Genomic DNA, 218,359 nt, shown 5'->3' on the forward strand with positions numbered 1-218,359 from the left:
CCGTCCGCCCCTGCGCGACCAGCCACTCCACACCGCTGTCGAGCATGCCGAGTATCGCGGGGATGTCGTCGGGTCCGCCGTCCCTGATGATGATCTCCATCCCCTCATCGTGCCAGGCTGGATGCCATGAGACTCTTCGCCGCCGTACTGCCGCCCGAGGACGTGACCCGCGAACTCGCCGCCGAGGTCGAGGAGTTGCGCGGGCTGCCGGGTGCGGACCGGCTGCGCTGGACCGGCCGCCCGGGGTGGCACTTCACCCTCGCCTTCTACGGCGAGGTCGACGACGACCTCGTACCGGACCTGTCGGCGCGGCTGGAGCGCGCCGCGCACCGGACGCCGTCCTTCCCGCTGGCGCTGAGCGGCGGCGGTCAGTTCGGGCACGGGCGGGCCCTGTGGGCGGGCGCGGAGGGGGACCTGGAGACCCTGCGGCTGCTGGCGGACCGCAGCGAGGCGGCGGCGCGGAAGGCGGGGGTGCCGATGGGGGAGCACCGGCGGTACAAGGCCCACCTGACGGTGGCCAGGAGCCGCTCGGCGGTGGACGTACGGCCGTATGTCGCAACCCTCGACGCTTTTGCGAGCCGGACCTGGACGGTGGCCGAGCTGGTGCTCGTGCGCAGCAATCTGCCGACGTCCGGGGTGGCGGGGGAGCAGCCCCGGTACGAGGTGGTCGCCCGTTGGCCGCTCGGAGGGGCCGGTTAGGCTCGGTCGCGTGGACCCGAAAACCCGGAACCGGATCATGGCCGGTGCGCTTGTGTTGATGTTCGTGGTGGTGGCACTGGCGGCCGCGCTCGGACGGTAGAACCCGAAGCCGGCCCGTTGGTCGTCGGCGCCCCGGTCAGGCGAGCTCGATCAGCCCTCGCCGGACGGCCTCGCTGACGGTCGCGGCGCGGTTTTCGGTGCCGAGCTTGCGGTAGATCCGTACGAGGTGGGTCTTGATGGTGGCCTCGGCCAGGAACAGGGTGCTCGCGATGGCCCGGTTGCTGTGACCCTGGGCGAGCAGCCGTACGACTTCGACCTCCCGGTCGGTGAGTGCCGGTCCCGGCTCGGCCGCGTGCCCCAGGACGCTGGCGGCGGCCTCCGGCGCCAGCGCCATGCCGCCCGCCGCGGCGGCCCGCACGGCCCGGAACAACTCCTCGGGCGGGCCCGCCTTGAGGACGTAGCCGCGGGCGCCGGCCTCGACTGCCCGCAGGACGTCCGCCGTACGGCCGTGGCTGGTGAGCACGACGACCCGTACGCCGGGGGTGGTCGCGAGGATCCGGCGGGTGGCCTCGATTCCGTCGATGCCGTCGACGGAGTCGGCTCCGGCGGGTGAGGGCGTGCCCGGGTCGGTGAGCCGGAGGTCCATGAGGACGACGTCGGGACGCAGCCGCGCCACCAGGCGTACGGCGTCGGTGCCGTCGCCGGTCTCGCCGACGACCTCGAAGCCGGGCTCGCCTTCGAGCAGGGCGCGCAGACCGGCCCGTACGACGGTGTGGTCGTCGACGATCAGGAGCCGCAGCGGCTCGGCCGCGTCGTCGCTCATCGGGCGCCGACCGGGACGCGGTCCGCGACCGGCAGCGCGGCCCGGACCCGGGTGCCGCGGCCGGGCGCGGTGTCGACGGTGAGCGTGCCGCCGAGGACGCCGAGCCGCTCGCGGGCCCCGGCGAGTCCGAATCCGCGTCCGGCGGCGGTCGACCGTACGGCGTCCGGGTCGAAGTCGAAGCCCACTCCGTCGTCGCTGACCTCGACGGCCGCGGTGGCCTTGCCGTGCGCCAGGATGACGTGGACCTGCGTGGCGCGGGCGTGTTCGCAGGTGTTGGCGAGCAGGCCCTGGGTCACCCGCAGCAGGGCCACGGCCTGCTCCATGGGAAGGGCGACCGGCGGGTTCTCGGCGCTGAAGGAGATCCTGGGCGCCCCGGCGGCCGAGGCCGTACGGGCGGTCAGGTCGCGCAGCGTCGCCTCCAGGCCGTCGCGGGCGAGGTCGGGAGGGGTGAGGTCGTCGATGATGCCGCGGGTCTGGGCGAGATGGTCGCCGAGCGCGTCGGTGACCAGGCGCACCTGCCGCCGGGCCGCCTCCGGGCGGCGGTCCCAGTCGCGTTCGGCGGCCTGGAGGAGCATGCGGCTGCCCGCCAGCTCCTGGGCGAGCGTGTCATGCAGGTCGCGGGCGATCCGGGCACGCTCGGAGAGCCGTCCCGCCTCCCGCTGCTGACGCGCCAACTCGCCCCGGGTGTCGGCCAGTTCGCGGGCCGTGCGCTGCTGGCCGCGGTAGAGGAGGACGGTCGCCCACAGGGCTGTGACCGGCGGCGCCAGCACATCCGCGTCGAGACCGCCGGCCCGGACGAGCGCCGCCAGCAGCAGTGCGGTGAGCACGCCGAGCGCCACCGCCCGCTCACCTCGCGTGGGCATCCGCACGGCCAGCACGGCCAACGGCACGGCCAGCCACGCGTATCCGAAGGTGAGCGGCGCCGGGAGGACCCAGGCCACCCACGACCACAGCAGCAGAAGCAGCCCGAACCACACCGGCCGCCCCGCCCCGCCCAGCCGCTCCCAACGGGCCTGCCCGGCGGCGTACAGCAGCGCCAGGACGGCCAGCGGCGGCGCGATGGACCAGCACAGCTCGTTGTTCAGCTCGACGAGCCGTACGAGGGTGCCGGCGACGGCCACCAGGAAGACCAGGTGCGGGAGATGCCGGGCGGGCAGGCGGGGCCGGCGTACGGCGGGAAGGGCGGCAGGCACGACGGCGGCTCCCTGAACGGAACGGGCCGAAGGGGACTCGGCGATGCCGTCAGGAGTGTAAAGCGTTGCCGGTGTGACCGTTATAAGCACGGTCACACCGGCAGGAATCGCTTTCCGCCGGGGAGGGGAGGGGAGGGGAGGTGTGGTGAGGGGGCGGGTGGCTACCGGCCGGGGTGCAGCCCGAGCCAGCCCGGCGACGGGTCGCCCTTCACCTCGCCGAAGTACAGCGCGAAGGTCTGCTTCAGCCGCTCGATCGCGGCGCGGTCCTCCATGAACTTCGGGAAGCCGTCCACATGGGCGTCCGGGTTCTCCCACACCGGCTTCAGACCGGGGGACGGGGTGACGTCCGTACGCACCGACCAGCCGTTGAAGCTGGCCTTCTGCCGCTCCTCGGACAACGCCCAGTTCAGGTACAGCTTGGCGGCGGTCGGGTTGGCGGCCTGCCTCAGGACCGCGGCCCGCTGCCCCCACGCCATGAAGGGGTGCCCCTCCGGCACGACCCACTTCGTCACGGTCGACGTCGACACCGCGCTGCCCGACCCGCCGACGCCGATCGCCTTCTGCTTGCCGTTGACCGCGAGCCCCGGCGTGTGCGAGCCACGGGCGAACTGCGGCTGCTGCGCGGCGAATTTCGCCACCCAGTCCCAGCCGTACGCCCGCTGGTAGAGGGAGAAGAGGTAGAGCACCGCGTCGTCGTCGTGCGGGTAGGAGGAGGCGATCTGCCCCTTCCAGCGCGGGTCGACGAGGTCGAGGGGCGTCTTCGGCGCGTGGGCGCCGGCCGCCTCGGTGCCGTACATGAAGCTGAAGCCGATGACCATCAGCGCGGTCCAGGCGCCGTCGGGGTCCTTGAACCCCTTGTGAATCCTGGAGAACCCGGCGGGCTTGTAGGGCAGCAGCCTGCCCTCGCGCTTCCAGCGGGTGAAGTCCTGGAGGGTCTGGAGCTGTACGACGTCGGGGACCAGGGTGCCGGTCGCGAGCTGGTTGTCGACGCGGACGTCGTGGTACTTGCTGTAGTCCACGACGACCGTCAGATCGATGTCGGGGAACCGCTCACCGAACGCGGCCCGCACACCCGCCGCCTGGCTGTCGACGTCCCCGCCCTGGTAGAGGACGAGCTTGCCGCCCTCGGCGACGGCGGCCGCGTACAACTCGTCGAGCGAGCGGGTCTCCTCGCGGACGCGGGGGCCGGACGAGACGGTGTTCTCGGAGTGGGCGTTCGTGGAGAGGGCGTTCGCGTTGGCCGGCACGCCGGTCGCCGAGACCGCGGCGGCACCGCCGAGCGCGACCCCGGCCCCCGTGGCGAGCAGTCGGCGCCTGCTGAAGTCCCTGGACATGTGGGGGGTCCTCCTGACCTGTCGCGCCGCCACGTCGGTTACGCGGCGGCGCGGCAAGTCTGGCGACGGGAGGGGGTGCTCCGCGTCGTCCGGCCGCTGCCTCCTTGTTCAACCGTTCGATGGAACGGAGCCCAAGAAGGCGGAGGGAGGCGCTAGAAGGCGGAGGGCGGCGCTACCAGGCGAAGGCCTCCGGAGACGGCCCCGGACCCGGGAAGATCTCGTCCAGCCCGGCCAGCAGCTCCTCGCTCAGCTCCAACTCGACGGCACGCTGCGCGGACTCCAGCTGCTCGGCCGTGCGCGGGCCGACGATCGGGCCGGTCACGCCGGGGCGGGTCAGCAGCCAGGCCAGGGCGGCCTCGCCGGGCTCAAGACCGTGCTTGTCGAGCAGGTCCTCGTACGCCTGGATCTTCGTGCGTACGGCGGGGTCGGCGAGGGAGTCGGCGGCCCGCCCGGAGCCGCGCCGCCCGCCCGCGATCTCCTTCTTGATGACGCCGCCGAGCAGTCCGCCGTGCAGCGGGGACCAGGGGATGACGCCGAGCCCGTACTCCTGCGCGGCCGGGATGACCTCCATCTCGGCGCGGCGCTCGAAGAGGTTGTACAGGCACTGCTCGCTGACGAGGCCGATGGTGCCGCCGCGCCGGGCGGCGATCTCGTTGGCCTGGGCGATCTTGTACCCGGGGAAGTTGGAGGAGCCGACGTAAAGGATCTTCCCCTGCTGGACCAGCACATCGATGGCCTGCCAGATCTCCTCGAAGGGAGTGGCGCGGTCGATGTGGTGGAACTGATAGACGTCGATGTAGTCGGTCTGGAGCCGCTTGAGCGAAGCGTCCACGGCACGCCGGATGTTCACGGCCGACAGCTTGTCGTGGTTGGGCCACGCCGGGCCGTCCCCGCCCATGTGGCCGTACACCTTGGTGGCGAGGACGACCTTGTCGCGCCGCTCGCCGCCCTTGGCGAACCAGTTGCCGATGATGCTTTCGGTACGGCCCTTGTTCTCGCCCCAGCCGTACACGTTGGCGGTGTCGAAGAAGTTGATGCCCGCGTCCAGCGCCGCGTCCATGATCGCGTGACTGTCCGCTTCGTCCGTCTGCGGACCGAAGTTCATGGTGCCGAGGACGAGCCGGCTGACCTTGAGTCCCGTGCGTCCGAGCTGCGTGTACTTCATGGCTTGAACGCTAGCTGCGTGGAGTGCGCTCTAGGCAAGAGATCTTGACACTAACCAGAAGTTAGTGCTCTCCTGTGGGCAGTGTAAGCTTGAACTTTCAATATCCTCTGGAAAAGTTGGAAAGAGAGCATCGTGACCCCCACCACGCCTGCCCGTAGGGCACTTGTCGCCGTCCTGGCCTCCGCGGCCCTGCTGGGCGCCGCAGCGGTCCCCGCCGTGGCGATACCGGCTGCTTCTGCTTCTGCTTCTGCTTCTGCCTCGGCCGACTACGCCGGTTACGGCGATCAGGCCCGCCTCGGCTACCAGAAGGCCGTCGCCGTGCGCGTCCTCAAGGGTGTCTTCGAGCAGGGCGACACCGAGGTCGTCGACCGCTACGTCCGCCCGGACTACATCCAGCACAACCCGCTCGCGCCGGACGGTGCCGAGACGTTGAAGAACCTGGGGGTCGCGGTCCATCAGCAGTTCCCGGACTTCGCGTACGGCATCAAGCGGGTCATCTCCGAGGGCGACCTCGTGCTGGTGCACTCCAACCTCGTCGCGACGCCGGGGACGCGAGGGCAGGCCGTCGTCGACATCTTCCGGTTCCAGGGCGGGAAGATCGCCGAGCACTGGGACGTGGGACAGGAGGTGCCGGCGACTTCGGCCAACGGCAACGACATGTTCTCGACGGAGAGTTGGCCGCGGACGGAGCGGCCGGGGCCGGGGTGGTTGACCGCGTACAACAAGAAGCTGGTGGTCGAGGCCTTCGATCAGCTCCTCGTGCGGAAGGATCTGTCCGCCGTCGATCGGTTCTGGGGTACCGAGTACCACCAGCACAACCCGAACATCGCGGATGGTGTGGCGGGTGTGAAGTCAGGGCTGGGTGCGTACTTCAAGGCGTTCCCGCAGCTGAAGGTCACGCCTAAGCGGGTGATCGCCGAGGGTGATCTGGTGGCGGTTCACAGTCACTACGTGAACGCGCCGGGGGAGCGGGGGCAGGCGATCGTGGATCTGTTCCGGGTGCGAGGCGGGAAGATCGTGGAGCACTGGGATGTGATCCAGGACGTGCCGGCTACTTCCGCGAATGACAACGGGATGTTCTAGCCCGGGAGTTGAGGAACTCCGACCAGGTCGTGGGGACACTCGTGGACCAGGAACTGTGCCGGACCTGTGAGACAACCTCTAAGTCTTGATTGGCGCGGCCGACCTGGCGGCCTGCTCGATCTTCGCGCAGTAGGCCGCACGGGCTTCCTCGTCGATCTGCTTCTCGTTTTCGGCGCGCACCCCGGTCCGGCCGTCGAGGCCCTCGCGCAGGATATCGGCGTGCCCGGCATGCCGGATGGACTCGCCCAGGACATGGACGATGATGGCGAACAGGTTCGTGTTGGGATGAGGCTCCGGCCACCACGGCACGTGGCCGGGGGCGTCGAGGGGAAGCTCGTTGATCGTCGCGTCCGAGTGTTCCCACGTGCGCCGGTAGAACCCGATGATCTGATCGCGGGTCTCGTCCTCGGTCGCCCACAGATCGCTTCCGTCGGAGTCCTGCCACCGGGGCAGCGGTTCCGGCGAAGGGCGGTCGAAGACCTCGCCGAAGTACCTGGCCTCGACGGTGGCCACGTGTTTGACCAGGCCGAGGAGGTTGGTCCCGGTCGGTGTCAAAGGTCGGCGGGCGTCGTATTCGGACAAGCCGTCGAGTTTCCAGAGCAGCGCCTCGCGGTCCCGCCGCAGTCTCCCGTGCAGGTTGTCCTTCGCGAATTCATCGATCATGCGGCATGAGCCTGCCATGGGCTGCTCGTGGTCTCAAGATCCCGTATGTGGTCCGCAACGACTGGCAGAGCCGAGGCCTGGGCGTTCCGTCGAGATACCAGCGGCTTTCCGTTTCGACCACCCGCCAAGCCGTGCACGCGCCGGGGCTGTTGATTACGACGAAGGTGGAATCCGCGGACTTCTCAACAGTTCCTCGGGAATTCTTTGCGGCCATTCACCGAGAGGAAACTCGCATGCCCGCCCCAGACGCCCAGCGCCTTCTCCCCCTCCTCCACCACACCCTCGGCGACAGCATCCTCGGCATCTACCTCCACGGCTCAGCCACCCTCGGCGGCCTCCGCCCCCACAGCGACATCGACGTCCTGGTCGTCGTACGCGAACCCACGACCCGGGCCCAACGCCACGCACTGGTGCAGGAGTTGATGAAGGTGTCCGGCGGCGCCTCCCGCCCCGTCGAGCTCATCGTCGTCGTGCAGGGCGACGTACGCCCCTGGCGCTACCCGCCCACCTGCGACTTCCTCTACGGCGAATGGCTGCGCGCCGACTACGAGCGCGGCGTCCCCCCCGCCCCGGAGCCCAGCCCCGACCTCGCCCCGCTCCTCACCATGGTGCTGCTCGCGAACGCCCCGCTCCACGGTCCCCCGCCCGCCGAACTCCTCGACCCCGTCCCACCCGCGGACCTCAGGCGCGCGATCGTCACCGGCGTACCCGAGCTCCTCACCGAGCTGGACTCCGACACCCGTAACGTCCTGCTCACCCTCGCCCGGATCTGGACCACCCTCGAAACCGGCGCCATCCGCTCCAAGGACGCCGCCGCCGACTGGGCCCTTGCCCGGCTCCCCGCCGAGCACCGCCCCGTGCTCGCGCACGCCCGCGCCATCTACCTCGGCGAGCGGGACGAGCACTGGGGCGAAGACCTGTTCACGCGCGTCCGCCCCTGCGCCGACCGCCTCATCCGCCTCATCCGGGCCATCGAGAGTCAGACCCCGTAGGGCTCGCCCACATCCCACGCCTGGTGCATCGCCTCCGCGAACGCCTCCGCGATCTTGTGCTCCCCGCTCGCGTTCGGGTGCGTGCCGTCGTAGGTGTCGAGGTTGATGTCGTACGAGAGGGGAGGCGAGGCCAGCAGCAGGGGTGAGCGTGGCTCGTCCAGGTCGGCCACCGTCTTCGCCAGCAGTTCGTTGAAGCGGGTCACCTGCTCGGCGAAGGGCTCGTCCGTCTCCGCCCGCACATTCGGGATCACCGGCAGGACCACGATCCGCACCCGCGGGTTCGCCGCCCGCGCCTCGGCCACGAAGGCGCGGGCGTTCTCCGCGGTCTGCTCCGCGTTCGTATAGAACCCCAGGTCGATCAGGCCCAGCGACACCAGCAGCACGTTCGCCCGGCACGACCGCACCGCCTCACCGATCAGCGGCGCCATGTGCAGCCAGCCCTCGCCCCAGCCGGCGAGGTGGGCGCGAGGGAAGGCCGGGTCGGGGTCGGCGTACTCGTACGACGTGGGCGCGTCCATCGCCTTGTCGTACAGCGTCTCGCGCGGGCCGACGAGGGCGAAGGGGCCGCCGTACGTCTCACGCAGGTGCTGCCACATGCGGTAGCGCCACGTGTGTTCGCCGGCGCTGCCGATGGTCATGGAGTCGCCGACGGGCATGAACCTGAGCATCCGCTCATGATGGACGATCGTTACCGGACGGTAGGGGCAGGCGGCGTGTGAAGCCCGACACGCCGCCTGCGCGGTCTACGAGGTCCAGCCGCCGTACGGCACGGTGATGAGTTCCATGAAGTGGCCCGCCGGGTCCATGAAGTAGACCCCGCGGCCGCCGTCGTTGTGGTTGATCGTGCCGGGGTGTTGCCGCCGCGGATCGGCGTAGTGCTCGATACCGCGCTCCCTGATCTGCGCGTACGCCACTTCGAACTCCTCGTCGGAGATCAGGAAGGCGTAGTGCTGGGGCGCGATCTCGTCCGCTGGGATGGTGGCGAAGTCCAGCGTGACGCCGTTGCTCAGGCCGACGGCGATGAAGGGGCCCCACTCCGCGGTGATCTCAAGACCCAGCAGGCCCGCGAAGAACTCCGCGGACTCCCGGTTGTCCCGGGCATGGATGATCGTGTGGTTCAACTCGACTGACAAGGAATGCCTCCGAGGGCATCTCCCGACACCTCCATGCCTCACCCAGTCGATGACCGGCACGCGATGTCCCTCAGATCCTACAGATCCCAGTGAGGCGGCTCAGCCCTCGTGAACCCGGCTGGGGATGGCAGGCTTGGGGGCATGCGCCGACTGCTCGCGTTTCCCGCCGGGGTCCTTCTCGTGGGGGCGCTCACCCTGCCCGCCACCGCCGCCGCCGGGAACGAGGACTTCACGATCAAGGACTCCCGCATCACGGAGTCCAGCGGCCTCGCCGCCTCCCGTCAGCACCCGGGCATCTACTGGACGCACAACGACCAGGACGAGGGCGCCTACCTCTACGCCGTCGACAGCAGCACCGGCGAGACCGTCGCCACGATCACCATGACCGGCGTCGGCACCCCGCGCGACGTGGAGGCGATCGCCATGGGGCCGGGGAACGAGCTCTACGTCGGCGACATCGGCGACAACGACGGTGTGGAGTGGCCCTATGTGTGGATCTACCGGCTGCCCGAGCCCAAGACGCTCAAGGACCAGACCATCCGTGCCACGCAGTACGTGGTGAAGTACGAGGACGGGCCGCGCGACGCCGAGTCGCTCGTCGTGCACCCCAAGACCGGGCGCGTCTACATCATCGACAAGCAGGAGGACGGCGGGCACCTCTACGAGTCACCGGCCAAGCTCTCCGCCTCCGGCACGAACGTCTTCAAGCCCATCACCCCGGTCGGCCTGTGGGCCACCGACGCCACCTTCTCCCCGGACGGCCGCACCCTCGCCGTACGCGGCTACTTCGGCGGTATCGCCTACGACTGGAACGGCGGCAAGCTCAAGCGGCTGGAGCGCATCAGCGTGCCTCTGGGGCAGGGGGAGTCCGTCAGCTACTCGCCCGACGGCACCAAGCTCATGCTCGGGAGTGAGGGGGTGGGGAGCGCTGTGGTGGCGCAGGACCCGCCCGAGGGCGCCGGGTCCTCGGACTCCTCCTCCGGGGGCGGTGGTTCGGCGTCCGGCGAGGACGGCGACGGCAACGGCGGCACGAGCGGTGACATCAAGGTCGGCGCCGTCGCGGTGGTCGTCGCGTGTGTGCTGCTGTTCGGGGTGCGGAGGCTGTTCCGCAGGGGGTGAGTGGCTGCCGCGTCGGGGAGTGACTACTGGGCTGTCACCGCGCCGGAGGGCGTGGGCTACTGCTGCGCCGTAGCCGACGGACTCCCCTCCGCCCGCCCCGCGACGAAGACCTCAAGACCGTCCAGGATCCGCTGCAGCCCGAACTCGAAGTGGTCGAAGTCGGTGCCCCAGGTGTTCTCGTCGAGGGAGGCCATGAGGGGGAAGCGGCCGGACGTCAGGACCTTCTCCAGCATCGGGGTCTGCGCCTGCCAGAACTCCGCGTCCGTCAGGCCGGTCCGGCGCTCCGCCTCCTGCGCGTACAGCTGGGTGCGCGCGGCCCCGACGACGTACCCGTCGACCATGATGATCGCCGAGATCAGCTCGGGGTCGGACAGGCCCATCGGCTTGATGCGGGCGAGCACCTTCTCCATGCCGTCCAGGGCGCTCGGGCCGAGGATCGGGCGGGACTGGTTGACCTGGAGCAGCCAGGGGTGGCGGCGGTAGAGGTCGAGGGTCGCGCGGCCCAGGGCCTGAAGGGCTGAGCGCCAGGTGCCGTCGCCCAGGTCGGCCGGGTTCTCGGAGGGCCGCTGGACGCGGTCCAGCATCAGGTCGAGCAGTTCCGCCTTGCCGGGGACGTAGCGGTACAGCGACATCGTGCCGGTGCCCAGCTCGGCGGCGACCCGGCGCATCGACACCGACTCCAGGCCCTCGGTGTCCGCGACCCGGACGGCCGCTTCCACGATCTGGTCCAGGGTGAGGGCCGGCTTGGGCCCGCGGCTCGGCCGTCGCCCTGTCTCCCACAGCAACTCCAGGGTGCGGACGATGTCGCCGCTCCCGCTGGTCTCCGTACCGCCGGTGCCGCCCTTGCCGCCCTTGCCGCTCGTGCCGCTCGTGCCGCTCGTCATGGGGCCGAGTCTAGATCCTGCGGGAAAAACTGGGTACGGTGTACGCGCAATCGGGTACGGTGTACTCAATTAAGGACTGGATGACCGAGAAGGGGGACCTGGACCCATGGGTGACGGATACGCGGTACAGGCAGAGGGCCTGGAGAAGCGCTACGGCGAGAAGCGCGCCCTCGACGGCTTCGACCTGACCGTCCGTGAGGGGACGGTGCACGGGCTGCTCGGGCCGAACGGCGCCGGCAAGACCACCGCCGTACGCATCCTGTCCACGCTGCTCAGGCTGGACGGCGGCCGGGCGACCGTGGCCGGTCTCGACGTGGCCAGGCAGCCGCGCGAGGTCCGTGCGCGCATCGGCCTCACCGGGCAGTACGCGGCCGTGGACGAGGTGCTCACCGGCCGGCAGAACCTGGAGATGTTCGGCCGGCTCTTCCACCTGGGCGGAAAGCGGGCCAAGCTGCGTGCCACCGAGCTGCTGGAGCAGTTCGACCTGACCGACGCCGCCGACAAGGGCGTCGCCAAGTACAGCGGCGGCATGCGGCGCCGTCTCGACCTCGCCGCGTCGATGATCCTCGCCCCGGCCGTCCTCTTCCTCGACGAGCCGACGACCGGGCTCGACCCCCGCAGCCGGGGCGAAGTCTGGGAGTCGGTACGGGCGTTGGTGGCCGGCGGGACGACGGTGCTGCTGACGACCCAGTACCTGGAGGAGGCCGACAAGCTCGCCTCGCGCATCACCGTCATCGACCAGGGGCGGGGCATCGCCGACGACACCCCGGACGGGCTGAAGAACCTCGTCGGCGGCGACCGTATCGAGGTCGTCGTCGCCGAGCGGTCCGACATCCCGCGCGTGGTGAAGGTCGTGGCCCGCGTCGCGGACGGTGAACCCGAGGCGGAGGAGAGCGAGTTGCGGGTGCACGCGCCCGTGGTCGACCGGGTCTCCGCGCTGACGGAGGTCGCGCGCACGCTCCAGGACGAGGGCGTACCGGTCGAGGACATCGGGCTGCGCAGGCCGAGCCTCGACGACGTGTTCCTGCGCCTGACCGGACACCGCACGGAGACGACCGACAAGGAGGCCGCCGCATGAGTGCCGTCGACCTGACCACACCGAGTGCCCGCGGCCGCATGTACTGGACGCTCGCCGACGTCTGGAACATCGTCCGCCGCGGCCTCACCCACTACCAGCGCCAACCGGTCAACATCGCCTGGCAGTTGGGCTTCCCGATCCTCTCCGTCCTCCTCTACGGCTATGTCTTCGGCAGCGCCATGAAGGTCCCCGGCGGCGGGGACTACAAGGACTTCCTGATGCCGGGCATGTTCGTGATGACGATGGCGTTCGGCTTCATCAACACCGCGACGCTCGTCGTCTACGACTCGACGAAGGGGGTCATCGACCGTTTCCGCTCCATGCCGATGGCCTCGTCCGCGGTGGTCGCCGGGCGCGGGATCACCGATCTGCTCGCCGCCTGCGCCGAGTTGGGGATCATGATGCTGACGGCCGTCGCGATGGGCTGGCGCCCGGACGGCGGCTTCGGCTTCCTCGGCGCCTTCGGGCTGCTGCTGTGGCTGCGGTTCGCGCTGATCTGGATCGGGGTGTGGCTGGGCCTGATGGTCCCCAACCCGGAGGCGGCGGGCGGACTGTTCGCCGTGGCCTTCCCCCTCACGATGATCTCCAGCATCTTCGTCGCGCCGCAGCTGATGCCGGACTGGCTGGGCTGGGTGGCGGCCTGGAACCCGATCTCCTCCACCGCCGCGGCCAGCCGCGAGCTGTTCGGTACGCCGGACGGGGGCGGGGACTCCTGGGTCGAGCAGCACGCGTTGCTGATGGCGGGGGTGTGGCCGGTGATCCTGACCGCGATCTTCTTGCCGCTCGCGGTGCGGAGGTTCCAGAAGCTGAGCCGGTAGCCGGTGTCCCTTGCCGGGCCCTGAATGCCGCGCATCTCCTTGACGTGCCCATGGTGCGTCAGTTTCCTGGGAGGTGCGCGGTACATGGGAGCGCTCCCATAGATTCCGGGGCCGCGCCTTCCGAGAGGAACAAGGGACATGTTCCGCAGCTTGCGCAAAGCGCTGTGTGCGGTGGCCGCCGCGCTCCTGTTACCGCTGGCCGGAGTCGGCGCGCAGCCGGCCGGGGCGGCCGAGGCGGCTTCGGCGGCTTCGGCGGCTTCGGCGGCTTCGGCGGAGGCGGCCGAGGCCGGTGCCGGGTACTGGCACACCAGCGGCCGGCAGATCCTGGACGCGGCCGGGCAACCGGTCCGGATCGCCGGGATCAACTGGTTCGGCTTCGAGACCGGCAACCACGTCGTCCACGGCCTGTGGGCCCGCGACTACAAGAGCATGCTCGACCAGATGGGATCGCTGGGCTACAACACACTCCGCCTGCCCTTCAGCGACGACATCCTCAAGGCCGGCACCATGCCGGACAGCATCAACTTCGCGGACGGCAAGAACGCCGATCTGCAGGGGCTGACGTCCTTGCAGGTCATGGACAAGATCGTGGCGTACGGCGGTCAGACCGGCCTCAAGATCGTCCTCGACCGGCACCGCCCGGACGCGGCCGGCCAGTCGGCGCTCTGGTACACCTCGTCGGTCCCCGAATCGACGTGGATCGCCAACCTCAAGGCACTGGCGCAGCGTTACAAGGGCGACAGCACGGTCATCGGCATCGACCTGCACAACGAGCCCCACGACCCCGCCTGCTGGGGCTGCGGCGACACGACACGCGACTGGCGGCTCGCCGCGCAACGCGCCGGGAACGCCGTCCTGTCCGTCAACCCGGACCTGCTGATCATGGTCGAGGGCGTCCAGTCGCACAACGGCGTCAACGGCTGGTGGGGCGGCAACCTCATGGGCGTCGCGCAGTACCCGGTCCAACTCGACGTCCCCAACCGGCTCGTGTACTCGGCCCACGACTACGCGACGAGCGTGGCCCAGCAGCCCTGGTTCAGCGACCCGTCCTTCCCGGACAACATGCCGGGCGTGTGGGACAAGTACTGGGGCTACATCTTCAAGCAGAACATCGCCCCCGTCTGGCTAGGCGAGTTCGGTACGACGCTCCAGTCGACGGTGGACCAGAAGTGGCTGACCGCGCTGGCGACGTACCTGCGATCGACGTCGACGTACGGCGCGGACTCCTTCCACTGGACGTTCTGGTCGTGGAACCCCAACTCCGGTGACACGGGCGGGATTCTGAAGGATGACTGGTCGACTGTGGATGCCGTGAAGGACGGGTATCTGGCGGGTATCAAGGCGCCGGGATTTCCGGCCGGCGGGGGCGGTGACCCCGAAGAGCCGGGCGGCGGCACGACCGCATGCTCCGCCGCCTACACCGTCACCGCCGACTGGAGCGGCGGCTTCAACGCCGAGGTGAAGGTGACCAACGCGGGCACCACACCGCTCAACTCCTGGAAAACCACCTGGACATGGAGCGGCTCCCAACAGATCACGTCCATGTGGAACGCGACGTACACCCAGAGCGCCGCGACCGTGACGGCATCCAACGCCGCACACAACGGAGCGGTTCAGGCGGGCAGTTCCGTGACCTTCGGATTAGGGGGCACGCCCGGGGGTGGTGGGGTGCCGACGGTGACCTGCTCGGCGACATGAGGGAAGGCGCCCGGTGCCCTCACCGGGCGCTCTCAAATGGCATAGGTCACTGGCATGTTCACTCGTACGGCTGAGCTCTCCCCGAACGTCCGCGCATGTCGCATTCGCACGATTACGTTGCGTCGCATGGTCAGTTCACCGCATGAGGCGATGCACCGGATCTTCCGGGCGGATCCGGGGCTGTTCGCCCGGCTTGTGCTGCGGGCGGGTATTCGCTTTCCACAACAGCTGGACGTACTACTTGGCCCACATGTACGCCAAGTACCGGCTGCCGCCGTTCCTAGTGGTCGTATGCAAGGACAAGGCGACCGCGGAGTGGGCGGCGGAACCGATCCGTGTCGGCCGCGGCTTCCACACCAGCATCGTCGTTTACCCGCTGGTCCTGGGGCCCGGAATCCTGCCCGTGATCACCGAGGCGGACGATGCGGCCCACGACCTCGGTGTCGCCGCCTTCTCCGCGCTCGCATACGCCAAGGATCCGGGTCTGACTGCGATACTGGACGCGCTGGCGTCAGGGATGGCAGACAAAGCCAAGGAGTCCATGGGCAATGCCGAGACTGACGAGGGCGAAGACGTGGACCGGGTGGACTGGGCGGAAATCGTCGAGATCGGGCTGGGCGAGGGTCCGGGCCGTGACTATTGGAGGCATCTGATGGCCACTTACACGCCGAACTTTCCCGGCAGCAACACGATCGTCGAAGAGTCGTGGCTCGAAGGCCGCGCCAAGGGCCAAGTAGAGGGCAAAGCCGAGGCTAAAGCCGAGGACATCCTGCACATTCTCGTCGTGCGGGGCATCGAGGTCTCCGACTCCGTCCGGGAGCGGGTCACCGCCTGCACCGACCTCGACGTGCTCAGGGTCTGGCTCGATCGCTCCCTGAGCGTGGCGGACGCCGAGGGGTTGTTCGCCGAGGACTAGGACGTACGGATGCGCGAAGGGCGCCCCGCGGTGGTCCGCCGGGCGCCCTTCGTGTGTCGTAGCAGAAGCGGCTACAGCTTCTCGATCACATAGTCGATGCACTTCGTCAGCGCCTCGATGTCCGCCGGGTCGATCGCCGGGAACATCGCGACGCGGAGCTGGTTGCGGCCGAGCTTGCGGTAGGGCTCGGTGTCGACGATGCCGTTGGCGCGCAGGACCTTGGCGACGGCGGCGGCGTCGACCTCGTCCGTGAAGTCGATCGTGCCGATGACCGCCGAGCGCTTGGCCGGGTCCGTGACGAACGGGTTGGCGTACTTGATGTCCTCGGCCCAGCCGTACAGCGTGCGGGCGGACGTGGCCGTGCGGCGGACCGCCCAGTCCAGGCCGCCCTGGCCGTTGATCCACTCCAGCTGCTGGTTCAGGAGGAAGAGGGTGGAGAGGGCGGGGGTGTTGTACGTCTGGTTCTTGCGGGAGTTGTCGATCGCCGTGGGCAGCGAGAAGAACTCCGGGATGTGGCGGCCGGACGCGTGGACGCGCTCGGCGCGCTCGATCGCGGCCGGCGAGAAGACGCCGATCCACAGGCCGCCGTCGGAGGCGAAGGACTTCTGCGGGGCGAAGTAGTAGACGTCCGTCTCGGACACGTCCACCGGGAGGCCGCCGGCGCCCGAGGTGGCGTCGACCAGGACCAGCGCGCCCTCGTCGGCACCGGCCACGCGCTTGATCGGCATGGCGACACCGGTCGAGGTCTCGTTGTGCGTGTAGGCGTAGGCGTCGACCCCCGTCACCGCGACCGGCTCCGGGTGCGTGCCCGGGTCGGAGGTGATGACGTCCGGCTCGGCGAGCCACGGGGCGAGCTTCGCGGCCTTGGCGAACTTCGAGCTGAACTCACCGAAGGTCAGGTGCTGCGACTTGTTCTCGATCAGGCCGTGCGTCGCGATGTCCCAGAAGGCGGTGGAGCCGCCGTTGCCGAGGATCACCTCGTAGCCGTCGGGGAGCTGGAACAGCTCGCTGATGCCCTCGCGCACCTGGCCGACCAGGTTCTTGACCGGGGCCTGGCGGTGGGAGGTACCGAGCAGGGAGGTTCCGGTGGCGGCCAGCGCGTCCAGCGCTTCCGTCCGCACCTTGGAGGGGCCCGCGCCGAAACGTCCGTCGGCGGGCTTGATGTCAGCGGGAATCTGGATCTCAGCCACGGAGGGAGCGTAGCTGTTTCGGGAAACCTCGGTGAAACCTCGTCCGTCGGGTGAGACGGGGTTGTCGTGGCCGTGAGCTGGGGGCTGCCGCCCCCAGACCCCCGCTTCGGCCCTGAACGGGCCTTGTCCTCAAACGCCGGACGGGCTGATGTAGTGGACGTATGTCGGAACTTGAGGTGGAGCTGCGCAGGGTCGTCCGGGGCGAGGTCGGGTTCGATGTCACCTCCCGGGCGTTGACCACGATGGACGCGTCCAACTACCGGCGCGTCCCGTTGGGTGTGGTCGCACCACATGACGCCGACGACGTCGCAGCCGTGCTGGAGGTGTGCCGGGACCACATGGTGCCGGTCGTGGCACGCGGCGGAGGCACCTCCATCGCAGGGCAGGCCACCGGCACCGGCATCGTGCTGGACTTCACCCGCCACATGAACCGGATCGTGTCCCTTGACCCGGAGACCCGCACCGCCGTGGTCCAACCCGGCCTCGTCCTCGACCGCCTCCAGGACGCCGCCGCCCCGCACGGGCTCCGCTTCGGCCCCGACCCCTCCACCCACAGCCGCTGCACCCTCGGCGGGATGATCGGCAACAACTCGTGCGGCTCGCACTCGGTGGCGTGGGGGACGACCGCGGACAGCGTGCGGGAGCTGGACGTGATCACCGCGCGCGGGCAGCGGCTGCGGCTGGGGAAGGAGTGGGCCGGGGCGCCGCGAGGGCTGCGGGACCTGGTGGAAGGGGAAGCGGCTCGCCTCCGTACCGGCTATCCCGAACTGCCCCGCTGTATCTCCGGGTACGCCCTCGACGCGCTGCTCCCCGAGAAGGGCGCCGACGTCGCCCGCTCGTTCTGCGGAAGCGAGGGCACCCTCGGCATCCTCACCGAGGCGGCCGTACGGCTCGTGGAGGCGCCACGCGCGCGTGCGCTCGCCGTGCTGGCCTACGCCGACGAGGGCGCGGCCGCGGAGGCGGCGGCCGGGCTGCTGCCGTACGGGCCGCTGACCGTGGAGGGCATGGCGGCCGACCTCGTGCCCGCGACCGCCGCGCTTCCCCGGGGCGGTGCCTGGCTGTTCGTCGAGACGGGTGGGGAGTCCGAGAGGGAGGCACGCGCGCGTGCGGAGACGATCGTGCGGGCCGCCGATGTCGTCGACGCGCTGGTCGTGACGGACGCGGCCGGGCAGCGGGCCCTGTGGCGCATCCGGGAGGACGCGAGCGGTACGGCGACCCGGATGCCGGACGGCAGCGAGGCGTGGCCCGGCTGGGAGGACTGCGCGGTGCCGCCCAAGCGCCTCGGCGCGTATCTGCGGGACTTCCGCGCGCTGCTGACCGCGCACGGGCTGCGCGGGACGCCGTACGGGCACTTCGGGGACGGCTGCATCCACGTCCGTATCGACTTCGACCTGCTGACGGAGGCGGGGATCAGCCGCTTCCGGCGTTTCTCGGAGGAGCTCGCCGAGGTCGTCGTGGCGCACGGGGGCTCGCTGTCCGGGGAGCACGGGGACGGGCAGGCGCGGGCCGAGCTGCTGCCGAAGATGTACGGCGAGGAGATGGTCCGGCTCTTCGAGCGGGCCAAGGGGGTGTGGGACCCGGACGACCTGCTCAACCCGGGAATGCTGGTGCGCCCCGCACCCCTCGACGCCAACCTCCGCTTCTCCGTCCTGCCCCGCGAGCCGGTGGACGTGGCCTTCGGATACCCGGCCGACGGCGGGGACTTCTCGGCGGCCGTACGGCGCTGCGTCGGGGTCGCCAAGTGCCGTACGACATCGGCGACCGGCTCCGCCGTCATGTGCCCGTCCTTCCGGGCCACCGGCGAGGAGGAGCACTCCACGCGCGGGCGTGCCCGCCTGCTGCACGAGATGCTCGCCGGGGAACTGGTGACCGACGGGTGGCGCTCGACCGAGGTGCGGGACGCGCTGGACCTGTGCCTGTCCTGCAAGGGGTGCCGGTCCGACTGCCCCGTCGAGGTCGACATGGCCACGTACAAGGCGGAGTTCCTGCACCACCACTACGAGGGTCGCCGCCGCCCGGCCGCGCACTACAGCATGGGCCGGCTGCCGCAATGGCTGCGCGTGGTGGCACGCACGCGTACCGCTTCGATCGTCAACGCCCTGGCCGCCGTACGGCCGTTGGCGTGGGCGGCGAAACGGGTGGGCGGCATCGCGCCGGAGCGGGAGATTCCGCGGCTGGCGACGCGGACGTTCAGCCGGTGGTGGGAGGGGCGGGAGAAGCCTCCCGTCGGCTCGGACGGTGACCTGGTCATCCTGTGGCCGGACACCTTCACCGAGCACCTCTCGCCGTCCGTGGGGAAGTCGGCCGTACGGGTGCTGGAGGCGGCGGGACTGCGGGTGGCGCTGCCGCCGACGGTGCGGCTGAGGACGGCGTCGGCGGGTAACGGTGAGCCCGTGGGCGGTGCCGAGCGGGTGGGCGGCCGTACGACGGTCGCCATGGACCCGGTGTCCCTCCTACGGGGCCGCAGTCGCGTCTGCTGCGGGTTGACGTACGTCTCGACCGGGCAGCTCGACCACGCCCGCGCGGTGCTGCGGCGCACCCTCGACCTGATGGAGCCGGTGCTGGAGACGGCCGCCCCGGTCGTCGTCCTGGAGCCGAGCTGTGCGGCGGCCCTCCGCTCGGACCTGCCGGAACTGCTGCACGACGATCCGCGGGCCAGGCGCCTCGCCGACCGCGTCCTCACCTTCGCCGAGGCCCTGGAGCGGCTCGCCCCCGACTGGACGCCGCCCCGCGTGGACCGGGCGGCGGTCGGGCAGACCCACTGCCACCAGCACGCGGTACTGGGGGACGCGGCCGACCGCCGGCTGCGCGAGGCCGCGGGGCTCACCGGGGAACTCAGCGGCGGCTGCTGCGGCCTGGCGGGCAACTTCGGCTTCGAGAAGGGGCACTTCGAGGTGTCGGCGGCGTGCGCGGAGGAGCAGTTGCTGCCGAGGGTGCGGGAGGCGATGGCTGCGGAGGGGAAGGGCGCGGAGGGAGAGGCCGGGGAGACGCAGGGCGCCGTGGTCTTGGCGGACGGGTATTCCTGCCGGACGCAGTTGGACCAGCTGGCGGGGGTGCGCGGGCGGCATCTCGCGGAGGTGCTGGCGGAGCGGTTGCCCGAGGTGGACGAGTGAGGAGCGGGTTGCCCGGCGTGGACGAGTGAGCGGCGGTTGTGGGCCGATCGTGCGCGGGTGGGCCGGGGAACCGTGGAGCGGTCGGGGGTCGTGCATAGGCTCGAAGATCACCGCGGCCACCGACCGTCAGGAGCCCCGCATGCCCCTCCGCGTCCAGCCCATCACCCGCGACGAACACCTCGCCTTCGTGGCCTCCCGTCCCGCCGCCAGCCATATGCAGGTCCCGTCCTGGGGTGAGGTGAAGCCCGACTGGCGGGCGGAGAGTCTCGGGTGGTCCGACGAGGCGGGGCGGCTGGTGGGCGCCGGGCTGGTGCTGTACCGGCCGCTTCCGAAGGTGAAGAAGTACCTCGCCTACCTTCCCGAGGGCCCGCTCGTCGACTGGTACGCCCCCGACCTCGGCGAACGCTGGCTCGAACCGATGCTCGCCCACCTCAAACGGCAGGGCGCCTTCTCGGTCAAGATGGGCCCGCCCGTCGTCGTACGCCGCTGGAGCGCCGAGGCGGTGAAGGCGGCCATCGCCGACCCGGCCGCCCGGCGGCTGCGGGACGCGGAGCCGACGTCGTGCGAACCGGGTGCCCTGGACATCGCCGAGCGGCTGCGGCGGGCCGGCTGGCGGCAGACCGAGCCGGGGGGCGAGGACGGCTTCGCCGCGGGGCAGCCACGGTACGTCTTCCAAGTGCCGTTCGCCGGACGGCCGTTGGACGACCTCCACCGCGGCCTCAACCAGCAGTGGCGGCGCAACATCAAGAAGGCCGAGAAGGCGGGCGTGCAGGTCGTGCGGGGCGGCTACGAGGACCTGCCCGCCTTCTACGACCTCTACGCCGAGACCGCCGAGCGCGACCGCTTCATCCCGCGCCCCCTGCCCTACTTCCAGCGCATGTGGACGGCGCTCACCACCGAGCACCCCGACCGCATGCGCCTCTACCTCGCCCGGCACGACGGCGACACCCTCGCCGCCGCCACCATGATCACCGTCGGCGACCACGTCTGGTACTCCTACGGCGCCTCCACCAGCCGCAAGCGCGAGGTCCAGCCCAACAACGCCATGCAGTGGCGCATGATGACCGACGCCCACGAACTCGGCGCCTCCGTCTACGACTTCCGCGGCATCACCGACACCCTGGAGGACTCCAACCACCTGCTGGGCCTGCTGCGGTTCAAGGTGGGCGCAGGCGGCGAGGCCGTCGAGTACCTGGGGGAGTGGGACTTCCCGCTCAACCGGCTGCTGCACAAGGCGCTGGATCTGTACATGGCACGGCGGTAACGGGCGACAGCGGGCGGTAGCGCGCCGCAAAGCGGGGGCCGGGCCGGGTCGGCCGTGGCGGGCGCCGGGCTGGGCCTCGGCGGGCCCTTCTCGTCCACAATTCGGGACAGTGGCATAACCGGTTCACACACCTGACGGGGTCCACTACCCTGGACTCGGCAGTACAGCACGATGCACACCCGCCGAGCCGAGCCCCTGGACCGCCCGTGAGTACCCCCGACGCCGCCGCCACGCCCGCACCGACCCGCACCCGTGCGGCGGCCATGCCCGAGCCGACGTCCGGTGCCCCGCGCCGGTGGGGCTCGCTCGGCCCCGTGGGCCTGGTGCTCGCCGGCGGGGTCTCGGTGCAGTTCGGCGGTGCCCTGGCGGTGAGCCTGATGCCGCGGGCCGGAGCGCTCGGTGTGGTGGCGCTGCGGCTGCTGGTGGCGGCGGTCGTCCTGCTGCTGATCTGCCGGCCGCGGCTGCGCGGTCACTCCCGTACCGACTGGGGCACGGTGATCGTCTTCGGTATCACGATGGCCGCGATGAACGGCCTCTTCTACCAGTCGGTCGCCCGCATCCCGCTGGGCCCCGCCGTCACCCTGGAAGTGCTCGGCCCACTCGCGCTCTCCGTCCTGACCTCGCGTCGTCTGGTCAACGTCGTCTGGGCCGGTCTCGCCCTCGCCGGTGTCTTCCTCCTCGGCGGCGGAGGCTTCGGGAGTCTCGACCCCATAGGTGTCGCATTTGCCCTGGCGGCCGGCGCCATGTGGGCGGCCTACATAGTTTTCAGCGCCCGCACCGGCCGACGCTTCCCGCAGGCCGACGGGCTGGCGCTCGCGATGGCCGTGGGCGCCGTACTGTTCCTGCCTCTGGGGATCGCCGAATCGGGCACGAAGCTCCTCGACCCGGTGACCCTCGGACTCGGCGCCGCCGTGGCCATCCTCTCCTCGGTCCTCCCCTACACCCTCGAACTCCTCGCCCTGCGCCGCATGCCCGCGCCGACCTTCGCGATCCTGATGAGCCTGGAGCCGGCTGTCGCCGGGGTCGCCGGCTTCCTCGTCCTCGACCAGGCCCTGTCCACCGCCCAGGCCGTCGCCATCGCCCTCGTCATCGCGGCGAGCATGGGTGCGGTGCGGACGCAGGTGGGGCGCAAGGGTCGGGCCGCCCGCTCCGACTGACCTTCGGTAGTGGGTGCAGCTGAATTAATGCAAGCATGCTTGCTTGTTTCTGGCCTCGCTGCCATGCTCCCCCCATGGCCGACCCGACGCCCGTCTTCGACGACCTGCGTGCCGAAAGCGACGAACTCGATCTGCTCGTCGCCGAGTTGAGCCCCGAGCGGTGGGCACTCCCGACGCCCGCCCCCGGCTGGAGCGTCGCCCACCAGATCGCCCACCTCGCCTGGACGGACCGCTCGGCGCTGCTGGCGGTGACCGACGTGGACGCGTTCCACACGCTGGTGGAGAAGGCGTTGGTGTCGCCGGGGTCGTTCGTCGACGAGGGGGCGGAGGAGGGGGCCGGGCTGCCGCCCGCCGAGCTGCTGGCGCGGTGGCGGGAAGGGCGGGCCGCCCTCGACACGGCGCTGCGTGAGGCGCCCCATGGTGTGCGGTTCCCCTGGTACGGCCCACCCATGTCCGCCGCCTCCATGGCCACGGCCCGACTCATGGAGACCTGGGCCCACGGTCTGGACATCGCCGACGCGCTGGATGTGGTGCGCACACCCAGCGACCGGCTGAAGCATGTGGTGTGGATCGGGGTGCGCACCCGGGACTTCGCCTTCGGCGTCCACGGACTCCCCGCACCTCTCGACGACTTCCGCATCGAACTCGTCGCGCCGTCCGGCGAGTTGTGGGCCTACGGTCCCGAGGGCGCCCCACAGCGGGTGACCGGCCCGGCGCTCGACTTCTGCAAGCTCGTCACCCAGCGCGCCCACCGCTCCGACCTCGCCCTGCGCGCCGAGGGCCCGGACGCCGACCGCTGGTTCGAGATCGCCCAGGTCTTCGCAGGCCCGCCCGGCGAGGGCCGTGCGCCGACAGGCGAGGGCCGTGCGCCGAAGGGAGCCTCGCGGTGACGCCCGCGCAGGCGGTGACGCCCACAGAGGGCTCCCGCCCGCTGCGGATCGGCAACGCCTCCGGCTTCTACGGCGACCGCTTCGACGCCATGCGCGAGATGCTCACCGGCGGCGAACTGGACGTCCTCACCGGCGACTACCTCGCCGAGCTGACCATGCTGATCCTCGGCCGCGACCGGCTGAAGGACCCTGGCGCCGGATACGCCCGCACCTTCCTGCGCCAGCTGGAGGAGTGCCTCGGGCTCGCGCACGAGCGGGGTGTCCGGATCATCGCCAACGCGGGCGGCCTCAACCCGGCCGGACTGGCGGACGCCGTACGGCAGTTGGCCGACCGTCTCGGCGTCCCTGTCCGTGTCGCCCACGTCGAGGGCGACGACCTCACCGCCGCGCACCCCGGCAGCCTCGCCGCGCACGCCTACCTCGGCGGCTTCGGTATCGCGGCCTGTCTGCGCGAGGGCGCCGACATCGTGGTCACCGGGCGGGTGACGGACGCGGCCCTGGTCACCGGGCCCGCCGCGGCCCACTTCGGATGGGGGCCCGGCGACCACGACCGGCTCGCGGGCGCCGTCGTCGCCGGACATGTGCTGGAATGCGGGGCCCAGGCGACCGGCGGCAACTACGCCTTCTTCCATGAGTTCCGGGAGTTCCAGGAGTTCCAGAGGCGCGGGGCGGGCGCGCGGGGTGGCGGCGACCTCCGCCGCCCCGGCTTCCCGCTCGCCGAGCTGCACGAGGACGGCACCTGCGTCATCACCAAGCACCCCGGCACCGGCGGCTTCGTCGACGTCGGCACGGTGACGGCCCAGCTGCTGTACGAGACGGCGGGCGCCCGGTACGCGGGACCGGACGTCACCGCCCGCCTGGACACCGTACGGCTCACCCAGGACGGCCCCGATCGCGTCCGCGTCGAGGGCGTACGGGGAGAGGCGCCGCCTCCGACCCTCAAGGTCGGCGTCAACCGCCTCGGCGGCTTCCGAAACGAGGTCGCCTTCGTGCTCACCGGCCTCGACATCGAGGCCAAGGGCGACCTGGTGCGCGAGCAGATGACGGACGCGCTCGCCAAGTCACCGCCCGCCGACGTGCGGTGGGAACTCGTGCGCACCGACCGGCCCGACGCCCCGACCGAGGAGACGGCGAGCGCGCTGCTGCGGCTCGTCGTGCGCGACCGGGATCAGGAGACCGTCGGGCGGGCCCTGAGCGGGGCCGCGGTGGAGCTGGCGCTCGCCAGTTACCCCGGCTTCCATGTGCTGGCGCCACCTGGGAAGGGCTCGCCCTATGGGGTCTTCGAGGATGTGTACGTCCCCCATGGTGCCGTCGACCATGTGGCCGTCCTCCATGACGGACGCCGGGTCTCTGTGCCGTCGGCCCATGGCACCGGCGCACACAACATCGGCGCCCACGACACCGCCGCCCACAACACCGGCGTATGCGACACAGCCGTACTCGATGAAGTGCCCGAGCCGCCCCTGCCCCAGCCGCTGCCGCCCGGCCCCACCAAACGCGCCCCCCTCGGCCACATCGCGGGCGCCCGCAGCGGCGACAAGGGCGGCAACGCCAACGTCGGTGTCTGGGTGCGGACCGACGAGGCCTGGCGTTGGCTCGCGCACGAGCTCACGGTCGACCGGTTCCGGCAGCTGATCCCCGAAAGCCGTCAGCTGAGGGTCACCCGGCACCCGCTCCCCAACCTCCGCGCCCTCAACTTCGTCGTCGAGGGAATCCTCGGCGAGGGCGTCGCCGCCCAGCACCGTTTCGACCCGCAGGCCAAGGCCCTCGGCGAATGGCTGCGCAGCCGCCACCTCGACATCCCGGAGACTCTCCTGTGACCGTCCTCGCCTCTTCCCTGGACCCGAAGAGCCCTGAACACGCGGCCAACCGCGAGGCCATGCTCGCCAAACTCGCCGAACTGGACACCGAGCACGCCAAGGCCCTCGCGGGCGGCGGGGAGAAGTACGTCCAGCGGCACCGAAAGCGCGGCAAGCTGCTCGCCCGCGAGCGCATCGAGCTGCTCCTCGACCCCGACACCCCGTTCCTGGAGCTGTCCCCGCTGGCGGCCTGGGGCAGCGACTACACGGTCGGCGCGTCCCTCGTCACCGGCATCGGGGTCGTCGAGGGCGTGGAGTGCCTGATCACCGCCAACGACCCGACCGTGCGCGGCGGAGCGAGCAATCCCTGGTCGCTGAAGAAGGCCCTGCGGGCGAACGACATCGCACTCGCCAACCGGCTGCCCGTCATCAACCTCGTCGAGTCGGGCGGCGCCGACCTGCCCTCCCAGAAGGAGATCTTCATCCCCGGAGGCGCCATCTTCCGGGATCTGACGCGGTTGTCGGCGGCCGGGATCCCGACCGTCGCGGTCGTCTTCGGGAACTCGACGGCCGGCGGCGCGTACGTCCCCGGCATGTCCGACCACGTGATCATGGTCAAGGAGCGCGCCAAGGTGTTCCTCGGCGGCCCGCCCCTGGTGAAGATGGCGACCGGCGAGGAGAGCGACGACGAGTCGCTGGGCGGTGCGGAGATGCACGCGCGCGTGTCGGGCCTCGCGGACTACTTCGCCGTCGACGAACCGGACGCGCTGCGGCAGGCACGGCGCGTGGTCGCCCGCCTCAACCACCGCAAGGCGTACGGCGATCCGGGCCCGGCCGACCCCCCCAAGTACGACGCCGACGAACTCCTCGGAGTCGTCCCGGGCGACCTCAAGACCCCCTTCGACCCGCGCGAGGTCATCGTCCGGATCGTCGACGGCTCCGACTTCGACGAGTTCAAGCCGATGTACGGGACGAGCCTGACCACCGGCTGGGCGGCCCTGCACGGCTATCCCCTGGGCGTCCTGGCCAACGCCCAGGGTGTGTTGTTCAGCGAGGAGTCGCAGAAGGCGGCCCAGTTCATCCAGTTGGCCAACCAGCGGGACATCCCCCTCCTCTTCCTCCACAACACCACCGGCTACATGGTCGGCAAGGAGTACGAGCAGGGCGGCATCATCAAGCACGGAGCGATGATGATCAACGCGGTGAGCAACAGCCGCGTGCCCCATCTCTCCGTCCTGATGGGCGCGTCGTACGGCGCCGGCCACTACGGCATGTGCGGCCGCGCCTACGACCCCCGCTTCCTGTTCGCCTGGCCCAGCGCCAAGTCGGCCGTCATGGGCCCCCAGCAGCTCGCCGGGGTGCTCTCGATCGTCGCCCGGCAGTCCGCGGCCGCGAAGGGACAGCCGTACGACGAGGAGGCGGACGCCGCGCTGCGCGCCATGGTGGAGCAGCAGATCGAGTCGGAGTCGCTGCCCATGTTCCTGTCCGGGCGGCTGTACGACGACGGCGTCATAGATCCGCGCGACACCCGCACCGTCCTCGGTATGTGCCTGTCCGCCATCCACACGGCGCCCTACGAGGGCGCGCGCGGTGGCTTCGGCGTCTTCCGGATGTGAGGGGCCTTCCAGTGATCACTTCTGTCCTCGTCGCCAACCGGGGCGAGATCGCGTGCCGTGTCTTCCGCACCTGCGGTGAGTTGGGAATCCGGACGGTCGCCGTCTACTCGGACGCCGACGCGAACGCCCTCCACACGCGCGTGGCCGACGCGGCGGTACGGCTGCCGGGAGCGGCGCCCTCCGCCACGTATCTGGACGGCGACCTGATCGTGAAGGCGGCCGTGGCGGCGGGCGCGGACGCCGTGCACCCCGGCTACGGCTTCCTCTCCGAGAACGCCGACTTCGCGCGCGCCGTCCTCGACGCCGGGCTCGTCTGGATCGGCCCGCCCCCGGAGGCGATCGAGGCGATGGCGTCCAAGACGCGGGCGAAGGAGCTGATGGGGCTGGCGCCCCTGGGCGAGGTCACCGAGGCCGACCTCCCGGTGCTGGTGAAGGCGGCGGCAGGCGGCGGGGGGCGCGGGATGCGGATCGTGCGCCACCTGGAGGAGTTGTCAGCCGCCCTGGAGAGCGCACGCGCCGAGGCCGCCAGTGCCTTCGGTGACGGTGAGGTGTTCGTCGAGCCGTACGTCGAGAACGGCCGCCACGTCGAGGTGCAGATCCTCGCCGACACCCACGGCACGGTCTGGGCCCTCGGCACCCGGGACTGCTCCCTGCAGCGCCGCCACCAGAAGGTGATCGAGGAGTCCCCGGCGCCCGGCCTCACCGAGCGCCTCACGGACGAGCTGCACACGCTGGCCGTACGCGCCGCCCGCGCCGTCGACTACGTCGGCGCCGGCACCGTCGAATTCCTGGTGGCCGACGACAAAGCGCACTTCCTGGAGATGAACACCCGCCTCCAGGTCGAACACCCCGTGACGGAAGCCGTCTTCGACATCGACCTGGTAGCGGAACAGATCCGCATAGCCGAAGGCCACGCCCTCGCCGACGAACCGCCACACGCGCGTGGCCACGCCGTCGAGGCCCGCCTGTACGCCGAGGACCCGGCCGCCGACTGGGCCCCGCAGACCGGCACACTGCACCGTTTCGCCGTACCCGAGGGCGTCCGGCTGGACACCGGCTTCACCGACGGCGACGAGATCGGCGTCCACTACGACCCCATGCTCGCCAAACTCGTCGCCCACGCCCCCACGCGCGCGGGCGCGATCCGCAAGCTCGCGGGCGCCCTGGAACGCGCGGCACTCCACGGCCCCACCACCAACCGCGACCTCCTCGTCCGCTCCCTGCGCCACGAGGAGTTCACGTCCGCCCGCATGGACACAGGCTTCTACGACCGCCACCTCACCGACCTCACCGACCCGGCGCCCGACCCGTACGCCCCCTTGGCCGCCGCCCTCGCCGACGCCCACGGCCGCTCCCGCTTCGCCGGCTGGCGCAACGTGCCCTCCCAGCCGCAGACCAAGCGCTACGCGAGGGCAGGAGAGGAGATCGAGGTCCGCTACCACCACACGCGCGCTGGCCTGGAGGCCGACGGGGTGCGGATCGTCCACGCCGATGCCGCCCTGGTCGTACTCGAAGTGGACGGCGTACGAAGGAACTTCGAGGTCGCGAGATACGGCGACGAGATCCACGTGAACACCACCCACCTCACCGCCCTGCCCCGCTTCCCGGACCCCACGGCCCAGCACGCCCCGGGCTCCCTGCTCGCACCGATGCCGGGCACGGTCGTACGCGTCGCGGAAGGACTGGCCGCAGGAGCACCTGTGCGGGCCGGAGAGCCCCTGCTGTGGCTGGAGGCGATGAAGATGCAGCACAAGATCGCGGCACCGGTCACAGGAACACTGACGGCTTTGCATGCAGTACCTGGCCTACAGGTGACGGTCGGCGCATTGCTGGCGGTAGTGCAGGAGACCTAAGGGGCGCGGGGAACTGCGCGAGCAACCACACACAACCCGCAGCCGGAAGGAGCCCCCATGCCCCCCACTCTCGAATCCGAAGAACACAAGGCCCTACGAGCCGCAGTATCCGCCCTCGGCAAGCGCCACGGCCGCACCTTCGACCGAGAAGCCCTGTGGTCCGAAGCAGCCAAGCTCGGCTACCTCGGCGTCAACCTGCCGGAGGCATACGGCGGCGGAGGCGGCGGCATCGCCGAACTCTCCATCGTCCTCGAAGAGCTGGGCGCAGCCGGATGCCCGCTCCTGATGATGGTCGTGTCCCCCGCCATCTGCGGCACAGTGATCGCCCGCTTCGGCACGGAAGAACAGAAACAGCACTGGCTCCCCGCACTCGCCGACGGCACCCGCACGATGGCCTTCGGCATCACAGAGCCGGACGCCGGCTCCAACAGCCACCGCATCACCACCACGGCCAGACGCGACCCGGACACCGGAGACTGGCTGCTCACCGGCCGCAAGGTCTTCATCTCCGGCGTCGACATAGCCGACGCCACCCTCATAGTCGGCCGCACCGAAGACGCCCGCACGGGCAGCCTCAAGCCCTGCCTGTTCATCGTCCCGCGAGACGCCGAAGGCTTCACCCGCCGCCAGATCGACATGGAACTGAACGCCGCGGAGAAGCAGTTCGAGCTGACCCTCGACGACGTACGGCTCCCCGCCGACACACTCGTCGGTGACGAGGACGCCGGCCTCCTCCAGCTCTTCGCCGGCCTCAACCCCGAACGCATCATGACGGCCGCCTTCGCGATCGGCATGGGACGCTACGCCCTCGCCCGCGCCGTCGAGTACGCGCGCGACCGCACCGTCTGGAAGGCCCCCATCGGCTCCCACCAGGCCATCGCACACCCCCTCGCCCAGGCGCACATCGACCTCGAACTGGCCCGCCTGATGATGCAGAAGGCGGCGTACCTGTACGACGCCGGGGACGACGTCGGCGCTGGTGAGGCCGCCAACATGGCCAAGTACGCGGCCGGGGAGGCCTGTGTGAAGGCCGTCGACCAGGCCGTGCACACCCTCGGCGGCAACGGCCTCACGCGCGAGTTCGGTCTCGCCTCGTTGATAACCGCAGCGCGCGTGTCTCGTATTGCTCCGGTGAGCCGGGAGATGATTCTCAACTACGTCTCCCACCAGACCCTGGGCCTGCCCAAGTCGTACTGACCGGCAGCTGTCCAGCACCTGCCCGGCACCTGTCCGGCACCGTGTCGCGAGGAGGAACCGTGTTCCGCAGCGAGTACGCAGACGTCCCGGCCGTAGAACTCCCCATCCACGAGGCCGTGCTGGGCCGGGCCGCCGAGTTCGGGGACGCGCCCGCGCTCATCGACGGCACGGACGGCATGACCCTCACCTACGAGCAGCTCGACCGCTTCCACCGGCGCATATCCGCCGCCCTCGCCGAGGCGGGCGTCCGCAAGGGCGACGTCCTCGCCCTGCACAGCCCCAACACGGTGGCCTTCCCGACCGCGTTCTACGCCGCCACGCGCGCGGGTGCCTCCGTCACGACCGTGCACCCGCTCGCCACGCCCGAGGAGTTCGCCAAGCAGCTGACGGACTCGGCGGCCCGCTGGATCGTCACCGTCTCACCGCTGTTGGAGGCGGCACGCCGGGCCGCCGAACTCGCGGGCGGCGTGCGGGAGATCTTCGTGTGCGACAGCGCGCCCGGACACCGGTCGCTCATCGACATGCTGGCGTCCGCCGCCCCCGAACCGCAGGTCGACATCGACCCCGTGGCGGACATCGCGGCCCTGCCGTACTCGTCGGGCACCACGGGCATCCCCAAGGGCGTGATGCTCACCCACCGGCAGATCGCCACCAACCTCGCCCAGCTCGAACCCACCATCCCGGCGGGCCCCGGCGACCGCATCCTCGCCGTGCTGCCCTTCTTCCACATCTACGGCCTGACCGCTCTGATGAACGCCCCCCTGAGGCTGGGCGCCACGGTCGTCGTCCTGCCCCGCTTCGACCTGCCGACCTTCCTCGCGGCCATCCAGAACCACCGCATCACCGGCCTGTACGTGGCCCCGCCGATCGTCCTGGCCCTCGCCAAGCACCCGCTGGTCGCGCAGTACGACCTGTCGTCCCTGAAGTACATCGTCAGCGCCGCCGCACCCCTGGACGCGGCGCTCGCGGCCGCCTGCTCGCAGCGCCTCGGACTGCCGCCGATCGGCCAGGCGTACGGCATGACGGAACTGTCCCCCGGCACCCATGTCGTCCCGCTGGCCGCGATGCACGACGCGCCCGCCGGAACCGTCGGCAGGCTCATCCCCGGCACCGAGATGCGCATCGTCTCCCTCGACGACCCCGACAAGGACCTCGGCGTCGGCGAGCCCGGCGAGATCCTCATCCGCGGCCCCCAGGTCATGAAGGGCTACCTCGGCCGCCCCGACGCCACCGCCGCGATGATCGACGCCGACGGCTGGCTGCACACCGGCGACGTGGGCCATGTGGACGCCGACGGCTGGCTGTTCGTCGTGGACCGCGTCAAGGAACTCATCAAGTACAAGGGCTTCCAGGTGGCCCCGGCCGAGCTGGAGGCCCTCCTGCTCACCCACCCCGGTATCGCGGACGCGGCGGTGATCGGCGTCTACAACGACGACGGCAACGAGGTCCCGCACGCGTACGTGGTCCGTCAGCCGTCCGCCACCGACCTCTCCGAAGGAGAGGTCATGATGCACGTCGCCGAACGCGTCGCCCCCTACAAGCGCGTCCGCCAGGTCACCTTCATAGACGGCGTCCCCCGGGCCGCCTCCGGGAAGATCCTGCGCCGCGAACTACGAGCACTCAGGAAGGCAACGTGACACTGATCGGCCGCACACACGCGCGTGGCGTCGAAACCCTCACCCTCGACGCCCCGCACAACCGCAACGCGCTCTCGGCGGCACTCGTGGGCGAGCTGGCCGACGCGCTGACGGAGTGCGCCAAGGACACCGACGCACGCGCGATCGTCCTCACCCACACCGGCAACACCTTCTGCGCGGGCGCGGACCTGCGCGACCCGCCGCCCCCGGACGGACTGGTCACGCTGCTCCGCCAGATCGTGGAGCTGCCCAAACCCGTCGTCGCCCGGGTCACCGGCCACGTACGCGCGGGCGGCCTCGGCCTGCTCGCCGCCTGCGACATCTCGGCCGCGTCACCGCAGGCCACCTTCGCCTTCACGGAGGTCCACATAGGCGTGGCCCCCGCGGTGATCTCGCTGCCCCTCCTCCCGCGCACCGACCCCCGCGCCCTGGCCCGCTACTACCTCACCGGCGAACGCTTCACCGCACCGGAGGCGGCCCGCATCGGCCTGCTGACGACGCACGGCGAGGACGTCGACGAGACGCTGGCCCCCGTCCTGGACGGCCTGCGCAGAGCCGCTCCCCAGGCCCTGGCCGAGACGAAGGCACTGCTCACGGCTAAGGTGCTGGAAACCTTCGACCGGGACGCGGCCGACCTGACCGCGCTCTCGGCCCGGCTGTTCTCCTCCGCGCAGGCCCGCGAGGGGATGACGGCCTTCCTCGAAAGACGGGATCCGGAATGGGCGGTGTGAGCACCATCGGCGACCGCATGGGCCGTACGGACCGTGCGGACCGCGTGCCCAAGCAGGACCGCAGCCGCGCCACCCGGCAACGGCTCCTGGAGGCCGCCGTGGCCTGTCTCGCCGAACACGGCTGGGCGGGCTCCACGGTCTCCGTGGTCGCCGAACGCGCCGGCGTCTCCCGCGGCGCCGCCCAGCACCACTTCCCGACCCGCGAGGACCTCTTCACGGCGGCGGTCGAGTACGTCGCCGAGGAACGCTCGACGGCACTGCGGGCCCTGTTCCCCGAGGGCGCTGCGGGGGACCGCCGGGCGGTGGTGTCGGCGTTGGTCGACCTCTACACCGGCCCGCTCTTCCGCGCGGCCCTGCACCTGTGGGTGGCCGCGTCGAACGAGGAGCAGCTGCGCCCTCGTGTGACCGAGCTGGAGGCCCGAGTGGGCCGCGAGACCCACTGGATAGCGGTGGACCTGCTCGGCGCCGACGAGTCCCGCCCGGGCGTACGCGAGACGGTCCAGGGCCTCCTCGACATGGCCCGCGGCCTGGGCCTCGCCAACCTCCTCACCGACGACGCCGCCCGCCGGGACAGGGTGGTGGCGCAGTGGGCGGGGTTGCTGGAGGAGGTGCTGGGCTGAGGGCCTCCGATCTTCCCTCTGCCCTGCACCTAAGGGCGGCCGTCAGTCGTCATAGCGGCCGTCAGTCGTCCCCGTCGCCGTCATCGCCGTCGTCGTCCTGGGGCATCTCTTGCCGCCTCTGCTGCTCCTGCTGCCGCTCCTGCTCCAGCTCTTGAGCGCGCTTCTCCTCGTCCCGCCCCTGCCGAGCCGCGCTCGTCTCCGCCGCCGGGCTCGGGGTCGGAGACGGAGTCGGGGAAGCCGACGGGGACGGGGCCGACTCAAGAGAGGCCGGGGACGCGGACGTGCTCGGGCTCGGCGGGGCCTCGGACTTCGTGCCCTCGGACCCGGTGTTGTCGGGGGAGAACCACAGCATGCCGAGGAGCATCGCGATCATGAAGAGCACCGCTCCGGCTGCCGTGGCGGCCACGCGGCTGCTCCCGGACCGCGACCTCGATCTCGATCCGGATCTCGGTCCCGGTCTGTCCACGGACGCCGTCCCCTGGGCCGACGGCAGCATGTACGTCGTCGGGTTGCTGGTCCCACCCACCTGCTGCGACCCGGCCACCGAGGCCGACACCGCCGTCTGCCGCAGGGGCGGCGCAGTCACGTCGGGCAGTGGCTCCGGGCGCCCCTGCCAGGCGCCGCCGGTGAACCAGTCGGCGGCCTGCTGGGCGCTGGGCCGGTGCTCGGGTTCCTTGGCGAGCAGGCCGAGGAGGTAGCTCTCGAAGGCGGGCGGCAGACCGGGGACGCCCAGCTCGCGGGGCGGTACGGGGGCGGCGTCGAGGTGCTGGTGCAGGATGGCGACGGCCGTGTCGGCGTGGAAGGGCGGGCGGCCGGTCAGCAGCTGGTAGAGGACGCAGCCCAGCGCGTACACGTCCGAGGGCGGGCCGGCCGGCTGGCCCAGGGCCCGCTCGGGGGCGAGGTACAGGCTCGTGCCGACGATCTGGCCGGTCGCGGTGAGCGCCGCTCCGGGGTCGTCCAGGAAGCGGGCGATCCCGAAGTCGCCGATCTTGAGGGTGCCGTCGGCGTCCAGGAGCAGGTTGCCGGGTTTGATGTCCCGGTGGACGATGCCCTGCCGGTGCGCCGCGGCCAGCCCCGCGGCGGCCTGGGCGGCGATACGGGCCACGCGCTCGGCGGGCAGCGCCCCGGAGCGGGCCAGCGTCCGGGCGAGGTTTTCGCCCTCGACCAGCTCCATCACCAGGTAGAGCCGGTTGTCGTGCTCGCCGAAGTCCCGTACGCCGACCACGTTCGGGTGGTCGATCCGTGCCGCGGTCTGGGCCTCAAGCCGGAACCGGGAGGTGGCCGTGGGGTCGGAGTCCTGGGGCAGGAGGAGCTTGACGGCCACCTGCCGGGCGAGCGTCTCGTCGTAGGCCCGCCAGACCTCCCCCATCCCGCCGCGCCCGATCGACTCGCCCAGCCGGAAGCGGCCCGCTATCAGCACCTGTTTCCCCATCCCCATGCCGTGAGACGTCCTGATCGCCGCAGGCCGTAACTCACCACGTAGGGACGGGTGATGGTGGGTTGCCGCAGCCGCCCCAGCATACTGGCGGAGCGGATCAGTCACGTTCCGTGTGCGAGGGGCCCGCGGCCGGGCGGCGGGCGCCGGCGAGCGGCATCACGCGGAGCAGCGTGCCCCGCGTGATGACCAGCCCGTCGCAGGAGTACGAGCACGTAGGGGCACGCGCACGTAGAGGTACGCGCGCGTGGGGCTCAGTGCGCGATGTCCTCGTAGCCCACTACCTCGCGCGGGTCACGCGGGCCGGGGCCGATGTAGCGCGCGGACGGGCGGACGAGGCGGCCGGTGCGCTTCTGCTCCAGGATGTGCGCCGACCAGCCCGCCGTACGGGCACAGGTGAACATGGACGTGAACATGTGCGCCGGGACCTCCGCGAAGTCCAGCATGATGGCGGCCCAGAACTCCACGTTCGTGGCGAGGACACGGTCCGGACGGCGGGCGTGGAGCTCCGCCAGGGCGGCCTTCTCCAGGGCCTCGGCGACCTCGAAGCGCGGGGCGCCGAGTTCACGGGCCGTACGGCGCAGCACGCGCGCGCGTGGGTCCTCGGCGCGGTAGACACGGTGACCGAAGCCCATGAGGCGCTCGCCCTTGTCGAGGGTCTGCTTCACATACGCCTCGGCGTCGCCGGTGCGCTCGATCTCCTCGATCATGTGCAGGACACGGGAGGGGGCACCGCCGTGCAGCGGGCCGGACATGGCTCCTACGGCGCCGGAGAGGGCGGCGGCCACATCGGCGCCGGTGGAGGCGATGACGCGGGCCGTGAACGTGGACGCGTTCATGCCGTGCTCGGCGGCGGACGTCCAGTACGCGTCGACGGCGGCCACGTGCTTGGGGTCGGGCTCGCCGCGCCAGCGGATCATGAAGCGCTCGACGACGGACTGGGCCTTGTCGATCTCGCGCTGCGGAACCATGGGCAGTCCCTGGCCGCGCGCGGACTGGGCGACGTAGGAGAGGGCCATGACGGCGGCCCGGGCCAGGTCCGCACGGGCCTGCTCCTCGTCGATGTCCAGGAGCGGTTTCAGTCCCCACACGGGCGCGAGCATCGCGAGGGCGGACTGGACGTCCACGCGGATGTCGCCGGAGTGCACGGGGATCGGGAAGGGCTCGGCGGGCGGCAGGCCGGGCCGGAACGCACCGTCGACCAGCAGCCCCCACACATTGCCGAACGAGACGTGGCCGACCAGGTCCTCGATGTCGACGCCCCGGTACCGGAGGGCGCCGCCCTCCTTGTCCGGTTCGGCGATCTCCGTCTCGAACGCGACGACTCCTTCGAGCCCGGGTACGAAGTCGGACATCAGGCGGCTCCTCATGATGTGTGCGACAGGTGGGGTTGTATGTGGGACGACCACATGTCGGTCGGCAGAAATGACGTACGCCGATGGATCCACGGTCACGGACTCGGTTCGGTTCCGGATGCCGGGCTTACGGGCGTCCGGAGTTCCGAACCTCGGCGACTCGCGGTCCGGGGGCGTACCCCTGTGATGCCCCGTGCGGCTGGCGGTCATCCAACCGCGACGGCAACAGCACGATAACCCCGAGTGCCACCCTTGGGGAGGCCTTGCGGCACTCAGTGCCATGCAGTGACGAAGGCCACCGTCCCGGACGGCGCCCGCCCCATACGGCAAGATGACCGCGTGACCGACCGAGACGCCGTCCCCCTCGACCCCGCCGCGATGCGCAAGCAGTACCGGGCCGAGGGCCTCGCCGAGAACGACCTGGCCGCCACTCCCGTCGAGCAGTTCGCGCGCTGGTTCAAGCAGGCCGCGGCGGAGGCCCACCTCTTCGAGCCGAACGCGATGATCGTCTCCACCGCGGACGCCGAGGGCCGGCCCAGCTCGCGCACGGTGCTGCTCAAGCAGTTCGACGAGCAGGGCTTCGTCTTCTACACCAACTACGACTCCCGCAAGGCCCGCGACCTCGCCGACAACCCGTACGTCTCCCTGCTCTTCCCCTGGCACGCGATGGCCCGCCAGGTCATCGTCTCGGGCGTGGCCCGGCGCACAGGCCGCGACGAGACGGCCGCCTACTTCCGCACCCGCCCGCACGGCTCCCAGCTCGGTGCCTGGGCCAGCACCCAGTCCAGTGTCATCCCGTCCCGCGCCGAACTCGACGCCTCCTACACCGAGTTGGCCGCGCGTTACCCCGAGGGCGAGCAGGTGCCGGTGCCGCCGCACTGGGGCGGTTTCCGGGTGGCGCCGCAGGCGGTGGAGTTCTGGCAGGGCCGGGAGAATCGGCTGCACGACCGGCTGCGGTACGTGGCGGAGCAGGACGGGAGCTGGCGGGTGGAGCGGCTCAGCCCCTGAGGGCGGCACGGGCTCCGCACACGCAGACGACCCGCGAACTCGGGTCCTCCGCCGTGGCGGGGAGCCGGCCGGACGTGCCGGCGAGTTCGCGGGTCGGGTGACTGCTGGGATTGGGCCGGCTGCACGCGTCTGTCACGTGCTGGTCCGGCACCGCACTGGGTGGGGTGACGGGCCGCTAGCCCGCAGCCACCTCACGCGTCCGGTTCTCATACATCTGCCGAACCACCTCCCTTCTCGTGTGCTCCACACCCTAGGAAGCGGCTCGGCCCCGATCAACCGTTTTTTCGCGATGGACGTATCAGCACCGCTCACCTAGCGTTCCGATCATGACGCGCATGCCTGAACTTCGGATAACGCCGGTCGACGGCGAGGTCACGCTGGAGGAGTGGCGGCATGTCCACAACGTGATCGTTCCGCCCGCGGCCATGGATCTCGAAGACGCACGGGAGCGCAGCGGGCGGTACCGGCTGCGCAACGCGTACGTCGGTGACGTCCTGGTCGGCTGCTCGACCGTGCGGCCGCCCGAGGGCGAGGAGGCCGTGGCGACGGTCATCGCGCGCGTGCTGCCCGAGTACCGGCGGCGTGGGTACGGCATGGAGCTGTACGAGGACGGGATCGCGCACGCGCGCGTGCTGGGCGCCGGGGTGATCGAGACCTGTGTGCTGGCCGCCAACGAGGACGGGTTGCGGTTCGCCGAGGCGCGTGGGTTCGTGGAGGTCGACCGGTATGTGCTGGACGGCGAGAGCGATCTGTGGCTGGACCTGCGGTTGGAGCAGGTCACGCGCAGGGACACGTAGGCACGGGGCGGCGCGTACAACGATTCCCTCAATCTTGGGGAACACGGTGTGTGCTGCGTCACGTTCCAGTTAGATGATTGCAAGTGAGCGAACCGACGCGTCGTACGTGCGGACGCAGCTTGGCAGGGGGTCCATGTGAGTGCTTCCCGGCGTAGTGGGACCACCGACGAGCTGGGCCCGGACGAACCCGAGCGGGACGGTCCGGACGGTTCGGCGGCGGGGCCGGCGGGTTCGGAGGGTTCGGCAGGCGGTTCTGATCTGCTGGCCGCGCTGCTGGACGGGATGGACGCTGCCCTGTGCGCCTTCGACGCCGACGGGGTCGTCACCCATTGGAACCGTGAGGCGGAGCGGATCCTCGGGTGGAGTGCGGACGAGGCCGTCGGGCGGCACGGGTTCGCCGGGTGGGCGGTGCGCGAGGCCGACGCCGAGGAGGTCGAGGGGCGGCTGCTGTCCGCCATGCAGGCTCCCGGGCGGCAGGTGCACGAGTTCGCGCTGCTGACCAAGGACGGCGGGCGGGTGCTCGTACGGACCCAGTCGGCTGCCGTACGCGGCCCGGACGGGAAGCCCGCCGGTGTGTACTGCGCCTTCAGCGAGGTGCACGCGCAGATCGATCTGGAGCGGTCGATCGCGTTGAGCGAGGCGTTGTTCGAGGACGCGTCGTGGGGCGTCGTGCTCGTCGACGCCGACCTGCGGCCCGCCGTCGTGAACGCTCATGCGGCCCGGGCTCTGGGCATCGGGCGTACGTCCGTGCTGGGGCGGCCGCTCGGGGAACTGCTCGCCCAGGGTGTCGAGGAACTGGAGAGCGCGCTCACGCATGTGCTGGCGGAGGGCGCGCCGCCCGCGCCGGCCGAGGTCTGGGTGAGCGTACGGACGCCGGAGGGTGAGCGGCGCCGGTGCTGGCGCTGTGGCTTCGTACGGCTGGCCTCGCCGCTCGCGGAGGAGCCCGTGCCGTTGGGGGTGGGCTGGCTCTTCCAGGACGTGACCGCCGCCAAGCAGGGCGAGCAGGAGGCGGCGATGTTGCGGTTCCGGACGAACCAGCTGCATCGGGCCGCGCGGGCCGCCGCGGAGTGCGAGGACCCGGCGGAGGCGGCGACCGTGTATCTGGACTTCGCGCTGGCCGGGTTCGCCGATCACGCGCTGTTCGACCGGGTCGCGGGTGGGGCGGTTGTGGACGCGGACGCGGACACGGCGGAGCCGGTACGGCTGGTGCGGGTCGCCGTGACGCCCTCCGGGGCGCCGGGGCCGAGTCTGCTCGGCGGCGAGGCCGGGCTGCCGGTGCGGTACGGCGAGGGGCATCCGGCGTTGCAGTGCGTGGCCCGGGCCGGGTCGGTGCGGGCCGACGCGGGGAATCTGTCGGCGGAGAAGGCGCGCGAGTGGGCCGTGGGGCGGCAGTGGCCGGCCGACGTGGTGCACGCGCTGTGTGCCGTGTTGCGGAGCCGGGGGCGGACGTTGGGGGTCGTGACGTTTCTGCGGGGCGCCGGGCGGAGCGCGTTCGAGCGGAGCGACGCGGTGTACGCGGAGGACGTGGCGGTGCGGATCGCTTCCGCGTTGGATCTGGCGGGGGCGCTGGGCTCGGAGTAGCCGGGCTCGGAGCAGCGGTGCTCCGCCGTGCCCGGCGGTGCCACGCGGCGCCGGGTCAGTGCCGGTAGAAGATCCGGTCGCCGTACTTCTCGAACACTCGGTCGTTCCAGTCGAGGCCGCCGTCGACGTTCCCGGAGCGCAGGAGCGGGGGCTCGATGCCGCGCTCGGCCAGCGTGCTCGCCGCCGTGGCCATGACCGCCTGGAGCAGAGCCGACGTGACGACCGTGGACGCGGGCGCGAACGGGGCCGGGATGGTGTCGAGGGTGATCTCGGCGTCGCCGATCGCGATCTTCGAGTCGAGGACGATGTCGCAGTGGTCCTTGAGGTAGGTGCCGGAGACATGGCGGGACCGCGTCTGGGAGGCGTACGCCACCGAGGTCACGCCGATGACCCTGACGCCGCGGGTGCGGGCGCTCATGGCCATCTCCACGGGGAGGGCGTTGCGGCCCGAGAGGGAGATGATGATCAGCGCGTCGCCGTCGCGGAGGGGGGAGCTGTCCAGGACCGCGCTCGCGAGGCCGTCGACGCGTTCCAGGGCGGAGCCGAGGGTGGCGGGCATGACGTCGACGCCCACGACGCCGGGGACGGTGAGCAGGTTCATCAGGGCGAGGCCGCCGGCCCGGTAGACGAGGTCCTGGGCGGCGAGGGAGGAGTGGCCCGCGCCGAAGGCGAAGAGCCGGCCGCCGGCGGCGACGGTGTCGGCGAGCAGGGTGCCGGCCGCCCCGATGTTCTCGGCCTCTTCGTCACGCACCCGCTGGAGCAGGCCGATCGCGGCGTCGAAGAACTGGTCGGCCGGCTTGCTGTCGCTCATGCGGGGCCCTCCGGGTGGGGTGGTCGTCGGGTGACGGTGTGTTGCGGATCACCGTGCGGTCTGGACCAGTGCGGTGTCAATACGGCCGGATGCCCCCGCTCGGCCGCATGGCTGGCCCCCGTGTAACCCGTTGGTTTCAACGGCGCGGCACGGTTGTCAGTGGTATCCGGCAGAATTGAGTGCAGGGCCAGCGCACGCGCCGCGGAGCTGTCTCGCTTCCGGCTGAGCTAATCGCAGAGCTAATCGAGGGGCACGTATGTCCGGACTGATCGACACCACGGAGATGTATCTCCGCACCATCCTCGAGCTGGAGGAGGAAGGTGTGGTCCCCATGCGCGCCCGGATCGCCGAGCGGCTGGACCAGAGCGGGCCGACCGTCAGCCAGACGGTGGCGCGGATGGAGCGTGACGGGCTGGTGTCCGTGGCGTCCGACCGGCACCTGGAGCTCACGGACGAGGGGCGCCGCCTGGCCACCCGCGTCATGCGCAAGCACCGCCTCGCCGAGTGTCTGCTCGTCGACGTGATCGGGCTGGAGTGGGAGCAGGTGCACGCCGAGGCGTGTCGCTGGGAGCACGTGATGAGCGAGGCCGTGGAGCGGCGCGTGCTGGAGCTGCTGCGGCACCCGACCGAGTCGCCGTACGGCAACCCCATCCCGGGCCTTGAGGAGCTCGGCGAGAAGGACGGCGCCGATCCCTTCCTGGACGAGGGCATGGTCTCGCTGGCCGACCTCGACCCGGGCGTCGAGGGCAAGACGGTCGTCGTGCGCCGTATCGGCGAGCCGATCCAGACCGACGCGCAGCTGATGTACACGCTGCGTCGGGCGGGGGTGCAGCCCGGCTCGGTGGTGAGTGTGACCGAGTCCGCGGGTGGTGTGCTGGTGGGCAGCGGTGGCGAGGCGGCCGAGCTGGAGGCGGACGTCGCCTCCCACGTGTTCGTCGCCAAGCGCTGAGTCATCGGCGCTTGTCCATCCCGGGTACCTCCCGGGTCCTTCCCGGGTCCATCCCGGGTTCTTTCCTGCGCTCCCTCCGGCGTAATTCCCGGTAGCGGAGCGGGAGTTGTGGCGATCCGTCGAACGCGTCGAATCCAAGATTCACTCCGCCAAATCGCAGCGCTCGGACCCATCGCGTGCGAGGCTGTCGCGTGAGGCATATGACCTGAGAGCTCTGGGCCGTGTCGGCAGCGATGCGACGGCCGGTGAGGGGGCGGGCGGATGTGCCGTGGTTGTGGAGAGGGCCCCGGCGCCTTGCGGCGCCGGGGCCTGTCCTCCCCTGTGCTGACCCGGAGCCCCGAGCTCCCAGGGTCATCCCCCTCGGACCGGTTTCCCCGATCGGTCCGCCTCCCGGTGAAGATCTCCCCTCAGCAGGGGCGATCAATCCTTGCGGGGGGTCACTCGAATGAGGGGTGTTGGCCGCGGAGACCGCATTTTCGAATAGGGGTTCGATAGTCTGCGGGTGACGGTTCACGCGGAACGTGCGCTTCAGGTATGTGCGCATAAGATCACGTGAGGCACACAGGACATGCACATCGCGTGCAAGAGCATCGACGGCGCCTGTGACGCAGGTGGCGCCGGTGCTCGCGCGAGCGATGGCGGATACGGCAGGCACAGCACGCACGGCAGGCAGGACGTGGTTCACAGGATCGGCGGGCTCGACCGGGAGCGAGCAGTCCGAGGGGAGCTTGGGGGGTGCCAGGATCTATGGCGCGGCGCATCGACGTGACAGGGACAGGCGGCGTACGGCTCGCGGCCTGGGAGTTCGGCGACCCTCCCAAGACCGACCCTCCGATGGAGCACGACGGGGCAACCGGCGTCCTCTTACTGCACGGCCTGATGGGGCGCGCCTCCCACTGGGCCTCCACCGCCCGCTGGCTCTCCGAACGGCACCGTGCGGTCGCACTCGACCAGCGCGGCCACGGCCGGAGCGACAAGCCGGTGCGGGCCGCCTTCACGCGCGAGGCGTACGTCGACGACGCCGAGGCGGCCCTCGAACAGCTCGGCCTAGCCCCGGTCGTCCTCATCGGCCACGCCATGGGCGCGCTGACCGCCTGGCAGCTGGCCGCCAAGCGGCCCGACCTGGTGCGCGGCGTGATCATCTGCGACATGCGGGCCTCCGCGCTCGGGGCGGCCTCGCAGCGGGAGTGGGCGGACTGGTTCAAGTCCTGGCCCGTTCCCTTCGCGACGCTGGCCGACGTACGCAAGTGGTTCGGCGAGGACGATCCATGGGTCGAGCGGCCCAATCCCGCGCGGGGGGAGTTCTACGCCGAGGTGATGCACGAGTGCGAGGACGGGTGGCGGCCGGTCTTCGAGCTGGACCAGATGCTCACCTCGCGGGAGACGTGGGTGTACGACGCGCACTGGGAGGAGTTGGCTCAGGTGCGGTGCCCTGCGCTGGTGGTGCGTGGGCTCGATGGGGAGTTGGGGCGGGCGGAGGCGCAGGAGATGGTGCGGGTGCTGCCGCGGGGGGAGTATGCGGAGGTGGCTGACGCGGGTCACTTGGTGCATTACGACCAGCCGGACGGGTGGCGCGCGGCGATCGAGCCGTTCCTTGATGCGGTGCGGGGTGACGCCGGGCGCCTATGAGCTCGGTGCTTTCTGAATGTATGGCGGCTGCGGGCCGGTTGTGGTTGATCGCGCCCACGCGGCGGAGCCGCATATCGAGCACAGCCCCGCGCCCCTGAAGGGGCGTTGCAGCCCTGTGCCCCGTAAAGAACCGTCAGCCCTTGCTCACCGCCGTGAGGATCTCCGGTAGGCGGGCCGCTGTGCGTGGGGCCGCGAGGCGTAGGCCCAGCCAGGTGAGCGCCGCTCCGTATGCCGTGCCCGCCGGCAGCAGCAGCCACGTCCAGGCGTCCCCGTCCTCACTCACGTTCAGCCAGATCGTCACCGCGATGACGGGCGCGCAGAGCAGGGCTGCCGCGATCATGCCGCCGAAGATGGAGATCCAGGCCAGGCCCGACTGTCCGGGAGCGACGTTCTTGTAGCCCTCCTGGGGGATGGAGTACGGGAAGCGGGCCGATGTCCAGGCGCCTGTCGCCAGCATCGCGCCGAGGAGGGCGAAGGACAGGCCGAGGACCTCGGGCAGCTTGGGCCAGTCGCCGAGGAGCGCCGTCGTGAGGATGGTGACGAGGGCGGCGTAGGGGAGAGTGATCAGCAGCAGGGCCAGCGCCCGGCCGCGCAGCTCGACGTAGGCGTCCCGGGGGGACGAGATCGTCATCGCGACCATCCAGAAGGCGGACGTGTCCTGCCCGAACTGGTTGTACATCTGGATGCCGAGCATCCCGGCGGCGAAGCAGGCGAAGTAGATCGAGCCGGTGCCCTGCAGGGCGTTGAAGAGCGGCACGATCAGGCCGATGGCGAGCGAGGTCACCCAGGCCGCCTTGGTCTTGGGGTCGCGCCAGACGTACCGCAGGCTGCGCTCCATGACGGTGCCGGTGCGGCCGGCCGGCAGGAAGCGGGCCAGTCCGTTCGAGGTCCGTTCCCGTACGGCGGACTCGGTGGCCGCCTGGAGCGTGGAGCCGTCGGGCGCCGTCATCAGCCGGGTCAGATGCCGTGACCATACGGCGATCAGCGCCACCAACGCGCCCGCACTCAGGGCGAGTTGGAGGAGCCCGACGCCGTACGAACCCTCGCTCACCGACCTCACCGCCCCGATCGCGGACGCCGGCGGCACCCACCGCAGCACCTCCGCCGCCGGATCGAGCTCGCCGAGCCCGGACGAACCCAGCCGCTGCGCCCCGAAGTTCACGACCTGCGCGCCGATCGCGATGACGAGCCCGCTCAGCACCGCAAGATCGCGTCCCTTCCGGCTGGTCAGCAGCCGGATGTTGGCCGCGGCGACGGCCCGCGCGAGCGCCACGCACACCAGCAGGGCCAGGACGACCCCGATGACCCCGACGACGTACGCCACCGCGCCCCGCGCGAGAGCGATCACGGACCCGGCGAACAGGCACAGCGTGAACAGCGGCCCTATCCCCACCAGCGAGGCCGCGAGCAGGGCCCGTACCAGTGGCTTGGGGCGCAGCGGCAGCATCACCAGCCGCGTGGGGTCGAGGGTCTCGTCGCCGCCGGGGAAGAACAGCGGCATCACGGCCCAGCCGAGCGCGAGCACCGCGACCAGCAGGACGACCACGGAGTCCGCGTGCGCGTTGCCGCGCAGCAGGACCAGCCCGAGGAACTGCAGGGCGGCGAAGAGGAGGACCAGGACGGCCGAGGCGATGTAGGCGGCCCGCCGCCCGGCGGACTGCCGCAGCCCGTTCCGCAGCAGGGACAGCTTCAGCCGTACGACGACCGCGGTGACGTCCGTGCTCATCGCGCCGCCCCGCCGCCGAGCCAGTCGAGATCGGTCCCGGCGTCGCGGCCGTTGGCGCCGACGAGTTCGAGGAACGCCTGCTGCAGCGAGGCCGCGTCACCGCGCACCTCGGCGAGGGTGCCGTGGGCCCGGATGCGCCCGGCGGCCATCACGGCGACCCAGTCGCACAGCGACTCGACGAGCTCCATGACATGGGAGGAGAAGACGACGGTCGCGCCGGAGGCGGTGTAGCGCTCCAGGACGCCGCGGATGGTCTGCGCGGAGACGGGATCGACGCCCTCGAACGGCTCGTCCAGGAACAGCACTTCGGGATTGTGGAGCAGAGCGGCCGCGAGCCCGACCTTCTTGCGCATACCGGTCGAGTAGTCGACGACCAGTTTGTGCTGGGCCCCCGCCAGATCGAGTACGTCGAGCAGTTGCGTGGCCCGCTTGTCGACCTCGGCCCCGGGCAGCCCGCGCAACCGCCCCGAGTACGCGAGCAGTTCCCGCCCGGAGAGCCGCTCGAAGAGCCGCAGCCCTTCGGGCAGCACCCCGATGCGTGCCTTCACTTCGACGGGATCCCGCCACACGTCGTGGCCGACGACGGAGACGGACCCCTGATCGGGCCGCAGCAACCCGGTCACCATGGAGAGGGTCGTGGTCTTCCCGGCCCCGTTGGGCCCGACAAGCCCGATGAACTTCCCCGCAGGCAACTCCAGATCAATCCCGGCAACAGCAACTTGCTGCCCGAACCGCTTCCAAAGCCCACGCACACATACGGCCGACGTCATGAACGCCAACCTAAAGGGGCGCGGGGAACTGCGCGACAAGCCACAACGAACCCGCAGCCGCCGACGGCGAATGCGAGGCAGATAAGTAGGCGCTACCGATCCCGCCCGCAGGCATACGCAAGCGGCGAGATCAACTCCTCCGCATCCGGCAGCCACCGATTCGCCGGAGTAGGCCGGCAGGCCCACTGCACAGCCCCCCGGGACCCGAACCGCGTAGGAGGCCCGGCGACATACGCCCCCTCCCCGAGCGCGATCAGATCGAGCGACCCGACCGACCACCCCAACTTCCGCACCAGCTCGGGCACCTTCACCGACGCACCCGGCAACACGAAGAAGTGCATCCGGCGATCCGGCGTCAACGTCACCGGCCCCAGCGACAACTCCATCCGCTCCATCCGGGCCAGCGCGAGAAACCCGGCCGTCTCCGGAACGGAGATCGCGTCGAAGGTGCGCCCCGTCGGCAGCAGGATCGACGCGTTCGGCTGCTTCTGCCACATCCGTCGCGCGACCGTCGCGCTCCCCGTCGCCTGCGTCGCCCAGTCGGGGCGCGTGGCGTGCGCGCCGGGCGCGGGGCAGGCGGCGTCGCCACAGGAGCACAGCTGCACCCCGTCGACGGCTTCCAGCCAGGTACCTGGGAACACGTCCCAGTGGCGTTCCTCGGCGTAGCGAACGGCGGTCTCCAGCAGCGTTTCGCCGCGCTGCTTGGGAATCTGTGCGGCTTCGGTGGCCGGGATCGTCTCTTCCACGCTGAACACAACTCCCGCACCCACCTCGGGTTACGGCCGGAGCGCGCGCGGGGGAGGAGCATTGATTCCTCATCTGGGGCGCATGGGTGCATGTGTGGGGGCGCGCAGGAGGATCCACGGTCCGAGCTGGGTAGCCAACTGTGGGGTCGGGTTCCGCCTTTACCCCGGCAATCCTCGCAAGCCTCGCATTTTCGGTATGCCGACGGGGCATTGATCTTCACGGCCGGTTCCTTTCGGTGCACCGCGGGTGCTCCGGGCCGGAGTCGGCCGGCGGAAGAACGTCAACTCGGTGCGTGGGCAGGCACCGCAGCCACAGGGGGTACGCCATGGCCGCTAGGCCTCTCGTCGCGCGACAGCCGAACGAACGGCTGCAGGCGCTCATCCAGGAAGCGGGCTGCTCGAACGCCGGGCTGGCCCGCCGGGTCAATATGTGCGGCGCCGAGCACGGCCTCGATCTGCGCTACGACAAGACATCCGTGGCCCGTTGGCTACGAGGACAGCAGCCGCGGGGACGGGCGCCGGCGATCATCGCGGAGGCGCTCGGCCGCAAACTGGGCCGTACGGTCACGATCGACGAGATCGGCATGGCCAACGGCAAGAATCTCGCGTCCGGCGTCGGTCTCCAGTTCTCGCCGACGGTACTGGGGGCCATCGAGCAGGTCTGCGAGCTGTGGCGCAGCGACGTCGGGCGGCGGGACTTCCTGTCCGGCTCGTCCGTCGCCGCGTCCGCGCTGGTCGAGCCCAGCCGGGACTGGCTGATCTCGTCGCCGGACTCGCAGGTGGCGCGCTCGGCGGGGCCGCGGGTGGGGCAGTCCGACGTGGCGGCCGTGCGCGCGATGACGCAGGCGCTCGTAGACCTTGATCACCAGTACGGCAGCGGGCATGTGCGGCCGGTCGTCGTGCACTACCTGAACAGTGTCGTGTCCGGGCTGCTCGCCGGGTCGTACCGGGAGGCGATCGGGCGGGAACTCTTCGCCGCCGTCGCGCGATTGACCGAGCTCGCCGGGTACATGGCCGTCGACACCGGGCAGCCGGGGCTCGCGCAGCGGTACTACATCCAGGCGTTGCGGCTGGCGCAGGCGGCGGGCGACCGGGGGTACGGCGGGTATGTGCTGGCCGCCTCCATGAGCCACCTCGCCGCGCAGCTCGGGAACCCGCGCGAGATCGCGCAGTTGGCACGGGCGGCGCAGGAAGGGGCGCGGGGGCGCGTGACCCCGCGCGCGGAGGCGATGTTCTACGCGGCCGAGGCGCGAGGGCATGCGTTGATGGGGGACGCGCGGGCCGCCCAGGTGGCGTCCGGGCGGGCCGTGACCGCGCTGGAGACGGCTGAGCCGGAGTCCGGGGACGACCCGGCGTGGATCGCGCACTTCGACGAGGCCTATCTCGCCGACGAGTTGGCGCACTGTCACCGTGACCTCGGCCAGGCCGAGGCGGCGGCGCGGCGCGCGGAGGAGTCGCTGGCCGGGCTCCCGGAGACCAAGGCGCGGCGCCGGGCGATCGGCTATGTGCTGCTCGCCACAGCACAGGTCCAGCAGCGCGAGGTCGAGCAGGCCTGCCACACCGGGCTGAAGGCCGTCGAACTCCTGGAGACGCTCCGCTCCAACCGGGGCGCCGAGTATCTGGAGGATTTCCAGCAGCGGCTGGAGCCGTTCCGGGACGAGCCGGTGGTAAGGGAGTTCGGGGCCCGGCTGGACCTTCAGGCCGCGGCATGAAACCAGGGGGTACGACGGCGTGAACGGCAGGGAAATGAAGGCGCCGGCGTGAAGGGAGGGGCTTAACAGCGGATTGGGGGACGTTGCTGTTACCGCGGTCACAGGGACGCAGGTCACGTCCTTGGCCGCGTAGCAGCCGGAACGTGGGACCCGGTAGCGTGAGCCGACGATTCCGAAGGTCCCCCATTCGTAGGAGTCCCGGTGGCGCAGAGTGGACAGGGCGAGGAGCCCGCGGCGCGGCAAGCGCGCGAAGGCATCGTGCTGCCCTCAGACGGCGGTGAACCGCTGCTGCCGGGCATGACGGGCCAGCCGACGCCGATACCGGCGACGCCGCCGACCGCACCCCCGCCCTCGGCGCCGCCCGGCGGCCAGGCCTGGGGCACCCCGTGGGGACCCGACCAACCCCCGACCCCGCCGCCCGCCGCGCCGGGCCAGGCCTGGGGAGCACAGCCCGGTCAGCCCTGGAGCGGGCAGGACCAGTCGTACCAGCCGCAGGCACCGGCCCCGTCTCCGTGGGGCGCCGCGCCGGAGGGCGCCGCGGGCATACCGACCCAGCCGCTGCCGCCGGAAGGCGGGGCGTACGGCGGGGGTGTGCCGGGTGCCCAGAGTGCGCCGCCGAGCATGCCGTCGTACGGACATGGCGCCCCGGCCGGTTCGCCGCTGCCCGCGCCGCAGCCGCCGTACGGGCAGAGCGGTCCGTCTTCGACGTCGCTGCCGCCTGCCGGCGGGGAGACGTACGGTGCTCCCGGCCCCGGTGGTGCGCTGCCGCCTGCCCAGCAGGGTGGCCCGGGCGCGCTGCCGCAGTCCCCGCACGCCGGCTCCAACCCGCCGCTGCCGCCCGGGGGTGGGCAGGCTTACGGCGCTCCGGGTGGGGGTGCGCCGCTGCCGCCCGCCGCGCACGGCGTCTCCGACGCGCTCCTCCCGCACGGCGGTGCCGGTGCGGGTGGCTTCGGGGCTCCGTTGCCGCCTGCCGACGAAGGCGCCACTCAGTACATACCGCCGGTCAGTGCCGCCCCTTCGGGTGCGGACGACCAGGCCACCCGCTTCATACCGCCCGTCGGTGCGGCCGGCGCACCGCCTGCGCCCTCCGCGTCCGAGGGCGCTACGCAGTACATCCCGCCGGTGGGGCCGGGCGCGTTGCCGCCCGAGGTGTCCCATGAGAGCACCCAGATTCTGGGGCGGGTCCGGCCGGGCGGCGGTGCCGGGCCGATGCCGCCCTCGTCCGGGCCCGACGCCGAGGCCACGCGGTACATCCCGCCGGTGCCCGGTCAGGCGGGCGGGATGCCGCAGGGCGGTGCGCAGCGGCAGCCGCTCTCCGACTTCGACAACCTCTTCCGCAGTGAGCCGGGCGGCGAGCCCCCGGCCGCGGCCACCCAGCAACTGCCCCGCTTCCAGCAGCCGCAACCGCAGCAGCAGGGCCGGCCCGGGGCGGCGTACTTCCCGCCCGGCCCGAACGACCCGCACAGCCCCTACGGTCCGGGTGGTGACGACGGTGGCCGGGGCCGCCGCGGCGGTCGTACGGGCTCGCGGGTGCCGCTCATCGCCGCCGTCGGCGTCGGGATCGCCGTGCTCGGCATCGGCGCGGGCGCGCTGCTCGCCGGTGGGGGCGACGACGACAAGAAAAGCGACGAGAACAGGCCCGCCGCGGCCACGGCCCCGGCGACGGAGGGTTCCTCCTCGCCGTCCGCCGACCCGGCCGAGCAGCAGGCGATCGCCCTGGACAAGCTCCTCGCCGACAGCGGGGACAGCCGTACCGCCGTGATCAACGCGGTGGCCGACGTGAAGTCCTGCAGCAACCTCGCGCAGGCCGCCAAGGACCTGCGGGCTGCGGCCGGGCAGCGCAACCAGCTGGTCACCGACCTGTCCAAGATCGAAGTGGACCAGCTCCCGAACCACACCGAGCTGACCACCGCGCTCACCAAGGCGTGGCAGGCATCGGCGTCCGCCGACAACCACTACGCGGCGTGGGCCGACCAGGTCGCCGGCAACAAGAAGCTGTGCAGGAAGGGCCAGGCCCGCTCCACCGGCCAGACCCAGGCCGGCAACCGCGCCAGCGGCACCGCCAGCGAGCAGAAGAAGTCGGCCGCGCAGCTGTGGAACACGATCGCCAAGAAGTACGGCCTGACCGAGCGCCAGCCGACCCAGCTGTAGGGCAGGTCCGGGCAGGACCGGGGGGCGGGGCCCGGGCGGTCAGTTCAGGTCGGCGTTCTGCAGCGTCTTCGTCACGTCGATGAAGCCCTTGCGGGCCGCCACCAGCCGGCCGTCCCGTACGACCTGAAGGGTCACCTTGCGGTTGACCAGACGGGGGAAGCCGACGGAGGCAAGGACGTCCTGGAACTTCCACTGCAGGGTGGGGGTCAGTCCGCCCGTGGAGACCTTCAGGCCGTCGTTCAGGGCCTCGCGCACGGAGTCGGCGTTCACCTCGCCGCCGTCCAGCGACTCGACGACCTTCTTGAACACCGTGTACGCGATCCATGTGGTCTGCACACCGGCGTCCGCGGGATCGATGCGGTTGTCGCCGAAGGCCTGCTCGCTGATCACCTTCTTCATGGCGTCCCAGCGCGGATCGCTCGCCACGGGGTACCAGCCGGTGATGTACGACCCCTCGTACGGGCTCGACGCCCCGCCGGTCGCGTTGATCACCGTCTGGTCGACGCTGCCCAGGACGGTGGCGGTGCGCACGTCGGGGTAGTCCCCGCGGGACCGCCGGAAGGAGTCCATGAAGGTGCTGTTGCGGTCGCCGAGGGCGGGCACCACGCAGCCCGTGTCCGACAGGTCGTCGGTGGCGTAGGCCAGGGCCCGCACCGACTGGCTGCCGTACTCGGTGGCGTCCTCCTCGGCCAGCTGGTCGCCCGAGACGCTGTGCCCGCCCGCCTTGAGGCCGGAGTCGAGCAGGGGCGGCAGCTCGTCGCCCGCGATGCTGTCGGGGCGTACCAGGGCGACGGGGCCGCATCGGCCGGCCAGTTCCTTGCCGAGGCCCGCCAGGAGGGTGGGCTGGCCGCCGTTGACGGGGTAGGAGAGGGGGCTGGTGAACTCGGAGTTGGTGACGCCGTAGCCGCCTATGTACGGGATGCCGGCGCCCTCCAGCGAGGGCAGGAAGGTGTCGCCGTACTGGCTGTAGGAGCCGAGGACCGCGACGACGTTCTCCTCGACCGCGCGGTCGGCGCACTTCGCCGCGGCCACGCTGTCGTTGTGGTCGTTGCAGGTGAGGACCTTCAGCTTGCGGCCGCCCAGGCCGCCGTGGGCGTTGATCCAGCGGGCGTACGCCTGCGCGAAGGCGGGCACACCGGGCTTGTTGGTGGCCTTGGTGTTCTGCGGTGCCCAGGTCATGACGGTGATCGGGTCATCCCCGGAACCCCCCGAGGCACCGGGGATGACGCCGCATCCGACGGCGAGCGACGCACACACCACCAGGGCGGCCGCAGAGCGAGCCGCTGCTCTCGCGGGCCGGTTGGTGATCGCGGGGAGGTAGGTGCTGCGTGTGCGAGGCCTGCCGGTCATGGACACGCACGATTCCGCCACACAACAAACCCGGGCGTGACCCATGGTGATCAACAGGTGACCAGAAGGTGAATTACGGGGGCCGGTGAGGCGCTTGTGAAGGAGAACGTACGATCGATGACCGTGCAAGGTTCGGATAGCTCTTCCCGTCGCGGCCGTCGCTCATCCACCATGGGCGGCATGCCACTCAACGACATGCCGTGGTGGCGCTGGCGCAGCAATGTGCGCTCCGCGCTGCACATGCTCTCCGACCAGGTGTTCCAGCGGGACGTCTGGCTGGCCGGCGTCGACGGGTACGGCGACGTCACGGACGCCGTCTACCGCCTGGTCGAGGACACCTGGCTGGACAACTGGTCCGCGGAGAAGTACGTCGGAACGATATTCCGGGACTCGCAGGAGGCGGCGCTCGTCGACACCGCCGTGCTGCGGGTGCTGCGGATCATGCACCAGGTCGGCCCGGACGCGCCCGTCTCCGCGTACATGGAGCACCAGGGGTGGCCGGAGGCGGTGCGGGCGGCGCGGGACGCGCATGTCCGGATGGCCATGGCCGACGGCGAGGAACCCGACACCCCGCCGAGCACACTGGAGGTGCTGCGGATCATGACGCGGTCCGCGTAACGGGACGGCTGTCCGCCGCGGGGGTCGGATATGGGACCCTGTGCTGCATGAACGAGCAGTCCACCCGAGCCGCGGTCCGCGCCGAGCAGTACGTCCTCATCCTGTCGTGCCCCGACAAGCAGGGCATCGTGCACGCCGTGTCGAGCTACCTCTTCATGACCGGCTGCAACATCGAGGACAGCCAGCAGTTCGGCGACCACGACACGGGACTGTTCTTCATGCGCGTCCACTTCTCGGCGGAGTCGCCGGTGACGGTGGACAAGCTGCGGGCGAGCTTCGCGGCGATCGGTGACTCCTTCCATATGGACTGGCAGATCCACCGGGCCGAGGAGAAGATGCGGGTCCTGCTGATGGTCAGCAAGTTCGGGCACTGCCTGAACGACCTGTTGTTCCGCGCCAGTATCGGCGCGCTGCCGGTGGAGATCGCCGCCGTGGTGTCCAACCACACCGACTTCGCCGAGCTCGTGGGGTCGTACGACATCCCCTTCCACCACATCCCGGTGACCAAGGACAACAAGTCCGAGGCCGAGGCGCAGCTGCTGGAGCTCGTGCGCGAGGAGGGCGTGGAGCTGGTCGTGCTGGCCCGCTACATGCAGGTCCTCTCGGACGACCTGTGCAAGCAGCTGAGCGGGCGGATCATCAACATCCACCACTCCTTCCTGCCGAGCTTCAAGGGCGCGAAGCCGTATCACCAGGCTCACGCCAGGGGCGTCAAGCTGATCGGCGCCACGGCTCACTACGTCACCGCCGATCTCGATGAGGGGCCGATCATCGAGCAGGAGGTCGAGCGGGTGGGGCATGGCGTCACGCCGGATCAGCTGGTGGCGATCGGGCGGGATGTGGAGTGCCAGGCGCTGGCGCGGGCCGTGAAGTGGCATGCCGAGCGGAGGATTTTGCCGAACGGGCGGCGGACGGTCGTGTTCGCCTAGTAGCTCGGGTGGTTGTTGTTTCGAGGGCGGCTGCGGGTGTGGGTGCTGGTCGCGCAGTTCCCCGCGCCCCTGAAAAGGTAGGCCCAGTGGGCCGACCTCCAGGGGCGCGGGGAACTGCGCGAGCAACCACGAACTACCCGCAGCCGCCCGTGAATCCGCAACCAGCCCCTACATCCGGCTCAAACTCGCCGCCGCGAACAGCACATCCCTGATCGCCTCCCGATCACCCACCTGCCCCGCCGCCGCCTCCGTCGGAGACACATGGCCCGCGGCAAGGCGGCAGAACTCCCCGCCGTCCAGGGCGACATGCGCCACCTCATGCTCCGCGGAGCCCACCGCCGCCGGGGAGTCCAGGGGGATCAGCCACTGACCGCCACCGGAGCCCTCGATCTCCAGCCGGAGGCTACGGCCCGGCTCTCCCGCGGGGACGAGGTGACGGTGCGGGCCACCGGGAGGCGGCGCCGCCAGCCCCGCTCGGCGGCGCGCGGCGAGGACCGTGGGGAGCATGCGGGCGGCCAGGTCGACCATGCTGTGCAGGTCGCGGCCGGACGGCGGCTCGTACGGGTAGTCCACCGCCTCGGCGATGTCCTCCGCGTGCACCCAGCACTCGAAGGCGCGGTCCAGCATCGCGTCGTGCAGCGGCAGTTCGAAGTCGCCGTACGGCACCGAGAGGCGGCCCGTGCCGCCGCCCGTGAAGGACGCCGTGCGGACCAGGTCGTGGGTCTGCTCGCGCCACGGGGCCCGTACGGCGCGCGTCGGCGGATAGTGCGAGGCCCGCCAGTAGGCCTCGGTGCGCGCGGACGGGGTCGGGTGGTCCGCGGCCACGTCGCCCATCGGGTCCTGGAGGCCCAGCGCGATCGCCACGAGACCGTCGACCGTCAGCAGATGCGCGATGACCCCGGCGACGGTCGTACGGCGGCTCGTCGGCTCGTCCTTCTCGAACCACCGCAGCCGCACGGGCGCGTGCCACTCGGCGTCGCCGAAGTCCTGCAGCAGGGCGTCGAGACGGGCCGTCTGGGCGTCGTACGCCGTCGCCCACTCCGGCACCGGGATGCGCGGTGGGCGGTGCTCCAGGCAGCCCTCCAGGACGCGGGTGCGCAGGGACGGGTCCAGGTCGAGGGTCTCCGGCGGGTGGAGCAGACCGACCGCCTCGCGCAGCCGGCGTGCCTCGTCCGCGCAGGCACCGCAGTCGCCGAGGTGCTCCTCCACGGCCGCCGTCTCGTCCGCTGAGCAGGCGGCCAGCGCCCACGCGCCGAGCAGCGACTTCAGGACCCGGTGTTCGAGCAGGAGCGGGGCCGGGCGCGGGGCCGGGTCCCCGAGGTCCTGCGGGCGCAGGTCGGGCAGGGGCTGCCCGGTGTCCTCGACGGAGGCGCGGGGGAGCGGTATGCGGGGCGGCTGGTCCGGGCTCGGCTCGGGGGCGGGGCGCCGGTCGTCGCCGTTGCCGCCGTTGCCGCCGCTCATGCGGTCGGCTCCGCGCGGGGTGTCTCCGGGGCCGTTCTCGTATGGCTCCTCACCCCTGTGTCCCTCCTGGCCTCCGTGTCCCCCCGGACCCTCGTGCTCGTCGTACGCCTCGAACCGTCCCGCCTCGTTCACACCGCGCCCCCGTATCCCGGCGGCGCCCCCGGCGCGGCTCCGGCGTCATGGGCCGTGGAGAGCAGTTGCAGGCCCAGTCGGAGGCGGCGGCGGGCCTCGTCCTCGGTGACGCCGAGGTCGGCGGCGGTCTGGCGGTAGTCGCGGCGCTGGAAATAGGCCAGCTCAAGGGCGGCGCGCAGCGGGACGGGCATCGACTGGGCGATGTAGTCGGCGCGGGCGGCGACCGAGGCGTGCCGCACCTTGCGCTCCAGTTCCTCGGTGGAGCCCTGGCCGCCGGCCTGGACGAGGGCGGCGGTCTCGGTGGCGCGCAGCCGCTGCACGGCGAGGCGGTGGGTCAGTGCGGCGACCCAGGAGCGCAGCGGGCCCTGCTTGGGGTCGTAGGTCTCCGGGTGCTGCCAGACATGGGCGAAGACGTCGCGGGTGAGGTGGTCGGCGGCGCGCTCGTCGCCCAGCACGGTGTGGGCGAGGCCGTGCACCAGCGAGGCGAACCGGTCGTAGAACTCGCCGAGGGCGGCCGCCTCACCGCGGACGAGACGCTGCTGCATCTTGCGGTCCCAGCGGGGCGGTGCGTCCTTCTTCGCCATACGGCCCCCCTCACCGGTCCGTTCTGTCCAGCGTGCGTCCGTCGTCTCCCCGAATGTAGTCGGCACGTCGGACAGCGCACGCCCCTTTGTCGCAATGTGCGCCCCTTGAAGAGCCATGGCTGGTGACGCACCTCGCACTCGTGATAGGGGGCTCCGGTGAGGGATCCAGGGCCTCGCACCCGCTCGGTTACCCGGACGTAGTGCGATCAGACCTGATCGAACAGGATCGAATGCGATGGAAACAAGCCTCTTCTGATCGGTGACCGTTTCTTGGAGGGTGTTTCAGGGAACAGCCGCTGGGCAGCCGCGCTGCAAGGAAGCGTAGGAGTCGCTTCCGTTTCGGCGAGTCCGGCGAGCGAGGGGCGTGGTGGTGACGGTGAAAGTGACCGGCGGCGAGCGGGGCGACTGGGCCGTGCTCCAGGTGTCGGGCGAGCTGGACCTGGTGACCTCGCCGGTGATGCGTCAGCACATCCATGACGTCGTGGCCGAGGGGCGCCACAGCCTCGTCCTGGACCTCTCCGAGGTCCTGTTCTGCGACTCCAGCGGGGTCGGCGTCCTCATCGCCGCCCGCCGGCTGATCCGCTCCTGCCAGGGCAGCCTGCGGCTGATACTCCCCGCACAGGGCGCGGCGGACGGATCGCACGTCAACCGGGTCCTGGGCGCGCTGGGAGTGCGCAGGCTGTTCGAGGTCTACCCGGACGTCGCTGCGGCGGTCGCGGACGATGCCGGGCCGCTGTCGGCCTGAGGTGCCCCTGCCCCGAGCCGCGCACATTTCCCTCGAAGTGCCACACCGTTGTCCCAAAATTCCCTCGGTCTTGGCACAACCACCGCTTTCGCGCGCCCGGACGGCCCCGGGCGTCGTACGCTCCGTGCCAGAAGTACCCCACGTGACGTAAGGCGGCCCGATAAGACATGGTCAGCAGCGAGTACGAGCGCAAGATCGCCGCCCGGTTCGCCACCTTCGATCAGGACGGCAACGGCTACATCGACCGGGAGGACTTCAGCTCGGCGGCCAAGGCGCTGCTGGCGGAGTTCGGCACCACCGCCCGGTCCGACAAGGGCCAGGCCCTGTACATCGGGGCCGAGGCGTTCTGGCAGGGCATGGCCGGGATCGCCGACCGGGACGGCGACCAGCGCATCACGCGCGAGGAGTTCGTGAACGGCGCGGTCAAGCGGCTGCGCGACAACCCGGACCGGTTCGCGGAGATCGCCCGCCCCTTCCTGCACGGCGCCCTCGCCGTGGCGGACCCCGACGGTGACGGATACGCCACCGTCACCGACACCGCGCGCGTGCTCGGCTGTCTCGGGGTCGCGGAGGACATCGCCCAGGCGGCCGCCGCCGGCCTCGACACGGACGGCGACGGCAAGGTGGCGGAGAGCGAGATCGTGACCGCGTTCGCCCGCTACTTCACGGTTCCCGAGTAGCGCTCCCTGAGCTTGTACTTGAGCACCTTGCGCAGGGTCTCGTTGCGCGGAAGGGCGTCGATCACCTCCAGCTGCTCCGGCAGCTTGTGCGTCGACAGCCCTTCCCCGCGCAGGTAGGCGGTCAGCTCCTCAAGGGTCGGTTTCCCGGCGGCGCCGGCCGGCTGTTCCACGACCGCGCAGACCCGTTCCCCGCGCTCCGGGTCCGGCAGCCCGATCACCGCGACGTCCCCGACCGCCGGATGCCGGTGCAGCAGGTCCTCGATCTCCTTGGCCGAGATGTTCTCGCCCTTGCGGATGATCACGTCCTTGAGCCGGCCGGTCAGCACGAGATGCCCGCTGTCGGTCAGATACCCGAGGTCACCGGTGCGCAGGAACCCCTCGTCGTCGAAGGCCACCGCCGTCTGCGCCGGGTCCAGATAGCCCCGGCACACCGCCTCCCCGCGCAGCCGCACCTCCCCCTCCACGATCCGTATCTCCATCTCCCGCGGCGGCCGTCCCTCCGTCGTCGCCAGGTTGTCCGCGGTGTCGTCCGGCGCCCCCATCGTGATCATCGGCACCTCGGTCATGCCGTACCCATGGGTGAGCTGCACCCCCATCTCGCGCACCACCGCGTGATACAGCTCCGGCGGCTTCGGCGCCCCGCCGCCCGCCAGCAGCCGCAGCGAGGGGACGACCTTCCCGCCGCCCGGCTGCCCCCGCTGCTCCGCCAGGAACATCGAGTAGAACGCCGTCGACCCGCCCGCGATCGTCACGCCGTGCCCGCGGAACGCCGCCAGTGCGTCCGGCAGCGCGAACTGCTCGAACATCACCGCCGGGAAGCCGTACAGCAGCAGCATCACCATGTAGTCCGGGCCGCCTATGTGCGCGTACGGGAAGGCGATCGACCCGATGTCCTCGGCCGTCGGCCGCAGCGCGTGCGCCAGGCACGAGCCGCCCGCGATCAGGGAACGGTCGGTGTGCAGTACGCCCTTGGGGTCGGACGTCGTCCCCGAGGTCCAGTAGATCCAGCGGACGGAGGTGCCTTCGGCGGGCGGCGCGGGCAGTACGGACGGATCGCCGTCGGGCAGGGTGTCGTACGCCTCGAAGATCCCCTTCGCGCCCAGTCGTCGCGCCATCTCGGTGTGGTCGAAGCCCCGCCACCGGCCCGGCACCGCGAAGAACTCCGCCTTCGACTCCCGCAGCGCGAAGCCGACTTCGCGGTCCCGGTAGAACGGGATGACCGGCGACTGTACGGCGCCCAGGCGGGCCAGCGCGAAGGACAGCAGGGCCGTCTCGATGCGGGTGGGCAGCTGCCAGGCGACGACCGTGCCGGGGCGTACGCCCATGTCGTACAGGCCGGCCGCCACGCGCTCGGCACGCGCGCGTAGGTCGCCGAAGGACAGCGAGCGGGCGTCCTGGAGGAGGACGGGGCGGTCGGGGGCCAGTTCGGCACGGCGTGCGACCAGTTCCCAGAGCGTGCGCGAGGAACCCAGGGCGTGTGCGGTGTCGTTCACGACAACCCCCAATAGCTGACGATGTGTCAGATCGTGCGGAGAGCGTAGAGCTCGGTGCCTTGTCGGTCCAGGGGTGCGGGGCTAGCCTGCGGATGAATCTGACGGATCGTCAGGCAGGTGGTGGATGAACCTCACGTACACGCCCGAAGAGGAGGAGTTCCGGGCGCGGTTGCGGGAGTGGCTGGGCCAGGCCCTCCCGGCGCTCCCGCCGAAGCCGTCCCCCGACGACTGGCCGGGGCGCCGCGCCTACGACCTCGGCTGGCAGCGCAGGCTGTACGACGCCGGGTACGCCGACGTCCACTGGGACGCCTCCCCGACCATGCGGCTGATCTTCCTGGAGGAGACCGAGAAGGCGGGCGCGCCCTATGTGGGCGCCGGCTTCGTCGGGCTGCTGCACGCGGGGCCGACCATCGCCGCCGAGGGCACCGATGAGCAGCGGGCGCGCTGGCTGCCGCCGATCCTGCGCGGGGACGAGGTCTGGTGCCAGGGCTTCAGCGAACCGGACGCCGGATCCGACCTCGCGGCGCTGCGCACGCGCGCGCGTAGGGACGGCGACGACTATGTGGTGAGCGGGTCCAAGATCTGGACCTCCCATGCCGAAGTGGCCGACTGGTGCGAGCTGTTGGTGCGCACCGACCCAGCCGCGCCCAAGCACCGCGGCATCAGCTGGCTGGCCATGCCCATGGACGCGCCGGGCATCACCGTACGGCCGCTGAGGACCCTCGCCGGGTCGGCCGAGTTCGCCGAGGTGTTCCTCGACGAGGTGCGGGTGCCCGTCGCCAACCGGGTCGGGGACGAGAACGACGGCTGGCGCGTGACGATGGTGACCCTCTCCTTCGAGCGCGGCACGGCCTTCGTGGGCGAGGTCGTCGCCTGCCGCCGTGTACTGCGCGAACTCGCCGGTGAGGCCCGCAAGAACGGGCGCTGGGACGACCCGGTGCTGCGACGGAGCCTGGGGCGGCTGAACGCCGAGTTCCGGGCGCTGTGGCGGCTGACGCAGTGGAACGTGAGCGAGGCGGAACGGACGGGAGGGGTACCGGGCGTAGGGGGTTCGGCTTTCAAACTGAGGTATTCGCACGCCCGCCAGGAGCTCTACGACGCGGCGGCCGACGTACTGGGACCGGACTCCCTCGACCTCGACCGGCCGTGGATCCTCGACCGGCTCTCCTCGCTGTCGTACACCATCGCGGCCGGCACCTCGCAGATCCAGCGGAACATCGTGGCCGAGCGGATTCTCGGGTTGCCGAAGGGGCGATGACGGATGCGCTTCCAACTGACCGACGATCAGCGGGCGTTGCGGGACGGCGTACGGGAGCTGCTGGCGCGCCGCTTCGGACCGGAGGCGCTGCGGGCCGCCGTCGACGCGCCCGGAAGCCTGGACCGGGCGCTGTGGCGCGAGCTCGGCGCCGCCGGGTTCTTCGCGCTGCGGCTGCCGGAGGCGGCGGGCGGGGTCGGACTCGGGCTGCCCGAGACGGTGTTGGCGTTCGAGGAGGCGGGCCGCGCGCTGCTGCCGGGCCCGCTGGTGGCCACCCACCTCGCAGCGGGGGACGTGCCGGGCGCGGCCACCGGGGAGGTGGTCGTGGCGGAGGCCGGCAACGGCCTCGTGGAGTGGCTCACGGAGGCGGACGTCGTACGGGGCGACGCGGAGGGGGCCGTACCCCTGCGTTCGGTCGACCCGCTGACGCCCCTGCACCGGGTTCCCGTGGCCGCCGACGTGGACCCCGTCGTCGTACTCCTCACCGCGGCCGAGCAGCTCGGCACCGCCGCGCGCGCGTGCGAGCTGGCCGTGGAACACGCCCGGGCACGTGAGCAGTTCGGGCAGCCGATCGGGGCGTTCCAGGCGGTGAAGCATCTGTGCGCGGAGATGCTGGTGCGGACGGAGACGGCTCGCACGGCCGTCTACGCGGCGGCCGTCACCGGTGACCCGCTCGACATCGACGCGGCCCGGCTGCTCGCCGACGAGGCGGCCGTGCGCGGCGCCCGCGACTGTCTCCAGGTGCACGGCGGCATGGGATTCACCTGGGAGTTCGAGGTCCACCTGCATCTGAAGCGCGCATGGGTGCGGACGTACCGTGCCGGTGATGCTACGGAGAGTGAGGAGCGTTTGGCCGGTGAACTTCTCGCACACTCGACCTAAAGCGACTTGGGCTGCGACATCGCCGACGGCGCCCGCATGGATGTCGCGGATTGTGGCATACCGGAATTACGGAGCGTTGATATCGGGTTGTGTCCTACGCGTGACTCGTCACGTCCTGGAGTCGGCGGTCCGCTCCGGTACCTTGTGTGAGATGCGAGTGGTTCCGAGCATGAGCCATGGCGGAGTTGCCCTTGAGGCGGCCCCGGATCCGGCGGTGCGCGCCGGTGCTCGCAGGGCGGGATGGCCTTCTGTCCCCGCCTGTTCGACTCCTCGCAACAAGCGTCGCACAGTATGCCGCACGGGTACTCCTTCGCGCTGGAATATGCCCGAAGCGCTTGTTGGGGTGACTGTACGTCAACCATGCTGTCAGCTAAGGGATTCACGTTCCGTGACCCTGGCTTTGGCCATTGTTCTGGCCATGAAAAAAATGGCTAGGATCGTGGCCCTCGTGAGGCGCGGGGCTATGTGTCCGCCGGTTCGGATGGTGTGAGCGGTGCAGGTGCTTCAAGTGCAGCTGGAGATCCGGCCCGACCCCGCTGAGGTGGGGCGAGCCCGGCGGTGGGCCCGCTCGCGGCTCGCCGGGTCCGGGATAGGGGCCGACGAACCGCTCGCCGAGACGCTGATCCTGCTCGTGTCCGAACTCGTCACCAACGCCGTGGTGCACACCGGTTGTCCGGCCGTGCTGCGGCTGTCCCTGCCGGGCGCGGCCCAGGAGTCCGCCACCGTACGCCTTGAGGTGGCCGACCGCAGTGGCCGTGCGCCGGTGCCCCGGTGTGTCGACGGTGACGCGACAGGCGGCCGGGGTCTCGCGCTGGTCGACGGTCTCGCGGATCGGTGGGGCTGGAGTTCCGAGGGTGCCGGCAAGCGGATCTGGTGCGAACTGGACCGCGCCGCGGAGTCGGAGGGGTCCGCCTCCGCCTATGGGAGCGGGGCGTCGGCGTACGAGGGGCTCGCGTACGAAGCGGTGTGACGGCCGTGTGGCGGGCGCACTTGGCGACAATTCCGTCGGATTCGATGCACGGTTGCAGAAAGCGCTGTCCCTCCTGCTCGGGCCGATATCGGTGCGCCCGGGCATGCTTCTGTGCGCGCCTGCCACAAATAGGGCTTAAGTAACAAATCCCCGAGTGGGTGTTGACGCCGCGTGTCCGGTTGATCACGCTTGTGTTCAGCGATTCGCCGTGAGGGGACGACGAGGGTTTCGGTGACGGAGGCCCTTGCCGAGTGTGGGTCGTGATTCGGCGTCGGTTCTCTCGGGGCTGGGGGAGTCGGAGAACCGGTGGGGGAGGGTGCGCCGAGTCGGATGGCGGCGCGGTGCCGTGCTCGGGGCGGTCGGGCCGCGCCGCCGGCCGACCTCGTCAGAGCATGGCCACGGGTGCGACGGGAGTCCCTGTGCCGCCGACGAAGGGTTCGGGCATCGCCGACAGCAGGAACGCATAGCGGCCCTCTTGTCCACAGGCTGTGGACAACTCTTCGAGATTCCAGTTCTGTCCCTGGAGCATCCCCATCTCCACCAGGTCGAGCGCGTGCACGGGCAGCCACAGATCCTCCGTCTCGGGCGGAAAGATCTCAAACGTGAGCGTGTCGTTCGCCACCGCCGCCACATCGCGCGCGTGGAACCACTCCGGCGTACGGATCGACAGGCCCGGCGAGGGATAGCCGTACGCGTGCTTGTCGCCGGCGAGATAGACCTGGATCTGCCCCGTCCGCACCAGCACGATGTCGCCGGCACGCACGCGCGTGCCCGCGAGTTCCTCGGCCGCCTCCAGGTCCTCCGGGGTGACCGCGTGCCCGCCGTCGAGCCGTGTGACGCCACGCGCGCGTGCCACGTCCAGCAGAACGCCCCGCGAGACGATGTGCCGCGCCTTGTCGATGCCGCTGAACTCGGCCCCGCCGTGCGGGGTGATGGTGGCGGCGGGGCGGCCGTTGTAGATCCGGCCCGAGTGCGAGACGTGGGTGAGCGCGTCCCAGTGAGTGGCCGCCTGCAGGCCCATGGTCACGGTGTCGTCGCTGCAGGCGACGGTCCCCGGGCCGAAGATCTCCTGGTTGATCTGCACCATGGCGTGCAGGGGATTGACGCGCCCGGGGATCATCCCGGTCTGGACGCCGTCCTGTTGCAGGGGCAGGGCGAGCGGGATGCGGCGGCCGGTGCGGACGCAGGTGGCGGCCTCACGGACGACGTCGTCGGTGATCAGGTTCAGGGTGCCGATCTCGTCGTCGGACCCCCAACGGCCCCAGTTGTTCACGCGCTTGGCGATCTCATGGAACGAGTCCGGCAGTGACATGAGTCCTCCCCGGGGCTTGTCTCCGTGTATCTGACGGGTCGTAGAATCAACTTGAATCTAACGGACCGTCAGAAACTGCGGGAAGGGGCCGGGGCATGGGGAACTTCTTGGCAGGCAAGGTCATCGCCGTGACGGGTGCGGGGCGGGGCATCGGGCGGGCGGTGGCCTTGGCGGCCGCAGCGCAGGGTGCCCGGGTCGTCGTCAACGACTACGGCGTGTCCATGGATGGCGCGTCGCCCACCAGCGAGGTGGCCCAGGCCGTCGTCAAGGAGATCGAGGCGGCGGGCGGAGAGGCGGTCGCGGTCGCGGACGACATCTCCACGATGGCGGGCGGGCAGCGGGTCGTGGACACGGCCTTGTCGGCGTACGGGCGGATCGACGGGGTCGTGTGCGTCGCCGGGATCCTGCGGGAGCGGATGCTGTTCAACATGACCGAGGAGGAGTGGGACCCCGTTGTCGCCACTCATCTGAAAGGGACCTTCACGGTTTTCCGGGCCGCCTCCGCGGTGATGCGGAAACAGCGGTCGGGGACCTTGATCGGGTTCACCAGTGGGAATCATCAAGGGTCGGTTTCGCAGGCGAATTACAGCGCGGCGAAGGGTGGGGTCATTTCCCTGGTGCGGAGCGCTGCGCTGGGCTTGAACAAGTATGGGGTTACCGCCAACGCGGTGGCGCCGGTGGCTCGTACGCGGATGTCCGCCAATGTTCCTGTGGAGTTGGCGGAGATCGGTGAGCCGGAGGATGTGGCTTCCCTGGTCGTGTATTTGCTGTCGGAGGCGGCTCGGGAGCAGGGGGTTACGGGGCAGGTGTACACCGTCGCCGGGGCGAAGATCGCGGTTTGGGCGCAGCCTCGGGAGTTGCGGGCCGCGTATGCCTCCGGCGGGTGGACGGCGGAGTTGATCGCGGAGGTATTGCCAGGCTCGGTGGGGGTGGATCCGATGCCGATGCTTGCTCGGGTGGAGGCGATGGAGAAGGCGGCTCGGGATGGTTCTCGGCCGAACGCCTAGTGACTCGGGGGGATGTGTTGTGGGGCGGCTGCGGGTTTGTTGTGGCTGGTCGCGCAGTTCCCCGCGCCCCTGAGGTTGGAGACCTGACCGTCGCTTAGGAGGTTCCGTGGACTTCGGATTCACCGCCGACGATGAGGCGTTTCGGGGCGAGGCTCGTGCTTGGCTCGGCGCCAATGTCTCGGACACAGCAGACCGCCGCGCTTGGGAACGCACCCTTGGGAAAGCCGGGTGGATTGGGATCGGGTGGGGTGAGGGGGGGTATGGGAATCGGGTTGCCACGCTCACCCAGCAGGTTGTCTGGGCCGAGGAGTATGCGCGGTCCGGAGCGCCGCCGCGGTCCGGGCATATTGGGGAGAAGTTGTTGGCCCCTACCCTCCTTGCGCACGGGACCGAAGAGCAGAAGGCGCGGTTCCTGCCTCCGGTCGCCGTGGGGGAGGAGCTCTGGTGTCAGGGGTACAGCGAGCCCGGGGCGGGGTCCGATCTCGCGGGGGTGCGTACGAAGGCCGAGCGGGCCTCGGACGGGGCGTATCGCGTCAGTGGGCAGAAGATCTGGACCTCGCTGGCCCATGAGGCCGACTGGTGCTTCGTGCTGGCCCGGACGGATCCGGAGTCGGTTCGCCACCATGGACTGACCTTCCTTCTCGTGCCCATGGACCAGCCGGGGCGGATCGAGGTCCGGCCCATCCGGCAGATGACCGGGACCAGCGACTTCAACGAGGTCTTCTTCGACGGTGCGCACGCGCGCGTGGAGCACGTCGTCGGGGGAGAGGGGGCGGGGTGGAAGGTCGCGATGAGTCTGCTCGGGTTCGAGCGGGGGGTGTCCACGCTCGCCCAACTGATCGGGTTCGCACAGGAGTTGGGGATGGTCGTGGAGGCGGCCGTCACGTCCGGTGCCGTGGGTGATCCCGTCGTACGGGAGCGGCTGGTGCGGCAGTGGGCCGAGTTGCGGGTGATGCGCTGGAATGCCCTGCGCACACTGGGGCGGGCCGGGGACGCCGGGGCGCCCAGCGTGGCCAAGCTGCTGTGGGGTGGCTGGCATCAGCGGCTCGGCGAGTTGGCGATGCAGGTGCGGGGGGCCGCGGCGGGGGTCGGGCCGGTGGAGTGGTCGGCCTCGGCGCCGTACGAACTCGACGAGGCGCAGCACCTTTTCCTGTTCTCCCGGGCCGACACCATCTACGGCGGATCCGACCAGGTTCAGCGCACGATCATCGCCGAGCGGGTGCTCGGGCTGCCCAGGGAAACCAAGGGAGTTGTGTGATGCGCGGCGTGGTGTTCGACGGGAAGCGGGTCCAGGTCGCGTACGACCTTGAGGTGCGGGATCCGGGGCCCGGTGAGGTGCTGGTCGCGATCTCGGCGGCCGGGTTGTGCCACAGCGATCTGTCTGTGGTGGACGGGACCATACCCTTTCCCGTTCCTGTGGTGCTCGGGCATGAGGGGGCGGGGGTGGTCGAGGCTGTGGGTGTGGGGGTCACCCATGTTGTCCCGGGGGATCATGTGGCTCTGTCCACGCTGGCCAACTGCGGTACGTGTGCCGAGTGCGACCGGGGGCGGCCGACCATGTGCCGGCAGGCGATCGGGCGGCCCGGGCAGCCGTTCCTCCAAGAGGGGCGGCCCGTCTTCCAGTTCGCGTCCAACTCCGCGTTCGCCGAGCGGACCGTGGTGAAGGCCGTGCAGGTGGTCCGGATCCCGAAGGACATTCCCATGCCCTCGGCCGCGCTCATCGGGTGCGGGGTGCTGACCGGGGTGGGCGCCGTGCTCAACCGGGCGAAGGTGGACCGCGGGGACACTGTGCTCGTCATCGGTACGGGGGGCATCGGGCTCAACGTGCTGCAAGGGGCGCGGATCGCGGGTGCGTTGCGGATCGTCGCCGTCGATGCCAATCCGGCGAAGGAGGCCGTGGCGCGGCGGTTCGGGGCCACCGACTTCCTGACGTCGGTGGACGGGGTGCGCGAGCTGCTGCCGACGGGGGCGGACCATGCCTTCGAGTGCGTGGGGCGCGTCGAGTTGATCCGGGCGGCCGTCGATCTGCTCGACCGGCACGGGCAGGCGATCCTGCTGGGCGTTCCGCCCGCCGGTGCCGAGGCCTCCTTCGTCGTGTCCTCCATGTATCTGGACAAGTCGATCCTGGGGTGCCGGTACGGGTCGTCGAGTCCGCAGCGGGACATCGCGCTGTACGCCGAGATGTACCGGCAAGGGCGGCTGCTGCTGGACGAGTTGGTGACCGAGACGTATCCGGTCGAGGAGTTCGAGAGAGCGGTGGCGGACGCGGAGGCGGGGAAGGTGGCTCGGGGAGTGCTGACCTTCTGAGGCGGGTGGCGGTGCCGGGGTTCTGAGGTGGCCCGCGGTGCTGGGGTTCTGAGGTGGCCCGCGGTGCTGGGGTTCTGAGGTGGCCCGCGGTGCTGGGGTTCTGAAGTGGCCCGCGGTCTGGGGATTCTGAGGTGGCCCGGCGGGGTTTTCCACAGGCCCGGAAATGGGCTGCCGGGTTGTCGGTGGCGGCGCTTACCGTCGTCTTCATGAGCTATCGAGACGTCGCCTCCAAGCAGGTCCTGATCTGGGCCTGCACCGCCGTCGCCTCTCGTTTCCCGGTCGCCATGACGCCGTTGGCCCTGGTGTTCCTGGTGCGGGAGCGGCCCGGCGGCTACACGCTGGGTGCGACGCTCGCGGCTGCCTATGTGCTCGGTGAGATCGTCGCCGCCCCGGTCCTCGGGATGCGGCTGGACCCGGCGCGCGGCCGGCGTCATCTGGTCGTCGGGCTCGCGGGCGGGGTGGTGGGGTTCGCGGGGCTCGGGGTGCTGGCCGGGGCGCACCCCGTGGTGCTGGGGGCGTTCGCGTTCCTGGCCGGTGCGGCGCCGGCCGCGACCGCCGGTGGGCAGCGGGCGCTGCTGACCTCGCTGGTCCCGGAGCGTGCCGTGCCGCAGGCGCTGTCGGCCGAGTCGATGCTGATGTCCGGGGTGTGGGCCGTGTCCCCGGTCGCGGTCGCCGGACTCGCCCTCGGGGTGGCGCCACGGGTGCCGCTGCTGCTCGCGGGCGCCCTGATGGCGTCGTCGATCGTGGGGCAGATGGCGCTGCCGGCCGGCTGGTCGAACGGGGAGCAGGAAGGGGAGGAAGGCCGGGCGAGGACTCGCGTGTTGATACGCGCGTGGCCGGTGTACGTCACGGGAGCGGCCAGCATCACGTTGCTGGGCCTGTCCGAACTCACCCTGCCCGCCCTGCTCGAACAGCGCGGCATCGGCGTGGGCTGGTCCGGGCCGATGCTGGCGGGCATGGCCCTGGGGGCGGGGCTCGGGGCGTTCCTGTACGGGCTGAGGTCGTGGCCGGGGCGGCTTCGCGCGCGCAGTGTGGTGCTGATGTGCGGGATGTCGGTCTTCGTGTCCCTCGCCGCGCTGATACCGGGTGCGGTCGGGATCGCGATCGCCCTCGTCCTGGCGGGCCTGCTCCAGTCGGGCGCGCTGATCACCCGCAACCTGTCCCTGCGCGAGGCGCTGCCGCCAAGCGCCCTGGCCGCCGGGTACTCCGTGCTGTACGCGGCCGCGGGCGCGGGCTACGCGGCGACGGGTTCCCTCGCGGGCGGTCTGCTCCAGGTGGTGGCGCCGTCCACGGCCATCCTGGCCGGAGTGCAGCTGACGCTGGTGCTGACGGCGCTCGGGTGGTGGGGAGAGGCGCGCCGGGATGCTTCAAGTGCGGATGCTTCAAGTGCCGTTGCTTCAGGTGCGGACGTCTCAAGCACCGACGCTTCAAGGGCGGACGTCTCAAGCGCTGACGTCTCAAGTGCCGCCGTGGACCCGGGCGTCGTCGGGGCTTCCGGCGCGGAAGGTGCGCCGATAGCTGGTGGGTGTGACCCCGAGCGCCGCCTGTAGGTGCTGTCGCATCGACTGGGCCGTGCCGAATCCGGCGTCCCGGGCGACCTGGTCGACGGACAGGTCGGTGGACTCCAGCAGGTGCCGGGCGCGTTCCACCCGCTGCTGGGTGAGCCACTGGCCGGGGCTGACGCCGACCTCCTCACGGAAGCGGCGCGTGAAGGTCCGTACGGACATGGACTCCTGGTCCGCCATGTCGCGCAGCTGGATGGGCTCGTGGAGCCGGCCCAGGGCCCAGGCGCGGGCCGTGGTCGTGGACGACTGCTGCGGGTCGGGGACCGGGCGGTGGATGTACTGGGCCTGGCCGCCGTCCCGGTGGGGCGGTACGACGGTGCGGCGGGCCACCTCGTTGGCGATCGCCGTGCCGTGGTCGCGGCGGACGATGTGCAGGCACAGGTCGATGCCGGCCGCGACGCCGGCCGAGGTGAGGACGTCGCCGTCGTCGATGAACAGGACGTCCGGGTCGACCTCGATCTTGGGGAAAAGCTTCTGGAGGCGCTCGGCGTCGGTCCAGTGCGTGGTGGCGGGGCGGCCGTCCAGATAGCCGGCGGCGGCGAGGACGTACACGCCCGTGCAGATGGACGTGAGCCGGGTGCCGGGGCGGAGGTGGGCGAGGGCGGCGGCCAGTTCGTCGGTGAGGACGCCCTGCTCGTAGACCGGGCCGAGTTCGTACGACGCCGGTACGACGAGGGTGTCCGCGGTGGCCAGCGCTTCCGGGCCGTGCTCGACCTGGATGGCGAAGTCGGCGTCGGTCTGCACCGGGCCCGGGGGCCGGATCGAGCAGGTGACGATCTCGTACAGATGGCGACCCAGGGCGTCCTTGGGGCGGCCGAAGATGCGGTGCGGGATGCCCAGCTCGAAGGGGAGCAGGCCGTCGAGGGCGAGCACCACGACGCGGTGCGGGCGGAAGGGTTCCTGCTGGGCGCGGGCCGCGCTGGTGGCCGTATCCATGGCCCGATCCTAACGAATGCTGTCCCTTCGGCCACTCGTTCCGAACCGATCGCAGGACCGAAGCTCTATGGCGTGACCCAGTCAACCGAGGCAGCAGCCACCGCAGAGGACGTCCGGCCGATCAAGAAGTCCCGCCCGCGGCGGAGCCGCAGAGTGTCACTGCATCGTGCGTGGTTCGTCGCCGCGGTCGCCTTCGTCACGATCATCGGCGCCGCCGCCTTCCGTTCCCTGCCGGGGCTGCTCATCGACCCGCTGCACCAGGAGTTCGGCTGGTCACGCGGCACGATCAGCGCGGCGGTCTCGATCAACCTCGCGTTGTACGGGCTCACCGCCCCGTTCGCCGCCGCCCTGATGGACCGCTTCGGCATCCGGCGGGTGGTCGCGGTCGCGCTCACCGTGATCGCGCTCGGCTCGGGCCTGACGTACTGGATGACGGCGGCCTGGCAGCTGCTGCTGTGCTGGGGCCTGCTGGTGGGGCTCGGCAGCGGCTCGATGGCGCTGGCCTTCGCCGCGACGGTCACCAACCGCTGGTTCACCGAGCGGCGTGGCCTGGTCACCGGCATCCTCACCGCCGCCTCGGCCTCCGGCCAGCTGATCTTCCTGCCGGTGCTGTCCTGGCTGGTCGACGAGCACGACTGGCGCCCGGCCGCGGTGACGGTGGCCCTGGCCGCCCTCGCGGTCGTCCCCTTCGTCTGGCTGCTGCTGCGCGACCACCCGGCCGACGTGGGCCTGAAGCCGTACGGCGCGAAGGAGTTCGTGCCCAAGCCGCCCCCCGTGCCGGGCGCCGCGCGCCGGGCGATCAAGGTGCTCGTCTCGGCGGCCCGCACCGGCCCCTTCTGGCTGCTGGCCGGCTCCTTCGCGATCTGCGGCGCCTCCACCAACGGCCTCATCCAGACCCACTTCGTGCCCGCCGCCCACGACGAGCACATGCCCATCCAGGCCGCCGCCTCGCTGCTCGCGGTCATCGGCGTGTTCGACGTCGTCGGCACGATCGCCTCCGGCTGGCTCACCGACCGCATCGAACCGCGCCGACTGCTCGCGGTGTACTACGCGTTGCGTGGGATCTCGTTGTTGTTCCTGCCGATGCTGCTGGCCCCGAGCGTCCACCCGCCGATGCTCCTCTTCATCGTCTTCTACGGCCTCGACTGGGTCGCCACCGTCCCGCCCACCGTCGCCCTGTGCCGGGAGCTGTACGGCGAGGACAGCGCGATCGTCTTCGGCTGGGTCCTCGCCTCCCACCAGGTCGGCGCCGCGCTGGTGGCCTTCCTCGGCGGGGTCGCGCGGGACGTCTTCGGGACGTACGACATGGTGTGGTACTCGTCGGGGGCACTGTGCGCGGCGGCGACGCTGATGGTGCTGGTGATCCGGCGGCGGACGGTGGACGGCGTGACTGTGGCCTGAACTCCGGGGGCGGGGGCCGGGGCCTGAGCTGCCTGGTGGCTGGACCTGGGGTCTGAGCCTGGGTCTGGGGTCTGGAGCGGTCAGGCCCAGGCGACGAGCTGGAGGATCACGCCGTTCGGGTCGGTGACCTGGAAGAGGCGCTCACCCCAGGGCTCTTCGCGCAGCGGCATGGTGATGGAGACGCCCTCGCTCTGCAGCCGCTCGTATTCGGCGTCCAGGTCGGCCACGGTGAACGCGGTGATCACACCTGCGGCGTGCTGGTCCCTGATGCCTTCGGGCAGGACCTCGATGCCGCGCTGCAAGAAGATCACGTTGACGGTGTCGTCGCGGACCAGGGAGGCGAAGCCTTCGGCGGCCATAGCCTCCTGGAAGCCGAAGTGCCTGGTCAGGAATGCGGCGGAGGCGGGGACGTCGTCGACGGTCAGGGAGACGGCGGTGGAAGTGATCTTCAAGGCTCCTCCTGAGGTGCGAAATTCTATCTCTATACGTTGTACACTATACGCAGTACGGAGTGGAAGGTGGGGGGGTCCGCAAGGTTCGCAAGGAAAAGATGGAGCGCATGGCCAAGGAACGAAGCGGTGTGGACGACCCTGCTCGCACACTGGAACTGCTGTGGCGCGAGCCCGGAAAAGGTGGCCCTAGGCGGGGCCCCAAGCAGGGCCTGACGGTCGACGCCGTCGTCCAAGCCGCCATCGAGCTGGCCGACTCCGGTGGGCTGGACGCCCTGACCATGCGCAGCGTCGCCCAGCGGCTCGGCGTCACGCCGATGACGATCTACACGTACGTCCCGGGCAAGGCGGAGCTGCTCGCCCTCATGCTGGACGCCTCCTATCTGCAGATGCCGCGTACCGATCACACGGCCGCCCCGTGGGGTACGAGGGTGGAGGCCGTCGCACGCGAGAACCGCGACCTGTACCGGCGCCACCCCTGGGTGGCGACCCTGCCCACCGCACGCCCGCCGCTCGGCCCCGGGCTCATGGCCAAGTACGAACACGAACTGGCCGCGTTCGACGGCCTCGGGCTGGACGATGTCGAGATGGACGCGGCCCTCACTTTCCTGCTCGGCTTCGTCCAGTCCGTCGCTCGCGCCGACCTCGACAACCAGGCCGCCGCCCGCGACAGCGCCATGTCCGACGAGCAGTGGTGGGCCGCCAACGCGCCTCTGCTGGCCAGGGTCTTCGATCCTGCCCGGTATCCCCTCGCAGCGCGGGTCGGAAGTGCCGCGGGTGCGGCTCACCAGGGCGTGTACAGCCCCGAGTACGCCTTCGACTTCGGGCTGAAGCGGATCCTGGACGGCCTCACCCACCTCATCGCGAGCCGGTCCCGGTAGCGACGTCAGCGACGTCAGCGACCTCTGCGGCGTCAGCGACCTCACGGGCCGGTTGACCCGTAGGGCCCGGCGGGCCTACGCCCGGTTCAGGCCCGCGCGTTCCAGTGCCCTGGTCATGGCGGGCCGGTCCAGTTCCCGCCAGTCGGGCTCGGTGACGAGGGGCATCAGGACCTCCGGGGTGAGCCGGTAGCCCTCGGCGTGGCCCAGCAGTGTCTCGGCGTCGTGGGCCGGCATGGCGCCGTGGTCCTCGTCGCCGATCGTCCACAGCACCTTCTTCCTGTCGACGAAGCGGCTCATACCGCAGTCGAGCCCGTCGTCGTCCAGGGTCGCCGGGTACGGAGCCCGGGCCCAGGTGCCGTTCTCGTACCAGTAGACACAGCCCAGTTGACATCCCTTCAGCAGGTCCTGCAGCTCCTCATGGGGGAGCCAGGCGGGGGCGTCGGCGAGCATGTCGACCGCCGGCTCGTGCCACTTGACGCCGCTGGACTCGTCCTCGCCGAAGAGCACGTAGCGCCCCTCGCCCCGCTGTGCGAATCCCCACCACGTGCAGCCGCAATCGTCCAGGTGGAGCCCTTCGTCGTCCACCCAGTTTCCCGTGCGGTGATGGCCGGCCTGCTCGTCGGCCGTGGTGGCCTCCAGCGCGGCGACGAGCGCCCAGCGCGCCCACAGAACCTCAGCCGAGGGGAGGTCCCCGGGCAGCCCCGGCCTGCTGATGGTCATGCGTGCTCTCCGGACTCGACAGCGATCACGATCAGCGCAAGGCTCTCATGGGATGAACGGCCATGGAGCGAGGCCTGGTTGCCGGACCGAGCGGGGCGACGCGATCGATCAACGGCGGTGTGACGGGGTGGTGCGGCTCAGTGCGCGATACCGGGTGAACGCCTCTCGGGCATCCGGAACGAACGCTTGCCGACGCACGAACTTCACCAGTTCCGGCTCCGTCAGCCAGTCGTACCAAGCGATCTCCGCACGGTCGGGCCTGATCGGTTCCGTGACGACGACCTCGTGCAGGCCGAGCCAGTACGGACTGATCGCTCCCGCGCACATGAACTTGAACACGAACCGAGGGCGTCCCTGGACGCCGAGTTCCTCTGCCAACTCCCGTGAAGCGGCGTCTCCATACGACTCGGCGACGCCCACAGCGCGCGATGCAACCATCTCCGGCGAATCGCGTCGCCTCTGTCCACAACAGCCAGTACTTCGTCATGCTCGTCGACACGCTCGATCAACTCACCCATGGATGACACGGTGGCAGAGGGCACCGACATCCAGCCGGGCAGACGGTCGCGGTGGCATGGGCGTCGAGGAATCGGTGGCCAGGGCCTCCGTCAGACCTCGGGTGCCACGAAGCAGAGGGCTTCGATGAGTTGCCCATTGCCGTAGCGGTGTGTGGTCCGGCCGGTCCTGAGCCAGCCGAGACGCTCGTAAAGACGTATGGCGGCGGTGTCCTTGGCCATGACGTCCAGGACCAGACGGCGATTGCGACTCAGTCCGTAGCCCATGGCTGTCCGTACGAGCTGTTCGCCGATGGCGTGTTTACGTACGTCCCTGACGACGAAGAGGCGGGCCAACACCTCGATGCGGTGTTTGTCGTCCCCGCTCTGTTCGGTCCACAGGGATACCGCTCCCTCGCCGCGTGGCTGCATCACCGCCACGTGGCCGACGATCCGCTGTCCTGTCTCCGCGACCCAGGAGGCCAACACGTCGTCCGACCGAAGCCATGCCTCCGGGTGGGCGACACCCTCGACCGGGTATCCGTCGGTGGCGTGCACGGCGGTCAGCGCCGCTGCCGCGCCGAGGAGATCCCTGTCCTCGAAAGGGCGGATGACGATGCTCTCCATGCTGGGCTCCTTACGCGGTCGGCGTTCAATCGACGGGCAGTTCGTAGAGCAGGCCGGTCCGGTCCGCGCGGTGTACGTACCGGGACACTTCAAACGGCTCGCCGTCCTGGTCCAGGCTGGTGTGCAGGACTTCGAGGACGGGGACTCCGGAGGGCAGGTCGAGAACCGCGGCTTCGGTCGGTGTCGGCATACGCGCGGTGATCTCGTCCTTTACGCGGGTCATGACGTGGCCGAGTTCCTCGAGCCGGCCGTAGATGCCGTCCTTGCCAGTCTTGGGCTGCGTCAGCGGTGTTCCCTGGGCTTCGTGCCACCGGAGGTAGGTCGACACGATCTGCACGGGCTCGTCGTCGGCGAAGTAATGGTTCTCTCGGCGCAGCACGCTGTCCTCGTCGGCCGGAACGGAGAGGCGCTCGGCGATGTCCTGAGGCGGGCGCTCCCGGGTGATGCTGAGGACGTCGATGCGGGCCACCTTGCCCTGGCGTCTGGCTTCGAGCCGGAAAGGAGTCAGGCCGGTCTCACGGTTGCCGCGTGAGTAGCGGTCACTGCCGAAGCGGAACAGTCTCTGCGGCTCCCGTACGAAAACGCCGCTCCCGTGACGGGGCGTCACCAGACCTTCTTCCGCGAGGAGCCGGATCGCCTCACGGGCGGTGTTGCGTGCCGCACCGTATTGCTGGGCGAGGGTGCGCTCGGACGGCAGCTTGTCGCCCGGGGTGAGATGCCCGGCTTTGATGGCGGCTCGCAGTTCCTCCGCGATGCGCCTGCTCGGCGGTTGGTTCGCAGAGGGTTCGGACGGTGTCATGTCTTCAGCATAACAACTGGCTTAAGCCACTTGCTTGACGCGGGTGACTGTCCGTGGCCAAACTGGCTTGAGCCAGTAACCGGCCGCTTCGGCTGGACCATGCCGGGGCGGTGCCCTACCGCCAAGCAGACGCACCGCCCCGGTTCCCCTCGGAAGGGAGCCTTCATGATGCACGTGACACCAGTGGCTGCGGGAGAGGTGGGTGTGTGAGCTACAACCGGAATGCTCTCAGCGCGCCACCTTCGGGCCTGCGGCTGCTGCCCTGGGAGACCGACACCGGCAAGCCGTGCTATTTGTCCGCGGACGGCGCAGGCGGCCCGCTGTCCCGGCTCGCGGACGAGATCGAGGCGGACCAACTCCGCGACGGCGCCGACGTCCTGGTGGGTGCGAGAGCCGTCCTGGACGACCGCAAGGCCGGCGAGTACGCGTTACGGCGTGCCTTGCTTGCGGCCACGCAAGTGCTCGGCGATGTGCTGCGCGTTGCCTACAGCCGGGGTGAGCGGTTGCCCCAGCGGGGTGTTTGCCCATGACGGCGACCGATGTGCCTGCGTTGTCCACCGAGTGCACACTGGCACGCAAGCCTGGTTACGAGGACGTGCACGCCCAGTGTCGCCAGCTCAGGGACGTACCGCTGCCGCACGCCACGGGAGTCCTGCTCGTGGACCGCTGTCGCTGCTTGTGTCATCGGCAGTTGACGTGCAGGGACACCGCGTGAGGGCGATTGCCTGCCTGCCTGCCTGCTTGTGTATGTGGCGATCGTGACTGCTCCGGCCCTTGCCTTGGTGCTGGCGGGGTCGCCTCACTGATACGCACCCCCCCACGGCGGCTGCTCCGGGCAGGGCTGCGCTCAAGCCTGTCCTCCCGTCGCGGTCCGTAGGCCGCGGCGGGAGGAGGCGGGAGGCTCGTTGCGGTCCCGAAGCGTCGCGTCGGGGCTCCGAACGAAACCAGGCCACTTGCCGCTCTCGCCGCCGGCCCAGCGCCAGTCCCGATCCGCGTCGATCCAGTGCCGCTGACATGGGTCGGTAGGCTCTCGCGACGGACCTTGAGCAGATTGCGAGCAGCCAGTGATGCGAGACCTCTACAACGTCCGGTTGCGGCCTGCGGACGGCGACACCACGCCGCTCACCGACGAGGAAGAGCAGCGTGTCCGGGCCGTGTTGTTTAGGGAACTCGGCAACGAGATCGCCGACCGGGGCTGGGCATGTTTCCCGGCGTACACGCCGGAGGAGCGTCGCCGGCTGGTTGCTGTCGCGCACCGCCTCACTGCCCACTGGGGGCAACGGGTGTTCGTCGAAGCCGAGGACCACACCCGCGTCAGACTCAGCCTCGCAGGACACGAAGCGCTGAGCCACCCTTAGAAGCGCTGAGCCACCCTTAAAGGAACCGCCCTTTGTGGAACAGCAAGGGCGCCTCGTCGCCCTCGCTCGCGCCCAGGGCGTTCACCCGGCCCACCACGATCAGATGGTCGCCCCCCGTGTGTACCGCGTGGATCGTGCAGTCGATCCAGGCGAGCGTGCCCGCGAGGCGCGGGGAGCCGGACACGGGGGCCGCGTCGTACGGCACCCCGGCGAACTTGTCCGCGCCGCTGACCGCGAAGGCACGGCACAGCTCGCCCTGGCCGGCGCTCAGGACGTTCACGCAGAAGACGCCCGCGCGCGCGATGCGCGGCCACGTCGTCGACGTACGGCCGACCATGAAGGCGACCAAGGGCGGGTCGAGGGAGAGGGCGGAGAAGGACTGGCAGGCGAAGCCGGCGGGGGCGGGGGGCGGCGCTTGCGGGTCGTCGGGGGTGCCCGGTGCGAGTGCGGGTGCCGTGACAACGGCCACGCCCGTCGCGAAGTTCCCCAGCACGCGCCGGAACTCGGCCGGTCCGACGGGTGCCCGCTCGTCCTCGCCGACGCACCGCAGATCGGGGCGCGGCAGCGCCTCTACGGGGCGGGCGGGCCCGGACCTGAGGTAGCGGACGGCGGCGGCCGCCATCCCTGCGTGTCCCATCACGCCACCCATTGAAGCTGACGGTATGTCAGATTGGAAGGGGTGTGCGGGGTGTCCGGCACGCGCGCGTACGCTGCGCGCATGGGGTGGGACAACACGGGGCAGGAAAGCGCGGGCGACGACCCGCCGGGCGACAGACCCGGCGGTGACTTTGAGCCGTTCGTCGATCTGAACGCCGCCGCCGCGGTGTGCGCGGCCCAGTTGCCGGCGATCGGTCTGATCTGGTGGATCGGGACCGAGCTGGGTGACGACTACGGCGGCAGCCCCTACGGCCTCTTCCTCCTTCTCGCCCTGGCCTGCCTGCTCGTCGTGGCGCCGCTGGTGCTGCCGTTCGTCGGCCTGGCGCACGCGTTCGCACAGATCGTTCCGGCGGACCACCTCGCGCGCCTCGCCTCCCGTCATGTGCGTGGGCCCGTGTGGGCCTGGCACCTGGTGTCCATCCCGGTGCTTGGTGCGGCCTGGGCGGCACTCGCCGCCGTGCTGTGGGACTGGCCGTTCGTCATCACGGCACTGCTCCTCACGGCCCTCGGTGTGCTGCCCGCGCTGGGCCTCGCGTACCTCCGCAGGCGCACGAGGATCACCGGGCGGCCGCGGGGGTTCTGGGGAGTATGGCTGCCCTCGCTCTTCGCCTCCGTCACCCTGTTCCTGCTGGTTTTCGTCGGTGGCGTGCTGGGCACGGTCACCGGGCTCGTCAAGGACTACGAGCCCCCGCGCCTCACCGCCGACGAGCTCACCGGTGTCTGGCGAGGCGAGGACGGGGCGGCCCTGCGACTGCGCCCGGGTGGACGGGCCGAACTCGCCGAGCTGCCCACCGAGTCCGAGTCCGGCGACTGGCTGGCCGAGCCGCCCTTCGCCGTGTGCGAGGGCGCCGGCACCTGGTTCCTCAGCCGGGAGGGACGACGTGATGGTGTCGTCGTACGACTCGACGGCGGTTGCGGGCGACAGACGCGCTGGACGATCGGCGGCACGGAGCTCGACCCCGAGCTGTTCGTCCTGTTCGGTGATCCGGACGCCGGTGACCTGCGGATTCTGAAGCGGGGCTGAGCCCTGCGCTCACCGTCCGCGTACTCACCGTCCCGGCGCTCACCGCCCCTTGTACTCCGCGCTCCTGCGCTCCACGAAACTCGCCACCCCCTCCCGCGCGTCCTCCGTCGCCATGTTGATCTCCTGCGCGGCCGCCTCCGCCGCGAAGGCCGTGGCTCGGTCGGTGTCGAGGGAGGCGTTGACGAGCTGCTTGGTGAGGGCGAGGGCGCGGGTCGGGCCGGTGGCGAGGCGTTCGGCCCACTCGCGGGCCGTCTTGTCCAGGTCCCCGTCCGGGAGGACGCGGTTGACCAGGCCGAGCCGCTCGGCGTCCGCGGCGGTGAGCGCGTCGCCGAAGAACATCAGTTCCTTCGCCCGCTGGGGGCCGATGAGGCGGGGGAGGAGGTAGGCGCCGCCGGCGTCGGGGACGAGGCCACGGCGGACGAACACCTCGATGAACTTCGCCGATTCGGCGGCCAGTACGAGGTCGCAGGCGAACGCCAGATGCGCGCCGAGGCCGGCCGCCGTGCCGTTCACCGCGGCGATCACCGGCTTCTCGCAGTCGAGGACGGCGGCGATGAGGCGCTGGGCGCCGAGGCGGATGGTGCGGGCGACGTCGCCGGGGATGCGTTCCGGGCCGGTTGCCGAGCCGTGCGGACCCGTACCCGCCGCCCCTCGCAGATCCGCGCCCGCGCAGAAACCACGGCCCGTGCCCGTGAGCACGACGGCCCGCACGCCGGGATCGGCGGAGGCGTCGGCGAGCAGTTGGATGATGCGTTCCCGCTGGTCAGGGGTGATGGCGTTGAGGGAATCGGGGCGGTTGAGGGTGATGCGGCAGACCTGATTGTCAGTGGCGTGCAGTACCAATGAATCCACGGAATCGACTGAATCCACGGAATCCACGGAATCGGCAGAGTTTCCGCGTACACGAGGGGAATCGGGCATGTTCATCTCATTGTCGGTCGGCATCTCAGCGGCACACCACCAACGCGTCCAGCGCCACCGCGCCCTGCCCCCTGGGCAGCACCATCAGCGGGTTGATGTCGAGCTCGGCGAGGTCGTCCTCCAGTTCCAGGGCCATGCGCTGCACGCGCAGGATGACCTCGACGAGCGCGTCGAGGTCCGCGGGGGGGCGCCCCCGGACCCCGTCGAGGAGGGCCCGCCCGCGCAGTTCGGCGAGCATGTTCCGCGCCTGGTCCTCGCCGAAGGGCGGCACGCGTACGGCGGCGTCGCCCAGCACCTCCACCAGCACCCCGCCGAGCCCGACCGTCACGGTCGGTCCGAACAGCTCGTCGTGCGTGGCGCCGACGACCATCTCCACGCCCCGCTCGACCATCTGGCAGACCAGGATGCCGTCAAGCGAGACGTCCTCGTAGCGGGCGATGTCGGTCAACTCGCGGTAGGCGTCCCGGACTTGACTGGCGGACGTCAGACCGATCTTGACCAGGCCCATTTCGGTCTTGTGGGCGATCCGCGCACCGGACGCCTTCATGACCACGGGGTACCCGACCTGTCCCGCCGCCCGGACGGCCGCCGCGGCGCTGGTCACCAACTGCTCGCGCGGGACGCGGATTCCGTACGCCCGCAGCAGCTGCTTCGCCGCGTGCTCGCTCAGTTGCTGGCCCGGGCGCATCAGTGGCTGGGCCTTGCGGAAGGACGGGGACGGGGTGCGGGGGGCCCGGTCGAAGGGGGAGCGGTAGCCGGTGACGAAGCGGTGGTGGTCGAGGTAGGCGCGGACGGCGGTGATGCAGTTCGCCACCGTGCGGAAGGTGGCCACGCGCGAGGAGCCGAGCAGGACTTCCCGGTACGCCGGCTCGGTGCCGACCGGCGACCCCCAGACGACGCAGACCAGCTTGTCGGTCTGCTCGGCGGCGTCCACCAGGTCCTGGACGAGCCTGTCGCTGAGGGGTGGGAAGGGGCCGGTGATCGGGCAGATCAGCACGCCCACCGCGGGGTCGTCGAGAATGGCGTCGATGATCTTCCGGCCGCGGTGGTCGCCGACCGGATGCCCGCCGTTGTCGACGGGGTTGGCCACGCTCAGGTACTCGGGTATCCACTGATGCAGCTCGGCCTGCTTGGCCTCGGACAGCACCGGCAGGGCGAGCCCCGCCTCGGTGGCGAGGTCGGCGAAGTGCGCGCCCGTGCCGCCCGAGATCGAATAGACGACGACGCCGTCGGCGCGGGGCGGTCGCGCGCGGGCCAACAGGGACGCGGTGTCCTGGAGTTCGTCCAGGCCGTCGACCCGGATCACCCCGTACTGCCGCATCGCCGCGTCCACCACCGTGTCCGCGCCGGTCAGCTTGCCGGTGTGTGAGGCGGCCGTGCGGGCGCCGGTCTCGGTGCGGCCGACCTTCACGGCGACGACCGGCACCCCGTGGCGGGCGGCCCGGTCGGCGGCGAGCAGGAAGGAACGGCCGTCCTTGAGGCCCTCCACGTAGCAGGCGATGGCGCCGACCTCGGGCCGCTCGGCGAAGTAGGAGATGAAGTCGGCGCTCTCCAGGTCGGCCTCGTTGCCGGTGGGCGCCCAGTGGGAGAGCCGGATGCCGAGGTCCTGGAGGGCGAAGACGGGGCGGCCCTGGTGGCCGGACTGGGTGATCAGGGCGATCGCGGGACCGTCCAGGTCGTCGCGGAACCGCTCGAAGGCGTTGAGGTTGGTGTTGGGGCCCAGCAGCCGCAGCCCGGACCGCTCGACGGCGGCGGTGAGCAGGTCCTGGGCGGCGGCGCCCTCCTCGCCGGTCTCGGCGAACCCGGAGGCGAAGACGACCGCGAACTTCACCTTGGTCTCGGCCAGTTCCTCGATCACCGGAAGGGGGTCGGCGACCAGCAGTACGGCGAGATCGACCTGCTCGGGCAGGTCGGCGACGGAGGGAGTGCAGGGGATGCCGAAGACGGACGGGCGGCTCGGATGCACCGGGTGGAGCCGGGCACCGACCCGCTCGGACCAGGCGATCAGCTGGCGGGTGACCCCGGTGTTCGGCCGGCCCTCGGCGTCCGAGGCGCCGATCACGGCGACCGACTCCGGCCGGAAGAAGCGGTCCAGATCGGGTACGCCGGAGTGCAACGGACGGCCGCTGACGTCGAGATCGTCGACCTCGGCCGGCCGGCCGTGGACGGCGGGCCCGGGCTGCTCGCCGCATGCGATGACCCGGGCCCGGCGGGAGTCGGTGGTGAGGGTGCCGTGGGTTGATCCAAGCATCGGTCCGCCCGCTCCTGTGTGACAGCGATTAACTGACGCAGTGTCAGATTAAAGGAACTGACGCTCAGTCAGGAACGGCTGTGCACGCAAAGTTGGGCGCGGGCCACCGAGAGGCCGACCGCTGAGTGCCCGAGGCGGCCGCTCACAGCACCGCCAGCACCTCCTTGGCCACCCGCTCGCCCGACCGAACCGCCCCGTCCATAAAGCCCATCCAGTAGGTGGAGGTCTCCGTCCCGGCCCAGTGGATGCCGCCGACGGGCTCGCGCAGGGCGGGGCCGTACTGGGTCAGGACGCCGGGTGCGGCGATGGAGACGGGGCCGCCGCGGGTGTAGGCCTCGTTGTTCCAGCGTTGCAGGACGAAGGAGGTGGGGGAGGCCGCTTTCTCGCCGAAGTACGTCGCGTAGTCCTTCAGCACGGCAGCGCGGACCTCCGCCTCGCTCGCCGCGTCCAGCTTGCGGGCCTCGTCGGCCTCGATGAAGCCCATCAGGGCGCCGTAGGAGGCGTCGGGCGGGGAGTTGTCGAAGGTGGAGCTGATCACGCCGGTGTCGCTGACGACCTGGCCGTTGAGTCCGTCGGCCCGCCAGAAGGGGGTGTCGTAGATCGCGATCGCCTTGCCGACCGAGGCCATCGGCAGGCGCTGGGTGAGCTGGTCGCGGGCGGCGGGGAGGAGGGGGTCGTACGAGATGCGGGCGGCGATCGGAGGGGGTGCGGCGACGACGACCTTCCTGGCGGTGACGGTGATGCCGTCGGCCGTCACGGCGTACTTGACGCCGGACTTGGTGATCGTGCGCACCGGGGCGCTGAGCACCACCCGGTCGCCGAGCGTGGCGGCGAGTTTGATCGGCACCAGTTGGGAGCCGCCGACGAAGCGCAGTTCCTGGGCGCCGTTCGCGGTCTCGGTGAGGCGTTCCAAGGTGCCGGGGTTCGCGGAGTTGCCGGCGGCGGCGATGTAGAAGAGGACGAACAGGAAGGAGAGTTCACGGGGTTCGGCCGAGAAGATCGAGGTGCAGGCCACGTCGAAGAGGAACTTGGCCGACGGGATGACGGCGTTGGCGCGCAGCCAGGTCTCGAAGGTCTGCCGGTCCCATTCGTCGGCCTTGGCGGCGGTCCAGGGGGCGTCGACCGGGATCTGCTTGGCCAGGTCGTCGAGCGTGGCCTGGACGATCGCGGCGTTGGCGAGACCGGCCGCGTCGATGGGCGGGACGGAGCCGAGGATGCCGTCGGTGGCGTAGGGGGTCTTCTTGCCGTCCTTGTAGAGGAGGTTGTCGCCGGTGTTGTAGGTGGCGAAGGTCTGCACGCCGAGGGAGTCGGCGAGGGCCTTGATGCGGTCCTGGGTGGGGCCGATGAACTCGCCGCCGCCCTCGGTGACACCGCCGCCTGCGAGGTTCAGGCCCATGACCCGGCCGCCGACCCGGTCGCGGGCCTCCAGGACGACGACCGACTTGCCGGCGGCGACCAGGTCTCGGGCCGCGGTCAGGCCGGCGAGGCCGGCGCCGACGATCGCGACGTCGGCGTCCCGCGTGGTCGCGGCCGAGGCCGTGCCGGCGCTGGTGGCCGTGAGGGTCGCGGCGCCGGCAGCGGCGGCCGCGCCGCCGAGGAGGGAGCGGCGGGAGATCCGGGGAGTTCGGGGGAGCTGTCTTTCGCTTGCCACGTGCGTCCTCCGTCGGGGCGAGAGGGGGCGGAGCAGAAAAGTTGAACAGTGCTCACATTCTGGCCCCGTGCGGCGGCGCGGTACAGCTCCCCCGTCACAACTGACCCGTAAGTAACAAGGGATATACGTAAGAGAGTTGAGGGTGTCTACGTCACCGGAAGCCGGGAAACCAGGCGGCTGCGGTCTCCGGCGATCGCCTTCGCGATCTTCCGCGCGTCGATCGCCATCTCGCGGAGGTTGCCGCTGATGGGGTTGGTGAAGCCGGTGAAGTAGAGGCCGGGTGCGTCGGCCGGGGTGCGGGCGCCCTGGACGAGCGGTCTGCCGCGGGCGTCGAGGGCGCCGAGGTGGCCGACGAGGTCTTCGAGGGCGCGGACGTATCCGGTGGCGGCGATGACGGCGTCCGGCGAGACGCGGGTGCCGTCGGTGAGGGCGACCTTGCCGCCCTCGAACCCGTCGACGGCGGCCACGATCTCGATCTGCCCCTTGCGCACGGCGTCGATGAGGCCGACGTCGAGGACGGGGATGGACCCTGCCTTGACGCGGCTGTAGAGGCCGGTGTCGGGGCGGGGCAGCCCGTGGTCCGACAGGTCCGGCACGCTGAGTTTCGCGACGGGGCGGGCGAGGCGGTCGACGAGGCCGACCGGCAGCCGCCGTACCAGGATGCTCGTGAACTGCGCGGCCCACCCGGCGGTGGAGCGCCGCACGATGTGCGGAACCGTCCGCACCGCCAGCCGCACCCGGGAGGCCCCGCCCTCCGCCAGGTCCACGGCGATCTCGGCACCGGTGTTGCCGACGCCGACGACCAGGACGTCGCGGCCGGCGTAGGGCGCGGGGGTGCGGTACTCGCCGGCGTGCAGGAACTCGCCGGTGTAGGTGTCGCGGCCGGGCCAGTCGGGGACGTGCGGGGTGTGGTTGTGGCCGGTGGCCACGACGACCGCGGCGCCGGTCAGTTCACGCCCGCCGGTGGCGTGCAGCAGCCAGCCGGAGCCGTCGGGCGTGGGCTCGATCCGGGAGACCTCGACGCCGGTGACGATCTCCAGGTCGTGGTACTCGGCGTACTTCTCCAGGTAGCGGACGACATCGTCGCGGGACACCCAGCGGCCGAAGCGGCGCGGCATCGACAGTCCCGGCAGGCCGGACAGCCGTCGGGTGGTGTGCAGATGGAGGCGGTCGTAGTGGCGCCGCCAGGAGGCGCCGACCCGGTCCGACTTCTCCAGCACGACGGCCCGTATGCCCTGGGCGCGCAGGGCGTACGCGACGGAGAGTCCGCCGGGGCCGCCGCCTATGACGTAGACGGGGCGGTCCGTGGCGGGGTGTTCCGTGACGGGGTGGTCCGGGTGCTTGGGGGTGTCGGCCATGGTCGGGAGCGTAATCACGCAGCCGGTTGATGGGTCTCGGTCAAGACCGGAATTGGTTGCGGATCGATCACGGCTGTAGGAGGAGTGGGTGGGGACTGTGGCGTAGGTCTCCTGCTTGTGGGGCTGGAGTGAAGGGATCAGTGGCCCAGTCCGGCCCCTCCGTCGACCGGGATCACGGCGCCGCGCACGTATCCCGCACCGGCCAGGAACGCCACCGCGTCGGCGACCTCGTCGGGGTGGGCCAGGCGGCCGGCCGGGGTGCGGGCGAGCAGGTGCCGGCGCTGTTCCTCGGTGAGCGCGCGGCTCATGTCCGACTCGGTCAGGCCGGGGGCCACCACGTTGCAGGTGATGTCGCGGGGGCCGAGTTCGTGGGTCAGCGAGCGGGCGAATCCGACCAGCCCCGCCTTCGCCGCCGCGTAGTTGGTCTGCCCGGCGGCGCCGTGCAGGGCCGCTGTGGAGGAGATCAGCACGATACGGCCGTGACCCTGCGCGAGCATCCCGCGGATCGCGCGCCGGGCCACCCGGAAGGCGCCCGTGAGGTTGGTGTCGATGACGGAGGTGAAGTCCTCGTCGCTCATCCGCAGGAGCAGTCGGTCGTGGGTGACACCCGCGTTCGCGACCAGGACGGTGACCGGGCCGTGAGCCGCCTCGGCCTCCTTGAAGGCCTGGTCCACCTGCCCGGCGTCCGTCACGTCGCACCGTACGGCGAGGAGGTTCGCGTCGGCGGGTGGCCTCTCCCCGCGGTAGGTCACCGCGACCCGGTCTCCCGCCACCGCGAAGCGGCGGGCCATGGCCAGCCCGATGCCGCGGTTCCCGCCGGTCACGAAGACCGAGCGGGCTGTCGTCTGTTCCCTCGTGCCTGCCACTTCAGCCCCTGTGCCTGCCACTTCAGTCCCTTTCCCGATCGCTGTTGACTTCCCGCGCGCCGTCGACGCCCCGTGCGCGCAGCCCCACGACCGCTACGACGAACCCGGCGAAGGCCAGTACGGCGGTCCAGAAGGTGGCCGTGTACATGGCGTTCAGGAAGGCGCGGTCGGCCGACGCCGCCAGCTCCGGCAGCCGCAGCGAACCGGCCAGCGAGCGGGCTGTCTCGGCGGAGGTGCGGGCCTGCGCCGCGGTCTCCGCCGACAGGCCCTGCAGGCCGACGGGCAGGGCGGTGTCCGCCATGCGGTCCCGGTAGACGGCGGAGAGGATCGAGCCCGCCAACGCCACCCCGAGCGTTCCGCCGACCTGCCGGGTGACGCTGTTGACGGCCGATCCGGCGCCCGCGAGCTGGGGCGGCACCCCGCGCATCATCACGGCCGTGACCGGCGTGCCGACCAGGCCCATGCCGAAGCCCTGCACCCACAGCAGCGCGGCGATGACCGGGATCGGGGTCCGTCCGTCGAACCACAGATAGCCGACATACGTGGCCGCCGTGGCCAGGACTCCGGCCGCGATCGTCCACCGGGCCGACAGCAGCCGGCTCATCGCCGGGGACGCCTGGCTGCCCAGGACGATGCCGATCGCGGCGGCGATCATCACGGTTCCGGCGTCGGCGGGGGAGAGGCCACGGGGGCCCTGGAGGTAGAAGGCCGCGTAGAACAGGTGCCCGGCCAGCGCCATGAACGCGATCAGCAGCACCACGCTCCCGGCCGTGAACCCCGGCTGCCGGAAGAGCCGTAGGTCCAGGCTGGGCGCCGGAGACCGACGCTGACCGGCCACGAAGACGGCGAGCAGGGCGCCGCCCAGGACGAGGGGCAGGAGGACGTGGGCGCCGTACCAGGTCCGGCCGTTGCCCAGCTCGATGATGCCGTAGACGACACCGCCGAGCCCGAGCACCGACCACGCGAGGCCGGGCAGGTCGAGCACCCTGCGCCCGGGGCCCTTCAGCGCGGGCACCACGGCCACCACCCCGGCCAGACACAGGGCCACGATCGGCACGTTGGCCAGGAACACCGAACCCCACCAGAAGTGGTCGAGCAGCAGCCCGCCCACGACCGGGCCGACCGCCACGCCCAGACCGCTGGAGGAGCTCCAGATCGCGATGGCCCGGGTGCGCTTCTCCTCCGGGGTGCTCTGCACGATGACCGACAAGGTCGCGGGCATCAGCAGCGCGCTGCCCGCGCCCATGAAGGCGCGCGCCACGATCAGCCGTCCCGCGTCCGGTGCGAACGCGCCGGCCGCTGAGGCGGCGCCGAACAGGGCGAGGCCGGCGAGGAGGGTGGTCCGGGGACCGAAGCGGTCGGCGAGCGCGCCGCCCGCGAAGAGGGCGCCCGCGAAGACCAGGGTGTAGGCGCTCGCCACCCACTCCAGTTCGGCGGGGGTCGCGCCCAGGCCCGCGGCCGGGTCGGCCAGCGTGGTGACCGCGACGTTGAGGATCGAGGTGTCCAGCCAGATCAGCATCTGGGCGCAGACGACGACCAGGAGGACGGGCCATGAGCGGGTCGGAGGCGCCTGTTCTTCGGTCCTGCTCACGGTGGTCATCGCATGCCTTCCTGGTCAGGGGTGTCGCCGATACCTCCGAGGTCAGGGACGGCGCCGAGGCCCCCGTATGCGCGCAGCGCCCGGTCGACGAGGGCGTCGGCCGCGCCCGTGTAGCCGGCCGGGTCGAGGAGGTGCGCCAACCGGGCGGGGGTGAACCGGGCCGACAGTTCGGGGTGTTCGGAGAGCACCTCGGCGAGTGGGCGTCCGGTGTCGGACGCCTCGGCCGTGGCGGCGGTCAGCAGCGTCTTCGCCCGTGCCTTGCCGAGCGCCGGGGCGAGCGCCACCGTCAGCCGTTCGGCGACGACGGCGCCGCCGGTCAGTTCGAGGTTGGCGAGCATCCGCTCCGGGTGGACGACCAGTCCCTCCGCGAGTTCTACGGCGGTGTGCGCCGCCCCGCCGGCCAGCCGCAGCGCCTCCCTCAGCGGCTGCCACTCGGCGTGCCACGCCCCGGCGGGCCGCTCGTCCTCGGCGAGCATGCACTGCGCCAGGACGAGGGAGTGCGCGGGGACCTGACGGGCGGCCGACACGATCAGGGTGGCGAGTACGGGGTTCCGCTTCTGCGGCATCGCCGAAGAGGCCCCGCGTCCGGTCGCCGCGGGCTCGGACACCTCGCCGATCTCGGTGCGGGACAGCGTCTGCACATCGAGCGCGAACTTCCCGAGCGCCCCGGTGACCAGCTGCAGCACTGCGGCCAGGTCGGCCACGGGCGTGCGCGCGGTGTGCCACGGGATCACCGGCTCGGCCAGCCCGAGCGCCTGCGCGAACGGCCGGAGCAACTCCGTTCCGCCCTCGCCGTCGGCATTCCTGCCGGCGCCGCTGTCCTCGCCCTGCCCGCCGTCCAGTACCGCGTACTCCCCGTACGCCGCGAGCGTGCCCGCCGCGCCGCCGAGCTGGGCCGGGAGCGTGGACGCGACGGCCCGTACCCGGACGAGGGCCTCGGCGACCAGCTGGAGCCAGCCCGCCGCCTTGAGGCCGAAGGTGGTCGGCACCGCGTGCTGGGCCAGGGTGCGCCCGGCCAGCACGGTGTGGCGATGGGTGTCGGCCAGGGCGGCGAGGGCGACGCGGACCCGGTCCAGGTCGGCGGCGATCAGGCCGAGCACCCGGCGGGCGACCAGCATGGCCGCCGAGTCGAGGATGTCCTGGCTGGTCGACCCGCGGTGGACGTACTCGGCCGCGGCCGGGTCCTTGGCGGCGACCAGCTCGGTGAACGCGGTGACCAGGGCCACCACCGGGTTGGCCGTGGCCCTGGCCGCGTGGGCCAGCGCGACGAGGTCCAGCCGGTCCGCGCGGGCCGCCGAGGCGATCGCCGCCACCGCGGCGGCGGGCGTGCGTCCGACGGCGTACTGGGCCCGGGCCAGGGCGACTTCGGCGTCCAGCATGGCCTGCAGCCAGGCCTCGTCGGTCACCTCGGCAGCCGCCGGTGTGTCCGCCCAGGTGGGGGCGAGCAGGCCCGCGTCGGTGCCCACGGACAGCGCGTTCACGCTCGTCGACTCCCTCTCTCGGCCATCTCTTCCTCTGTCTCTTCCTCTGCCTCTTCGTCAAGCAGCAGTGCCGCCCGCGCGATCGAGTCCGAGTCCTCCAGCGTCACCGAGCCGACGCCGGGCCTGACCCCGACCGCCGTCACCCAGCGCACCCCTTCCGTCGGCACCCCGAACGCGAACCGGCGCGGGTGCGCCCGGCCCGCCGCGTCCACCAGCCGGGGCGCGCTGCCGGTCACGGCCAGCCCGCCCGTCTCGTAACCGCCTCTCTCATGACCGCCCAGCCGGTACGGGACGCAGGCACTGGCCGAGAACAGCGACCTCAGCAGGGGGTTGGCGGTGCGCCGCAGATCGACGGCGGGCAGCCGTGCCTCGATCAGCGCGCCGACCGGCACCGGCGCCTCGGACACCGACTCCGCGTCCACCAGGAAGCGGCCTTCGCGTGCCGAGGGCCGTACCCGCATCCCCGGCCCGACGAGGTGCAGCACCCCGGCCTCGATCAACGCGATCAGCTGCTCGATCCGGAAGGCAGGCGGGCCGATCGACGTGAAGGCGTTAAACGGCGTGTACCAGCTGTCGAGTTCGCCGCGGTAGGACTCGCCCAGGACGCCGCCGTGGTCCACCACCAGCCGGATCTCGTTGCGCAGGTCCCGCAGGGCGTCCAGCGCGGCCTTCAGCGGCCCGTCCGCATTGCCGAGGCGGGCTTCCGCGACGTCCCGCCGCAGGTACGCCAGCAGCCAGTGCCGGAAGTCGTCGCGGCCGGTGAAGGTGCGCTCGCCGTACGGGCGCTCGACGCGCCGCCAGTCCCAGCGCTGGTCGGGCGGTACGGCGTACCGGTCGAGCAGGTCCGCCTCGTAACGCCGGCCGGCGAGAGCGGACCGTACGAACTCCTCGGCGGCCGGGGCCCCTTGGGCCGCGCGGATCCACGCCTCGTAGTAGACCGTGCGGACCTCCCGGTCGATCAGTGGCCAGAGGTCGCGGCGGAAGCCGACCGGTCGCCGCCGCAGTCCGGCGATCACCTCCGGGGTCAGGAAGCGGGGGTGGTGGCGGCCGAGCGCGCCCTTCTGGTTCTCGCCCCGGGCGTGGTACGGCACCCCGCGCCGCGAACCGGCGTACAGCACCGGCTCGTTGCCGCTCGGGAGGTACACCAGCCCGTTCTCGCTCTCCTTGAACGTGCCGCCGCGGCCCTCGGTGAGCAGCGCCAGATGGTCGAAGAAGTTCAGCCCCAGGCCGCGCAGGGCGACGGGAGTGCCGGGCGCGATCCCGGCCGTTTCGGCGTCGGCCGGGTTGGCGGGGCCCACGTACGTCAGACCGTGCCGGCCGGCGAATCCTGCCAGCGCGCCTTCCTCCTGGCCGGGGAGCTGCTCCGCGTGGCCGAGCGCCAGCACCACGGCCTCCAGCCCGGCCAGCCGGACGCCGTCCGCCAGCGTCACCGTCTGCCGCCCGTCGGGGGTGTCGTCCAGCGCGACCGCGGTCGACCGGTGCGTGTGGACCGTCACCTCCTCGGGCGCGGTGCGTAAGAGGTGCCGGAACACCCACTCCAGGTAGTGGCCGTGGAACGCCCGGGTCGGATAGGAGTCAGGGCCGAGCCGGCGTGCCTCGTCCAGGACCTGGAGCGGGTGGCCCCCGGTGTCCTGCTCGATCATGCGCGCCCATGCGTACAGGCTGGGCCCCGGCACCGAAGGGCCCGCGCAGTCCACGCTGTCGTCGGTGAACAGGGTCACCTGGGAGGCGACCGTGTTCATCAGCAGCTCCCCCGGCTGGCCGGTGCGCCACACCGCGCCCGGACCGGGCGGATACGGGTCGACGAGGTGGACCGTGACCGGCCGGGCGGTGCCCGCGGCGTTGGCGCAGACCCGCTCAAGGACGGACAGCCCGCGCGGACCTACGCCGATCAGGCAGAGGGCGAGGGGGGCACCGGATCCTGTCGGCGCCGTCTTTCCTGGGCTGGTGACTTCCGGGCTGGTCATTCCCGGGCCGGTCACTCCCGGCGCGGTGGCTCCCAGGCTGGTGGCTCCCGGCCGGGTCGCTCCCCGTGCGGTGGCCCCTGGGCTGGTGGCTTCCGGCCCAGCTTTTCCCGGCGTGGTGGCTCCCGCCCCAGACGCTCCCCGCCCGCTCATTCCCGGCCCAACTCGTCGCGCCAGCTCGGCCGTAGCGGCTTCCAGCCCAGTGCCGTGCGGGCCCGGGCGTTCGTCGCGCCGCGTGCCGTGGTCAGTTGATGGGTCAGGAACCAGCCCAGCAGCCGGGGCGCGAGCGCTGCCGGGAGGGCGCGTGGGGGTGGGGCGCCGAGTGTGCGGGCGTAGTGCGGGAGCCACTGGGCGGCCGGGGCCGGGTCGTCGTCCGTTACGTGGAAGCAGCCGGTCGCCTCGGACTCGACGGCCGCTACGGCCGCTACGGCCGCCTGCACCGCGTCGTCCACGTGCAGGAACGACGTGATTCCGGCGCCGCCCTCCGGCAGCGGGAGCTTCCCGGCCAGCACCCGAAGGGCCGTCCCGCCGTCCCGGGCGTACCCGGTACCGGGGCCGTACAGCGTGCCGTACCGCAGGACCGTCCCCGCGAGGTCGCTGCCCGACACCAGCCGCTCCAGCTCCGCGACGGCCCGCACGGTGGCGGCCCAGCCGGGGTCCGGGGCGTCCACGTACAGCGGGGCGTCCTCGTCGAGGACCGGTGGGCCCTGCGGTGCGGCGGCGAAGGCGATGGACTGCGCGACCAGCCGACGGGCGCCGGCCGCGCGGGCCGCCTCGACCAGGTGGGCGGTGCCCTCGGTGCGCAGGCGTGCGGTCTGCGCGAAGGCTTCCGGAGGGTCGTCGCGCAGCAGCCGTAGCGCCGTCAGTTGGTGGACGACCACCTCGGGCCGGGCGGCCGACACCGCCGACAGCACCGCCTCGCGGTCGAGGGCGTCGGCGACCACGACCCGGTCCGCCTCCGGGGCCCGCGACGCGTCCCGGACCAGTGCGCTCACCTCGTGGCCCCGCGCCCGCAGCGCGCCGACCAGCGGATGTCCGACCACGCCGGTGGCACCGGCGACCAGCACACGCATACGTCAGCCCTCCCCGCCGGCGGTCAGCGGCGTGGCGACCCGCATCAGCAGACGGCACGCCTTGTCGCCGTCCTTCAGGCAGCTCTCGGCACGGTTCTCCGTGAGGGTCACGCCGAGCCCCTCCGACCAGCCCGCGTGGATGTCCGTGCACGGGCAGCGGTAGCCGTCCAGCGAACCGGCCATCCGCACCATCGTGACGGCGAAGCTCCGCTTCAGGGTGAGCACGATCAGGTCGTCGTCCTCGACCTCGGTGGAGGCGTTGCGCAGCTCCGGCGGGAACATCCGGTCACCGCAGTCGTCGTAGCGGCGGCGCAGTTCCTCCAGGTCCTTGCGGGTGTCACCGGTGTCGGGGAGCGGGCCGGAGAGGCGGCCGACGCGCTGCGCGACGTGCAGGGCGACCTTGCGCAGCGCCTCGGCGTTGAGCTCGTTGGCGGCCTCCTGCCCGAACCGCGCGGCCACGCCCTGGTACCAGTTGGCGTCGTGCTGCCACCACAGTCGGTACGCCTCACTCGCCCGGGCGCGGTGGTTGACGCCGTCGCCGTCGGCTGTACTCGTGCTGCTCATGCGTGCTGCTCCTCGGCGGCGAACCTGTCGCGCATCACTCGTTTGAGAACCTTGCCGGTGGCGCCCTTGGCCACGTCGTCCGGCTTCATGCGCAGGGCCCGGTGCACCGGGGGGTATCCGGCGGCCGACAGGACGGAGTTGACGCGCTCGGTCCATGCCGCGTCGCCGCCGGCACCGTCCGCCGCCGCGTCCTCGTCGGCCAGCTGGAGCAGCGCGTATGCCTCGCCCTCTCCGTCGCCGTCCCAGTCCGCCCGTACGCCGTCCGGGGCGACCCCGACGACCGTGCAGTCGGCCAGCTCGGGCAGCTCGGCCAGCAGGAGTTCCTCGGTGCGGGTGCTGAAGACGATGCCGGCCCGGGTGCGGACGGCGTCCGGCGCGCGGTCGAGGTGGTAGAAGTTGCCGTCCTCGTCCTGGTGGGCGAGGTCCCCGGTGAGCCAGTAGCCGCCGAGCCGCATCCGGTTCCAGGTCAGCGAGTCGTTCCAGTAACCGGGCGTGAGCGTCGGGGACTTGAGGCCGAGGCGGCCGATCTGCCCGGGCGGCAGCGGGGTGCCGTCCTCCGACAGTACGGCGGCCTCGGCGAAGCTGATCGGTTTGCCGATACGGCGCGAGTAGGCGTCGGTGTCCTTGGTGTGCCGGTTGTGGAAGACGGAGTAGCCGGCCTCCGAGGAGCCGAGCCCGTCCACGAAGACCGAGCCGTCGACCCGTACGCGGCGCAGGTCCCGGCCGATCTTCTGGTGACTGCCGTGCGCCACCAGGGCGCGGATGTGCGCCTCGTGCGCCGCGTCCCCGGTGTTGAACCACACCTGCACGCTGGACAGATCGCGCTTCGTCAGGTCCTCGGCGGCCATCTCGCCGAAGGTCGAGGCGAACCCCAGCACGGTGGTCGGCCGGAACTCCTCGACGGCGTCCAGGACGTCCGCGCCGCGCTGGCTGGACAGCAGCTTGATGTCGGTGCGCAGCAGCAGGCAGTACAGCAGCGTCGCCACCATGGCGTTGTGCGCGCCCGGCAGCCCGACCAGGGTGCGCTCCATGTCGGTGCCGGTGGAGTAGCGCAGCCGGTGCAACTGGGCGTACATCAGGGTGCGGTGGGTGTGCGGTACGCCCTTGGGCATGCCGGTGGTGCCGGAGGAGTGCGAGATGAGCACCGGGTCGGTCGGGTCGTGCCGGTACGGGTACGACGGCGGCAGCGACGCCCGATGTTCCGGGCGGATGTCGGCGGCGGTGACGTGGAAGCCGAGGCCGGAGTCCGCGAGCACCTCCCGGTGGGCGTCGTCGGTGAACGCACCGGTCGCGCCCTGCCGGCGTACGTACTCCCGGGCGATCTCCGGGGCCAGATTGCCGTTGACGAACGACGGGATCGCGCCGAGGGACGTCAGCGCCAGGAAGTTCACCGCGAACTCGGCGCTGGAGTAGGAGTGGAGGGCGACCGGGTCGCGGGGCCGTACACCGTGGGCGGCGTACCAACCGGCGTACGTCTCGACCACCTCGTACAACTCGCCGAGCGTCAGCACCTCGGGGCGGCTGCCGTCGGGCGCCCGCCAGGTGCCGTCCGTGCGCAGGACGGGTTCGTCGAGCGGGCGGCCGTACGCCTTCAGGCGGTCCAGGAGGTTGCCGGCGCCCAGTTCGGTGTCGGAGCAGATCCGCGCCCGCTCCTGCCTACTGATGAGCATGGGTCTCCGTCTCGTCGGCGGTATCAGCGGTATCAGCGCTATCAGCGGTGAGGACGAACGCGCTGGGGCCGGACAGGAGTTGGCTCCCGCCGTCCCGCAGCAGCCGTCGGTGGGCGGCGGCCAGGTCGAACAGGCCCTGTATGCCGCCGGGACGGTCGACGGCCCCGGGTGCGGGTGTCTCGGCCGCCTGGATCGTCACTGGTACGTCGGCGCCTGGGCGGCCGAGCAGCGCCGCCGCCGCCAGGCCCGCGGACGCGGGGAGGTCAGGGGTGCCGTCGGCGGTCAGTTCCCGCCGCAGGACGGCCACCCGCTCTCCGCCGCCCAGCTCCACGCCCAGCACCAGGACGCGGTCCAGCTCCGGGTCCTCCAGGAGCAGATCCGCCATGGCCAGCAGTTCGGTGACCGGGTCGTCGACGGTGGAGATGCTGAACATCTGCCCGGTGATCCCGAACTCCCGGCTGGTGTGGCCCAGTACGGAGTTGGGCGTGGCCTGCATGAACAGCAGCGGGTTGTGCACCTTGCCGGAGACCATGCGCGTGCTGGCCAGGTCGGCGGTGGTGGTGTCGCCCAGCAGACTGGCCAGCACGACGGCAGTGCGCGAGCCGTCACCCGGCCGCTCGGTCAGGCACTGCCGGCTCACCTCGTACGCCAGCGGGCTGAACGCGGACTCCACGAAGCCGGGCAGCCTCGGCAGCGGGATGTCGCCGTCACTGCCGGCGCCGTGGGTGGCGGTCGCCGAGGTGAGGATGCCGAGAGGGGCCCGCAGCGGGGACTTCTCGCCGGTCGTCATGGCCGCTCCAGCACGAGTGCGGTGTTGGCGCCGCCGAACGCGGCGTTGACGGTGAGCGCCCGGCGCAGATCGGCCCGGCGCGGCCGGTTCGGCACGTAGTCGAGGTCGCACTCCGGGTCCGGCGCGGTGAATCCGGCGGTCGGCGGCAGTACGCCGTCCGTCAGGGCCAGCAGCGTGATCACGAACTCCACGACGCCCGCCGCCTCCAGGAGGTGGCCGGTGGTGCTCTTGGTGGAGCTGACCGGTATCGACTCCGCCCGGTCCGGGAAGGCGGCGCGCAGGCCGCGGGTCTCGGCGCCGTCGTTGTACTTGGTGCCGGTGCCATGGGCGTTGACGTAGTCGAGGGCAGCCCCGTCCGGATCGCCGGCCAGCCGCAGCGCCTGCCGCGCCGCCCGCGCCAACCCCGCTCCCTGAGGGTGCGGTTGGGCGATGTGGTGGGCGTCCGTGGCCGCGCCCCAGCCCACCACCGAGGCCAGCGCCCTGCCACCCCGGCGCCGGGTGTGCTCGGCGGACTCCAGTACGACGACCGCGACCCCGTCGCCCAGCAGCAGCCCGCTGCGGTCCGCGCTGAACGGGCGCACCATGCCGTCCTTGGACAGCGCACGGCCGGAGTCGAACTTCCCGAAGGTCTCCTCCTCCACCAGGTAACCGCCGCCACAGACCGCCACGTCGGCCCGCCCGGAGGAGATCAGCCGGCAGCCGTGGATGATCGCGGCGGCGGAGGCGACACAGGCGTTGGTGAAGGTCAGCCGCGGTCCGGTCAACCCGAGGCGTACGGCGAGCAGTTCGGTGAGCCGGGCGGGTGCGGCGTCGGCGGCCCGGTCGGCCGCGGCGCCCGCGCCGGTGTCGGTGTCGCCCTCGCCCACACCGGCACCGCGCCAGTACCGAGTGACGCTCGTGTGGTCGCCCGCGACGCCGAGCAGGACCGCCGCCCGGGTGCCCGTGCCCAGCCCCGCCATGTCGAGGGCCCGCGTACCGCACTCGGCGAGCGCGTGGCGCAGTGCCCACTGCTCGACCGCTTCGGGGCCGTCGGGGGCGGCGGCCGCCATCGGCGTACGGTACGGGCCGGTGTCGAACCGGGTGGTGGGCGCGAACGCGGGGACTCCCGCGAAGACCCCGCGCCGCACGGCGTCGGCGCCGTTGCCGAACGCCGTGCGCACCCCGAATCCGGTCACCGTGACCTCGCCGCCACCGCGCATCTCGCCGCTACCGCTCATCGTGGCCGCCCTCCTCGACGGCACGCAGGTACGAGGTGAGCCGCCGCAGTGAGGTGAGCCCGGAGATCTCCTCGTCGCTGGGCTCCACGACCAGGCCGTGGCGCTCCTCGATCACATGCAGGAGCCACACCAACCCGAGGGAGTCCAGGACCAGTTCGGCGTCCTCGCCGAGGTCGTCGGGCAGTCCAGGGAAGACGTTGCGGTCCGACAGCAGTTCGCGGACGGAGTCGGTGGTGAAGGTGGCCGTACTCATGCCTTCACTCATGCCTTCGCACCGCGCCGGATCACCTCGGCGACGAGTCCGCCGAGGGTCAGGGAGGCCAGCGGCTCGATGTCGGTGTCCGGTATCTCCACGCCGAACCGCGACTCCAGCCGCATCGTCAGCTCGATCAGGCTCAGCGAGTCCACTTCCAGCCCGCCGACGGTCATCGGGCTGTCGTCCGTGATGCCGTCGCGGCTCAGCAGGACGTTCATCTCGTCGATGACCGCGGTCAGGACGAACTCGCGGATCTCGTCTTCCAGGGTCGACGTACTCATGATCGGTGTCTCCACGTGAGGGGTCGAAAGGAGGGAAGGATGAGGTGAAGGCGCGGGCGGCGCCCGGGCTAGGAACCGCCGTCCGCCACGGCCGCCTGCGGCACAGCCGCCTGAAGCACCGCCGCCTGCCGCAGCAGCTTCCCGTTGGACGTGCGGGGCAGGGCCTCCAGCACCCGGATCAGCCGCGGCAGCTTGTAGTCGGCCAGCCGTTCCCGGCACCAGCGCAGCAGTTCCTCCGGCGACGGCCGCTCGGCCCCGTCCGCCACCGCGACGTACGCCTCGGTCACGCCCTCGTGGACCAGGACCGCCTGCTGGACGGCAGGATGCTCGCGGAGGACGTTCTCGACCTCGGACAGGTCCACCTTGAGGCCGCCGATCACGACGAGGGAGTCGGCGCGGCCGTGCACCAGCACCGTCCCGGAGGCGTCGACCGTGGCCCGGTCCCGGGTGTGCAGCCAGCCGTCCGCGTACTGGGTGCCGCCGGAGTCGAAGAGATACGGCGACTCCTCGAGGGCGACGTCCAGTTCGCCCCGGTGCTCCCGTACCACCACACCCGGCGCGGCCGGGCCGACCGCCGGCCGGGCCAGGGTGCCGCGGGCGTCCATGGCGACCACACCGGTCTCCGTGGTGCCGTAGGACTCGCCGACCGCGATCCCGTACCGCTGCGCGAACCGCGCCGCGACCTGCGGGGGCATCAGCTCGCCGCCCGACACCGCGACGCGCAGCTCGGGCAGCGCGGGGGGATCGGAGGCGGCGGCGAGCAGCTCGTAGTGCATGGGCACCCCGAACAGGGTGGTGATCCGGTGCTCCACCGCGGTCCGCAGGATGTCGCGGGCGGAGATCCGCGGGGCGAAGACGACGCGGACCCCGGCCACGAGCGAGTGCAGCAGCCCGGCGATCAGACCGAAGCTGTGCGCCGTCGAGCTGAGCAGCAGCAGCCTGTCGCCGGCGCCCGGCATGCCCGGAACGCGGGTGAACCGGTCCACCTCGGCGGCGAGGGAACGGGCGGTCCTGCCGATCACCTTCGGCCGCCCGGTGGAGCCCGAGCTGAACTGGACCAGCCGGTGGCCGGTGCCGGCCGGGCGACCGCCGCCGAGGCGCTCGGTGACGACCTCGTACTCGGACCGGAAACCGAACGTCGCCCGGACGTTGACCCCCGCGCTGACCATGAACTGCGGTCGGCACGTGGCGCACAGCGCGGCCACCTCCGCCGGTTTGAGCCGGAAGTCGAAGAGCAGCACCTGGGCGCCGAGCCGCCACAGCGCGAGCAGCACCTCGACCTGGGTGAAGCTGGGCGGTGTCCGCAGGCCCACGGTGCTGCCCGCGCCGATGCCGTATCCGGCGAAGACCGCGGCCTGCTTGGCCACCCGGTCCCGTAACTCGCCCCGGGTGACCAGCTCCTGGCGGTGGGCCAGGTAGGGGAGTGCGTCGTCGTGCGCGTCGAAGAGTCCTCGGACGAGGGAGGTCATGCCGTCGTCGGGCCCGTCAGCCGTGTGGTGCGTGAGGTGCGCCGCGAGTTCGCCCATGGGGCTCAGACCTCCTTGCAGAACTCGCCGATGGGCAGGCCTACATGGCGCTTGTCCGTGGCCAGGTAGCCGAGCAGCTCGTCACCCGGCTGGAGTTCGGTGACGTTGAGGACCTTGCCGCCCGGGCCGAGCACCCGGACGTGCCAGTCGTCCTGCACGGTCAGGCTGACCAGCCCGCCGTCCTCGGCGTGGGTGCGGATCTCCAGCAGCGGCCGCGACTCCAGCTTGGCGCGTCCGACCACCACCCGTCGGGTGCGCCCGTCGGCGCCGACCGCGAGCAGGGCGGTGCCGGAGCCGACCTCGCTGAGGTAGTTGGTGCGGTTGTCGGGGCCGAGGGTGTACGAGTGCAGGGCACCGGCGTTGACCCGGAACGGCCTGGTCGGCATGTACGGCAGCGGGTGGGTCTCGGAGCAGCACAGCACGAACCCGGAGGAGTAGGAGCCGACGAGGATGCCCTCGTCCTCCTCGAAGTGCGAGCAGGTGTCCACGCAGACCCGGTCGCCGAGCCCGACGTGCCGGATGCTCTCCACGGTCAGCGTGGACAGCTCCAGCTGGGGTGTGGTGGCCTGCAGCAGCCGCGCCAGGGCGAACACGTCGTCGGCGCCGCGGGGCGTGAACAGGATGCCGTCCGAGCCGCGCTCCAGCACGTCGAAGACGATCGCCGCCTCCTCCAGGCCGTCCACGACGGTCACCAGCTTGCCCTCGGCCGACTCGGCCGCGGCGAGCACGATCTCCAGCGGGATCTTGGTCGGATCGGCGAAGTGGATGACGGTGTACGGCAGCGCCATGGCGCCCGTGCACGACAGCTGCAGGGTGCGGTCGTCCCGTACGTCGACGAAGCCGGCGACGGGGGTGCCGGGAGCGCCGGTGGTGCCGGTGCGGTGGTCGGCGGCGAGGGCGTCGAGCTCGTGCTGGGTGGTGAACTTCCGCAGCAGGACGTCGGCGCCGGGAGCGGACGGGGAGTTACCGGGGTCGGCCTCGGCGGCGGACTTCGCCTCCTTGCCGCCCGGCTTCTTCGGGGCGGCGGCCGGTGCCGGGCCGTCGTCGGCCAGGATCCGGGTGACGGTCGGGGGCAGCGTGCCGAGCAGCTTCGCGTCGGCGGAGAGTACCCCGGCCATCCGGGCGTGGACGGCAGCGTCCACTACCGCCTGGATCTGCCGTGCCGGGACCTCACGCAGATCGATCCATGCGAACCTCATGCGACACCTGCCACGATCGTCGAGTAGTTGGTGGGGGGACTGGTGGGAGAACTCGTGCTCAGGCCGCCCGCCCCGGCGGTGCCCGGGACGCCGCCGTGCACCACGGCCGCCAGCCGGGACACCAGCTCGCGGGGGGACGGGGCGGAGAAGACCCGGCGGCCGATGGCCAGCCCCCGGCAGCCGGCGGCCATCACCGCGGTGCCGTACTCGACGAGGTCGGAGCCGTCCGGCGGTCCCCCGGCCGCGAGGATCGGGAGGGGGCTGTCCGCCACCACCTCGGCCATCCGCTCCAGCGGCAGGGCGACGGAGGTCTTCACCATGTCCGCGCCCAGGTCAGCGGCCACATTGGCCAGATGCGCGAGCAGGGCCGGGTCGCGCGGGTCCGTGATCCGGGGGCCGCGCGGGTAGATCATCGCGATCAGCGGCATGCCCCACGCGTCGCAGGAACGCGCCACCGCGCCGAGATCGGCGAGCTGCTGGGCCTCGGTGTCCGAGCCGATGTTGACGTGGACGCTCACCGCGTCCGCACCGAGCCGCAGCGCCTCCTCGACGTCGGCGACCAGGACCTTGGCGTGCACGTCGGCGGAGTGGGCGGTGCTGGCGCTCAGGTGCACCACCAGCGCGCAGTTTCTGAGGATGTCCGGCGCGAAGGCGCGGGCACGTCCCTTGTGGACGATGACCCCGTCGGCCCCGCCGTCCACCAGCGCGCGCAACAGGTCGTCCCACTTGTCGGCGGGGACGATCGGGCCGTCCGAAACGCTGTGGTCGAGCGGCACGAGAAGATGCCGGCCGTCCCCGGCCAGCGAAAGTCTTCTCAAGCGAAATAACTTGCCGGTTTTCAGCATGGGTAATGTGCCTTCCCCGTCCGTGGTCCTTCCAATGTCCGAAAATCGATGGTCGTAGAACTTTCAAGTTCCCTTGGAGGTCAGCATTCCGCGAGTGATCAGTCGTTGGCAAGGTGTAACGGCTGGCAAATATTCATGCCGGAGCGTGCATGAATATTGACAGTGAGTTGACAGGTGGTGGGGGTTGACGCCCTGGCGGGGTGCATATTCTGGTGTAGTTCTATGCATTGGGGTGATCTGTCCGAACTCATAACGGCATCGGGCGTTTCATCGACGGTCACGCGTGTAAATAACTCCGTCGTCGAATTCCTTGTCGAAATAGAATTCCCGGGTTTAGGGTGCCTTCCACTCCCCGTCGGAATGGATTCCCCATGCCCGAATTACCGTCCCAAGCCGCGCCCGTGATCGTCCCGTCCCCACCGCCGGCGCCGCCCGGTACCACCCGGGCCAACGCGCCGCGGGTCGCCGCCGCGAGCCTGGTCGGCACGACGATCGAGTACTACGACTTCGCGGTGTACGGCACCGCCAGCGCACTCGTCCTCGGCCCCGCCTTCTTCCCCTCCGGCAACGCCACCGTCTCCTCGCTGGCCGCGTTCCTCACCTTCGCGGCGGCCTTCGTCGCCCGCCCCCTCGGCGTCGCGCTCTTCGGGACGATCGGCGACCGCCTCGGCCGCCGCCGGGCCCTGGTCGCCTCCCTCCTGCTGATGGGCGTGGCGACGGTCGGCGTAGGACTGCTCCCCACCTACGAGAGCGTCGGAGTCCTCGCCCCCGTCCTGCTGGTGACGCTCCGTCTGCTGCAGGGCGTGAGCATGGGCGGCGAGTGGGGCGGTGCGGTGCTGCTCGCCGCGGAGCACGCACCGCCCGGACGCCGTGCGCTGTACGCGTCCATCCCGAACATCGGCCCCTCGCTCGGCTTCCTGCTGTCCAGCGCGGTCATCCTGCCCACCCTGAACCTCGCGGGCAGGGACGGCTTCACCGACTGGGCCTGGCGGATCCCGTTCCTGCTCAGCACCGTGCTCGTCGTGGTCGGCCTGTGGGTGCGGTCGACGGTCTCCGAGTCACCGCTGTTCACGCCGCCGACGGAGGCGTCGGCCAAGGCGCAGGCACCGGCACCGGCACACGAGAAGGCGCAGGCGCCCGCGCCCACGTCCCGCTTCCCGCTCGGCACGCTTCTCACCAGGCACCCCGGCCGGCTGCTGCTCGGCATCGGGGCCGCGCTGGGCGGCTCGGCCGTCTACTACCTGACGATCGTCTACAGCCTGTCGTACGGTCCGAAGGAACTCGGCATCCCGCAGAACACGATGCTGACCGCCGCGAGCGTCGGCGCGGCGGCCGGAATCGCCGTCACCCTCCCGGCCGCCAGGCTGGCCGACCGGATCGGCCGGCGCCCGGTGATGCTGACCGGGGCCGTGGGCAGCGTGCTGTGGGCGGTGCCCATGTACGCCTCGCTGAGCTCCCGTGACGCCTGGGTGATCACCGGCGCCTACACGGTCGGACTCGCCCTGCTCGCGCTGATGTTCTCCCCGGTGGCGGCCTTCCTCCCGGAGCTGTTCCCGGCGCGGCTGCGCTACACCGGCGCCTCCGCGGCCTTCATCCTCGCCAACACCCTCGGCGGCGGCTTCGCCCCACTGGTCGCCACCTGGCTGAACAGCACCTGGAACTCACCCCTCGTCCTCGGCTTCTACACCGGCGGCCTCTGCCTGCTGAGCCTCCTGTGTCTGCTGGCCCTGCCGGAGACCCGCGACCACGAGTTCGACGCCTGACGCCACAGCTCAAACGACGACTCGGCACAACGCCGACACAGCACGACGCCGAGCCCTGACTCCTGACGTTGCGCCGGGCTCGGCGTCGTGGGCGGTGGCCGGGGTATGACGGGAAACCGGCACCGCGTCCGTGGGGCCCGCAAGGGCCGTAGGCGGACTACTTCCTCTTGGCCTTGTGGCCGCTGCCGCTGATCCGGGCGATCCACTTGACGAAGTCGCCCGGGTCCGAGTTCGCGCCGTGGCCCTCGTCCCAGTAGTAGAGGTGGCTGACCTCGTCGCCGAGGCCGTTCGCGGCGGCGGCGAGGTTGGCGGAGACGGTGTGGGAGGTGTCGGAGTCCTTGGTGCCGAGGCGGATCCACCAGTGCTTGGTGCGCTTGGGGTTGGCCTTCTCGACCAGGAAGGGCATCGGGTTCATCAGGCGCAGCGTCTCGGGCAGGTCGCTGTCCAGGCGAGCACTGCTGCCGCTCTCGTGGCGCAGGCTGTAGAGGGTGAAGTGGCGGGCCTGCGTGGTGCCCTTGCCGAAGAGGTTGTTCTCGCCCGCGGACAGGTCGAAGGCGTCGAAGGCCGGCGTCGACTTCTTGCGGGCGCCGACGTGGGTGAGGAAGTCGGCCCAGGAGAAGGCCGCCTTGCCGCCGGACCAGGTGATGAAGGTGTTCGCGGCCAGGTACGACGCGCGGTCCGCGTCCGACAGCGCCGCGAGGTACTTCGTCGCCGACGGCTCCAGGTACTGCTTGACCAGGTACGCGTCGTAGTTGCGGGCGGTGAGCGCGCCGAAGCCGCCCAGGCCCCGCAGCCTGAGGGACGCCTGGTACTCGGCGAACTGCGACCGCAGCTCCTTCGACACCGTCTGGTCGACCTGCGAGCCCGAACTCGTCGCGTTGGAGCCCCAGTTCCACTCGTACGCGCCGTCGGCGTGCTCCAGGTCCGTGATCGGGCACCAGGCGCCGGTCGCGAAGATGGCGTCGCTCGCGTCGGCCGCGCCGATCTCGGCGAGGTACTTGTCGTAGAGCGGGCTGTCGCCGGACGCCCCGAGCAGGGAGGACAGGGCGCCACCCGCGCTGGTGCCGGAGGAGACGATGCGGTCGACGTTGCCGGGGATACGGCCCTTGTTGAACCGCACGTAGCGGACGGCGGCCTTGAGGTCGACGATTGCGGCGGGCGCGACGCCGTAGTACTCGCCGGAGGAGTTCTTGAGCGTACGACCGCGGGCGCCGGGCTCGACGACGACGTACCCGGCCGCGAGCGCCAGCTTCGGGAGGCTGACCATCTCGCCCTGGCCGTTCACCATGCCGTTGCCGCCGGAGGCCACCTCGCCGGAGCCGCTCGACGCCGACGTGCTGGGGGAGGCCGAGGCGCTCGGCGCGCCGCCCCCCGCCCCGCCGCCCGGCATGCCCGTCGTCCCGCCCCCGCCCACGCCCGTCGCGTCCGCCACGGACGACGGCATGTAACCGCCCACCGCGTTGGCGAACAGGATCGGGGCGGCGGACGCGTCCACGGCCGCCCCGTCGATCTTGACGGGGACGCTGACGTTCAGGCTCTGGTACGCCTCGTCGACCGGCTTGGTGACGTAGGTGATCGCCTTGTAGAAGCGGTACTCCACCTCGTGCTCGGCGCCGTCGGCGTCGGTGATGGTCGTCGTCAGGGTCGTGTAGGCGTCCTTGTCGAAGACCAGGGCGTCCGACGACGCGGCCCCCGACCCACCGCCCGTGCCGCTCGACGCCTGCGCGCTCAGGGCTATGCCCCCGACCGCGGCGACCCCGGCGGTCGCCCCGATCCCCATGACAACGCTCCTGCGCTTGACTGCCCTGTGCTTCACGTCCGGCTCCTCGTGGTCTCGGCCTGCGTCTGCGAACCTAGCCGGAGTGCGGACAAGATTGCCAACAATTCTGTGGACTCATCGGGGACGCACAGGCGATTGTCAGGCTCCCTTTATCTGACGTACCGTCAGATCCATGGATGCGATCTGGCTCACAGGTGCGGAATGGCTGGCCGTGCTCCGCATAGGCCTCGGGCTGTGGTGGCTGGAGAGCTGGCGGCACAAGGACAAGAAGAGCTGGTTCGAGGGGTCGGGAATCGCCTGGGCGGCGGACGTGGCGGGCAAGCACCGCTGGAACGCCGTACGGTCCGGCTTCGAGGTGGTCGTGGCGCCCCGGCCGCGGACCATGGCGTACGTCGTCCTGTACGCGGAGCTGGCCCTGGGCCTCGGGCTGATCCTCGGGTTCCTCACCCCGATCGCCCTCGTCGGCGGGCTGCTGCTCAACGGCCTCTACTTCGCCCTGATGATCCACGACTGGGCCGAGCAGGGGCAGAACTCGATGATGGCGCTGATCTCGCTGGTCGCGCTGTTCGGGATGTCCTGGCAGTCGTGGTCGGTGGACAGCGCGCTGGGGCTGTTCTGATGCGGTACGACCTGCCGGAGGCCGACGCCTTCACGCAGACCTACTGGGACGCCGCCGCGCAGGGACGGCTCCTCGTCCGGCGCTGCCGGGCGTGCGGCCGGGCCCACCACTACCCCCGGGAGTTCTGCCCCCACTGCTGGAGCGAGGACGTCGACTGGGAGCCGGCGAGCGGCCGGGCCACCCTCTACACCTGGTCCGTCGTGCACCGCAACGACCTGCCGCCCTTCGGGGAGCGGACGCCGTACGTCGCCGCGGTCGTCGAACTCGCCGAGGGGCCGCGGATGATGACCGAGGTCGTGGAGTGCGCGGACGCGGGGCGGCTGCGGGGCGGGATGGAGCTGGGGGTCGTCTTCCGGGGCGGGGTGCCGGTGTTCCGCCCTGTCGGGTGACCGACGCGCGCTTCAATGACCGCATGACTCACGCCGGCATACGACCCTCCCTCCACGCCTTACCCGACCTGCATGGCCACGGTCTGCGCCTGCGCCCCTGGGACCCGGAGCCCGAGGCCGACGTCGACGTCTGGTTCCGAGGGCGCACCGATCCCGAGTTCCGGCGCTGGAACACCCCGCTGCGGATCACCACGGACCTCGACAGCGCCCGGGACTCCCTGTGTGACGTGGCACGGAACGCGGCGGAGGGCACCTCGGCGCCGTACTGCGTCACCGACGCGACGACCGGCGCACCCCTCGGACACATCGGCGTCAACGTCATCAACCGGGTCGTCGGCTCCGCTCGCGTCGGCTACTGGGTTCTTCCCGAGGCCGCGGCCGTCGCGTCGCCACGCACGCGCTCTCCCTCGTCGCCCGCTGGGCCCTCACGAGCCGGGCCTGGGCCTGCACCGCCTCGAACTCGACCACGTGGGAGGCGGGACGGCACGACGCCTACCGGGACATGCATCTGCACGCGCGACTGGCGGAGGATCCGGACGTCGAGGTGTAGGCCGAAGGCCGCGGACGTCAACCTGTGGGCCCGCCGGACCCTGAACCCGCGCCCCTCAACCCCCGTCCGGGGGTGGGCTCTTGTGTCGGCTTGGTGTCCACGGCGGAAAAGGGCGCACAACCTCCGCCCGGGCGCGGGATCATGAGGTATGCGCCCGGACGACTGGTACTGCACCCAGGATCTCACCGGCTTTCTCGCCCACGCCGGAGGTTTCCTGCGCTCACGCCCCGATCTGCACACCGTCGCCCTGACGGTGACCGAGTCGCTGCGCACGAGCGGGCTGCGCGCCTACGGCGACGAGCCGCCCGTCTTCGGCGTGCTGGAGGTCGGCGGACAGGTACGGGCCGCCTACTTCCGCACCCCGCCCTACCGGCTGAACGTCACCCCGCTCACCTCCGACGAGGCGGACTCCCTCGCCGCCCACCTGATAGCCCTCGGCCAGCAGGTCCCCGGTGTCCTCGCGGCCAGCGAGACCGCCGAGGCCTTCAGCGCCGCCTGGCGCCGGCACACGGGCGTCCGGGGCACCGTCACCCAGCGGCAACGCCTGTACCGGCTGGGGAACCTGACCGTTCCGCAGCCCGTTCCGGCGGGCCGGGCGCGGATCGCGGGCAAGGAGGACCGGGAGCTACTGGCGCGCTGGTACGGCGAGTTCATCGACGCCGTCGGTGATCACGCCGCCCGTGACGCCGGCGGCTGGGCCGACTCACGGATCGCCTACGGCGGCGTCACCCTCTGGGAGGGCGAGGACGGCACCCCCCTCGCCATGGCCGGCGTGACCCCGGTGGTCGCAGGACAGGTCCGGGTCGCCCCCGTCTACACCCCGGCCCACCTGCGCGGACGCGGCTACGCGGGCGCGGTCACCGCCCAGGTCAGCCGGGCCGTGCTCGCTTCCGGGGTGCGGGAGTTGCTGCTCTTCACGGACCTCGCGAACCAGACCAGCAACAGCCTCTACCAGCGCATCGGGTACCGCGCGGTGTCCGACTTCACGGCGTACGACTTCCGGGGCAGCCGAGGCTTCTGACCGCCCGGGGGGCGACGGCACGTACGGCTCACGGCCAGAGCAGCCCCTTGTCCCACCCCTCCTCCGTACGCCGGTAGACGAGCCGCACATGCCGTCGCGCCGCGTCGCCCTGGAAGAACTCGACCTCGTCGGCGCGGAGCCGGTACAGCGTCCAGGACGGGACCGGGGCGTCCGGCTCCCGCTGGGCCCGCTCCCAGGCGGCCTGCGACTCCCGCGCCAACTCCTCCACCGACGACAGGACTTCGCTCTGCCGCCCGGTCAGCGCCGCCGCCAGCGCGCCGGTCGAGCGGGCGTGCAGGTCGGCCTGGGACGCGACGGACGGGGCGCTCGTGACCGACCCGCGGACCCGCACCTGACGGCCCTGCGCGGGCCAGTAGAAACCGAGGGCCGCGTACGGCCGTGCGGCGAGCTGACGTCCCTTGCGGCTGCCGGCATGCGTCGCGAAGGACCAGCCGGACGCGTCGGCACCGTGCAGCATCACGGTCCGCACGTCCGGCAGCCCCTCCTCGTCGGCCGTGGCGAGGGACATGGTGTGCGGCTCCACCTGCCCGGCCGCGACCGCCTCCGCGAACCAGGCCGTGAAGAGGGCGAGCGGTTCGTCGGGTGCGGCGGCCGGCTCGAAGGCCGACAGCTCGGTGACCGCCGGGTCCCACACCCGCAGCGACCTCAGCAGCTCATGAAGATCTGTTCCCATGCCCCGATTGTCAGGTGCGGGGTCGAGATCGGCTCACACCTGGCCCAGGTCGGACGACACCCACCGCTCGGGCCGCATATGGATGACGACCTGCTCGCCGTGGTTCTTCGAGGCGAAGTCGACATAGCCGTCGACCTTCTCGGCCGGCAGGTAGCGGGCGGAGATCTCGCGGAGGTGTTCGAGGGTGGCGGGGGCCGTTTTGATGACAGGCCCCTCGACGGACGCGTATCGGATGGTGGGTTCGAGCCGGTCGATCATCAAGGAGAACCGGCCTGCCGCCTGGATCAGCCGGTTCTTGCGGGTGTCCGGCCCGGTCATGATCCAGATGTCACCACCGGGCGCGTACTGGTACCAGATCGGCACGGTCAGCGGAGCACGCCCCGCACCCGCGTCGACCGCCAGCGCGGCGACATGCGGCTCGGCCAGGAACTGTTCACGTTCTTCCCGGGTCAGGGCCATTGCGGACACCTCCAGGGGTTCGGTCGCCGATGGCCTTCGCTGCAGCACAACACGGACTCGGGGGTACGTGTTCCCGAACCCGGCACGAGGTCCGGCCGCCCCGATCACACGTCGCCCCCCTCACCCCCGCCCCAGCACCACCGTCCCCGAGGAGCAGAACCACCCCCCGGTCGCCGAAGCCACCCCCAGGCGCGGCAACTCCCCGTCCCGCCCCCGCACCTGCCGCTCCCCGCCCTCGCCCCGCAGCTGTCGTACCGCCTCCACGAGCAGGAACAGGCCCCGCATGCCGGGGTGTTGGGCCGAGAGGCCGCCCCCGTCGGTGTTGACCGGCAGCTCGCCGCCCCGCACCAGCAGGCGTCCCTTCTCCACGAAGGCGCCGCCCTCGCCCTTGCCGCAGAAGCCCAGGTCCTCCAGGGTCACCAGGGTCATGTAGGTGAACGCGTCGTAGAGCTCGGCGAAGTCGATCTCCTCCGGGCGCACCCCGGCCCGCTCGAAGGCGAGGCGGCCGCTCACCGCTGCCGGGCCCGTCGTGAAGTCGGGCCACTCGGACATGGTGGCGTGCGAGACGTGCTCGCCGGTGCCGAGGATCCACACCGGGGCCGTACGGCAGTCCCGTACGTACTCCTCGGCGGCCAGCAGTACCGCCGCCCCGCCGTCGGAGCGGATGCAGCAGTGCAGCTTGGTAAAAGGGTCCGCGATCATCTGGCCCGACAGGACGTCGTCCACGGTGATCGGGGCGCGGAACATGGCCTCGGGGTTCAGCGCGGCGTTCGCCCTGGCCTGGACCGCCACCTCCGCCAACTGCTCGATGGTCGTGCCGTGTTCGAGCATGTGGCGGCGGGCGGCCATGGCGTACTTGGCGATGAGCGTGTGGCCGTAGGGGACCTCGAACTGCAGCGGGCCCCGGGAGCCGAAGGACAGATTGCCGGTCCTCCGCCCTGCCTTGATGTCCGCGCGGGCCGTCGAGCCGTAGACGAGGAGCACGGCGTTCGCGTGCCCTCTCGCTATCGCGTCCGCCGCGTGCGCCGCCATGACCTCCCAGGTCGAGCCGCCTACGGAGGTGGAGTCGACCCAGGTGGGGCGCAGGCCCAGGTACTCCGCCACCTCGACGGGCGCCAGGGTGCCGAGGCCGGCGGACGCGAAGCCGTCCACCACCGCCCGGTCCAGGCCCGCGTCGGCCAGGGCGCGGCGGGCCGCCTGGGCGTGCAGGGCGTACGGGGTCGCGTCGTCCACCCGACCGCAGTCGGCGAGGGCGACCCCGACCGCGGCGACTTTCCGGCTCGCGGGAGTCATGAGAGGAGGGCCTCCAACCTCTGGGCATCTCGTTGCGACCCTCCTAATATGACGGCCCGTCAGATCTGGAGGGAAGAGCCGGAGGGAAGAACCCATGGACGCCAGCTTCACCCCAGAGCAGGACGAGATCCGCCGCACCCTCCGCGAGCTGCTCCACAGCCGCTGCGGCCCCCGCGAGCTGCGCGCGGCCGTCGACACCCCGGCCGGGCACGACCCCGCCCTGTGGACCGCCCTCGCCGAACAGCTCGGCCTGCCCGGACTCGCCCTCCCCGAGGCATACGGCGGTGTCGGCTGCTCGGCGACCGAACTCGCCCTCGCCTGCGAGGAGACCGGCCGGGCGCTGGCCCCCTCTCCACTGCTCGCCACGGCCGTCCTCACCGCACCGCTGATCGCCGCCCTCGGCACCGAGGCCCAGCGCACCGCACTGCTGCCCCGCCTCGCCTCCGGCACCCTGACCGCCACCCTCGCCGTCCCCGGCCCCGCGCTCGCCGCCGCCCTCGCCCTGACCGGCGACAACGGCGGCGACTGGGCCGGCGGCGGGCGCGCCGGGGGTGTGCAGGCGCGGCGGGTGGAAGGCGGCTGGCGGCTGTACGGGCAGGCCGACCAGGTGCTGGACGGGCACAGCGCGGGGCTGCTGCTGGTCGCCGCGCACGCCGGGGGGTTCGCCCGATCGCGGACGCTGCTGTTCCTGGTGGCGGGGGAGGCGGCGGGTGTCGTACGGGTACGACAGACCGCACTGGACACCACCCGACCGCAGGGACGCGTCCAACTCCGCGATGTGGAAGCCGAGTTGCTGGGGGAGGAGGCCGCTGACGTGCTGGGTGCGCTGGCGGCTGCGGGGCAGGTGACCGCCGCCGTACTGTCCTGCGAGGCCGTGGGCGCCGCCGACCGGGTACTGGAACGGACGGTGGAGTACGTCAAACAGCGGGAGCAGTTCGGCCGCCCGATCGGCTCCTTCCAGGCGGTGAAGCACAAGCTGGCGGACGTATACGTGGCGGTGCAAGCAGCAAGATCGGCGGCATATTACGCAGCCTGGGCGACAACGCCCTTTAGGGGCGCGGGGAACTGCGCGACCAGCCACAACGAACCCGCACACAACCACCGGCATATCCCGGCACCCCCCGCGGAGCGCCTCGCGCTGGCGCAGGCCCTCGAAGCACTCCGAACCGCGTCCGCCGAGGGCATCCAGTTCCACGGCGGCATCGGTTTCACCTGGGAGCACGAGGCCCACCTGTACTTCAAGCGGGCCGCCGGCGACGAGCTGCTCTTCGGCCCGGTGCACCGGCTTCGGGCGCACGCCGCCGACGCGGCACGACTCTTCGAGACGTCAGAGGCACGGGAGGTGGCGGTGTGATCGGCGTACGGGTCGTACAGAAGGTGTCCTCGACGCGGGGCTTCGCCAAGGTCGCCCCGCATGTCATCCCCGCCCTTGACCGTGCCGTGCACCGGCTCACGCGTGGAAAGGTGCTGCTCAGCGCCCAGATGCTGCCCGGCGTGATCCTCACCTCCACCGGCGCCCGCAGCGGACTGTCCCGCCGTACGCCGCTCGCCTGCATGCCCGAGGAGGACGGGCGCTCCTGGATCCTCGTCGGCTCGAACTTCGGCCGCACCGGTAACCCCGCCTGGACCCACAACCTCCTCGCCCACCCCGACGCCGAGGTCAGCTGGAAGGGCCGGGACATCCCGGTCACCGCCCGGCTGCTGGAGGGCGGGGAGCGGGCGGCCGTATGGAAGACCGCGCTCGCGTTCTGGCCGCCGTACGCGACGTATCAGGCCCGGGTGGAGCGGGAGATCCGGCTCTTCAGGATCGTCCGCCGGTCATAGCGCCGTAGGGTCACAGCGTCGCCAGGCGCTGTACGAGGAGAAACGCGCCGATCCCCAGCATCGCCGCCCCCGACGTGCGCGCGACCGCCCGCGCCGCCGCCGGGCGGGCGCCGAGGACCGCGCGGGCCGCCAGGCCCACCGTCAGGTAGACGGCGGCGCAGCACGCCATGTGGAGCAGGCCGAGTACGGCGGTCTGGGCGGGGATCGGCAGATGGTCGCCCTTGGTCACCAGGAACTGCGGCAGCACGGAGAGGTAGAGCAGCAGGCCCTTGGGGTTGAGGCCGCTGATCGTGGCACCGCGCAGAAAGGCGCGGGCCGGGCTCGCGGCGACGGGCTCCTCGGCCGCCCCCGGCGTTCCCGGCCTGCGCAGCACGCCCCAGCCGAGCCACACCAGATATGCGGCGCCGGCCGCCGTCAGCGCGGTCAGCAGCGCCGGCTCGCCCGCCACCAGCACCGCCAGTCCGGCCACCGCGAGGACCGTGTGCAGCGCGTACCCGGCGACCAGGCCCGCCACCGCCGTCACCGGTGAGCGGTCGCGCAGCCCGGCGGAGATCGCGTACGCCCAGTCGGCGCCCGGTATGCAGACCAGCAGCAGGTCGATGGCGAGGAAGGAGAGGAGCAGTCCGGAGTCCATGATGGGGACATTAGGCGGGAATGGCTCGAAAGTGTTGTCGAAGTTTGCCCATGATCGCCGTTTCTGAGGGAAGATCTGCCTCATGGACGACGTGGACAGAAAGATTCTTGCCGAACTTCAGCAGGACGGGCGGCTGACCGTGACCGAGCTGGCCGCGCGGGTGCGGCTGAGCGTCTCGCCGTGTCACCGGCGGCTGCGGGAGCTGGAGCGGGCCGGCGCCATCAGCGGGTACCGCGCGGTCGTGGACCCGGCCGCCGTCGGGCTGACCTTCGAGGCGCTGGTCTTCGTCTCCATGCGGCAGGAGGACCGGGACACCGTCGCCGAGTTCGAGCGGGCGCTCGGCGAGGTCGCGGAGGTGCTGGAGGCGCAGCGGCTGTTCGGGGAGCCGGACTATCTGCTGCGGGTCGTCGCCGCCGACCTCGGTGCCTACCAGCGGCTCTACGACGAGCGGCTGGCCACGCTGCCGGGGGTGCAGCGGCTCACGTCGACGCTGGTGATGAAGCACGTGGTGAAGGACCGGCCGCTACCCGGCTGAGGCCAGGGCGGCAAGAGAGGCAAGAGGGGCAAGAGAGGCAAGGGGCCGCAATGAGCGGCAGGCGGTGGGCACACGTGTGAACCGCCGCCGACAAGACAGGACTTGGGAACCCGGCGACCGAACCGTCGGCCGCCCGGCGCTACTTCGTCGGCTTCTTCCCGGTCACGCCCAGATGCACCAACAGCGCGAGGTTCGGCTTGAGTTCAGCCTGCTTCACGCCCCATGTCTGGAAGCCCTTCTGGTGCGAGGCCACCGCCGCGAGCATCGCGACGATCGAACCCGCGACCGCGGCCGGGTTGACGTCCTTGTCGACCTTGCCCTTGGCCTGCAGCTGAGTGACGGCTTCCGCAAGGGAGTTGTTGACGGTGTTCAGGATCTTCATTCGGAGTTTGTAGAAGCGTTTGTCGCCCTCGGACGCCCCGAGGTCGACGACCCTGAGGATCGCGTCGTTGCGGCGCCAGAACTCCAGGAACCCGTCGACGAGTTCCTGGGCGGTCTGCCAGCCCGCCTTGCCGACCCAGCTGCGGCCCTCGACGAGCTCGGTCAACCCGGCGCCCTCGGTGGCCATTTGCTCGGCGATCTCCAGGACGGCGCCCTCGACGTCCGGGAAGTACTGGTAGAAGGTCGCGGGTGAAGTCCCCGCCTTCCGGGCGACATCGATGACTTTGACGTCCCGGTAGGGGGAGGAGCTGAGCATCTCGCTGAGGCAGTCGAGCAGCTTCTGCCGGGTCGCCTGCCCACGCCGGCCGGCCACGCGGCCGTCGACGGTACGCACTTGTCCTGTCATGCCGTCAGCTTACCGAGGCGTGATCGGGGCGCGATTCGGCCGACTGCAAATGGGGTGCACGAGGATACGGAGGCGGGTGTGCCTGGTCTGCGGGTTGCGTGAGAGGCCGTTACTTTGACGACATGGCCGAAAACAGGGCATCCGCAGACGGAACGGGAAACGGGGAGGGGTACGCGGAGGGCGTCCCGTGCTGGGTGGACGCCCAGCTGCCCGACGTGGAGGCGGGCAAGCGCTTCTACGGGGAGCTCTTCGGGTGGGACTTCGAGGAGGCGTACGACTCCACCGTGCTGGCCCGGCTGGACGGCGAGCCCGTCGCCTCGCTCGCCCGCAAGGCGGACGGGCGGTTTCCCACCGTGTGGACGGTGTACTTCGCCACCCCGGACGCGGAAGCCCTGGTCAGGAGGATCCGGGAGGCCGAGGGGCAGGTGGTCACCTCGCCCGTGGAGATCGGGGCGGGACTGGGGAGGGCCGCGCTGGTCACCGACCCGGAGGGCGCCGTCTTCGGGCTCTGGCAGGCGGGCGAGCACCAGGGCTTCGGCCGCCGGCACGAGGCCGGCACCTTCGGCTGGGTCGAGCTGTACGCCCGGGACACCGAGGTCGCCAACGCCTTCTACGGCAAGCTCTTCGCCGACGCCCTGTTCGGGCCGGACGCGAAGCCGGACTTCGGGCGGGCTGCGGTCGCGGAGCGCTTCTCGGAGATGATGCCGCCCCACTTCGTCGTCCACTTCCAGGTGACGGACTGTACGGAGACCCTCGGCACGGTGACCCGGCTCGGCGGGCGGGTCCAGGTGCCGCCCTTCGAAACGTCGTACGGGACGGTCGCCGTGCTCACCGACAATCAGGGGGCGTCCTTCGCGGTGCTGGAGCGCCGAGCGGCCCCGGAAGTCTGACCTCACTCTTACCTCGGGCGTCCCAACATGCGAACCTGCGCTTTCCGTCGGGTGCCCGAGTGTGGTTTTGTCCCAAGACACCCCGTTCCGCCCTTGGGTTCGCAACCACGCCCTCGGACAGGAAGAATCGGGGTGCGTGCCGCCAAGGCGGTGCGGTGGTGAGACGCTGCACGGGGTCGCGTACATATCTGGGTGACGGGGCCCGTACGGGGAGGTGGCAGGCAAGTGGTGGATCAGCTGACGCAGCACGATCCGCGCAGGATCGGGCCGTTCGAGGTGCTCGGACGGCTGGGCGCCGGCGGTATGGGGCTGGTCTATCTCGCGCGCTCGGCTTCGGGCCGGCGGGTGGCGATCAAGACGGTCCGTACGGAGCTCGCCGAGGACCAGCTGTTCCGCGTCCGCTTCACGCGTGAGGTGGAGGCGGCCCGGGCGGTCTCCGGCTTCTATACGGCCGCGGTCGTCGACGCCGACCCGCGTGCCGCCGTGCCGTGGCTGGCCACCGCGTACGTCCCCGCGCCCTCCCTCGAAGAGATAGTGAACGAGTGCGGGCCGCTCCCGGCCCAGGCGGTGCGCTGGCTGGCGGCGGGTGTGGCGGAGGCCCTCCAGTCCATCCACGGCGCGGGGCTCGTCCACCGCGACCTCAAGCCGTCCAACGTGCTCGTCGTCGAGGACGGCCCCCGCGTCATCGACTTCGGTATCGCGTCCGGCGTCTCGAACACGCGTTTGACGATGACGAACGTCGCCGTCGGTACCCCCGCCTACATGTCGCCGGAGCAGGCGAAGGACTCCCGCAGCGTCACCGGCGCCAGCGATGTCTTCTCGCTCGGCTCGATGCTGGTGTTCGCCGCCACCGGACACCCGCCCTTCCACGGCGCCAACCCGGTCGAGACGGTCTTCATGCTGCTCCGCGAGGGCCCGGACCTCGAAGGCCTCCCGGACGAGCTGCGCCCGCTGATCGAGTCCTGTATGCAGATGGACCCGACCGCCCGCCCCAACCCCGCCGACCTCCAGGCCCAGCTCGCCCCGCACCTCTTCGGCTCCGGCTCCGACGACAGCGGTACGGCGTCCGCGTGGCTGCCCGAGCGGGCGGTGGGCCTGATCGAGTCGCGGCGCGGCGGCAGACCGGCGGCGAAGCCCCCGTCGTCCTCGGGCCGCAGCGGCGGCCGTATCGCCCCGGCCCCCGCGCCCGTCCCGCCCCCGCCCGCGCACGACCCGGTCGTCCCCGGCCCGCAGCCCGTCCCGGTCGGCGCCCCCGACACCGGCCCCGTACGGCTGGCCGGCGCCGCGGTCCCCATCGGCCCCGGCCCCCGCGTCTCCGACGCCCGCGCCGCCGCCATGCAGGCGCCCCCGCCGGAGGCCGGCCTCGTCGCCTCCTGGTCCAAACCCCGCCCCGGCGTCAACGGCACCGGCCCCGCCGTGGGCCCTGCCGTACCGGCCGTCCCGCCCCTGCCCCCGGAGCCGGCGGCCGGCTGGCGCCCCTGGCGTTTCCGCATGTCGAACGACGTCTGGGGCACCCCCTCCGTCGCCGACGACCTCGTCTACGTCACCTCCTTCGAGGTGCACGCCCTCGACGTGGCAACCGGCCGCCGCAGCTTCAAGACGCGGGACGTGGCCTGGTCGATGGCGGTCGCGGACGGCCGTATCCACGCCTCCGACGGCCCGACCCTGTTCGCCCTGGACAGCAGGGAGGGCGCCGACCTGTGGCGTCTGCAGACGGACGCGTGGGTCTACTCGCTCAAGGCCGAGCGCGGCACCGTCGTCACCGGCACCCGCGGCGGCGGCGTCCAGGCCTGGGACGCCTCGAACGGCCAGAAGCTGTGGGAGATCACCGGGGCGCAGACCGACTTCGAGTCGCCCGAGGCCGGCCCGGCGCTGTACGACGGCACGGTGTACGTCTGGCAGGACGCCCGCCTGCGCGCCCTGGACGCCCGCAGCGGCGACGAGCGCTGGTCGTACCCCATCGGCGACGCGGCCTCCTGCGGCGGCGTCCCGGTGCGGGTGGCGCAGGCGCCGGACGGCCATGTGTACGTCTCGGCCGGCACGCGGGTCCTGTCGCTGGACGTGGCGAGCGGTCACGTCCGCTGGCACTTCGAGGCCCCGGCGGTCTTCCTGTGCCCGCCGGCCTTCGTGCCGGGCCCCGCGGTGACCGGCGGAGGTGTGTACCTCGCCGACTACCTCGGCACGGTCTACGCCCTGGACGCCGTCGACGGCCGCGACCGCTGGCGCATCGCCACCGAGGCCCGGTCCTCGAACGACCCGGTGCTGGTGGCCGCGGGCCATGTGCACGTCGGCAGCGGCAAGGGCCTGTACACGCTGGACGCGGTCACCGGGACGCCGAAGTGGCGCTTCCAGGCGGGCGGCGACATCGTGGGCGCGCCCGCGGTGGCCGAGGGTCGGATCCACTTCGGCTCCACCGACCACCTGCTCTACACCCTGAAGGCCGACGACGGCCGCCTGCGCTGGAAGCTGGCCACCGGCGGCGAGATCACCGGGTCGCCCGTGGTGAAGGACGGCGTCGTGTACGCGTGCAGCAAAGACCGATGCGTCTACGCGCTGGACGCGGAGAAGGGCACGGGCACGGCGCGCTCCGCCGGGTAGTGCGGTGATCGGCCGTCGTTTGTCCGCTGCGCCGTTGTGGCTGGTCGCGCCCGCGCGGCGGAGCCGCATGGTCGGTGCAGCCCCGCGCCCCTTGGGGCGTTGCCGCACAGCGGCGTTGATCAGGCGCTGCTGCTTTCCTCCGGCATGCTCGGCCACGGGCTTGTGACGGCCGCCGTACCGGCGCACGGAAGGGTCCGGACGGCGGCCGTCGCTACCGGGAGCGGCAGTGCGCGCCGCTCGCACCGCAGACGCTACGCCGGGTACACGGAGGTCGCCACGCGGTGACATGACCGTGACAGCCGTTCGCTAAAGTGATCGCCATGCATCGACGGGGGCACGTTCTCAAACTCACCGCGGTTTCGGTACTGGTCGGCCTGGCGCTGACGGGCTTCTCCTCCAAGAGTCGGGGCCATGGCGGCTCCGACGGCAGCAGCAGTAGTGGCGGTGGCGGGTGCAGCAGCTCCAGCCAGGACCACGACACCTCGTCGTCCAGCGGGGGGACGTCGGGTTCGACGTACCACGACTACGACGATGACGACGACTACAGCAGCAGCGGCAGCGGTGGCAGCAGCAGCGGTGGCGGCAGCGCCTACTCGCCGACGCCGAAGGCGTCACCGGTCCGGGACGCCACCGTGGAACTGGTCACCTGCACCAGCGTGCGGCAGCCCTACGCGACGGTCACCGTCACCAACCCCAACTCCACGTCCAAGTTCTTCGCCGTGACGGTGGACTTCCTCGACGCCCAGAACCGCCGGGTGGAACGGCGCACCGAGAAGGCGTTCGTCGGCGGCAACGAGATGGAGCGCGTCGAGGTGGACCTCTCCAGCCCGGACCTCGTGGCGAAGGTCGACCACTGCCGGGCCGAGCCCGAGGCCCCGACCACGTAGTGACGGGTGCTCACCTCACCCGGTACTCGCCGGACCGCCGAGCCGCGAACAGATCGGCCTGCCGCTCACCCGGCAGATTCCCCAGCGCGATCAGGTGCGGTGCCTGCGCGAACGCCTGCGCGAGGGCGGCCTCCTTGGCCGCCCACAGCGCCCGTACGGTCCCCTGCACCGCCTCGGCCGGATACCCGGCGACGACGGTCGCACAGCCGACGGCGGCGTCCAACGCCCCATCGGGCTCGGTGACTTCGGAGATCAGCCCGATCTCATGGGCCCGCCGCGCCGACATCCTCTCCGCGCTCCCCATGAGCGCCATCCGCGCCGCCTCTCCGTACGGCATGCGCAGCGCCATGAGCATGGACTCGTAGGCGCTGACCATGCCGTAGGTGGTGTGCGGGTCGAAGAAGGCGGCGGTCGGGTCGGCGACGACGAAGTCCGCCTCGCCGAGGAGATAGAAGGCGCCCCCGCAGGCCATGCCCCGCACGGCGGCGACGACCGGCTTCCACAGATCGTTGGCCTTGGGCCCGACCCGGAGCAACGGATCGTCCATCATGTACGGCGAGCTGGGCTGCGGAACCACGGCGTCCCGGTCGAGCCCCGTGCAGAAGGCCCGCTCCCCGGCACCGGTGAGCACGACGGCCCGTACGGTGTCATCGAACCTCAACTCCCGCCAGACCGCGACGAGTTCGTCCCGCATCGTGAGGTCGATGGCGTTGAGGCGCTCGGGCCGGTCGAGGGTGACGACGGCGACGCCGGTGTCCTTGTCGGCCGCGACGGTGAGGCTCATGGCCGCTCCAGGACCCACTGGGGGAGCCCGGCGCCGCTGAAGACGGCCTGGACCTTGGCTCCGATGCGGATCCGTGCCGGGGGGAGGGAGTCGAGGCGGGCGTCGGGGCCGGAGACGAGGTTGCCGACGAGGCGGATGCGGGGTGCGTCGGCGAGTTCGACGACGATGACGTTGTACGGCGCCTGCTCCGCGTAGTCGGGGAGCAGGGGCGGATGCGGGACGACGTACGACCAGACGCGGCCCTGCCCCGAGGTCCTGCGCCACTCGCACGCGAAGGACTGGCAGTGCGGACAGCAGGGGCGGGGCGGGAAGCGGGGTTCGCCGCAGTCGGCGCAGGCCTGGACGCGCAGTTCGCCCTGGGCGGCGTACTGCCAGAAGGGGGCGCCGTCGGGGTCGGTGACGGGGGAGAGCATCCTTCGATCAACTCCTCAGGAGCAGCGCGGAGGTGGGGACGCCTTCGCCGGCGGTGACGAGACAGGTGGCGGCGCCGGGGACCTGGGCGGTGCTGGTGCCGCGGAGCTGTTTGACGCCCTCGTTGATGAGGTTGAAGCCGTGCACATAGGCCTCGCTGAGCCCGCCGCCGCCGGTGTTCAGGGGCAGCCGTCCGCCGATCTCCAGGGCCCCCTGCTCGGTGAACGCCCCGCCCTCGCCCCTGCCGCAGAAGCCGTAGCCCTCCAGCGAGAGCGGGATGAGGGCGGTGAACGCGTCGTAGATCTGGGCGACGTCCACATCCTGTGGAGTGACGTCGGCGTGCTTCCACAGATGCCGGGCGGCGGTCCAGGCGGGGCCGGTGAGCGGGTCGTCGTTCCAGTAGTTGACCATGCCGTGGTGCTGGGCGGGCAGACCCTGGGCGGCGGAGTGGACGTAGACGGGCTTCTTGGCGCAGTCCCGGGCGCGCTCCCTGCTGACGATGACGCAGGCCAACGCGCCGTCCGTCTCCAGGCAGTTGTCGAAGAGGCACAAGGGCTCGCTGATCCAGCGGGACGTCATGTACATCTCGCGGGTGAGGGGCCGTTCGTACATCACCGCGGCGGGGTTCTGGTTGGCCCGGTTGCGGCAGGCGAGGGCGACGTTGAAGAGGTGGTCGCGGGTGGCGCCGTACTCGTGCATGTAGCGGCGGGTGAGCATGGCGATCTCGTCGACGGGGCGCAGGAGTCCGTACGGCCGGGTCCACTGGGCCGGTGTGGGCAGTTGGGCGGTGGTGTTGCGCCAGGGCCGGGGGCCGGACCCCCGCTTCCGCGACCGCCAGGCGACGCCGACGGACGCCTGCCCGGTGGCGATGGCCGCCGCGAGATGCGCCACCGTCGCACACGAACCGCCGCCCCCGTACCCGACCTTGCTGAAGAAGGTGAGGTCACCGAGGCCGACCGCCTTCGCCAGCTCCACCTCGTCGGTTTCCTCCATGGTGAAGGAGGCGAGCGCGTCGACCTCTCCCGGGGCGATGCCGGCGTCGTCGAGCGCGGCGAGCACGGCACGGCAGGCGAGGGTTCTCTCGTCCTCGGGGAGGTTCTTGGCGAAGGGCGTCTGGCCTATGCCGACGATGGCGGTGGCGTCCTTGAGTCCTGTCACGGGGCACCTCCGCGAGCATGTTCCCTCTGCTGACAGCGCGTCAGGCTACAGCTAATCTGACGGGTAGTCAGCTACTGGGAAATCGCTACTGGTTAATCAGCTACTGGGTTCCGTCGGGAGGCTGTTGTGCGCGGTGACTTGGAATGGGGCAGCATTCCGGAACTCGTCCGAACCGCGGCCGAGCGGTACGCGGACGCCGAGGCGGTGGTGGAGGGCCGCACGAGGCTCTCGTACGCCGAACTGGGCGCCCGCATCGAGCGCGCGGCGGCGGCCTGCATGGCGAACGGGATCGCGCCGGGCGACCGGGTCGGCATCTGGGCGCCGAACACGCTGGACTGGATCGTGGCGGCGCTGGGCGCGGTGTCGGCGGGTGCGGTGCTGGTTCCTCTCAACACCCGCTTCAAGGGCGGGGAGGCGGCGGATGTGCTGCGGCGCTCCGGGGCACGGCTGCTGTTCGTGACGGGCACGTTCCTGGGGACGTCGTATGTGGCGTCGCTGCGGCGGGCGGTCGCGGAGGGGCCGGGGCTGCCGGAGCTGGAGCAGGTGGTGGTGCTGTCCGACGACGCTCCGGCGGACTTCCGGACCTGGAAGGACTTCCTGGCGAGCGGCGACGGGGTGGACGAGGCGGAGGTGCGGGCACGCGCCGAGGCCGTGGACGGATCGTGGCCGTCGGACATCGTCTTCACGTCCGGGACGACGGGCCGCCCCAAGGGCGCGGTGATCACCCACGCGCAGACGCTCCGCGCCTACGAGGTGTGGAGCGACCTGGCAGGCCTGCGGCAGGGCGACCGCTACCTCATCGTGAACCCCTTCTTCCACACCTTCGGCTACAAGGCCGGGGTCATCGCCTGTCTGATGCGGGGCGCGACGATGATCCCCCAGCCGGTGTTCAACGTGAACACGGCCCTCGCGAACATCGCGGCGGAACGGGTGTCGGTACTGCCGGGCCCGCCGACGCTGCACCAGTCGCTGCTGGACCATCCGGCACGGGACGCGTACGACCTCTCCGCGCTGCGCCTCGTCGTGACCGGCGCGGCGGTGGTGCCGCTGCGGCTGGTGGAGCGGCTGCGCGGGGAACTGGGCGTCGGCACGGTCCTCACGGCGTACGGCCTCTCGGAGGCCAGCGGCATCGTCACGATGTGCCGCCGCGGCGACGAACCGTCGGTGATCGCCTCGACCTCGGGCCGCGCGATCCCGGGCACGGAGCTACGCGTCGAGGCCCCGCTCGGCGAGCCCGGCGAGGTCCTGGTCCGCGGCTTCAACGTGATGCGCGGGTACTACGAGGACGCGGCGGCCACGGCGGAGGTCGTGACACCGGACGGCTGGCTGCGGACGGGCGACGTGGGCGTGCTGGACGCGGCGGGGAATCTGCGGATCACCGATCGCATCAAGGACATGTTCATCGTCGGCGGCTTCAACGCGTACCCGGCGGAGATAGAACAGATCCTGGGACTGCACCCCGACGTGGCCGACGTCGCGGTGATCGGCGTACCGGATGCGCGGCTGGGCGAGGTGGGGAAGGCGTATGTCGTCCGCCGCCCGGCTTCCTTGATGACCTCGGACGACCTGATCTCCTGGTCGCGACGGGAAATGGCGAACTACAAGGTGCCGCGGGCGGTGGAATTCGTGGCGGAGCTGCCGCGGAACGCGAGCGGGAAGGTGGTCAAGGGGGAGTTGCGGGGGAGACGATGACGAGTCAGGCGGGCCAGGCGGTGACCTGAGCATCGTTGTGGAGGATGCGGACCTCGTCCATCGCCGCCCGCCCCCCGAACATGCCTCGGCCGCGGCGGCTTCCCCTCCGCGCCGCCGCGGCCGATCCCCGTGTGAAGAGGCCTACTTGTCGTCCAGGTCCAGGACGGCGGGCCCGGCAGGCATGGAGTTGTTGAGCGTCGTGATCGTCGTCTCCGCCTTGGCCGGCTCGCTCGGCATGGAGTTGTTGAGCGTGGTGATCGTCTCGTCCGAGACGGGCTCGCTCGGCATGGAGTTGTTGTCCGGCGAGACGGTTGCGTCCTTCTTCTTGTCGCTCATGGGCTCGTGTTCCCCTTTTTCGGTGATGAGACAGGAACGCCCGTCCGGAAACTCCCCCGAGGATTGCCGGACGGGCGCTCGGAGCCGCAGACTAATCGGCCGGGCTCCTGGTCGGACTGCCTGCCCCCCGTGGCGACGGTCCGACTGAGTACGAGTCTGTCGGATGGAGATAAACGAACGCTGAACGCTCGTACTCCCCAGGTCAGAAGCCCGCCCGCTACGCCGCAGCGGTCGACGTGAGGAGCGCGCGCACCTCCTCGGCCTCCACCGCGCTGTTCTGCTCGTAGAGGTTGAGCGCCTCACGCCAGCACGCGCGCGCCCGGCCCGCCTGCCCGAGTGCCGCGAGCGAACGCCCCAGGAGCGTCAGGACGTTGCCCTGCATCCGGTCACCGCCGATGCAGCCCAGCGCGAGGGCCTGTTCGGCGTACTGGGCGGCCTGCGCGGGGCGGTGCTCGGCCGCGTGCACCTCGGCGATGCGGAAGTGGGTGACGCCCTCCCAGAGGCGCTGCCGGTGCTCGTTGAAGAGGCCGAGCGCGTCGGAGAACTGGCTCAGCGCCTCGGTGTGACGGCCCGCCCGGGTCAGCGCGACGCCCAGCTGGAAGTGGCCGTTGGCCAGGCGCACGGTCCGGCCGACCTCCGTGTGCACGGCGAGCCCGCTCTGGGCGATCTCCACGGCCTTCGCGATGTTGCCCATGCCGAGATGGGCCCGGGACAGGTTGCCGAGGACGGTCGCCTCGAAGAGCCGGTTCCCCGCCGCCCGCAGACCTTCGAGGGCCTGGTCGAAGAAGACCTTGCCGTCGGCGAACCGGGTCTCGTGCAGGCAGATGAGCCCCCGGTTGTTGGCGACCCAGCTGACGGCGATGGAGTCGTGCGCGCTCACCGCCAGCTCCATGGCCACGCGCGCCTCCTGCTCCGCCTGCCGAACACGTCCGGAGACCAGCAGCACATCGCTGAGCACCGTACGCGCCCTGCCCTCCGCCCGTTCGTGGCCCGCGACGCGGGTGGCCTCGCAGGTGGCCTTCGCCGTCATCTCGTACTGATGCGAGTTGGCCCCCGACTCGGTCAGGTCCTTCGCCGCCCAGAGCAGATCGACGGCCCGCCGCAGCCGCTCCGTCCCCGCCGCCTGCCGTACGCAGGCCAGCAGTTGCCCGGCCTCCGTGTACAGCCAGTCCAGGGCCGCCGCCGCCTCGGTGAAGCGCAGCCCCGGATAGCGCGTGGGCTCCAGATGGTCGGTCAGCCGGTCCTCGCCGTGCTCGATCGCGTACACCTGCGCGGTCGTCGCCAGATAGAAGTCCAGCAACCGCGACAACGCCGCGTCCCGCTCACCGGGCGGCTGCTCGTCGCGCTCCGCGCACGCACGCGCGTAGAGCCGGACCAGATCGTGGTACCGATAGCGCCCGGGCGCCGCCGACTCCAGTAAAGAGGTGTCGACGAGGGACTCCAGCAGTTCCTCCGTGTCCTCCGGCGGCAGATCCAGTACGGCCGCCGCCGCCGCGAGCGAGATGTCCGCTCCGTCGGCCAGCCCCAGCAGCCGGAACGCCCGCGCCTGCGCGGCGTCCAGGGCGCCGTACCCCAGCTCGAAGGTCGCCTTCACCGCGAGGTCCCCGGCCTGGAGTTCGTCCAGGCGTCGCCGTTCGTCGGCGAGCTTGGCGGCGAGCACGGACACCGTCCAGGTGCGGCGGGCCGCCAGCCGGGACGCGGCGATACGGATGGCCAGCGGCAGGAAACCGCACGCGGCGACGACGTCCAGCGCGGCCTCCCGCTCGGACGCCACCCGCTCCTCGCCGACGATCTTCGTGAAGAGGGACAGCGCCTCGTCCGGGGACATCACGTCCAGGTCGACCAGATGCGCCCCCGCGAGGTCCACCATCCGCACCCGGGACGTCACCAGCGCCGCGCAGCCCTCCATGCCCGGCAGCAGCGGGCGCACCTGGGCGGCGTCGCGGGCGTTGTCCAGCAGGACCAGGATCCGGCGGCCGTCCAGGAGTGAGCGGTACAGCGCGGCCCGCTCCTCCAGCGAGTCCGGGATCGCCGAGTCCGCGGTGCCCATGGCCCGCAGGAAGGAGCCCAGCACCGTCTCCGGTTCGGCCGGGCGCGGGCCCGCGCCCTGGAGGTCGACGTAGAGCTGCCCGTCGGGGAAGGACGACCGCGCCTGGTGCGCCACGTGCACGGCGAGCGTCGTCTTGCCCACGCCGCCGATGCCGGCCAGCGCCGACACCGCCATCACCCGGCCCTCGGTCCCCGAGGCCGACGCCAGCACCTCGCTCAGCTCACGCACGAAGGCCGACCGCCCCGTGAAGTCGGGGACGCTCGCGGGCAGTTGCGCCGGGCGCACCTGAACCACCCCGGGCTCCGCCGTCGGCGCCGACGGTTCCGCGAGAGCGGGGTCCGCCTGCAGGATCCGCTGCTGGAGCTCCTTCAGGCCGGGGCGCGGGTCCACGCCCAGCTCGTCCGCCAGCAGGCGCCGCGTGTCCGCGTACACCGCCAGCGCCTCCGCCTGCCGGCCGCTGCGGTACAGCGCGAGCATCAGCAGCTCCCGCAGCCGCTCGCGCAGCGGGTGCTCCGCCGTCAGCGCCGTCAGCTCGGAGACGGCCTCGGCGTGACAGCCCTGCTCCAGGTCCATGTCGAGGCGCGTTTCGAGGAGTTGGAGCCGCCATTCCTCCAGCCGGACCCGCTGGGCCTCCGCGTACGGCCCCGGGACCCCCGCCAGCACCTCGCCGTCCCACAGCGCCAGCGCCCGCCCGAGCACCTCCCGGGCAAGGCACAGATCCCCGGCGCCGCGCGCCTTCTCCGCCTCCGTCGCCAGCTCCTGCGCCACCGCCAGGTCCAGCGCGCCCTCGGCCAGGCCCCGCACCGCGTAGCCGCCCGACTCGCTCACCAGGACCCCGGAATCCAGGCTCTTGCGCAACCGGGAGGCGTACGTCCGTACCGCCGCCAGCGCCTGCGAGGGCGGCTCCTCGCCCCACAGGGCGTCGATCAGCTCCGCCGCGGTCGCCGTACGGCCCTCGCGCAGCAGCAGGGCCGCGAGCAGGGCGCGTTGCTGGGGAGACCCGGTGGGGAGTTGATCGTCGCCCCGCCATGCGCGCACCGGACCGAGCACGCTGAAGCGCAGCGCCGCCGCGTGCTCCGCCGCATCTGTCGAGGAGCCGGGACGCCTCTGCTCCGGCACTCGCGGTACCCCGTCCATCGCAGTCCCCCTAGGACCCGTTTACATCCCCGCCAGTTTGCCTTGTTCCGGCAGATGCGTCAGCTGTGGAGTGGCTGATCACAGGTAGACGCGCGGGATATCACAAGGCCCTCACGTGGTCTCCGCACAGTGGCGCCCGGCGATGGCCCTTCTTGTACGGCCGACCGCATAGCTGACGGACCGTCAGATCGGCGCTACCGTGAGCGTCATGGACACCGAGACGACGTTTCCCCTGATCATCTCCGTCGACGACCACACGGTGGAGCCGCCCACCGTCTGGCAGGACCGGCTGCCGAAGAAGCACCAGGACGTCGGGCCGCGCATAGTCCGCGCGCCACTGAAGGAAATGACCTTCCTGGGCGGCCGGTTCAAGCCCGTCATGGGCCGGCCGGGCGACGACGGCCCCGTCGGCGACTGGTGGGTCTACGAGGACCTGCACCGCCCCCTCACCCGCCTCGACACGGCCGTCGGCTACGACAGGGACGAGATCAAGCTGGAGGTCATCACCTACGAGCAGATGCGCCCGGGTTCGTACGACGTCCCCGCCCGCCTCGCCGACATGGACGTCAACCACGTCCAGTCCGCCCTCTGCTTCCCGACCTTCCCCCGCTTCTGCGGCCAGACCTTCACCGAGGCCCAGGATCACGAGCTGGGCCTGCTGTGCGTCCAGGCCTACAACGACTGGATGGTGGAGCAGTGGTGCGGGCCCGACGCCCGGGGCCGGCTCATCCCGCTCACCCTGATCCCCCTCTGGGACGCCGAGCTGGCCGCCGCCGAGGTCCGCCGCAACGCCGCCCGCGGCGTGCGCGCCGTCGCCTTCTCCGAGATACCCCCGCACCTCGGGCTCCCCTCCGTCCACACCGACGCCTGGGACCCCTTCCTCGCCGCCTGCGACGAGACCGGCACGGTGGTCGCCATGCACATCGGCTCCAGCAGCCGTATGCCGTCGACCTCCGCGGACGCCCCGCCCGCCGTCGGCTCCACCATCACCTTCGCCAACTGCTGCTTCTCGATGGTCGACTGGCTGATGAGCGGCAAGTTCGAGCGCTTCCCGAACCTCAAGGTCATGTACGCGGAGGGCCAGATCGGCTGGATCCCGTACATCCTGGAGCGCGCCGACGTCGTCTGGGAGGAGAACCGCGGCTGGGGCGGCGTCGCCGACAAGGTGCACCGCCCGCCGTCCGAGCTGTTCGCCGACCACGTCTACGGCTGCTTCTTCGACGACGCGTTCGGGCTCCGCAACCTGGACGCGATAGGCGTCGGCAATGTCCTCTACGAGACCGACTACCCCCACTCCGACTCGACCTGGCCGAAGTCCCGCGAGGTCGGCGAGGCGCAGATGGGGCACCTGGACGCGGACGTGGTCGACCGGATCGTACGGCGCAACGCGATCGAGCTGCTGGGGCTGACGGACGACGGGCTGTGGCCGGGGCCGGGGTCGGGCGGCGCATGAGAGGGCCGCGGCCCCTGGAAGGGACCGCGGCCGGTGGGCACACTTCCGCAGTGGGCGTCAGCAGTGGGCGTCAGTCAGGGTGCCGGACGCCTGGAGGGAGGAGGCGGAGTCGTCACGGCCGACGTTCTGGCACCCGGAGCCGGCCAGGCCCTCGGGAGGGGTCACCGAAGTCGGGCTCGTCGGAGAGGGTGACGCTGGAGGCGGGGGCGGTCCCGTGTCTCGGCTCCCGGACCTCCCGAGCCGCCGCCACCCAGTACGAGCCCCCCTCGGGCCGCCCTCACCCGGTGACACCCCTGGGACACGAACGCGACGACCTGCGGCCAATCGCACGAAGATCGCGATATTCCGGGCACGTTCGGCACGGAGGGCGCCGCCGTCTCCTGGATCGGCCTGTGCCCCTTGTCTGTTGCGCCGCCAAACCGGACGATGGCGCCCGACCACGCATATGACGGAGCGTCAGATCGAAGAGGAGGGCGTGTGTCCATCCAAGTCCCGCCGGACGGGCGGACGCTGTACGGCATCCAGCTCCCCGTCCAGTCGCAGAGCACGATCTACGCCGAACCCTGGGAGGCCGCCGCCGGCCCGGAGGACCTGGTGGCCGTCGCCCGCGCCGCCGACCGCGCGGGCTTCGCCTACGTCGCGAGCTGCGACCACGTGGCCATCCCGCGCCGCCTGGCCTCCGCGATGAGCACGGTCTGGTACGACCCCGTCGCCACGCTGGCCTTCCTGGCGGGCGTGACCGAGCGCGTACGGCTGCTCAGTCACGTAGCGGTCGTAGGCCTACGGCACCCCCTCCTCACCGCCAAGCAGTACGCCACCCTCGATCACCTCAGCGGCGGCCGGCTGATCCTCGGGGTCGGGGCCGGGCACGTGCGGGAGGAGTTCGAGGCGCTGGGGGCCGACTTCGAGCGGCGCGGGCCCGTACTGGACGAGTCGATCGACGCCCTGCGCGCCGCCCTCGGCCCCGACGAGTTCCCCGAACACCACGGCAAGCTCTACGACTTCGAGGACCTGGGCCAACTGCCACGGCCCGCCCAGGACCACGTCCCGGTGTGGGTGGGCGGATCGTCCCCGGCCGCCGTGCGCAGGGCCGCGCTGAAGGGGGACGGCTGGCTGCCGCAGGGCGACCCGCGTGACCGGCTTCCCGTGCAGATCGCCCGGATACGGCGGCTGAGGGAGGAGGCGGGCATCGAGGCCCGGTTCGCGTTCGGCGCCATCGCCGAGCCTCTGTACGTCGGCACACCCACCTGGGACGTGGGCCGCCGCACGCTCTCGGGGTCGCCGGACGCCCTCGCCGAGTCCCTGCGGGCGTACCGGGCGATGGGGGTTGACCAGATCCAGGTGCGGTTCCGGAGTCGCAGCCGGGGTGAACTCACGGACCAGATGGCGGCGTTCGGGGCGGAGGTGGGGCCTTTGCTGTAGTGGGCCCACCACACAGTGCTCCTTGAAAGCTTGAACATGTCCACGCCCACCGACGTATGTATGGACGTACTGACGTAGACGTACGCCCGTACGGCATCGGCGGAAGGACACATTGACGTGCGCACTTTCCGAAAGCTCACAGTCGCCCTCGCCGCCCCCGCGGGCACCTGGCCCCACCCCGGCTGGCCGGCCCCGGACGACCCGTACGTCGGACGGGTGGTGCCCCTGAACGCGTCGGTGGGGACGGGCGAGGTGATGGACGTCGTGATCCTCCATCGTGAGGACCCCTCCGTGGCCGTACGGGAACTGCCCGCCACCGATGTCCCCGCGATCGTGATCAGCCCGTGCCGGGACACCGAGGCCATCGTCGAGGTGTTCCGGCACGGGGCGGGCTATCTGGTCGAGGGCGACTACTGCACCTGCATGCTCTCCTCGGCCGTCGTGGGTGCGACCGTCGGGCACACCTATCTCTCCCCGGCGGCCTGCGCGGCCCTGCGGGAGGGGGCCCGGCGGCTGCCCACCGGCGGGGAGGCGTTGCTGCGGCTGCGAGAGCTGCTCACGCCGCGCGAGCGGCAGATCATGGAGCTGCTGTCGACCGGCCTGGGCGCGCAGGAGATCGGGCTGCGATTACGGCTGAGCGAGAAGACCGTCCGCAACAACCTCAGCAACATCTATGCCAAGCTCGACGCACGCGGAAGCACGGACGCGGTCCTGCGGTGGCTGGGAGCCGCACCCGTGCTTCGCGCCTGAGAACCGCAAACTCCGCATTAAGGCGCCGGAACCTCCGCCAGCGGGATTTCGACGTCGGTCACGTTCTCGCCGCCCTCACCGAATCCCGGTTCTGCCCTCAGAGCACGCGTCGAATTCTGAATGCCGGACGCTTCTGGAGTTCCGCACTTCACATTGCGCAGCCAGAGGCGGCCGTCGGGAGTTCCGTTCTTCAGGATCTGCGGATAAAAGACGTGGATGCCCGTGGAGCCCTCGCTCGGCGAGAAGAACACCTTCTGTCCGTCCTGTGCTTCCTTGTACGTGGCTCGCAGGAATCCGCTCACGTCGGTGCGTTTGGCGGACCACATGAAGAACGCGAGGCTGTCCCCCTGGACGGTGTCCGTCCTGGTGAACGCCAGCGTGGTCGTCTTGTCGTCACGCGTGATGTTGATCTCCGAGGTGCTGAACTTCGCGCCGATCTCGAAGAAGGAGTTGCCGAGCTTTGTGTCGGCGCCCGCGGTGAATCCGTCCTCCAGCTGGATGGTCCGCGTGACGGAGGCGCTCACGTTGAACGCCTTGGAGGCGGTGGCGGACGATCCGCAGTTGTCGGTCACCGTAGAGACCCGTTGGTTGGGTCCCAGGCCGTTCCGCTTGAACTGGACGTCGACGAACTCGCAGTTCTCCAGCTTGTCGGAGTCCGACGAGCAGTCGGCGGTCACTTCGGAGGCGGTGGCGGCGCCCGCCGAGTTCATCAGCGCGGTGGCCACCGCGACGGCCGCCACGGGGGCCACGGCGAGGGTGATGCGCTTCTTCTTGCTCCGGTGGTTTCCGCGGCCGGGGCGTGTCATGGGGTTCTCCTGTGAGGGGTGGAGGTGGAGGTGGGGGCGGTGGGATCGGGGTTCAGCAGTCGCTCAGGACGGCCTTGGAGGTGCCGTCCACGACACCGGGAGCACCCGCCGCACCCGGCAGGATGACGGGGCCCTCGACGACCTCCGGTGCCACGAAGTTCTGCTCGGGGGAGGGGTTCGTGGCGAAGCCGCCCGGGTCGGCGTCGATCCGCACCCGCCATTCGCCGGTCATGCGCTGCATCTTCGGCGTGAACTCCATGTGCAGCACCTTGCCGACCGGCACGTCCCGCTGTTCCGTGTCCCCGGCGGTCGCCGACTTGAGGGTCATGTCGAGGGTGCCCTTGTGCTTGACCCACGACCCGCTCAGGGCGCCGAACAGCCCTCCGCCACCGCCCTGTTGGGTCACGGTGTACTTGCCCTGGCCCTGGGCCGCGGTGGCCGACCAGGTGATGGACACCTTCGCCGGCTCGGTCGCGTTCGGTTCGCAGTTCGGGAAGTCGATCGACGCCTTCTCGGTCGGCCCGTCGAAGGTCTCGAACTCGGTCTCCACGAAATCGCAGTTGTCGGACCCGAAACTGGGCCCGGCGATCGGGTGCCCGCCGAAATCGGAAATGGACTGCTGTTTGCCGTTGAGCACCTTGGCCCGCATGCACAGATCCATGACCTGGTCGGGCGTCTTCTCTTCGGCGGCGTTCGCCGACGGCAGGAGTACGGCGACCAGGGCTCCGCCGGTCACGACGGCCGATCCGACCGCCACGATCCTGATCTTCCTGTTCTTGAGTCTCCGCTTGGACATGGCGAAGATTTTGGATTCCCTTGACGCACGCCGACAGGGTCAAACGTCCCTACTGGTGAGTCAGGTGAGATTCGCCACAGCAATCCTCGGGACTTGCATCGACAGACGGGTCGGCGTCTCCGCCCTCGCCCGATGTGCGCTACGTCTCATCCGCGAGCTGTCACACCAGGCCGGCGGCCGGTGTCTCCATGCCGAGTCCACAGCACTAGGGAGACATCATGAACGGGAACGTCGAGGTAGTCGTCGTCGGCGGAGGGTACGGGGGCGTGACGGCGGCCAACAGTCTGGCTCGGCGCGAGGGCGTGTCGGTGACCGTGGTCAATCCGCGTCCCGAGTTCGTCTCGCGGATCCGCCTGCACCAGCTCGTGACCGGCTCCGACGACGCCGTCGAGGGCTTCGGCGAGGTGCTGGGCGGGAACGTCCGGCTGGTGGTCGACACCGCGACCCGGATCGACGCTGCCGGGCGCCAGGTGTCGCTGGCGGGCGGCGGCACGCTCTCCTACGACTACCTCGTCTACGCGGTGGGCAGCGGCGCCGCCGATCCCGGGGTGCCCGGAGCGGCGGAGTTCGCTCACTGGGTGTCGGACTTCGAGGGGGCGGAGCGACTGCGGTCGGCGCTGGACACGGCGCCCGCGTCGGCTTCGGTGACCGTGGTCGGGGCCGGCCCGACCGGCCTGGAGACCGCCGCCGAGCTGGCGGAAGCCGGCCGCAAGGTCACCCTGGTCTGCGGCAGCGTGCTCGGCCCCTCCCTGCATGCCCGGGTCCGCCGCCCGGTCGCCCGCCGGCTCGCCCAGCTGGGTGTGACCGTCCTCGAAGGCCCCGGCGCGCGGGTGACGGAAGTGACACAGGACGCCGTACGGCTCGACGACGGCCGCGAGCTGCCCAGCGCGGTGACGATCTGGACCGCGGGCTTCCGTGTCCCGGACCTGGCCGCCCACAGCGGGCTGCGCACCGACGCCGACGGCCGTCTGGTCACCGACACGACGTTGACCAGTGTGGACGACGAGCGCATCGTCGCCGCCGGGGACGCGGGTGTGATGCCGGACCACCCGTTCCGGATGAGCTGCCAGGCCGCCGTACAGCTGGGCCCGGCGGCCGCCGCCACGATCCTGCGCCGTATCGCGGGGAAGAAGGCCGCTCCCGTCCGGATGTTCTTCGCCGGGCAGTGCCTCAGCCTCGGCCGGGACGCGGGCGTCACCCAGTTCTCCTACCCGAACGACAAGGTGAACGCCCTCAGCATCAGCGGGCGGACCGGTGCCGGCGTCAAGGAGATCGCCTGCCGGTTCACCCTCAACAAGCTGCTGTCCGGCGCACGCAAGGCCAGTTCCCGCGCCTCCCAGGGCGACAGCACCGACCGCCTGGAGCGCACGACATGAACGACGACGACGTCACCGACCCCGCCACGGAGGCCTTCGTCGCCCACCGCGACCTGCTGTTCACCGTCGCCTACGAGATGCTCGGCTCGGCGGCGGACGCCGAGGACGTCCTCCAGGAGGCCTGGCTGCGGTGGGTCGAGGTCGACCTGGCGCAGGTGCGGGACCAGCGCGCCTACCTGGTACGGATCACGACCTGGCAGGCGCTCAACCGGCTGCGCACCCTCAAACGGCGCAAGGAGGCCTACGTCGGCCCCTGGCTGCCCGAGCCCCTGCTCACCACGCCGGACGTGGCCGAGGACGTCGAGCTGTCGGAGAACCTGTCGCTGGCGCTCATGTTCATCCTCGAAACCCTCTCACCGACCGAACGCGCCGTCTTCGTGCTGCGCGAGGTCTTCGATTTCGGCTACGACGACATCGCGGCCGCGATCGACAAGAGCCCCTCCGCCGCACGCCAGATCGCCCACCGCGCCCGTCAACACGTCGACGCCCGCCGGCCGCGCACACCGGTCTCCCCGGCAGAAGCCCGGGCGGCGCTGGATTCGTTCCAGGCCGCGCTCGCGACCGGGGATCTGCAGGGACTGCTCGACGTACTCGCCCCGGACGTCGTCTTCGTCAGCGACGGCGGCGGCCTCAAGCTGGCGGCCCCGCATCCGGTCGTCGGCGCCGACAAGGTGCTCCGCTACATGGCCGGCAGTCTCACCAAGGCCGGCGGCGCCTTCACCAGCGAGCCCACGACGGTCAACGGCAACCCCGGACTCATCCTCCGCCTGGACGGCGTGATCGACGGCGTGCTGGCCTTCCGGGTGGAGAACGCCCGGGTCAGCGGCCTCTACTACGTCCGCAACCCCGAAAAACTCACCCGCGTCGAGTCCGAGACCCCCCTCACCTCCCGCTGAATCTCCCCACACCCAGGGAACTGACGGATCGTCAGATCTGGCGATACGATGCCGAACCTCTACTCATTGAGACGGGCTCGCCCGGCGAGCCCGTGCGAAGGGGGTTCCCATGGGCAGGCTCGACGGGCGCGTTGTTCTCGTGACCGGCGCCGCGCGCGGCCAAGGGGAGCAGGAGGCGCGGCTGTTCGCGGCGGAGGGTGCCGAGGTCGTCGTCGCGGACGTGCTCGACGATCAAGGGCGGGCCCTGGCCGAGGAGTTGGGTGCGCTCTATGTGCACCTCGACGTGGGCGAGGAGACGGACTGGCGGTCCGCCGTGGCGGCGGCCAAGCAGGCGTACGGCCGTATCGACGGCCTCGTCAACAACGCCGGCATCCTGCGCTTCAACTCCCTCGTCGACACGCCTCTCGACGAGTTCATGCAGGTCGTGCGGGTCAATCAGGTCGGCTGCTTCCTCGGCATCAAGACCGTGGCGCCCGAGATGGAGGACGGCGGCACCATCGTCAACACCGCCTCCTACACGGCCGTGACGGGCATGGCGGCCGTGGGCGCGTACGCCGCCACCAAGCACGCCATCCTCGGCCTCACCCGCGTCGCCGCGCTGGAGCTCGCGCCCCGGAACATACGGGTCAACGCGATGTGCCCCGGCGCCATCGACACCGCGATGTCCAACCCGGCGCAGCTGGACCCGAACGCGGACGTGGAGGGGATGAGCCGGGCCCTGGACGAGTTGTACCGCAAGCTCGTGCCGCTGGGGCGGATCGGGCGGCCCGAGGAGGTGGCGCGGCTCGCGCTGTTCCTGACCTCGGACGACTCCTCGTACATCACCGGGCAGCCGTTCGTGGTCGACGGCGGCTGGCTGGCCGGGGTGAGCGTAATCTGACGTGCAGTCAGCTATTGACGGTGCACGTGAGCGGTGCCACAGTCGGCGGCAAGTGAATCTGACGGTACGTCAGAAACGGGCGTCAGCAACGAACTGGGGACGGTGAACCTCCTTGGAATTCGGGCTCTTTGTACAGGGATACGTGGGCAAACGTGCCGAGACCGACCCGCTCGCCGAGCACAAGGCGCTGATGGAGGAGACCGAGTACGTCATCCAGGCGGACAAGTCCGGCTTCAAGTACGCGTGGGCCTCCGAGCACCACTTCCTGGAGGAGTACTCGCACCTCTCGGCGAACGACGTCTACCTGGGCTATCTGGCCCACGCGACCGAGCGGATCCATCTGGGGTCCGGGATCTTCAACCCCCTCGCCCAGGTCAACCACCCCGTGAAGGTCGCCGAGAAGGTGGCCATGCTCGACCATCTCACCGGTAACCGCTTCGAGTTCGGCAGCGGGCGGGGAGCCGGATCGCACGAGATCCTCGGGTTCCTGCCCGGGATCACCGACATGAACTACACCAAGGAGATCTGGGAAGAGACCATCGCCGAGTTCCCCAAGATGTGGCTCCAGGACGAGTACGTCGGCTTCCAGGGCAAGCACTGGCAGCTGCCGCCGCGGAAGGTCCTGCCGAAGCCGTACGGGAAGTCGCATCCGGCGATGTGGTACGCGGCCGGGTCGCCGCCGTCGTACGCCATGGCGGCGAAGAAGGGGCTCGGGGTGCTCGGGTTCAGCGTGCAGAAGGTCGCCGACATGGAGTGGGTGCTTGAGCAGTACAAGACGGCGATCGTGGACGCGGAGCCGGTGGGGGACTTCGTCAACGACAACGTGATGGTGACGACGACCGCGATATGTGCGCCCACGCACGAGGAGGCCGTGCGGATCGCCGCGAGCGGGGGGTTGCACTATCTGCCGTCGCTCGTGTTCCGGTATCACGACACCTTCCCGCGGCCCGAGGGCTTTCCGGTGTGGCCGGAGACGTTGCCCGAGTACACCGAGGAGTTCGTCGAGCTGCTCATCGAGGAAGAGCTCGTGATCTGTGGGGATCCGGACGAGGTGCTTCGGCAGTGCAAGCGGTGGGAGCAGGCCGGGGCCGATCAGTTGAGTTTCGGGTTGCCGGTGGGGGTGCCGAAGGAGGAGACGTTGCAGACGATTCGGATGATCGGGGAGCACGTGATTCCGAAGATCGATACGGATCCTGTTCATCGGACCTCGCGGTTCCGGGGTGCCGCTTGATCGCCGTTGCGGGGTGCGGGTGTGTGGGGGCTGGTCGCGCAGTTCCCCGCGCCCCTAGGTAGGCAGGCCGACCGGAGTTGAAGGAGGCAACCCCAATGCTTGATCACGTCATCAAAGGGGCGACTGTTGTCGACGGCACGGGAGCGCCCGCGCATACCGCCGACGTCGGCATACGAGACGGTCGTATCGCCGTCATCGGCACGGTCACCGAGGGATCCCGGACCACCGAGGACGCGACCGGCCTCGTCCTCGCCCCCGGCTTCGTCGACCCCCACACCCACTACGACGCCCAGCTCTTCTGGGATCCGTACGCGACCCCGTCGCTCAACCACGGGGTGACGACCGTCGCCGGCGGGAACTGCGGGTTCACGCTGGCGCCGCTCAATCCCGCCCGGCCCGAGGACGCCGACTACACGCGCCGCATGATGTCCAAGGTCGAGGGGATGTCCTTGGTCTCGCTCGAAGAGGGGGCTCCGTGGAGCTGGAACTCCTTCGGTGAGTATCTGGATGCCCTTGAGGGGCGGATCGCCGTCAACGCCGGGTTCATGGTGGGGCACTGTGCGCTGCGGCGGTACGTGATGGGGGCGGACGCGATCGGGGGGCAGCCCAGTGATGAGCAACTGGGCGAGATCGTACGGCTGTTGCACGACGCCATGGACGCCGGCGCCTGGGGCTTCTCCACCACCCAGTCGTCCACCCACTCCGACGGGGACGGGCAGCCCGTTGCTTCCCGGCATGCCAAGGCCGCGGAGCTGCTCGCGCTGTCCAAGGCGGTCGGGGAGCACGAGGGGGCGCAGATCGAGGCGATCGTCGCGGGGTGTCTGGATCAGTTCAGTGATGCCGAGATCGAGCTGTTCGTCGAGATGAGCGCCGCTGCCGGGCGGCCGCTCAACTGGAACGTGCTGACCATCGACTCGGCGGTGCCCGAGCGGGTGCCCCGGCAGTTGCTGGCGAGTGAGCGGGCGCGCAAGGCCGGGGGCCGGGTCGTGGCGTTGACCATGCCGATCCTGACGCCGATGAACATGTCGCTGGGCACCTTCTGCGCGCTGAACCTGATTCCCGGGTGGGGGCCGGTCCTGGGGCTGCCCGTGCCCGAGCGGATCGCCCGGCTGCGGGATCCGGAGGTGCGGGCGGAGCTGCTGCGGCACGCGGGGTCCAAGGAGGCCGGCGTCTTCCGGCGGCTGACCAACTTCGGGCGGTACGTCATCGGCGACACCTACAGCGAGGCGAACCGCGGGCTGAGCGGGCGCGTCGTGGAGGACATCGCCGAGGAGCGCGGGCAGGAACCCTTCCAGTGCATCGTGGAGATCTGCGCCGCCGACGATCTGCGTACGGTCCTGTGGCCCATGCCCACCGACAACGACCCCGCGTCCTGGGCCCTGCGCGCCGAGGCCTGGCAGCACGAGGACGTCATGCTGGGCGGCTCGGACGCGGGGGCGCATCTGGACCGGATGTGCGGGGCGCCGTACACCACCCGGTTCCTCGGCGACTGCCTGCGCGGGCGCCGGCTCACGAGCCTGGAGCAGGCCGTCAAGATGCTGACGGACGACCCCGCGCGGCTCTTCGGGCTACGGGAGCGGGGGCGGGTGGCGGAGGGCTTCCACGCCGACCTCGTGCTCTTCGACCCGGAGCGGATCGACGCCGGTACGGCCACCCTGGTGCACGACCTGCCGGGTGACAGTCCGCGGCTGGACTCCAAGGCGATCGGGGTGCGGGCCGTGTGGGTCAACGGGGTCGAGGCGATCCGCGACGACGTGGTGACCGGGGCCGTGCCGGGGCGTGTGCTGCGCTCGGGGCGGGACACCAGGACGGTGGCCACCAGGTGACCGTCAACGACCCTGGTCGGCAGCGGTTGTTCGTCGACGGTTCATGGGAGGAGCCGGACGGGGGCTACTACGCCGTCGTCGATCCGGCCTCCGAGGAGACCGTCGGGTGGGCCCCGGAGGCCTCGCGGGATCAGGTGCACGCGGCCTGCGCCGCGGCCCGCGAGGCCTTCGGGCCGTGGTCGCGTACGGCGCCGGAGGAGCGGGCGGCCGTGCTGGCGCGGGCGGCCGACATCATCCACGGCCACCTCGCGCCGTACGCCGAACTGGCCCAGGCCGAGACCGGCGCGACCATGGGGACGGCCCGGGGCATGCAGGTGGGCATCGGGGCGGCCCGGTTCCGGCGGTACGCGCGCGTGGAGCCCGCCGAGTGGGCGATCCCGCCGCAGATCAATGACGCTGGGCCGATGGGGCGGGCGGGGATCATGGGCGCGCTGGCCGTGCGGCAGCCCGTCGGGGTCGTCACCTGCGTCACCTCGTACAACAACCCCTGGGCCAATCCGGCGGGCAAGATCGCCCCCGCGCTGGCCATGGGCAACACCGTGGTCGTGAAGCCCGCCCCGCAGGATCCGCTGTCCGTCTACCGGATGGCCGAGGCGCTGGAGGCGGCCGGGGTGCCGGCGGGTGTGGTGAACGTGGTCTCCGGGCGGGCGGTGGAGGTCGGTGAGGCGGCCGTCGGCTCCCCGGACGTCGACATGGTGAGCTTCACCGGGTCCACGGCCGTCGGGCAGCGCATCGCCGAGGTGTGCGGGCGGGACATGAAACGCCAGCTGATGGAGCTCGGGGGGAAGGGCGCGGCGCTCGTCTTCGACGACGCCGACCTGGGGTCGGCCGTCGCCGGGATCGGGACGACGTTCTCCTTCTACAGCGGGCAGATCTGTACGGCGCCGACGCGGGTGCTGGCCCAGCGGGGCGTGTACGACCGGCTGCTCGAGCAACTTGCCGCGTATGCGGGCCGGTTGAGGGTCGGCGACCCGCGTGAGGCGTCCACCGTCGTCGGGCCGGTGATCTCGGCGGAGCACCGGGACCGGGTGGAGTCGTACGTGGAGACGGGGCGGAAAGAGGGCGCGGTGGTGGTGTGCGGGGGCGAACGGCCGCCGTACGAGCAGGGTTTCTACGTCGCGCCGACGCTTCTCGCGGACTGCTCCAACGACATGCGGGTCGCCCGGGAGGAGATCTTCGGGCCGGTCGTGTCCGTCCTCCCCTTCGAGGAGGAGGAAGAGGGAATCGCCCTCGCCAACGACACCGACTACGGGCTGATCGACTACGTCTGGTCCGGCGACGTCGCCCGCGCCTTCCGGGTCGCGCGGCGGCTGCGGGCCGGCGGGGTCGGGATCAACACCGTCGGACGGAACATGGAGGCGCCGTTCGGGGGGTTCAAGAAGAGCGGCGTCGGGCGGGACGTCGGGTCGTACGCGCTGCACGCGTACAGCGAGGTGCAGGCGATCGTGTGGCCGGGGTGACGGTGGTCGGGGTGGCGTTCGCTCGCGCCCGCGCACAGGCAGGATGCCGGCTCGCGCGGTAGCGCTCGTCGGCACCCTGCGCTCTGTGGTCGTCTACGGGTGGATCCGGACTGTCCGGGCGGTGTTGCCGCGGACGTCCTTGACCGTGAAGTCGACGCCGTTGATGGTGCAGTGCAGCGGCGGGGTGCCTCCGCAGCCCATTTCCGTGCCGTCGCCGTAGGCCTTGATCTGGATGTTGTTCTTGCTGATCTGCGGGAAGGTGACGCGTTCGATCCAGAAGCGGTGAGCCCTGAACCCTTCGCCCTTCTTGACCTGGACCTTGCAGTCGAGGTCGGCGCACTTCTTCAGGCGCGAGGGATAGGAGATGGCCCGGGTGTCCGCTGCCGCCGCCGAATGGGCTGCGACACCCGTCACGGTCACAGCGAGAGCGACCGCGCCCATGGCTGCTTTGCGGGAGCGAGCGGCTGCGCGCCTGGTCGCTCCCCCCTTCATCTTCGTGGTGTGTTCCATGTGGCGGTTCTACCGGGCCGGCCGTGGGAGGGGTCCCGACGTGCGGCCCTGATCAGGCCCGTCGGACCGTCAGTCCTCCAGGTCCACGCGCACCGTCAGCAGGTTCGTCCCGAAGGCCCTGACGCCGACGCTGTTGAGGCGGGGCAGGCCGCGCAGGCGGGCGACCGGGTCGTCGTCCGGCAGCAGCTGGGCCGTGCCATTGTGCCAGCGCCCCCGCACGCGCACCCGCACCCGCGGATCGGCCTTGATGTTGCGGACGTACTGCGACTTCTCGCCGAACTCCGAGACCAGCCAGAACGCGTCACCGACCCGGCGGCCGCCCACGGGGGTGTCTGCCGGGGCAGGCCGGAGGTGCGGCCCGTGGTCTCCAGGACGGTCTGGAGGGGGAGGCGGCGCAGGATCGGATTGCCGACACGGCGCTGGAAGGTGGTGGCGGCGCGGAATCTGAGGTCGGCGAGGCGGGACATGGTGGGTGAGTCTCCTGTCTCGGCGTGCGAGCGTCGCGAGAACTCGGCGAAGCAGGAAGTGCCGTTGCCTCCAGGGCAGGCACCCAACTGGCCAGCATCATCGGCAGGGAGACCGCGAGACCCACCAGGAACACCACAATGGCGATGTTGAAACTGTCGGTGACGCGGTCGGCCTCCGCTCCATTGCAGTTGTCGCAGACCATCGGGGCGAGCGCGGCACCACCGAACAGGAAGACAGCCACCGGAAGCGTGATCACGGTGGAGACCAGCGCAGGAAACCACTCCCCCGGCACCCGGGCATTCGGCGATTGGTCAAGCGTGGGTTCCACTCAACGCGGATGCGAGATCAGGCACATGAGCACTTGTACTCAGATGAGTGCGGGCGGCCTGCCGGGCTCGGCCCACATGGCCGACAGAAGACCATGGGTGGCGCAGAGCCGACCTTGACCGGTTCCGTGACGACTGATTCGCCCATTACGTAGACGTCCAGGGCCCTGTCGGCCAGCCCGTGATCATCCGGCCGGGGCTGACGCATGGGCAAGTTCGAACGTGGGCTCGACTCCGAGCTCCTTCCGCAGTCGGCGCCGGAATTCCTGGTACAACTCCGCGGACCTTCCGGCGGCGCCCAGCTTCATGTGGGCACGTATGAGAAGAAGATGGCTGGGTTCGTCCAGCGGTTCCCACATGACCAAGAGTTCCGCGATCTCGACAGCCTCCCGCGGTCGCTCGCTCGACAGCAGAATCTCGCCCGCTTCACGCAGGGCATAGAACCTGCGCTGATCCCACGTCCTTTGGTGTTCCTCGACCCAAGGCGAATGCAGGTCGACCAACAAAGGGAGCTGAAGCAGCTCAAGATCAATCGTGAGGGATGGCGTGTGCGGCCACTCCGGGCGCGCGAGAGCACCGTGTGCCTGCTGCCAGTCACTGGTGAGCGCATCCGAGATGCGTACGGTCTCACCCTCCGCGATCACCAGCTCCCGGGGTGCTGCCTGGTTCACCCGCCACAGCAGTCGGCTCAGATTGCGCCGCCCGAGGCGCTCCGCCTTGTCCGGCCACAGGGACCTGATGATCGCGGGGCGGCGAGCGGTTCGCCCTTCGCGCAGTTCGAGGTAGGCCAGGAGCTCCGCGGTCTGCGGCGGCAGGCGGTAGGACTCGTCATCGGCGAGGTGGACGCCGTCATGGCCCAGCAACCGGAGTTGAACGGAACCAGGATCTCTCGTGGCACCGGTCATCGATCTGGACATAAGTCCCCCTGTCCCCGTTTGTCTGAAAGGACGGGCTGGTCGTTCGATATCTCGGAAAGACCCGCCCGTCGGATGCGACGAAGTGGTCAGCTACGCGCATCACGTGCCTTAGCAATAACAAGAGCTGATCACGAATCGCAAGCGCCTTGCGACTCGGCGCGACAGGCTCACGCGAGCCGCGAAAAAGATTCCATGAGTGTGGTGCATTGGCGCGATCCGGTTGGCTGACCAGTAGAAGGGGCGGATCGGAGACACTTCGGAGACACGTGAGGGGCATGATCTCCACATGCCTGAGGCAACGGGGAGTCGCGACGAAGCGATCGCGAAGAGAGGGCCTCGTGAACCTGTGCGAGCCGCCGGCCAACCGGCCACGGCGGCTTGGCAGTTGATTCACGGAGGATTCCTTGAACAAGAACCGCATCATCGCGAGCACGGTGCTCGTCGGCGCGCTCATAGGCGTGGGTGCTCCGGCCGCCTCTGCGATGCCGCAGGCACGACCCGCCGGCGTTGCCCAGGTTCAGACGGTCGACACCCACCGTGCGGTGTCCTCGGCCGCCGAGGTGAAGCTGACGCCGTCGGCTTCGACCGCCGGCAAGGCCGCCACGGCCTCGACGGACGTCCAGACCGACCGGGCCGGGGAGCGGGGCCGGTGGACCTGGCTCATCAACAAGCTCAAGGGCCTCGGCTCCACCGCCTGGAAGGCGCTCAAGGACGCGGCCAAGGCGGGCTACGACGCGTTCAAGAAGGCTTACGAGAAGTACGTGCCGTGGCTCGTCCGCAAGGCGATCGAGGTCGGCGCCACGGTCTACGAGGTCTACTCGGCCGTGCGGGACTTCATCGGTCTCTGACATCCGGGCCGTCTGAACGAGCCGCCACAGAGCGGCCCGGGCAGTGGCGAAGCGGTGTGCGGGCCTCGGAACCTTGTCGTTCCGAGGCCCGCACACCGCACCCCCTTCTCCTCTCGCCTCCCGCCGCATTTCACTTCGACGACTCAAGGAAGACATGAGTAAAGAAAGGCCCTCCGTGACGCCGAACGAGGCTCCGGCCTCAGTGAGTGGCGATGCCTGGCCGGTGATACCGCTCGGCCTGGCCGCTCTGCTGCTGCGCACTCTGGGCGACCACACCTGGGCGTATGTCGTGGGCGCGGTGATCGGCGGCATAGGGTTGCTGGCGGCGCTGATCGGTGTGGTCGAGTGCGTGCGCGCGGTGAGACGCGGACTCGCCCCCGGCAGGGCGGCCTGGGTGGTCGTCCTGCTGCTGGTCGGCGGATTCGCCGTGGTTCACCAGCTTGTCACGGCCTGATGGGGCGGGGGTGTCAAGAATGTCTACGATCGAGATCGCTGACCTGACCAAGGCGTACGGGAAGAAGCGCGTGGTCGACGGCCTGTCGTTCACTGTGCGCCCGGGATCCGTCACCGGATTTCTGGGACCGAACGGTGCCGGCAAGAGCACGACCCTGCGCATGACGCTCGGCCTGACCAGACCGGACAGCGGTACGGCCCGTATCCAGGGGCGCAGATATCACGAGCACGCCGAACCGTTGCGCGTCGTGGGCGCGTTGCTGGACGCGCGATGGGCGCACCCCAAGCGCAGTGCACGGGGGCACCTGACGTGGCTCGCCCACAGCAATCGGATCCCCGTCGGCCGTGTGGACGAGGTTCTGTCCCGCGTCGGGCTCATCGAAGTTGCGGACCAGCGGGTCGGAGGTTTCTCTCTCGGCATGGCCCAACGGCTGGGCCTGGCAGGTGCGTTGCTGGGGGACCCGGGAATACTGATTCTGGACGAGCCCGCGAACGGCCTTGATCCTGAGGGCATCGCGTGGATGCGCGGGCTTCTCAGACAACTCGCGGCCGAAGGACGCAGCGTCCTCGTATCCAGCCACCTGCTCGCCGAGATGGCACAACTGGCCGACGAGGTCGTGGTGATCGGCCGCGGGCGACTCATCAAGCAGTGCTCCATCACGGAACTCACCACGGTCGACGCCTCCGCGCAGGGCGAAGTACTCGTACGCGGTCCGGAACCCGGCCGTCTGCGCGAACTGCTCACCCACGCGGGCGCCACCGTGGCCGACGGCGTGCCGGGACCGGATCCGTCCGCCCCGCCCCTGCTGGTCACCGGCCTGAGCTGCGAGGACATCGGCAGGGCCGTGGCCGGGGCCGGCCTCGTGGTGTTCGAACTGACTCCGCGCCGCGGCACCGTCGAGGATGCCTACCTCCAGCTCACGGGCAGCTCGGTGGAGTACCGGGGCTCGGTGCGACCGGCGGAAGAGAGGGCCGTATGACCAGCACCGCCGTGCTGAAATCCGAGGCGTACAAGCTTCGTTCGCTCAACTCCACACCGTGGCTGCTGGGCATCACCGCGCTCGTGTCGCTCACCCTCAGCGGCCTCGCTGTGCGCTCACCCCTGGAAGGGGAGGAGCCCGGTCTGTCCGAGGTCCTGGTCGGTCCCGCCTTCGCGCAGTTCCTGATCATGGTGTTCGCGTCCCGCAGCGCCACGATGGAGTTCCGTACGGGCACGATCTGGCAATCCCGTCTCGCCGTGCCGTCCTGGACACGGCTGTTGCTGGGCAAGGCCGGGGTGATCGCGGTGCTCGCGGCGCTGATGGGAGTCCTGCTGGGGGCGGGGGGTGTCGCCGTCGCGTCCGTCGTGGCGCCCGACGCCGATGTCGTGCCCTCCAGCGGGCTCGAATGGCGTCAACTCCTCACCCTTCCCGTCGCGCTCGCCATCGTGGCCGTGCTGAGCCTGGCCATCGGTCTCCTCCTGAAGAGCGGTGGCGCGACCATCACCGCCCTGCTGGTCTGGGCGCTGGTCGTCGAACCGGCTCTGTCGGCCACGGGTGACTGGCTGGCGGGGATCGATATCGGCCCGTGGCTGCCGTTCCTGGCGCTGAGCGACTTTCAGGGGCAGTCCGGCGGTGTCTCCTTCCCCGGCGGGCCCTATCTGGCCTGTGTCTATGTGGCGGCTGTGACGGCGGCGCTGCTGGCGACTGCGATCAAGGTGCAGGAGCGTCGGGAGCCGTAGCGTCTCGACCCAGCACACCTGAACTCCGGGAAGGAGCCGATGCTCCCCCCAGCAAGAGGCTTGCCCTTCCCGGTGAGGAGATGAGGCGCTGACTGGTCATCGGCAGCCGGCGGCTCTGCAATTCCCCCGTGCACGCGGAGCCGCCCTTCTCCCAGCCCCGCCCCGCCCTCTCGGGCAGGGCGGGGCGTTTCGCCGGGCCCCGGCGAGATCGTGGCTGCGGGGAGGGACTGACGCAGTCCGGTGCAGACCCCGTAGTCCCTGGGCTTCCGCTACAACGACGCCCAGTGTCTGGAACAACTCGGCGAACCGGTGGCCGCGCTCGTCGAGCACCGCACCCTGCTGCCCTCACTGACGGGAAGATCGTCTACCGGGTCAACATCGGCACGGCCAACGGGAGGGGTCCCGGGAGGGAGGGCCTACCGTGCTCGTCGAGGTCGACGACGGAGGTGGGCGCCGGTGAGCTTCTCGGAGGCGGTCAAGCGCGGCCTGACGCAGACCTTCTCCAGGGAGGGCCGGGCTTTCCGGGCCGAGTACTGGTGGTTCAGCCTCTTCAGCATCGTCTGCTACCTCGCCGGCTTGGCCCCGACCATCGCCGGGGAGGTCCTGGTCGGCGCCCTCGTGTGGGTGCTCGTGATCGTGCCGACGCTGGACGTCTTCGTATGCGGGATGCACGACACCGGCCGGAGCGGACTGGTCGTGGTTCTGGTCCTGGACCCCGTTGATCGGGCTCATCGGGCTCATCGGGCTGTTCGGGTTCCTCTGTGAACGCAGCGGCCCGAAGACCAACGAGTACGGCTGCCCGCCGGGCACAAAGGTGGAGTGGTGAGAGGTGAGGGGATGGACATGCCTGCACGAGTGAAGCGCGTCGCGGCGGTGGTGGTCGTGGGCGTACTGGCCGTCGGCGGTTGTTCGTCGGACAAGGGCACGGACACATCCGAGGCCAAGCCGTCACCCAGCGTCTCCAAACCCTCCAAGCCGTCACCCAGCGCCTCCAAGCCTGCTGAGCCCGCGTCCCCGAGCTCATCCCCGACCGGCCCGCTACCCAAGGCCGAGAACGGCAAGGACACCGGAGCCTGCCAGGACGGGAACTGCGAAATCCTTGTCACCGAGCCGGTGGACGTCGTGATCGGCGACGGATATCTGCACGTGATCGTGGAGTACTCCACGATCACCCTCATGCGCTTCGAGTCCTCGGAATTCCTGGGCTATCTGAGCTTCGGCGACGGCGGGGAAGCCACGTTCTCCACATCGGGCGGCAAGGAGACCACCGTCGACGCCACCGCGGTCAACAAGGATGGCGCCGTACTGAAGTTCAGTACGAAGTAGCTCCGCAGGGGGTGAAGGAGGCTGAAGCTTCCCTTGGACTGGACACCAAGAGTCTCGGGTTCACTTTCCGCGCGGGCAGGGTCAGCGCCAGGGCACCTCACATCAGCTCCTCCCTCATGACTGGACGGGCGGAGGGGAAGGCTGAGGTGCATCCCGATCTGCCACAGGTCCGTGTCCAGGTACTGAGCGATTCAGTCGACGCTGCGATCACGGCTGCGGAACGTCTTCGCAATCGTGCTCATCTCTTCGGCGGCCGACATCTACGCGCTCGGCGCCTCCCTGCTCATCTCCGCAACCGGCTGGCGGGCGATGGCGTACCCGGACGACGCTCCCCGCTCGGTGCAGAGAGAGGCCGTGGCGAACGGTCGGCGTCGGCCGGTGAATGCACCTTGTGAGCTGGGCGAGTTGAGCGACGCGATGCTCAGCCATGCTCCCGAGGATCGGCCCACCATCTACGAGGTGGGTAAGGCCCTGAGCTGAATCCGAACAACGAGGTCCCTAAGGGCGCCCCAGGAAGATCGGGTTCGTGAATGCCGCCAGCGCCCCCGGCAACGGCCCCACCGCCGCCTCGTGCCGCAACTCCGCCCGTACGTACGCCGCGTACGAGGGCGTCGTACGCCACTCCACGACGCCCGAGCCCGACACCGGCAGCGGCGCGCTGGTGAACAGGACGCCCTGGTCGGTGACGAAGCGGACGGTGCAGCGGGGCGCACCGGTGGCTTCCAGGCGGACCGTCACCGGGGTGTCCCGGTCGACCTCCAACCGGCCGCCGATGCCCGCCTGTCGGCCCCGGCCGCCCGAGGCCGTGAAGGTGAGGGAGACGTTCTTGGACTCGGCGATGTACGAGCGGCCCGCCCGGATGCCCTCCTGGATCGCCTCGCGCGTGAGGTCGTCGGCGAGGACGACGGTCTGCGGTGAGCCGACCGGGTCGGGGCTGCGGTGGGCGTCGCTGTTGCCCATCGCCGGGATCCAGTCGCGGCCGTTCTCGCGCACCGACGCCACCAGCATGCTGTCCCAGTCGGCCAGCGACACCTCGTCGTCCGGCAGCAGATGGGCCGTGCCGGGGTGCCACCGCCCCCGCACGCGCACCCGCGGATCGGCCTTGATGTTGCGGACGTACTGCGACTTCTCACCGAACTCCGAGACCAGCCAGAACGGGTCACCGACCCGGCGGCCGCCCACGGGTGTCTGCCGGGGCAGGCCGGAGATGCGGCCCGTGGTCTCCAGGACGGTCTGGAGGGGGAGGCGGCGGAGGATCGGATTGCCGACGCGGCGCTGGAAGGTGGTGGCGGCGCGGAATCTGAGGTCGGCGAGGCGGGAGATCGTCTGTTGGGGGTCAGTTCGTGAGCTTGTAGTCGTAGTAGTCGGCCGGACCGGTGAGGACTGCCTGGAAGTGCAGTGGCTCGCCGTCGCTGTCCAGGGGAACCTCGTGTCCGGCGACGCGGGTGAAGCCGAGGGACAGCCGTGGCACGGTCCAGTAGCCGGGCTCATCATGCAGAACGTTCACGCCCGTCTGCTCGAGTTGCGCGATGAGTTGGAGAGCAGGCGTACGGAAGACGTCTGTGCCGCGGTAACGGACCGTGATCTCCTCGGGGCCGGGACGGGGAATCCACACCTCGGCTGCGGTGAGGGTCTTGCCGTCCTCAAGGTGGAAGACGATCTCGAACTGCGGATGGACGGCGAGCACTTTCATGTGGTGGAACTCGTCGGCGGATCCCTCGTCGCTCACCTTGATCCTGCCCAGTTCCGCTGCCGCCGTCTTGAGGGCTTCCGCAGACATGCCGAGAGGGAAGCCGGTGATGCCGTTCGGCGGGTCCAGTTCGATCTCCATGGCCGCTCATTGTAGGAGGCAGCTTCGGATCTTCCAGCCGTTGTCGGCCAGGTACTTCTGGAACTTTCTGTTGTTCGGTAGGGAGTCGGCCATTTCTTTGATAGCCGCGTCGTACTTCGTACCGTGCTTTCTGCGGATCTCGTCGATGTCCATCTTCATGGCTTCGTCGAACTTGCCCTGGAGGATAAGGGCCCGCTGCTTGGCTCTCCACAGCTCGCTGGCCTTCCCGGACCCGGTACTGATGAAGTCGCGGTGGTCGTCGTACTCCATCCGGATCGCGGGACCGGTGGATTCCTTCAGGTCGGTGGGCAGCCCGAGGCTCAGGTAGGTGGCCTTGGCCGGTACGTGGTTGACCTCGTAGCGGGTGTTGTTGCTGCCGTCGGTCCAGTTCGCCGGCAGCAGCTTGTTGTACCAACCGCCCATGCCGGAGGGCTGTTTGGACAGTCCGAGGGGGTCGATCCAGTACAGCGGGTTGGGTACGTAGGCATGCGGATTGGGGCCCGCTTTCAGGCCGAGGGGGTCGGTGCTCAGGTAGCGGCCGGTGGCGGGGTCGTAGTAGCGGAAGTAGTTGTACTCGAGCCCGGTCTCGTCGTCGTGGTACTGGCCCGGGCGTCCGAGCGGGCAGGCGCGCTCGTCGCCGGAGCGCGGTGAGAGGCGGCTGCCCCACAAGTCGGTGTCGGCGGACCAGACGATCCGGCCGTCGGGAGTGACCAGTTCGCTGGGCGTGTCGGTCAGGTCGGTGACGATGGCGAAGAAGCGCTGGTCGACGGTGACCTGGTCAGGTCTGTCGCCGGGATGTCGGGCGCGCTCGGTCTGGGACAGGGGGGTCCAGGTCCCCGGTTGCCAGTCCCAGGCGAGGGTGCGGTGGGTGCCGTCGGTGACGGTGCTGGTTTGCTCGACCAGTTGCACGCCGTCCCAGGAGAAGCGGACTTCCTCGACGGTGACGTCCTGGCCGTCCCGCTGTGCGAGTCGGCGTTTGGCCGTGCGGCGGCCGACCGGGTCGTAGTCATAGGCCCAGGTGCCGTGGTCAGGGGTGTCGATCCGGACCAGTTGGTCCTCGGCGTTCCAGGAGTAGCGCCACTCGCGGCGCTGTCCGGAGAGCGTGCGCACCAGTCTGCGGGTGAGGCGTCCCCGGTCGTCGTGCTCGTAGCTGGTGCGGCCCGCGGTGCGCAGCAGGGAGCCGGTGTAGGTGCGCTCCCGCGGTGTCGCTGTCGGGTTGGCGGGTGTTCTGGGCGTGGGTGATGTTGCCGAGGGGGTCGTAGGCGTAGGTCTCGCTCCATGACGGGGCGGCCACACGGGTGATGCGGCCCGACGGGGTCAGGTCGAAGGTGCGGCGGCCGCGGAGCCGGTCCGTGATGACGGTGGGCATGCCGTCGGGGCGGTAGCCGTAGGTGCGCTCCTGAACGCCGGTGAAGTCGGCTCCCGGCGTACCGTCGTGGGCCCAGATGGACTGGCCGGTGAGGCGGTTGCAGGCGTCCCAGGTCTGGGCCAGCGCGGCGCCGCCGCCGAGGTTGCGCGTGATCTCCCGGCCGGCGGCGTCGTAGGCGAAGCCGAGCGCGCCGATGGTGTTGTGCACGCCGGTCAGTTGGTTGTTGGCGTCGTAGCTCCAGTTGGAGACGATTCCGGTGGGGGTGGTGCGGCTGGTGCGGCGGCCGAGGAGGTCATGGGTGTAGGTGGTGGTGCGCCCGTCGACGGTTTCGCTCAGTACGCGGCCCATGGCGTCGTGTGTGTACTCCACGGCGCTGCCGTGGCTCGCGATGCGGGTCAGGCAGCCACGGTCGTCGTAGGTGAGCGTGGTGGTGGAGCCGTCGTGGTTGCGGCGCTCCACGAGCTGGCCGAGGGCGTCGTAGGTGAAGCTGGTGGTGCGGCCGGCCGCGTCGGTGGACTGTAGCAGCTGGTCGGCGCCGTCCACCCGGTAGGACAGGTCCCGGCCGGCCAAGTCGGTCTCGCCGACCAGGTGGCCCGCCGCGTCGTATTGGTACCGCCAGGTCGCGCCGTTGGTGGTGACCGCGAGGAGCCGCAGTTCGGTGTCGTACTCGAAGCTCTGCTCCTCTCCGTCGGGGAGGGTGCGTGCGGCCAGTTGTCCGAACGGGCCGGTCTTGAACCGGGTGAGCGCTCCTGCCTGGTCGCTCTGGGTGATGACGTTGCCTTCGGGATCGTAGGTCCAGGTCTCGCGGGTGCCGTCGGGATGGATGCGTTCGGTGATCTCGCCCTCGGTCCGGCGGGTGAGGCGGGTGGTGGCGCCCAGGGGGTCTGTGAAGGCGATGACGCGGCCGAAGGCGTCGTAAGTGACACGGGCGGTGTGGCCGAGTGAGTCGGTGACGGCGGTGATCAGCCCGGCAGGGTTGGTTTCGATCTGCCGGGAGTTCCCGAGGGCGTCGGTGACCGATACGAGGCGGCCTTGTGCGTCGTACCGGCGGACGGTCTGGGCGCCGACCGCGTCGGTGGTGGTGAGCAGGTTGCCGCTCGGGTCGTAGGTGAACGCGGCGATGCGGGTGTCGCCGCGGTGGGCGGAGGCCAGTTGGCGCAGCTCGGTGTATTCGAGTTGGACGGTGCCGCCGTCGGGCTCGGTGATCCGGACGGGGTCGCCGTGCTCATTGAGGTCGAACCGTGTGGTGCGGCCGATCTCGTCGGTGCGGGCGATCAGCCGGCCGAGGGCGTCGTGCTCGGTGAGCGCGGTGTGTCCGAGCGGGTCGACGGTCTTGGACACACGGTCCTGGTCGTCGTAGTGGTATTCGGTGGCGTGTCCGAGGCTGTCGGTGACCGTGGTGACCCGTCGGCCGGTGTCGTAGTGGAAGGCGGAGGACAGGTGCCCGTCCTCGCCGACGCCGCGGGTCACTCGGCCCGTCTCGTCGTAGACGTAGGTGTAGGTCTGGCCGTTTCGGTCGATCCAAGTGGTGATGCGGCCTGCGTCGTCGTACTCGTAGACGTACGGCAGCCCCGACGAGTTGACGATCTCGGCCAGCCGGCCGTCGGGGTAGTAGCCGTAGCCGACGATCTGGGTGCCCTGTCCGAACGCCGATCCGTCCAGCAGACGCATGCCCTCGATGCGCGGCCCGGCCGCGGTGACGATCGTGTCGACCGCGATGCGGTAACCGCCACTGTGCCGTACCTCGGTGGGTGTGCCGGCGTCGTCGCGGACGAAGGTGATGCGGTGGCCGTTGCGGTCCGACAGCTCGGTCAGCGGGCGTATGCCGTGGGTCAGGCCCGCGGCGGTGCCCGCGCTCACGAAGTGACGTGTCCAGCCGCGGTCGGGATCGTCGATGCGTACGGTGTCGCCCTCCTGGTCCCAGGTGAGCGGCCAGCGTGCCCCGTGCAGTGGGAGGACCTGCTGCCCGGGTTGTGCGGGCAGGGGGTAGTGCAGGACCTGCGCGTCGTCCCCGGCGTAGTGGATACCGGTGGCGTCGATCTCCAGGCGCTGGTCGAGGCTGGAGGACCATCCGGGACCGTGCAGGCGGCCACCGGGGTAGCCGGAGGCGTAGGCGCGACGCAGCACCAGAGGGAGGAGGCCGGGCAACTGGAGGTCGACGGCCGACGTGATCATCTGGCCGGAGACGACGTCGACCGGGTCGCCGGCGGTCTGACAGCCGATGTTGCCGCCTGACGACTGACCGCCCCTACTGGGGCCTGACAGGGACGGGTCGTTCCGGCCGGGTCGGCCCGGATTGCCCGTGGAGTTGAGGGACGTGCCGGGGCCGCCCCTGGGGGAGCCCCGGCCGTCGCTGTCGCCCTTGCGGAGGCTGTTCAGGCTGTCGAGCACGGACTGCTCGTTGCTGCGGTGGTTGCGCGAGGTCTTGCGGATGTTGCCCGGCACACTGTCGGCCAAATGCTTGCCGACCTTCTTCAGGGCCTTCTCCGTGCCGTTCAGCGCACCGTCCAGGACGGAGTCGAAGGCCTGGGTGAACGGATCGCGGCCGCGTGTACGGCCGAAAGCGCCCTTCGCGCGGTTGAGGGAGCCCAGCGAGTTCGACTGCATGTCCTGGCCGTGCCTGGACAGCAGCTCTGCGCCCGCCTCGTACTCGTCGTGGTCGATACGGACACCGCGGCCGCCGCCACCGGCGGAGTTCAGGCGCATTCCCGTCCCGCCATCGCTGCTGCCACCTTGCGGCACGCTCAGCGCGCCCTCGGCCAGGTCGAAGACGGCGTCCTCGACCAGCCGTTCGAGCTTGCCCGTGATCGGCTCGGTCACCCGCGCCAGCAATTCTTCGACGATCTGGTCCGCGGCCTCCTTGATGAGCCGTCGTATCAGCTCGCGCATCGCCGTGACCTGCGCGGCACCTATCAGCGCGGACAGGCCACCGGTGACGACGGCGAGGCTGAGGGAGACACCGATCGAGGCGGCCATGACGCCCAGCTCGATCTCGGCCTTGCGCTTGAGACCCTCAATGATGTCGGCGATCACGTCACAGGCCTCGGCGAACAGCCGGACGACCTCGGGCACCTGGTCCAGGTGGGAGGACTTGACCGTGTTCCAGTGCGCCTGCAGTGCCTCGACCGCTTCGCCCTCACTGGAGGAGAGGACCCGGCTCACCGCGCCCTGGGCGCCCTCGCTGTGCCGCTCCAGTGTGTCGGCGAACTCCCGCATGGCATCGGCCATCTCACGGTAGTCGTCCTCGTTCACGTTCGGAAAGCTGATTCCGATGAACTCGAGAACGCTGTCCACCCATTCCGGCAGAACGTAGCCCATCCCCCGTAACCCCCTTGAAACAACACCCCGTTGAGACATGCTTGCGAACGTGGCGAACAGACTAGCGAAACCCGTTTGCCGCCGGGAAGAAGTCAGGACGCCCCCTGTCCCGATACCGACTGATTTCCTTCCCTTCCTTGTGAGTTCACGCCCACGGGGAATGCTCATCGGCATGTGTGATGACGACGCAAGACTCGGAAGACGGGCCCTGTTCGTGACGGGCGCCGCGGCCGCGCTTACGTTGGGAAGCGTGACCTTTGCGAGAGGGGCGGACGACATGCACGACGCCGAGACCCGCACGGTGCGCGGGACTCTGCCGCCCGGATCGCCCGACTTCGTGTACGTCCCCCTCGAAGTCCCCGACGGCGTCCGGGAGATCAAGGTCTCCTACACCTACGACCGTCCCTCCGTCCCCACCGGCACCCAGGGCAACGGCCTCGACATCGGCATCTTCGACCAGCGCGGCACCGAGCTCGGCGGCAAGGGCTTCCGGGGCTGGTCGGGCGGCGCGCGCACGGAGTTCTTCATCCGCGCCGACGACGCGACGCCGGGCTACATCCCCGGCAGGGTCGAGGAGGGCACCTGGCAGATCGCCCTCGGCCCCTACACGGTGGCCCCGCAGGGCCTCGCCTACGAGATCACGATCACGCTGACCTACGGCGAGCCGGGCGAGTTCGTCGAGCCGACGTATCCGCCGGAGCGGGCCAAGGGGCGGGGCCGCGCCTGGTACCGCGGCGACTGCCATCTGCACTCCTGGTACTCCGACGGCCGCCGCACCCCGGCGGAGATCGCGGCCCTCGCACGCGAGGCCGGCCTGGACTTCATCAACAGCTCCGAGCACAACACGCACTCCGCGCACCCGCACTGGGCCGACGTCGCGGGCGACGACCTGCTCGTGATGCTGGGCGAGGAGATCACCACGCGCAACGGCCACGTGGTGGCGCTGGGCGTCGAGCCGGGCACGTTCATCGACTGGCGCTACCGGGCGCGGGACAACCGCTTCGGCAAGTTCGCCCGGCAGGTCCGCAGGGCGGGCGGCCTGGTCGTCCCGGCCCACCCGCACGCCACCTGCGTCGGCTGCAACTGGAAGTTCGGCTTCGGCGAGGCGGACGCGATCGAGGTCTGGAACGGGCCGTACACGCCGGACGACGAGGTGTCGCTGGCCGACTGGGACAGCATGCTGGTGGCGTCGGTGCGCGAGAACGGCCGCGACTGGATCCCGGCGATGGGCAACAGCGACGCCCACCGCAGCCCCGACCCGGTCGGCTCCCCCCAGACCGTCGTCCTCGCCGACGACCTCACGCGCGAGGCGATCCAGGAGGGCATCCGGGCGGGCCGCTCGTACATCGCCGAGTCCAAGAACGTCTCCCTCACCTTCACGGCCTCGGGCGGCCGGGGCCGACAGGCGGGCATCGGCGGCCGGTTGGAGGTCGACCGGGACACCCCGGTGACGGTCCGCCTGGAAGCCACCGGTGCGCCCCGCTGCACCGTCCGCTTCGTCACCGACCAGGGCGTCCTGTTCACCAGCGCGCCGCTGCCGGTGTCGGGCTCGGGCGTCGTGGAGTGGCGTACGACGCCCTCGTACGCGGCGTACGTACGGGCGGAGTTGCGGCACGAGGCGGCGGTGGGGCCGTTGCCGGGGGCGCTGGCGGCGTTCACGAACCCGATCTTCCTGGGGCGTTCGTAGCGGACGCCGCGCGGAAAGCCCACTTCGCCGTGGATGATTCGCCGTGGATGATTCGCCGTGGATGAGCAGGGCACGGTCGAGATCGCCGCCTGGAGCGGTGACCGGGGCGGGACGTTTCTGTGCCGACCGGTCGGTATCGACATCCCGTCTCCGGACCGGTACAGATGGGACATGCGCATCTCCGTCACGATCTTCCTCACCGACGAGACCATCACCCCGATCCGGCTCGCCCGTGAGCTGGAGCAGCGCGGGTTCGCGGGGCTGTACCTGCCCGAGCACACCCACATCCCCGTCGAGCGGACCACCCCGTACCCGGCCGGCGGCGACCTGCCGCCCGAGTACGGCCGCACCCTCGACCCCTTCGTCGCCCTCGGCCAGGCGGCGGCCGTGACCGAGCGGCTCGGGCTGGGCACCGGCATCACGCTGGTCGCCCAGCACGACCCGATCGACCTGGCCAAGCAGATCGCGACCCTGGACCACCTGTCCGGCGGGCGGTTCACCCTCGGCCTCGGCTTCGGCTGGAACGTCGAGGAGGCCGCCGACCATGGCGTCGACTGGGCCACCCGCCGCGAACTCGTCCGGGACCGGATGGCCCTCATGCGGGCCCTGTGGACGGACGAACCCACCGCGCACGAGGGCGAGTTCGGCGCCGTACGCGCCAGTTTCGCCTATCCCAAACCGGCCCAGAAGCCTCGCGCACCCAAGGTGAACGGCCCCCGCACGCTCATCGGCGGAGCCGCCGGCCCGAAGCTCTTCGCGCACATCAGCGAGTACGCCGACGGATGGCTCCCCATCGGCGGCCGAGGATTGTCCGAAACCCTCCCTCGGCTGAGGGCCGCCTGGGCCGACGCGGGGCGCGACCCGAACGCCCTCCAGGTGGTGCCGTACGCCGTCTTCCCCAGTCCCGGCAAGCTCGCGCACTACGCGGAGTTGGGGATCGAGGAGGTCGTGGTCCAACTTCCGCCGCAAGGGGAGACGGAGGTTCTGCGCGCGCTGGACGAGTACGCCGAGTACATCTAAGCCAAGGGCAGGACCAACGCCCTAAGGGGCGCGGGGAACTGCGCGACCAGCCACAACGAGCCCGCACTCAGCAACGCAACGCACCACCCCCGGACCGTCTCCGAGCCCGCAGGCCCCGAACGTATGCTCAAGAAATGACGACTTCCGCGACCGGACCCGGCCCCACCGAGAACTCCCTGCGTCGCGCCCTCAAACGCGCCCGGGACGGCGTCGCGCTCGACGTCTCCGAGGCCGCCGTCCTGCTCCAGGCCCGCGGCGAGGCGCTCGACGACCTCGCCGCGTCCGCCGGCCGGGTGCGCGACGCGGGCCTCGAAGCCGCCGGCCGGCCCGGCGTCATCACGTACTCGAAGAGCGTCTTCATCCCCCTCACCCGGCTGTGCCGGGACAAGTGCCACTACTGCACCTTCGTCACCGTCCCCGGCAAGCTGCGCCGCGCCGGGCACGGGATGTTCATGTCGCCGGACGAGGTCCTCGACATCGCCCGCAAGGGCGCGGCCCTCGGCTGCAAGGAAGCCCTCATCACCCTCGGCGACAAGCCCGAGGACCGCTGGCCGGAGGCGCGCGAGTGGCTCGACGCGCACGGCTACGACGACACCATCGCCTACGTCCGCGCCATCTCCATCCGCATCCTGGAGGAGACCGGACTTCTCCCGCACCTCAACCCGGGCGTCATGTCCTGGACCGACTTCCAGCGCCTCAAGCCCGTGGCCCCGTCGATGGGCATGATGCTGGAGACAACGGCGACCCGCCTGTGGTCCGAGCCCGGCGGCCCGCACCACGGCTCCCCGGACAAGGAACCCGCCGTACGCCTGCGCGTACTGGAGGACGCGGGCCGCTCCTCCGTGCCCTTCACGTCCGGGATCCTGATCGGTATCGGCGAGACGTACGAGGAGCGGGCGGAGTCCCTCTTCGCGCTGCGCCGCGTCTCCCGGGCCTACCACGGCATCCAGGAACTGATCATCCAGAACTTCCGCGCCAAGCCGGACACCGCGATGCGCGGCATGCCGGACGCGGAACTCGACGAACTGGTCGCCACGGTGGCGGTGGCCAGGCTCATCATGGGCCCGAGCGCCTGCCTCCAGGCCCCGCCGAACCTGGTCGACTCCGAGTACGAGCGGCTCATCAGCGCCGGTATCGACGACTGGGGCGGGGTGTCGCCGCTCACCATCGACCACGTCAACCCCGAGCGGCCGTGGCCGCAGATCGAGGAGCTCGCCGAGCGGTCGGCCGCCGTCGGCTTCGAGCTGCGGGAACGTCTCTGCGTGTACCCGGAGTTCGTCCAGCGCGGCGAGCCCTGGCTGGACCCGCGGCTGCGTCCGCACGTCCGCGCGCTCGCCGATCCGCAGACGGGCCTGGCCCTGGCGGACGCGACCGTCGAGGGCCACCCGTGGCAGGAGCCGGAGGAGGCCTTCGAGGCGTCCGGCCGTACCGATCTGCACCGCACCATCGACACCGACGGCCGTACGTCCGACCGCCGCGACGACTTCGACGAGGTGTACGGCGACTGGGGCGCCCTGCGCGAGGCGGCCGCGCCCGGCATGGTGCCGCAGCGCATCGACACCGACGTCCGCCAGGCACTGCGCGTCGCCGCCGACGACCCGACCCGCCTGACCGACGACGAGGCGCTGGCGCTGCTGCACGCGGACGGCCCGGCGCTGGACGCGCTGTGCGCGGTGGCGGACGACGTCCGGAAATCGGCGGTCGGCGACGACGTCACGTACATCGTCACGCGGAACATCAACTTCACCAACGTCTGCTACACGGGCTGCCGTTTCTGTGCCTTCGCGCAGCGCAGGACGGACGCCGACGCCTACACCCTCTCCCTGGACCAGGTCGCCGACCGCGCCCAACAGGCCTGGGACGTGGGCGCGGTGGAGGTCTGCATGCAGGGCGGCATCCACCCGGACCTGCCCGGGACGGCGTACTTCGACATCGCGAAGGCGGTGAAGGAGCGGGTGCCGGGCATGCATGTGCACGCCTTCTCGCCCATGGAGGTCGTGAACGGCGCGACCCGCACCGGCATGTCCATCCGCGAGTGGCTGACGGCGGCGAAGGAAGCGGGCCTGGACTCCATCCCCGGGACCGCCGCCGAGATCCTCGACGACGAGGTCCGCTGGGTCCTGACCAAGGGCAAGCTGCCGACGGCGACGTGGATCGAGGTGATCACCACGGCGCACGAGGTCGGCCTGCGATCGTCCTCGACGATGATGTACGGCCATGTCGACCAGCCCCGTCACTGGCTCGGCCATCTGCGCACCCTGGCCGGCATCCAGCAACGCACCGGCGGCTTCACGGAGTTCGTGACCCTGCCGTTCATCCACACCAACGCGCCGGTCTACCTGGCCGGGATCGCCCGCCCCGGCCCTTCCGTCCGCGACAACCGCGCGGTGACGGCGATGGCCCGCCTCCTCCTCCACCCCCACATCCCCAACATCCAGACCAGCTGGGTGAAGCTGGGCACGGAGGGCGCGGCCGAGATGCTCCGCTCCGGCGCCAACGACCTGGGCGGCACGCTGATGGAGGAGACGATCTCGCGGATGGCGGGTTCGTCGTACGGCTCCTACAAGTCGGTACGCGACCTGGTGGCCGTCGCCGAGGCCGCGGGCCGCCCGGCCAAGCCCCGCACGACGCTGTACGGCGAGGTGCCGGAGGAACGGCAGCGGGCGGCGACGGCCTCGGACGGGCATCTGCCGGAGCTGTTGCCGGTGCTGGACTGAGGAGGACCCTCCGGCGGAGGTCGGTACGATGATCCGACCCCCGCTGGAGGGGTTCTGTAGCTTTCCGTAGCCGAGGAGATGCGTGCCCGTGCCTGCTTCCAAGGTCTGGGTGACCGGTCTGACGGTGGGCGCGATAGCCGCCGTCGCCGTCCTCGCCGTGCAGGCCCAGAAGGGGCCGCACCCGACGGCCGCGGCGGCCCGCCCGAGCGCGTCGGCGTCGGCGGGCGCGAGCCCCGCACCGACGAAGTCCGCGGAACCCGCCGTCGTGCCGGACGACTCGGGCACGGGACGGCGGATCGTCTACTCCCTCGGCCAGAAGCGGGTCTGGCTGGTCGACGCGAGCGACGCGGCCCGCCACACGTTCGCCGTCTGGCCCGGCACGGTGAGCCCGGACCCCGGCAGCTACACGGTGTCGTCCCGCAACGAGGCCACCACCGGCTCGGACGGCGTGGAGATCGAGAACATCGTCTACTTCGCCGCGAAGTCCGGCCTCTCCATAGCCTTCTCCAACGCCGTGGACGGCTCCTCGCCGCCGCCCGCCGAGGGCAAGCAGACCGGCGGGGTCCGGATGCGCGCGGCCGACGGGGCGGCGTTGTGGACGTTCGGGGAGACGGGTACGACCGTGGTCGTGGTCAAGTAGGTCTCCGCTGCATCCTTCGATGTAGGGCGGGTTCGGCTGTGCTCATGACGTTTCGGGCCGGTGCCGCCGAGACGATGGATGCATGACGCACACGGATACGACGGACGTGACGGTCCCGCGGGCATCGGAATCCGCGCAGCCCACCGGGCGCCGACTCCCTCTCCTCGACGTACTGCGCGGGGCGGCCATCCTGGGCACGCTCATGACGAACGTATGGATCTTCACCGGCCCCGGCGCGGAGTGGGGAGCCTTGCAGTCCGGGTCGGGCGAGCAGTCGCTCGGGTCGGTCGGGGGAGCCGTCGAGGGCGTCTTCAGTGTGCTGGCGAACGGCAAGTTCCTGTCGCTGCTGACGATCCTGTTCGGCGTCGGGCTGGCCATCCAGTACGCATCGGCGGCGCGGCGCGGGCAGCCATGGCCGGGGCGCTACCGGTGGCGGGCGCTGTTCCTGTTCGGCGAGGGCACGGTGCACTTCGTCCTGGTCTTCGCCTGGGACGTACTGATGGGCTACGCGGTCACCGCACTGCTCGTCGCCTGGCTGCTGACCCGCTCCGAGCGGGCGCAGCGGCGGGTGATGTGGTGGGCGGCGGGCGTGCATCTGACGGTGATCGGTCTGCTGACGGCCGCGCTGGCCCTTGCGGACAACGGCGGCGGCACCGTCTCACGGGACGTCGTCGACCTGTACGCGCACGGCGGCTACCCGGACCAGATCGCCTTCCGCCTGCAGAACGCGATCGCCCTGCGCATGGAACCGGTCCTCACCTTCTTCCTCCTGCTCTTCCTCTTCCTGCTGGGCGTACGGCTGTTCCGCGCGGGGGCGTTCGGCGCGGACGAGACGGGGCGCCGGCTGCGCTCCCGCCTGCTCGCCTGGGGCATCGGCCTCGGGCTGCCGCTCAACGCGGCGGCGGTACTGGCCGGCCCGGACCTGTTCCTGCTGGCCCGCTACGGAACCGCCCCGCTGCTGGCCCTCGGGTACATCGGGCTGATCGGTGCCGTGGTGGACCGGGTACGGCGGCCGGGCCCGCTGATGACGGGCCTGACCTCCGTCGGCCGGACCGCCCTGTCCGGCTACGTCCTGCAGAACGTGCTGTGCGTGCTGATCTCGTACGGCATCGGGCTGGGCCTCGCGCAGCGGTTCGGCGACACCGGCCCGTGGTGGCCGTGGTGGGTGGTGGGTCTGTGGATCACGGTCTGCGCGGTGCTGATGGTGGGCTCCACGCTGTGGCTGCGGCGGTTCTCGGCAGGGCCCCTGGAGTCGGTCCAGAAATGGGCCCTGCGTCACTGATCCACTGATCCGCTGATGCTGATCCGCGTCAGGCGTCGGCCTGCCGTCCCTGCCCGAAGGGCAGGTGGTTGACGATCAGCACGATCCCGCTGAACAGGAACACCCGGGTCGCCGCGTCGAGCCCGTTCCAGTCCCCGGACTGCCACATCGAGAACCACTCCCCGCCGATCGCGATGAACCCGCCGCCGAAGAGCAGCATGAGCATCAGCAGGCCATAGGTCGAGAAGCGGCGGGCGCGGGCGTCGTCGCGGCGGAACCAGAGCCAGGTGCCGTATATGAGCACGAGGGCGGCGACGGTCTCCCAGACGATGATGGCGACGTACGCCGTGTCCTGAAGTCCCTTACTGGTGATGGCTCTCCACATCAGGTCGTCGTCCTTGAACGTGGTGTCCATCGCCAGGACATGCTGCACGAACTGCTGGTTCGTCCCGAAGTCGGTGATGTTCCCGAAGGCGACGAGGGTGATGTAGAGGGCGACGGTCGCCGTGAGGAGGGTGGCGGCGAGGTGGAGGGCGGTGCGTGGGGGTGTCTTAGGCATGGTGGTCATCTTCCCTGTGAAGGCGTTGTGTTCGGAACGCATTGAGCCAGTTCGGCAGGGACTTGGCACAGGGGAGCGGTGGGGGCCGGGGTCGGCGTCGGCAGATCTCCTTCCGGGCGACGCACGTCGGTCAGGTCCGCTCCGTCCAGTTTCACGTCCGTCAGGTCCGCTTCCCGTAGGTCCGTCTTGTGGAGAGAGGCGTTGCGCAGGTCCGCCTTCTCCAGGTCGGTGGATGTCAACTGGGCGGAATCCAGGCGCGCGTTGGACAGGTTCGTCTCGAACAGGACCGCGTCGTTGAGCACGGCACCGCCCAGGTTCGCGCCGGTCAGGTCGGCACCTGTCAGGAGCGTCCCCTTCAGCGAGGCGCCATGAAGGTCCGCGTCGGACAGGGTCGTGCCTTCCAGGTTTCCGTGCGAGAGGACCGCGCCCGCGAGGTTCGCCCGGCTCAGGTCGGCCCCGTGCAGATCGACGCCGGCCAGCTGGACGCCTCTGAGGTCGATGGGGCGGTCCCCGTCGTGGGCGGGGTCGCGCTGGCCGAGCACGGACAGCGCCGCCTGGATGTCCGGGGCCTTCTCGGTCCTGGAGGGCTTCTTGGTGGCGTGGGCGCGGATGTACTCGGACAGCGCGTAGATCACGGCCGGCTGCTGCCGGGGAGAGTCCTCCATGATGCCCTGGAGGGAGAAGATCGCACCTCTGCGGATGTTGGCGGAGCCGGCGTCCAACCGCTCCATGGCCTTGTCGTATCGGTCCGCGATCTGCCCCTGCTCGGAGATGCTCAGCTCCTCGGACACCTGCGCCACGGACACCCAGGTGAAGACGAGTGTGGCGACCGCCGCGATCCCGGGGAGCATCATCGCGACGAAACCCGCCCGCTGTCCCCACCCGCCCGCCTCCGCGGGTATTGCGGCTGCCGTCGCCGACCCGACACCGGTCCAGTTCCGCCCCGGCGCCCTGCGGCGATGTCCCGGGCGACGCGCTCCCAGCGGAGCTCCGAGGGGTTGCCCGCTCTGTCGACGAGCCCGCGCACGGCGGTCCGCGATCCTCCGAAGCTGCCGGCTCCGTGCCCCCGCCCGCGGTATGCCTCTGGTCATGGGTGCCATTTCAACCGACAGTGGCCTGAGGGACAAAGGAGATCCGCCGGGTTCACACGAGCCCCACCCATCAGGCCCGTTCGGGGAGTTGGGCCAGAATGAGGGGAGTCGGTCGGCGGGGGAGAGGGGACGCGGTATGGCGCAGGCGCGGCCGTCGATGCAGGAGCTGATCCGGCAGCGTATGCGGGCCGGGTTTGTGGGGCGGAGTGACGAACGGGCCGCGTTCCGGGCGAACTTCGACCTGCCGCCGGAGGACGATCGTCATCGGTTCCTGTTTCATGTGCACGGCAATGCGGGCGTCGGCAAGACGTTCCTGGTCCGGGAGATGGAGCAAGTCGCCCGGGAACGCAAGGCGTTGACGGCATATGTCGACGAGGGCGTGGGCAGCGTGCCGGAGGCGCTGGTGGAGATATGCCGCCAGCTCGGCGCGCAGGGCCGTCGGTTCAAGGAGCTGGAACGTTTGCTGGCCGCATACCGGGAGCGGCGTCACGAGGCGGAGTCGGCGGCGCTCGCCCCCTCGGAGCCCGAGTCGGCAGGCCCGTCGGCTGGCGGCATGGTGGTCGCGCGGGCAGGGCTGGCGGGGCTGGGGATGGTGCCGGGGGTCGGTGCCTTCGCCGGCGCGCTCGACGCGGAACGGCTCGCCGAGGGCGCCGATCGGCTGCGGGCGGGTCTCAGCGCGCGGTTCCGCAACCATGAGGACGTACAGCTGGTGCTGTCGCCGGAGCGCGTGCTGACCCCCGTCCTGCTGGGAGAGCTCTCGGAGGCCGCGTCCGCGGCGCCGTGGATCGTCCTGTTCTTCGACACGTACGAGCGGACCGGACCGATCCTCGATGGCTGGCTGCGCGAGGTGATGACCACCGACCGGTACGGTGCGCTGCCTGCCACGGTCGTCGTGGTGACGGCCGGACAGTTCCCCCTCGCCCCGGCCCGCTGGGGAGTCTTCGCCGACTTCATGACCGACGTGCCCCTCGGCCCGTTCACGGAGGCCGAGGCGCGGGGGCTGCTCGCGGCCAGGGGCGTCGTGGAGGAGCCGGTCGTGGAGGAGGTGCTGCGGCTCACGGGCGGACTGCCGGTGCTGGTGTCGACCCTTGCGGAGGCGCGGCCCGCCGACCCGGAGGACGTGGGCGACCCCAGCGCCACGGCCGTCGAACGCTTCCTGAAGTGGGAGCAGGATCCCGCGCGCCGCGCGGTGGCACTCGCCTGCGCGCTGCCCCGCCGCCTCGACCTGGACGTGTTCCGCGCGGCCGTGGAAGCAGCCGTGGACCGTCCGGACGACGAGGCCGACGCGCTCTTCGCCTGGCTGCGCGGACTCCCCTTCGTGGACGACCGCGGCGACCGCCTCCGCTACCACGACCTGGTACGCGAGCCGATGCTCCGCCTCCAGCACCGCCGCTCCCCGCGCGGCTGGACCGAGCGCCACGAGCGCCTCGCGGACGTCTTGGGCCGCTGGCGCGAGGAGGCGGCGAGCGACCTGCGCTCCGACGAACTGTGGGAGCACGAGCCGTGGCGCGAGCTGCGGCTGGAGGAGACGTACCACCGACTGTGCGCCCGCCCGCACGCGGCACTCGGCGACGCGCTGCGCGACCTGGCCGAGGCCTGCTACGAGGATCAAGTCGTCGGCCGCCGCTGGGCCCGCATGCTGGAGGACGCAGCCGACGCCACGGACGACCCGGCGCTGCGCGACTGGTCCGGCCGGTTGCACGAGGCGCTCGCGGACGACACGTCCGGGGTGACCGGGGCGATGACCCTGCTCCTGGCCCATCCCGGCCTGGACCACGGCGGCCGTGCCATGGCGCACGTCGTGCTCGGCAGGGAGCTGCGGCTGGCCGGAGAGTACCGGCGGGCGCTGACCGAGTACGACCGGGCCATCGAGTTCGCCCCGGAGCTGGCCGTCGCCCACTACGGCCGTGGCTTCATCCACTGGTGTCTGGACGACTACCCGGCGGCACTGGCCGACCTGGACCGGGCGGACTCACTGGCCCCTGACACGGACTGGATCCTCGCGAAGCGCGGGGACACCAACCGGCTCGCGGGCCGGTACGAGGAGGCCGTCACCGACTTCGACCGGGCCATCGCGCTGTCCCCGGCCGACGCCGACGCTCTGACCAACCGGGCCGTGTGCCGACAGGCGCTCGGGCAGCACGATGCCGCACTCACGGACTTCGATCAGGCCCTGAGTCTCGACGAGGGCCAGCTGTGGGCGCTTGTGCGCAGGGCGCGTCTGCACCGAGTGATGGGGGAACGCGACAAGGCGTTCGCCGATCTGGACCGGGCTGTCCGTACCGTGCCCGACTCCGCCTGGGTGGCGTCGGAACGGGGTGACGCCTATCGCCTTGCGGGCCGGCACGAGGAAGCCGTCGTGGAACTCGGCCGGGCGCTCTCCCTCGAAGCCGACTACCCCTCGGCTCTGGCGAGCCGTGGAATGTCCCTCCACGAGCTGGGCCGTAGCGAGGAGGCGCTGAGCGATCTCGACCGTGCCGTCGAGTTGGAGCCGGACTATTCCTGGGCACTGATCATGCGCGCTCACGTGAGGCGCCGGTTGGACGACCAGGAGGGCATGGCCGAGGATCTGCGCCGAGCCGTCGAAGTGGATCCGGACGGCAGCAGGGTTGTTGTGGGGGAGACGTACCGGGTTGCGGGCTGCTACGAGGAGGCGATTGCGGTCCTCAACGGCGCACTGGAACGCGATCCGGACGACAGCAGAGCGCTCGCGCAATTGGGAGCGGTCCATCTGGCCCTGAAGGCCTACCGTGAGGCTCTCCGGCATCTGGACCGCGGGCTGGCGGTGCGCCCTGACGACGGTTGGGCCTACGGGCAGCGTGCGCGAGTCCACCTGGCGACCGGGTGCGTTGAAGAGGCTCTGGCCGACTGGGACCGGTGCGTCACCCTGGGGTCGGACGTGGACTGGGCCCGCTACAAGGTCATAGAGACGTTGCTGCAATGCGGTAAATGGGACGAGGCCCTGGCCTGGCTGGCGGACGCGGACCGGGTGGCGCCGCCGATCGCCGGCCTGGACTACTTGCGGGCCGAGGCCTTCCGGCTCGCGGGACAGTGGGCGCGGGCTCGGGAGTTCGCCGAGCGGACGCGCGCAGGGAACGCGATCGGGGGCACCTACCAATTGGCGTTGATCGACGGCAGAACTCTGGGACTGAAGGCCGCGGAGCCCCTGTGGCGTGAGCTGGCACGCTCACTTAAGGCGGCCGAACTGGACGCGGAGGCACGTGCGATGGGGCGGTGCATCATCGGCTGGGCCCTCATCGACTGGACCGAAGCGGACCGGGCACTGGCGGAAGTCCTGGCGGCAGCGCCTGACTGGGATGACCTGGCGGAACTCGCCACCATCCTGACCGAACTCCTGCACAGCCCCGACGCGGACCGAGCCCGCATCGCCCCCCGTCTGGCGACGGTGACGGCGGCGCGGGACGCCGTTCGGGCCCGCTACGCGGTGTAGGCCTCGACGAACGCCGACCAGGCGTGGTCCGCGAACGCGAGCCGTGCGCCGTCCTTGTCCTTGGAGTCGCGGACGTGGACGGTGGGGTTAGCCGGGGATATGGCGACCTCGACGCAGTCGGGCTCGTTCGCACCGCTGTAGCTGCTCTTGAACCATGTCAACGTGGAAGAGGTCATGTCTCTTCTCCCAGAACTTTCTCGATGAACGCCAGCGACTCCCGGGGCGAGAGGGCCTGCGCCCGGATCATCCCATAGCGCATGTCAAGGATTTGAGCTTCCCGTGGATCGCTGATCACCTGGTTGTGCAGCTCGCCTGCCGCGTACCCCAACGTCTTGCCGTCCTGCAGCTTCAGGACACGGAAGGATCCGCTTACGCCTGCGTGGTCCTGGCGTTCCGTGGGCATCACCTGTAGGTCCACGTGTGGCAACTTGCCCACTTCCAACAGGTGTTCAAGCTGTCGTCGTAGCACCATCCTTCCGCCGACAGGCCGCCGTAGTGACACCTCTTCTTGGACGAAAGTGAGTAACGGCCGGGGCACCCGCTCGAAGGCGATCTTGCGCGCCATCCGCCCGGACACAAGGCGATCGATTTCCCCTTCCGTGTACGGGGGCCGCCGATTCTCGTACAACGCCTGGGCGTACTCCGGGGTCTGGAGCAGTCCGTGGATACGAAGCGTGGTGTACGCCCCCATCTCGATGGGTTTATCCTCCAGATCCTTCAGATCCCTTACCTTCTTCGGATACCGGGCCTCCTCCAGGTCCTCCTTGAACGCGGAGAGCTTTCCGCCCGCCCCGAGCACGTCGTCGGAGTTGTCCAGGAAGTCGGGCTTCGGCGCCCTCCGGCCCCGCTCCACCGACGAGACCATCTCCCCGCTGTATCCGATCGCCGCCCGGAGTTCCGGCTGCTTCATCCCGGCGGCCTCGCGCCACAACTTGATCTGCCTGCCGACCGACTTGAGTATGGCCGTGGCTTCCTCGTCCTCCACCGCTGTCCCTCCCGATGTACGAGCCGTACGCCCCCGAGACGCATCCGGACAGCCACGCTCCGTACCGGGGTCGTTGCTGTTCAGCGTAGGAACGACTGGCCACGCTGGGTGACATGACCCCGAATTCCCTCCCTCAAGTCACCTCATCCACGCACCTCTTCACGGTTCAGTTGTCCGCAACTCGAAGAGGTGCTCGACTCGCGCGCCTGCTCGCCGAGCGCCAACTCGACGACTGGGGAGCCCCCTTCGAGGGTGCGCTGCATGTCGTGGCGGAGCTCTCGTCCAACGCCGTATTCCACGGCCGTGTCCCAGGGCGGGACTTCCGGCTCGGGCTGAAGCTGCACACCGACGGCACCCTCCGCATCGAGGTGACCGACGCCCGGGGCGACCGGATCCCGCAGGTCCGGGACGCGGTGGCCGGTGATGCGGAGTCGGGGCGAGGGTTGCTGATCGTGGCGGCGTACGCGGACCGTTGGGGCGTCGACGCGGCTCCGGCCAACTGCAAGGTGGTGTGGGCCGAACTGACACCGGATCGCGGGGAGTCGTGACCCGGCCGCTCCCGACGCCAAAAACCAAAGAACCGGGAAAAAGAACCAACCCGCCCCCACCGCCCCCGTCGATCACCCGCAGGAGTGAACATCGCCAACTCGGCTGGCGCGCAGAGGTTTCGGTGGTGCAGCGTCAGCCGCAGACAACCGCACACATGAATCGGCCCTCGCCGGGACTGGCATCCCAATGCGAGGGCCTAACACCAGGAAGAAAGCACCTTCCCGATGACTGAACAGCAGCCTAGCGCGCCCACGCGCGCCCAGTCCGGCCCTTCCGCCGGAGGCGTCGAGCACGTCACCGAACCCCACCACGACCAGTTCGTCGTGGTCGGAAACCACCTCGCCCAGCACCCGGAGCTGTCCCTGACGGCGATCGGTCTGGCGGTCCACATCCAGTCGCTGCCCGCGAGGGCCTCGATCGGGATCAAGGCGCTGGCCGCGAAGTTCCCCGAGGGGGAGATCCGGATCGCCGCCGCCCTGCGGGAGCTGGAGGCGCACGGATATCTGGCTCGCACCAAGGAGCGTCTTCAATCGGGCCGAGTCGTGACCCGGACGATCTCGTACAACAAACCGCGGCTCGCGGTGGCCCGAGCGGTCGCGGAGCCCGCGCCACGGCCGACACCGCCGCCAAGCCCGCAGACTCCTGCCGCGCCCCGCACCGCCGTTGATCTCCTTGCCGGGTTGCGTGCGTACGACTCCCGCCTGCTGCTGGCCGAACGGGACGTTCACCGCCTGGCACCAGCGGTCTCCGCCTGGCTGGAGAGGGGCGTTCCGCCCACCGCCGTGCAGCGGACCCTGACGAACGGCCTGCCGAAGGACCCCATCCTGCATCCAGCGGCATTCCTCGCCCACCGCCTCGAAGCGCTGCTGCCGCCGTCCCTCCCGGCCCCGGCGCCCCGCCCGAGCCCCATCCGCGCGGACCCACTGCAGACCTGCGACGGCTGCGACCGTGCCTTCCGCGCACCGACACCGGGCCGATGCCGCGACTGCCGTACGTCCCGCACCGCGGCGTAGAGACCCGGAAGCGCCCCCCGTGACAAGCCCCGCGCACGCATCGCGCCACCGACTCCGCCAGTACCGTACGAGGACCGAGCCACCCGCACCGGAGGTCGCCGTGAGCGCCCAGACCGACGGCCCGTACGGACCGCTGATCCCCATGCCCGAGCTGACCCCGGACGCGCTGAGGGCTGCCGTCGCGCGCATCGCGCCGAGCCGGATCCCCGCCCTCACACAACACCTCTTCGAGGCCACGACGAACGCCCAGCAGACACAGAGCCTCGCCCCGCTGCGAGCCTTCGTGCACTCGTGGGTCGTGTTCGTGGCGATCGAACGGCACCCGGAACGAGCTGCGCGGCTGCGTGAGCTGGAGCGGATCGTGGACGCGGGGGAGCAGGACCCTGTGGAGACCGTGGCCGAGATCCGTGTGATCCGGGAGGCTGCTGAGGAAGCTGCAATGTCACCTGGTATGGGTGATAGCTGACCACTCGGGACCACTTCGGTCACACCTCGCATACCGATCTGTCCCCTCAACCGTTCGTCCCCGGTCGATTACAGTGACGAACGGTCGAACGGGCAGACGGCTTCGCGGGGAGGTCTTGGTGGGTGCGACTGTCGGCGCCGTCTGGGGCCGTACCGAGCAGCAGGACTTCCGTAGCCGGGTGCGTGGCACGCTGCTCGGGGCGGCCGTCGGGGATGCCCTCGGCGCACCGGTCGACGGGCTTGCGCTGGAGGAGATCCAGGAGCAGTACGGCGCCGAGGGCCTGGTCGATCTCGGGTTCGGGTACGGGCGGCGCGGTGCCGTGAGTCATCTCACGCAGCTCACGCTCTTCTCCGTGGACGGGTTGATAAGAGCCCAGGTCAGACGGGACACCGGCGCCTGGCATCCGCCGACCGACGTGCACCGGGCGTATCTGCGCTGGGCCGCCACGCAGCGCGACTGGGGACCCGACGAGCGCCGTAAGGACGACGGGTGGCTGGCGCGTGAGGAGTGGCTGTACGCCCGCCGGGATCCGACCCGCGCGCTGCTGCTCGGCCTCGGCGACGAGACCATGGGCACGCTGGAGGCCCCCAAGAACTCCGCCGAGCTCGGGCCCGAGGCCGTCGCCCGGTCCGCGCCCTTCGGGCTCCTCGTCGGCTGGGAGCCGCAGCTCGTCGTCCAGCTCGCCGTGGAGTGCGCGACGCAGACCCACGGCCACCCCGTCGCCCACCTGTCGGCGGGCGCGTACGCCGTGATCGTGCACGGGCTGGCCTGCGGAGAGAGCCTCGACGGGGCCGTGCAGCGAGCCCGCGCCCTGCTCGCCCTGCGGCCCGGGCACGAGCCCGTGTCGGACGCGCTGCAGCATGCGCTGGGCGCCGTACGGCAGGGCATGCCCACCCCGGCGCGGGTGGAGGAGCTCGCCGCCGACGGCTCGGCGGACGGGCTGCTCGCGGCCGCCGTGTACTGCGCCCTGGTCGGCGAGGACGTCCGTCACGGACTGTGCCTCGCCGTGAACCACGACGGCCCCTCCGCCGCCGCGGGCGCCCTCACCGGCGGCCTGCTCGGCGCCCTGCACGGCGAGACGGCCCTGCCCCCCGCCTGGCTGGCCGAACTGGAGGGCCGCCCCACGATCCTCGAACTCGCCGACGACTTCGCCATGGAGATGACCCAGGGGCCGGCACTGCACGGGCCGGGGGGTTCGTCCCCGGGGTGGCTGGCCAGATATCCGCGGGCCTAGGGGGATGGTGGGGGCGATGGGGAACAAGGTCGTACGGGCCGCCATATGGCTCGTGCTGTCTGTCGTGGCTCTCGGCGTGGGAGTGGCGATGGCCTTCGAGATCCGCGGAGCGCTGGAGCGGGAGCGGGAGTTCCGTGCCGCGCCGAGGTGCGCCTCCGTCCCGGTGAAGGCCTCGGGGTGTCTGTGGGAGCAGGACTTCACCGTGCGGAAGGCCGATCTGAACCGCGGTAGGAGGAACGGGGGGCCGGAGGCGGAGCTGCTGCTGCCGACCGGCAAACCGTGGGGAGTGACGTTCCCGGACACGGATCCGGTGGTGTCGGAGATGGCGCCGGGCGAGAAGGTCGTCGGTCTGATCTGGCACGGGCGGGTCGTCGAGGTCCGGGACGCTGACGGACGGCGGCAGCAGACCTCGTCCGGGCCCGTCGGGTGGCCCGAGGACCGCCTCGGCGGTGCGCTCGCCTGTATCTCGTTCGGCCTGATCGCCCTGATCGGATCGCTGTGGCGGTTCCTCGCACGCGGCAACCGGCGGCGCGCGAAAGCGGCGACCGTGGTGCGGTGGCACGGCGTCGGGATCGGGGCGGCAGCCATCGTGGCGCTCTGGGCGCAGTCGGCCAACGACTGGCCGATGTGGGCGATCCCGGCGCTCTGGGGGTCGCTCGCGCTGCTCCTCCTGGCGTGCATGGTGGCTTTCGTCATCGCCGCCCTGCGCGGCGACCTGGACGACGACGCACCGTCCGAGCCGCTCGTGGCCCAGCCCTGAACCCGTTCGCCGCCACCCTTCGTGTCCGGCCCGCGACGTGACCGAGGCGGACGTGATCGAGGCCGGTGTCGGCGTCGTCCCTGGCAGACGCCCACACCGGCCTCGGTCGGTCACACCGGCACGGCAGGTCAGTCCTTCGTACGCGTGCCCACCGCGTCCTCCACGCCGTCCGTCGGCGCGGGAGCCGGCACCGCGGCCGCCGCGGCCCCGTCCCCGTCCGTGTTGATGCGCTCGACGATCGCGAGCCGCTCCGGGGTGTCCTCCGGCTTGATGAAGCCGATGAGGATGTACAGGACCAGCGACACCGCCAGCGGGATGGACACCTGGTACTGGAGCGGCACCCCGCCCTCGATCTGCCAGCTGATCGGGTAGTTGACCAGCCAGAAGGCGAGCAGGCCCATCGACCAGCTGGTGAGCGCGGCCGTGGGGCCGGAGCGGCGGAACGGGCGCAGCAGACCCAGCATCATCGGGATCGCCATCGGGCCCATCAGACCGGCGACCCACTTGATCACGACCGTGATGATGTCCTTGAACGTGGGGGAGTTGACCTGCGTCGCCGCCGCCATGGACAGCCCGAGGAAGACGACGGTCGTGATCCGCGCGACCCGCAGCCCCTGCCCCTCGCTCCAGGCCCGCGCCCGGCGCCAGATCACCGGCGCGACGTCCCGGGTGAACACGGCGGCGATGGCGTTGGCGTCGGAGGAGCACATGGCCATGGTGTGCGAGAAGAAGCCGACGATGACCAGGCCCAACAGGCCGTGTGGCAGCAGCTGTTCGGTCATGAGGCCGTACGAGTCCGAGCCGTCCGTCTTCTGCGACTCGACCAGCAGCGGCGACATCCACATCGGGAAGAACAGCACCACCGGCCAGACCAGCCACAGGATCGCCGACAGCCGCGCCGAGCGCTCGGCCTCGTACGGAGTGGCCGTGGCCATGTACCGCTGGGCCTGGTTGAGCATGCCGCCGTTGTACTCGAAGAGCTTGATGAAGAGGAAGGCGAGGAGGAAGACCGTCCCGTACGGGCCGACCAGCGGTTCGCCGTGGCCCTGCAACTCCGGCCGGTCCCAGGCGTCGAGGAAGCCGATGCCCTTGTCGTTCAGCTCCATGATGACCGCGATGAACATCGCGACGCCGGCAAGCAACTGGATGACGAACTGGCCGAGTTCGGTCAGCGCGTCCGCCCACAGGCCGCCGATGGTGCAGTAGACGGCCGTGATGGTGCCGGTGATGAGGATGCCCTGGTTCAGGGACACACCCGTGAACACCGACAACAGGGTCGCGATGGCGGCCCACTTCGCGCCCACGTCCACGATCTTCAGCAGCATGCCGGACCAGGCCAGCGCCTGCTGGGTTTTGAGGTCGTAGCGGTTCTTCAGGTACTCCAGCGGGGACGCCACATGGAGCCGTGACCGCAGCCGGTTGATGCGCGGCGCGAACAGCTTCGAGCCGATGGCGATGCCGAGCGCGATGGGGAAGGACCAGGTGACGAAGGACGTGACGCCGTAGGTGTAGGCGATGCCCGCGTACCCGGTGAACATCACCGCGCTGTATCCGGACATGTGATGCGAGATCCCGGACAGCCACCAGGGCATCTTGCCGCCCGCGGTGAAGAAGTCGCTGACGTTGTCCACCCGCTTGTGCGACCAGACGCCGATCGCCACCATCACGCCGAAGTAGCCGATGAGCACGGCCCAGTCGAGACCGTTCATGTGCGCCCTCCCAGGGTTGAGCCCGGCGCTCATCCTGGGTGCTGTCGCGTGAACACGACAAGTGAGCGTAAGGTCAAGGGGAGGTAAAAGTGTTCGGCATGAGGGTCTGAGTTCACCTATATGAACTCACCGCATCAGCTCCCCGGCGTTGACCAGCAACGACTGCCCCGTCACGGAGCGTGCCCTGTCCGACGTCAGGAACACCGCCGCGTCGGCCACGTCCCCGTCCGTGGCGAGATCGGGCAGCGCCATCCGCTCGGTCAGCCGTTTCAGTACGTCGGCCTCGGGCGCGCCCTCCGTCTGCGCCGTGAACTGGACGTACGCCCGCACCGGCGGCCCCCACATCCAGCCCGGCAGCACGGTGTTCACCCGGATCCGGTACGGACCCAACTCCCGCGCCAGTGAGTACATCGCGCTCGTCAGCGCCCCCTTCGACGCCGCGTACGCCGCCTGCCGCACCTGCGAAGGGGCGGCGACCGAGGACTGCGTCCCGATGAAGACGACCGAGCCCCCGCGCTCCTTGAGGGCCGGCAGACAGGCCCGTGTCATCCGCAGGGACCCCAGCAGGTTCACGTCGATCACAGACTGCCAGGTGGCGAAGTCCGCGTCCTCAAGACCGCCGAAGTAGCCGTCCCAGGCGGCCACATGGACGACCGCGTCGATCCGCCCGAACCGCTCCCGCGCGAGCGCCGCCAGCGCCTCGCACTGCGTCTCGTCGGTGATGTCGGTCGCCCGGTACGCCGTGTGCGCCCCGTCCGGATCGATCTCGGCCGCGCTCTTGGCGAGGTTGGCCTCGGTACGCGCCCCGAGGACCGCGTTCCCGCCGTCGCGCACCACCGTGGCGGCGACCTGGTGACCGAGCCCGGCGCCCACTCCCGACACGACGACGGTCTTGCCCGCGAGCAGTGACATTCCGCTGCCTCCCGACCCTGGACGCAATATCTGACGGACCGTCAGAGTATGGGTGACCGCAACCGCAGGAAAGGGGAACCGCTTGACTTCCTCCCCCTCGTGAACGAGGGGGATTCCTACGGCTCGCGCCGTGGGGTTTTCTGCTTCACCGCCGACTGCCCGCCCGGAGTTCTCCGTTGAGGTCTTACACCGGCTCCACAGACAGATACCGCCAGCCCGGCGGCCAGAAGGTTCTTCGCCGCGTTCACGTCCCGGTCATGGGCCGTGCCGCAGTTGTCACACGTCCACGTGCGGACGTTCAGCGGCATCGCCGGCTGGAGTGTGCCGCAGTGGGAGCACAGCTTGGAGGAGGGGAAGAACCGGTCCACCGCGACCACTTCCCGCCCGTACCAGCCGGCCTTGTACTCCAGCATGCTCCGGAACTGAGACCACGCGGCATCACTGATGGCGCGGGCCAGGCTCCGGTTCCTGACCACGTTGCGCACGGTCAGGTCCTCGATCACGAGCGTTTGGTTCTCACGCACGAGTCGAGTGGTCAGCTTGTGAAGCACGTCCCGCCTGCGGTCGGCGATCCGGGCGTGGATCTTCGCAACCTTCGCCCGGGCCTTGCGGCGGTTGGCACCTTCCCCTTTGGCCTTGCGGGACAACTCCCGCTGGGTCCTGGCCAGGCGCTCACGGTCGCGGCGCTCGTGCCGGGGGTTGGCGATCTTCTCCCCGGTCGACAGAGTGAGCAGGTGGTCCAGGCCCACGTCGATACCGACCGCCGTACCGGTGGCCGCGAGCGGCTTGACGGACGGGTCCTCGCACAGCAGCGACACGAACCAGCGTCCCGCGCCGTCCCGGCTCACGGTCACTGTGCTCGGCGATGCCCCCTCGGGCAGGGGGCGGGACCAGACGATGTCCAGCGGCTCGGCCATCTTCGCCAGCGTCAGAGAGCCGTCACGGAACCGGAACGCCGAGGAGGTGTACTCAGCGCTCGCACGGGACTTCTTCTTCACCTTGAAGCGCGGGTACCTGGCCCTTTTGGCGAAGAAGTTCGCGAAGGCAGTCTGCAGGTGCCGCAGCGCCTGCTGCAGCGGAACGGAGGAGACCTCGTTCAGGTAGGCCAGCTCCTCGGTCTTCTTCCACGCGGTCAGCATGGCCGAGGTCTGGTTGTAGTTGACCCGCTCCTGCCGCGCCCACGCCTCGGTGCGGGCGGCGAGCGCCATGTTGTAGACCTTGCGCACGCATCCGAACGTGCGCGACAGCTCTGCTGCCTGCGCATCGGTCGGATAGAAGCGGTACTTGAACGCCCGCTTCATGTGAGTGGCCATGACTCACAAGCCAGCACATTAACTTGTGAAGATACGCGGACAGTTGATGGTGGACGCCGATCCGCCCGGAGGGCGAATCGGCTTTCCCTGCCCTGCTCCGCAGGAGTCCGTTTCCTCCCCCGCCCGAAGGCGGGGGTATCCACGGAGGAATTCCGATGAGCGAGGACACCCGCAGCGAAGGCACCCGCAGTGAGACGTACGCCGAACTGGCCGCCGTCGGCCCGTACGGAGTCCGCCCCGGCCACGCCCTGATCACCATGGTCGAACCGCACCCGGGCCATGAGTACGCCTACAACCGCTGGTACGAGGACGACCACTACTACGCCGGCGCGATGGCCATGCCCTGGATGTACTCGGGCCGCCGCTGGGTGGCGACGAGGGATCTCCAACTCCTGCGCTACCCCGAGAAGTCGGCGGTAGCCCAGCCGGTCACGGCGGGCTGCTACCTCTCGACCTACTGGATCACCGCCGGCCGCTATGACGACCACATGCGCTGGACGGTCGCCATCAACAAGCGCCTCAACCGCGACGCCCGCGTCTACCAGGACCGCACCCACGTCTTCACGGCCTTCCAGGACCACGAGACGACGGTGTACCGCGACGGCGCGGCGGGCCCCCGCGACTTCCACGCGCTGGACCACCCCTACGCGGGCCTGGTGGTCGAGGTCATCGACGCCGACTCCCCGGAGCAGCGCGAGGAGTTGCTGGAGTGGCTGCGCGCCCGTCATCTCCCGCGGCGCCTGGCGGGCTCCCCGGCCGCGATGGTGACGATCTTCCGGCCCACACCTCTCCCCCTGGACCGTATGTCGTACGTGAAGCAGGTCGAGGGCACGGACACCCGCCTGACGCTGCTGTGGTTCCTGGAGGTCGACCCGAGGGAGTGCTGGGCGGGGCACTTCACCGACCTGGAGACGGCCGTCGGTGAGTCGGGGCTGGGACGGGTGGAGTTGGTGGCGCCGTTCGTCCCGACGGTGCCGGGGACGGACCGGTACATCGCCGAGTTGCGCTGAGCGCGCGCGGGCGGGCATGGCAGAGCCCCCTCGGCAAGGACGGCGGGCTGGTCGAGAGGGCTCTACCTGTGGTGCTTGTGCAGTTGTCGTTCGTGAAGTCGGTTGAGGATGAGGGTCAGACGGATCCGCCCCTTACACCTTCACCGACGCCACGAAGGTGTTCCACGCGCTTGCGGGGAACGCCAGGATCGGGCCCGCGGGAACCTTGGAGTCCCGCACCGCCATAGCCGCCGTGACCGGTGACTTGACCTCGACGCACGCGCCGTTTCCTGTGGAGTACGAGGACTTGGTCCACGTGTCCGTGGAACCCTGACGAATTGCCATGTTTGCTCCGAATTGCAGATGTTGAGTTGCTGTCATCGCTCCTACGAGTCCGGACCGGGACCCGCGGGGCGATTCACGCCAACGTGGTTGCTCGGTGGCGTGATCGACGCTACTCGCCAACATCGGCTGACGAAGCGACTATTCACTCGGCTGGGTGGCATATTCCAGTGGAGTCTTCCGTCCTGGCCGGGGGACGTGTACCGTGCGGCAATTCTCCGGCCGAGGCGGGGTATTCAGCGTGCGTACTCCTTCGCGATGTCCGCGATGAACTGGCGTGACTGCTCCACGTTCAGGGCCTGCGCCCGCAGGTGCTCGTACATCACGCTGTACTTCTGGACGTCGTTCGCCTTCTCCAGGTACAGATCGCTGGTGACGCCCTCGATGTAGACGACGCTGGAGTCGGCCGCGTCCGGGAACTCCAGGATCGCGTACTGGCCGTTGAGGCCCGGGTGGGCGCCCATCTCGAAGGGGATCACCTGCACGGTGACGTGCGGCAGCTGGGACTGCTCGACGAGTTGCTCCAACTGGTCGCGCATGAGTGAGCGGTTGCCGACGACCCGGCGCAGGGCGGCCTCGTCCAGGACGGTCCACAGGCGCAGCGGGTTCTCCTCGGTGGAGATTCGTTCCTGTCGCCGCATCCGCACCTGGACCCGCTTCTCGACCTCGGCGGAAGCCGTCTCCGGCAACGCCCCGGCGATCAGGGCCTCGGCGTACTGCTTGGTCTGCAGGAGCCCCGGGACGACCTGAGGGTCGTACACCCGAAGACTCGCGGCATCCGTCTCCAGCCCGATATAGACGCTGTACGGAATATCGCCGAAGGAATGCCACCACCCCTGCTGCCGCGAGTCCTTGGCCATCTGCATCAGCGAATCCACGATCCGGTGGTCCTCCACCTCGTAGACCCCGCACAGATCGCGGACGTCGCGCTGGCTGATACTGCGCCGTCCGTTCTCCAGCCGGCTGATCTTCGACTGCGACACCAGCAGCCGCTCGGCCACCTCTTCGGCCGTCATGCCCTTGAGCTCACGGAGCCGGCGCAACTCCTGGCCCAGCCGGCGTCGCCTGACGGTGGGATTGACATTGGACGCCACGGGACGTGCACCTCCGGCTGCGTGCCTGCGATTACCACTTTGTGTATCTGCTGTTGAGCAGACTGCCACCAAGGTGCTTACTACCGCTGGGAAACGGTGGATATGCGCTGGATACCCGCCAGTTCGCGAACGCCCCCGGCACATGCGGCCGCGCGGGGCGGCGGGACCGGCGACAACGTCCATGCACCGTCCGGATGCATGGACGTACGGTCCCGCCACCCCGCGCGGACCAGCGGCTCCCGAACCGGTCTTTGAGGACTGCGGTGCGGCGCTAGGCGTGCGAGATGAAGCGTGTAGTGCCTGTGGTGCAGGTCGAGCAAAGGGCAAACGGCTGCGGTGGTGCGGTCGTGGAACTGCGGCTCAGTGGGCCACGACACGCGCCATGGATCCGCGGCGCGGCTGCACCGGAACGCCACGGGCGGGTTCCGGTGCGGCCCTGCCTCCGGGGGCGGCCTGACGGCCGGCCGGGGCCGGGCTGCGGCGCGGCTGTGCGGCCACGCCGTTCTGGACGTCCATCACGGCGTGCGCCACGAGACCGCCCATGGGGTCGTGCCTGATCAGATCCCGCAGCCGAGAACGAGAGGACCGCCCCTCATTCCCCGGATACAGGTGCTTGCCGAGGCCGACCGCGTGTGCCAGTGCGGCGAGCGCCGCGGTCCGCGGGTCCGGCGGTACGCCGGTGCGGATCGCCGAATCCAGCCGGGCCCTGATCTCCCGGCTGATCTCGTTGTCGGTCGCCTGATAGCGAGTCGTCGGCAACACCCCGCACATCTGACCGGCCACGGCATGCACCATGCCGCACCGCTCCAGATGCGAGAGGTAGGTCTGGCGCAGCCCCAGCCGGGGTCCGCCAATCCAGTTCACTGCCCGTACGGGAGCGCCGCGCCTTCGCAGCAACTCCAACGCACAGTCCAATGTCGGATCTCCAGTCGGCCGTGGGGCTACCACGGCGATACGATCCCCGTCTGGGGCTATCCGTCCGGCCAGCGCCAGCTCCACTAGCTGTGCTCCGGCCAGACCGAGGTCGAGCGACTGCGGCTGTGCGGTGGTGCCCGTGGCCGGGTCCAGCGCCAGCAGCAGAAGCTCCTCCGGAATTGTTCTGCGGCTCCTGCCCATCCATGCCTCCCCGCGTGGATGACAGACAGGGTGACCCCTCTCACATTGGTCTGTCGAGGGTGCGTGACCGGTTCGTAAGGGAACCGGTAGGTATGTCGTTCTCGTCTACCGGTGGAGCAGAGGGCCGCGCACAGGACACTGGTACATGGTTCGGACAACGGCACGGGGGCCGTACGGGCGCCGTGTCCGGGCGACGGCTCAGGGTTCCACAGGCGCACGCGGCGCGTGCGCGGCACATGGAGGAGGCATCGGTGGCGGGCGAGTCCCCCGACAGGTCGAAGCAGCGCGAGTCGTCGGCAGAACCGACGTCGAGGAGCACGGGCCCGGTTCCCGAACCCACCCCCGCCCCCACCGAGAGGCCCGACCCTCGGCTCGCCATGACCCGCGAAACCCCCGCACCCCGAAAGCCGGCAACGCCCGCGCCCCAGGGCGGAGTGGACACGGCGACGCGGATGCTGACGCGCCGCGAGCTGGAGGTCGTGCGGGCGAGGTTGGCGGAGGCCGAGGGGGGCGGGACGGAGGCCGACCGCGCCGATGTCGACCGCGCCGATGCGGTGGCCGGGGGTGCCGGGGCTGAGGCTGGGGATGCCGAGGGTGCCGGGTCTGAGGCCGGGGGTGCCGAGAGTGCCGGGTCTGAGGCCGAGAGTGCCGAGGGTGCCGGGGCGGGGTCCCGGGGTGCCGCGGGTGAGGACGCGGTGGCCGGGGGCGCTCGGGATGCGGGTGCGGAGACTGGGGCCGACGGCGCCGACGGCGCCGACAGCGGCGATGCGGTGGCCGGGGATGCTGAGGGCGAGGCTGCGGTGGCTGCAGGTTCTGCGGGTGACGCGGCCGGGGGCTCCGAGGGCGTGAGCGCGGTGGCTGGGAGTGCCGGGGGTGCGGAGGCTGGCGCCGACAGCGCCGACGCCGTGGCCGGGGACGGTGACGGCTCGGATGCTGTGGCCGGGGACTCCGAGGACGCGAGCGCGTCTGGGAGTGCGGATGCCGGGGACGACAGCGTCGACGCGGCTGAGGGCTCGCAGGGTGCCGAGGGGCAGGGCGACGAGCCCGCCGCGTCGGGTGACGATCGGCTGAGGGCCGCTGTGGCGGCTTGGGTGGCCTCCACGGACGGGAAGGGCGACAAGGCGGCGCCGGGCGCGGACGAGGGTGCCGAGGCGGCCGACGAGGCCGAGGACGCTGCGGTGGCTTCCGGCGCCGATGCGCGGGACGACGCGGTTGCCGGGACGGCGTCGAGGGCCGACAGCTCGGACGAGGACGAAGCCGAGGCCGACGCGGAAACATCCGGCAAGGCCGCCGACGCCGAGCCTGCCGAGGACGGCTCGGGTGAGCCCGCCGAGGCTTCCGGCCTTTCCGACGAGACCTCCGAGGCTTCCGGCGATGCCGACGAGCGCGCTGCGGCTTCCGGCTCTGCCAACAAGACTTCCCCGGCTTCCGGCGACGCCGACGAGGCCCCCGCAGCCACCGACGTTGCGGACGCGGCCCCCGAGCCTGCCGCCGGCGAGGTCGCTGAAGCCGGCGAAGCCGCCAAGGGCGCCGACCCGGCCGAAGGCACCGCCGCTGACGGCACCCCCGGGGGCGAAGCCCCCGCCGACGCCGAACCCGGCAGCGACCCCGACGACGCACCCGCAGCCGCCGACGGCGAGGACCCCCCGCAGGGGCCACCCGCACCCGACGACGAAAGCGGCACGGGTGGTGCGGGTGGGAACACCAAGGCCGAAGGCGGAGCCGAGGCCGTCGATCAGGCGACCGCCGTCTTCAGGGCCGTACGCCCCACCCCCACCAAACCCCCCGTCGACCAACCCACCACCACCCTCAAGGCCCCCAAGCCCGAAACCCCCTCCGAGCGCACCAGCAAGTTCGTCGCACTCAAGCCGGACATCCGGAATGACACCCCCAAGGGGCCCCCGGCACCGCCCCAGGCACCCAAGCCCCCCACCCCGGACGCCACCGCCGTCATCCCCCAGGTCGGCCCCGAGCGCACCGCCCAGCAGCCGCTGCCCCCGAGGCCCCCGCTCGACCTGCTCGCCGAGCTGACGAACACACCCCCGCCCCCGGACACCCCCGTCCGCACGGCCATCCGACGGGTCAAGATCTGGACCCCCCTGGTCCTGCTCCTCGCGATCATCTTTGCGATCGCACAGGCCGTCCGCCCCCTGCCCACCCCCACCCTCGCCCTCACCGCCGAGGAGTCGTACACCTTCGACGGCAGCAAGGCCTCCCTCCCGTGGCCCGGCGAGGGCCAGGGCTGGATGGACGTCAACGGCATCGGCACGATGGGGGACTTCGGCAAGCAGACCCCCGTCGCCATCGGCTCCGTCGCCAAGGCCATGACCGCGTACGTCGTCCTCAAGGACCACACGCTGAAGTCGGGCGAGGACGGCGAGAAGATCGAGGTCGACGCCCTGGCGGAGAAGGAGGGCGGCTACGACCAGGACGGCGAGTCCACCCTCAACACCGTCAAGGAGGGCGACACCATCACCCTGCATGACGCGATCGCCGCCATCATGATCCCGTCCGCGAACAACATCGCCCGCCTGCTGGCCCGTTGGGACGCCGGTACCGAGAAGGCGTTCATCGCGAAGATGAACGCCACCGCCAAGGACCTCGGCATGACCAACACCACGTACACCGATGCCTCGGGGCTGAAGGAGACCACCGTCTCCACCGCCGAGGACCAGGTCAAGCTGGGCAACGAGCTCGTCAAGATGCCGGCGCTGATGGAGATCACGTCCATGGGGCAGTGGATCGATCCGTCCGGGCAGAAGTGGTACAACTACAACTATTTGGTGCCCTACAACGGCGCCATCGGGATCAAGACGGGCACGACCAGCGCGGCCGGTGGCAATCTCCTCTTCGCCGCCCGCAAGGAGGTCGGCGGCGAGACCGTGACGCTCGTCGGCGCCATCCTCGGCCAGCACAAGGCGCCGATCATCCAGACCGTCAACGACGTCAGCAAGGTCGCGATGCTGGCCGCCCAGGACGAGCTGACCTCGGCGAAGATCCTCAAGAAGGGCGACGTCGTCGGATACGTCGACGACGGCCTCGGCGGCAGCACCCCGGTCGTCCTCACCAAGGACGTCACCGCCGTCGGCTGGGCCGGCTTCAAGGTGAAGCTCTCCTTCGACGCCGACGACGTACCGCACACCGCGAAGGCCGGCACCAAGGTGGGCACGCTCACCGTCGGTGACGGAACGGACGGCGCGGTCCAGGTCCCGGTGGCCCTCCAGACGGACCTCGCCGAACCGGGCTTCACGGACAAGCTGACCCGTATCGGCTGACCCGCCCGGCAGTCGAAACGCGGCCGGCGAGCATCCGGCAAGCGCCCAGCACGCACCCGGCCCTTACCCGCCGACGGGCCCCGTCGGCGGGCTGCGTGCTAGCGTCACGAATCGGGCAGGTCTTCGCTCACAAGGCACGGCCGCGAAACCCTTGGAGACAGGGCCGTCAACACACGGGAAACGGGACGCGGCCAGAACAGAAGACAGGACAGTACGGGGAGTGCCTCAAAGGTGGCCACTGCGGAGCCGACACGCGCAGACGACGCCGATCCGGGACGGGGAGCCGGTCCGCGAATACGCGTGCCCGCACCGCGTCAGGGAGAACGCCCGAACCCTCCGGAGGGCGGACCGCCGTCGCGTCTGACCGCCGCCGTCCGCACCCTGCGTGAGCGGTTGCTGAGGCATCCGGTCCTGTCGATCACGGCCCTCGCCGGACTCCTCCACGTCATCTGGTTCTTCACATTCGCAAGCAGCGGCGGCGACCTCGCGGCCCAGGACGCCTGGGCCGAGTTCGTCGGCCGGCACCCGGACTCGGCGTACAACCTGGCCTGGTACGGCGGGATGCACCCGGTGTCGTACAGCGTCGTCTCGCCGTATCTGATGTCGGTCCTCGGTGTCCGTACGACGATGATGATCGCCGGCACCCTCACCGCGGGCCTGCTGACGCTGGTCCTGATCCGCAGCCGTTCCGTACGCAACCCGCTGTGGGCCGCGCTCGCCGGGGTGTTCGGCCTGGTCGCCAACGCGATCTCCGGGCGGGTGACCTTCGGACTGGGCACGATGTTCGCGCTGGGCGCGGTCGCCGTCGTGTTCTGCTGGCCGTACCGCTGGCGCTACAAGCGGTGGGCGAAGGCCCTGTGCGCGGCCCCGCTGGCTGCGCTCGCCACCATGTCGTCGCCGGTGGCGGGGCTGTTCGTGGGCTTCGTCGCGGTCGCGCTGTTCCTGCAGAAGCGGCGGCCGGGCGCGTGGGCGCTGGGCCTGGCGCCGACCGCCGTCGTGGCCGTGTCCGCGTGGCTGTTCCCGTTCTCCGGCACCCAGCCGATGGTGATCGGTTCGGTGCTCCTGCCGCTGCTGCTCTCGGTCGTGACCTTCGTGATCGCCCCCAAGGAGTGGCGGACGGTCCGGCTGGTGTCGGCGGTCTACGGCCTCGCGGTCATCCTCGTGTGGGTGGTCAGCTCGCAGATCGGCTCGAACATCACGCGGCTCGCGATGCTGTTCGGCGGGGTGGCGCTGGTGGCGGTGCTGCCGTTCACGGTGCCGCGCTCGCGCCAGTGGTACGCGGGCGTGCTGGCGCTGGTCACCTTCGGCGGGTGGATCGGCTACAAGACGGTCGACGACATCATCCACGCCGCCCCTGAGGCCGCCTGGGCACGCGAGCTGGCGCCTCTGGTCAACGAGCTCAAGGAGGTCGGTGCCGAGAAGGGCCGGGTGGAGGTCGTGCCCGCCCGCTCGCACCGAGAGGCCGCCGCCCTCGCGCCGTACGTCAACCTGGCACGCGGCTGGAACCGCCAGGCCGACATGAAGCGCAACCCGCTCTTCTACGACGACACCCTCAACTCCGCGAACTACCACGAGTGGCTCAAGCGCTGGGCCGTGCACTACGTGGTCCTGCCGAAGGACGAACCGGACCCCACGGGGGCCATGCGTGAGCGGCAGTTGGTGCAGCGCGGCATGCCGTATCTGAAGCAGGTGTGGGGCGACGCCAACTGGCAGCTGTTCAAGATGATCGACCCGGCGCCGCTCGCCGAGCCGAACGCGGTCGTCGAGCGGGCCGAGCAGGGCGAGATGACGATGCGGGTGAGCAAGCCGGGCCGGATCCTCATCCGCATCCCCTACTCGCCCTGGCTGAGCGTCGTCGACGCCGAGGGCAAGAAGCTCGACCCGCCGCAGGAGACCGAGGCGTCCAAGAACAGCCCCGACGGCGAGACGAAGACGTACGACAACGTCAACGGCTGCCTGATGGAGACGGAGGAGGACGCCTTCGGAGACCAGTGGACGATGCTGCTGGCCCCGAAGGCCGGCACCTACCGGCTGGCGGCGCCGTACGCCGTGGTGCGGGGGACGCCCTGCCCGGAGGAGCTGCGCCCGGAGTGAGGTCCGGCGCAGCCCGTCCGGGTCCCGGTCATCGCCCCGGTCATAGCCCCGGTCAGCGCACCGGGAACGCCACGTCGCAGACCGGGTCCTCGGCGCCCGCCGCGTCCCAGTCCGCGAAGTAGACCTCGCGGCACGGGCCCGCCTGCCACAGCCCCTGGTTCGGGATCCACTCCTCCACCGCCTCGAAGGCGGCCAGGATCTGCGGATGGGCCACCTGCGCCTTGGTGATCCGGGTGTACGCCAGCCGCTGGGCCGGCTCGACGCGCACCTTCGTCTCCCAGGTACGGCCCTGCCGCTCGACCCATGCCCGGGCCGCCGCCTCGTCGGCCACCGGCACACATGACTCGGCCGGTCCGTCGCTCTCCATCGACACGTCGGAGTGGTACACGACGAACGGCGGCGCCGTGATGCCGCCGCAGGCCTTCGCCGCCTCCTCCAGGCGGCCCAGCGACGCGCCGATCCACGCGGGCAGCTCACCCGCCAGCACATGCCGCATCTCGGTGATCAGCACCTGCTCGGGCACCTCAACCGTCTCGACCACGAACTTTCCGTACATCTCGGAGCTCCTCCCCGACAGTCGTCCACGGAGGTACTCGGCGAGCGTCCGCTGCCCCGCCACCCGCGCCTCGACGTCCGCCCAGTACGCGGCGAGCCGATCGGCGGCCGTGGCCCCGTCCGGTGCCTCGACGATCTCGGCGATCCGGGCGAGCGGCATGTCCAGCTGGCGCAGGAGTGCCACGAGGCGGGCGCGTTCGATCTGGTCGGCGCGGTAGTAGCGGTAGCCGCTGAGCTCGTCGACATGGGCCGGGGCCAGCAGCCCGAGGCGGTCGTAGAGCCGCAGCGCCTTGGCCGACAGCCTGGCCCGCGCGGCGAACATACCGATGGTGAGCAGTTCGTCGTGCACGGCCTCATCCTCCGTCACCGGGCGGCTCTTCCGCCCGGTGCGAAGGAGGTTCGACCCTGCCCCTGGGGCAAGGTCAACGCCCTTCAGAGCCCGCGGCTCTCAGGCGAGCGCGCCCTCCACCGCCGACACGAGCTCCGCCGCCTCCGGCTCGGTCTGCGGCGAGAAGCGGGCGACGACCTCGCCATCGCGGCCGATGAGGAACTTCTCGAAGTTCCAGCGGATGTCGCCGCTGTGCCCCTCGCCGTCGGCGAACCCGACCAGGCGCTCGTAGAGCGCGTGCCGGCCCTCGCCGTTCACCTCGACCTTCTCGGTCAGCGGGAAGCTCACGCCGTACGTCGCCGAGCAGAACTCGGCGATCTCCTCGGCGCTGCCGGGCTCCTGCCCGAGGAACTGGTTGCAGGGCACGCCGAGCACGGTGAAGCCGCGCTCCGCGTACTGCTCCTGGAGCTTCTCCAGGCCGGTGTACTGCGGGGTCAGACCGCACTTGGAGGCCACGTTCACGATGAGCACGGCCTTGCCGGAGTACTGGGAGAGGTCCGCGGGGCCGCCCTTGAGGGCGCCGATCTCGACGGACAGGGGGGATGCGTTGGTGTCAGCAGTCATAAGCGGATGCTAACTCCGGTAAGTGTCGGGCCGACGTGAGGCCTCGACCAGTACGGTCCCCGCCGCCGTCCGCTCATACAGCACCGACCGCCCCGCCCGCCGCCGCTCCACCAGCCCCGCGTCCAGCAGGACGCGCAGATGCCGGCCGACCGAGCCGAGGGTCTGGCCGGTCACGGCGACCAGCTGGGTGGTGCTGAGGGGGGAGTCGAGCAGGACGAGCACGGCGGCGCGGGCGGGCCCGAGGAGGGCGCCGAGGCTCGCGGGGACCGCCCGCGCACCGGGGTCGGTGAGCGCGCCCGCGCAGGGGTAGACGAGGGCGTACCGGCCGGGCTCCTCCCAGGACACCCAGCCGCCCTTCGGCGTGACCGGCACGAAGAGGAGCTCGGCGCCGGCGATCTCGCGGGGCGGGTACTCGTGCAGGTTGACCTGGAGCCGGTTGTCGCCGAGCCAGCGGGTGCGCCCCGGCCGCAGCGAGTCCATCACGGCCGCCCAGCCACCCCGGCTCACCTGCGCGGTCCGTGCGACCACATCGGCCTCCAGGACGCGTCGGCGCCGGTCCCAGTCCGGTCGTACGGCCTCGGTCCAGATGTGTTCGAGGAGCGCGGCGGCGCGTTCGGGCAGGTCGTCCCGGTCCAGTACGGCGGGGAGGGGCCCGGCGAGGGAGACGGTGAGGTGGGTGCGGGCCGCGGCGGGGTCGGCCGCGCGTACCCGTGCGACGCCCTCCTCGAAGGTCTCCCCGTCCCTCGGGGTCGGGGTGAGGAAGTCGGCGATCCAGTCCCGTCCGAGCCCGGCCCGCACCAGCCGCGCGGTGACCGGGTCGGCGGCCAGCCGGGCCCGGTAGCCGGGCAGCTGGGCGTCCAGCCAGGCGCGTTCGCCGGGGTGGGCGGCGGCACCGGAGTGCAGCAGCTTCAGCGCGGCGAAGGTCTCGGCGAGGGGCGAGAGCACGAACCGGCTCGCGGCCAGGGTGTCGGCGTTGATCTGCCACCAGCCCATGGGCGCCTCCGCCACCTTTCGCGTCTCCACGAAACAATATCGGGCCGCTGGTCGACCTCCGCAGACTCCGCCCATGCGCAGCTACCAACACCTGTTCCGCACCCCGGAGTTCACCCCGTTCTTCCTCGCCTCCGCCGCCCACACCGCGGCCCAGACGATCGCCGGTCTGGCGCTCGGCACGCTCGTCTACCGGGCGACCGACTCGCCGCTGCTGTCGGCGGTGAGCATGTTCGGGCCGCAGCTGGCGCAGGTGCTCGGGGCCACGTTCCTGCTGTCGGGCGCCGACCGGCTGCCCCCGAGATCGACGCTCACCGGCATCGGCCTCGCCTTCGCGGCCGGTACGGCGGTGCTGGCGCTGCCCGGTCTGCCGATCGGGGCGGTCTTCGCCATCGTCCTCGTGGAGGGCCTGATCGCCTCGCTGGGCGGGGGAGTGCGCTGGGGTCTGCTGACCGAGATCCTCCCCAAGGACGGTTATCTGCTGGGGCGTTCGGTCTTCAACATGCTGTCCGGGCTCATGCAGATCGCCGGGTTCGCGACCGGCGGCGCCCTGCTGACGGTCCTGTCCCCGCACACCTGTCTGCTGATCGCGGCGGCGCTGTACGCCACGGGCGCTCTCGGCGTGCGCCTGGGCCTGACCGCCCGTCCGCCGCGCTCCTCGGGCCGCCCCTCCGTCGCGGCGACCTGGCGCACGAACGCGCTCCTGTGGTCCTCGCGCCCGCGCCGCCTCACCTACCTCGGCCTGTGGATCCCCAACGGCCTCGTCGTCGGCTGCGAGTCCCTCTACGTCTCCTACGCCCCGCACGCCGCCGGTGTGCTGTTCGCCTGCGGTGCGCTGGGCATGTTCGTCGGCGACGTCACCGTCGGCCGCCTCGTGCCGCCGGAGCTGCGGCCCCGGCTGGCCGTACCGTTGCTGTTGCTGCTGGCCACGCCGTATCTCTTCTTCGTCCTGCGTCCCTCGGTCCCGCTCGCGGGAGTCGCCGCGGCCGTGGCCTCGGTCGGCTTCGGGGCGAGCCTCGTGCAGCAGGAGCGGCTGATGGCGGTGACGCCGGACGAACTGAGCGGCCACGCACTGGGGTTGCACTCCGCCGGGATGCTCACGATGCAGGGGGTGAGTGCCGTGCTGGCGGGGACGGTGGCCCAACTGACGTCTCCGGCAATCGGGATGACGGTGATGGCGGCGGCCTCGATCGCGGTGACGCTGACGTTGGCGGGCTTGGATCGCACCTCCCGGCCGGCCAAGAGGGGAGTTATTCCCACCGACTTCTCGGGCCGCCCCTCGTAAGGATGAGGGCACGGGCGCTCGGGGCCACATGCCGCACGGCGACAGCGACGCCAGGGATGGCCAGAACATCACGATGGGTGAGGTGTTTCCTTGCCAACTCACGTATCTACAGCGGTAGTTGACCTACGTTGGTCGCTGATCTGACCACCGTCACCGATCCGCACCGGATCCGCACCGATCCCCAGGAGGCCCCACCGTGCCCCACCCCGACACCTCCAAGCCGCACTCGGCCCGCTTCTGGAACTACTTCGTCGGCGGCAAGGACCACTACGAGGTCGACCGGCAGATCGGCGACGAGATCAAGGAGATCTTCCCCGGGCTCGTCGACGTGGCCGTCACCAGCCGCCAGTTCCTGGGGCGTGCCGTACGCCATCTGGCCGGTGAGGCGGGCATACGGCAGTTCCTGGACGTCGGCACCGGACTGCCGACCGCCGACAACACCCACCAGGTGGCCCAGCGCGTGGCGCCGGACGCGCGGATCGTGTACGTCGACAACGACCCCGTCGTGCTGGCCCACGCGAGCGCTCTGCTCACCAGCACCCCCGAGGGCGTCACGACGTTCCTGGACGGCGACCTGTACGACCCCGAGGCCGTCCTGGAGGCCGCCGCGGGCACGCTCGACCTCGCCCGCCCGGTCGCCCTGATGATCCTCAACACGCTCGGCCACGTCGCCGACCACGACCAGGCCCTCGACCTGGTACGCCGCCTGCTGGCCGGCCTCCCCTCGGGCAGCCATCTGGTGATCAGCGACAGCACGGCCACGAGCGAGGGCATGATCGCCGCGTCGGCTGCGTACAACGCGAGCGGCGCCGTGCCGTACCACGTCCGCAGCATCGGCGAGATCGCCGCCTTCTTCGACGGGCTCGACCTGGTGGACCCGGGTATCGTCCAGGTACCCGATTGGCGCCCCGACGCCCTCGGCCCGGCGGATCCCGCGACGGCCGCGGTCGACGCGTACTGCGGGGTGGGCCGCAAGCCCTGACCCACGTGGCGCGCTCACCGGGCCGGTCCGGCAGGGGCGGCGTTCACTCACCGCCCTTGTTCGACGTACTCCTTGAACTGCTCCAGATCACCCCGGACGAGCCGCTCGATCGCGTTCGCCTGAGCGAACCCCTTGGGCCCGCCGAAGGTCTCCCGGACCGTGGCGGGGTCGTACTCGACTCGCGCCTGGACCCGGGTGTTCCCCTGGTCGACGGCCAGCAGCGAGAAGGAACCCGCCAGCCGGGGATCGCCCGTGGTACGCCACTCCAGCACGCGTTCCCCCGCCCGGTCCGACACCTCGGCCTCGACCTCCCGGGCCCGCTCCCCGGCCTCGACATCCAGTCGAGCCCGGCCGGCCGTCTCCGTACGGGCCCCGCGCACGCCCGCCAGGAAGCGGGGATAGTTCTCGATCCGGTGCAGAGCGTCCCAGGCCCTGTCGATCGGAACGCCGACATCCACGTGTTCTTCGAGGGTGCTCATGGCCCACCTCCACGTCCGGCTCATGAAGCGCGACCTACTGCTTCCAGTGTGCGCCCGGCGCGCCTGCCCTCCCGTCGGCGATCCGGCGAACGCTCAGGGCGCGCCGGGCTCCCCCACGGCTCGTCTGCGCGCGGAGGCAGTCCCCGGCCCACCCGTCATCGCGCCCGAGCCCCGCGCCGCCGCGGTCGAGCGTCCCCCTCCAGCCCGCCCACCCGCGCGAACACCGACCCGCTCCTCGGGCACGCCCACACCGCCGTACCGTCGGCGACCTCGGCCTCCAGCGGATGCGTGTCCGGATGGTCCGGACAGTGCGGCCAGACCGCCGACGCACCCTCCGACCACAGCGCCTCCACCGCCCACTCCTGCACCTGCTCCGCGAGGCTCGCCAGCCGCTGCGCGGGGGTGACGCCCGGCGGCGGGATCGTCAGGCCCTGGCCGCTGCCGTCGGGCGCGTGGAGCATCAGCCCGTACTCCTCGTCCTCGCGCAGCCGCGGTCGTACGGCACACTGCGCCCGCAGGTCGTGCAGGACCGCCTCCAGGGCCTGGGTGAACTCCTCGTCCGCCACAGCGGGTTCTCCGATCGGTCGCGCGGTGGGTTGGATGGGTCTCCACTATGGCCGGGGCGCGGGACGAACGGGCGGGAGGCTCCTTGGCGGCGATACGTGACTCTTACGCCGACTGGAGCGAGGGTGCCGGGTTGCCCGAGGACAACTCTCCCTCGCCGACGAACTCGGCCCCGACGGGATCGTGGTCAACGCCGTCGCCCCCGGCTGGGTCGACACCCCGGGTACGCGCGCGGGCGGCCGTATGGCCCAGGCCGTGCAGGCCGTCCCGCTGGGCCGGGCGGCTCAGCCCGAGGAGATCGCCGACCGGGTCTGGAAGCTGTGCCACGGCAGCTATGTGACCGGCGAGACGCTGGTCGTCAGCGGCGGTCTGACGGTCCGCTTAAGCGTCGGCCACGTGATCGTCGTAGCCCCATGAGAACACCCCACGGAGATCACTCCGAGGGGTGTTGTCTGCCTCGTTCTGCCTGGTCAGGCACCATGCCCCTCAGACTCGAACGCGAGGGTCTCGTCTTCCCCGAAATCCGGGGCCTGGAAGGGGTTCGTGGTCGGAGGCGGCACTGCTTTGACAGGACAGCGGGTCGCCCCTTCCGGAGCGGAGAACAGCGAGGTCGGATCGATGAGAGGTCTCCATTCATGCCGATCCCCGAGGGGGCCGGCCGTGGCTGAGTACGGCGCGGTCCTACAGCTTGGTCATCTTGGCGTACGGACTCAAGATCCGTTCTTGCGTCGAGCCGAAATCCACGAGTACCGCGATTCCGTTCTCGATGCCGATGACCCGGCCGAGGCCGTACATGTCGTGTGTGACCTGGTCGCCCACGGCGAAGTGCTTGGGAGCCGGCGTGACCGGGGCCTTGAAGGGGCTGGTGGGCAGATGGCGCTTAGGTGCAGCAGGCTTTGTCATTGCACCCAGTATGCGCCTATGGGCAACCCCCTCCCTACGGCTGTTCACATCGGATGTCCGGCGCGGGGCCGGATGGGGGTGATCGGGAGGGCTTGGTCGTAGGGATCTGAGGGCTTGGTCGTTGAGAGATCGAGGGCTTGGTCGTAGAGATCCGGGGAGGAGATCCACCTCCGGGGCGATGCGGTCCGAGCCCCCGGCCGGGGAGTCTGCACGCCAGGACCGGCAATAAGAGGAAGGGCAGCAGGCGGCATGGAAGCGATCAAGGCGCCCGACTGGAACACCGTGGGAATCCTGGGGGCCGCCCGGGGCGTTCGGACGACCGTCGAGGAAGCCGTCGGCACCGAGCATCTGCTTGCCGGGATCACCACGGCCAAGGGGGCCGCACGCGCGGCACTCGCGGACGTAGGGGCGACCAAGACCGCGCTGCTGGCGTTGGTGCGGGACAGGAAGGACCGGGACGCCGCGTGGAGCGTCGCCGACGACGCCGAGGGCAGCGTTGCCGCGCAGGACGTGCTGGGCGAAGACGGTGATCGGCGCATCCGCTTCACGGGCGCCGCGGCCAGGGCGCTGACCGCGGCGATGGAGCAGGCGCAGCGGGAAGGCGCGGCGAAGTTCGGCGCCGTGCATCTGCTGCGGGCACTGCTGGAGGAGGACAACCGCGCGGTGGAGACGCTGGGCGTCTGCGGTGTCTCACCGGAGGCCGTACGCGCCCGCCTCGACGGCGGCACCGGGGGCCAGGAGGACGACCTCACCCCGATGCTGCGCGCCACCCGCGACGTTCTTCTCGGCCGTGGCCAGTATCGCCACCTGCCCTTCTGGAAGCGGTGGCTGGTCAAGAGCACCGGGGCCAACCTGGCGGCGCGGCCTGCCTGGTGGGTCGGCATGGAGACCTACGAGCAGGCACGTCGCCTCGGCACCGCCGCTGTGGGCACCGAACACGTCCTGCTGGCGATCCTGGCCACCCACGAGGTAGCGCGCCGGTACCCGCATCTGGCGGGGGAGAGGGCTCCGTCTCCCGACACCCGCTACACGGGCGGTGAGCGCCTGGCCCGCCTGGGCATCGACTACGCCTCGGTCCACAGCGCGGTGACAAGCGACCGCGTCCGCCTTACGACCGACCCCCGCCCCGCCCAGCAGTACCTCGACGAGGCCACAGCCCCGAGCACGACGCCCCCGACCGACCCCACCGACGAACTGACACCCGACCCGGGCACGGGCCCCTTGGTCGAGACCCTCCTGAGCGAGCAGACCCGGGCTCGCCAGCTGATCGACGCGCTGACTGGGACTCCTGGGGACTGAGGCCGCTAGTCCACTCGGTCAAGGGTCAGGTCACTGCGAGCGGGCTCCGCTCGCCAGAGAGCCGCCAGCTGGGGGTAGGACTCGCCGAAGCGGCGGATCCTGCCGAGCGCGGCGGTCCTGGGGGCGCCGATCTCGTCGAAGTCGAACCCGGTGTCCTGATGGCCGAGGTTGACGAGGCCGGCTCAGGCCGGGTCCTCTGAGGAACTCACCGAACGCCTCCCACGCCGCCTCGACATCGCGTGCTGCGTCGGGCTCGATCCCACGCTGCCCCAAGTCCCAAGTCCCAAGTCCCAAGTCCCGTCGCAGTGACATCTATTGACGCCCCATGTTCCCCGGACGTAAATTCTCGGCAAATCTGAGAGCGCTCTCAAGTTTCATCCGGTCCGTGATGAGTCATCCCCTTCCGTCGCGATGACATGAGGTGCAGTTCATGCCAGCCCCCCACACCAGATCCGCCGCGGTGCTGCTCCTGACCACCGCCCTGGCCGCCGTAGGACTCGGTCCTGCGGCCGTACCGGCGGCGGCCGCCACCGTCCCCGTAGGTTCCGGGAGTTACTCCGACAGCCGCCCAGCCGGTACGTCGGGTCCCACCACCAACACCGGCACTCCGGTCGTCCCCAAGGTCACCGCCGCCGCCAAGGACCGGCCCGTGCCCACCAACGACTGGTGGTCCTCGCTCGCCTTCCAGCGCTACGGCGACAACCCGTACTCCACCCCCATGTACGGCCACCCCCTCACCTACCAGGCCGTCTCCGGCGGACTGGACGTCGGGTACACGACGAGCCCCGCGATCGTGGGTGACGGCCGGCAGTACGAGTACGCCCACAAACGCGACCTCACCATCGGCCTCGCCGGGCTCAACTCCCCCGACACCAAGGCGGACGACTGGTCCGACTGGACGGTCACCCCGTACTGGTCCGACGGCACCCGGACCCTGCGCACGACGATCGGCCACGGCATGCCCTTTGTCTACGCCAAGGGCTCCGGCGGGGACGCCCGGATCACCACCGCGGAGGCCCCCACCGTCTTCGCCGACCAGGGCAGCGTCCTCGGCATCACGGTCGCCGGCCACCACTACGCCCTGTTCGCGCCGACCGGCAGCGACTGGAACGTCTCCGGCTCCACGATCAGCGCCGGCCTCGGCTCGAAGGACTACTTCTCCGTGGCCGTCCTCCCCGCCACGGACGCGCTCGCCACGTACCGGAAGTACGCGTACAGCTTCGTCACCGGCTCGACCGTGAACTGGAGCTCCACCGGCGGCACCGTGAAGGCCACCTACACGCTCACCACCGAGGCCGAGGAGGGCACCGAGCGCGGCACGCTCCAGGCCCTCTACCGCCACCAGTGGCTGAACACCACCGACGCCCTCACCCCGTACACCTACGTCTCACCGCGCGGCACCATGAAGGTCCGCGAGTCGGCCTCCTTCACCACCAGCAGGCCCGCCTCCGCCGTGCTGCCCACGCTGCCGAAGCCGGGTGACGTCGACGCGGCCCGGCTCAAGGGCTACCTGAACGAGGTCGCGAACGCCACCGACCCCTTCTCCGGTGCCACCGACACCTACTGGACCGGCAAAGCCCTCGGCAAACTCGCCCAACTCGTGCCGCTGGCCGACCAGATAGGCGAGGGCGCGATCCGCGACAAGCTGCTCGGCCTGATCAAGGGGCGCCTCCAGGACTGGTTCACCGCGGGCGGCGCGAACGAGTTCTCCTACGACAGCGCCTGGAAGACCCTCACCGGCTACCCCGCCTCCTACGGCAGCGACACCGAGCTCAACGACCACCACTTCCACTACGGCTACTACGTCTACGCGGCCGCGATCGTCGCCCAGTACGACCAGGCCTGGGCCGCCGACTCGGCCTGGGGCGGCATGGTCGAAACCCTGGTGCGCGACACGGCCAACCCCAGCCGCACCGACAGCGCCTTCCCCTTCCTGCGCGGCTTCGACGTCTACGCCGGACACAGCTGGGCCTCCGGCCACCAGGGCTTCGCCGCCGGCAACAACCAGGAGTCGTCGTCCGAGTCCACCAACCTCAGCGCCGCCCTCGTCCTGTGGGGTTCGGCCACCTCAGACACCGCACTGCGCGACCTCGGCAGCTATCTGCTGACCACGGAGTCGGAGGCGATCGCCCAGTACTGGTTCGACGCCGACGAGCAGGTCTTCCCGTCCTCCTTCGGCCATGACACCGCCGGCATGGTCTGGGGCAGCGGCGCCGCGTACGCCACCTGGTGGACCGCCAACCCCGAGGAGATCCACGGCATCAACGTCCTCCCCGTGACCAGCGGTTCCAGCCTCCACCTCGGCGGCGAGAAGGCCGCGATCCGACGCAACCTCGCGGAGCTGGAGCGGGAGAACGGCGGCCCGGCCGTCGAATGGCGCGACATCCTCTGGGAGTTCCAGTCCCTCGCCGACCCCGCGGCGGCGAAGGCCAAGTGGGACGCCGGCAACGCCGCCTACACCCCGGAAGAGGGCGAGTCCAAGGCCCACACCTACCACTGGCTGAGCGCCCTGAACGAGTTCGGAGCCCCCGACGCGACGGTGACCGGCGACCTCCCCACGTCGGCCACCTTCACCAAGGGCACCGTCCGGACGTACGTCGCCCACAACCACGGCGCCACGGCGCGCACGGTCACCTTCTCCGACGGCAAGACCCTCTCCGTGCCCGCGCGTTCGACGGCGACGGCAACGGGTACGGGGAGCGGCGACCCGGACCCGGACCCCGAACCCCCGACCGGAAACACCTACCAGCTCCGCTCCGGCGGCACGCTCACCACCGCGACCGGCGCCACAGCCGCCGGCGACACCCTCCCCTCGGCCGCCGGCGCCAACCACGACGGCACCCCGCACCAGCCGCTCGTGTACGAGGTCAAGGGCGTCAACGGCACACTCACCCCCGGCGCCGCCACCTCCTTCCGCCTCCAACTGGACGCGGACACCACGGTCGGCCTCGGCCAACAGGCCAGGATCAGCTACGACCTCACGGGCGACGGCACCTTCGACCGAACCGAGACCTACCAGTACTTCGCGACCGACCCGGTCACCGGCTGGGAGGAGTACACCCAGTCCCGCGGCCTCAAGTCGACCACCGGCACCCTCGGCAACCTGAGAGGCGGGACCGTACGGCTGGAGGTCTGGAGCGCCATCGGCAACGGCACCTCCAGACTCCAGACCGGCACGGACAGGTCGGTGGTGGTGATCCCCTACGGCTGACCCCGGCTGGGTCAGCCGAGCCACTCCTCGGCGTAACCGTCGTAGGTACCGTCGTGGGTGGCCAGGTGGACCCACTGGTCGACGTACTCCTTGAACTCCTCGTCGCCACGCGGCAGGAGGTACGCCTTCTCGCCGAAGGTGAAGGGCTTGTCGGGGTTGATCGCGCAGAGTTCCGGATGGAGCTTGGCCTGGTACTCGGTCTCGCTGCCGTCCGTGATCATCACGTCGGCCCGGCCCGCGATGATCTCGTCGAAGATCGTGGTGTTGTCGGGGTGGGTGATGACGGTGGCCTGGTGGATGTTGGCCTTGGCGAACGCCTCATTGGTGCCGCCGGGGTTGACGATCACCCGGACACCGGGCCGGTCGATCTCCTTCAGGGACTGGTACTTGCCCTTGTCCTCGCAGCGGGCGATCGGGGCCTTGCCGTCGACGAGGTAGGGCGTGCTGAAGTACGCCTTCCGCGCCCTGGCCAGCGTCACGGAGACGCCTCCCATGCTGATGTCGCACTTGCCCGCGGTCAGGTCGTCCATGAGCTTGGCCCAAGTGGTGGCCACGAACCGGGGCTTCACCCCCAGGGTGGTCGCCAGGTTCTTCGCCATGTCGATGTCGATGCCGGTGTACGACTTCGTGGCGGGATCCAGGTGGCTGAACGGCCGGTAGTCACCGGTGGTGCACACGCGCAGCACTCCGCGCTCGGGCACCTTGTCCAGGAGGGTGCTTGGGCGATCCCGGCCGGACGGGCTCGACTCGGTACCGGCCTGGGTGGCGTAGGCCGTACCGCCGATGGCGGTGACGAGCGCGAGGGCGAGAGCGGTCAAGGTGCTTCTGCGGCGCATGACTTCACTTTCTCCGGGTTGTCAGAGGTCGGGGCGGCCACCGGCGGTTCACGCGGTCGCCGTACTTCGCTTCCGCACTGCTGCCTCTCCTTCCCCGTACAACCTCTCCTTTCCCGTACAACCCTTCAGGCTCACCAGAGGTCAATCGTGAGCCCGCACGTATGTCCTGGAGAGGAACCCATGCCCCGGCCCCACCACAAGCGCTCCCGGCGTCCCTTCGTCCTGGGCGCCACCGCCGTCGCGGCCGCCCTGGCCGGTGGCCTGCTCATCACCCTGCCCGGCGGTGCGAGTGCCGCCGCGTCGGGCCTCGCCGACGACTTCAACGGTGACGGCTACCGGGATCTGGCGACCGGCGCCCCGGGTGCTGTCGCGGGCGGGAAGGCGAAGGCGGGCGCCGTGGTCGTCAACTACGGCTCGGCGAGCGGGATCAGCGCCGCGCGCCACAAGACCACGTCGCAGACTTCCGCCGGAGTGCCGGGCGACTCCGAGGCCTCCGACCGCTTCGGCACCGAACTCGCGCACGGTGACCTCAACAGAGACGGCTACGGCGATCTCGTCGTGGGCACACCGCTGGAGGACGTCGGCAGCGATGTCGACGGCGGTTCGGTCACCATTCTGTGGGGCGGCTCGTCCGGCCTGTCGGGCGGCACGTCGATCAGCGACCCGAACGCCTCGGGCCACGACCGGTTCGGCCAGTCACTCGCGGTCGGTGACTTCACCGGTGACGGGAAGGCCGATCTGGCGGTCGGTTCCACCGGCAAGGACGTGTGGATCTTCAAGGGCGGCTTCACCAAGTCCGCGGGCGCGGCCGGGAAGCTGCGCTTCGACGCGCAGATCGAGTCCGGCTCGTACCCCAAGGGCGCCGTCCAGCTGGCCGCCGGGGACTTCGACAACGACGGGGCGGACGACGTGGTCGTCGGGTCCTCCGCGGGCAACTTCGTCTACCGGGGCGCCTCGACCGGGCCCACGCTGCAGACCGAGGTGGGCACGGGGTTCGCGGGCGCGTTCGCCGTGGCCGACTTCGACCGCGACGGGCGCGACGACCTGGTCGTCGGCTCCGACTTCGTCGCTGTCCTGGACCAGACGGCGAAGGGCGGTTACGTCACCGTGTTCTACGGCGGTGCGGCCGGCGTCGACACCACGCGCAGCGCCGTCTTCAGCCAGGACACCGCGGGTGTGCCGGGAGCGGACGAGTCCCAGGACTCGTTCGGCGGCACCCTCGCCGTGGGCGACGTCAACGGCGACCGCTACCCGGACCTCGCCGTCGGCGCGGTCTTCGAGACGATCGGCTCCGCGTCCCACGCCGGCAGCGTCTGGGTGCTGCGCGGCAGCGCCTCCGGCCTGAAGGCGACCGGCGCCCAGTCCTTCAACCAGGGCACCTCGGGTGTCCCGGGCGCCAACGAGACGTCGGACCTGTTCGGCACGGCCGTCCACCTCGCCGACCACAACAAGGACGGCCGCGCCGATCTGTCGGTGGGCGCGGGCGGCGAGAACAGCGACGACGGCTCCGTATGGGTCCTGCGCGGCTCCACCGGAGGCGTCACGACCACCGGCGCGGTGAGCTTCGGTGCGTCGTCCGTGGGCATCGGGAAGTCGGGGGACGACCCCATGTTCGGGGACGTCATGTCGGGCGCCTGAGCACGCCGACTGTGACGGTTCCGGCATGAACGGATCGGGACCACCCGCCGTATCCTTACCCGATCGAGGTGCCTATTCGACCGAATCCCCAGGCCTTCATGAGGTTTGTGGGGTTTGTGCGTGTCGGGGGATGAGAGGCAACCATGGCGGCGACGAGCAGCACGGTGCGCGGCGGCACCGTGCTTCCGGTGGACGCGGCGCGCTGGGCGATGTGGACGTTCGTCATCGTCAACGTCGTCATCGTCGAGGCGCTGTTCCTCAGCGCGGGGTCGGGCAAGAACGGGGTGCTCACGGTCGCGAAGTTCTTCGGACTGCACGCGGCCCTGCTGATGCTGTTCCAACTGCTGCTGGTGGCCCGGCTGCCGTGGCTGGACCGCCGCATCGGGATGGACCGGCTCACGGTGTGGCACCGCTGGGTCGGCTTCACCCTGCTGTGGACCGTCCTCACCCACGCCACGCTGGTGGTGCTCGGCTACGCGACGCTCGACGACACGTCCATGGGCAAGACGTTCGTCGCCCTGAGCGGCGTGCCGGCCTCCCTGCTGGGCATGCTCGCAGCGGCCGTCATCCTCGTCATCGCCGTGACCTCCACCCGGCCCCTGCGGCGACGGCTTCGCTACGAGGTCTGGCACGGACTGCACCTGCTGCTCTACGTCGCCCTGGGCCTGGCGTTCGTCCACCAGTTGCAGGAGACCACGACCTTCACGTCCTCCGCGTTCGCCACGGCCTACTGGTGGATCCTGTGGCTGTTCGCCTTCGGCGCCCTGCTGACCGGGCGGCTCGCCGTGCCGCTGTGGCGCAACGCCTACCACCGATTCCGCGTGGCGGCCGTGGTGCCGGAGTCGGACCAGGTGGTCTCCGTGTACGTCACCGGCCGCCACCTCGACAAACTCCCCGCCCGCGCGGGCCAGTTCTGCATCTGGCGGTTCCCCGGGCACAACCACTGGTGGCTGGCCAACCCCTTCTCCCTGTCGGCGGCGCCCGACGGACGGGGGCTGCGCCTCACGGCCAAGGCGGCCGGCAGCACCAGCGCCGGCCTGCGTGACGTCCCGGTCGGCAGCCGCGCCTTCGTCGAGGGACCGTACGGGGCGTTCACCTCGCTGCACCGGACCCGGCCCGGCGCCCTGCTGATCGCCGGCGGCGTCGGGATCACACCGGTGCGCGCCATGCTGGAGGAGCAGGCGGCCGGCGACGTCGTCGTGCTGTACCGGGTACGCAGCGAGGCCGACGCCGTGCTGCTGAACGAGGTGCGCCACCTGGTCGCGCTCCGGGGCGGGCGGCTGCACCTGCTCACGGGCAGGACCGCCGAGGGCGGCGCCCCGCCGTTCGGCCCGGACAGCCTGCACCGGCTGGTCCCCGACATCACCGAACGCGACGTGTACGTCTGCGGCCCGCCCGCCATGACCAGGGCCGCACTCTCCGGCCTGCGAGCCCTGAAGGTCCCCGCACGCCAGGTGCACGCCGAGAGGTTCGGCCTGGCCTGACCGGGCACCTGCCTAGACTCTCGGATCATGTCGACGTCCACCCCACATGGCCCCGCCCCCACCGCCACCGTCATTCACCATGCCCGGCGAGTCGCCCGACAGGGGCTAGTGCTCGGTGGGATCTTCATGGCCGTGGGCGTCCTCTTCGTGGTCCTGGCGGTGGTCATCACAGCCGGGCTCAACGGCAACGACCCCCAGCCGGCGGGACTCGCAGCACTGCTCTTCGCGACCATCGGCTACTCCGGCTTCAAGCTCTTCCGCTCGGCCCTCGCGCTCCGCCCGCAGGCCGTGAGCATCGACGACACAGGGCTCTGGCTGCGCAACAGCGCTGGGCAGAACGTCATCCGCTGGGACAACCTCGCCGGGGTCGCGGTCCATTGGAGCGAGAACGACCGGGGCGTCAGGCAGTACTCGATCGAGCTGTGCCCGTCCGGCCCGATCGACCGGGACGACCCGGTCCTGTGGGGCCTGGTCCGCGACGACGAGCCCATCAGCCCCGGCCTACCGCGGCTGCGCTATCGCTTCGCGACCACGGGCGAGTACGCCAGGTACCGGGAGCCCCTGGTGGCGGAGATCCGGAAGTGCGCCCCGCACCTGTGGCGCGGCGAGATGCAGCGCGAGCCGGGCCACTGCGGTTCTCCCGACCACGAGGGACACCGGGAGCGCACCGCAGGCGCTTTGCGCTGAGGCTGCGGGGCGGTCAGGGGTAGCGCTGAGCAAGACCTTTCCGCCATCACGACCCCTCGTCACTCCCGCCGACGCATCCCCTGCGGTGTCTGCCGTGGGACCCGCGAGGCTCACCACGGCGGGCCCGCAGGGGCGGTCTGGGTGGGAGACAGGGCCCCGGGGGTCCCGGGCGCCGGGACCCTGGGGAGCGAGAGCGAGCTACTTGCCGAGGACGACGGTGTTGTTGCAGCCCTGGCTTGAGCCGAGGCTGGTGTACTGCGAGCCGGGCGAGCCCTCGCCGTTGGACCGGTTGCCCTGCAGGCCGTTCTGGAACCCGTACTGGCCCTGCACGTCGACGTTCTCTTCGGTCGTCGAGCATGTGGTGCTCTGGTTGATGAGGAGCGTCTTGCTCTCTTTCGCCTTGTCCCCCTTCGCCTTGCTCCCCTTGCCGTGGTGCTTGTGCTCGTGTCCGTGCTTTTGTTCGTGCTTCTGTTCGTGCTTCTGCTCGTGCCCGTCGGCGTAGGCGGTGCCGGTGCCGAGGAAGCCGATGGCGCCGAGGAGGACGGCCACGACAACGGTCTTGCGAGGCTTGCGCATGTCTTCTCCGAGCGTTGAAGCGGATGCGTATGCGATCCGCCACGTCATAAGGTGACGAGAGGTTAATGCGCAAATATCGGAGATCTGCTCGTCGGCACGCCGGATCGTCTGATCAGCGAGCAAGGGTGTCGGCCCCACGGTGGGCCCAAGTTCCCTGTAGGGAAAGGGCGTTAGAAAGCCGAATCCGGGGTGTAGGCATTCCGCGCAGAACCACCCGTGTGGCCGCGCCATGAGCGCGGGGTGGCCCAGGTTCTTCGTCACTGACACAGGGCGCCGACGAAACTCCCGTGCGGCGTCGCCGAGTTCGTCAGCGTTGTGGGTGGGAGATCAGTTGGGGATGTGACCTGCGGAAACGTCGACTGAAAATGCAGATATGACAAACGGTCAGCGCGACCACCAACCCGGCCACCCTCCACGCCCCGGCGCCCGGTGACTTCGCAGCCCAGGTGGATCCGGCCTTCGACCGGCCGCGGTCGGTTCTGGAGGGGGTTGGCCTTCGATACGAGTACTTGGTCCGCCTCGGCACCTTTATCGTCGACCACGACCTCGACAAGCTGCAGATCCTCGGCAAGGCGCTGCATGCCCGTTTCGGCGACGGGCTGCCGGCCCAGGCACTGAGCGACCGCGTGTGGCCTCGCTCGCGCTGCCGGGGGGGGCTCTTCGAGGCGGATGCAGTGGCCGTACGGCCGTAGCGGATCACTCGCGTACGGCATCAGCCTGATCCCGCGATGGACGGTGTCGGCCCGGTCCCGCGGCGCATGACCCGGCCACAGCGATTCGCGGTAGCGGGCGGGCTCTCGGCCCACGTCCGGCGGGTGATCAGACGGAGGCGAGCACGCTGCGACACCGGGCACGGGGCTGGCACGATGATCTCGTGGATGACCTGGCGCGCATCGCAGCAGAAACCGTGGCGTACTACCGAGCACTCGACGAGGGCGCCACCCTGCGGCACCACTTCCGTCACGCTGACGAGGAAGGCGGCCTCTGGTACATCGAAGCCGTAACCGAAAGCGGCGAGTTGATTGCCATCAAGCAAGCCGAGCTGACCTCCGCCGGCCAACTCCACCGGTACAGCTGGGAGCACCTGGAGGACGAGCACGGCGGCCTCACAGACCAAGCGATCGATCCTGACGTGGATCCGCTGGAGGCCATCCCGGCCGAAGAGTTTCGGCGCGTGTGGACCCGGTGATCGCTGGACAGCTGCTTTAGGGGAGAGGCGGCCGTCTTGTCCGCGACCTGCGACTTCTGTGGCCGAGTTGCGGGCCCCGCTCGTGCCCGCGATTGGAGCCGGTGGAACTGCAGCCCTCCGAGGCAGGGTGCGTTCGTCATGCTGTGCCAGGGTCAAGGCCCCGCTGGGGACACACGTCTGACAGCATCAAGCGCCGCCGCCCAACAACGCTGGTCCATGAACTGATAGATGCTCGTTCGATCTCACGACGATGCGGTGGGGCCGGCCGTGATCTCAGCTTGGGAAGCTGCGGCACTCTGAGGACTGTTGGCGAGCTGACCGGGAGAACCGCGTGACGGGGCCTCGTCGAGCGGGCTGCTTTCACCGTGATTCCCCGCTGTCCCCGGCCGTTCCCCGCTGCTCCCCGCCGGATCCGGCGTGCTTGTAGTGCGCGCCATGATGCACCAGCCAGCGGACTCTCCATCGAAGGCATTCCCCCATCGGGTGCCCATCAGCACACCCGTCCGGTGAACTGAAGCCTCCACATGGCTCATTCGTTCGAGCCGAACCCCTCGAAAGAGGTACGCGCAGTCAATTCTGCGATGCGTGATCAAGAACCTCAGGCGAGCCGTCCTCGCGGCCGCCCTCTTCGTCGTGCCCCTCGCGGCCCCCACGCCGGCCCACGCGCAGCACCGCCCCGCCGAGACGTACACGCTCCCGATGGCGGCCTCGGTCCACCTCATCCCCCTCGCCGCAGAGGTGCGGGACGGCTACCAGCGCACGAGCTTCAAGCACTGGAACGCCGGCCGGAACCCCACCGACGGCTGCAACACCCGAGCGGAAGTACTGCTCGCCGAAGCGGTCGAACAGCCTCAGATCCTCCCCGGCTGCAAACTCTCCGGCGGTCGCTGGTGGTCGTACTACGACGCCAGGTGGCTCACCTCGGCCTCCGCCCTGGACGTCGACCACATGGTGCCGCTGGCCGAGGCCTGGGACTCCGGAGCGTCCCAGTGGAGCGCCGAGCGGCGTGAGGCGTACGCCAACGACCTGGCCGTCACCCCCTCCCTCGTCGCCGTCTCCGCGGCCTCGAACCGCAGCAAGTCCGACCAGGACCCGGCCGAATGGCTGCCACCGGCCGTCGAGGTCACGTGCCGCTACACCTCGGAGTGGATCGCGACCAAGCTCCGCTGGGGCCTGACCGCCGACGCCGCCGAACTCGAAGCACTGACCCAGAACGCGGAAGCGTGCCCCGGCACGACCGTGACCTACGAACCCGTGCTCTAGAACGGTTGCCCCGCCCCGTCAACGGCGCGGGGCAACCAAGGACGAGTACCGGGTGGCCTTCCCTGAGTTCGCGCACTGCGACGCGTCCAAGGCGACGGTGTCGTGCGCCGTACCGAAGCCCTGACCGGCTGGTAGGACACGACGCAGACTGGGGCGGGGCGGCCGCACGCTCCCGCCCCAGCACTTCGGGCTGTCACTCCCACGCCAGGAAATCCTGAACGGCCAGCTACCCGACAAGCAGGAGGGAGTGCGGAGAACAACGGACCTACGCGGCATCGGTGATCTCCTCCTGGAGTTGGCGGATGAGCCGGATCAGGCGGTGATCAAGTGCCGGGTCGCCGAGCCGCGTTCACCGATTGGCGTCCAGCACTGCCGCGAGGCCTTCTTGCAGATCTTTGACGAAATACTCGGGAACCTCCAGCGACGGGAAATGTCCTCCGATTTCGGGTGACCTCCATCGGACGATCTGTCGGTACCGCTCCTGTGCCCAGGGGCGCGGACACTTCTCGATGTCGCGGGGATACATAGTGATTGCCGACGGGACGTCGACCCGAAGTTCGGGATCGAGCGAGTTGTGGCTTTCGTAGTAGATGCGGGCCGCCGATGCGCCGGTCCGCGTCAGCCAGTACAGGGTGACGTCGTCCAGAACGCGGTCCCTGGAAATCCTCTCGAACGGGCTGTCCTCGGTGTCCGACCACTCGGCGAACTTGTCGAGGATCCAGGCGAGAAGCCCGACCGGTGAGTCGACGAGCGAGTAGCCGATGGTCTGCGGTCGGGTCGCCTGCTGCTTCGCGTACGCCGCGCGGTGGCGCCAGAAATGGCGGGTCTCCTCGGTCCACCTGCGCTCGACCGCCGTCAGCCCGTCCGTCGTCAACCCGGGCGGCGCCTCCGCGAACAATGTGTGGATGCCGAGAACGTGCTCCGGGAACCTGCCGCCGAGAACCGTGGTGATATTTCCTCCCCAGTCGCCGCCGTGGGCTGCGAACTTGCGGTAGCCGAGCCTTCCCATGAGTTCCACCCATGCGGCCGCGATCTTTTCGGTTCCCCACCCGGTGGCGGCCGGCTTGTCGCTGTAACCAAAGCCCGGTAGCGACGGAACCACGACGTGGAACGCCGGCGCGCCCGCGTCTTTCGGATCCGCCAACTCATCCACTACATCGATGAATTCGGCAATGCTGCCCGGCCAGCCGTGCGTCAAGATCAGAGGAGTGGCGTCCGCGCGCGCGGATCGGCGGTGCAGGAAGTGGATTCCCAGATCATCAATGGTCGTGCGGAACTGGCCGATCCGGTCAAGGCGCTCTTCGAACGACCGCCAGTCGTACCCGGTGCGCCAGTAGTCCACGACATCGACGAGGTCGGCGAGAGGAACGCCCTGTTCCCACCGGCGAGGGCCGGGCGCGGCGCGATGGACCGTCTCCGCCTCCGGCAGTCGCGCCGCGGCAAGTCGCGCGCGCAGATCGTCGAGGTCGGCGTCAGTTGCGTGGGCTTCGAATGCTTGCACGTCGCTGGTTGGACGGGGCATGAGACCTCCTGGCCATCGCGGAACCGGCTAAGACGGTTCTACCCCCTTCATGCCGGCGCAACCGGCTAAGGTGGTTCCATGCGTGCTGGCTTCCCTGACTTCCGCCTCGGCAACGTGCTGGCGACCAGCTTCACGGGGACTCTGTCGGAGCGTCATGGCAACGCCGTGGAGCGCATTCCCACGCCGCACCGACTCATCGACTGGCTGGCAGTGAGCGGCCTCGCCGTGGACTCCTGCACCACTGCCCAGCTCGACCTCGCCCGGGAACTGAGGGAGTCGATTCACGCCGCCGCGACAGCGGCCGCGATCCAGGACGCTCTCCCGGCCTCTGCTGTCCAAGTCATCAATGACCGCAGCGCTCAGGGCCGGGCCGCGGCGATCCTGACGCCCGAGGGCAAGCGGCGATGGCAGCTCAGCTCGGCTTCCTGCGTGGAAGATGCCCTCGGCGTGATCGCCGCCGACGCGATCAGCATCATCGCAGGCGAACGAGACGGAAAACTGGCCTTGTGCGCATCACCAACCTGCCAAGCCGCCTTCTTCGACACCAGCCAGAGCCGCACCCGCAAATGGTGCGACATGAACACGTGCGGGAATCGTCAGAAGAAAGCCCGCTTCAATGCCAACCAGCGCAAAAACCCCAGATCAACGGAGTGATCGTTGCCTCGTGGAGGTGGACGGGTGATTCTTGCCGTGAGTTGGCCCCGGACCACGGTCGGTCCGGGGCCTTTTTGCTGGTCCCCCGACAGGATTCGAACCTGCGACACCCGCTTCAGGAGATCGGCCAGGCAATCCGTTGGTCAGGGCTGAGGCTTTCGCGTGCCGCTTTCCGTGTGGGGCTCACATCGTGGCCCGATCGAGCCTGGCCCGCCCTTAGGCGGCCGTCTGCGGCTGTCGCGCTGATACGGCCCTGACTGCTGAGCCCGAGACGAGCACTCCTGACAGAGCGATCAGGCTGGTCAGGATGTCCTGGATCTGCGCCGCCGGGACATAGACGATCACGATGACGATGAGCAGGGCTGCCCAGTCCTTCGGGCGAGCGATCGACAGTACGGAGCGGATTGGAGCCACACTCATAGCGCTACCTCCTGGTACTCAGTGTCCGCCCCAACGATCTTGCCGCCAAGCCCGATCGGCGGTGCGGGCCTCCTGCTTGAGACCCATATTGGCGCCTCTTCTGTCAGGACATATCTTGGGCGCCTCGGACAAGGCTCACGGTCCCCCGGACGGGCCATTATGCGGACGCTTTCCTGCAATCCTTTTGCTCCTCAGATGTCCACGCGGCTGGTAGACGCCTGGATTGCCAAGTCGTTCGATGTGGATATCCATTTGCTTGCCTCAAATGGATTGACCTTCACGTCACGCTCTCGTCGCTGACGGACAAGCTCGGCAGAAGTTACTCCGTGGCCGTTCCGCTAAGCGACTTCGAGCGCGGCGATCACGGCCGCCTGGTCACCGTTGGACGACCGCGAGGGGGAGGGCGGATCGGCGCGAGGTGCTGGCGAGATCAGCCCAGCCGAGTGCCGGCTTGTCGTCTCGGCCCTTTGTGTACTCGCCCCCGTGCCACTCCGTGGCCAGACGGGAGCTGGGTGGTGCCTTCAAGGCTGGAAGCGAATAGGTGAGCCGCGCCGTCGGCTGAGACGCGGACTGCCGTAAAGCTCCGCCGTCAAAAAGGCCCCGGACCATGGTCGGTCCGGGGCCTCTTGGTCGGTGCCCCCGGCAGGATTCGAACCTGCGACACCCGCTTTAGGAGTTTTCCTTGGGCGGGGCTGTGACCTGCGGAAACGTTGACTGTGGGGCGCCTGGCCTGGGAAAATACCCCTCCGTAGTTCTCACGTGTTCGCGGGGTTTCCCGGCCTCATGTGTGCTGAATCCGTTCCGCAGGCCAGCCCATTCTCGACCACTGCCGTCATCGTCGCCACAGCACCTTTGCTCTTCTGTCCCCGCGCGACTCCCGAGACCCTCCGCCTGGTCCCCCGCATGGCCAGTCGGATCAAAGCCGCAGGTGACCGACTACCAGGCGTTCGACTGACTACCGCTCAGGGTTCGTTCGGCTCAGAGCCACGGTGCTCCGCGCCGCTTGGGCGGCGGCCATTACCTAGGAAGACTGTCTGCCACGCAGCGGGACCTCCCGGATCAGCCAGGACACCGCGAACGTCACGGCGCACAGTGCTGCCGTGCCGAGCGCGACACCGTGCAGTCCGTCGACGACGCCGGCCCGGAAGGCGTCTTGGACCGGGTTCGGCAGGTCACGCAGCAGCGCGGGCGTGAGCTCCCCGCCGGTCAGTCGCTGCCCGTCGGCGCCGAGCCGGTCCGTGACGGTGGCGGCGAGACGGTTCGTGTAGACGGAGCCGAGGATCGCGACGCCGAGCGAGCCGCCGATGGTGCGCAGCAGTGTCTGGGTGCCGCTGGCCGCGCCCATGTCGCGTGGTTCGGCGCTGTTCATCGTGATCAGCATCGTCGGCTGCATCAGGCAGCCGATCCCCACGCCGAGCACGAACGTCAGGCCGGAGGCCAGACTCGCGGTCGTGCCGGTGCGGAGCGTCAGCAGGGCCAGGGCACCCACCGTGGCCAGCGCGCCGCCCACGATCGGGTAGCCGCGGTAGTGGCCGCCGTCGCTCACCCGCCGCCCGATGGCGAGCTGTGCGCCGATCATGCCGAGCATCAGCGGGATGAGCAGCAGGCCGCTCTCCGTGGACGACATGTCCTGCACGAACTGCATGTACTGCGGCATATAGCTCGCGGCCGCCAGCATGGCCGCACCCGTGACGAAGCTCAGGACCTGCGCCACCGTGAAGTTGCGGTCGCGGAACAGCCGGGGCGGGATCACCGGCTCCGGGGCGCGCCGCTCCACGCGCACGAAGGCGGCGAGCGTGGCCAAGAACACCAGGCCGAGCCCGATGATCTGCGGTGATGTCCAGGCGTACGTCGTCCCTGCCCAGCTCGCGAGCAGTGTCAGGGCGAGGATCGCGATGGTCAGCAGTCCCGCGCCGGCGAGGTCGATCCGCGCCTTGACGCGTTCGCCGCGCAGCCGCACCCCGAAGCCGATGAGGGCGAGCGCCACGGCGCCGACCGGCACATTGACGTAGAACACCCATCGCCAGTCCCACTGGTCAGTGAGGAAGCCGCCGATCAGCGGGCCGCCGATCGTCGCGGCAGGTAGCAGCACCCCGATCAGTGACTGGGCGCGCCCGGCCTCCGCCGGAGCGAGCAGCGTCCCGATGAGCGAGAGAGCCCCCACGAACAGGCCGCCCGCGCCGATGCCCTGCAGCGCCCGGAAGGCGATCAACTGCCCCATGTCCTGGGCAAGTCCGCACAGCACGGAACCGACGAGGAAGACCGTGATGGATGTGAGGTAGCTGCCCTTGCGGCCGTACAGATCGCCGAGCTTGCCCCATATCGGTGTGGAGACGGCCATCGTGAGCAGATAGGCGGTGAGGACCCAGGAAAGCTGGTCGAGACCGCCCAGGTCGCCGACGATGGTGGGCAGTGCGGTGCCGACGATGGTGCCGTCGAGCGTGGCGAGCACGATGCCGAGCAGCAGGCCGAGGATGACGACCCGGGAAGGCGGGGCATCGGTCTCGTCCGGCGTGGTGGTTCCGCGCGGCTTCTCGCCCGTACGTTGCTTCATGGAGTCCCCCTACGGTTCTGGCGCCGACTCAGGCGACGTACGAACGAAGGGCCTTGGCGTCGCGCAAGGCGTGGCCCCACCAGGCCAACTGATCGAGCAGCGCCTTCCCGGCGGTGTCGGCGGCCGGGTCCTTGGCAGCACCGGAGTCGTCGAATCGGCTCCAGGCTTCGTGGAAGCTGACCGTGTTGCGGATGGTCGTGGCATTCAACTCGGCCATGACGACCCGCAGATGCTCCACCGCGCGCAGACCGCCCGACAGGCCCCCGTACGAGACGAACGCGACCGGCTTGCCGTGCCACTGCTCGTTGTGCCAGTCAATGGCGTTCTTAAGGGGTGCCGGATAGCTGTGGTTGTACTCGGGCGTGACGAACACGAACGCATCGGCGGCGGCGAGCCGCGGCGTCACGAGGGTGAGCGCCTCCTCGGTGCCGGGCGGCGGCTGCTGGCCGAAGGCCGGGAACACCGTCGGCAGCGGGGTCTCCGCAAGGTCGATGACATCGGCTCGCATGTCGCGTCGCTGCTTGAGGTGGCCGCTGAGCCACTTCGTCACGACGGGCCCGAAGCGGCCCTCGCGGGTGGAGCCGACGAGTACGGCGACGCGGAGCGGCTCGGTGGTGGCAGACATGGAAGACCCCCTGGTTGTGTACGTCGTATCTGAATGAGTACAACGTACACATGGATGTGTACGGCGTCTACCCGGGATACGCTGTACGCGACGTCGACGGAGAGGATTCGTGCCATGGCGGCTCGGAAGCAGGATGAGAGCAAGGTCGCGGAGCCCTCTCTCTGGGAGCGCATGGAGCGGCCCGCCCCCGCGCCCCGAGCCTCACTGAGCCTGGAGCGGATCGCCGCCGCCGCAGTCGAGATCGCCGACGAGGAAGGCGCCGCCGCCGTCACCATGCGCCGTCTCGCCACGAAGCTCGGCGTCGCCCCCATGGCGGCCTACCGTCATGTGGCGGGCAAGGACGACCTCTGGGCGCTCATGATCGACCGGGTCTCCCGGCAGCTGGCTGCGCCGGACGACGCGGCGGGCTGGCGGGAGGTGCTGCGCTCCTTCGCCCTGCAGACACGGGAGTTGATGCTGGCGCACCCCTGGATGGGATCCATTCCGCTGATCTCGCTCACGCCGTCGCGGATGGCCGTGGCCGAACGGCAGTTGGCGGCGCTCGCCGCGTGCGACCTGGATGCCGACTCGATGATGGCTGCCTTCCGGGCCGTCAACACCTACGTGCACGGCTCGACCCAGGCCGAGATCGTCCTGCGCGAGTACCAGGAGCGGCACGGCTGGGCCGGCGGTGACGAGACCCGCCAGGCGCTCGCTCCGCAGATGAACTACCTGATGAGCACGGGCCGTTACCCGGCCTACGAGCGTTACGCCGTGGGGGCGGCGCGCAAGGACGACCACACTTGGGCGTTCGAGTTCGGCCTCGACTGCGTGCTCGACGGCATCGCGGATCGCCTCGGCATCTGAACTTCCCGGCGCCCGGCGAAGGGGATCCGACGGAGGTCCACCGCATGCTGTTCTCTCACCTCTATCCGCCCTACCGGGAGTAGACCTGGCGCCGGTGAGTGCTCACCCAGTACCCGTGCGGTGGTCGTGCGGCCGCAGCGACAGCTGGGTGATGTAGTCCATAAAGCGCATGTCCACCGAATGCGCCTCAGCTGGAGCTGGCCTGGTGCGCACGGTTGGGCTCATCGGCAGCAGCCCGGCGCATCGACACCGGACTGGGTTCGTTCGGGGCTTCACGCCAGGCAGGCACGGACAGGTGAGTGGCCACCGCGGACGCCGCAGCCGCAGAACGAGACACACCTTCCAGGAGCGCCGGAACGTGGATGGGTGTAGCTCTTCGTGAAATGGCTTCTCGTGTGTCAGGTCCAGGCGTCGAGGAGGTCCTCGGGCGTGAGGGTGGGGATCCCTTCGACGGTGCTGCCGCTGCGGGTGACGGCGAGCAGGGGGGTGTCGTCGTCGGCGCCGGGGAGTTGGGAGCGGTGGGTGAAGAGGCGGGAGAGGTCGCGTTGGTCGAAGGGTTTGTTTTCCAGCCACTTGACCGATCCGGCGAAGGTGATCTTCTTGGCGATGGGGGAGCGGTCGGCTCCGACGAGGTCGATTTCGGGGTCGTTGGTGCGGGTCCAGTAGCCGCCGACGGCGTTGGTGCCTTCGGGGAGGCGGTCGTCGGCCAGGCGCCAGAGGGCTTCGCGGATGACGGGTTCGATGGCCCGGCCGCGCCAGGATGTCCAGCTGGTACGGATTGAGTCGAGGACGCGGTCGCCGCGGCCTCGTTCGACGGCGGGGATGCCGGGGCCGATGAAGGAGAGCCAGAAGCGCAGGTAGGGGTCGTCGATGCGGTAGCGGGTCTCGCGGCTGGGTTTGGTGGACAGGGGCAGGTCGGCGGCGACCATGCGGCGCGTGGTGAGGAGTTCGAGGGAGCGTTTGACGGAGCCGGGGTTGAGGCCGCCGGCGGCACGGCCGATCAGGGTGAAGGTGCGTTCACCGTGGCCGATGGCACCGAGAACGGTGCGGGCTTGCGCCTCGGTGGGGAATTCGGCGGCCAGGGTGCGCTCACCGCTGACGAGCAGGGCTGAGGTGGGCTTGCGCAGCGCGGACGCGAGGTAGTCCCACAGCCCGGCGCCGTGCGGCCACTCTTCAAGGATCAGTGGGAGTCCGCCGGAGATGAGGTAGGCGTCGAAGGCGTCGGCGGCGGGGAGGTCGAGCATGGTGGCGACCTCGGCTGGGTTCAGCGGGGGGACGATCATTTCGGTGCCGCGCTGGTAGAAGGGCCGTCCGTAGGTGTTGAGCTGTTCCATCATGGCGACGTCGGAGCCGATGAGGATGAGCAGAACCGGCAGTTTGGACAGCGTCCGGTCGAAGGCCTTCTGCAGGGCACCCTCGAAGCTGGGGTCCTCGCGTACGAGGTAGGGCATCTCGTCGAGGACCACGACGCTGGGTGCATCGGTGGGGAGGGCGCTCGCGAGCAGACTCAGGGCGCCGTCCCAGGTCTGAGGGGCGGTGAAGTCCGCGAAGTGGCCCGCGTCGGGCAGGCTGGAGGTGCTCACTTCGGCGGCAAAGCCCGCCAGGTCTTCTTCTTTTGAGCCGCCGACGGCGGTGAAGAAGACGTGCGGTAGTCCGGCGCGCTCGAGGAACTCCTCCACCAGTCGGGACTTGCCGACGCGGCGGCGTCCGCGGATCAGCACTGCACGCCCGGGGCGTCCGCTGCGCCCGCCCGTCTTCACTGGTTGTAGCAGGTCATCCAGGAGACCGAGTTCTGTTCGGCGGCCGATAAATCCGTTCATGACGCACCGCCTCGCACGAGTTGGGCAGGAAAGTTTCCTTGATGAAACTTTCATTGATGCAAGTCTAGCGGATGGAGCCTTGTGAATCTCTGAATGGCCTCACTTGTCCTTACCGGGTCGGAAACGGTGGCGACCGCTCATTCGGGATCGCGCCTCCGCTTTGAACCCCGGAGGTGGACTTCCTGTTGCGGCGGAGTGCACTGCCGGTCCCCGCCGTGCCCCTCGTGGCCCCGAACGGACAAGATCGTGTGGGGATGTGGCATCCATGTGGCATTCGATCATGAAAGCGGCCCCCCGTTCGAATAGAACGAGGGGCCGTCAGCCCTCTGACCTGCTATGCAAGTTGTGCCCCCGGCAGGATTCGAACCTGCGACACCCGCTTTAGGAGTGGGATTGGATCCTTGCCGGGGGGTGCCTGGCGCTGCCGCGCGGTGCTGTTTCCCCTGGTCAGAGCCGCGCGGCGAGCCACTTGATCCGGCTCATGCAGCCCTGTGTCGGGCAGTCCGCTCACGCATCGCTCACGCGCTGTTGGCTGTCAAGCAGCGCCTGGTCAGACCTGCCCGAGGTCGATCTCTACCGGGAACGGGGCCACTACCTTGAGGACGCCGGTGAACACGGCTCCGTCCCGGTAGGTCTGCGTCGCGGGGTTGAGAACGTAGGTGTACGCGAGAGGAACGCCTGTCGCGGCCTGCTCGATCCGCCAGTAGAAGTCGATGCCTGCCTTGGCGTACTGGTCGCCTTCACGATCCGGTCGGTGGTCTCCGAGCCCGGCGACACCACCTCCGCGACCAGCAGCACGTGCTCAGGACGGGTGGGGGTGATGTCGATCGTGTCTGCGCGGTAGACGACGACGTCCGGGCGGCGATTGGTGAGCGGGAGGTCCTGAAGCCGGACGTCGAAGTCCGTGTCGGCGTTCCACTCCGTGCCCGCCGCGGCATCCAGGGCGTTCGCCACAATCCGGGCCAGCCGGTTGTGCCGCTTGGACGCCCTCGGACTCACGACGACCATCCCGTCCACGATCTCGATGCCGGCGCACTGCTCCTCGGACCAGGACTCGTACTCCTCGGCCGTGATCTGTTCATGCATCCACGCCGGGGCCACCATCTCGGCCGTCATGAAGCACCTCCGGGACACTGTGCTGCGGGCCCGATCCCGCTGGATTCAGCGTACTGTCTGCCATCCGTCCGGAATGCGTGTCCCGCTCGCGCATCCCCCCCGTCGGCCGCCATCCGACCAGCGCGCCCACGGCCAGAGTGAGGAACCGGCGCGGTGGCCTCGTCACCAGGGGACCGGAACAGGTCAGCGGCACCGCTGACACAGTGAGACAACCGCCGCGGTACGGCCGGCGAGGATACGGCGCGGCGGGGACCTTGTCCCGTTCGGTAAGCGTCTGCTGCCCGAGGCGGATCGGGCGATCGCAGGGGCCGCCGCCCGGCTTGCACCGCACGCTGGCGCCCCCTCTGAGAACGCCGCGACCCAGACGGAGCCGAAGCGCGCCGGTGACTATGTGCCCGGCCCTGAGTCCGTGCCGGATGGCGCCGATCCGTTGGGCGCCATTGGGGAGATCAACTCCCCGCCCGCTCACGCAAACGGCCCCGGACGAGGAGTCCGAGGCCGAATAGAGCGCCTCCCTGGGGAAGAAACCGCAGGTCAGCGGCGTAACGCGTTTGTGCCCCCGGCAGGATTCGAACCTGCGACACCCGCTTTAGGAGTTTTCCCTGGGCGGGACCTTGACCTGTGCAAACGTCGACTGTGTGGTGCCTGGCCTGGGTAGACACCCCTCCGTAGTTCTCACGTGTTCGCGGGGTTTCCCGGCTTGTGTGCTGAATCCGTCCTGGGGGCAGCCCGGGATGCGGCCACCGGCCCGCCCTGTACGGCAGATGTAAGAAGTCCTGCCACCACTCGTGCAGTGAGTGGGCGTGCTCAGGCGCTGGGGTGGCGGGTGAGCACGGCCGGGCGAGGCCGCTGATGCGGGTGGTGCGGCACCGCGACTGGCGTAGCAGCCTGGCGGGTCTTGAGGAAGGCCATGCGTGTTCGCGGAGCGTCCGGGGCCGGGGTGAGCGCATAGGATCTCGACGGCCTCTGCCCCATGCCGCCGGACCGGTGCCGCCCCTGCGACGTCGAAACCCACGGCGAGACGGACATAGGTGTCCGCACCACAGACGGGTACTACAACTGGGGCCTCCCGCGCATTCCCCTGATGGCAGACTTCTGCCCTGCCGCACCGGCGCGACCGACGTCCGGGGCAGGGAGGTGGGGCTTGTGCGCGGGCGGGTGCATGACGTGGTGTGGGGGACCGTACGGGTGGTGCTGGCCATCGTGCTGCTCGGGGCGGTGTGGCAGCTGGCGCAGAGCGCGGAGCGCGGCCGCGCCGACGACCTCGGCTTCCCGCGCCTGGAGATACGCGACGCCGAAGGGCGGGACACGGGCCGTCTGAAGGTGTGCGGGGACCGGTACCGGGGGCCCTTCTGTCTGCGGGCGGAGCAGGTGGTGGTGGACGACGTCCTACGGAAGCGGAACACCAGGAGTGGCGGCCGCTACCTGTTCGAGTTCGGCCGGTCCGGCGGGCGGCCGCTGGCGCTCGCGCTGCACGTCGCCTACGGAGCCGAGGACGTTGTCGAAGCCGCCGGCGGGCGCGGTGAGGCGACCCTGTATTGGTGGCGCGGTTCGGTGCGGCTGCTGGAGGTGTCGGCGGGCGGAGAAGCGTGGACGATCCGCACAGCGCACTACCCGGGCCGGGAGTTCACGCCGCCCGCCGCGTTCGGGGCGGCCGTCGCCGGACTGGGCGCGGCGGCTCTGTGGGCGGGGCTGTGGCGGATCGTGTGTGGGGGCGCATCCCGGCTGAACTGGCCGTGGCAGACGGCGGCGCCGGGTGTGGCCCTCACTATGGCGGGGCTGGGCGGGGCCCTGGGGGCGTTGTTCGCAGAACCCTCACCGCGCACGATGGCGTGGACCGCGGGTTTCGTGGGCGCGGTGAGCGCGGTGGCCATGGCCTGCTGGGCGCACCGGAGGATACGGCGCAGGCTGCCGGCGCTGGAGTGGATGGAGCCCTTCGTGCCGGTGACCGAGCACCGCTTCCCGGGTGCCGTCTGGGGGCCGGGCCCGTGGAAGGCGCTGTCGGCGGGGTGGCTGCGGACGGGCCCGCAGGGGCTCGCTGCCGTGCCCGGACCGGCCACGGGCGGCACCTTCGGGGTGCAGCCGTTCCCCGGGGCGCTGCGGCTCGTCCGGGTGCGGCCGCCGCACCGGGACGACCCACTGCGGATGCGGTTCGGCTACCAGCGTAGGGACGGGTCGGCCGGGGCGCAGGAGGCGCAGTTCCCGCTCGTCGCCGAGTGCGAGTCCGTGGGCGGACCGGTGCCGGGGGCGCGGGTGCTGATCGGCGCGGGCGGCGAGAACCTGCCGTACGTGCTCGGGATACTGTGTGCCGCCGCGCCGTCCACACCTTCCGCGCCGCCCGACGACGGCCGGGGCTCGTCGCGCAACGGCAGTGCGGTGAGCTAGGTGTATTGCACTGTGAGGATGATGCCGATCGTGTCTGCGCGGTATACGACGACGTCCGGGCGGCGATTGGTGAGCGGGACGTCCTGAAGCCGGACGTCGAAGCCCGTGTCGGCGTTCCACTCCGGTCCCGCGGCGGCGTCCAGGGCGTTCGCCCGAATCAGGGCCGGCCGGTTGCGCGGCTTGGACGCACTCGGAGCGCCGAACGGCGGTTGGAATTGACGGTTCCGGCGTCAACGGATCGGGCCCACGCTCCGCATGCTCCTCACGCGACGGGTGTGTCTGTGGCCCTCCCGCCAGGACCAGGGCTGTGCTCTTCGGCCCGCGAGATCTGCAGGAGCCCGGCATGGCAGGTGCACGCCGAGAGGTTCGGTCCGGCCTGACCCCGGGCCAGGTTCCGTCAGGGACAGGTGCCGTTGAAGATGTCCTCGTGGCTGCGGTAGATCCCGGCCGCCTTCGTGCCGGAGGCCGGTTTCGGGTACTCGATGACGGGCACGGGCTTGCAGACCGCCCACTTCCGTGTGTCCGGAGAGTCGTCGAAGCCGAAGGTGCCGCTGGCTCCGCGTACGCAGTTGACGCAACTCGCCCCGGACTGGGTGCCGAGGATGTTCATGTTGATCACGGTGTTGTAGACGTCGTCATGCTTCGGCAGGATCGGGGCACTGCTGGTCTCTGCCTCTCCTTCCGTCCCCATCCTCTCGCCGTTGATGTCGTCGTACGCTCGGCCGGTGGCCTGGGAGAGCACGGTGAAGGCGTCGTAGTACATGACCGCGTAGCCGTCGTCCAGGGGCTTGTTCCCCCATGGCTGCTTGTCTGCCGCATCGTTTCGCAGCTTCGCCCGCAGCTTCTCGAACTGCTTCAGGAAGCCGCGAGGCCCGGCCGCGAGCTTCTCGTTCCCCGCCCAGGACCGGGTGTCGACGGAGGCGGCGTCCACAAGGGTGATCCGGGCCTCCCGCAGCTGCTCGGTGACGTCCGCCGTGGTGGTCTCGGGAGCCATGCCTATTCCCACCTTCAGGATGCGCGTCGGCTTCCCGTGGTCGCAGGAGGGTTCATTCGCCAGCCGGTCCACCAGATGGGGCAGATCGTGATCGCGTCCCGCGAAGAAGACCGTGTCTGCTTCGGTCAGACAGATACTGCGGGCGGCGTCGGAGAAGCGCTGCGGGACGCCCTCGTCGTCGCCGGTCAGTCCCAGATAGGACGCCTGCCGCTGCTTCAGCCCGTACTCCTTGCCGAAGTGCGCGAGGAAGACCTCCCGCAGGTCGGCGGAGTAGCTGTCCTGCTCTCGCCGGTCCGAGACGAGGAAGCCCGTACCGTGCCCCGGGTTCTTGTCGAGGTACTCCCGCAGCGCCTCGGCGAAGAGGTCGTTCGACGGGGACGTCTTGAAGAGGTACCCGGCCTCCATGGTGGTCGAGGTGAGGATGGGGCCGATCGTCGGGATCCGGTGAGCGGAGAGGGCGTGGGCCGCATCGAGCGTGTCCGGAGTGCTGCTCGGCATGCCGAACACGCCCACCAGCGGCGCCTTGTCGTCGGTCATCCCGGCGAGCCGGTCGACGACGGGCGCCCACTCGTCCAGGTCCTTCCCGTCGTTGGCCAGCAGCAGCTGGTAGCGCGGCCCCGCCTGCTCGTTGGCCCGCAGCTGGGCGGCGTGGGCACCCGCCAGTGCGCGGGCGATCTGCTCCGTACTCATGGTGCTGGTGGCATCGGTGGTGAACGGCATCATGAGGGCGATCCGCACGTAGGGGATGCTGGCCTGCCCGTTCTCCGGGTCCGTCCAGCTCTTCTCCACCCGGGCGTTCTCGTCCGCCACGGCGCGTATCAGGCCCTCCAGCTCCGGATCGCCCGGCAGAACTCCGGCGGTCACGCCCACGCACTCGTCCCCCGCTGCCTCCAGGCCGCCGCCGCACTCCTCGGGCAGCAGTTGTACGACCACGAAGGCGATCGCCGCGAGCAGGGCGACGCCCACCGCGAGGACGAGTGCCTTGTCGGCCGGTCCCAGAGCACGGTTCCTGAAGCGGTTCAGCACAGTCCTCACTCCTCGTCTCGGGCAGAGCCGTACTTCGGATAGGGCCTTCGCTCGCGTGCCGCGGCCGGCCAGGCCCGAGCGGCCTCGTTGAGCACGGCGCGCCCAGAGGGATGCCGCATCGACAGGAACGCCAGCTCGGAGCCGAGGTCGTCACACAGGTCGGGCAGGGGTTCCGCGTAGGTCTCGGAGAGGTACCAGAGCGTGTGCAGCAGCCTGTTGACGGACCTGCGTACGTCGTCGGTCTCGGCGTAGCGGTGGTCATGGGCGCCGCGGGCGATCTCGGCGCGCTCGTCGGTCCATCCGTCCGACGGGGGCCGGGGGGCCTCGGCGGCGTACCGGAGCGTGTTCAGCCAGCGGCCGGCCTCCCAGGTGCCGAAGGACTCGGTCAGCGCGCTCACCACCGGATCCGCGCCCTCGGCCGCCAGGGTGTGCCGGAGCACGTCGGGCTCGTGCCCGGCTCCCCGCGCCGCGTGGTGCTCGCGCAGGAGAGCGTGCAGATCCTCCCAGCGCCGTCCCGGCGGGGCTGCCGCGGAGGTCGTACGGGCCTCATGGAGCAGCAGGGCGCGCAGGAACGGGTCGGAGACGAAACCTGTGGCGGGGGCGGCGCCGTCCGTCCCGGCCGTCCAGTGCTCCTCCTCCAGGTACTGGGCGGCGGACGAGAGCCCGGCGCCCGGGAAGCCGCCACCGGCCGGTGCGGACGCCGGCGCCAGCGCCTGTGCGGCCTCCCGGTCGCGGGCCAGGGAGAGCGGTATCAGATGGGCGCGCAGCTGGGGCTGCGGAATCAGCTGCTCCAGCAGCACTTCGGCGACCGGTCGTCCCTCCTCGGCCGGCAGGTCGAGCAACTCCTCCGGCGCGACGGCGCGTTGTCCACTGGCGCGTACGACCGCCTCGCACAGCATCGTGCTGCCCTGCGGGTGCCCCTGGGTCAGGGCGTGCAGTGCCGATGGCAGATGGCGGTGGAGTGGACCCTCGGCCGGGTCGAGCATCAGCAACAGGTGGTCGTGGGTCAGCGGTGCCAAGGGGATCACGAGCAGTCCCGCCGACGGCGAGCCGGGGACGGCGCGCTCCCAGCCGGAGGCGTGGATCAGCTCGGGCAGTTCGCGGCGCGTCGCGTCCGGGTAGAGGTCCGCGCCGTCACCCAGCCGGGTCGCGACGACGACCAGCGGGTCACGGGTGCCGGACTCGGGCGCGGCACGGTGTTCGAGCAGCAGGCCGAGCACGCGCTGTCCGGCGGCGGTGTGCACGTTGTCCAGCAGGACCAGGGGGCGCGGTGTTCGGTTGATCCGCTGCCACCGGCCGTGGGCGTCGGTGAGGTCTTCGAGGAACGCGGCGATCAGGGTGCGTTCGACCGCGTGCTGGAAGTCGCCGCCCTGGTGGAAGCGCAGGCTCAGCCGGATCAGGGCGGCTTCACCGTCCTCGGAGCCCGGGAAACGGCTCTGGTACCACTGGTGCACAGACCGTTCGGCACGGCTACGGGTGTGCCGGCTGAAGTACTGCTGGACGACCGCCTCGGTGACCGGAGCCAGGTCGTGTTGGCGCCGGTCCGGGTCGGCGAGGCGCTCGCTGACGTCGTACGTCCATTGGCTGCCGTCCGCGTCGGCCGTGCCCTTTTCGAGACCGCAGGCCACGAGGAGGCGTGCGAACCGGTCGCGGGCCAGCGACTGTTCGACCTCGCTGCCGCGGTGCCAGCTGGACACGGCGAACAGTCCCGGCAGCAGACGGGAGAACCGGAGCCGTCCGGCACCCGGGACCATGGGCGCCAGCCGGCACACCAACTGCTCCAGGATCTCCACCACGGCCGACGTGTTGGCCGCCGTGGAACCGGACCACCGCCCCTGCTCGACCTGGGCGGCATCAACCCTGCCGAGCGGAACGCGCCCGCGGTAGGCCTCTTCCAGGGAGTCCAGGACCGCTGTCCTGCCCATGCCGTGGCGGCCGGTCAGCAGCGTCACGGGAAGGTCGCCGCGGTGTTCCTGGGAGACGAGTTCCCGTCGGTCGGCTGCCAGGCCGACCAGACGGGGCACCAACGCGCGCAGGATGGAGTCACGTGCGTACAAGGGCATCGCCCTTCCCCCGTTCTGTCACCGTCTCCGGCTGCCGTCGTCCTTCTCCGTGCTCCGAGTGGCTCAGCTTCCGAGCAGCCTCCCCAGCGCCTGGCCGACAGCGTCCAGCAGGAACTGCCTGCCGACCGTGTCGGGGGCGGCACCCAGTAGGCGTCGCATCCCCTCCATCAGCCCGCGTTGCCGGTCCGGCCCAGGGTTACCGTCGCTGTCGCCGCCGCGCGACAGGGCATCCGCGCTGCGCAGCAGGGCCGCGCGGGACTCCGGTTCGAGGTCCAGTCCCGGTGCCAGCTCCGCGATGAGCCGGGCGAGGTCGGCGGGTGCCAGCGCGGTGTGCACCTCGATGCTGTTGTGCACGCTGTTGTCGGAGTCGCCCTGGGTGATGTGCCCGATCGTCTCGGCCTCTATATGGGTGTGCTGGGCGGGCCGACGGCGCTCGCGCTGCTGTGCCACGTACGCGACGATGTCGGAGGAGCCGCTGAGCACGGCGTTCACGCCCTGCGAGGTGAGGGCCACGTGTGAGCCGACGTCGTTGTGGAACGGCGGCCCCTCACAGGTGATCAGGCCCTCCTCGGCCAGATAGGTGAGGGCCCGGGCGACCTCGCTCCGGGAGAGGGGTTCACCGAGGAAGAAGACGTCCGGCGAATCGAGGAATCCGCTGATCCGCAGCGGCCGCCGGTCCGGGTTGGCGTGAATCCAGTGCAGTACGGCGCGTGCCGCGTGACGGCCCCGCTGGACCGAGTTCGCGCGCAGGGCCTGCAGCCGACGAGCCCGCTCCGCCCCGGCGGTCCGGAGCGTCACCACGGGAGCACCCGTGTCCGTGCCGTGTCCGCCGTGGGAGCTGATCAGCTCCTCGGCGCTGAGGTGGCCGACGATGGCCTGGACCGCGCTCATGGGAATGCTCTGCAGAGAGCCGAACTCCGCGCAGGAGATCTGGTGGCCCAGCTCCCCCTCCGCCCTGTCCCAGATCCACAGCAGGAGGCGGGGACCGTACCTCTCGACGTACGCGGCGAAGTCGCCGTGGTCCCTGAACGCGGGCACTGAGGCTGACAATGACGGATCCTGTTCGTCTTCTCGCACCGACGGCTCAGCTGCGGCACCTACCCTGCTTTCACTCCTGTAATCAGGTCGATTCACCTGACGCAGAGGTACAACACCAGCTGAATCACCCCAAGTTGGCCATGCGCGTGTGGGGCGGTCCTGGTCGGGAGCCGTCAAACCGTCAGAGCCATACGCCGGGAGTGAGGTGCGGGCGGCGTCTCGTCAGACCTTCTCGACTCGTACGGAGCGCCCTGCGAGGAGTTGCTTCATGTCGCCGGTGCCGGAGGTGAAGGCGGCTGCCTCAGCGCGAAGACCCGGTCCAGCCTGTTCTGACCGACCGCATGACGCACGCCGACGAACCAAGTGGGCCCTGTCCACGCCTGATACCGATCCTCCCCGGGGGAGAAACCCCAGTTCAGCGGCTTATCACGTTGCGTCCCCAGACAGGATTCGAACCTGTGACACCCGCTTCAGAAGTTTTCGGACCGCAGGGTCGGCGGCGGGGAGGTGCTCGTGGGCGAGTCCAGCACGCGCCTGGGACCTTGAGGTCAGGGCTGGGTGGTGTCCACGATGAAGCGGCGACTGAGACTGATCTCGCGCGAGAGCAGGCCCGGGTCGGTGGTCACCGTCAGTTCGTACTCCCCGTCCCGCAACGCCCCCACATCGAGCACCCGGTGGTTTGCGACCCACAGAGTGGGGACGATCTCGCCGTTCAGTCTGACCTCGATATTGCGCAGCGCCTCATTGCGCAGCGTCTCGTCGTCGTTGCGATCGACCACGTCCACTGTGAGCGTGGCCTCGGAGAGCGCGGCGGCGTTCAGTACGCCGCTGCTGGGGATGCCGCGTATCCGGAGCTCCGGCTGGTTCACCGCGTTGGCCACCGCAATGCCGCCGATCGCCAGGGCGGCGGCGACAGCGGCAACCAGAAGTGTGATGAGCACCCTGCGCAGGAACCGCGCTCGCACAGGGTCCGACGTCTTCAGAGCCAGCCGCATGGACACAACCTTCGAGGAATTTGCTCCTGTGGGCCGTCGGCGCCGCCTCTTCGTCCCGCCCATGGCCTTGCATCAGCCTCCTGCACCGGCCCGAGGACAGGGCCCGAGGACACGGACTCGGACTCGCGGGTGTCCGGCGACCCTGATGGTGCCACCTCAACCGTCACGGAATCCAGTTCGCCCTCACCCTCTCCTGGATGAATGAGTCCGAATGTTCTCGGGTGCGCTTGGCTTAGGGGAAATGCTCTTTGTCTCCCAGCGGCTTCCTCGCCCGGTGGGCCTGCCGTCGAACCGGGATCGCGGGAACGGTCGCGTAGTGCCTGCCCGGTACACGGTGTGGGTGCAAGCTCCGGCCCATGTAAGGCCGGTTGACGGCGTCCTCTACGGCGACGTCCCCACCACACGGCTTCCGGCGCCGATCGAGCGGGAGATCCTTGGGTCCCGCAGGCCGGCGGGCTGGGTGCTGCGGAACCTGGACGCCCGGCGCGGGCCCGGCCCCGGGTCCTGCATGCCCCGGACTGCGAGGAGGCTCCGCAGGGCGTGCCCGTACCGAAGGTGGTTCCCGCGCGATCAGCCGTCAGCGCCTCATGTCCCGACAGACCGAGCCTCGTGCGCCCTCACTTGCGTCAGGATCAACTCCCCGTCGCTCACGCAAACGGCCCCGGACGACGAGTCCGAGGCCGAACGAAACGCCTCCCTGGCAGAGAAACCCCAGGTCAGCGGCACAATGCGTTGTGCCCCCGGCAGGATTCGAACCTGCGACACCCGCTTTAGGAGTTTTCTCTGATCAAGGTCGTGACCTGGGAAAACTCCGCCACGACCGCGTTCGACCTGGAGAAACATGTCTCGGTGGTTTTTGCAGGTTCCCAGGGTTTCCCGGCCTCATGTGTGCTGAATCCGTTCCGGGCCGACTGCAGGGGGGGGCGACCTCGTGCCACAGGTTGCGGGCGCGCGCGGCGTGGCCAGGGGGAGGTACAAGACGCGGAGGAGTACGCGCGCGTGTGTGTGGTGGATCATCATCCCGTTCACGGGGCTCCAGTTGCCGTGCTGGTCGCGGTTGTGGGTGCGCCAGGATCCGTGTTCGGCAACGCCAAGTCGTGCGTTCTTGAGAACGGACAGGAACTTGTCCGCGGACAGAGGGGTGGCCACCTTCGCTTCACCTTCACCCGGTGCGTCAGGGGCGGTCGGCCGTGCCCGGGGGCGCCGGACCGGTCCCTCGAGGACGAAGGGCACTTCGCTGCCGGCGGAGGGCCGTCCTGACAGCGGCCGGAGTCTAACGGCTCCCTGCGGCTTACCTACCTCGTCGGATCTGCTGCCAGGAGGGCCAAAAACAGGAGATGGCAGGACGAAGGTCCACAAGGCCGAGTACGTTCGACTCGGCCCGCTGGCTGCCGGACGGCATAGGGGTTACGCCGGCCGTCTCTCGCTCTCGCGACAGGAGTCGTTGCCCCATGACCTACCGGTTCAACCCGCCGCCCACCTGGCCCGCCCCGCCGGAGGGGTGGAGCCCGCCACCGGGCTGGGAACCGGATCCCGCATGGCCCACACCCCCAGGCTGGCAGATCTGGATCCCGGAAGGGGCCGCGCCGCAGCCGAGCGCACCCGTTCCTCAGCAGTCCCCCTACGGTCCCCAGGCGACGGCCCCGGCCACAGGTGGGGGTCTGTTCGGCCGGCGCCGTAAGCAAGCGGAGTCCGAGGCGGCACGTCTGGCGGGCGAGCTGGCGCTGATGGAAACACAGGTACGCGGACTACAGGAAGACAACCGTCACCTGACGGAGCAATTGAGTCGTCTCATCGGAGCCGACAGCGCTCAGATAGCCGCCGAGCAGCAGCGACTGCTCCGCGCGCACGAGGAGAAGCTCCAAGAGATCGGACGGATCGACGCTCTCCTCGACGAGAAGATAGAGCACGCCGCCGAGAGCGCCGCGCAGTCGCTGGTCGACGTGCGCCGCCAAGCCGACGACATGGCTCGCCAGACGGCGGAGGCCGAACAGCGCCTCACGGCCGCGCGCCGGGATCTGGTACTCACCGATGAGACGCGGATGCTGCAAGAGGCCGGCATTTACGAGTACCGCCATCCGCTCGCCGACGCGCTCGCCTACAAGGACCGGCTCGGCAGTCTCAAGGCCCGCTACAAGCAGTTGGCGAGGGACGACCGGGCAGTGCTCGGGAACCAGTACTGGATGGTGGACGGCTCAGCCGCCAAGGGCCGCAAGATGGTCCGTGACTTCTCCAAGCTGATGCTGCGCGCGTACAACGCCGAGGCGGACAACGCGGTGCGCGGCATGAAGCCGCACCGGCTCGATTCGCTGATCGACCGGCTCGGCAAGACACGGGAGTCGATCGCCCGGCTCGGCGCCACCATGCAGATCCGCATCGGCGATGACTACCACCAACTGCGGGTACAGGAGTTGGAGCTGACGGCGGACTACCTGGTGAGGAAGGAGACCGAGCGGGAGGAGCAGCGAGAGCTACGAGCCCAGCAGCGCGAGGAGGAGCGCCTGCAGCGCGAGATCGAGCGCGAGCGGCAACGGCTGGAGAAGGAACGCAGCCACTACGAGGGCGCCCTGCGCCGCCTGCGCTCCGGCACCGGCGATGCGGCTGCCATCGCCGAACTCGAAGGAAAGCTCGCCGAGTTGGGCGCCGAACTGGAGGCGGTCGACGCCCGCGAGGCCAACATCCGGGCCGGATACGTCTACGTCATCTCCAACGTCGGAGCGTTCGGCGAGCGCATGGTCAAGATCGGTATGACCCGGCGTCTCGATCCCATGGACCGCGTCATCGAACTCGGTGACGCGTCCGTCCCCTTCCGCTTCGACGTACACGCCCTGATCTTCAGTGAGGACGCCGTCGGCCTGGAACGCCGCCTGCACCAGGAGTTCGAGTCCCGCCGCGTCAACCGGGTCAACCTACGCCGGGAGTTCTTCTACGTCACACCGGCAGACGTACGCGCCGCCCTGCAGCGGCTCGCCGGACAGCACCTCCTGGAGTTCCAGGACACGCCCGAGGCTCCTGAATGGAGGGCCAGCCAGATCGCTGCCGGGCGCTGACGGACTCGACTCAGTCAACCTCGTCGGGTGCGTCCAGACGGCAGGCGGCGCCATCCAGACTGATCCAGGTGACCTTGGAGGTACTTCCCGCTGCGAGGTGAGCGGTCACTTCTCCGGTTGGGGTGCTCGCGAGCCACACGGACACCTACACCTCGCTGATGCACCAGTTCGAGCAGGAGGCCGCCAATGCCCCCGTGGGTCGGTAGAAACCCCGTAACCAGGACGTCGCCTAGAGGTTGTCCCGTATGGGGCGTGAGTTATCCGGTGAGGGCCATGTTGTGGAGCCGGGCGATGCCGAGCATGGCCTGGTGAACGCCGTTGCCC

Annotated in this window: 190 protein-coding genes and 4 pseudogenes (1 of these 194 running past the window's edge); 99 read left to right on the forward strand and 95 right to left on the reverse strand. The window is 70.6% G+C overall.

The window, feature by feature from the left end; genetic code table 11:
- A protein-coding gene (locus tag ACIA8X_RS27170) for a GNAT family N-acetyltransferase (protein ID WP_393452701.1) crosses the window boundary here: on the reverse strand, positions 1-100 show its 5' end (the start). Its footprint begins 419 nt before the window's first position; 100 of the gene's 519 nt are visible here — the first part of the coding sequence; the start codon lies at positions 98-100; its stop codon lies off the left edge, out of view.
- Between the two features lie 26 nt (positions 101-126).
- Between ACIA8X_RS27170 and thpR the strand changes: the two genes are divergently transcribed.
- Positions 127-699, forward strand: a complete 573-nt coding sequence (gene thpR, locus ACIA8X_RS27175) for an RNA 2',3'-cyclic phosphodiesterase (RefSeq protein ID WP_393452704.1) — start codon at positions 127-129, stop codon at positions 697-699.
- A gap of 136 nt (positions 700-835) precedes the next feature.
- Here thpR and ACIA8X_RS27180 read toward each other — a convergent pair whose 3' ends face one another.
- From ACIA8X_RS27180 to ACIA8X_RS27195, 4 genes are all read right to left on the reverse strand, one after another.
- A complete protein-coding gene (locus ACIA8X_RS27180) occupies positions 836-1,522 on the reverse strand; it encodes a response regulator (protein ID WP_399459297.1) in 687 nt (228 codons plus the stop codon).
- Positions 1,519-2,715 (reverse strand): sensor histidine kinase, encoded by a 1,197-nt coding sequence (locus tag ACIA8X_RS27185; RefSeq protein WP_399459298.1) that lies wholly within the window; start codon positions 2,713-2,715, stop codon positions 1,519-1,521. Before ACIA8X_RS27185 ends, ACIA8X_RS27180 begins: the two co-directional genes overlap by 4 nt.
- A gap of 161 nt (positions 2,716-2,876) precedes the next feature.
- Positions 2,877-4,049 (reverse strand): ABC transporter substrate-binding protein, encoded by a 1,173-nt coding sequence (locus ACIA8X_RS27190; RefSeq protein ID WP_399459299.1) that lies wholly within the window; start codon positions 4,047-4,049, stop codon positions 2,877-2,879.
- A 172-nt stretch (positions 4,050-4,221) separates the two neighbouring features.
- Positions 4,222-5,214 carry an aldo/keto reductase gene (locus ACIA8X_RS27195; RefSeq protein ID WP_393452716.1) on the reverse strand — a complete coding sequence of 331 codons (993 nt, stop codon included), beginning with the start codon at positions 5,212-5,214 and terminating at the stop codon, positions 4,222-4,224.
- A gap of 132 nt (positions 5,215-5,346) precedes the next feature.
- Between ACIA8X_RS27195 and ACIA8X_RS27200 the strand changes: the two genes are divergently transcribed.
- Positions 5,347-6,297 carry an ester cyclase gene (locus tag ACIA8X_RS27200; RefSeq protein ID WP_399459300.1) on the forward strand — a complete coding sequence of 317 codons (951 nt, stop codon included), beginning with the start codon at positions 5,347-5,349 and terminating at the stop codon, positions 6,295-6,297.
- A 78-nt stretch (positions 6,298-6,375) separates the two neighbouring features.
- Here ACIA8X_RS27200 and ACIA8X_RS27205 read toward each other — a convergent pair whose 3' ends face one another.
- A complete protein-coding gene (locus ACIA8X_RS27205; protein WP_393453085.1) occupies positions 6,376-6,960 on the reverse strand; it encodes a DinB family protein in 585 nt (194 codons plus the stop codon).
- A 233-nt stretch (positions 6,961-7,193) separates the two neighbouring features.
- On the opposite strand from ACIA8X_RS27205, the gene ACIA8X_RS27210 reads away from it, so the two are divergent.
- On the forward strand, positions 7,194-7,952 hold the full coding sequence (locus ACIA8X_RS27210; protein ID WP_393452722.1) for an aminoglycoside adenylyltransferase family protein: 759 nt from the start codon (positions 7,194-7,196) through the stop codon (positions 7,950-7,952).
- Here the strand turns inward: ACIA8X_RS27210 and ACIA8X_RS27215 are convergent.
- Positions 7,940-8,620, reverse strand: a complete 681-nt coding sequence (locus ACIA8X_RS27215; protein WP_399459302.1) for an SGNH/GDSL hydrolase family protein — start codon at positions 8,618-8,620, stop codon at positions 7,940-7,942. The genes ACIA8X_RS27210 and ACIA8X_RS27215 overlap by 13 nt on opposite strands.
- A 75-nt stretch (positions 8,621-8,695) precedes the next feature.
- Positions 8,696-9,085 carry a VOC family protein gene (locus ACIA8X_RS27220; protein ID WP_393452728.1) on the reverse strand — a complete coding sequence of 130 codons (390 nt, stop codon included), beginning with the start codon at positions 9,083-9,085 and terminating at the stop codon, positions 8,696-8,698.
- Positions 9,086-9,226: 141 nt separating this feature from the next.
- On the opposite strand from ACIA8X_RS27220, the gene ACIA8X_RS27225 reads away from it, so the two are divergent.
- Positions 9,227-10,204, forward strand: a complete 978-nt coding sequence (locus ACIA8X_RS27225) for a WD40 repeat domain-containing protein (protein WP_393452731.1) — start codon at positions 9,227-9,229, stop codon at positions 10,202-10,204.
- Between the two features lie 56 nt (positions 10,205-10,260).
- On the opposite strand, the gene ACIA8X_RS27230 is transcribed toward ACIA8X_RS27225, so the two are convergent.
- Positions 10,261-11,088 carry a TetR/AcrR family transcriptional regulator gene (locus ACIA8X_RS27230; protein WP_399459303.1) on the reverse strand — a complete coding sequence of 276 codons (828 nt, stop codon included), beginning with the start codon at positions 11,086-11,088 and terminating at the stop codon, positions 10,261-10,263.
- A 106-nt stretch (positions 11,089-11,194) separates the two neighbouring features.
- Between ACIA8X_RS27230 and ACIA8X_RS27235 the strand changes: the two genes are divergently transcribed.
- The 4 genes from ACIA8X_RS27235 (at position 11,195) to ACIA8X_RS27250 (ending at position 15,598) form a co-directional block, all read left to right on the forward strand.
- A complete protein-coding gene (locus ACIA8X_RS27235) occupies positions 11,195-12,166 on the forward strand; it encodes an ATP-binding cassette domain-containing protein (protein WP_399459304.1) in 972 nt (323 codons plus the stop codon).
- Positions 12,163-12,984 (forward strand): ABC transporter permease, encoded by an 822-nt coding sequence (locus ACIA8X_RS27240; protein WP_399459305.1) that lies wholly within the window; start codon positions 12,163-12,165, stop codon positions 12,982-12,984. Before ACIA8X_RS27235 ends, ACIA8X_RS27240 begins: the two co-directional genes overlap by 4 nt.
- 138 nt (positions 12,985-13,122) lie before the next feature.
- On the forward strand, positions 13,123-14,682 hold the full coding sequence (locus ACIA8X_RS27245; protein WP_399459306.1) for a cellulase family glycosylhydrolase: 1,560 nt from the start codon (positions 13,123-13,125) through the stop codon (positions 14,680-14,682).
- A 250-nt stretch (positions 14,683-14,932) separates the two neighbouring features.
- On the forward strand, positions 14,933-15,598 hold the full coding sequence (locus ACIA8X_RS27250) for a hypothetical protein (RefSeq protein ID WP_393452745.1): 666 nt from the start codon (positions 14,933-14,935) through the stop codon (positions 15,596-15,598).
- A gap of 71 nt (positions 15,599-15,669) precedes the next feature.
- Here the strand turns inward: ACIA8X_RS27250 and serC are convergent, their stop codons facing one another.
- The gene (serC, locus tag ACIA8X_RS27255) at positions 15,670-16,788 is read right to left on the reverse strand and encodes a phosphoserine transaminase (RefSeq protein WP_393452747.1); all 1,119 of its coding nucleotides are present in this window, start codon (positions 16,786-16,788) and stop codon (positions 15,670-15,672) included.
- A 161-nt stretch (positions 16,789-16,949) separates the two neighbouring features.
- Here serC and ACIA8X_RS27260 point away from each other — a divergent pair, with 161 nt between their 5' ends.
- The 11 genes from ACIA8X_RS27260 (at position 16,950) to ACIA8X_RS27310 (ending at position 32,665) form a co-directional block, all read left to right on the forward strand.
- Positions 16,950-19,901 (forward strand): FAD-binding and (Fe-S)-binding domain-containing protein, encoded by a 2,952-nt coding sequence (locus ACIA8X_RS27260; protein ID WP_399459307.1) that lies wholly within the window; start codon positions 16,950-16,952, stop codon positions 19,899-19,901.
- Between the two features lie 139 nt (positions 19,902-20,040).
- The gene (locus ACIA8X_RS27265; protein ID WP_393452753.1) at positions 20,041-21,165 is read left to right on the forward strand and encodes a lipid II:glycine glycyltransferase FemX; all 1,125 of its coding nucleotides are present in this window, start codon (positions 20,041-20,043) and stop codon (positions 21,163-21,165) included.
- A 206-nt stretch (positions 21,166-21,371) separates the two neighbouring features.
- Entirely contained in the window at positions 21,372-22,322 is a 951-nt protein-coding gene (locus ACIA8X_RS27270) for an EamA family transporter (protein ID WP_399459308.1), read from the forward strand.
- A 74-nt stretch (positions 22,323-22,396) separates the two neighbouring features.
- Entirely contained in the window at positions 22,397-23,212 is an 816-nt protein-coding gene (locus tag ACIA8X_RS27275; protein ID WP_399459309.1) for a TIGR03084 family metal-binding protein, read from the forward strand.
- Positions 23,213-23,301: 89 nt separating this feature from the next.
- On the forward strand, positions 23,302-25,032 hold the full coding sequence (locus ACIA8X_RS27280) for an acyclic terpene utilization AtuA family protein (RefSeq protein ID WP_399459394.1): 1,731 nt from the start codon (positions 23,302-23,304) through the stop codon (positions 25,030-25,032).
- Positions 25,029-26,627, forward strand: a complete 1,599-nt coding sequence (locus ACIA8X_RS27285; protein ID WP_399459310.1) for an acyl-CoA carboxylase subunit beta — start codon at positions 25,029-25,031, stop codon at positions 26,625-26,627. The genes ACIA8X_RS27280 and ACIA8X_RS27285 overlap by 4 nt, the downstream gene beginning before the upstream one ends.
- An 11-nt stretch (positions 26,628-26,638) precedes the next feature.
- Positions 26,639-28,480 carry a biotin carboxylase N-terminal domain-containing protein gene (locus tag ACIA8X_RS27290; RefSeq protein WP_399459311.1) on the forward strand — a complete coding sequence of 614 codons (1,842 nt, stop codon included), beginning with the start codon at positions 26,639-26,641 and terminating at the stop codon, positions 28,478-28,480.
- A 57-nt stretch (positions 28,481-28,537) separates the two neighbouring features.
- On the forward strand, positions 28,538-29,677 hold the full coding sequence (locus tag ACIA8X_RS27295) for an acyl-CoA dehydrogenase family protein (protein ID WP_399459312.1): 1,140 nt from the start codon (positions 28,538-28,540) through the stop codon (positions 29,675-29,677).
- A gap of 59 nt (positions 29,678-29,736) precedes the next feature.
- A complete protein-coding gene (locus ACIA8X_RS27300) occupies positions 29,737-31,314 on the forward strand; it encodes a 4-coumarate--CoA ligase family protein (RefSeq protein WP_399459313.1) in 1,578 nt (525 codons plus the stop codon).
- The gene (locus ACIA8X_RS27305) at positions 31,311-32,045 is read left to right on the forward strand and encodes an enoyl-CoA hydratase family protein (RefSeq protein WP_393452774.1); all 735 of its coding nucleotides are present in this window, start codon (positions 31,311-31,313) and stop codon (positions 32,043-32,045) included. The genes ACIA8X_RS27300 and ACIA8X_RS27305 overlap by 4 nt, the downstream gene beginning before the upstream one ends.
- Positions 32,033-32,665 (forward strand): TetR/AcrR family transcriptional regulator, encoded by a 633-nt coding sequence (locus ACIA8X_RS27310; protein ID WP_393452777.1) that lies wholly within the window; start codon positions 32,033-32,035, stop codon positions 32,663-32,665. Before ACIA8X_RS27305 ends, ACIA8X_RS27310 begins: the two co-directional genes overlap by 13 nt.
- Before the next feature lie 61 nt (positions 32,666-32,726).
- On the opposite strand, the gene ACIA8X_RS27315 is transcribed toward ACIA8X_RS27310, so the two are convergent.
- Entirely contained in the window at positions 32,727-34,034 is a 1,308-nt protein-coding gene (locus tag ACIA8X_RS27315) for a serine/threonine-protein kinase (protein ID WP_393453091.1), read from the reverse strand.
- A 320-nt stretch (positions 34,035-34,354) separates the two neighbouring features.
- A complete protein-coding gene (locus ACIA8X_RS27320; protein ID WP_393452780.1) occupies positions 34,355-35,455 on the reverse strand; it encodes a citrate synthase 2 in 1,101 nt (366 codons plus the stop codon).
- 339 nt (positions 35,456-35,794) lie between these two features.
- Between ACIA8X_RS27320 and pdxH the strand changes: the two genes are divergently transcribed.
- The 3 genes from pdxH to ACIA8X_RS27335 all read left to right on the forward strand — a co-directional run bounded on the left by pdxH (position 35,795) and on the right by ACIA8X_RS27335 (position 38,841).
- Positions 35,795-36,463 carry a pyridoxamine 5'-phosphate oxidase gene (pdxH, locus tag ACIA8X_RS27325; protein WP_393452783.1) on the forward strand — a complete coding sequence of 223 codons (669 nt, stop codon included), beginning with the start codon at positions 35,795-35,797 and terminating at the stop codon, positions 36,461-36,463.
- A 335-nt stretch (positions 36,464-36,798) separates the two neighbouring features.
- Positions 36,799-37,260, forward strand: coding sequence for a GNAT family N-acetyltransferase (locus ACIA8X_RS27330; RefSeq protein WP_399459314.1), 462 nt, complete (start codon positions 36,799-36,801; stop codon positions 37,258-37,260).
- Positions 37,261-37,395: 135 nt separating this feature from the next.
- Positions 37,396-38,841 carry a PAS domain-containing protein gene (locus ACIA8X_RS27335; RefSeq protein WP_393452789.1) on the forward strand — a complete coding sequence of 482 codons (1,446 nt, stop codon included), beginning with the start codon at positions 37,396-37,398 and terminating at the stop codon, positions 38,839-38,841.
- A 55-nt stretch (positions 38,842-38,896) separates the two neighbouring features.
- Here ACIA8X_RS27335 and ACIA8X_RS27340 read toward each other — a convergent pair whose 3' ends face one another.
- Positions 38,897-39,652, reverse strand: a complete 756-nt coding sequence (locus tag ACIA8X_RS27340) for an SIS domain-containing protein (protein ID WP_393452792.1) — start codon at positions 39,650-39,652, stop codon at positions 38,897-38,899.
- A 256-nt stretch (positions 39,653-39,908) separates the two neighbouring features.
- On the opposite strand from ACIA8X_RS27340, the gene ACIA8X_RS27345 reads away from it, so the two are divergent.
- The gene (locus tag ACIA8X_RS27345; RefSeq protein WP_004000347.1) at positions 39,909-40,601 is read left to right on the forward strand and encodes a metal-dependent transcriptional regulator; all 693 of its coding nucleotides are present in this window, start codon (positions 39,909-39,911) and stop codon (positions 40,599-40,601) included.
- Positions 40,602-41,348: 747 nt separating this feature from the next.
- On the forward strand, positions 41,349-42,230 hold the full coding sequence (locus ACIA8X_RS27350) for an alpha/beta fold hydrolase (protein ID WP_393452795.1): 882 nt from the start codon (positions 41,349-41,351) through the stop codon (positions 42,228-42,230).
- A gap of 133 nt (positions 42,231-42,363) precedes the next feature.
- Here ACIA8X_RS27350 and ACIA8X_RS27355 read toward each other — a convergent pair whose 3' ends face one another.
- From ACIA8X_RS27355 to ACIA8X_RS27365, 3 genes are all read right to left on the reverse strand, one after another.
- Positions 42,364-43,956 (reverse strand): transporter, encoded by a 1,593-nt coding sequence (locus ACIA8X_RS27355; protein ID WP_393452798.1) that lies wholly within the window; start codon positions 43,954-43,956, stop codon positions 42,364-42,366.
- Entirely contained in the window at positions 43,953-44,726 is a 774-nt protein-coding gene (locus tag ACIA8X_RS27360) for an ABC transporter ATP-binding protein (protein ID WP_393452801.1), read from the reverse strand. The genes ACIA8X_RS27355 and ACIA8X_RS27360 overlap by 4 nt, the downstream gene beginning before the upstream one ends.
- A gap of 92 nt (positions 44,727-44,818) precedes the next feature.
- The gene (locus tag ACIA8X_RS27365; protein ID WP_393452804.1) at positions 44,819-45,481 is read right to left on the reverse strand and encodes a bifunctional DNA primase/polymerase; all 663 of its coding nucleotides are present in this window, start codon (positions 45,479-45,481) and stop codon (positions 44,819-44,821) included.
- Positions 45,482-45,798: 317 nt separating this feature from the next.
- On the opposite strand from ACIA8X_RS27365, the gene ACIA8X_RS27370 reads away from it, so the two are divergent.
- Both ACIA8X_RS27370 and ACIA8X_RS27375 read left to right on the forward strand, forming a co-directional pair.
- Entirely contained in the window at positions 45,799-47,184 is a 1,386-nt protein-coding gene (locus ACIA8X_RS27370; RefSeq protein ID WP_393452807.1) for a transcriptional regulator, read from the forward strand.
- Positions 47,185-47,385: 201 nt separating this feature from the next.
- On the forward strand, positions 47,386-49,335 hold the full coding sequence (locus ACIA8X_RS27375; protein ID WP_399459315.1) for a hypothetical protein: 1,950 nt from the start codon (positions 47,386-47,388) through the stop codon (positions 49,333-49,335).
- A gap of 39 nt (positions 49,336-49,374) precedes the next feature.
- Here ACIA8X_RS27375 and ACIA8X_RS27380 read toward each other — a convergent pair whose 3' ends face one another.
- Positions 49,375-50,685, reverse strand: a complete 1,311-nt coding sequence (locus tag ACIA8X_RS27380; RefSeq protein ID WP_393452813.1) for an ABC transporter substrate-binding protein — start codon at positions 50,683-50,685, stop codon at positions 49,375-49,377.
- A 117-nt stretch (positions 50,686-50,802) separates the two neighbouring features.
- On the opposite strand from ACIA8X_RS27380, the gene ACIA8X_RS27385 reads away from it, so the two are divergent.
- On the forward strand, positions 50,803-51,303 hold the full coding sequence (locus ACIA8X_RS27385; protein ID WP_393452816.1) for a hypothetical protein: 501 nt from the start codon (positions 50,803-50,805) through the stop codon (positions 51,301-51,303).
- 47 nt (positions 51,304-51,350) lie between these two features.
- Positions 51,351-52,232: a formyltetrahydrofolate deformylase gene (gene purU / locus ACIA8X_RS27390; protein WP_393452819.1), complete on the forward strand. Its 882-nt coding sequence runs from the start codon at positions 51,351-51,353 to the stop codon at positions 52,230-52,232.
- Between the two features lie 168 nt (positions 52,233-52,400).
- Here the strand turns inward: purU and ACIA8X_RS27395 are convergent, their stop codons facing one another.
- Together ACIA8X_RS27395 and ACIA8X_RS27400 are read right to left on the reverse strand one after the other, a co-directional pair.
- Positions 52,401-53,825 (reverse strand): maleylpyruvate isomerase N-terminal domain-containing protein, encoded by a 1,425-nt coding sequence (locus ACIA8X_RS27395; RefSeq protein ID WP_399459316.1) that lies wholly within the window; start codon positions 53,823-53,825, stop codon positions 52,401-52,403.
- Entirely contained in the window at positions 53,822-54,409 is a 588-nt protein-coding gene (locus ACIA8X_RS27400; RefSeq protein WP_393452825.1) for a sigma-70 family RNA polymerase sigma factor, read from the reverse strand. The genes ACIA8X_RS27395 and ACIA8X_RS27400 overlap by 4 nt, the downstream gene beginning before the upstream one ends.
- A gap of 364 nt (positions 54,410-54,773) precedes the next feature.
- Between ACIA8X_RS27400 and ACIA8X_RS27405 the strand changes: the two genes are divergently transcribed.
- Together ACIA8X_RS27405 and ACIA8X_RS27410 are read left to right on the forward strand one after the other, a co-directional pair.
- A complete protein-coding gene (locus ACIA8X_RS27405; RefSeq protein WP_093904510.1) occupies positions 54,774-55,154 on the forward strand; it encodes an STAS domain-containing protein in 381 nt (126 codons plus the stop codon).
- Positions 55,155-55,321: 167 nt separating this feature from the next.
- Positions 55,322-55,834 carry an EF-hand domain-containing protein gene (locus tag ACIA8X_RS27410; protein WP_393452828.1) on the forward strand — a complete coding sequence of 171 codons (513 nt, stop codon included), beginning with the start codon at positions 55,322-55,324 and terminating at the stop codon, positions 55,832-55,834.
- Here ACIA8X_RS27410 and ACIA8X_RS27415 read toward each other — a convergent pair.
- Positions 55,813-57,327, reverse strand: coding sequence for a class I adenylate-forming enzyme family protein (locus ACIA8X_RS27415; RefSeq protein WP_393452831.1), 1,515 nt, complete (start codon positions 57,325-57,327; stop codon positions 55,813-55,815). The genes ACIA8X_RS27410 and ACIA8X_RS27415 overlap by 22 nt on opposite strands.
- Before the next feature lie 124 nt (positions 57,328-57,451).
- Here ACIA8X_RS27415 and ACIA8X_RS27420 point away from each other — a divergent pair, with 124 nt between their 5' ends.
- From ACIA8X_RS27420 to ACIA8X_RS27430, 3 genes are all read left to right on the forward strand, one after another.
- On the forward strand, positions 57,452-58,585 hold the full coding sequence (locus ACIA8X_RS27420; RefSeq protein WP_399459317.1) for an acyl-CoA dehydrogenase: 1,134 nt from the start codon (positions 57,452-57,454) through the stop codon (positions 58,583-58,585).
- A 3-nt stretch (positions 58,586-58,588) separates the two neighbouring features.
- Positions 58,589-59,464: an acyl-CoA dehydrogenase family protein gene (locus ACIA8X_RS27425; protein WP_399459318.1), complete on the forward strand. Its 876-nt coding sequence runs from the start codon at positions 58,589-58,591 to the stop codon at positions 59,462-59,464.
- 508 nt (positions 59,465-59,972) lie between these two features.
- Positions 59,973-60,434 carry an ATP-binding protein gene (locus tag ACIA8X_RS27430; protein WP_393453094.1) on the forward strand — a complete coding sequence of 154 codons (462 nt, stop codon included), beginning with the start codon at positions 59,973-59,975 and terminating at the stop codon, positions 60,432-60,434.
- A gap of 385 nt (positions 60,435-60,819) precedes the next feature.
- On the opposite strand, the gene ACIA8X_RS27435 is transcribed toward ACIA8X_RS27430, so the two are convergent.
- Complete coding sequence (locus ACIA8X_RS27435) at positions 60,820-61,746, reverse strand: cyclase family protein (RefSeq protein ID WP_393452840.1); 927 nt, start codon at positions 61,744-61,746, stop codon at positions 60,820-60,822.
- A 95-nt stretch (positions 61,747-61,841) separates the two neighbouring features.
- Here ACIA8X_RS27435 and ACIA8X_RS27440 point away from each other — a divergent pair, with 95 nt between their 5' ends.
- The 4 genes from ACIA8X_RS27440 (at position 61,842) to ACIA8X_RS27455 (ending at position 66,610) form a co-directional block, all read left to right on the forward strand.
- The gene (locus ACIA8X_RS27440; RefSeq protein WP_399459319.1) at positions 61,842-62,753 is read left to right on the forward strand and encodes an SDR family NAD(P)-dependent oxidoreductase; all 912 of its coding nucleotides are present in this window, start codon (positions 61,842-61,844) and stop codon (positions 62,751-62,753) included.
- A 106-nt stretch (positions 62,754-62,859) separates the two neighbouring features.
- Positions 62,860-64,011: an acyl-CoA dehydrogenase family protein gene (locus tag ACIA8X_RS27445; RefSeq protein WP_399459320.1), complete on the forward strand. Its 1,152-nt coding sequence runs from the start codon at positions 62,860-62,862 to the stop codon at positions 64,009-64,011.
- Positions 64,011-65,060 (forward strand): alcohol dehydrogenase catalytic domain-containing protein, encoded by a 1,050-nt coding sequence (locus ACIA8X_RS27450; RefSeq protein ID WP_399459321.1) that lies wholly within the window; start codon positions 64,011-64,013, stop codon positions 65,058-65,060. Before ACIA8X_RS27445 ends, ACIA8X_RS27450 begins: the two co-directional genes overlap by 1 nt.
- A 206-nt stretch (positions 65,061-65,266) precedes the next feature.
- Positions 65,267-66,610: an MFS transporter gene (locus ACIA8X_RS27455; protein WP_399459322.1), complete on the forward strand. Its 1,344-nt coding sequence runs from the start codon at positions 65,267-65,269 to the stop codon at positions 66,608-66,610.
- On the opposite strand, the gene ACIA8X_RS27460 is transcribed toward ACIA8X_RS27455, so the two are convergent.
- Entirely contained in the window at positions 66,518-67,561 is a 1,044-nt protein-coding gene (locus tag ACIA8X_RS27460) for a GlxA family transcriptional regulator (RefSeq protein WP_399459323.1), read from the reverse strand. The two genes, ACIA8X_RS27455 and ACIA8X_RS27460, sit on opposite strands and share 93 nt — an antisense overlap.
- Positions 67,562-67,633: 72 nt before the next feature.
- Here ACIA8X_RS27460 and ACIA8X_RS27465 point away from each other — a divergent pair, with 72 nt between their 5' ends.
- On the forward strand, positions 67,634-68,962 hold the full coding sequence (locus ACIA8X_RS27465) for an MFS transporter (RefSeq protein ID WP_393452857.1): 1,329 nt from the start codon (positions 67,634-67,636) through the stop codon (positions 68,960-68,962).
- Positions 68,963-69,042: 80 nt separating this feature from the next.
- On the opposite strand, the gene ACIA8X_RS27470 is transcribed toward ACIA8X_RS27465, so the two are convergent.
- Complete coding sequence (locus ACIA8X_RS27470; RefSeq protein ID WP_393452860.1) at positions 69,043-69,414, reverse strand: VOC family protein; 372 nt, start codon at positions 69,412-69,414, stop codon at positions 69,043-69,045.
- 107 nt (positions 69,415-69,521) lie between these two features.
- Between ACIA8X_RS27470 and ACIA8X_RS27475 the strand changes: the two genes are divergently transcribed.
- Positions 69,522-70,292: a TetR/AcrR family transcriptional regulator gene (locus tag ACIA8X_RS27475; protein WP_399459324.1), complete on the forward strand. Its 771-nt coding sequence runs from the start codon at positions 69,522-69,524 to the stop codon at positions 70,290-70,292.
- A 75-nt stretch (positions 70,293-70,367) separates the two neighbouring features.
- Here ACIA8X_RS27475 and ACIA8X_RS27480 read toward each other — a convergent pair whose 3' ends face one another.
- The 4 genes from ACIA8X_RS27480 to ACIA8X_RS27495 form a co-directional block, all read right to left on the reverse strand.
- Positions 70,368-71,012: a hypothetical protein gene (locus ACIA8X_RS27480; protein WP_399459325.1), complete on the reverse strand. Its 645-nt coding sequence runs from the start codon at positions 71,010-71,012 to the stop codon at positions 70,368-70,370.
- 108 nt (positions 71,013-71,120) lie between these two features.
- Positions 71,121-71,450, reverse strand: a complete 330-nt coding sequence (locus ACIA8X_RS27485) for a hypothetical protein (protein WP_393452869.1) — start codon at positions 71,448-71,450, stop codon at positions 71,121-71,123.
- 170 nt (positions 71,451-71,620) lie between these two features.
- Positions 71,621-72,133: a GNAT family N-acetyltransferase gene (locus tag ACIA8X_RS27490; RefSeq protein ID WP_393452872.1), complete on the reverse strand. Its 513-nt coding sequence runs from the start codon at positions 72,131-72,133 to the stop codon at positions 71,621-71,623.
- 25 nt (positions 72,134-72,158) lie between these two features.
- Positions 72,159-72,932 (reverse strand): GntR family transcriptional regulator, encoded by a 774-nt coding sequence (locus ACIA8X_RS27495; RefSeq protein ID WP_393452875.1) that lies wholly within the window; start codon positions 72,930-72,932, stop codon positions 72,159-72,161.
- A gap of 206 nt (positions 72,933-73,138) precedes the next feature.
- Here ACIA8X_RS27495 and ACIA8X_RS27500 point away from each other — a divergent pair, with 206 nt between their 5' ends.
- Positions 73,139-73,462 carry a hypothetical protein gene (locus ACIA8X_RS27500; RefSeq protein WP_393452878.1) on the forward strand — a complete coding sequence of 108 codons (324 nt, stop codon included), beginning with the start codon at positions 73,139-73,141 and terminating at the stop codon, positions 73,460-73,462.
- Between the two features lie 537 nt (positions 73,463-73,999).
- Positions 74,000-74,290, forward strand: a complete 291-nt coding sequence (locus tag ACIA8X_RS27505) for a hypothetical protein (RefSeq protein WP_393452881.1) — start codon at positions 74,000-74,002, stop codon at positions 74,288-74,290.
- A 16-nt stretch (positions 74,291-74,306) separates the two neighbouring features.
- On the opposite strand, the gene ACIA8X_RS27510 is transcribed toward ACIA8X_RS27505, so the two are convergent.
- The gene (locus tag ACIA8X_RS27510) at positions 74,307-74,927 is read right to left on the reverse strand and encodes a flavin reductase family protein (protein WP_399459396.1); all 621 of its coding nucleotides are present in this window, start codon (positions 74,925-74,927) and stop codon (positions 74,307-74,309) included.
- A gap of 81 nt (positions 74,928-75,008) precedes the next feature.
- Between ACIA8X_RS27510 and ACIA8X_RS27515 the strand changes: the two genes are divergently transcribed.
- Positions 75,009-75,971, forward strand: a complete 963-nt coding sequence (locus ACIA8X_RS27515) for a hypothetical protein (RefSeq protein WP_399459327.1) — start codon at positions 75,009-75,011, stop codon at positions 75,969-75,971.
- Positions 75,972-76,010: 39 nt separating this feature from the next.
- Here ACIA8X_RS27515 and ACIA8X_RS27520 read toward each other — a convergent pair whose 3' ends face one another.
- From ACIA8X_RS27520 to ACIA8X_RS27605, 18 genes are all read right to left on the reverse strand, one after another.
- Positions 76,011-76,892, reverse strand: coding sequence for an enoyl-CoA hydratase/isomerase family protein (locus ACIA8X_RS27520; RefSeq protein ID WP_399459328.1), 882 nt, complete (start codon positions 76,890-76,892; stop codon positions 76,011-76,013).
- 25 nt (positions 76,893-76,917) lie between these two features.
- Complete coding sequence (locus tag ACIA8X_RS27525) at positions 76,918-79,143, reverse strand: acetate--CoA ligase family protein (protein WP_399459329.1); 2,226 nt, start codon at positions 79,141-79,143, stop codon at positions 76,918-76,920.
- Between the two features lie 142 nt (positions 79,144-79,285).
- Positions 79,286-80,794, reverse strand: coding sequence for a flavin monoamine oxidase family protein (locus tag ACIA8X_RS27530; protein ID WP_393452893.1), 1,509 nt, complete (start codon positions 80,792-80,794; stop codon positions 79,286-79,288).
- 146 nt (positions 80,795-80,940) lie between these two features.
- A complete protein-coding gene (locus tag ACIA8X_RS27535) occupies positions 80,941-82,152 on the reverse strand; it encodes a flavin-containing monooxygenase (RefSeq protein WP_399459330.1) in 1,212 nt (403 codons plus the stop codon).
- Between the two features lie 137 nt (positions 82,153-82,289).
- The gene (gene fabG, locus ACIA8X_RS27540) at positions 82,290-83,018 is read right to left on the reverse strand and encodes a 3-oxoacyl-ACP reductase FabG (protein WP_399459331.1); all 729 of its coding nucleotides are present in this window, start codon (positions 83,016-83,018) and stop codon (positions 82,290-82,292) included.
- 22 nt (positions 83,019-83,040) lie between these two features.
- Positions 83,041-84,618 (reverse strand): MFS transporter, encoded by a 1,578-nt coding sequence (locus ACIA8X_RS27545; protein WP_399459332.1) that lies wholly within the window; start codon positions 84,616-84,618, stop codon positions 83,041-83,043.
- On the reverse strand, positions 84,615-86,099 hold the full coding sequence (locus tag ACIA8X_RS27550; RefSeq protein WP_399459333.1) for an adenylosuccinate lyase family protein: 1,485 nt from the start codon (positions 86,097-86,099) through the stop codon (positions 84,615-84,617). The genes ACIA8X_RS27545 and ACIA8X_RS27550 overlap by 4 nt, the downstream gene beginning before the upstream one ends.
- Complete coding sequence (locus ACIA8X_RS27555; protein WP_399459334.1) at positions 86,096-88,066, reverse strand: FAD/NAD(P)-binding protein; 1,971 nt, start codon at positions 88,064-88,066, stop codon at positions 86,096-86,098. Before ACIA8X_RS27555 ends, ACIA8X_RS27550 begins: the two co-directional genes overlap by 4 nt.
- A gap of 146 nt (positions 88,067-88,212) precedes the next feature.
- Entirely contained in the window at positions 88,213-89,136 is a 924-nt protein-coding gene (locus ACIA8X_RS27560) for an NAD-dependent epimerase/dehydratase family protein (protein ID WP_399459336.1), read from the reverse strand.
- Positions 89,137-89,139: 3 nt separating this feature from the next.
- A complete protein-coding gene (locus tag ACIA8X_RS27565) occupies positions 89,140-89,700 on the reverse strand; it encodes a hypothetical protein (RefSeq protein WP_393452913.1) in 561 nt (186 codons plus the stop codon).
- Positions 89,697-91,370: a class I adenylate-forming enzyme family protein gene (locus ACIA8X_RS27570; protein ID WP_393452916.1), complete on the reverse strand. Its 1,674-nt coding sequence runs from the start codon at positions 91,368-91,370 to the stop codon at positions 89,697-89,699. Before ACIA8X_RS27570 ends, ACIA8X_RS27565 begins: the two co-directional genes overlap by 4 nt.
- On the reverse strand, positions 91,357-92,160 hold the full coding sequence (locus ACIA8X_RS27575) for a hypothetical protein (RefSeq protein ID WP_393452919.1): 804 nt from the start codon (positions 92,158-92,160) through the stop codon (positions 91,357-91,359). The genes ACIA8X_RS27570 and ACIA8X_RS27575 overlap by 14 nt, the downstream gene beginning before the upstream one ends.
- Complete coding sequence (locus tag ACIA8X_RS27580) at positions 92,157-93,377, reverse strand: beta-ketoacyl-[acyl-carrier-protein] synthase family protein (protein ID WP_399459337.1); 1,221 nt, start codon at positions 93,375-93,377, stop codon at positions 92,157-92,159. Before ACIA8X_RS27580 ends, ACIA8X_RS27575 begins: the two co-directional genes overlap by 4 nt.
- Entirely contained in the window at positions 93,367-93,630 is a 264-nt protein-coding gene (locus ACIA8X_RS27585) for an acyl carrier protein (protein ID WP_399459338.1), read from the reverse strand. Before ACIA8X_RS27585 ends, ACIA8X_RS27580 begins: the two co-directional genes overlap by 11 nt.
- Before the next feature lie 8 nt (positions 93,631-93,638).
- On the reverse strand, positions 93,639-93,914 hold the full coding sequence (locus ACIA8X_RS27590) for an acyl carrier protein (protein WP_190197229.1): 276 nt from the start codon (positions 93,912-93,914) through the stop codon (positions 93,639-93,641).
- A 68-nt stretch (positions 93,915-93,982) separates the two neighbouring features.
- Positions 93,983-95,440, reverse strand: a complete 1,458-nt coding sequence (locus tag ACIA8X_RS27595) for a class I adenylate-forming enzyme family protein (RefSeq protein ID WP_399459339.1) — start codon at positions 95,438-95,440, stop codon at positions 93,983-93,985.
- Between the two features lie 5 nt (positions 95,441-95,445).
- Positions 95,446-96,639, reverse strand: coding sequence for a 3-dehydroquinate synthase II family protein (locus ACIA8X_RS27600; RefSeq protein WP_399459340.1), 1,194 nt, complete (start codon positions 96,637-96,639; stop codon positions 95,446-95,448).
- Entirely contained in the window at positions 96,636-97,484 is an 849-nt protein-coding gene (locus tag ACIA8X_RS27605) for a 2-amino-3,7-dideoxy-D-threo-hept-6-ulosonate synthase (RefSeq protein WP_393452934.1), read from the reverse strand. Before ACIA8X_RS27605 ends, ACIA8X_RS27600 begins: the two co-directional genes overlap by 4 nt.
- 371 nt (positions 97,485-97,855) lie before the next feature.
- Between ACIA8X_RS27605 and ACIA8X_RS27610 the strand changes: the two genes are divergently transcribed.
- Complete coding sequence (locus ACIA8X_RS27610) at positions 97,856-99,247, forward strand: MFS transporter (protein ID WP_399459341.1); 1,392 nt, start codon at positions 97,856-97,858, stop codon at positions 99,245-99,247.
- A gap of 157 nt (positions 99,248-99,404) precedes the next feature.
- On the opposite strand, the gene ACIA8X_RS27615 is transcribed toward ACIA8X_RS27610, so the two are convergent.
- The gene (locus ACIA8X_RS27615) at positions 99,405-101,027 is read right to left on the reverse strand and encodes a subtype B tannase (protein ID WP_399459397.1); all 1,623 of its coding nucleotides are present in this window, start codon (positions 101,025-101,027) and stop codon (positions 99,405-99,407) included.
- A gap of 172 nt (positions 101,028-101,199) precedes the next feature.
- On the opposite strand from ACIA8X_RS27615, the gene ACIA8X_RS27620 reads away from it, so the two are divergent.
- From ACIA8X_RS27620 to ACIA8X_RS27635, 4 genes are read left to right on the forward strand one after another with little or no spacing between them, the layout of a single operon-like run.
- The gene (locus ACIA8X_RS27620; protein ID WP_399459342.1) at positions 101,200-101,646 is read left to right on the forward strand and encodes a DoxX family protein; all 447 of its coding nucleotides are present in this window, start codon (positions 101,200-101,202) and stop codon (positions 101,644-101,646) included.
- Positions 101,646-102,035 (forward strand): Zn-ribbon domain-containing OB-fold protein, encoded by a 390-nt coding sequence (locus ACIA8X_RS27625; RefSeq protein ID WP_393452943.1) that lies wholly within the window; start codon positions 101,646-101,648, stop codon positions 102,033-102,035. The genes ACIA8X_RS27620 and ACIA8X_RS27625 overlap by 1 nt, the downstream gene beginning before the upstream one ends.
- A gap of 23 nt (positions 102,036-102,058) precedes the next feature.
- Positions 102,059-102,730 carry a GNAT family N-acetyltransferase gene (locus tag ACIA8X_RS27630; RefSeq protein ID WP_399459343.1) on the forward strand — a complete coding sequence of 224 codons (672 nt, stop codon included), beginning with the start codon at positions 102,059-102,061 and terminating at the stop codon, positions 102,728-102,730.
- Between the two features lie 3 nt (positions 102,731-102,733).
- Positions 102,734-103,606, forward strand: a complete 873-nt coding sequence (locus ACIA8X_RS27635) for a GNAT family N-acetyltransferase (protein WP_399459345.1) — start codon at positions 102,734-102,736, stop codon at positions 103,604-103,606.
- Positions 103,607-103,634: 28 nt separating this feature from the next.
- On the opposite strand, the gene ACIA8X_RS27640 is transcribed toward ACIA8X_RS27635, so the two are convergent.
- The 3 genes from ACIA8X_RS27640 to ACIA8X_RS27650 form a co-directional block, all read right to left on the reverse strand.
- Positions 103,635-104,300, reverse strand: a complete 666-nt coding sequence (locus tag ACIA8X_RS27640) for a pyridoxal 5'-phosphate synthase (RefSeq protein WP_393452949.1) — start codon at positions 104,298-104,300, stop codon at positions 103,635-103,637.
- 33 nt (positions 104,301-104,333) lie between these two features.
- Complete coding sequence (locus ACIA8X_RS27645; RefSeq protein ID WP_393452952.1) at positions 104,334-104,759, reverse strand: pyridoxamine 5'-phosphate oxidase family protein; 426 nt, start codon at positions 104,757-104,759, stop codon at positions 104,334-104,336.
- Positions 104,760-104,879: 120 nt separating this feature from the next.
- Complete coding sequence (locus ACIA8X_RS27650) at positions 104,880-106,052, reverse strand: thiolase C-terminal domain-containing protein (RefSeq protein ID WP_399459347.1); 1,173 nt, start codon at positions 106,050-106,052, stop codon at positions 104,880-104,882.
- A 94-nt stretch (positions 106,053-106,146) separates the two neighbouring features.
- On the opposite strand from ACIA8X_RS27650, the gene ACIA8X_RS27655 reads away from it, so the two are divergent.
- Positions 106,147-107,406, forward strand: coding sequence for an acyl-CoA dehydrogenase family protein (locus tag ACIA8X_RS27655; protein WP_399459348.1), 1,260 nt, complete (start codon positions 106,147-106,149; stop codon positions 107,404-107,406).
- Positions 107,403-107,876, forward strand: coding sequence for a nitroreductase/quinone reductase family protein (locus ACIA8X_RS27660; protein ID WP_393452961.1), 474 nt, complete (start codon positions 107,403-107,405; stop codon positions 107,874-107,876). Before ACIA8X_RS27655 ends, ACIA8X_RS27660 begins: the two co-directional genes overlap by 4 nt.
- 10 nt (positions 107,877-107,886) lie before the next feature.
- On the opposite strand, the gene ACIA8X_RS27665 is transcribed toward ACIA8X_RS27660, so the two are convergent.
- On the reverse strand, positions 107,887-108,510 hold the full coding sequence (locus ACIA8X_RS27665; protein ID WP_393452964.1) for a LysE family translocator: 624 nt from the start codon (positions 108,508-108,510) through the stop codon (positions 107,887-107,889).
- Between the two features lie 82 nt (positions 108,511-108,592).
- On the opposite strand from ACIA8X_RS27665, the gene ACIA8X_RS27670 reads away from it, so the two are divergent.
- On the forward strand, positions 108,593-109,045 hold the full coding sequence (locus ACIA8X_RS27670; RefSeq protein WP_393452967.1) for an Lrp/AsnC family transcriptional regulator: 453 nt from the start codon (positions 108,593-108,595) through the stop codon (positions 109,043-109,045).
- Between the two features lie 139 nt (positions 109,046-109,184).
- Here ACIA8X_RS27670 and ACIA8X_RS27675 read toward each other — a convergent pair whose 3' ends face one another.
- The gene (locus ACIA8X_RS27675) at positions 109,185-109,820 is read right to left on the reverse strand and encodes a TetR family transcriptional regulator (RefSeq protein ID WP_393453103.1); all 636 of its coding nucleotides are present in this window, start codon (positions 109,818-109,820) and stop codon (positions 109,185-109,187) included.
- A 134-nt stretch (positions 109,821-109,954) separates the two neighbouring features.
- Here ACIA8X_RS27675 and ACIA8X_RS27680 point away from each other — a divergent pair, with 134 nt between their 5' ends.
- From ACIA8X_RS27680 to ACIA8X_RS27690, 3 genes are all read left to right on the forward strand, one after another.
- Entirely contained in the window at positions 109,955-110,722 is a 768-nt protein-coding gene (locus tag ACIA8X_RS27680) for a VOC family protein (protein WP_399459349.1), read from the forward strand.
- A gap of 225 nt (positions 110,723-110,947) precedes the next feature.
- Positions 110,948-113,320: a PQQ-binding-like beta-propeller repeat protein gene (locus tag ACIA8X_RS27685; RefSeq protein ID WP_393452973.1), complete on the forward strand. Its 2,373-nt coding sequence runs from the start codon at positions 110,948-110,950 to the stop codon at positions 113,318-113,320.
- Between the two features lie 320 nt (positions 113,321-113,640).
- On the forward strand, positions 113,641-114,207 hold the full coding sequence (locus ACIA8X_RS27690; protein WP_399459350.1) for a hypothetical protein: 567 nt from the start codon (positions 113,641-113,643) through the stop codon (positions 114,205-114,207).
- A gap of 10 nt (positions 114,208-114,217) precedes the next feature.
- Here ACIA8X_RS27690 and ACIA8X_RS27695 read toward each other — a convergent pair whose 3' ends face one another.
- From ACIA8X_RS27695 to ACIA8X_RS27705, 3 genes are read right to left on the reverse strand one after another with little or no spacing between them, the layout of a single operon-like run.
- On the reverse strand, positions 114,218-114,991 hold the full coding sequence (locus ACIA8X_RS27695) for an enoyl-CoA hydratase/isomerase family protein (RefSeq protein ID WP_399459351.1): 774 nt from the start codon (positions 114,989-114,991) through the stop codon (positions 114,218-114,220).
- Positions 114,988-115,404, reverse strand: coding sequence for a Zn-ribbon domain-containing OB-fold protein (locus tag ACIA8X_RS27700; RefSeq protein WP_399459352.1), 417 nt, complete (start codon positions 115,402-115,404; stop codon positions 114,988-114,990). Before ACIA8X_RS27700 ends, ACIA8X_RS27695 begins: the two co-directional genes overlap by 4 nt.
- A 7-nt stretch (positions 115,405-115,411) precedes the next feature.
- Entirely contained in the window at positions 115,412-116,560 is a 1,149-nt protein-coding gene (locus ACIA8X_RS27705) for a lipid-transfer protein (protein ID WP_093904565.1), read from the reverse strand.
- A gap of 126 nt (positions 116,561-116,686) precedes the next feature.
- On the opposite strand from ACIA8X_RS27705, the gene ACIA8X_RS27710 reads away from it, so the two are divergent.
- Positions 116,687-118,252 carry a FadD3 family acyl-CoA ligase gene (locus ACIA8X_RS27710; RefSeq protein WP_399459353.1) on the forward strand — a complete coding sequence of 522 codons (1,566 nt, stop codon included), beginning with the start codon at positions 116,687-116,689 and terminating at the stop codon, positions 118,250-118,252.
- A gap of 141 nt (positions 118,253-118,393) precedes the next feature.
- Here the strand turns inward: ACIA8X_RS27710 and ACIA8X_RS27715 are convergent, their stop codons facing one another.
- Together ACIA8X_RS27715 and ACIA8X_RS27720 are read right to left on the reverse strand one after the other, a co-directional pair.
- Entirely contained in the window at positions 118,394-118,588 is a 195-nt protein-coding gene (locus tag ACIA8X_RS27715) for a hypothetical protein (RefSeq protein WP_393452991.1), read from the reverse strand.
- Between the two features lie 217 nt (positions 118,589-118,805).
- Positions 118,806-121,775 (reverse strand): AfsR/SARP family transcriptional regulator, encoded by a 2,970-nt coding sequence (locus ACIA8X_RS27720; protein ID WP_399459354.1) that lies wholly within the window; start codon positions 121,773-121,775, stop codon positions 118,806-118,808.
- Positions 121,776-121,983: 208 nt separating this feature from the next.
- Here ACIA8X_RS27720 and ACIA8X_RS27725 point away from each other — a divergent pair, with 208 nt between their 5' ends.
- From ACIA8X_RS27725 to ACIA8X_RS27735, 3 genes are all read left to right on the forward strand, one after another.
- Complete coding sequence (locus ACIA8X_RS27725; protein WP_399459355.1) at positions 121,984-123,228, forward strand: amidohydrolase family protein; 1,245 nt, start codon at positions 121,984-121,986, stop codon at positions 123,226-123,228.
- Between the two features lie 483 nt (positions 123,229-123,711).
- A complete protein-coding gene (locus tag ACIA8X_RS27730) occupies positions 123,712-124,650 on the forward strand; it encodes an LLM class F420-dependent oxidoreductase (RefSeq protein WP_399459398.1) in 939 nt (312 codons plus the stop codon).
- 117 nt (positions 124,651-124,767) lie between these two features.
- Positions 124,768-125,400: a LuxR C-terminal-related transcriptional regulator gene (locus ACIA8X_RS27735; RefSeq protein ID WP_399459356.1), complete on the forward strand. Its 633-nt coding sequence runs from the start codon at positions 124,768-124,770 to the stop codon at positions 125,398-125,400.
- 17 nt (positions 125,401-125,417) lie between these two features.
- Here the strand turns inward: ACIA8X_RS27735 and ACIA8X_RS27740 are convergent, their stop codons facing one another.
- Both ACIA8X_RS27740 and ACIA8X_RS27745 read right to left on the reverse strand, forming a co-directional pair.
- Positions 125,418-126,206 carry a hypothetical protein gene (locus ACIA8X_RS27740; protein WP_399459357.1) on the reverse strand — a complete coding sequence of 263 codons (789 nt, stop codon included), beginning with the start codon at positions 126,204-126,206 and terminating at the stop codon, positions 125,418-125,420.
- 52 nt (positions 126,207-126,258) lie between these two features.
- Positions 126,259-127,002 (reverse strand): hypothetical protein, encoded by a 744-nt coding sequence (locus ACIA8X_RS27745; RefSeq protein ID WP_393453009.1) that lies wholly within the window; start codon positions 127,000-127,002, stop codon positions 126,259-126,261.
- A gap of 218 nt (positions 127,003-127,220) precedes the next feature.
- Here ACIA8X_RS27745 and ACIA8X_RS27750 point away from each other — a divergent pair, with 218 nt between their 5' ends.
- The 6 genes from ACIA8X_RS27750 to ACIA8X_RS27775 all read left to right on the forward strand — a co-directional run bounded on the left by ACIA8X_RS27750 (position 127,221) and on the right by ACIA8X_RS27775 (position 134,671).
- The gene (locus tag ACIA8X_RS27750) at positions 127,221-128,378 is read left to right on the forward strand and encodes an NAD(P)/FAD-dependent oxidoreductase (protein WP_393453012.1); all 1,158 of its coding nucleotides are present in this window, start codon (positions 127,221-127,223) and stop codon (positions 128,376-128,378) included.
- Positions 128,375-129,274 (forward strand): RNA polymerase sigma-70 factor, encoded by a 900-nt coding sequence (locus ACIA8X_RS27755; protein WP_399459358.1) that lies wholly within the window; start codon positions 128,375-128,377, stop codon positions 129,272-129,274. Before ACIA8X_RS27750 ends, ACIA8X_RS27755 begins: the two co-directional genes overlap by 4 nt.
- 109 nt (positions 129,275-129,383) lie before the next feature.
- Positions 129,384-130,154 carry an SDR family NAD(P)-dependent oxidoreductase gene (locus ACIA8X_RS27760; RefSeq protein WP_399459359.1) on the forward strand — a complete coding sequence of 257 codons (771 nt, stop codon included), beginning with the start codon at positions 129,384-129,386 and terminating at the stop codon, positions 130,152-130,154.
- Positions 130,155-130,266: 112 nt separating this feature from the next.
- Entirely contained in the window at positions 130,267-131,385 is a 1,119-nt protein-coding gene (locus tag ACIA8X_RS27765) for an LLM class flavin-dependent oxidoreductase (protein WP_393453021.1), read from the forward strand.
- 95 nt (positions 131,386-131,480) lie between these two features.
- Positions 131,481-133,211, forward strand: coding sequence for an amidohydrolase family protein (locus ACIA8X_RS27770; protein WP_399459360.1), 1,731 nt, complete (start codon positions 131,481-131,483; stop codon positions 133,209-133,211).
- Entirely contained in the window at positions 133,208-134,671 is a 1,464-nt protein-coding gene (locus tag ACIA8X_RS27775; protein WP_399459361.1) for an aldehyde dehydrogenase family protein, read from the forward strand. Before ACIA8X_RS27770 ends, ACIA8X_RS27775 begins: the two co-directional genes overlap by 4 nt.
- Before the next feature lie 93 nt (positions 134,672-134,764).
- Here the strand turns inward: ACIA8X_RS27775 and ACIA8X_RS27780 are convergent, their stop codons facing one another.
- The 3 genes and pseudogenes from ACIA8X_RS27780 to ACIA8X_RS27790 all read right to left on the reverse strand — a co-directional run bounded on the left by ACIA8X_RS27780 (position 134,765) and on the right by ACIA8X_RS27790 (position 136,880).
- Positions 134,765-135,085, reverse strand: coding sequence for a hypothetical protein (locus ACIA8X_RS27780; RefSeq protein WP_393453030.1), 321 nt, complete (start codon positions 135,083-135,085; stop codon positions 134,765-134,767).
- A gap of 165 nt (positions 135,086-135,250) precedes the next feature.
- Positions 135,251-135,648: pseudogene (locus ACIA8X_RS27785) on the reverse strand (nitroreductase/quinone reductase family protein).
- A 512-nt stretch (positions 135,649-136,160) separates the two neighbouring features.
- Positions 136,161-136,880 (reverse strand): BTAD domain-containing putative transcriptional regulator, encoded by a 720-nt coding sequence (locus tag ACIA8X_RS27790; protein ID WP_393453033.1) that lies wholly within the window; start codon positions 136,878-136,880, stop codon positions 136,161-136,163.
- Between the two features lie 416 nt (positions 136,881-137,296).
- Here ACIA8X_RS27790 and ACIA8X_RS27795 point away from each other — a divergent pair, with 416 nt between their 5' ends.
- From ACIA8X_RS27795 to ACIA8X_RS27825, 7 genes and pseudogenes are all read left to right on the forward strand, one after another.
- Positions 137,297-137,740 (forward strand): hypothetical protein, encoded by a 444-nt coding sequence (locus ACIA8X_RS27795; RefSeq protein WP_393453036.1) that lies wholly within the window; start codon positions 137,297-137,299, stop codon positions 137,738-137,740.
- A 154-nt stretch (positions 137,741-137,894) separates the two neighbouring features.
- A complete protein-coding gene (locus tag ACIA8X_RS27800; protein ID WP_393453039.1) occupies positions 137,895-138,194 on the forward strand; it encodes a hypothetical protein in 300 nt (99 codons plus the stop codon).
- A gap of 19 nt (positions 138,195-138,213) precedes the next feature.
- Positions 138,214-139,173, forward strand: coding sequence for an ATP-binding cassette domain-containing protein (locus ACIA8X_RS27805; protein WP_393453042.1), 960 nt, complete (start codon positions 138,214-138,216; stop codon positions 139,171-139,173).
- The gene (locus ACIA8X_RS27810; protein ID WP_393453045.1) at positions 139,170-139,913 is read left to right on the forward strand and encodes a hypothetical protein; all 744 of its coding nucleotides are present in this window, start codon (positions 139,170-139,172) and stop codon (positions 139,911-139,913) included. The genes ACIA8X_RS27805 and ACIA8X_RS27810 overlap by 4 nt, the downstream gene beginning before the upstream one ends.
- Before the next feature lie 456 nt (positions 139,914-140,369).
- The gene (locus tag ACIA8X_RS27815; protein ID WP_393453048.1) at positions 140,370-140,678 is read left to right on the forward strand and encodes a DUF805 domain-containing protein; all 309 of its coding nucleotides are present in this window, start codon (positions 140,370-140,372) and stop codon (positions 140,676-140,678) included.
- 78 nt (positions 140,679-140,756) lie between these two features.
- Positions 140,757-141,239, forward strand: a complete 483-nt coding sequence (locus tag ACIA8X_RS27820; RefSeq protein ID WP_393453051.1) for a hypothetical protein — start codon at positions 140,757-140,759, stop codon at positions 141,237-141,239.
- A gap of 252 nt (positions 141,240-141,491) precedes the next feature.
- Positions 141,492-141,719: pseudogene (locus ACIA8X_RS27825) on the forward strand (protein kinase); the annotation flags it as partial.
- Positions 141,720-141,737: 18 nt separating this feature from the next.
- Here the strand turns inward: ACIA8X_RS27825 and ACIA8X_RS27830 are convergent.
- From ACIA8X_RS27830 to ACIA8X_RS27845, 4 genes are read right to left on the reverse strand one after another with little or no spacing between them, the layout of a single operon-like run.
- Positions 141,738-142,562, reverse strand: a complete 825-nt coding sequence (locus ACIA8X_RS27830; RefSeq protein ID WP_399459399.1) for a nitroreductase/quinone reductase family protein — start codon at positions 142,560-142,562, stop codon at positions 141,738-141,740.
- Between the two features lie 13 nt (positions 142,563-142,575).
- Positions 142,576-143,070 carry a hypothetical protein gene (locus tag ACIA8X_RS27835; RefSeq protein ID WP_393462886.1) on the reverse strand — a complete coding sequence of 165 codons (495 nt, stop codon included), beginning with the start codon at positions 143,068-143,070 and terminating at the stop codon, positions 142,576-142,578.
- A 6-nt stretch (positions 143,071-143,076) separates the two neighbouring features.
- Positions 143,077-144,180 carry an RHS repeat domain-containing protein gene (locus ACIA8X_RS27840; protein ID WP_399459362.1) on the reverse strand — a complete coding sequence of 368 codons (1,104 nt, stop codon included), beginning with the start codon at positions 144,178-144,180 and terminating at the stop codon, positions 143,077-143,079.
- Complete coding sequence (locus tag ACIA8X_RS27845; RefSeq protein ID WP_399459363.1) at positions 144,098-147,757, reverse strand: DUF6531 domain-containing protein; 3,660 nt, start codon at positions 147,755-147,757, stop codon at positions 144,098-144,100. Before ACIA8X_RS27845 ends, ACIA8X_RS27840 begins: the two co-directional genes overlap by 83 nt.
- A gap of 172 nt (positions 147,758-147,929) precedes the next feature.
- Here ACIA8X_RS27845 and ACIA8X_RS27850 point away from each other — a divergent pair, with 172 nt between their 5' ends.
- The 5 genes from ACIA8X_RS27850 to ACIA8X_RS27870 all read left to right on the forward strand — a co-directional run bounded on the left by ACIA8X_RS27850 (position 147,930) and on the right by ACIA8X_RS27870 (position 155,103).
- Entirely contained in the window at positions 147,930-149,444 is a 1,515-nt protein-coding gene (locus ACIA8X_RS27850) for a CehA/McbA family metallohydrolase (protein WP_399459364.1), read from the forward strand.
- Positions 149,445-149,615: 171 nt separating this feature from the next.
- Entirely contained in the window at positions 149,616-150,464 is an 849-nt protein-coding gene (locus tag ACIA8X_RS27855) for an LLM class F420-dependent oxidoreductase (RefSeq protein ID WP_393455539.1), read from the forward strand.
- 134 nt (positions 150,465-150,598) lie between these two features.
- Positions 150,599-153,181: a bifunctional FO biosynthesis protein CofGH gene (locus tag ACIA8X_RS27860; RefSeq protein ID WP_393454794.1), complete on the forward strand. Its 2,583-nt coding sequence runs from the start codon at positions 150,599-150,601 to the stop codon at positions 153,179-153,181.
- An 88-nt stretch (positions 153,182-153,269) separates the two neighbouring features.
- Positions 153,270-153,821: a hypothetical protein gene (locus ACIA8X_RS27865; RefSeq protein WP_393454797.1), complete on the forward strand. Its 552-nt coding sequence runs from the start codon at positions 153,270-153,272 to the stop codon at positions 153,819-153,821.
- Positions 153,822-153,903: 82 nt separating this feature from the next.
- Positions 153,904-155,103: a DUF418 domain-containing protein gene (locus ACIA8X_RS27870; RefSeq protein WP_399459365.1), complete on the forward strand. Its 1,200-nt coding sequence runs from the start codon at positions 153,904-153,906 to the stop codon at positions 155,101-155,103.
- A gap of 28 nt (positions 155,104-155,131) precedes the next feature.
- Here ACIA8X_RS27870 and ACIA8X_RS27875 read toward each other — a convergent pair whose 3' ends face one another.
- Positions 155,132-155,641, reverse strand: coding sequence for a DUF2165 domain-containing protein (locus ACIA8X_RS27875; protein WP_399459366.1), 510 nt, complete (start codon positions 155,639-155,641; stop codon positions 155,132-155,134).
- 5 nt (positions 155,642-155,646) lie between these two features.
- Positions 155,647-156,495 (reverse strand): pentapeptide repeat-containing protein, encoded by an 849-nt coding sequence (locus tag ACIA8X_RS27880; RefSeq protein ID WP_399459367.1) that lies wholly within the window; start codon positions 156,493-156,495, stop codon positions 155,647-155,649.
- 373 nt (positions 156,496-156,868) lie between these two features.
- On the opposite strand from ACIA8X_RS27880, the gene ACIA8X_RS27885 reads away from it, so the two are divergent.
- Positions 156,869-160,183: a tetratricopeptide repeat protein gene (locus tag ACIA8X_RS27885; RefSeq protein WP_399459368.1), complete on the forward strand. Its 3,315-nt coding sequence runs from the start codon at positions 156,869-156,871 to the stop codon at positions 160,181-160,183.
- Here ACIA8X_RS27885 and ACIA8X_RS27890 read toward each other — a convergent pair.
- Both ACIA8X_RS27890 and ACIA8X_RS27895 read right to left on the reverse strand, forming a co-directional pair.
- Entirely contained in the window at positions 160,171-160,359 is a 189-nt protein-coding gene (locus tag ACIA8X_RS27890; protein WP_393454812.1) for a DUF397 domain-containing protein, read from the reverse strand. The two genes, ACIA8X_RS27885 and ACIA8X_RS27890, sit on opposite strands and share 13 nt — an antisense overlap.
- Positions 160,356-161,168 carry a helix-turn-helix domain-containing protein gene (locus ACIA8X_RS27895; RefSeq protein WP_399459369.1) on the reverse strand — a complete coding sequence of 271 codons (813 nt, stop codon included), beginning with the start codon at positions 161,166-161,168 and terminating at the stop codon, positions 160,356-160,358. Before ACIA8X_RS27895 ends, ACIA8X_RS27890 begins: the two co-directional genes overlap by 4 nt.
- Positions 161,169-161,281: 113 nt before the next feature.
- Between ACIA8X_RS27895 and ACIA8X_RS27900 the strand changes: the two genes are divergently transcribed.
- The 5 genes from ACIA8X_RS27900 (at position 161,282) to ACIA8X_RS27920 (ending at position 165,190) form a co-directional block, all read left to right on the forward strand.
- Positions 161,282-161,716 carry an ATP-binding protein gene (locus ACIA8X_RS27900; RefSeq protein WP_393454815.1) on the forward strand — a complete coding sequence of 145 codons (435 nt, stop codon included), beginning with the start codon at positions 161,282-161,284 and terminating at the stop codon, positions 161,714-161,716.
- A 225-nt stretch (positions 161,717-161,941) separates the two neighbouring features.
- Positions 161,942-162,730, forward strand: coding sequence for a helix-turn-helix domain-containing protein (locus tag ACIA8X_RS27905; RefSeq protein ID WP_393454818.1), 789 nt, complete (start codon positions 161,942-161,944; stop codon positions 162,728-162,730).
- 100 nt (positions 162,731-162,830) lie between these two features.
- A complete protein-coding gene (locus ACIA8X_RS27910) occupies positions 162,831-163,196 on the forward strand; it encodes a DUF6247 family protein (RefSeq protein ID WP_399459370.1) in 366 nt (121 codons plus the stop codon).
- A gap of 118 nt (positions 163,197-163,314) precedes the next feature.
- Positions 163,315-164,430, forward strand: coding sequence for an ADP-ribosylglycohydrolase family protein (locus ACIA8X_RS27915; RefSeq protein ID WP_399459371.1), 1,116 nt, complete (start codon positions 163,315-163,317; stop codon positions 164,428-164,430).
- Positions 164,431-164,446: 16 nt separating this feature from the next.
- Positions 164,447-165,190 (forward strand): hypothetical protein, encoded by a 744-nt coding sequence (locus ACIA8X_RS27920; protein WP_399459372.1) that lies wholly within the window; start codon positions 164,447-164,449, stop codon positions 165,188-165,190.
- A gap of 128 nt (positions 165,191-165,318) precedes the next feature.
- On the opposite strand, the gene ACIA8X_RS27925 is transcribed toward ACIA8X_RS27920, so the two are convergent.
- The 3 genes from ACIA8X_RS27925 to ACIA8X_RS27935 form a co-directional block, all read right to left on the reverse strand.
- Positions 165,319-166,899: a sodium:solute symporter family protein gene (locus ACIA8X_RS27925; protein WP_399459373.1), complete on the reverse strand. Its 1,581-nt coding sequence runs from the start codon at positions 166,897-166,899 to the stop codon at positions 165,319-165,321.
- 126 nt (positions 166,900-167,025) lie between these two features.
- Entirely contained in the window at positions 167,026-167,811 is a 786-nt protein-coding gene (locus ACIA8X_RS27930; RefSeq protein WP_393454832.1) for an SDR family oxidoreductase, read from the reverse strand.
- Between the two features lie 116 nt (positions 167,812-167,927).
- A complete protein-coding gene (locus ACIA8X_RS27935; RefSeq protein WP_399459374.1) occupies positions 167,928-169,124 on the reverse strand; it encodes an RNA-guided endonuclease InsQ/TnpB family protein in 1,197 nt (398 codons plus the stop codon).
- 155 nt (positions 169,125-169,279) lie between these two features.
- Here ACIA8X_RS27935 and ACIA8X_RS27940 point away from each other — a divergent pair, with 155 nt between their 5' ends.
- The gene (locus ACIA8X_RS27940) at positions 169,280-170,134 is read left to right on the forward strand and encodes a hypothetical protein (RefSeq protein WP_399459375.1); all 855 of its coding nucleotides are present in this window, start codon (positions 169,280-169,282) and stop codon (positions 170,132-170,134) included.
- Positions 170,135-170,266: 132 nt separating this feature from the next.
- On the opposite strand, the gene ACIA8X_RS27945 is transcribed toward ACIA8X_RS27940, so the two are convergent.
- The 3 genes from ACIA8X_RS27945 to ACIA8X_RS27955 all read right to left on the reverse strand — a co-directional run bounded on the left by ACIA8X_RS27945 (position 170,267) and on the right by ACIA8X_RS27955 (position 172,665).
- Positions 170,267-170,458, reverse strand: coding sequence for a DUF397 domain-containing protein (locus tag ACIA8X_RS27945; protein ID WP_393454841.1), 192 nt, complete (start codon positions 170,456-170,458; stop codon positions 170,267-170,269).
- Between the two features lie 233 nt (positions 170,459-170,691).
- Positions 170,692-171,549 carry a helix-turn-helix domain-containing protein gene (locus ACIA8X_RS27950; RefSeq protein ID WP_399459376.1) on the reverse strand — a complete coding sequence of 286 codons (858 nt, stop codon included), beginning with the start codon at positions 171,547-171,549 and terminating at the stop codon, positions 170,692-170,694.
- A 360-nt stretch (positions 171,550-171,909) separates the two neighbouring features.
- The gene (locus ACIA8X_RS27955) at positions 171,910-172,665 is read right to left on the reverse strand and encodes a GPP34 family phosphoprotein (protein WP_393454847.1); all 756 of its coding nucleotides are present in this window, start codon (positions 172,663-172,665) and stop codon (positions 171,910-171,912) included.
- Between the two features lie 377 nt (positions 172,666-173,042).
- Between ACIA8X_RS27955 and ACIA8X_RS27960 the strand changes: the two genes are divergently transcribed.
- Together ACIA8X_RS27960 and ACIA8X_RS27965 are read left to right on the forward strand one after the other, a co-directional pair.
- On the forward strand, positions 173,043-175,940 hold the full coding sequence (locus ACIA8X_RS27960) for a D-alanyl-D-alanine carboxypeptidase (protein ID WP_399459377.1): 2,898 nt from the start codon (positions 173,043-173,045) through the stop codon (positions 175,938-175,940).
- A gap of 231 nt (positions 175,941-176,171) precedes the next feature.
- Positions 176,172-178,034: an MFS transporter gene (locus tag ACIA8X_RS27965; protein ID WP_399459378.1), complete on the forward strand. Its 1,863-nt coding sequence runs from the start codon at positions 176,172-176,174 to the stop codon at positions 178,032-178,034.
- A 52-nt stretch (positions 178,035-178,086) separates the two neighbouring features.
- On the opposite strand, the gene ACIA8X_RS27970 is transcribed toward ACIA8X_RS27965, so the two are convergent.
- From ACIA8X_RS27970 to ACIA8X_RS27980, 3 genes are all read right to left on the reverse strand, one after another.
- Positions 178,087-178,911 (reverse strand): MerR family transcriptional regulator, encoded by an 825-nt coding sequence (locus ACIA8X_RS27970; RefSeq protein WP_399459401.1) that lies wholly within the window; start codon positions 178,909-178,911, stop codon positions 178,087-178,089.
- A 126-nt stretch (positions 178,912-179,037) separates the two neighbouring features.
- A complete protein-coding gene (locus tag ACIA8X_RS27975; RefSeq protein ID WP_393454856.1) occupies positions 179,038-179,541 on the reverse strand; it encodes a glutathione peroxidase in 504 nt (167 codons plus the stop codon).
- 9 nt (positions 179,542-179,550) lie between these two features.
- A complete protein-coding gene (locus tag ACIA8X_RS27980) occupies positions 179,551-180,534 on the reverse strand; it encodes a helix-turn-helix domain-containing protein (RefSeq protein ID WP_393455545.1) in 984 nt (327 codons plus the stop codon).
- Positions 180,535-180,607: 73 nt separating this feature from the next.
- On the opposite strand from ACIA8X_RS27980, the gene ACIA8X_RS27985 reads away from it, so the two are divergent.
- The gene (locus ACIA8X_RS27985; protein ID WP_393454859.1) at positions 180,608-181,816 is read left to right on the forward strand and encodes an MFS transporter; all 1,209 of its coding nucleotides are present in this window, start codon (positions 180,608-180,610) and stop codon (positions 181,814-181,816) included.
- A 196-nt stretch (positions 181,817-182,012) separates the two neighbouring features.
- Positions 182,013-182,798, forward strand: a complete 786-nt coding sequence (locus ACIA8X_RS27990) for an SAM-dependent methyltransferase (RefSeq protein ID WP_393454862.1) — start codon at positions 182,013-182,015, stop codon at positions 182,796-182,798.
- Between the two features lie 47 nt (positions 182,799-182,845).
- Here ACIA8X_RS27990 and ACIA8X_RS27995 read toward each other — a convergent pair whose 3' ends face one another.
- Together ACIA8X_RS27995 and ACIA8X_RS28000 are read right to left on the reverse strand one after the other, a co-directional pair.
- Entirely contained in the window at positions 182,846-183,277 is a 432-nt protein-coding gene (locus ACIA8X_RS27995; RefSeq protein ID WP_393454865.1) for an SRPBCC family protein, read from the reverse strand.
- Between the two features lie 155 nt (positions 183,278-183,432).
- Positions 183,433-183,843: a hypothetical protein gene (locus ACIA8X_RS28000; RefSeq protein WP_399459379.1), complete on the reverse strand. Its 411-nt coding sequence runs from the start codon at positions 183,841-183,843 to the stop codon at positions 183,433-183,435.
- A 112-nt stretch (positions 183,844-183,955) separates the two neighbouring features.
- Between ACIA8X_RS28000 and ACIA8X_RS28005 the strand changes: the two genes are divergently transcribed.
- Positions 183,956-184,258: an SDR family oxidoreductase gene (locus ACIA8X_RS28005; protein WP_393455548.1), complete on the forward strand. Its 303-nt coding sequence runs from the start codon at positions 183,956-183,958 to the stop codon at positions 184,256-184,258.
- A gap of 264 nt (positions 184,259-184,522) precedes the next feature.
- Here the strand turns inward: ACIA8X_RS28005 and ACIA8X_RS28010 are convergent, their stop codons facing one another.
- A complete protein-coding gene (locus tag ACIA8X_RS28010; protein ID WP_393454871.1) occupies positions 184,523-184,744 on the reverse strand; it encodes a hypothetical protein in 222 nt (73 codons plus the stop codon).
- 249 nt (positions 184,745-184,993) lie between these two features.
- Between ACIA8X_RS28010 and ACIA8X_RS28015 the strand changes: the two genes are divergently transcribed.
- Both ACIA8X_RS28015 and ACIA8X_RS28020 read left to right on the forward strand, forming a co-directional pair.
- A complete protein-coding gene (locus ACIA8X_RS28015; RefSeq protein WP_399459380.1) occupies positions 184,994-186,043 on the forward strand; it encodes a Clp protease N-terminal domain-containing protein in 1,050 nt (349 codons plus the stop codon).
- A 430-nt stretch (positions 186,044-186,473) separates the two neighbouring features.
- The gene (locus ACIA8X_RS28020) at positions 186,474-189,254 is read left to right on the forward strand and encodes a glycosyl hydrolase (protein ID WP_399459381.1); all 2,781 of its coding nucleotides are present in this window, start codon (positions 186,474-186,476) and stop codon (positions 189,252-189,254) included.
- A gap of 11 nt (positions 189,255-189,265) precedes the next feature.
- Here ACIA8X_RS28020 and ACIA8X_RS28025 read toward each other — a convergent pair whose 3' ends face one another.
- Entirely contained in the window at positions 189,266-190,090 is an 825-nt protein-coding gene (locus ACIA8X_RS28025; RefSeq protein ID WP_393454883.1) for a transporter substrate-binding domain-containing protein, read from the reverse strand.
- Positions 190,091-190,270: 180 nt separating this feature from the next.
- Here ACIA8X_RS28025 and ACIA8X_RS28030 point away from each other — a divergent pair, with 180 nt between their 5' ends.
- The 3 genes from ACIA8X_RS28030 to ACIA8X_RS28040 all read left to right on the forward strand — a co-directional run bounded on the left by ACIA8X_RS28030 (position 190,271) and on the right by ACIA8X_RS28040 (position 193,899).
- Complete coding sequence (locus tag ACIA8X_RS28030) at positions 190,271-191,728, forward strand: FG-GAP-like repeat-containing protein (RefSeq protein ID WP_393454886.1); 1,458 nt, start codon at positions 190,271-190,273, stop codon at positions 191,726-191,728.
- A gap of 143 nt (positions 191,729-191,871) precedes the next feature.
- Positions 191,872-193,212 (forward strand): ferric reductase-like transmembrane domain-containing protein, encoded by a 1,341-nt coding sequence (locus ACIA8X_RS28035; protein ID WP_393454889.1) that lies wholly within the window; start codon positions 191,872-191,874, stop codon positions 193,210-193,212.
- Between the two features lie 27 nt (positions 193,213-193,239).
- Positions 193,240-193,899, forward strand: coding sequence for a hypothetical protein (locus tag ACIA8X_RS28040; RefSeq protein ID WP_393454892.1), 660 nt, complete (start codon positions 193,240-193,242; stop codon positions 193,897-193,899).
- Positions 193,900-194,097: 198 nt separating this feature from the next.
- Here the strand turns inward: ACIA8X_RS28040 and ACIA8X_RS28045 are convergent, their stop codons facing one another.
- Entirely contained in the window at positions 194,098-194,475 is a 378-nt protein-coding gene (locus ACIA8X_RS28045; RefSeq protein ID WP_399459382.1) for a hypothetical protein, read from the reverse strand.
- Positions 194,476-194,921: 446 nt separating this feature from the next.
- Between ACIA8X_RS28045 and ACIA8X_RS28050 the strand changes: the two genes are divergently transcribed.
- The 3 genes from ACIA8X_RS28050 (at position 194,922) to ACIA8X_RS28060 (ending at position 196,927) form a co-directional block, all read left to right on the forward strand.
- Positions 194,922-195,167 (forward strand): hypothetical protein, encoded by a 246-nt coding sequence (locus ACIA8X_RS28050; RefSeq protein WP_399459383.1) that lies wholly within the window; start codon positions 194,922-194,924, stop codon positions 195,165-195,167.
- Positions 195,168-195,349: 182 nt separating this feature from the next.
- Complete coding sequence (locus ACIA8X_RS28055; protein WP_393454901.1) at positions 195,350-195,664, forward strand: hypothetical protein; 315 nt, start codon at positions 195,350-195,352, stop codon at positions 195,662-195,664.
- Positions 195,665-196,249: 585 nt separating this feature from the next.
- The gene (locus ACIA8X_RS28060; RefSeq protein ID WP_393454904.1) at positions 196,250-196,927 is read left to right on the forward strand and encodes an HNH endonuclease family protein; all 678 of its coding nucleotides are present in this window, start codon (positions 196,250-196,252) and stop codon (positions 196,925-196,927) included.
- A 349-nt stretch (positions 196,928-197,276) separates the two neighbouring features.
- Here ACIA8X_RS28060 and ACIA8X_RS28065 read toward each other — a convergent pair whose 3' ends face one another.
- Positions 197,277-198,449: an epoxide hydrolase gene (locus tag ACIA8X_RS28065; protein ID WP_393454907.1), complete on the reverse strand. Its 1,173-nt coding sequence runs from the start codon at positions 198,447-198,449 to the stop codon at positions 197,277-197,279.
- Between the two features lie 78 nt (positions 198,450-198,527).
- Between ACIA8X_RS28065 and ACIA8X_RS28070 the strand changes: the two genes are divergently transcribed.
- Entirely contained in the window at positions 198,528-199,103 is a 576-nt protein-coding gene (locus ACIA8X_RS28070) for a CGNR zinc finger domain-containing protein (RefSeq protein WP_393454910.1), read from the forward strand.
- Positions 199,104-199,319: 216 nt separating this feature from the next.
- Here the strand turns inward: ACIA8X_RS28070 and ACIA8X_RS28075 are convergent, their stop codons facing one another.
- From ACIA8X_RS28075 to ACIA8X_RS28085, 3 genes are all read right to left on the reverse strand, one after another.
- Positions 199,320-199,523 (reverse strand): hypothetical protein, encoded by a 204-nt coding sequence (locus ACIA8X_RS28075; protein WP_393454913.1) that lies wholly within the window; start codon positions 199,521-199,523, stop codon positions 199,320-199,322.
- Positions 199,524-200,544: 1,021 nt separating this feature from the next.
- On the reverse strand, positions 200,545-202,077 hold the full coding sequence (locus ACIA8X_RS28080) for an MDR family MFS transporter (RefSeq protein WP_393454916.1): 1,533 nt from the start codon (positions 202,075-202,077) through the stop codon (positions 200,545-200,547).
- Between the two features lie 28 nt (positions 202,078-202,105).
- Entirely contained in the window at positions 202,106-202,702 is a 597-nt protein-coding gene (locus ACIA8X_RS28085) for an NADPH-dependent FMN reductase (RefSeq protein ID WP_393454918.1), read from the reverse strand.
- Between the two features lie 114 nt (positions 202,703-202,816).
- Here ACIA8X_RS28085 and ACIA8X_RS28090 point away from each other — a divergent pair, with 114 nt between their 5' ends.
- Positions 202,817-203,548 carry a TetR/AcrR family transcriptional regulator gene (locus ACIA8X_RS28090; protein WP_393454921.1) on the forward strand — a complete coding sequence of 244 codons (732 nt, stop codon included), beginning with the start codon at positions 202,817-202,819 and terminating at the stop codon, positions 203,546-203,548.
- A gap of 398 nt (positions 203,549-203,946) precedes the next feature.
- On the opposite strand, the gene ACIA8X_RS28095 is transcribed toward ACIA8X_RS28090, so the two are convergent.
- Together ACIA8X_RS28095 and ACIA8X_RS28100 are read right to left on the reverse strand one after the other, a co-directional pair.
- A complete protein-coding gene (locus tag ACIA8X_RS28095; protein ID WP_393454924.1) occupies positions 203,947-205,368 on the reverse strand; it encodes an ATP-binding protein in 1,422 nt (473 codons plus the stop codon).
- Positions 205,369-205,918: 550 nt separating this feature from the next.
- Positions 205,919-206,484 (reverse strand): annotated as a pseudogene (locus ACIA8X_RS28100) (Uma2 family endonuclease).
- 1,146 nt (positions 206,485-207,630) lie between these two features.
- Between ACIA8X_RS28100 and ACIA8X_RS28105 the strand changes: the two are divergent.
- Positions 207,631-208,869, forward strand: a complete 1,239-nt coding sequence (locus ACIA8X_RS28105) for a hypothetical protein (protein WP_399459385.1) — start codon at positions 207,631-207,633, stop codon at positions 208,867-208,869.
- A gap of 11 nt (positions 208,870-208,880) precedes the next feature.
- Here the strand turns inward: ACIA8X_RS28105 and ACIA8X_RS28110 are convergent.
- The 5 genes and pseudogenes from ACIA8X_RS28110 to ACIA8X_RS28130 form a co-directional block, all read right to left on the reverse strand.
- Positions 208,881-209,066: pseudogene (locus tag ACIA8X_RS28110) on the reverse strand (Uma2 family endonuclease); the annotation flags it as partial.
- Between the two features lie 200 nt (positions 209,067-209,266).
- Complete coding sequence (locus ACIA8X_RS28115; RefSeq protein ID WP_399459386.1) at positions 209,267-210,889, reverse strand: ABC transporter substrate-binding protein; 1,623 nt, start codon at positions 210,887-210,889, stop codon at positions 209,267-209,269.
- Between the two features lie 5 nt (positions 210,890-210,894).
- The gene (locus tag ACIA8X_RS28120) at positions 210,895-212,952 is read right to left on the reverse strand and encodes an ATP-binding protein (protein WP_399459387.1); all 2,058 of its coding nucleotides are present in this window, start codon (positions 212,950-212,952) and stop codon (positions 210,895-210,897) included.
- Between the two features lie 63 nt (positions 212,953-213,015).
- The gene (locus ACIA8X_RS28125; protein ID WP_399459388.1) at positions 213,016-213,990 is read right to left on the reverse strand and encodes a hypothetical protein; all 975 of its coding nucleotides are present in this window, start codon (positions 213,988-213,990) and stop codon (positions 213,016-213,018) included.
- A gap of 548 nt (positions 213,991-214,538) precedes the next feature.
- A complete protein-coding gene (locus tag ACIA8X_RS28130) occupies positions 214,539-214,985 on the reverse strand; it encodes a hypothetical protein (RefSeq protein WP_399459389.1) in 447 nt (148 codons plus the stop codon).
- 1,781 nt (positions 214,986-216,766) lie between these two features.
- Between ACIA8X_RS28130 and ACIA8X_RS28135 the strand changes: the two genes are divergently transcribed.
- On the forward strand, positions 216,767-218,035 hold the full coding sequence (locus ACIA8X_RS28135; protein ID WP_399459390.1) for a DUF4041 domain-containing protein: 1,269 nt from the start codon (positions 216,767-216,769) through the stop codon (positions 218,033-218,035).
- Positions 218,036-218,359 lie beyond the last annotated feature (324 nt).

Origin of the sequence: Streptomyces sp. NPDC051738 (genome assembly GCF_044453205.1) — a bacterium.
Lineage (GTDB): Bacteria > Actinomycetota > Actinomycetes > Streptomycetales > Streptomycetaceae > Streptomyces.

What these genes read in the sequence shown, in the direction of transcription:
- ACIA8X_RS27930 (WP_393454832.1), bottom strand. Translation starts at nt 167,811, where the DNA reads ATGTCACTGCTCGCGGGCAAGACCGTCGTCGTGTCGGGAGTGGGCGCC.
- thpR (WP_393452704.1), top strand. Translation starts at nt 127, where the DNA reads ATGAGACTCTTCGCCGCCGTACTGCCGCCCGAGGACGTGACCCGCGAA.
- ACIA8X_RS27635 (WP_399459345.1), top strand. Translation starts at nt 102,734, where the DNA reads ATGCGCCCGGACGACTGGTACTGCACCCAGGATCTCACCGGCTTTCTC.
- ACIA8X_RS27615 (WP_399459397.1), bottom strand. Translation starts at nt 101,027, where the DNA reads ATGGGGATCGGGGCGACCGCCGGGGTCGCCGCGGTCGGGGGCATAGCC.
- ACIA8X_RS27750 (WP_393453012.1), top strand. Translation starts at nt 127,221, where the DNA reads ATGAACGGGAACGTCGAGGTAGTCGTCGTCGGCGGAGGGTACGGGGGC.
- ACIA8X_RS27870 (WP_399459365.1), top strand. Translation starts at nt 153,904, where the DNA reads ATGACGCACACGGATACGACGGACGTGACGGTCCCGCGGGCATCGGAA.
- ACIA8X_RS28095 (WP_393454924.1), bottom strand. Translation starts at nt 205,368, where the DNA reads ATGAACGGATTTATCGGCCGCCGAACAGAACTCGGTCTCCTGGATGAC.
- ACIA8X_RS28080 (WP_393454916.1), bottom strand. Translation starts at nt 202,077, where the DNA reads ATGAAGCAACGTACGGGCGAGAAGCCGCGCGGAACCACCACGCCGGAC.
- ACIA8X_RS28130 (WP_399459389.1), bottom strand. Translation starts at nt 214,985, where the DNA reads ATGCGGCTGGCTCTGAAGACGTCGGACCCTGTGCGAGCGCGGTTCCTG.
- ACIA8X_RS27860 (WP_393454794.1), top strand. Translation starts at nt 150,599, where the DNA reads ATGACGACTTCCGCGACCGGACCCGGCCCCACCGAGAACTCCCTGCGT.
- ACIA8X_RS27450 (WP_399459321.1), top strand. Translation starts at nt 64,011, where the DNA reads ATGCGCGGCGTGGTGTTCGACGGGAAGCGGGTCCAGGTCGCGTACGAC.
- ACIA8X_RS27960 (WP_399459377.1), top strand. Translation starts at nt 173,043, where the DNA reads ATGACCCGCGAAACCCCCGCACCCCGAAAGCCGGCAACGCCCGCGCCC.
- ACIA8X_RS27225 (WP_393452731.1), top strand. Translation starts at nt 9,227, where the DNA reads ATGCGCCGACTGCTCGCGTTTCCCGCCGGGGTCCTTCTCGTGGGGGCG.
- ACIA8X_RS28015 (WP_399459380.1), top strand. Translation starts at nt 184,994, where the DNA reads ATGGAAGCGATCAAGGCGCCCGACTGGAACACCGTGGGAATCCTGGGG.
- ACIA8X_RS27195 (WP_393452716.1), bottom strand. Translation starts at nt 5,214, where the DNA reads ATGAAGTACACGCAGCTCGGACGCACGGGACTCAAGGTCAGCCGGCTC.
- ACIA8X_RS27480 (WP_399459325.1), bottom strand. Translation starts at nt 71,012, where the DNA reads ATGACCATCAGCAGGCCGGGGCTGCCCGGGGACCTCCCCTCGGCTGAG.
- ACIA8X_RS27940 (WP_399459375.1), top strand. Translation starts at nt 169,280, where the DNA reads ATGAGCGAGGACACCCGCAGCGAAGGCACCCGCAGTGAGACGTACGCC.
- ACIA8X_RS27725 (WP_399459355.1), top strand. Translation starts at nt 121,984, where the DNA reads ATGGACACCGAGACGACGTTTCCCCTGATCATCTCCGTCGACGACCAC.
- ACIA8X_RS28090 (WP_393454921.1), top strand. Translation starts at nt 202,817, where the DNA reads ATGGCGGCTCGGAAGCAGGATGAGAGCAAGGTCGCGGAGCCCTCTCTC.
- ACIA8X_RS28025 (WP_393454883.1), bottom strand. Translation starts at nt 190,090, where the DNA reads ATGCGCCGCAGAAGCACCTTGACCGCTCTCGCCCTCGCGCTCGTCACC.
- ACIA8X_RS27670 (WP_393452967.1), top strand. Translation starts at nt 108,593, where the DNA reads ATGGACGACGTGGACAGAAAGATTCTTGCCGAACTTCAGCAGGACGGG.
- ACIA8X_RS28020 (WP_399459381.1), top strand. Translation starts at nt 186,474, where the DNA reads ATGCCAGCCCCCCACACCAGATCCGCCGCGGTGCTGCTCCTGACCACC.
- ACIA8X_RS27535 (WP_399459330.1), bottom strand. Translation starts at nt 82,152, where the DNA reads ATGGCCGACACCCCCAAGCACCCGGACCACCCCGTCACGGAACACCCC.
- ACIA8X_RS27355 (WP_393452798.1), bottom strand. Translation starts at nt 43,956, where the DNA reads ATGAGCACGGACGTCACCGCGGTCGTCGTACGGCTGAAGCTGTCCCTG.
- ACIA8X_RS27620 (WP_399459342.1), top strand. Translation starts at nt 101,200, where the DNA reads ATGGATGCGATCTGGCTCACAGGTGCGGAATGGCTGGCCGTGCTCCGC.
- ACIA8X_RS27495 (WP_393452875.1), bottom strand. Translation starts at nt 72,932, where the DNA reads ATGACACCGTCCGAACCCTCTGCGAACCAACCGCCGAGCAGGCGCATC.
- ACIA8X_RS28045 (WP_399459382.1), bottom strand. Translation starts at nt 194,475, where the DNA reads ATGCGCAAGCCTCGCAAGACCGTTGTCGTGGCCGTCCTCCTCGGCGCC.
- ACIA8X_RS27250 (WP_393452745.1), top strand. Translation starts at nt 14,933, where the DNA reads ATGTACGCCAAGTACCGGCTGCCGCCGTTCCTAGTGGTCGTATGCAAG.
- ACIA8X_RS27510 (WP_399459396.1), bottom strand. Translation starts at nt 74,927, where the DNA reads ATGGGACACGCAGGGATGGCGGCCGCCGCCGTCCGCTACCTCAGGTCC.
- ACIA8X_RS27575 (WP_393452919.1), bottom strand. Translation starts at nt 92,160, where the DNA reads ATGACGACCGGCGAGAAGTCCCCGCTGCGGGCCCCTCTCGGCATCCTC.
- ACIA8X_RS27350 (WP_393452795.1), top strand. Translation starts at nt 41,349, where the DNA reads ATGGCGCGGCGCATCGACGTGACAGGGACAGGCGGCGTACGGCTCGCG.
- ACIA8X_RS27330 (WP_399459314.1), top strand. Translation starts at nt 36,799, where the DNA reads ATGCCTGAACTTCGGATAACGCCGGTCGACGGCGAGGTCACGCTGGAG.
- ACIA8X_RS27240 (WP_399459305.1), top strand. Translation starts at nt 12,163, where the DNA reads ATGAGTGCCGTCGACCTGACCACACCGAGTGCCCGCGGCCGCATGTAC.
- ACIA8X_RS27440 (WP_399459319.1), top strand. Translation starts at nt 61,842, where the DNA reads ATGGGGAACTTCTTGGCAGGCAAGGTCATCGCCGTGACGGGTGCGGGG.
- ACIA8X_RS27580 (WP_399459337.1), bottom strand. Translation starts at nt 93,377, where the DNA reads ATGAGCGGTAGCGGCGAGATGCGCGGTGGCGGCGAGGTCACGGTGACC.
- ACIA8X_RS27555 (WP_399459334.1), bottom strand. Translation starts at nt 88,066, where the DNA reads ATGACCAGCCCGGAAGTCACCAGCCCAGGAAAGACGGCGCCGACAGGA.
- ACIA8X_RS27590 (WP_190197229.1), bottom strand. Translation starts at nt 93,914, where the DNA reads ATGAGTACGTCGACCCTGGAAGACGAGATCCGCGAGTTCGTCCTGACC.
- ACIA8X_RS27655 (WP_399459348.1), top strand. Translation starts at nt 106,147, where the DNA reads ATGGACGCCAGCTTCACCCCAGAGCAGGACGAGATCCGCCGCACCCTC.
- ACIA8X_RS27945 (WP_393454841.1), bottom strand. Translation starts at nt 170,458, where the DNA reads ATGGCAATTCGTCAGGGTTCCACGGACACGTGGACCAAGTCCTCGTAC.
- ACIA8X_RS27460 (WP_399459323.1), bottom strand. Translation starts at nt 67,561, where the DNA reads ATGGATACGGCCACCAGCGCGGCCCGCGCCCAGCAGGAACCCTTCCGC.
- ACIA8X_RS27885 (WP_399459368.1), top strand. Translation starts at nt 156,869, where the DNA reads ATGGCGCAGGCGCGGCCGTCGATGCAGGAGCTGATCCGGCAGCGTATG.
- ACIA8X_RS27360 (WP_393452801.1), bottom strand. Translation starts at nt 44,726, where the DNA reads ATGACGTCGGCCGTATGTGTGCGTGGGCTTTGGAAGCGGTTCGGGCAG.
- ACIA8X_RS27215 (WP_399459302.1), bottom strand. Translation starts at nt 8,620, where the DNA reads ATGCTCAGGTTCATGCCCGTCGGCGACTCCATGACCATCGGCAGCGCC.
- ACIA8X_RS27585 (WP_399459338.1), bottom strand. Translation starts at nt 93,630, where the DNA reads ATGAGTACGGCCACCTTCACCACCGACTCCGTCCGCGAACTGCTGTCG.
- ACIA8X_RS27190 (WP_399459299.1), bottom strand. Translation starts at nt 4,049, where the DNA reads ATGTCCAGGGACTTCAGCAGGCGCCGACTGCTCGCCACGGGGGCCGGG.
- ACIA8X_RS27800 (WP_393453039.1), top strand. Translation starts at nt 137,895, where the DNA reads ATGAGTAAAGAAAGGCCCTCCGTGACGCCGAACGAGGCTCCGGCCTCA.
- ACIA8X_RS27760 (WP_399459359.1), top strand. Translation starts at nt 129,384, where the DNA reads ATGGGCAGGCTCGACGGGCGCGTTGTTCTCGTGACCGGCGCCGCGCGC.
- ACIA8X_RS27820 (WP_393453051.1), top strand. Translation starts at nt 140,757, where the DNA reads ATGCCTGCACGAGTGAAGCGCGTCGCGGCGGTGGTGGTCGTGGGCGTA.
- ACIA8X_RS27920 (WP_399459372.1), top strand. Translation starts at nt 164,447, where the DNA reads ATGGGGAACAAGGTCGTACGGGCCGCCATATGGCTCGTGCTGTCTGTC.
- ACIA8X_RS27745 (WP_393453009.1), bottom strand. Translation starts at nt 127,002, where the DNA reads ATGTCCAAGCGGAGACTCAAGAACAGGAAGATCAGGATCGTGGCGGTC.
- ACIA8X_RS27265 (WP_393452753.1), top strand. Translation starts at nt 20,041, where the DNA reads ATGCCCCTCCGCGTCCAGCCCATCACCCGCGACGAACACCTCGCCTTC.
- ACIA8X_RS28030 (WP_393454886.1), top strand. Translation starts at nt 190,271, where the DNA reads ATGCCCCGGCCCCACCACAAGCGCTCCCGGCGTCCCTTCGTCCTGGGC.
- ACIA8X_RS27385 (WP_393452816.1), top strand. Translation starts at nt 50,803, where the DNA reads ATGACCGTGCAAGGTTCGGATAGCTCTTCCCGTCGCGGCCGTCGCTCA.
- ACIA8X_RS28075 (WP_393454913.1), bottom strand. Translation starts at nt 199,523, where the DNA reads ATGAGTGTGGCTCCAATCCGCTCCGTACTGTCGATCGCTCGCCCGAAG.
- ACIA8X_RS27205 (WP_393453085.1), bottom strand. Translation starts at nt 6,960, where the DNA reads ATGATCGATGAATTCGCGAAGGACAACCTGCACGGGAGACTGCGGCGG.
- purU (WP_393452819.1), top strand. Translation starts at nt 51,351, where the DNA reads ATGAACGAGCAGTCCACCCGAGCCGCGGTCCGCGCCGAGCAGTACGTC.
- ACIA8X_RS27520 (WP_399459328.1), bottom strand. Translation starts at nt 76,892, where the DNA reads ATGCCCGATTCCCCTCGTGTACGCGGAAACTCTGCCGATTCCGTGGAT.
- ACIA8X_RS27595 (WP_399459339.1), bottom strand. Translation starts at nt 95,440, where the DNA reads ATGGGCGAACTCGCGGCGCACCTCACGCACCACACGGCTGACGGGCCC.
- ACIA8X_RS27485 (WP_393452869.1), bottom strand. Translation starts at nt 71,450, where the DNA reads ATGGTTGCATCGCGCGCTGTGGGCGTCGCCGAGTCGTATGGAGACGCC.
- ACIA8X_RS27630 (WP_399459343.1), top strand. Translation starts at nt 102,059, where the DNA reads ATGACTCACGCCGGCATACGACCCTCCCTCCACGCCTTACCCGACCTG.
- ACIA8X_RS27690 (WP_399459350.1), top strand. Translation starts at nt 113,641, where the DNA reads ATGCATCGACGGGGGCACGTTCTCAAACTCACCGCGGTTTCGGTACTG.
- ACIA8X_RS27985 (WP_393454859.1), top strand. Translation starts at nt 180,608, where the DNA reads ATGCGCAGCTACCAACACCTGTTCCGCACCCCGGAGTTCACCCCGTTC.
- ACIA8X_RS27720 (WP_399459354.1), bottom strand. Translation starts at nt 121,775, where the DNA reads ATGGACGGGGTACCGCGAGTGCCGGAGCAGAGGCGTCCCGGCTCCTCG.
- ACIA8X_RS27505 (WP_393452881.1), top strand. Translation starts at nt 74,000, where the DNA reads ATGCGAGACCTCTACAACGTCCGGTTGCGGCCTGCGGACGGCGACACC.
- ACIA8X_RS27435 (WP_393452840.1), bottom strand. Translation starts at nt 61,746, where the DNA reads ATGTCACTGCCGGACTCGTTCCATGAGATCGCCAAGCGCGTGAACAAC.
- ACIA8X_RS27905 (WP_393454818.1), top strand. Translation starts at nt 161,942, where the DNA reads ATGACTGAACAGCAGCCTAGCGCGCCCACGCGCGCCCAGTCCGGCCCT.
- ACIA8X_RS27650 (WP_399459347.1), bottom strand. Translation starts at nt 106,052, where the DNA reads ATGACTCCCGCGAGCCGGAAAGTCGCCGCGGTCGGGGTCGCCCTCGCC.
- ACIA8X_RS27280 (WP_399459394.1), top strand. Translation starts at nt 23,302, where the DNA reads ATGCGCGAGATGCTCACCGGCGGCGAACTGGACGTCCTCACCGGCGAC.
- ACIA8X_RS27275 (WP_399459309.1), top strand. Translation starts at nt 22,397, where the DNA reads ATGGCCGACCCGACGCCCGTCTTCGACGACCTGCGTGCCGAAAGCGAC.
- ACIA8X_RS27380 (WP_393452813.1), bottom strand. Translation starts at nt 50,685, where the DNA reads ATGACCGGCAGGCCTCGCACACGCAGCACCTACCTCCCCGCGATCACC.
- ACIA8X_RS27980 (WP_393455545.1), bottom strand. Translation starts at nt 180,534, where the DNA reads ATGGGCTGGTGGCAGATCAACGCCGACACCCTGGCCGCGAGCCGGTTC.
- ACIA8X_RS28035 (WP_393454889.1), top strand. Translation starts at nt 191,872, where the DNA reads ATGGCGGCGACGAGCAGCACGGTGCGCGGCGGCACCGTGCTTCCGGTG.
- ACIA8X_RS27230 (WP_399459303.1), bottom strand. Translation starts at nt 11,088, where the DNA reads ATGACGAGCGGCACGAGCGGCACGAGCGGCAAGGGCGGCAAGGGCGGC.
- ACIA8X_RS27680 (WP_399459349.1), top strand. Translation starts at nt 109,955, where the DNA reads ATGGCCGAAAACAGGGCATCCGCAGACGGAACGGGAAACGGGGAGGGG.
- ACIA8X_RS28120 (WP_399459387.1), bottom strand. Translation starts at nt 212,952, where the DNA reads ATGCCCTTGTACGCACGTGACTCCATCCTGCGCGCGTTGGTGCCCCGT.
- ACIA8X_RS27515 (WP_399459327.1), top strand. Translation starts at nt 75,009, where the DNA reads ATGGGGTGGGACAACACGGGGCAGGAAAGCGCGGGCGACGACCCGCCG.
- ACIA8X_RS27320 (WP_393452780.1), bottom strand. Translation starts at nt 35,455, where the DNA reads ATGTCCGACTTCGTACCCGGGCTCGAAGGAGTCGTCGCGTTCGAGACG.
- ACIA8X_RS27810 (WP_393453045.1), top strand. Translation starts at nt 139,170, where the DNA reads ATGACCAGCACCGCCGTGCTGAAATCCGAGGCGTACAAGCTTCGTTCG.
- ACIA8X_RS27845 (WP_399459363.1), bottom strand. Translation starts at nt 147,757, where the DNA reads ATGGGCTACGTTCTGCCGGAATGGGTGGACAGCGTTCTCGAGTTCATC.
- ACIA8X_RS27970 (WP_399459401.1), bottom strand. Translation starts at nt 178,911, where the DNA reads ATGTTCGCCGCGCGGGCCAGGCTGTCGGCCAAGGCGCTGCGGCTCTAC.
- ACIA8X_RS27790 (WP_393453033.1), bottom strand. Translation starts at nt 136,880, where the DNA reads ATGACCGGTGCCACGAGAGATCCTGGTTCCGTTCAACTCCGGTTGCTG.
- ACIA8X_RS27370 (WP_393452807.1), top strand. Translation starts at nt 45,799, where the DNA reads ATGGCCGCTAGGCCTCTCGTCGCGCGACAGCCGAACGAACGGCTGCAG.
- ACIA8X_RS27295 (WP_399459312.1), top strand. Translation starts at nt 28,538, where the DNA reads ATGCCCCCCACTCTCGAATCCGAAGAACACAAGGCCCTACGAGCCGCA.
- ACIA8X_RS27880 (WP_399459367.1), bottom strand. Translation starts at nt 156,495, where the DNA reads ATGATGCTCCCCGGGATCGCGGCGGTCGCCACACTCGTCTTCACCTGG.
- ACIA8X_RS27455 (WP_399459322.1), top strand. Translation starts at nt 65,267, where the DNA reads ATGAGCTATCGAGACGTCGCCTCCAAGCAGGTCCTGATCTGGGCCTGC.
- ACIA8X_RS27740 (WP_399459357.1), bottom strand. Translation starts at nt 126,206, where the DNA reads ATGACACGCCCCGGCCGCGGAAACCACCGGAGCAAGAAGAAGCGCATC.
- ACIA8X_RS27855 (WP_393455539.1), top strand. Translation starts at nt 149,616, where the DNA reads ATGCGCATCTCCGTCACGATCTTCCTCACCGACGAGACCATCACCCCG.
- ACIA8X_RS27340 (WP_393452792.1), bottom strand. Translation starts at nt 39,652, where the DNA reads ATGAGCGACAGCAAGCCGGCCGACCAGTTCTTCGACGCCGCGATCGGC.
- ACIA8X_RS27640 (WP_393452949.1), bottom strand. Translation starts at nt 104,300, where the DNA reads ATGGGAACAGATCTTCATGAGCTGCTGAGGTCGCTGCGGGTGTGGGAC.
- ACIA8X_RS27935 (WP_399459374.1), bottom strand. Translation starts at nt 169,124, where the DNA reads ATGGCCACTCACATGAAGCGGGCGTTCAAGTACCGCTTCTATCCGACC.
- ACIA8X_RS27875 (WP_399459366.1), bottom strand. Translation starts at nt 155,641, where the DNA reads ATGCCTAAGACACCCCCACGCACCGCCCTCCACCTCGCCGCCACCCTC.
- ACIA8X_RS27245 (WP_399459306.1), top strand. Translation starts at nt 13,123, where the DNA reads ATGTTCCGCAGCTTGCGCAAAGCGCTGTGTGCGGTGGCCGCCGCGCTC.
- ACIA8X_RS27310 (WP_393452777.1), top strand. Translation starts at nt 32,033, where the DNA reads ATGGGCGGTGTGAGCACCATCGGCGACCGCATGGGCCGTACGGACCGT.
- ACIA8X_RS27475 (WP_399459324.1), top strand. Translation starts at nt 69,522, where the DNA reads ATGGCCAAGGAACGAAGCGGTGTGGACGACCCTGCTCGCACACTGGAA.
- ACIA8X_RS27605 (WP_393452934.1), bottom strand. Translation starts at nt 97,484, where the DNA reads ATGCTGAAAACCGGCAAGTTATTTCGCTTGAGAAGACTTTCGCTGGCC.
- ACIA8X_RS27770 (WP_399459360.1), top strand. Translation starts at nt 131,481, where the DNA reads ATGCTTGATCACGTCATCAAAGGGGCGACTGTTGTCGACGGCACGGGA.
- ACIA8X_RS27260 (WP_399459307.1), top strand. Translation starts at nt 16,950, where the DNA reads ATGTCGGAACTTGAGGTGGAGCTGCGCAGGGTCGTCCGGGGCGAGGTC.
- ACIA8X_RS27345 (WP_004000347.1), top strand. Translation starts at nt 39,909, where the DNA reads ATGTCCGGACTGATCGACACCACGGAGATGTATCTCCGCACCATCCTC.
- ACIA8X_RS28065 (WP_393454907.1), bottom strand. Translation starts at nt 198,449, where the DNA reads ATGCCCCGTCCAACCAGCGACGTGCAAGCATTCGAAGCCCACGCAACT.
- ACIA8X_RS27900 (WP_393454815.1), top strand. Translation starts at nt 161,282, where the DNA reads ATGACCCCGAATTCCCTCCCTCAAGTCACCTCATCCACGCACCTCTTC.
- ACIA8X_RS27755 (WP_399459358.1), top strand. Translation starts at nt 128,375, where the DNA reads ATGAACGACGACGACGTCACCGACCCCGCCACGGAGGCCTTCGTCGCC.
- ACIA8X_RS27625 (WP_393452943.1), top strand. Translation starts at nt 101,646, where the DNA reads ATGCGGTACGACCTGCCGGAGGCCGACGCCTTCACGCAGACCTACTGG.
- ACIA8X_RS27695 (WP_399459351.1), bottom strand. Translation starts at nt 114,991, where the DNA reads ATGAGCCTCACCGTCGCGGCCGACAAGGACACCGGCGTCGCCGTCGTC.
- ACIA8X_RS27610 (WP_399459341.1), top strand. Translation starts at nt 97,856, where the DNA reads ATGCCCGAATTACCGTCCCAAGCCGCGCCCGTGATCGTCCCGTCCCCA.
- ACIA8X_RS27600 (WP_399459340.1), bottom strand. Translation starts at nt 96,639, where the DNA reads ATGAGGTTCGCATGGATCGATCTGCGTGAGGTCCCGGCACGGCAGATC.
- ACIA8X_RS27995 (WP_393454865.1), bottom strand. Translation starts at nt 183,277, where the DNA reads ATGAGCACCCTCGAAGAACACGTGGATGTCGGCGTTCCGATCGACAGG.
- ACIA8X_RS27180 (WP_399459297.1), bottom strand. Translation starts at nt 1,522, where the DNA reads ATGAGCGACGACGCGGCCGAGCCGCTGCGGCTCCTGATCGTCGACGAC.
- ACIA8X_RS27525 (WP_399459329.1), bottom strand. Translation starts at nt 79,143, where the DNA reads ATGCTTGGATCAACCCACGGCACCCTCACCACCGACTCCCGCCGGGCC.
- ACIA8X_RS27805 (WP_393453042.1), top strand. Translation starts at nt 138,214, where the DNA reads ATGTCTACGATCGAGATCGCTGACCTGACCAAGGCGTACGGGAAGAAG.
- ACIA8X_RS27715 (WP_393452991.1), bottom strand. Translation starts at nt 118,588, where the DNA reads ATGAGCGACAAGAAGAAGGACGCAACCGTCTCGCCGGACAACAACTCC.
- ACIA8X_RS27850 (WP_399459364.1), top strand. Translation starts at nt 147,930, where the DNA reads ATGTGTGATGACGACGCAAGACTCGGAAGACGGGCCCTGTTCGTGACG.
- ACIA8X_RS27700 (WP_399459352.1), bottom strand. Translation starts at nt 115,404, where the DNA reads ATGCTCTCCCCCGTCACCGACCCCGACGGCGCCCCCTTCTGGCAGTAC.
- ACIA8X_RS27490 (WP_393452872.1), bottom strand. Translation starts at nt 72,133, where the DNA reads ATGGAGAGCATCGTCATCCGCCCTTTCGAGGACAGGGATCTCCTCGGC.
- ACIA8X_RS28010 (WP_393454871.1), bottom strand. Translation starts at nt 184,744, where the DNA reads ATGACAAAGCCTGCTGCACCTAAGCGCCATCTGCCCACCAGCCCCTTC.
- ACIA8X_RS27890 (WP_393454812.1), bottom strand. Translation starts at nt 160,359, where the DNA reads ATGACCTCTTCCACGTTGACATGGTTCAAGAGCAGCTACAGCGGTGCG.
- ACIA8X_RS27560 (WP_399459336.1), bottom strand. Translation starts at nt 89,136, where the DNA reads ATGCGTGTGCTGGTCGCCGGTGCCACCGGCGTGGTCGGACATCCGCTG.
- ACIA8X_RS27410 (WP_393452828.1), top strand. Translation starts at nt 55,322, where the DNA reads ATGGTCAGCAGCGAGTACGAGCGCAAGATCGCCGCCCGGTTCGCCACC.
- ACIA8X_RS27235 (WP_399459304.1), top strand. Translation starts at nt 11,195, where the DNA reads ATGGGTGACGGATACGCGGTACAGGCAGAGGGCCTGGAGAAGCGCTAC.
- ACIA8X_RS27975 (WP_393454856.1), bottom strand. Translation starts at nt 179,541, where the DNA reads ATGACTGCTGACACCAACGCATCCCCCCTGTCCGTCGAGATCGGCGCC.
- ACIA8X_RS27420 (WP_399459317.1), top strand. Translation starts at nt 57,452, where the DNA reads ATGAACCTCACGTACACGCCCGAAGAGGAGGAGTTCCGGGCGCGGTTG.
- ACIA8X_RS27315 (WP_393453091.1), bottom strand. Translation starts at nt 34,034, where the DNA reads ATGGGGGAGGTCTGGCGGGCCTACGACGAGACGCTCGCCCGGCAGGTG.
- ACIA8X_RS27545 (WP_399459332.1), bottom strand. Translation starts at nt 84,618, where the DNA reads ATGACCACCGTGAGCAGGACCGAAGAACAGGCGCCTCCGACCCGCTCA.
- ACIA8X_RS27565 (WP_393452913.1), bottom strand. Translation starts at nt 89,700, where the DNA reads ATGAGCAGCACGAGTACAGCCGACGGCGACGGCGTCAACCACCGCGCC.
- ACIA8X_RS27210 (WP_393452722.1), top strand. Translation starts at nt 7,194, where the DNA reads ATGCCCGCCCCAGACGCCCAGCGCCTTCTCCCCCTCCTCCACCACACC.
- ACIA8X_RS27925 (WP_399459373.1), bottom strand. Translation starts at nt 166,899, where the DNA reads ATGAACGGTCTCGACTGGGCCGTGCTCATCGGCTACTTCGGCGTGATG.
- ACIA8X_RS27835 (WP_393462886.1), bottom strand. Translation starts at nt 143,070, where the DNA reads ATGGAGATCGAACTGGACCCGCCGAACGGCATCACCGGCTTCCCTCTC.
- ACIA8X_RS27570 (WP_393452916.1), bottom strand. Translation starts at nt 91,370, where the DNA reads ATGCTCATCAGTAGGCAGGAGCGGGCGCGGATCTGCTCCGACACCGAA.
- ACIA8X_RS28070 (WP_393454910.1), top strand. Translation starts at nt 198,528, where the DNA reads ATGCGTGCTGGCTTCCCTGACTTCCGCCTCGGCAACGTGCTGGCGACC.
- ACIA8X_RS27955 (WP_393454847.1), bottom strand. Translation starts at nt 172,665, where the DNA reads ATGGGCAGGAGCCGCAGAACAATTCCGGAGGAGCTTCTGCTGCTGGCG.
- ACIA8X_RS27665 (WP_393452964.1), bottom strand. Translation starts at nt 108,510, where the DNA reads ATGGACTCCGGACTGCTCCTCTCCTTCCTCGCCATCGACCTGCTGCTG.
- ACIA8X_RS27400 (WP_393452825.1), bottom strand. Translation starts at nt 54,409, where the DNA reads ATGGCGAAGAAGGACGCACCGCCCCGCTGGGACCGCAAGATGCAGCAG.
- ACIA8X_RS27645 (WP_393452952.1), bottom strand. Translation starts at nt 104,759, where the DNA reads ATGGCCCTGACCCGGGAAGAACGTGAACAGTTCCTGGCCGAGCCGCAT.
- ACIA8X_RS28040 (WP_393454892.1), top strand. Translation starts at nt 193,240, where the DNA reads ATGTCGACGTCCACCCCACATGGCCCCGCCCCCACCGCCACCGTCATT.
- ACIA8X_RS27425 (WP_399459318.1), top strand. Translation starts at nt 58,589, where the DNA reads ATGCGCTTCCAACTGACCGACGATCAGCGGGCGTTGCGGGACGGCGTA.
- ACIA8X_RS28085 (WP_393454918.1), bottom strand. Translation starts at nt 202,702, where the DNA reads ATGTCTGCCACCACCGAGCCGCTCCGCGTCGCCGTACTCGTCGGCTCC.